The organism is Candidatus Kaistella beijingensis, assembly GCF_020084865.1.
In the GTDB taxonomy this organism is placed as follows: domain Bacteria; phylum Bacteroidota; class Bacteroidia; order Flavobacteriales; family Weeksellaceae; genus Kaistella; species Kaistella beijingensis.
This window is the reverse complement of sequence record NZ_CP071953.1, coordinates 403,700-634,385: the sequence shown is the minus strand read 5'-3', so window position 1 is coordinate 634,385 and position 230,686 is coordinate 403,700. Positions and strand designations below refer to the sequence as shown.

Annotated in this window: 217 protein-coding genes, 1 tRNA gene and 1 pseudogene (2 of these 219 cut by a window edge); 125 read left to right on the top strand and 94 right to left on the bottom strand. The window is 36.4% G+C overall.

The features are described 5' to 3' along the window. On the bottom strand, positions 1 to 458 hold the start of the coding sequence (locus J4771_RS02955) for a peptide MFS transporter (RefSeq protein WP_224136256.1). The gene continues 1,207 nt to the left of window position 1, outside the view; the window shows 458 of its 1,665 coding nt (coding positions 1-458); the start codon lies at positions 456 to 458; the stop codon falls past the left edge of the window. A gap of 37 nt (positions 459 to 495) precedes the next feature. Between J4771_RS02955 and J4771_RS02950 the strand changes: the two genes are divergently transcribed. Together J4771_RS02950 and J4771_RS02945 are read left to right on the top strand one after the other, a co-directional pair. Continuing rightward, positions 496 to 801 (top strand): DUF2281 domain-containing protein, encoded by a 306-nt coding sequence (locus J4771_RS02950; protein WP_224136254.1) that lies wholly within the window; start codon positions 496 to 498, stop codon positions 799 to 801. Further along, positions 791 to 1,084, top strand: a complete 294-nt coding sequence (locus J4771_RS02945) for a type II toxin-antitoxin system RelE/ParE family toxin (RefSeq protein ID WP_224136252.1) — start codon at positions 791 to 793, stop codon at positions 1,082 to 1,084. Before J4771_RS02950 ends, J4771_RS02945 begins: the two co-directional genes overlap by 11 nt. Before the next feature lie 58 nt (positions 1,085 to 1,142). On the opposite strand, the gene J4771_RS02940 is transcribed toward J4771_RS02945, so the two are convergent. Beyond that, positions 1,143 to 3,269 (bottom strand): S9 family peptidase, encoded by a 2,127-nt coding sequence (locus J4771_RS02940; protein ID WP_224136250.1) that lies wholly within the window; start codon positions 3,267 to 3,269, stop codon positions 1,143 to 1,145. 118 nt (positions 3,270 to 3,387) lie between these two features. Between J4771_RS02940 and J4771_RS02935 the strand changes: the two genes are divergently transcribed. Then, entirely contained in the window at positions 3,388 to 3,576 is a 189-nt protein-coding gene (locus J4771_RS02935) for a DUF6496 domain-containing protein (protein ID WP_224136248.1), read from the top strand. Positions 3,577 to 3,586: 10 nt separating this feature from the next. Here the strand turns inward: J4771_RS02935 and J4771_RS02930 are convergent, their stop codons facing one another. From J4771_RS02930 to J4771_RS02910, 5 genes are all read right to left on the bottom strand, one after another. Then, the gene (locus J4771_RS02930; protein WP_224136246.1) at positions 3,587 to 4,933 is read right to left on the bottom strand and encodes an AAA family ATPase; all 1,347 of its coding nucleotides are present in this window, start codon (positions 4,931 to 4,933) and stop codon (positions 3,587 to 3,589) included. Between the two features lie 405 nt (positions 4,934 to 5,338). Further along, positions 5,339 to 5,827 (bottom strand): PIN domain-containing protein, encoded by a 489-nt coding sequence (locus tag J4771_RS02925; protein WP_224136244.1) that lies wholly within the window; start codon positions 5,825 to 5,827, stop codon positions 5,339 to 5,341. Beyond that, positions 5,824 to 6,084 (bottom strand): hypothetical protein, encoded by a 261-nt coding sequence (locus J4771_RS02920; RefSeq protein ID WP_224136242.1) that lies wholly within the window; start codon positions 6,082 to 6,084, stop codon positions 5,824 to 5,826. The genes J4771_RS02925 and J4771_RS02920 overlap by 4 nt, the downstream gene beginning before the upstream one ends. 60 nt (positions 6,085 to 6,144) lie before the next feature. Then, entirely contained in the window at positions 6,145 to 6,663 is a 519-nt protein-coding gene (locus tag J4771_RS02915; protein ID WP_224136240.1) for a helix-turn-helix domain-containing protein, read from the bottom strand. Positions 6,664 to 6,802: 139 nt separating this feature from the next. After that, a complete protein-coding gene (locus J4771_RS02910; protein WP_224137752.1) occupies positions 6,803 to 7,891 on the bottom strand; it encodes a TerC/Alx family metal homeostasis membrane protein in 1,089 nt (362 codons plus the stop codon). A 349-nt stretch (positions 7,892 to 8,240) separates the two neighbouring features. Between J4771_RS02910 and J4771_RS02905 the strand changes: the two genes are divergently transcribed. Next, on the top strand, positions 8,241 to 9,347 hold the full coding sequence (locus tag J4771_RS02905; RefSeq protein WP_224137742.1) for a M14 family zinc carboxypeptidase: 1,107 nt from the start codon (positions 8,241 to 8,243) through the stop codon (positions 9,345 to 9,347). 62 nt (positions 9,348 to 9,409) lie between these two features. Here the strand turns inward: J4771_RS02905 and J4771_RS02900 are convergent, their stop codons facing one another. Then, positions 9,410 to 9,916, bottom strand: a complete 507-nt coding sequence (locus J4771_RS02900) for a DUF4920 domain-containing protein (protein WP_224136237.1) — start codon at positions 9,914 to 9,916, stop codon at positions 9,410 to 9,412. A gap of 228 nt (positions 9,917 to 10,144) precedes the next feature. On the opposite strand from J4771_RS02900, the gene J4771_RS02895 reads away from it, so the two are divergent. The 4 genes from J4771_RS02895 to J4771_RS02880 all read left to right on the top strand — a co-directional run bounded on the left by J4771_RS02895 (position 10,145) and on the right by J4771_RS02880 (position 14,001). Further along, the gene (locus tag J4771_RS02895; RefSeq protein WP_224136235.1) at positions 10,145 to 11,554 is read left to right on the top strand and encodes an APC family permease; all 1,410 of its coding nucleotides are present in this window, start codon (positions 10,145 to 10,147) and stop codon (positions 11,552 to 11,554) included. Positions 11,555 to 11,668: 114 nt separating this feature from the next. Next, the gene (locus J4771_RS02890) at positions 11,669 to 12,589 is read left to right on the top strand and encodes a ribonuclease Z (protein WP_224136233.1); all 921 of its coding nucleotides are present in this window, start codon (positions 11,669 to 11,671) and stop codon (positions 12,587 to 12,589) included. 20 nt (positions 12,590 to 12,609) lie between these two features. Further along, positions 12,610 to 13,401: a TIGR02757 family protein gene (locus J4771_RS02885; protein ID WP_224136231.1), complete on the top strand. Its 792-nt coding sequence runs from the start codon at positions 12,610 to 12,612 to the stop codon at positions 13,399 to 13,401. Between the two features lie 27 nt (positions 13,402 to 13,428). Beyond that, complete coding sequence (locus J4771_RS02880) at positions 13,429 to 14,001, top strand: DUF1003 domain-containing protein (protein WP_224136229.1); 573 nt, start codon at positions 13,429 to 13,431, stop codon at positions 13,999 to 14,001. 56 nt (positions 14,002 to 14,057) lie between these two features. On the opposite strand, the gene rsmA is transcribed toward J4771_RS02880, so the two are convergent. Continuing rightward, positions 14,058 to 14,825, bottom strand: coding sequence for a 16S rRNA (adenine(1518)-N(6)/adenine(1519)-N(6))-dimethyltransferase RsmA (rsmA, locus tag J4771_RS02875; RefSeq protein WP_224136227.1), 768 nt, complete (start codon positions 14,823 to 14,825; stop codon positions 14,058 to 14,060). 188 nt (positions 14,826 to 15,013) lie between these two features. Here rsmA and J4771_RS02870 point away from each other — a divergent pair, with 188 nt between their 5' ends. From J4771_RS02870 to rluF, 5 genes are read left to right on the top strand one after another with little or no spacing between them, the layout of a single operon-like run. Continuing rightward, positions 15,014 to 15,913: a cell division protein FtsX gene (locus J4771_RS02870; RefSeq protein ID WP_224136225.1), complete on the top strand. Its 900-nt coding sequence runs from the start codon at positions 15,014 to 15,016 to the stop codon at positions 15,911 to 15,913. Between the two features lie 2 nt (positions 15,914 to 15,915). Further along, the gene (locus tag J4771_RS02865; RefSeq protein WP_224136223.1) at positions 15,916 to 16,218 is read left to right on the top strand and encodes a DUF3098 domain-containing protein; all 303 of its coding nucleotides are present in this window, start codon (positions 15,916 to 15,918) and stop codon (positions 16,216 to 16,218) included. Positions 16,219 to 16,267: 49 nt separating this feature from the next. After that, positions 16,268 to 17,083, top strand: a complete 816-nt coding sequence (locus J4771_RS02860) for an undecaprenyl-diphosphate phosphatase (protein WP_224136221.1) — start codon at positions 16,268 to 16,270, stop codon at positions 17,081 to 17,083. Between the two features lie 31 nt (positions 17,084 to 17,114). Then, positions 17,115 to 17,819 (top strand): tRNA pseudouridine(55) synthase TruB, encoded by a 705-nt coding sequence (gene truB, locus J4771_RS02855; protein ID WP_224136219.1) that lies wholly within the window; start codon positions 17,115 to 17,117, stop codon positions 17,817 to 17,819. Positions 17,820 to 17,848: 29 nt separating this feature from the next. Further along, positions 17,849 to 18,571: a 23S rRNA pseudouridine(2604) synthase RluF gene (rluF, locus tag J4771_RS02850; RefSeq protein ID WP_224136217.1), complete on the top strand. Its 723-nt coding sequence runs from the start codon at positions 17,849 to 17,851 to the stop codon at positions 18,569 to 18,571. Here rluF and J4771_RS02845 read toward each other — a convergent pair. The 9 genes and pseudogenes from J4771_RS02845 to J4771_RS02805 form a co-directional block, all read right to left on the bottom strand. Further along, a complete protein-coding gene (locus J4771_RS02845) occupies positions 18,568 to 19,011 on the bottom strand; it encodes a phosphohydrolase (RefSeq protein WP_224136215.1) in 444 nt (147 codons plus the stop codon). The genes rluF and J4771_RS02845 overlap by 4 nt on opposite strands. A 120-nt stretch (positions 19,012 to 19,131) precedes the next feature. Then, positions 19,132 to 20,919 (bottom strand): acyl-CoA dehydrogenase family protein, encoded by a 1,788-nt coding sequence (locus J4771_RS02840; protein WP_224136213.1) that lies wholly within the window; start codon positions 20,917 to 20,919, stop codon positions 19,132 to 19,134. 511 nt (positions 20,920 to 21,430) lie between these two features. After that, positions 21,431 to 22,612 carry a thiolase family protein gene (locus J4771_RS02835; RefSeq protein ID WP_224136211.1) on the bottom strand — a complete coding sequence of 394 codons (1,182 nt, stop codon included), beginning with the start codon at positions 22,610 to 22,612 and terminating at the stop codon, positions 21,431 to 21,433. Between the two features lie 147 nt (positions 22,613 to 22,759). Further along, entirely contained in the window at positions 22,760 to 25,165 is a 2,406-nt protein-coding gene (locus tag J4771_RS02830) for a 3-hydroxyacyl-CoA dehydrogenase/enoyl-CoA hydratase family protein (protein WP_224136209.1), read from the bottom strand. A gap of 76 nt (positions 25,166 to 25,241) precedes the next feature. Further along, positions 25,242 to 25,694 carry a MarR family winged helix-turn-helix transcriptional regulator gene (locus J4771_RS02825; RefSeq protein WP_224136207.1) on the bottom strand — a complete coding sequence of 151 codons (453 nt, stop codon included), beginning with the start codon at positions 25,692 to 25,694 and terminating at the stop codon, positions 25,242 to 25,244. Between the two features lie 163 nt (positions 25,695 to 25,857). After that, positions 25,858 to 26,781: an ABC transporter ATP-binding protein gene (locus tag J4771_RS02820; RefSeq protein WP_224136205.1), complete on the bottom strand. Its 924-nt coding sequence runs from the start codon at positions 26,779 to 26,781 to the stop codon at positions 25,858 to 25,860. A gap of 91 nt (positions 26,782 to 26,872) precedes the next feature. Continuing rightward, positions 26,873 to 27,249: pseudogene (locus J4771_RS02815) on the bottom strand (GxxExxY protein). A 112-nt stretch (positions 27,250 to 27,361) separates the two neighbouring features. After that, on the bottom strand, positions 27,362 to 28,312 hold the full coding sequence (locus J4771_RS02810; RefSeq protein ID WP_224137741.1) for an iron ABC transporter permease: 951 nt from the start codon (positions 28,310 to 28,312) through the stop codon (positions 27,362 to 27,364). A 120-nt stretch (positions 28,313 to 28,432) separates the two neighbouring features. Beyond that, positions 28,433 to 29,005: a TlpA family protein disulfide reductase gene (locus tag J4771_RS02805; protein ID WP_224136203.1), complete on the bottom strand. Its 573-nt coding sequence runs from the start codon at positions 29,003 to 29,005 to the stop codon at positions 28,433 to 28,435. Positions 29,006 to 29,123: 118 nt separating this feature from the next. Here J4771_RS02805 and J4771_RS02800 point away from each other — a divergent pair, with 118 nt between their 5' ends. The 13 genes from J4771_RS02800 (at position 29,124) to J4771_RS02740 (ending at position 41,964) form a co-directional block, all read left to right on the top strand. Then, positions 29,124 to 30,248, top strand: a complete 1,125-nt coding sequence (locus tag J4771_RS02800; RefSeq protein ID WP_224136201.1) for a 2Fe-2S iron-sulfur cluster-binding protein — start codon at positions 29,124 to 29,126, stop codon at positions 30,246 to 30,248. Positions 30,249 to 30,420: 172 nt separating this feature from the next. After that, positions 30,421 to 30,978, top strand: coding sequence for a SanA/YdcF family protein (locus tag J4771_RS02795; RefSeq protein ID WP_224137739.1), 558 nt, complete (start codon positions 30,421 to 30,423; stop codon positions 30,976 to 30,978). Between the two features lie 210 nt (positions 30,979 to 31,188). Beyond that, positions 31,189 to 31,806, top strand: coding sequence for a uridine kinase (gene udk, locus J4771_RS02790; RefSeq protein ID WP_224136199.1), 618 nt, complete (start codon positions 31,189 to 31,191; stop codon positions 31,804 to 31,806). A 1-nt stretch (position 31,807) separates the two neighbouring features. After that, positions 31,808 to 32,161: an FtsB family cell division protein gene (locus J4771_RS02785; protein ID WP_224136197.1), complete on the top strand. Its 354-nt coding sequence runs from the start codon at positions 31,808 to 31,810 to the stop codon at positions 32,159 to 32,161. 123 nt (positions 32,162 to 32,284) lie between these two features. Next, a complete protein-coding gene (locus J4771_RS02780) occupies positions 32,285 to 33,451 on the top strand; it encodes a methylmalonyl-CoA mutase family protein (RefSeq protein WP_224136195.1) in 1,167 nt (388 codons plus the stop codon). Between the two features lie 100 nt (positions 33,452 to 33,551). Then, complete coding sequence (locus J4771_RS02775; RefSeq protein WP_224136192.1) at positions 33,552 to 34,697, top strand: class I SAM-dependent methyltransferase; 1,146 nt, start codon at positions 33,552 to 33,554, stop codon at positions 34,695 to 34,697. A gap of 74 nt (positions 34,698 to 34,771) precedes the next feature. Beyond that, positions 34,772 to 35,437, top strand: a complete 666-nt coding sequence (locus J4771_RS02770; protein ID WP_224136190.1) for an OmpA family protein — start codon at positions 34,772 to 34,774, stop codon at positions 35,435 to 35,437. A 98-nt stretch (positions 35,438 to 35,535) separates the two neighbouring features. After that, entirely contained in the window at positions 35,536 to 36,918 is a 1,383-nt protein-coding gene (locus tag J4771_RS02765; protein ID WP_224136187.1) for a dipeptidase, read from the top strand. A gap of 176 nt (positions 36,919 to 37,094) precedes the next feature. Continuing rightward, the gene (locus J4771_RS02760) at positions 37,095 to 38,006 is read left to right on the top strand and encodes a T9SS-dependent choice-of-anchor J family protein (protein WP_224136185.1); all 912 of its coding nucleotides are present in this window, start codon (positions 37,095 to 37,097) and stop codon (positions 38,004 to 38,006) included. A gap of 175 nt (positions 38,007 to 38,181) precedes the next feature. Beyond that, positions 38,182 to 39,174, top strand: coding sequence for a T9SS type A sorting domain-containing protein (locus J4771_RS02755; RefSeq protein WP_224136183.1), 993 nt, complete (start codon positions 38,182 to 38,184; stop codon positions 39,172 to 39,174). A gap of 128 nt (positions 39,175 to 39,302) precedes the next feature. Continuing rightward, complete coding sequence (locus J4771_RS02750; protein WP_224136181.1) at positions 39,303 to 40,007, top strand: SDR family oxidoreductase; 705 nt, start codon at positions 39,303 to 39,305, stop codon at positions 40,005 to 40,007. Positions 40,008 to 40,232: 225 nt separating this feature from the next. Next, on the top strand, positions 40,233 to 40,979 hold the full coding sequence (locus J4771_RS02745) for an electron transfer flavoprotein subunit beta/FixA family protein (RefSeq protein ID WP_224136179.1): 747 nt from the start codon (positions 40,233 to 40,235) through the stop codon (positions 40,977 to 40,979). Positions 40,980 to 41,016: 37 nt separating this feature from the next. Further along, positions 41,017 to 41,964: an electron transfer flavoprotein subunit alpha/FixB family protein gene (locus J4771_RS02740; protein ID WP_224136177.1), complete on the top strand. Its 948-nt coding sequence runs from the start codon at positions 41,017 to 41,019 to the stop codon at positions 41,962 to 41,964. 166 nt (positions 41,965 to 42,130) lie between these two features. Here the strand turns inward: J4771_RS02740 and J4771_RS02735 are convergent, their stop codons facing one another. Continuing rightward, the gene (locus J4771_RS02735; protein ID WP_224136175.1) at positions 42,131 to 42,817 is read right to left on the bottom strand and encodes an SIR2 family NAD-dependent protein deacylase; all 687 of its coding nucleotides are present in this window, start codon (positions 42,815 to 42,817) and stop codon (positions 42,131 to 42,133) included. Between the two features lie 140 nt (positions 42,818 to 42,957). Between J4771_RS02735 and gpmI the strand changes: the two genes are divergently transcribed. The 6 genes from gpmI to J4771_RS02705 all read left to right on the top strand — a co-directional run bounded on the left by gpmI (position 42,958) and on the right by J4771_RS02705 (position 49,944). Next, positions 42,958 to 44,487 (top strand): 2,3-bisphosphoglycerate-independent phosphoglycerate mutase, encoded by a 1,530-nt coding sequence (gene gpmI, locus J4771_RS02730; protein WP_224136173.1) that lies wholly within the window; start codon positions 42,958 to 42,960, stop codon positions 44,485 to 44,487. An 80-nt stretch (positions 44,488 to 44,567) separates the two neighbouring features. Beyond that, complete coding sequence (locus tag J4771_RS02725) at positions 44,568 to 46,490, top strand: tetratricopeptide repeat-containing sensor histidine kinase (protein ID WP_224136171.1); 1,923 nt, start codon at positions 44,568 to 44,570, stop codon at positions 46,488 to 46,490. A gap of 39 nt (positions 46,491 to 46,529) precedes the next feature. After that, positions 46,530 to 48,401: a tetratricopeptide repeat-containing sensor histidine kinase gene (locus tag J4771_RS02720; protein WP_224136169.1), complete on the top strand. Its 1,872-nt coding sequence runs from the start codon at positions 46,530 to 46,532 to the stop codon at positions 48,399 to 48,401. A gap of 22 nt (positions 48,402 to 48,423) precedes the next feature. Next, a complete protein-coding gene (locus J4771_RS02715) occupies positions 48,424 to 49,065 on the top strand; it encodes a response regulator (protein ID WP_224136166.1) in 642 nt (213 codons plus the stop codon). Positions 49,066 to 49,131: 66 nt separating this feature from the next. Further along, the gene (locus tag J4771_RS02710) at positions 49,132 to 49,596 is read left to right on the top strand and encodes a DUF2147 domain-containing protein (protein ID WP_224136164.1); all 465 of its coding nucleotides are present in this window, start codon (positions 49,132 to 49,134) and stop codon (positions 49,594 to 49,596) included. Between the two features lie 3 nt (positions 49,597 to 49,599). Continuing rightward, the gene (locus J4771_RS02705) at positions 49,600 to 49,944 is read left to right on the top strand and encodes a phage holin family protein (RefSeq protein WP_224136162.1); all 345 of its coding nucleotides are present in this window, start codon (positions 49,600 to 49,602) and stop codon (positions 49,942 to 49,944) included. A 53-nt stretch (positions 49,945 to 49,997) separates the two neighbouring features. On the opposite strand, the gene J4771_RS02700 is transcribed toward J4771_RS02705, so the two are convergent. After that, complete coding sequence (locus J4771_RS02700) at positions 49,998 to 50,840, bottom strand: T9SS type A sorting domain-containing protein (protein ID WP_224136160.1); 843 nt, start codon at positions 50,838 to 50,840, stop codon at positions 49,998 to 50,000. 62 nt (positions 50,841 to 50,902) lie between these two features. On the opposite strand from J4771_RS02700, the gene J4771_RS02695 reads away from it, so the two are divergent. Further along, complete coding sequence (locus tag J4771_RS02695) at positions 50,903 to 51,097, top strand: hypothetical protein (protein WP_224136158.1); 195 nt, start codon at positions 50,903 to 50,905, stop codon at positions 51,095 to 51,097. A 528-nt stretch (positions 51,098 to 51,625) separates the two neighbouring features. After that, entirely contained in the window at positions 51,626 to 53,623 is a 1,998-nt protein-coding gene (locus J4771_RS02690) for a S9 family peptidase (protein WP_224136156.1), read from the top strand. A gap of 41 nt (positions 53,624 to 53,664) precedes the next feature. On the opposite strand, the gene J4771_RS02685 is transcribed toward J4771_RS02690, so the two are convergent. Then, positions 53,665 to 54,213, bottom strand: a complete 549-nt coding sequence (locus J4771_RS02685; RefSeq protein ID WP_224136154.1) for a hypothetical protein — start codon at positions 54,211 to 54,213, stop codon at positions 53,665 to 53,667. 336 nt (positions 54,214 to 54,549) lie between these two features. On the opposite strand from J4771_RS02685, the gene J4771_RS02680 reads away from it, so the two are divergent. From J4771_RS02680 to rlmN, 4 genes are all read left to right on the top strand, one after another. Beyond that, positions 54,550 to 54,984 (top strand): hypothetical protein, encoded by a 435-nt coding sequence (locus tag J4771_RS02680; protein ID WP_224136152.1) that lies wholly within the window; start codon positions 54,550 to 54,552, stop codon positions 54,982 to 54,984. A 107-nt stretch (positions 54,985 to 55,091) separates the two neighbouring features. After that, the gene (queA, locus tag J4771_RS02675; RefSeq protein WP_224136150.1) at positions 55,092 to 56,141 is read left to right on the top strand and encodes a tRNA preQ1(34) S-adenosylmethionine ribosyltransferase-isomerase QueA; all 1,050 of its coding nucleotides are present in this window, start codon (positions 55,092 to 55,094) and stop codon (positions 56,139 to 56,141) included. A 76-nt stretch (positions 56,142 to 56,217) separates the two neighbouring features. Beyond that, complete coding sequence (locus J4771_RS02670; protein ID WP_224136147.1) at positions 56,218 to 56,565, top strand: four helix bundle protein; 348 nt, start codon at positions 56,218 to 56,220, stop codon at positions 56,563 to 56,565. Between the two features lie 50 nt (positions 56,566 to 56,615). Beyond that, positions 56,616 to 57,650: a 23S rRNA (adenine(2503)-C(2))-methyltransferase RlmN gene (gene rlmN / locus J4771_RS02665; protein ID WP_224136146.1), complete on the top strand. Its 1,035-nt coding sequence runs from the start codon at positions 56,616 to 56,618 to the stop codon at positions 57,648 to 57,650. Between the two features lie 13 nt (positions 57,651 to 57,663). Here rlmN and J4771_RS02660 read toward each other — a convergent pair whose 3' ends face one another. Together J4771_RS02660 and J4771_RS02655 are read right to left on the bottom strand one after the other, a co-directional pair. After that, positions 57,664 to 58,287 carry a response regulator gene (locus tag J4771_RS02660; protein ID WP_224136144.1) on the bottom strand — a complete coding sequence of 208 codons (624 nt, stop codon included), beginning with the start codon at positions 58,285 to 58,287 and terminating at the stop codon, positions 57,664 to 57,666. Positions 58,288 to 58,381: 94 nt separating this feature from the next. Next, a complete protein-coding gene (locus tag J4771_RS02655) occupies positions 58,382 to 60,334 on the bottom strand; it encodes a tetratricopeptide repeat-containing sensor histidine kinase (RefSeq protein WP_224136141.1) in 1,953 nt (650 codons plus the stop codon). 196 nt (positions 60,335 to 60,530) lie between these two features. Here J4771_RS02655 and J4771_RS02650 point away from each other — a divergent pair, with 196 nt between their 5' ends. The 8 genes from J4771_RS02650 (at position 60,531) to J4771_RS02615 (ending at position 70,483) form a co-directional block, all read left to right on the top strand. Continuing rightward, entirely contained in the window at positions 60,531 to 60,968 is a 438-nt protein-coding gene (locus tag J4771_RS02650) for a hypothetical protein (protein WP_224136140.1), read from the top strand. A gap of 16 nt (positions 60,969 to 60,984) precedes the next feature. Beyond that, positions 60,985 to 62,904, top strand: coding sequence for a GEVED domain-containing protein (locus J4771_RS02645; protein WP_224136138.1), 1,920 nt, complete (start codon positions 60,985 to 60,987; stop codon positions 62,902 to 62,904). A gap of 5 nt (positions 62,905 to 62,909) precedes the next feature. Further along, on the top strand, positions 62,910 to 63,863 hold the full coding sequence (locus J4771_RS02640) for a hypothetical protein (protein WP_224136136.1): 954 nt from the start codon (positions 62,910 to 62,912) through the stop codon (positions 63,861 to 63,863). A 12-nt stretch (positions 63,864 to 63,875) separates the two neighbouring features. Next, complete coding sequence (locus J4771_RS02635) at positions 63,876 to 65,714, top strand: TolB-like translocation protein (RefSeq protein ID WP_224136134.1); 1,839 nt, start codon at positions 63,876 to 63,878, stop codon at positions 65,712 to 65,714. Positions 65,715 to 65,776: 62 nt separating this feature from the next. Continuing rightward, positions 65,777 to 67,057: an NHL repeat-containing protein gene (locus J4771_RS02630; protein WP_224136131.1), complete on the top strand. Its 1,281-nt coding sequence runs from the start codon at positions 65,777 to 65,779 to the stop codon at positions 67,055 to 67,057. 11 nt (positions 67,058 to 67,068) lie between these two features. Further along, positions 67,069 to 68,238 (top strand): hypothetical protein, encoded by a 1,170-nt coding sequence (locus J4771_RS02625; protein ID WP_224136129.1) that lies wholly within the window; start codon positions 67,069 to 67,071, stop codon positions 68,236 to 68,238. A 92-nt stretch (positions 68,239 to 68,330) separates the two neighbouring features. Beyond that, on the top strand, positions 68,331 to 69,206 hold the full coding sequence (locus tag J4771_RS02620; RefSeq protein WP_224136127.1) for a hypothetical protein: 876 nt from the start codon (positions 68,331 to 68,333) through the stop codon (positions 69,204 to 69,206). Positions 69,207 to 69,505: 299 nt separating this feature from the next. After that, the gene (locus J4771_RS02615; protein WP_224136126.1) at positions 69,506 to 70,483 is read left to right on the top strand and encodes a polyprenyl synthetase family protein; all 978 of its coding nucleotides are present in this window, start codon (positions 69,506 to 69,508) and stop codon (positions 70,481 to 70,483) included. 50 nt (positions 70,484 to 70,533) lie between these two features. Here the strand turns inward: J4771_RS02615 and J4771_RS02610 are convergent, their stop codons facing one another. From J4771_RS02610 to J4771_RS02595, 4 genes are all read right to left on the bottom strand, one after another. Further along, positions 70,534 to 71,130 (bottom strand): hypothetical protein, encoded by a 597-nt coding sequence (locus J4771_RS02610; protein ID WP_224136125.1) that lies wholly within the window; start codon positions 71,128 to 71,130, stop codon positions 70,534 to 70,536. Positions 71,131 to 71,190: 60 nt separating this feature from the next. Then, positions 71,191 to 71,766: a DJ-1/PfpI family protein gene (locus J4771_RS02605; protein WP_224136124.1), complete on the bottom strand. Its 576-nt coding sequence runs from the start codon at positions 71,764 to 71,766 to the stop codon at positions 71,191 to 71,193. A gap of 81 nt (positions 71,767 to 71,847) precedes the next feature. Then, positions 71,848 to 72,381, bottom strand: coding sequence for a ferritin-like domain-containing protein (locus J4771_RS02600; protein ID WP_224136123.1), 534 nt, complete (start codon positions 72,379 to 72,381; stop codon positions 71,848 to 71,850). Between the two features lie 165 nt (positions 72,382 to 72,546). Continuing rightward, a complete protein-coding gene (locus J4771_RS02595) occupies positions 72,547 to 73,449 on the bottom strand; it encodes a magnesium transporter CorA family protein (protein ID WP_224136122.1) in 903 nt (300 codons plus the stop codon). An 89-nt stretch (positions 73,450 to 73,538) separates the two neighbouring features. Here J4771_RS02595 and J4771_RS02590 point away from each other — a divergent pair, with 89 nt between their 5' ends. Both J4771_RS02590 and ppdK read left to right on the top strand, forming a co-directional pair. Beyond that, positions 73,539 to 74,561 (top strand): 3-oxoacyl-ACP synthase III family protein, encoded by a 1,023-nt coding sequence (locus tag J4771_RS02590; protein WP_224136121.1) that lies wholly within the window; start codon positions 73,539 to 73,541, stop codon positions 74,559 to 74,561. A gap of 168 nt (positions 74,562 to 74,729) precedes the next feature. After that, complete coding sequence (ppdK, locus tag J4771_RS02585) at positions 74,730 to 77,477, top strand: pyruvate, phosphate dikinase (RefSeq protein ID WP_224136119.1); 2,748 nt, start codon at positions 74,730 to 74,732, stop codon at positions 77,475 to 77,477. Positions 77,478 to 77,611: 134 nt separating this feature from the next. Here ppdK and J4771_RS02580 read toward each other — a convergent pair whose 3' ends face one another. The 8 genes from J4771_RS02580 to ligA form a co-directional block, all read right to left on the bottom strand. Then, positions 77,612 to 78,796, bottom strand: coding sequence for a hypothetical protein (locus tag J4771_RS02580; protein WP_224136117.1), 1,185 nt, complete (start codon positions 78,794 to 78,796; stop codon positions 77,612 to 77,614). 252 nt (positions 78,797 to 79,048) lie between these two features. Further along, on the bottom strand, positions 79,049 to 79,879 hold the full coding sequence (locus tag J4771_RS02575) for a type 1 glutamine amidotransferase (RefSeq protein ID WP_224136115.1): 831 nt from the start codon (positions 79,877 to 79,879) through the stop codon (positions 79,049 to 79,051). 128 nt (positions 79,880 to 80,007) lie between these two features. Next, entirely contained in the window at positions 80,008 to 81,150 is a 1,143-nt protein-coding gene (locus J4771_RS02570) for a carboxylate-amine ligase (protein WP_224136114.1), read from the bottom strand. Between the two features lie 94 nt (positions 81,151 to 81,244). Next, a complete protein-coding gene (locus J4771_RS02565) occupies positions 81,245 to 82,198 on the bottom strand; it encodes an ATP-grasp domain-containing protein (protein WP_224136112.1) in 954 nt (317 codons plus the stop codon). Positions 82,199 to 82,272: 74 nt separating this feature from the next. After that, entirely contained in the window at positions 82,273 to 82,986 is a 714-nt protein-coding gene (locus J4771_RS02560; protein WP_224136110.1) for an alpha/beta hydrolase-fold protein, read from the bottom strand. 111 nt (positions 82,987 to 83,097) lie between these two features. Further along, the gene (locus tag J4771_RS02555) at positions 83,098 to 84,309 is read right to left on the bottom strand and encodes an ATP-grasp domain-containing protein (protein ID WP_224136108.1); all 1,212 of its coding nucleotides are present in this window, start codon (positions 84,307 to 84,309) and stop codon (positions 83,098 to 83,100) included. A 141-nt stretch (positions 84,310 to 84,450) separates the two neighbouring features. Further along, positions 84,451 to 85,869 (bottom strand): leucyl aminopeptidase family protein, encoded by a 1,419-nt coding sequence (locus tag J4771_RS02550; protein ID WP_224136106.1) that lies wholly within the window; start codon positions 85,867 to 85,869, stop codon positions 84,451 to 84,453. 440 nt (positions 85,870 to 86,309) lie between these two features. Beyond that, on the bottom strand, positions 86,310 to 88,334 hold the full coding sequence (ligA, locus tag J4771_RS02545; protein WP_224136104.1) for an NAD-dependent DNA ligase LigA: 2,025 nt from the start codon (positions 88,332 to 88,334) through the stop codon (positions 86,310 to 86,312). 177 nt (positions 88,335 to 88,511) lie between these two features. Here ligA and J4771_RS02540 point away from each other — a divergent pair, with 177 nt between their 5' ends. After that, the gene (locus J4771_RS02540; RefSeq protein ID WP_224136102.1) at positions 88,512 to 89,858 is read left to right on the top strand and encodes an ammonium transporter; all 1,347 of its coding nucleotides are present in this window, start codon (positions 88,512 to 88,514) and stop codon (positions 89,856 to 89,858) included. 41 nt (positions 89,859 to 89,899) lie between these two features. On the opposite strand, the gene J4771_RS02535 is transcribed toward J4771_RS02540, so the two are convergent. Beyond that, positions 89,900 to 91,972: an alpha-ketoacid dehydrogenase subunit alpha/beta gene (locus J4771_RS02535; RefSeq protein WP_224136100.1), complete on the bottom strand. Its 2,073-nt coding sequence runs from the start codon at positions 91,970 to 91,972 to the stop codon at positions 89,900 to 89,902. 324 nt (positions 91,973 to 92,296) lie between these two features. Between J4771_RS02535 and J4771_RS02530 the strand changes: the two genes are divergently transcribed. The 20 genes from J4771_RS02530 to J4771_RS02435 all read left to right on the top strand — a co-directional run bounded on the left by J4771_RS02530 (position 92,297) and on the right by J4771_RS02435 (position 114,269). Beyond that, positions 92,297 to 92,686, top strand: coding sequence for a hypothetical protein (locus J4771_RS02530; RefSeq protein WP_224136098.1), 390 nt, complete (start codon positions 92,297 to 92,299; stop codon positions 92,684 to 92,686). A 463-nt stretch (positions 92,687 to 93,149) separates the two neighbouring features. Continuing rightward, a complete protein-coding gene (dnaX, locus tag J4771_RS02525) occupies positions 93,150 to 94,235 on the top strand; it encodes a DNA polymerase III subunit gamma/tau (RefSeq protein ID WP_224136096.1) in 1,086 nt (361 codons plus the stop codon). Positions 94,236 to 94,546: 311 nt separating this feature from the next. Further along, positions 94,547 to 94,837 carry a hypothetical protein gene (locus tag J4771_RS02520; protein ID WP_224136094.1) on the top strand — a complete coding sequence of 97 codons (291 nt, stop codon included), beginning with the start codon at positions 94,547 to 94,549 and terminating at the stop codon, positions 94,835 to 94,837. Between the two features lie 124 nt (positions 94,838 to 94,961). Beyond that, entirely contained in the window at positions 94,962 to 96,029 is a 1,068-nt protein-coding gene (locus J4771_RS02515; protein WP_224136092.1) for a chorismate mutase, read from the top strand. A gap of 105 nt (positions 96,030 to 96,134) precedes the next feature. After that, on the top strand, positions 96,135 to 97,061 hold the full coding sequence (gene rsgA / locus J4771_RS02510) for a ribosome small subunit-dependent GTPase A (RefSeq protein ID WP_224136090.1): 927 nt from the start codon (positions 96,135 to 96,137) through the stop codon (positions 97,059 to 97,061). A gap of 174 nt (positions 97,062 to 97,235) precedes the next feature. Beyond that, positions 97,236 to 97,655 (top strand): nucleoside-diphosphate kinase, encoded by a 420-nt coding sequence (locus J4771_RS02505; protein WP_224136088.1) that lies wholly within the window; start codon positions 97,236 to 97,238, stop codon positions 97,653 to 97,655. 248 nt (positions 97,656 to 97,903) lie between these two features. Beyond that, positions 97,904 to 99,358: an SUMF1/EgtB/PvdO family nonheme iron enzyme gene (locus tag J4771_RS02500; RefSeq protein WP_224136086.1), complete on the top strand. Its 1,455-nt coding sequence runs from the start codon at positions 97,904 to 97,906 to the stop codon at positions 99,356 to 99,358. A gap of 70 nt (positions 99,359 to 99,428) precedes the next feature. Further along, the gene (locus tag J4771_RS02495) at positions 99,429 to 101,507 is read left to right on the top strand and encodes an Ig-like domain-containing protein (RefSeq protein WP_224136084.1); all 2,079 of its coding nucleotides are present in this window, start codon (positions 99,429 to 99,431) and stop codon (positions 101,505 to 101,507) included. 162 nt (positions 101,508 to 101,669) lie between these two features. Continuing rightward, on the top strand, positions 101,670 to 103,523 hold the full coding sequence (locus tag J4771_RS02490; RefSeq protein WP_224136081.1) for a hypothetical protein: 1,854 nt from the start codon (positions 101,670 to 101,672) through the stop codon (positions 103,521 to 103,523). A gap of 201 nt (positions 103,524 to 103,724) precedes the next feature. Beyond that, a complete protein-coding gene (locus J4771_RS02485; protein ID WP_224136079.1) occupies positions 103,725 to 104,186 on the top strand; it encodes a hypothetical protein in 462 nt (153 codons plus the stop codon). A 172-nt stretch (positions 104,187 to 104,358) separates the two neighbouring features. After that, positions 104,359 to 105,336 (top strand): acyl-ACP desaturase, encoded by a 978-nt coding sequence (locus J4771_RS02480; RefSeq protein ID WP_224136077.1) that lies wholly within the window; start codon positions 104,359 to 104,361, stop codon positions 105,334 to 105,336. Further along, positions 105,321 to 105,500 carry a hypothetical protein gene (locus tag J4771_RS02475; protein WP_224136075.1) on the top strand — a complete coding sequence of 60 codons (180 nt, stop codon included), beginning with the start codon at positions 105,321 to 105,323 and terminating at the stop codon, positions 105,498 to 105,500. Before J4771_RS02480 ends, J4771_RS02475 begins: the two co-directional genes overlap by 16 nt. A 21-nt stretch (positions 105,501 to 105,521) precedes the next feature. Then, a complete protein-coding gene (locus J4771_RS02470; protein ID WP_224136074.1) occupies positions 105,522 to 105,953 on the top strand; it encodes a BT0820 family HAD-type phosphatase in 432 nt (143 codons plus the stop codon). Between the two features lie 95 nt (positions 105,954 to 106,048). Then, positions 106,049 to 106,858, top strand: a complete 810-nt coding sequence (gene map, locus J4771_RS02465) for a type I methionyl aminopeptidase (RefSeq protein WP_224136072.1) — start codon at positions 106,049 to 106,051, stop codon at positions 106,856 to 106,858. Between the two features lie 117 nt (positions 106,859 to 106,975). Then, the gene (tnpA, locus tag J4771_RS02460) at positions 106,976 to 107,446 is read left to right on the top strand and encodes an IS200/IS605 family transposase (RefSeq protein ID WP_224136070.1); all 471 of its coding nucleotides are present in this window, start codon (positions 106,976 to 106,978) and stop codon (positions 107,444 to 107,446) included. Positions 107,447 to 107,539: 93 nt separating this feature from the next. After that, positions 107,540 to 108,307, top strand: a complete 768-nt coding sequence (locus J4771_RS02455) for a class I SAM-dependent methyltransferase (protein WP_224136068.1) — start codon at positions 107,540 to 107,542, stop codon at positions 108,305 to 108,307. 105 nt (positions 108,308 to 108,412) lie between these two features. Then, entirely contained in the window at positions 108,413 to 109,294 is an 882-nt protein-coding gene (gene era / locus J4771_RS02450) for a GTPase Era (RefSeq protein WP_224136066.1), read from the top strand. Positions 109,295 to 109,360: 66 nt separating this feature from the next. Continuing rightward, a complete protein-coding gene (locus J4771_RS02445; protein ID WP_224136064.1) occupies positions 109,361 to 109,789 on the top strand; it encodes a DoxX family protein in 429 nt (142 codons plus the stop codon). Between the two features lie 80 nt (positions 109,790 to 109,869). Beyond that, the gene (locus J4771_RS02440) at positions 109,870 to 112,272 is read left to right on the top strand and encodes an alpha/beta hydrolase family protein (RefSeq protein ID WP_224136062.1); all 2,403 of its coding nucleotides are present in this window, start codon (positions 109,870 to 109,872) and stop codon (positions 112,270 to 112,272) included. 191 nt (positions 112,273 to 112,463) lie between these two features. Next, positions 112,464 to 114,269 carry a phospholipase D-like domain-containing protein gene (locus tag J4771_RS02435; RefSeq protein WP_224136060.1) on the top strand — a complete coding sequence of 602 codons (1,806 nt, stop codon included), beginning with the start codon at positions 112,464 to 112,466 and terminating at the stop codon, positions 114,267 to 114,269. A gap of 266 nt (positions 114,270 to 114,535) precedes the next feature. Here J4771_RS02435 and J4771_RS02430 read toward each other — a convergent pair whose 3' ends face one another. From J4771_RS02430 to J4771_RS02405, 6 genes are all read right to left on the bottom strand, one after another. Next, positions 114,536 to 114,751, bottom strand: a complete 216-nt coding sequence (locus J4771_RS02430) for a hypothetical protein (protein ID WP_224136058.1) — start codon at positions 114,749 to 114,751, stop codon at positions 114,536 to 114,538. Continuing rightward, entirely contained in the window at positions 114,741 to 115,019 is a 279-nt protein-coding gene (locus tag J4771_RS02425) for a hypothetical protein (RefSeq protein WP_224136056.1), read from the bottom strand. Before J4771_RS02425 ends, J4771_RS02430 begins: the two co-directional genes overlap by 11 nt. A 2-nt stretch (positions 115,020 to 115,021) precedes the next feature. Then, a complete protein-coding gene (locus J4771_RS02420) occupies positions 115,022 to 116,602 on the bottom strand; it encodes a glycoside hydrolase family 55 protein (RefSeq protein WP_224136054.1) in 1,581 nt (526 codons plus the stop codon). 1 nt (position 116,603) lies between these two features. Further along, the gene (locus tag J4771_RS02415; RefSeq protein WP_224136052.1) at positions 116,604 to 116,933 is read right to left on the bottom strand and encodes a hypothetical protein; all 330 of its coding nucleotides are present in this window, start codon (positions 116,931 to 116,933) and stop codon (positions 116,604 to 116,606) included. Then, a complete protein-coding gene (locus J4771_RS02410; protein WP_224136049.1) occupies positions 116,920 to 117,117 on the bottom strand; it encodes a hypothetical protein in 198 nt (65 codons plus the stop codon). The genes J4771_RS02415 and J4771_RS02410 overlap by 14 nt, the downstream gene beginning before the upstream one ends. Before the next feature lie 89 nt (positions 117,118 to 117,206). Further along, positions 117,207 to 117,683: a hypothetical protein gene (locus J4771_RS02405; protein ID WP_224136047.1), complete on the bottom strand. Its 477-nt coding sequence runs from the start codon at positions 117,681 to 117,683 to the stop codon at positions 117,207 to 117,209. Positions 117,684 to 117,728: 45 nt separating this feature from the next. Here J4771_RS02405 and J4771_RS02400 point away from each other — a divergent pair, with 45 nt between their 5' ends. Further along, complete coding sequence (locus J4771_RS02400; RefSeq protein WP_224136045.1) at positions 117,729 to 118,139, top strand: hypothetical protein; 411 nt, start codon at positions 117,729 to 117,731, stop codon at positions 118,137 to 118,139. A 14-nt stretch (positions 118,140 to 118,153) separates the two neighbouring features. Here J4771_RS02400 and J4771_RS02395 read toward each other — a convergent pair whose 3' ends face one another. The 9 genes from J4771_RS02395 to J4771_RS02355 form a co-directional block, all read right to left on the bottom strand. Next, complete coding sequence (locus J4771_RS02395) at positions 118,154 to 118,849, bottom strand: glycoside hydrolase family protein (RefSeq protein ID WP_224136043.1); 696 nt, start codon at positions 118,847 to 118,849, stop codon at positions 118,154 to 118,156. Between the two features lie 87 nt (positions 118,850 to 118,936). After that, positions 118,937 to 119,074 carry a hypothetical protein gene (locus J4771_RS02390; protein ID WP_224136041.1) on the bottom strand — a complete coding sequence of 46 codons (138 nt, stop codon included), beginning with the start codon at positions 119,072 to 119,074 and terminating at the stop codon, positions 118,937 to 118,939. A gap of 3 nt (positions 119,075 to 119,077) precedes the next feature. After that, on the bottom strand, positions 119,078 to 119,545 hold the full coding sequence (locus J4771_RS02385) for a hypothetical protein (protein WP_224136039.1): 468 nt from the start codon (positions 119,543 to 119,545) through the stop codon (positions 119,078 to 119,080). A gap of 6 nt (positions 119,546 to 119,551) precedes the next feature. Continuing rightward, positions 119,552 to 119,776, bottom strand: coding sequence for a hypothetical protein (locus J4771_RS02380; RefSeq protein WP_224136037.1), 225 nt, complete (start codon positions 119,774 to 119,776; stop codon positions 119,552 to 119,554). Beyond that, entirely contained in the window at positions 119,755 to 120,657 is a 903-nt protein-coding gene (locus J4771_RS02375; protein WP_224136035.1) for a hypothetical protein, read from the bottom strand. The genes J4771_RS02380 and J4771_RS02375 overlap by 22 nt, the downstream gene beginning before the upstream one ends. Beyond that, positions 120,657 to 121,298 (bottom strand): hypothetical protein, encoded by a 642-nt coding sequence (locus tag J4771_RS02370; RefSeq protein WP_224136033.1) that lies wholly within the window; start codon positions 121,296 to 121,298, stop codon positions 120,657 to 120,659. Before J4771_RS02370 ends, J4771_RS02375 begins: the two co-directional genes overlap by 1 nt. Positions 121,299 to 121,569: 271 nt before the next feature. After that, the gene (locus tag J4771_RS02365) at positions 121,570 to 122,760 is read right to left on the bottom strand and encodes a rolling circle replication-associated protein (protein ID WP_224136031.1); all 1,191 of its coding nucleotides are present in this window, start codon (positions 122,758 to 122,760) and stop codon (positions 121,570 to 121,572) included. Positions 122,761 to 123,077: 317 nt separating this feature from the next. Next, positions 123,078 to 123,296 carry a hypothetical protein gene (locus J4771_RS02360; RefSeq protein ID WP_224136030.1) on the bottom strand — a complete coding sequence of 73 codons (219 nt, stop codon included), beginning with the start codon at positions 123,294 to 123,296 and terminating at the stop codon, positions 123,078 to 123,080. Beyond that, positions 123,293 to 123,826 carry a hypothetical protein gene (locus J4771_RS02355; protein WP_224136029.1) on the bottom strand — a complete coding sequence of 178 codons (534 nt, stop codon included), beginning with the start codon at positions 123,824 to 123,826 and terminating at the stop codon, positions 123,293 to 123,295. The genes J4771_RS02360 and J4771_RS02355 overlap by 4 nt, the downstream gene beginning before the upstream one ends. 277 nt (positions 123,827 to 124,103) lie before the next feature. Between J4771_RS02355 and J4771_RS02350 the strand changes: the two genes are divergently transcribed. The 3 genes from J4771_RS02350 (at position 124,104) to J4771_RS02340 (ending at position 125,206) form a co-directional block, all read left to right on the top strand. Further along, positions 124,104 to 124,334: a hypothetical protein gene (locus tag J4771_RS02350; RefSeq protein ID WP_224136028.1), complete on the top strand. Its 231-nt coding sequence runs from the start codon at positions 124,104 to 124,106 to the stop codon at positions 124,332 to 124,334. A gap of 2 nt (positions 124,335 to 124,336) precedes the next feature. After that, positions 124,337 to 124,525: a hypothetical protein gene (locus J4771_RS02345; protein WP_224136027.1), complete on the top strand. Its 189-nt coding sequence runs from the start codon at positions 124,337 to 124,339 to the stop codon at positions 124,523 to 124,525. A gap of 126 nt (positions 124,526 to 124,651) precedes the next feature. Next, a complete protein-coding gene (locus tag J4771_RS02340) occupies positions 124,652 to 125,206 on the top strand; it encodes a hypothetical protein (RefSeq protein WP_224136026.1) in 555 nt (184 codons plus the stop codon). A gap of 67 nt (positions 125,207 to 125,273) precedes the next feature. Here the strand turns inward: J4771_RS02340 and J4771_RS02335 are convergent, their stop codons facing one another. Then, the gene (locus tag J4771_RS02335) at positions 125,274 to 125,441 is read right to left on the bottom strand and encodes a glycoside hydrolase family 30 beta sandwich domain-containing protein (RefSeq protein WP_224136025.1); all 168 of its coding nucleotides are present in this window, start codon (positions 125,439 to 125,441) and stop codon (positions 125,274 to 125,276) included. Here J4771_RS02335 and J4771_RS02330 point away from each other — a divergent pair. Genes J4771_RS02330 through J4771_RS02320 form a run of 3 tightly spaced genes read left to right on the top strand, consistent with a single transcriptional unit; the run spans position 125,362 to position 127,968 of the window. After that, positions 125,362 to 125,967, top strand: a complete 606-nt coding sequence (locus J4771_RS02330) for an MFS transporter (RefSeq protein ID WP_224136024.1) — start codon at positions 125,362 to 125,364, stop codon at positions 125,965 to 125,967. The two genes, J4771_RS02335 and J4771_RS02330, sit on opposite strands and share 80 nt — an antisense overlap. A gap of 11 nt (positions 125,968 to 125,978) precedes the next feature. After that, entirely contained in the window at positions 125,979 to 126,734 is a 756-nt protein-coding gene (locus J4771_RS02325) for an NUDIX hydrolase (RefSeq protein WP_224136022.1), read from the top strand. A 52-nt stretch (positions 126,735 to 126,786) separates the two neighbouring features. Then, positions 126,787 to 127,968, top strand: coding sequence for an acyl-CoA dehydrogenase family protein (locus J4771_RS02320; RefSeq protein ID WP_224136020.1), 1,182 nt, complete (start codon positions 126,787 to 126,789; stop codon positions 127,966 to 127,968). A 116-nt stretch (positions 127,969 to 128,084) separates the two neighbouring features. Here the strand turns inward: J4771_RS02320 and J4771_RS02315 are convergent, their stop codons facing one another. From J4771_RS02315 to rsmG, 3 genes are all read right to left on the bottom strand, one after another. Next, positions 128,085 to 130,811, bottom strand: coding sequence for a PD-(D/E)XK nuclease family protein (locus J4771_RS02315; RefSeq protein WP_224136018.1), 2,727 nt, complete (start codon positions 130,809 to 130,811; stop codon positions 128,085 to 128,087). A 95-nt stretch (positions 130,812 to 130,906) separates the two neighbouring features. Further along, positions 130,907 to 131,323 carry a hypothetical protein gene (locus J4771_RS02310; RefSeq protein ID WP_224136016.1) on the bottom strand — a complete coding sequence of 139 codons (417 nt, stop codon included), beginning with the start codon at positions 131,321 to 131,323 and terminating at the stop codon, positions 130,907 to 130,909. 50 nt (positions 131,324 to 131,373) lie between these two features. Next, positions 131,374 to 132,009, bottom strand: a complete 636-nt coding sequence (gene rsmG, locus J4771_RS02305) for a 16S rRNA (guanine(527)-N(7))-methyltransferase RsmG (protein ID WP_224136015.1) — start codon at positions 132,007 to 132,009, stop codon at positions 131,374 to 131,376. A gap of 101 nt (positions 132,010 to 132,110) precedes the next feature. On the opposite strand from rsmG, the gene J4771_RS02300 reads away from it, so the two are divergent. Then, positions 132,111 to 133,310 carry a pyridoxal phosphate-dependent aminotransferase gene (locus tag J4771_RS02300; protein ID WP_224136013.1) on the top strand — a complete coding sequence of 400 codons (1,200 nt, stop codon included), beginning with the start codon at positions 132,111 to 132,113 and terminating at the stop codon, positions 133,308 to 133,310. Between the two features lie 53 nt (positions 133,311 to 133,363). Here the strand turns inward: J4771_RS02300 and J4771_RS02295 are convergent, their stop codons facing one another. Both J4771_RS02295 and J4771_RS02290 read right to left on the bottom strand, forming a co-directional pair. Further along, positions 133,364 to 134,143: a zinc ribbon domain-containing protein gene (locus J4771_RS02295; RefSeq protein WP_224136011.1), complete on the bottom strand. Its 780-nt coding sequence runs from the start codon at positions 134,141 to 134,143 to the stop codon at positions 133,364 to 133,366. Positions 134,144 to 134,146: 3 nt separating this feature from the next. Beyond that, on the bottom strand, positions 134,147 to 135,244 hold the full coding sequence (locus tag J4771_RS02290) for a Nif3-like dinuclear metal center hexameric protein (protein WP_224136008.1): 1,098 nt from the start codon (positions 135,242 to 135,244) through the stop codon (positions 134,147 to 134,149). A gap of 54 nt (positions 135,245 to 135,298) precedes the next feature. Between J4771_RS02290 and J4771_RS02285 the strand changes: the two genes are divergently transcribed. Then, complete coding sequence (locus tag J4771_RS02285; RefSeq protein WP_224136006.1) at positions 135,299 to 136,141, top strand: ion transporter; 843 nt, start codon at positions 135,299 to 135,301, stop codon at positions 136,139 to 136,141. A gap of 51 nt (positions 136,142 to 136,192) precedes the next feature. Here the strand turns inward: J4771_RS02285 and J4771_RS02280 are convergent, their stop codons facing one another. The 3 genes from J4771_RS02280 to J4771_RS02270 form a co-directional block, all read right to left on the bottom strand. Next, the gene (locus tag J4771_RS02280; RefSeq protein WP_224136004.1) at positions 136,193 to 137,245 is read right to left on the bottom strand and encodes a peptidylprolyl isomerase; all 1,053 of its coding nucleotides are present in this window, start codon (positions 137,243 to 137,245) and stop codon (positions 136,193 to 136,195) included. Between the two features lie 81 nt (positions 137,246 to 137,326). Beyond that, entirely contained in the window at positions 137,327 to 137,836 is a 510-nt protein-coding gene (locus J4771_RS02275; protein WP_224136002.1) for an FKBP-type peptidyl-prolyl cis-trans isomerase, read from the bottom strand. Between the two features lie 97 nt (positions 137,837 to 137,933). Further along, the gene (locus J4771_RS02270) at positions 137,934 to 139,007 is read right to left on the bottom strand and encodes a branched-chain amino acid aminotransferase (RefSeq protein WP_224136000.1); all 1,074 of its coding nucleotides are present in this window, start codon (positions 139,005 to 139,007) and stop codon (positions 137,934 to 137,936) included. Between the two features lie 84 nt (positions 139,008 to 139,091). Between J4771_RS02270 and mnmD the strand changes: the two genes are divergently transcribed. Beyond that, positions 139,092 to 139,787 (top strand): tRNA (5-methylaminomethyl-2-thiouridine)(34)-methyltransferase MnmD, encoded by a 696-nt coding sequence (mnmD, locus tag J4771_RS02265; protein ID WP_224135998.1) that lies wholly within the window; start codon positions 139,092 to 139,094, stop codon positions 139,785 to 139,787. 149 nt (positions 139,788 to 139,936) lie between these two features. Further along, positions 139,937 to 140,353 carry an NUDIX domain-containing protein gene (locus tag J4771_RS02260; protein WP_224135996.1) on the top strand — a complete coding sequence of 139 codons (417 nt, stop codon included), beginning with the start codon at positions 139,937 to 139,939 and terminating at the stop codon, positions 140,351 to 140,353. Here J4771_RS02260 and J4771_RS02255 read toward each other — a convergent pair whose 3' ends face one another. After that, positions 140,354 to 141,055 (bottom strand): DUF4294 domain-containing protein, encoded by a 702-nt coding sequence (locus J4771_RS02255; RefSeq protein WP_394369773.1) that lies wholly within the window; start codon positions 141,053 to 141,055, stop codon positions 140,354 to 140,356. It abuts the gene before it with no gap. Positions 141,056 to 141,111: 56 nt separating this feature from the next. On the opposite strand from J4771_RS02255, the gene J4771_RS02250 reads away from it, so the two are divergent. From J4771_RS02250 to rpe, 3 genes are read left to right on the top strand one after another with little or no spacing between them, the layout of a single operon-like run. Then, positions 141,112 to 142,188 carry a M42 family metallopeptidase gene (locus J4771_RS02250; protein WP_224135994.1) on the top strand — a complete coding sequence of 359 codons (1,077 nt, stop codon included), beginning with the start codon at positions 141,112 to 141,114 and terminating at the stop codon, positions 142,186 to 142,188. Positions 142,189 to 142,210: 22 nt separating this feature from the next. Next, positions 142,211 to 142,678 (top strand): nuclear transport factor 2 family protein, encoded by a 468-nt coding sequence (locus J4771_RS02245; protein WP_224135993.1) that lies wholly within the window; start codon positions 142,211 to 142,213, stop codon positions 142,676 to 142,678. Positions 142,679 to 142,697: 19 nt separating this feature from the next. Further along, complete coding sequence (gene rpe / locus J4771_RS02240) at positions 142,698 to 143,348, top strand: ribulose-phosphate 3-epimerase (RefSeq protein ID WP_224135991.1); 651 nt, start codon at positions 142,698 to 142,700, stop codon at positions 143,346 to 143,348. Positions 143,349 to 143,400: 52 nt separating this feature from the next. On the opposite strand, the gene cphA is transcribed toward rpe, so the two are convergent. Next, complete coding sequence (cphA, locus tag J4771_RS02235) at positions 143,401 to 146,028, bottom strand: cyanophycin synthetase (protein WP_224135989.1); 2,628 nt, start codon at positions 146,026 to 146,028, stop codon at positions 143,401 to 143,403. A 199-nt stretch (positions 146,029 to 146,227) separates the two neighbouring features. On the opposite strand from cphA, the gene J4771_RS02230 reads away from it, so the two are divergent. After that, positions 146,228 to 147,112 carry a cyanophycinase gene (locus J4771_RS02230; RefSeq protein WP_224135987.1) on the top strand — a complete coding sequence of 295 codons (885 nt, stop codon included), beginning with the start codon at positions 146,228 to 146,230 and terminating at the stop codon, positions 147,110 to 147,112. A gap of 139 nt (positions 147,113 to 147,251) precedes the next feature. Continuing rightward, positions 147,252 to 148,094, top strand: a complete 843-nt coding sequence (locus J4771_RS02225) for an isoaspartyl peptidase/L-asparaginase (protein WP_224135984.1) — start codon at positions 147,252 to 147,254, stop codon at positions 148,092 to 148,094. Between the two features lie 52 nt (positions 148,095 to 148,146). Here J4771_RS02225 and J4771_RS02220 read toward each other — a convergent pair whose 3' ends face one another. The 5 genes from J4771_RS02220 to ychF form a co-directional block, all read right to left on the bottom strand. Then, complete coding sequence (locus J4771_RS02220; protein ID WP_224135982.1) at positions 148,147 to 150,750, bottom strand: DNA gyrase/topoisomerase IV subunit A; 2,604 nt, start codon at positions 150,748 to 150,750, stop codon at positions 148,147 to 148,149. Positions 150,751 to 150,766: 16 nt separating this feature from the next. Then, the gene (locus J4771_RS02215) at positions 150,767 to 151,264 is read right to left on the bottom strand and encodes a hypothetical protein (RefSeq protein ID WP_224135980.1); all 498 of its coding nucleotides are present in this window, start codon (positions 151,262 to 151,264) and stop codon (positions 150,767 to 150,769) included. A gap of 43 nt (positions 151,265 to 151,307) precedes the next feature. Further along, a complete protein-coding gene (locus J4771_RS02210; RefSeq protein ID WP_224135978.1) occupies positions 151,308 to 153,188 on the bottom strand; it encodes a DNA topoisomerase IV subunit B in 1,881 nt (626 codons plus the stop codon). Positions 153,189 to 153,352: 164 nt separating this feature from the next. Next, entirely contained in the window at positions 153,353 to 154,135 is a 783-nt protein-coding gene (locus J4771_RS02205) for a TIGR00266 family protein (RefSeq protein WP_224135976.1), read from the bottom strand. A gap of 129 nt (positions 154,136 to 154,264) precedes the next feature. Continuing rightward, entirely contained in the window at positions 154,265 to 155,356 is a 1,092-nt protein-coding gene (gene ychF / locus J4771_RS02200; protein WP_224135974.1) for a redox-regulated ATPase YchF, read from the bottom strand. A 315-nt stretch (positions 155,357 to 155,671) separates the two neighbouring features. Between ychF and J4771_RS02195 the strand changes: the two genes are divergently transcribed. From J4771_RS02195 to J4771_RS02175, 5 genes are all read left to right on the top strand, one after another. Continuing rightward, positions 155,672 to 156,091, top strand: a complete 420-nt coding sequence (locus J4771_RS02195) for a BlaI/MecI/CopY family transcriptional regulator (RefSeq protein ID WP_224135972.1) — start codon at positions 155,672 to 155,674, stop codon at positions 156,089 to 156,091. A gap of 2 nt (positions 156,092 to 156,093) precedes the next feature. Then, a complete protein-coding gene (locus J4771_RS02190; protein WP_224135970.1) occupies positions 156,094 to 157,980 on the top strand; it encodes a M56 family metallopeptidase in 1,887 nt (628 codons plus the stop codon). A 65-nt stretch (positions 157,981 to 158,045) separates the two neighbouring features. Next, positions 158,046 to 158,903: a GLPGLI family protein gene (locus J4771_RS02185; protein WP_224135968.1), complete on the top strand. Its 858-nt coding sequence runs from the start codon at positions 158,046 to 158,048 to the stop codon at positions 158,901 to 158,903. Between the two features lie 80 nt (positions 158,904 to 158,983). Further along, a complete protein-coding gene (locus J4771_RS02180; protein WP_224135967.1) occupies positions 158,984 to 159,220 on the top strand; it encodes a YdcH family protein in 237 nt (78 codons plus the stop codon). A 490-nt stretch (positions 159,221 to 159,710) separates the two neighbouring features. Next, positions 159,711 to 160,259, top strand: coding sequence for a C40 family peptidase (locus J4771_RS02175; protein ID WP_224135966.1), 549 nt, complete (start codon positions 159,711 to 159,713; stop codon positions 160,257 to 160,259). A gap of 74 nt (positions 160,260 to 160,333) precedes the next feature. On the opposite strand, the gene J4771_RS02170 is transcribed toward J4771_RS02175, so the two are convergent. The 4 genes from J4771_RS02170 to J4771_RS02155 all read right to left on the bottom strand — a co-directional run bounded on the left by J4771_RS02170 (position 160,334) and on the right by J4771_RS02155 (position 167,135). Beyond that, the gene (locus J4771_RS02170; RefSeq protein WP_224135964.1) at positions 160,334 to 163,885 is read right to left on the bottom strand and encodes an efflux RND transporter permease subunit; all 3,552 of its coding nucleotides are present in this window, start codon (positions 163,883 to 163,885) and stop codon (positions 160,334 to 160,336) included. Between the two features lie 81 nt (positions 163,886 to 163,966). Beyond that, on the bottom strand, positions 163,967 to 165,220 hold the full coding sequence (locus J4771_RS02165) for an efflux RND transporter periplasmic adaptor subunit (RefSeq protein WP_224135962.1): 1,254 nt from the start codon (positions 165,218 to 165,220) through the stop codon (positions 163,967 to 163,969). Positions 165,221 to 165,246: 26 nt separating this feature from the next. Beyond that, positions 165,247 to 166,533: a TolC family protein gene (locus J4771_RS02160; protein ID WP_224135959.1), complete on the bottom strand. Its 1,287-nt coding sequence runs from the start codon at positions 166,531 to 166,533 to the stop codon at positions 165,247 to 165,249. Further along, positions 166,533 to 167,135, bottom strand: a complete 603-nt coding sequence (locus J4771_RS02155) for a TetR/AcrR family transcriptional regulator (RefSeq protein ID WP_224135957.1) — start codon at positions 167,133 to 167,135, stop codon at positions 166,533 to 166,535. Before J4771_RS02155 ends, J4771_RS02160 begins: the two co-directional genes overlap by 1 nt. A 339-nt stretch (positions 167,136 to 167,474) precedes the next feature. Between J4771_RS02155 and J4771_RS02150 the strand changes: the two genes are divergently transcribed. From J4771_RS02150 to J4771_RS02125, 6 genes are all read left to right on the top strand, one after another. Next, a complete protein-coding gene (locus J4771_RS02150) occupies positions 167,475 to 168,374 on the top strand; it encodes a hypothetical protein (protein ID WP_224135955.1) in 900 nt (299 codons plus the stop codon). A gap of 75 nt (positions 168,375 to 168,449) precedes the next feature. Then, a complete protein-coding gene (locus J4771_RS02145; protein ID WP_224135953.1) occupies positions 168,450 to 168,854 on the top strand; it encodes a hypothetical protein in 405 nt (134 codons plus the stop codon). Between the two features lie 9 nt (positions 168,855 to 168,863). Then, complete coding sequence (locus J4771_RS02140) at positions 168,864 to 169,601, top strand: curli production assembly/transport protein CsgE (RefSeq protein WP_224135951.1); 738 nt, start codon at positions 168,864 to 168,866, stop codon at positions 169,599 to 169,601. Between the two features lie 17 nt (positions 169,602 to 169,618). Next, a complete protein-coding gene (locus J4771_RS02135; protein ID WP_224135949.1) occupies positions 169,619 to 170,014 on the top strand; it encodes a curli production assembly/transport component CsgF in 396 nt (131 codons plus the stop codon). 12 nt (positions 170,015 to 170,026) lie between these two features. After that, a complete protein-coding gene (locus J4771_RS02130; RefSeq protein WP_224135947.1) occupies positions 170,027 to 171,415 on the top strand; it encodes a CsgG/HfaB family protein in 1,389 nt (462 codons plus the stop codon). A 4-nt stretch (positions 171,416 to 171,419) separates the two neighbouring features. Then, positions 171,420 to 172,931 (top strand): carboxypeptidase-like regulatory domain-containing protein, encoded by a 1,512-nt coding sequence (locus J4771_RS02125; RefSeq protein ID WP_224135945.1) that lies wholly within the window; start codon positions 171,420 to 171,422, stop codon positions 172,929 to 172,931. 67 nt (positions 172,932 to 172,998) lie between these two features. Here the strand turns inward: J4771_RS02125 and J4771_RS02120 are convergent, their stop codons facing one another. The 6 genes from J4771_RS02120 to J4771_RS02095 form a co-directional block, all read right to left on the bottom strand. Continuing rightward, positions 172,999 to 173,655: a response regulator transcription factor gene (locus J4771_RS02120; protein WP_224135943.1), complete on the bottom strand. Its 657-nt coding sequence runs from the start codon at positions 173,653 to 173,655 to the stop codon at positions 172,999 to 173,001. Positions 173,656 to 173,799: 144 nt separating this feature from the next. After that, positions 173,800 to 178,449, bottom strand: coding sequence for a DNA polymerase III subunit alpha (gene dnaE / locus J4771_RS02115; protein ID WP_224135941.1), 4,650 nt, complete (start codon positions 178,447 to 178,449; stop codon positions 173,800 to 173,802). Between the two features lie 168 nt (positions 178,450 to 178,617). Next, positions 178,618 to 179,262: a response regulator transcription factor gene (locus J4771_RS02110; RefSeq protein ID WP_224135939.1), complete on the bottom strand. Its 645-nt coding sequence runs from the start codon at positions 179,260 to 179,262 to the stop codon at positions 178,618 to 178,620. Continuing rightward, the gene (locus tag J4771_RS02105) at positions 179,249 to 180,037 is read right to left on the bottom strand and encodes a sensor histidine kinase (protein WP_224135938.1); all 789 of its coding nucleotides are present in this window, start codon (positions 180,035 to 180,037) and stop codon (positions 179,249 to 179,251) included. The genes J4771_RS02110 and J4771_RS02105 overlap by 14 nt, the downstream gene beginning before the upstream one ends. Before the next feature lie 6 nt (positions 180,038 to 180,043). Next, complete coding sequence (locus tag J4771_RS02100) at positions 180,044 to 180,703, bottom strand: hypothetical protein (protein WP_224135936.1); 660 nt, start codon at positions 180,701 to 180,703, stop codon at positions 180,044 to 180,046. An 18-nt stretch (positions 180,704 to 180,721) separates the two neighbouring features. Further along, complete coding sequence (locus J4771_RS02095) at positions 180,722 to 181,123, bottom strand: hypothetical protein (RefSeq protein ID WP_224135934.1); 402 nt, start codon at positions 181,121 to 181,123, stop codon at positions 180,722 to 180,724. 196 nt (positions 181,124 to 181,319) lie between these two features. On the opposite strand from J4771_RS02095, the gene J4771_RS02090 reads away from it, so the two are divergent. The 5 genes from J4771_RS02090 (at position 181,320) to J4771_RS02070 (ending at position 188,613) form a co-directional block, all read left to right on the top strand. After that, entirely contained in the window at positions 181,320 to 181,991 is a 672-nt protein-coding gene (locus J4771_RS02090) for a YggS family pyridoxal phosphate-dependent enzyme (RefSeq protein WP_224135932.1), read from the top strand. 78 nt (positions 181,992 to 182,069) lie between these two features. Next, on the top strand, positions 182,070 to 183,254 hold the full coding sequence (locus J4771_RS02085) for a sigma-54-dependent transcriptional regulator (protein WP_224135929.1): 1,185 nt from the start codon (positions 182,070 to 182,072) through the stop codon (positions 183,252 to 183,254). 69 nt (positions 183,255 to 183,323) lie between these two features. Beyond that, the gene (locus J4771_RS02080) at positions 183,324 to 184,706 is read left to right on the top strand and encodes an MATE family efflux transporter (RefSeq protein ID WP_224135927.1); all 1,383 of its coding nucleotides are present in this window, start codon (positions 183,324 to 183,326) and stop codon (positions 184,704 to 184,706) included. A 298-nt stretch (positions 184,707 to 185,004) separates the two neighbouring features. Beyond that, complete coding sequence (gene typA, locus J4771_RS02075) at positions 185,005 to 186,810, top strand: translational GTPase TypA (RefSeq protein WP_224135925.1); 1,806 nt, start codon at positions 185,005 to 185,007, stop codon at positions 186,808 to 186,810. A 237-nt stretch (positions 186,811 to 187,047) separates the two neighbouring features. Further along, positions 187,048 to 188,613, top strand: coding sequence for a glycoside hydrolase family 10 protein (locus tag J4771_RS02070; protein ID WP_224135923.1), 1,566 nt, complete (start codon positions 187,048 to 187,050; stop codon positions 188,611 to 188,613). Positions 188,614 to 188,682: 69 nt separating this feature from the next. Here J4771_RS02070 and J4771_RS02065 read toward each other — a convergent pair whose 3' ends face one another. Both J4771_RS02065 and J4771_RS02060 read right to left on the bottom strand, forming a co-directional pair. Beyond that, positions 188,683 to 189,372 (bottom strand): class I SAM-dependent methyltransferase, encoded by a 690-nt coding sequence (locus J4771_RS02065; protein WP_224135921.1) that lies wholly within the window; start codon positions 189,370 to 189,372, stop codon positions 188,683 to 188,685. 51 nt (positions 189,373 to 189,423) lie between these two features. Beyond that, positions 189,424 to 189,499, bottom strand: a tRNA-Met gene (locus J4771_RS02060). A gap of 88 nt (positions 189,500 to 189,587) precedes the next feature. Between J4771_RS02060 and J4771_RS02055 the strand changes: the two genes are divergently transcribed. The 5 genes from J4771_RS02055 (at position 189,588) to J4771_RS02035 (ending at position 194,478) form a co-directional block, all read left to right on the top strand. Continuing rightward, on the top strand, positions 189,588 to 190,199 hold the full coding sequence (locus J4771_RS02055) for an L-threonylcarbamoyladenylate synthase (RefSeq protein ID WP_224135919.1): 612 nt from the start codon (positions 189,588 to 189,590) through the stop codon (positions 190,197 to 190,199). Between the two features lie 75 nt (positions 190,200 to 190,274). Next, positions 190,275 to 191,033, top strand: coding sequence for a peroxide stress protein YaaA (yaaA, locus tag J4771_RS02050; RefSeq protein ID WP_224135917.1), 759 nt, complete (start codon positions 190,275 to 190,277; stop codon positions 191,031 to 191,033). Between the two features lie 66 nt (positions 191,034 to 191,099). Next, positions 191,100 to 191,495 (top strand): acyl-CoA thioesterase, encoded by a 396-nt coding sequence (locus J4771_RS02045; protein ID WP_224135915.1) that lies wholly within the window; start codon positions 191,100 to 191,102, stop codon positions 191,493 to 191,495. Positions 191,496 to 191,497: 2 nt separating this feature from the next. Further along, positions 191,498 to 194,191 carry a copper-transporting P-type ATPase gene (locus J4771_RS02040; protein ID WP_224135913.1) on the top strand — a complete coding sequence of 898 codons (2,694 nt, stop codon included), beginning with the start codon at positions 191,498 to 191,500 and terminating at the stop codon, positions 194,189 to 194,191. 71 nt (positions 194,192 to 194,262) lie between these two features. Further along, complete coding sequence (locus J4771_RS02035; protein WP_224135911.1) at positions 194,263 to 194,478, top strand: hypothetical protein; 216 nt, start codon at positions 194,263 to 194,265, stop codon at positions 194,476 to 194,478. Positions 194,479 to 194,506: 28 nt separating this feature from the next. On the opposite strand, the gene J4771_RS02030 is transcribed toward J4771_RS02035, so the two are convergent. Then, entirely contained in the window at positions 194,507 to 195,625 is a 1,119-nt protein-coding gene (locus tag J4771_RS02030; protein WP_224135909.1) for a DNA polymerase III subunit, read from the bottom strand. A gap of 349 nt (positions 195,626 to 195,974) precedes the next feature. On the opposite strand from J4771_RS02030, the gene J4771_RS02025 reads away from it, so the two are divergent. From J4771_RS02025 to J4771_RS02010, 4 genes are all read left to right on the top strand, one after another. Continuing rightward, positions 195,975 to 197,249 (top strand): hypothetical protein, encoded by a 1,275-nt coding sequence (locus J4771_RS02025; RefSeq protein ID WP_224135907.1) that lies wholly within the window; start codon positions 195,975 to 195,977, stop codon positions 197,247 to 197,249. Positions 197,250 to 197,252: 3 nt separating this feature from the next. Further along, entirely contained in the window at positions 197,253 to 197,843 is a 591-nt protein-coding gene (lptC, locus tag J4771_RS02020) for an LPS export ABC transporter periplasmic protein LptC (protein WP_224135905.1), read from the top strand. 136 nt (positions 197,844 to 197,979) lie between these two features. Continuing rightward, complete coding sequence (locus J4771_RS02015; RefSeq protein WP_224135903.1) at positions 197,980 to 199,029, top strand: anhydro-N-acetylmuramic acid kinase; 1,050 nt, start codon at positions 197,980 to 197,982, stop codon at positions 199,027 to 199,029. A gap of 16 nt (positions 199,030 to 199,045) precedes the next feature. Beyond that, entirely contained in the window at positions 199,046 to 200,560 is a 1,515-nt protein-coding gene (locus tag J4771_RS02010) for a carbon-nitrogen hydrolase family protein (protein WP_224137736.1), read from the top strand. Positions 200,561 to 200,596: 36 nt separating this feature from the next. Here the strand turns inward: J4771_RS02010 and J4771_RS02005 are convergent, their stop codons facing one another. The 5 genes from J4771_RS02005 to J4771_RS01985 form a co-directional block, all read right to left on the bottom strand. Then, positions 200,597 to 202,780, bottom strand: coding sequence for a TonB-dependent receptor plug domain-containing protein (locus J4771_RS02005; RefSeq protein WP_224137735.1), 2,184 nt, complete (start codon positions 202,778 to 202,780; stop codon positions 200,597 to 200,599). Between the two features lie 274 nt (positions 202,781 to 203,054). Then, positions 203,055 to 203,615, bottom strand: a complete 561-nt coding sequence (locus tag J4771_RS02000; RefSeq protein WP_224135901.1) for a hypothetical protein — start codon at positions 203,613 to 203,615, stop codon at positions 203,055 to 203,057. Positions 203,616 to 203,666: 51 nt separating this feature from the next. After that, positions 203,667 to 204,476, bottom strand: coding sequence for a 3-deoxy-8-phosphooctulonate synthase (kdsA, locus tag J4771_RS01995; protein WP_224135898.1), 810 nt, complete (start codon positions 204,474 to 204,476; stop codon positions 203,667 to 203,669). 176 nt (positions 204,477 to 204,652) lie between these two features. Then, positions 204,653 to 205,180 carry a DUF1697 domain-containing protein gene (locus tag J4771_RS01990; protein ID WP_224135896.1) on the bottom strand — a complete coding sequence of 176 codons (528 nt, stop codon included), beginning with the start codon at positions 205,178 to 205,180 and terminating at the stop codon, positions 204,653 to 204,655. A 90-nt stretch (positions 205,181 to 205,270) separates the two neighbouring features. After that, positions 205,271 to 208,756: a glycosyltransferase family 117 protein gene (locus tag J4771_RS01985; RefSeq protein WP_224135895.1), complete on the bottom strand. Its 3,486-nt coding sequence runs from the start codon at positions 208,754 to 208,756 to the stop codon at positions 205,271 to 205,273. 221 nt (positions 208,757 to 208,977) lie between these two features. On the opposite strand from J4771_RS01985, the gene J4771_RS01980 reads away from it, so the two are divergent. The 4 genes from J4771_RS01980 (at position 208,978) to J4771_RS01965 (ending at position 212,770) form a co-directional block, all read left to right on the top strand. Next, positions 208,978 to 210,015, top strand: a complete 1,038-nt coding sequence (locus tag J4771_RS01980; RefSeq protein WP_224135893.1) for a PLP-dependent cysteine synthase family protein — start codon at positions 208,978 to 208,980, stop codon at positions 210,013 to 210,015. Between the two features lie 137 nt (positions 210,016 to 210,152). After that, positions 210,153 to 211,427 (top strand): aminotransferase class I/II-fold pyridoxal phosphate-dependent enzyme, encoded by a 1,275-nt coding sequence (locus tag J4771_RS01975; RefSeq protein ID WP_224135891.1) that lies wholly within the window; start codon positions 210,153 to 210,155, stop codon positions 211,425 to 211,427. Between the two features lie 74 nt (positions 211,428 to 211,501). After that, positions 211,502 to 211,912 (top strand): nucleoside diphosphate kinase regulator, encoded by a 411-nt coding sequence (rnk, locus tag J4771_RS01970; RefSeq protein ID WP_224135889.1) that lies wholly within the window; start codon positions 211,502 to 211,504, stop codon positions 211,910 to 211,912. A 105-nt stretch (positions 211,913 to 212,017) separates the two neighbouring features. After that, positions 212,018 to 212,770 carry a COG4705 family protein gene (locus tag J4771_RS01965; protein WP_224135886.1) on the top strand — a complete coding sequence of 251 codons (753 nt, stop codon included), beginning with the start codon at positions 212,018 to 212,020 and terminating at the stop codon, positions 212,768 to 212,770. A gap of 197 nt (positions 212,771 to 212,967) precedes the next feature. On the opposite strand, the gene J4771_RS01960 is transcribed toward J4771_RS01965, so the two are convergent. Together J4771_RS01960 and atpD are read right to left on the bottom strand one after the other, a co-directional pair. Beyond that, a complete protein-coding gene (locus J4771_RS01960; protein WP_224135884.1) occupies positions 212,968 to 213,249 on the bottom strand; it encodes a FoF1 ATP synthase subunit delta/epsilon in 282 nt (93 codons plus the stop codon). 75 nt (positions 213,250 to 213,324) lie between these two features. Then, positions 213,325 to 214,833, bottom strand: coding sequence for a F0F1 ATP synthase subunit beta (atpD, locus tag J4771_RS01955; protein ID WP_224135882.1), 1,509 nt, complete (start codon positions 214,831 to 214,833; stop codon positions 213,325 to 213,327). A gap of 171 nt (positions 214,834 to 215,004) precedes the next feature. Between atpD and J4771_RS01950 the strand changes: the two genes are divergently transcribed. After that, positions 215,005 to 215,925, top strand: a complete 921-nt coding sequence (locus J4771_RS01950) for a bifunctional riboflavin kinase/FAD synthetase (RefSeq protein WP_224135880.1) — start codon at positions 215,005 to 215,007, stop codon at positions 215,923 to 215,925. Here J4771_RS01950 and J4771_RS01945 read toward each other — a convergent pair. Continuing rightward, a complete protein-coding gene (locus tag J4771_RS01945) occupies positions 215,922 to 216,590 on the bottom strand; it encodes a TetR/AcrR family transcriptional regulator (RefSeq protein ID WP_224135879.1) in 669 nt (222 codons plus the stop codon). The genes J4771_RS01950 and J4771_RS01945 overlap by 4 nt on opposite strands. 146 nt (positions 216,591 to 216,736) lie before the next feature. On the opposite strand from J4771_RS01945, the gene J4771_RS01940 reads away from it, so the two are divergent. Continuing rightward, positions 216,737 to 217,474, top strand: coding sequence for a TerC family protein (locus J4771_RS01940; RefSeq protein ID WP_224135878.1), 738 nt, complete (start codon positions 216,737 to 216,739; stop codon positions 217,472 to 217,474). Positions 217,475 to 217,524: 50 nt separating this feature from the next. Here the strand turns inward: J4771_RS01940 and J4771_RS01935 are convergent, their stop codons facing one another. Further along, positions 217,525 to 217,881 (bottom strand): MmcQ/YjbR family DNA-binding protein, encoded by a 357-nt coding sequence (locus J4771_RS01935; protein WP_224135877.1) that lies wholly within the window; start codon positions 217,879 to 217,881, stop codon positions 217,525 to 217,527. 96 nt (positions 217,882 to 217,977) lie between these two features. Here J4771_RS01935 and J4771_RS01930 point away from each other — a divergent pair, with 96 nt between their 5' ends. Further along, complete coding sequence (locus tag J4771_RS01930) at positions 217,978 to 218,634, top strand: NAD(P)H-binding protein (protein WP_224135876.1); 657 nt, start codon at positions 217,978 to 217,980, stop codon at positions 218,632 to 218,634. A 118-nt stretch (positions 218,635 to 218,752) separates the two neighbouring features. Here J4771_RS01930 and frr read toward each other — a convergent pair whose 3' ends face one another. Both frr and pyrH read right to left on the bottom strand, forming a co-directional pair. Further along, complete coding sequence (gene frr / locus J4771_RS01925) at positions 218,753 to 219,307, bottom strand: ribosome recycling factor (protein ID WP_224135875.1); 555 nt, start codon at positions 219,305 to 219,307, stop codon at positions 218,753 to 218,755. Positions 219,308 to 219,387: 80 nt separating this feature from the next. After that, positions 219,388 to 220,095 carry a UMP kinase gene (gene pyrH, locus J4771_RS01920; protein ID WP_224135874.1) on the bottom strand — a complete coding sequence of 236 codons (708 nt, stop codon included), beginning with the start codon at positions 220,093 to 220,095 and terminating at the stop codon, positions 219,388 to 219,390. A gap of 134 nt (positions 220,096 to 220,229) precedes the next feature. Between pyrH and porQ the strand changes: the two genes are divergently transcribed. Then, the gene (porQ, locus tag J4771_RS01915; protein ID WP_224135873.1) at positions 220,230 to 221,228 is read left to right on the top strand and encodes a type IX secretion system protein PorQ; all 999 of its coding nucleotides are present in this window, start codon (positions 220,230 to 220,232) and stop codon (positions 221,226 to 221,228) included. A 24-nt stretch (positions 221,229 to 221,252) separates the two neighbouring features. On the opposite strand, the gene J4771_RS01910 is transcribed toward porQ, so the two are convergent. Beyond that, positions 221,253 to 222,065 (bottom strand): GIY-YIG nuclease family protein, encoded by an 813-nt coding sequence (locus tag J4771_RS01910; protein ID WP_224135871.1) that lies wholly within the window; start codon positions 222,063 to 222,065, stop codon positions 221,253 to 221,255. Between the two features lie 110 nt (positions 222,066 to 222,175). Here J4771_RS01910 and cmk point away from each other — a divergent pair, with 110 nt between their 5' ends. From cmk to J4771_RS01890, 4 genes are all read left to right on the top strand, one after another. Next, positions 222,176 to 222,850 carry a (d)CMP kinase gene (gene cmk / locus J4771_RS01905; RefSeq protein WP_224135869.1) on the top strand — a complete coding sequence of 225 codons (675 nt, stop codon included), beginning with the start codon at positions 222,176 to 222,178 and terminating at the stop codon, positions 222,848 to 222,850. 111 nt (positions 222,851 to 222,961) lie between these two features. Next, positions 222,962 to 223,345 (top strand): YtxH domain-containing protein, encoded by a 384-nt coding sequence (locus tag J4771_RS01900; protein WP_224135866.1) that lies wholly within the window; start codon positions 222,962 to 222,964, stop codon positions 223,343 to 223,345. Between the two features lie 80 nt (positions 223,346 to 223,425). Then, positions 223,426 to 223,734, top strand: a complete 309-nt coding sequence (locus J4771_RS01895) for a phage holin family protein (protein ID WP_224135864.1) — start codon at positions 223,426 to 223,428, stop codon at positions 223,732 to 223,734. A gap of 4 nt (positions 223,735 to 223,738) precedes the next feature. Next, a complete protein-coding gene (locus J4771_RS01890) occupies positions 223,739 to 224,236 on the top strand; it encodes a phosphoribosyl-ATP pyrophosphatase (RefSeq protein WP_224135862.1) in 498 nt (165 codons plus the stop codon). A gap of 125 nt (positions 224,237 to 224,361) precedes the next feature. Here the strand turns inward: J4771_RS01890 and J4771_RS01885 are convergent, their stop codons facing one another. Further along, a complete protein-coding gene (locus J4771_RS01885) occupies positions 224,362 to 225,087 on the bottom strand; it encodes a TrmH family RNA methyltransferase (protein ID WP_224135861.1) in 726 nt (241 codons plus the stop codon). Here J4771_RS01885 and tamL point away from each other — a divergent pair. The 3 genes from tamL (at position 225,073) to J4771_RS01870 (ending at position 230,348) form a co-directional block, all read left to right on the top strand. Beyond that, positions 225,073 to 227,637 carry a translocation and assembly module lipoprotein TamL gene (gene tamL / locus J4771_RS01880; protein WP_224135860.1) on the top strand — a complete coding sequence of 855 codons (2,565 nt, stop codon included), beginning with the start codon at positions 225,073 to 225,075 and terminating at the stop codon, positions 227,635 to 227,637. The genes J4771_RS01885 and tamL overlap by 15 nt on opposite strands. A gap of 103 nt (positions 227,638 to 227,740) precedes the next feature. Then, on the top strand, positions 227,741 to 227,971 hold the full coding sequence (locus tag J4771_RS01875) for a hypothetical protein (RefSeq protein WP_224135859.1): 231 nt from the start codon (positions 227,741 to 227,743) through the stop codon (positions 227,969 to 227,971). Positions 227,972 to 228,125: 154 nt separating this feature from the next. Further along, the gene (locus tag J4771_RS01870; protein WP_224135858.1) at positions 228,126 to 230,348 is read left to right on the top strand and encodes a M20/M25/M40 family metallo-hydrolase; all 2,223 of its coding nucleotides are present in this window, start codon (positions 228,126 to 228,128) and stop codon (positions 230,346 to 230,348) included. 263 nt (positions 230,349 to 230,611) lie between these two features. Here J4771_RS01870 and J4771_RS01865 read toward each other — a convergent pair whose 3' ends face one another. Next, positions 230,612 to 230,686, bottom strand: partial view of a sodium-translocating pyrophosphatase gene (locus J4771_RS01865; RefSeq protein WP_224135857.1) — the final stretch only. 2,667 nt of this gene lie beyond the right edge of the window; only the last 75 of its 2,742 coding nucleotides appear in the window; its start codon lies beyond the right edge, outside the window; it ends in the stop codon at positions 230,612 to 230,614.

Here is a 230,686-nt window from a genome sequence, read left to right as displayed (position 1 = left end):
CCCATATAGAAAATGTTGTAACCTGCATCTTTGTTCATTCTGTACGGTTCCTCTTCGTAAAGATTTCCTAAAAGGGTAGAAATACTTGGTTTAAAGAATCCGTTCCCGAGAATAATCAATCCCATCGAAACGTAAAACATCGATAATTCCTTGAAAACTCCCAATCCAATATATCCAAGTCCCATCAAAGCACCACCAATATAGATTGCTTTAACATAACCGAGTACTCTGTCTGCCAAAAATCCGCCCAAAAACGGGGTTAGATAGGTGAGTGCGATAAAAGTTCCGAAAATGTCGTCTGCATTTTTGTCGTTAAAAGCCAATCCACCGGTTTCTTTGGGGTCGATCATGTACAGCACGAAAATTCCGAGGATTAAATAATATCCGAAACGTTCCCACATCTCGGTAAAAAACAGATAAGGCAATCCTTTCGGATGTTTTGCGGTCGATTTTTCCATATTTTAAATTGATATTTCCCAAAAATAGGATTTTTAAATGAAATTAAAAATTTTTCTAACTTTGGTAAAAATAAATTCTAAAAAAATGGAAATCACAATGAAAGATTTAGAAAAAAATCTAAAGACACTTCCCAAAGAACTTTTAGGGAATGTGAATGACTATATTGATTTCTTGAAAAAAAAATACATTTCCAAAGAAAGTAAGAATTCATCAAAACAAGAAACGTTCAAACTCACTGAAAATCATAAAAAAATATTAGACAGTCAAGAAAATTTAGATGATTCTGAATTTCAAGACCATGATGAATTTTTAGCTGAATTAGAGAAAGAATATGACCTATAAAATTAGGATTTCGTCTTTAGCAAAATCTCATATTAAAGAAGCTGTTTCATATTATAAAAAAGAAGCTTCTCTAAAAGTTGCACAAAATTTCGTGACAGATTATGAGCAAACTCTGCAAAAAATCAAGCAAAATCCTTTTTTTCAAAGGTATTACAAAGATTTCAGAGGTTTACCTCTTAAAAAATATCCGTATATTATTTTCTATCAAGTTGATGAAAACAGAAAATTAATTAGGATAAATGCTGTTTTCCAAGGAAACCAAGACATTGATAAGCGCCCATAAAAAACCGCAAAAGAAATTTTCTTCTGCGGTTTTAATTTATCTTTAAGTGTACAACTTTTTACAAATTCTCTAAAATAAAATCAGTCATTTTTTTATACAATTGAGGTCTGGTTTGTCCGCCATAAATACCGTGATTTTTGTCTGGGTATGCCATAAATTCAAACTGCTTATTATTTTGAATTAATGCTTCAGAAAATTCCATAGAATTTTGGAAATGTACGTTGTCATCAGCTGTTCCGTGAATGAGAAGGAATTTGCCTTTTAATAATTTCGCAAAAGTTGTAGGTGAATTTTGGTCGTAACCTTCAGGATTTTCTTGTGGAGTTTGTAAAAATCTTTCGGTGTAAATGCTGTCATAATATCTCCAATTGGTAACTGGCGCTACCGCAATTCCAGCTTTGAAAACATCTGCACCTTTTGTCATGGCTAAACTTGCCATATAACCACCATAACTCCATCCGAAAATACCAATTCTAGACTTGTCAATATAAGATTGATTTCCTAACCATTTTGCAGCAGCAATTTGGTCTTCAATTTCGTATTTTCCTAGATTTTTATAGGTTACTTTTTTGTATTTTGTTCCTCTATAACCTGTTCCACGACCATCTACACAAACTACGATATATCCTTTTTGAACCAAATGATTGAACCAAAGTCCATTTCCACCGTCCCAAGAATTAGAAACTTGCTGAGAACCTGGCCCAGAATATTGAAACATGAAAAGTGGATATTTTTTATTTGGGTCAAAATCCTTAGGTTTCATGATGTAAGCATTCATTTGATCTCCTGCTTCGTTTGGAATCGTGAAAAATTCTTTGGTCACGAAGTTGTCGGCTTCTAATTTTTTCAGTTGTTCGTTGTTGTTTTGAAGTTCTTTCATCGTCTTTCCGTTTCCATCCTTTAGAACAAAGGTGTAAGGTTTTTTGGCAGAAGAAGAAGTTTCGATAAAATAATTATAATTTCCGCTGAAACTCGCACTGTTATTTCCTTCAGCGTTAGAAAGCAACGTGGATTTACCGGTTTCAATATTGATTTTCGAAACTACTTTATTGATGCTACCTTTTTCGGTGGTTTGTACGAGAACTTCTTTTGTTTTTGGATTAAATCCGTAATAATCAGTGACTTCCCAATTTCCTTTGGTAATTTGTTTTTTCAATTTTCCGTTTTGGTCGTACCAATAAAGATGGCGGTTCCCGTCTCTTTCGCTTCCCCAAATGAAGGAATTGTCAGCCAAAAATTCTAAAGTCACATTGTCTGTATCGACCCATTTATCATCTGATTCTGTGAAAAGTTTCGTGATATTTCCTGTTTTGGTATTTACCTTTAAAACATCGGAAGCATTTTGAATTCTGTCTGAAGTAATCAACATTATTTCATCCGCTTTCGCCGTTTTGTAAACATTTGGAATATAATAATTCTTGAAACTTCCTAAATTTAAAGGAGTCGTTTTCCCTGAATCGAGACGGAAAAGCTGTGCGGAAACAATCGAATTTTTTTCGCCTGCTTTCGGGTATTTGAAACGCATTTCAGAAGGGTAGAGCTGCTTTCCATAAATCGGGATGTACATTTCCGGAACTTCCGATTCATCCGATTTTACAAAAACAATCGCATCAGAATTTTTCGTCCATTCGTATTGTCTTGCATGTCCGAATTCTTCCTCATAAACCCAATCAGCAAGTCCGTTTAATATTGAATTTTTCTTTCCGTCATTCGTAATTTGGATAATTTTTCCTGAACTCAATTCCTGATAATAAAGATTATTGTCGACAATGAAAGCGACTTTGGTTCCATCCGGAGAAAAAGTCGGCTCCTGAACAAAATTTCCGTTATTTAGGCTTAAAACTTTTCCCGATTTCAAATCTTTAACATCGAATTTTCCGAGAAAGGAATGTCTGTAAATAGGTTCACTTTCTTTTAGCAACAAAATTTTGGATTCGTCGTCATTAAAGATGTAGGACTGAAAATTTCCATCCACAATATTTCCTTCTTTTTGCGAGGTTTTATAGGAATATTTTGCAATTCCGCCCTGTTCGATGACCGCATAATTTTCACCGTTTTTCAAGGACGCGATTCCTGCAATGTTTTTCCCGCGATAATATCCGGAATAGATTTTATCCAAAGTAATTTCCTGCGAAAATGCCGAAACAGAAGCAATAATCGCCAAAGACAGAACGAGTTTTTTCATGTTTTAATTAAAATAAGAATTCCAAAGATAAAGAAATTAATTTCTGTTAAAGGTATTTTTGGGAGTTTCTTTGGCAAAATCTTGGCTGTTGAAAACACATCAATCACAAAAATTTTAAATGATGTCAACCAGAAAATATTCCAAAAAAGCACAGGAGAAAATCGGTGAAGTAATGCACGAATTCAAAGAAGGAACATTGAAATCATCTTCCGGCGACAAAGTTACCGAAAGAAAACAAGCCCTCGCAATCGGAATTTCAGAAGCGGAACAAGCAGGATTAAAAGTCCCTAAAAAGACGAAAAAGTAGTTTTTAGAAACTATTTTCCGTCATCATTATGTGTAAAACCAATCGATTTTCTTGGTGCTTCGATCACTTTATAATTATCAAGTTCGTATCGTAATGCCTGAATTCTGCTGTTGAAATTATCGGCATTGTTCACCGAGACATCGTGGATAAATTGGGCAACTTGATTCAAATATTCTTCTGTTAATTTTGATGATGCGTCGCGTAAAGATGCATCCAATAAAGATTGATCGATCTTAATATTTTCGTTGTTGTTCTTTTGGTAACTGCTTCGGATTCTTTTCTTTAAACTTTGGGTGAAATCAATAATCATGGTATTTGAAAAGGTTTTCATCTTGCTAGAAACATCTTCCCAAAAAGGTAAATGATCCGCATTGTTTTTCACCAAAATCTTCATCAACATGGCATCATCGGAAAGACTTTCCGTCATGTGATACAAAATCATCTGTGAACGTTCTCTTGCATTGGGTGGAAATATCGGGATTACCACATCAAATCTTCCGGGAGCGAGAATTTCTCTGTCAATATTATATAGCGTATTTGCCGAACCGACCATCAAAAGATCCTCTTCCTCAAAATGACCAATATAGTGTAAGATAATATCCTTTGTTTCCTCATCGAAGGAAGAAACCGATTTTTCCTCATTTCTGAAAGTCATGATTTCGTTAAAATCTTCCATGAAAAGTAAAACCTTTTCTTCCTTCATCATCTGAACGAGGAAATCGTTGAAACTGGTTTTGTTTCCATTAACAAATGAAGTTCCCAAATAATATTTTTTGACTTCTTTAAAACTGTAATTAATAATCTCCGCAATTTTGTTTGCCCAAAAAATCTTGCCACTTCCGGGAGGACCGTAAAGTATAATTCCTGCAGGTTTATGAATTCCCCAATCTTTTAGTTGATTGGGATTTAGAAAGGGTTCAAGCGTTTCCCGAATATAGAAAAACAAGTCGCGATAACCGATGAAATCACGTTCAGCCAAACTTGTTTTCTTGCCGAAATAGTCATAGACAAATTGGTAATTTCCGCCTAATTTATTATCGATACCATAACTTGAAACTGAAGATCGGTATAATCCGTTGTCGTAAACTATTGGTTTTTCGGTTTTGATGATTTCTTCAACTTTTTCTGTGGGTTGATTGATGTTTTCGGCAATATCTTGAACGGATTTCTGCTTCATTAAATCTTCTTCATATTTCTTTAGAAAGTTTACATTTTCTCTTGCAAATTTCACGAAATCTTCCATCACATCGAAGTTGGTCGTTAAACATTCAGAAAGTTCAAGATCAAAATCCTGAATAAATTTAATCAACGTTTTGGTGGAAATATTAAGTTCCTTCGCAAGATCGCCAAGTTTCATAGGGAAATTTTTTGTGTGAATATCAAATTTACAAAAATTGTGCGACAAATTGAAGTGGGACGGTTTGGGAGTTTGAGGGTTTGAGTGTTTGAAGCGTTTGAGTGATTTTGTGATGAAATAAAATATTTATGAACGAAAACCACCCAAAAAATTCATAATTCAAAATTCTCATTTCTTAATTCATAATTCGTACTTCGCATTTCGTACTTCGGGCCGCGTATTGGCGATAGTGGCGGATTAGAAAGCCAAAACTTTCAATTTTGCACTAAGCTAAGCAACAGCCTTTTATTATTTTCTAAATTTATAAAAAAAGGAAATATAAAAGGCTGTTGCGACAGAAAAAGGAGAAACTTTCAATTTCTCCCTTATCCCGCCATTTCGCCAATACGATGTTAGCGGAAGTTGTTAGTTCTGTCCAAAAATTAGATGATTAAAATTAATCACTCCTAAATTATTGCTTAATAAGCTTATATACAAATTAAAATCAATTGTAATTGCAATTGCGCCAACTTTACAAAGGTTGAAAACAGAGCTATCAGATAAACCGTAATTATTAAAAATTTCTAGTTCTACAAGTTTAACTGACTTTTCATAAGATTCGGGAATATTTGCACATATATTTTTAAGGAATTTTAAACCAACTTTTTGCTTGTCATAACTATAAGATTCTAATAAATTACTAGCTTCAGTAATTACGTTTGGAGTTAATAATATTTGACTATTAGATATTAATTTTATTAAGATGTCATAATGTTCTTCGGTGAACATTGAAGTTCTTTTAAAGTTACTAATATGCTTTTTATCTACACTTCCAATTATTAATAGCAAAAGTACGTTACAATCAAGCGTTATTAGCTTATTCCTCAAATCTTTTACAAGATTTTCTAAATTCATATTTTTAAATCACGAATTTTCATAGACCTTACTTCACCAGTCTCAACATCGATTTTAAAGATTTTAAATTTTCTAGATTTTTTTATCAGCCAAGAATTAGTCGGTTCAGGAATATCAGATGACTCATAACTTAAAGTAATGAAACAATATAAATTATCATCTGTTTTTTCAATCTCTTCTAACTGTATTTTATCTGCATCTGGAAAAAATCCCTTTAAATATTCAAGAGCACTATCTGCTAGTTGATTTATTGTCATTTTTATTCTATTTAATTTTCAAATATAAAAAATTATTCTTTGTTAATTTTACAATTTCCGCTAACAATCAGGTTCAAAACTCTCAAATTTTCCGTTTTCGTAAAATAGCACGATTCGTTTTATTTTATTCTCCTGATTTTCAATAACTTGTGAAATAGTTTTATTTTCCGGGACTTCTAATCGTTGAGAATCGGATATTTTTTCTTTTTCGGGAGTTGGCTCAGGAATTTTAAATTCTCGCGGCTTTTCTTTTGAAACTCGGTCTTCACTTTCTGTCATTCCAAAATTATCGTCGTCGATTAAGGAGAACAAATCGGGTAGTGAAGTAGGTTTTGGTTTCTCCTGAATAATTTCGGGTTCGATTTTTTTCAACATTTCACCATCTCCATTAATGAGCCAATCCCACTGTAATTCGGGGAAATGGTCTTTAATCTTAATCAAAAAATCTAAGGAAGGTTTATTTCGTCCGGAAGTGATATGCGAAATGTTGGAACGCTGCACCTCGATCTTGTCAGCGAATTCCGATAAGGAAAGTTCTGAATATTTTATGATTTTTGAAATCCGCTCGTTTAAATTCATAATTACAAATGTAAATAATTAATTTACAAAAATAAAATACAAATGTAAATAAAAGCACGTTGATATATTTTACAAAAGTAAAAACCAACACGTAAAGCATTGGTCTTATATTATTTAATTTATTTACAAAATTAAATTATCAGTGTAAATCGTCTTGGTTTTCAGGATTATATTTTAATTTTCTCTCCTTTTTACGTTCAGGAAAAATTAGTGAGAATAAAATACTTGCCCCTAAAATTCCTACAATAATCAACAAAGAATGTGTCGTTGAGAATCCCCATTCTTCCAAATAATGATGGAATAACATCTTCAATCCGATGAATGTTAAAAGTACAGCCAAACCAATTTTTAGAAAACGGAACTTGTCGATAATTCCTGCCAATAAGAAGAACATGGAACGCAATCCAATAATCGCAAAAATGTTGGAAAAGAATACGATGTATGGATCTTTTGTTACCGAAAAAATAGCCGGAATACTATCCACAGCAAAAATTAAATCGGTTCCCTCAATGATTAATAGTACCAAGAATAAAGGAGTAACTTTTCTTACACCATCAATAGTAACAAAGAATTTATTGCCTACAAAGTGATTATGAACCTTGAAAAATCGGTTGGCAAATTTGACTACAGGATGGTTTTGAGTATCTATCTTTTCGTCACTCTCTCGGTCGAAGAACATCTTAACTCCTGTAAATACCAGGAAAGCGCCGAAAACATACATAATCCATTCAAATTTCTCAATCAAAGCAGCTCCCACAAAGATGAAGATGAAACGCATCACAATTGCCCCCAAAATGCCCCAAAATAATACCCGATGGTAATTCTTTTGCGCAACCCCAAAAGCCCCAAAAATAAGAACGATAACAAATATATTATCTACAGATAATGCATATTCTACAACATAACCTGTTAAATATTCTAAACCTAAATTTTGATTATAGAGTTGAATGCTGTGATCCAAATCTCCCGGAATGATTTTCACCGGATGATGATGTCGAGTAATTACGCTCTGAAGTTTCTCTATACTGTCTATTCCGTGGAGTAGGTGACCATAAGTAATCAACACAAAATAAAAGCACATGGAAAGTGCTACAACGAAAAAACTCATCAAACCCGCCTGTTTCATTGAAACCGTGTCCGACTTTTTGTTTAAAAGTCCAAGGTCTAAAGCCAGGATGAAAAAGATGAATAATAAGAATCCTAATAAAAATAAAGTCTCGCTTGTCATATATAAAAAATAAGCGCAAAGATAAGGATTATTAAATTTTAGAATCAATTTACAATTGTAAAAATTGTTGGAACGGATAGAATGATATTTTTCTTTCTCGTTTAGAAAAGTTTCTTCCAAATGGAGATTTATACAGTAATTTTCACTTAAAGTAATATTGATAAAATTATTTAATTAAATAAAATAATATATTGATTTTAAATTAGTTACAATATTATTTTTAAAATAATGCAATCCACAAAATTATCAACAGACAAACTGACATTTTGACTTGTTTAACAATTTTACAAAAGTTAATTTTTAATTTTAATTAAAAAAATTAAATTTGAAAAATGTAATATTTTGATTGATGCTAGAAAACTTGAATTACCTACAAAATCCTGATTTCCCAAATCGCTATATTTGCCCCGAAAAATTATTTTTTTATCTACAGACAAATTACAGCGATTTAATTTTACAAGTCGGAACTTCCTACTTGGGAAAACCCATTTATAAAATTACTTTGGGAAATGGTGAAACAAGAGTCTTAGCATGGTCGCAAATGCACGGAAACGAATCGAATGCAACTCACGCAATGCTCGATTTATTGGAGGTTTTCAAACATCAACCCAACTTGCAAGAAGATTTATATTCTAAAATTACTTTAGATTTCATCTTCATGCTCAATCCGGATGGTTCAGAAAAATGGACGAGGAGAAATGCTTTAGACATTGATATGAACCGTGATTATTTAAAACTATCAAGCAAAGAATTTCCGCTGCTTAAAAAAATGGCAGAAAGCGGGAACTACGATTATGCATTAAATCTTCACGAGCAAAGAACGATTTTCACAACAGATGGCGAGAATCCTGCAACGCTTTCATTTTTAGCTCCTTCTGAAAATTTCGAGAGAGAAATTACAGAAACCCGAAAAAAAGCAATGGCGGTGATTTCTCGAATTTATGAAGTTATAAATCCACTAATTCCCAATCAAATAGCAAGATATAACGACGAATTTTATCCGACTTCAACGGGAGATAATTTTACGAAAATGGGAATTGCTACCATTTTATATGAAGGTGGACATTTCCCCAATGATTATAAAAGAAAAGGAACACGAAAATTTTATACGATTGCTTTATATGAAGGCTTGAAAGCCATTTCAGAATTAAAAGGTTCCACAGAAAATTGGGAAACCTACCAGCAAATCCCTGAAAACAAAGAAACTCATTTCGACGTGATTTACAGAAACGTTAAATTGAACACCGATTTTGAATGTGTTCTGGATATTGCCGTTCAGTATAAAGAAGAAATTTTTGAAGGCGATGATGAAATTTCGTTCACTCCAATTGTTGTGGAAGTTGGAGATATCGGTAAAAAGAAGGGTTGGAAAGAAATCGATTGTACCGGAAAAAGATTCATTTCAGACAAGAAATTCCCAAAACTCGACGCGGAAGTTAATTTCATAATAGAATAAAAAAAAAGCGAAATCAATTGATTTCGCTTTATTACTTATCGCTAATTATTCATTACTCATGATTATTTCACCACCTTAATCCCACTCGCCAAAAATCTGATTTCTTCCTGTGGTTTTGTAATAGCGTCGATTTCTGCTTGAGATTTTTTTGCGTCTTCCGCGTAATGTTTTTGTTCGTCAACGGAAATTACTTTGGTTTCAGCGTTTCCTTCTAAAATCACGTTTTTACCTTTCAAAGCGGTAGGAACGAAGAAGGCGTAATCTTTCATTTTCACGAAAAACTTCTCGTTGTTTTCGGTTTCTACGGTCAACCAACAACCTTTCTTGTCGCAAACATCGGTTACTTTTCCTTTGATGGCAACGTTTTCAACCTTTTTAGATTTCTTTAATTTCTTTTCCAATTGTTTGGGAGAAATTGCTTTTTGCTCTGCATTTGCCGAAACTTTTGCTCCGTAAGAATCACCAACCAACGCTTTTCCCTCGGGCGGACTAACTTTTTTTGTCGCCGTTTCCTGCGCGAAAACTACTGTTGAAAATGCTATCGTAAGAATTAGGGCTATTTTTTTCATTTCTTTTAATTTTTACAAAAATAGCAAAAATTTTCAAGTTTAAATTTCCGAAAACACAATCAATTTTAAAAACTTTAACAAAGACTTTATTGGAATTTAAAAACCATTGCCGAAAATTTATATATTTACAACTTTCAAATTTGAAGCCTAAAACTTGTAATGCGAAGCACTCACGAACTTAAATATAAAATAAAAAGAGACGTGAGTAAACTTGAAACAAAAACTTTTATGCAGAAAAAACTCAAACTTTGGGACGCCACGATGCTCGTAATGGGCTCGATGATTGGTAGCGGAATTTTTATTGTGAGCTCCGATATGATGAGGAATCTCGGTTCAGGTTATTGGCTGATTGTGGTGTGGATTATCACCGGAATCATGACGGTTGCCGCCGCAATTTCTTATGGCGAACTTTCCTCGATGTTTCCAAAAGCGGGTGGACAATACACTTATATCACCGAAATTTTCGGGAAAATGAGCGGATTTCTTTACGGATGGGGATTGTTTACGGTAATTCAAACCGGAACAATTGCCGCTGTAGCAATGGCCTTCGGGAAATTTACGGCTTATCTCATACCTGCCTTAAATGATTCTGCCCCGATTTTTCAAAGCGGAACCTTTAAAATAACTTGGATTCAAATTTTAGCGATTGTCATCATCTTGTTGCTGACTTTTATCAATACGAAAGGACTTAAAAATGGTAAAATTTTGCAGGATATCTTTACTTCCTCAAAAATTTTGGCGCTTTTAGGAATTATTGTTTTCGGATTTCTTTTAGTTAAAAATTCGCAATGGGCTGAAAATATGAGTTTTGGTTGGAATAGTTTTCAGGATTTCGGTAGGGAAGTTGGTAATAATCTGCTTCCAACAGGTTGGAAACCTATTGGCGGAATGACACTTCTCGGTGGAATTGCCGCTGCTTTGGTGGGTTCAATTTTCAGTTCCGTCGCTTGGGAAAACGTAACTTTCATGTCCGGCGAAATTGAAAATCCAAAGAAAAACGTGGTGAAATCAATGGTTTTGGGAACAACAGTGGTGATGATTCTTTATCTGCTCGTCAATTTTGTTTACCTCAATGCGTTGGATAGAGACGGAATTGCATTTGCCGATAAGAATCGACCTGCAGTTGCTGCTTCAGAAGTTATTTTTGGAAGCATCGGAACCATGATTATGGCGGTTTTGGTGATGATTTCAACTTTCGGCTGTATCAATGGATTGGTTTTGGCGGGAGCAAGGGTTTATCAATCCATGGCGAAAGACGGCTTATTTTTTAAATCCGCCATTGAAAACAACGAACACAACGTTCCTGAAAGATCACTTTGGATGCAGGGAATTTGGTCCTCAGTTCTAGCGCTTTCCGGTCAATACGGCGATTTGTTGGACATGATTTCTTTCGTCATCGTACTATTTTACATGATTACCGTTTTCGGTGTCATCTATTTAAGAATCAAAAAACCAAACCTGGAAAGACCGTACAAAACTTGGCTTTATCCAGTCACACCGATTTTGTATTTGTTGATTGGAATTGCGTTTTGCGTGCTTTTAATTTGGTTCAAACCCCAATACACATGGCCTGGATTTATTTTGATTTTGTTGGGACTTCCTGTTTATTTCTTTATCAATAGAAAGAATTCAGAATAGATTTATCAGGTTTTAAAAGATACAAGTTAAAGGTTTCTACGAATCTTTATGACGAAATATTCCGTAAATTTGTAGTTTCCAAAATCATTTATCAATTATCATTCATCAATAATATTGAGTACTTATCTTACCATTCTCGGCTACAATTCTGCAATTCCCACGGTGAATTCTTCGCCAACTGCGCAATTTCTTGAGATGGAAGAAAGGTGTTTTCTCATCGATTGTGGAGAAGGAACTCAGGTTCAGTTGAGAAAGGCAAAAGCAAGATTTTCTAAAATCAACCATATCTTTATTTCGCACCTTCATGGTGACCACTGTTTCGGTTTGCCCGGATTGATTGCGAGTTTCCGGCTTTTGGGAAGAGAAACGCCGCTTCATATTTATGCTCCGAAAGGAATTAAAGAAATGCTTGAAACCATTTTTAGAATTACAGAAACACATCGTGGTTTTGAGGTGGTTTATCATGAATTAGAGAGCAAGAAATCAGAAAAGATTTACGAGGATCATAGAGTAGAAGTCTTTACCATTCCGCTTAATCACAGGATTTATTGCAACGGATATTTGTTCCGGGAAAAACCAAAAGAACGACATCTCAACATGGCGGAAATTTCAAAATATCCAGAAATTGAAACCTGCGATTATCATAATTTAAAACTCGGGAAAGATTTTGTTTTGAGCGATGGCTATATTTTAAAGAACGAAGTGCTTACAACTCCGCCTTCAAAACCAGTTTCCTACGCATTTTGCAGCGATACCAGATATTGGGAAGAGGTTGTTGCTGTGATTGAAAACGTTGACGTGCTTTATCACGAAGCTACTTTTTTACACGATTTAAAGGAAATGGCAGATTATACAGGACACACTACCGCTTTGGAAGCTGCAAGAATTGCAAGAAAAGCCAATGTAGGAAAACTAATTCTCGGTCATTTTTCTAATCGGTATGGTGATGTAACGGTTTTCACCGATGAAGCCAGAGAGATTTTTCCAAATACATTTTTACCAAAAGCACTGGAACCAGTTAAGATTGGAATTTGAGGATAAATGATGATTGATCAATGATAAATGATGAAACCCGCATCTCGCAACTCGTAACGGACCTCAAAGGTTTCCTCGACGAAAAAGCAGACTTTTACAACAATCCCGACTTTATTGAGAATGACCCCATTCAGATTCCGCACCGATTTTCTTTGAAACAGGATGTTGAGATTGCAGGATTTCTTACCGCAACCATCTCTTGGGGAAATAGAAAATCCATTATTAATGACGCCACAAAAATGATGAATTTCATGGGAAATTCACCATTCGATTTTGTGCAAAATGTTTCAGGAAAAGAATTGAAAACTTTAGAGCAAAAGAGCATTCACCGAACTTTCAGTGGTGAAGATTTCCGAGAGTTTATTTTGAATCTCAAAAGAATTTATTCTGAAAGCGAAAGTCTGGAAATTTTGTTTTTGACTAATGAAAATGAATTCAATTTCTATCATTCTTTGGAAAGATTTCGACAAAAGTTCTTAGGAGAAAATATTCACAGAAGTCATAAACACATCAGTTCGACCTACAAAAATTCTTCTGCGAAAAGATTAATGATGTTCCTCCGTTGGATGGTGCGGAAAGACAAGAAAGGAGTCGATTTCGGGATTTGGGAAAACATTGACCAAAAATATTTGTCCGTTCCGCTCGATGTACACACGGGAAATATTTCAAGAAGACTCAACTTAATTCAACGTAAACAAAACGATTGGAAAACGGTGGAAGAAATGGATTCGGTATTACGAAAATTTAATGGCGAAGACCCCGCAAAATATGATTTTGCCTTGTTCGGTTTGGGAGTTTCCAAGGATTTTTGAGTAAATTAGCGAAAAATTTTGCAGAAGATGGGACGAAAAGAACAGCGCGAAAAAAACATTCAGTTTCTCACCAAAGTTACCGATGGAATTATGTGGTGGATTGGTTCTATTCCCTCCCTCATTATACATTCATTAGTATTTTTGACTGCATTTTTATTACCACTTTTCGGGTTGGTTGAATTTGATAAAATGCTTTTGGTTTTAACTACAGTTCTGTCTTTAGAAGCGATTTACTTGGCGATTTTCATTCAGATGTCGGTGAACAGAAGTCACGAACATATTGAAGATTTGAAGGAGGATGTTACTGAAATTCAAGAAGATATCGAGGATATCCAGGAAGATATCGAAGAAATTAGCGAAGATATTGACGAAATTTCGGGAGACATCGATGAAATTCAGGAAGACATTGAAGATATAGCCGAAGATGAAGACGAAGACGACCACAACGAACGCGCCAAAAACGTGATGCTGAAAAGCCATGTTTCCTCGAATAAAAGCGATATTAAAGCTTTAAAGGAAATGATTTCAAAACTTCAAAATCAACTCGAGGAATTGAAAAAAGAGGGTGAAGATGAAGAGGAAAAATCTACCGAGGAATAGTTTCGTATAATTTAAAATTGATGGAATCTGCTAAATCTGCGGAAAAAACAACTTTATTAGGCGTTTTTCCATTCAACTGTAAAAGCTATAAAATCCTCCACAGAAAGTTCTTCCGCACGTTTGTTCAAAAAAGGATGTGTTTTTAAATTTTCGGGGATATTCAAAACTTTCAACGCATTCGACAATTTTTTTCTCCTTTGATTGAAGCCCGCCTTCACGATTTGTTTGAATAAAACCTCGTTTCCTTGCAAACCTTCTTTTGGATTTCGTGTCAGTTTTATAACTCCCGATTTCACTTTTGGGGGCGGATTGAAAACATTTTCATGAACGGTGAAAAGATACTTCACGTCATAAAGAGCCTGAACCAAAACCGACAAAATTCCATAGTCTTTCGTTCTGGGAACAGCGGCGGTTCTTTCGGCGACTTCTTTCTGAAACATTCCCACCATTTCAGGAATTTGCCTGTAATAATCAATGATTTTAAATAAAATCTGCGACGAAATATTGTAGGGAAAATTTCCGATTACCGCAACTTGTTCACCAAAAACATCCTCAATATTAATTTTTAAGAAGTCTCCCGTAAAATGATTTTCCTGAAGTTTTGGGTAATTCTTTTTAAGATAATCCACCGATTCAGCATCGATTTCTGCCACGAAAATTTCGGCGTCTTTTTCCAACAAATATTTGGTGAGAACGCCCATTCCGGGACCCACTTCAAGTACTTTGTGATAGTTCTCAAAACTTAATCCATCGACAATTTTTTTGGCAATATTTTCGTCTGTCAAGAAATGTTGCCCGAGATGTTTTTTGGCTTTTACGCTCATTTAATTCTAGATTCAAGATTCAAAATTCAAGATTTTCTATAGCAAAAAAAAATGGTTTTAATACCTTTTGTAAACTTCCAGCTTCCATCATCCAGCTTCCCGCTTTAAGTTTTTTTTAACACCGAAATTCTCTATTTCACGGCAAATTACGGAAGTTTTTTTCTATTTTAGCAGAAATTTTTTATTTAATGGCAAAGACAGTTGAAGATTTTAACAAAAGGAGACTTCGCTCGAGCAATATTACGGTAGTTGTCAGTATTGCTTTGGTTTTATTTTTACTTGGCTTAATGGGACTTATCTTGATTAATGCTCAAAAATATTCCGATTATATTAAGGAACAATTGGTAGTGAATGCTTATTTTGACGAAAATTATGATGCAAAGGATTCGGTGAAAATCGTGAAGATGGAAAACGAGACTTTCCAAAAAATTCAAAAACTTGCGCCTGTAAAACGCGCAACCTACATCACAAGAGAAATGGCTGCAGCCGAAGCGAAGAAGAGCATGGGAATTGAATCGAGTGCGCTTTTCGAAGAAAATATTTTCCCTTCATCAGTAGAAGTTGCTTTAAAGCCTGAATATGTAGATCCTGCAAAAATAGATGAAGCCATCAAACAAATCAAGGCAACGCCGGGAATTGTGGACGTAAAAAACAACTCTACCTTGATGGTCGATGTTTACAATAACCTCAACAATATTTTGAAATGGATTTTAGGGTTCTCCATTCTGTTTTTGATTTTGGCGGTGGTTTTAATCAATAACTCCATTCGACTTAAAATATTCTCTAAACGATTCATTATCAAAACAATGCAGTTGGTTGGAGCCAAACGAAGATTTATCTTAAAACCATTTATTAAAGAAGCGGTAATTTTAGGAGTAATTGGAGCTTTGCTTGGTTTAGCCGTACTTTTCGGAGCTTGGTATTATTTTATTACCGAAATTGGAACTCCTTTCGCGCAAGACAACAATCAATTGATTATTTTGGTGGTTGGAATTTTCTTACTCGGCGTTTTAATCACGGTTTTAAGTACCATTTTTGCAACTTGGAGATTCTTGAGTTCTAATGTTGATGATTTATATTATTCTTAAAAATGAGCAAAAAATATAAGAATTTCTCCGCCGACAATATCGGAAAAAAAGAGGCGGAAATTCCACAGGAAAACAATTTCTATTTCGGTAAAGAAAACTATAAACTGATGTTGATTGGTTTGGTTTTAATCGTAGTAGGATTTCTTCTGATGATGGGACCCGACGCAAATACCGTCGATGGAAAATACGATCCAAATCTGTGGAACGAGGGAATTTTCTCTATCCGCAGAATCCGTATTGCGCCGCTTTTAGTTATCGCAGGTTTCGTCGTGGAAGTTTACGCCATCTTGAAGCGCAATAAATAATTACGCCTTCTCATTACTTATTACTCATTACCAATTACTCATATTTCAGATGGATTTAATCAAAGCAATCATCATTGCAATCATCGAGGGTTTAACGGAATATCTTCCTGTTTCTTCCACCGCACACATGATTTTTACAAGTTCGATTTTCGGAATTCAGGAAGATGAGTTTGTGAAAATGTTTCAGGTTTCCATTCAGTTCGGAGCCATTCTCGCAGTAGTTTTTCTGTATTGGAAAAAGTTTTTCGATTTCAAAAATTTGAATTTTTATTTAAAATTGGCGGTTGCAGTTGTTCCTGCTTTGGTTTTGGGAAAACTGTTCGACGATAAAATTGAAGCAATTCTTGGCGATCCTGTTCCCATTGCGATTGTACTAATTTTAGGGGGAATCGTATTGCTTTTTATTGATAAATTGTTCAAAGTTCATACTGTGGATGACGAAAAGGATATCTCCTATAAAAGTGCGATTATCATTGGTTTTTGGCAATGTTTGGCGATGATGCCCGGAACGAGTAGAAGTGCAGCTTCCATCATTGGTGGAATGCAGCAAAGATTGACGAGAAAAGCCGCGGCGGAATTTTCATTTTTCTTGGCGGTTCCTACGATGTTGGCGGTTTCTGTCTATTCAATTTTTTTGAAAGATTGGAATCACAACGGTTTGGAACAAAAAGGTTATGAAATGATTTTGCAGGGAAATAATCTGATGCTTTTTCTTGTTGGAAATGTGGTCGCATTCGTGGTTGCAGTACTTGCAATTAAATTTTTTATTGGAGTGTTGATGAAGTACGGTTTCAAACCTTGGGGTTGGTACAGAATTGTTGTGGGAATTGTGTTGTTGATTTATTTTACACAGTTTGCCAATTAAAAACAGAATTGATTCAAAAAATTGACAACCTTTGAAAACCGATAAAGATTTTTTGGATGGACAAATCATCCTCTTAGACAAACCTCTGGATTGGACGAGTTTTCAGGCAGTCAACAAACTCAAATACAAACTCAAAAAAGAGTTTAACCTCCCGAAAAAATTCAAGATCGGTCATGCAGGAACTTTGGATCCGCGCGCAACAGGTTTGCTCATTGTCTGCACAGGAAAGTTCACCAAAAAAATTCCCGAAATCCAGGACGCACCGAAAGAATATTTAACGGAAATAAAAATTGGCGTTCAAACCGAATCTTACGACACCGAAAAACCCGAAATTCTGCATGAGGATTTTTCACATATTTCTTCGGAATTTATTCATGAAGTTTTAGAAAAATTTGTAGGAGAAATCGAACAGAAACCACCCATTTTTTCCGCCATTAAAATTGCTGGGAAACGTGCCTACGATTTGGCGAGAAAAGGAGACGAAGTAGAAATGAAATCCCGAAAAACCACCATTCATTATTTAAAGGATGTTGAAATTGATTTACCTTTTGTTCGTTTTACCGTTGGTTGTTCTAAAGGAACTTACATTAGAAGTTTAGCTCACGACATTGGTCAGGAATTGGGAGTTGGTGCGTATTTGACAAATTTAAGAAGAACAAAAATAGGGGCGTATTCTATTGAAAATGCATCGTCAAATTACTTAGAAAACGATTATGGATTTTCTGCGGATTTTTAATATTACTCATTGCTCATTACTCATCACTCATGGAAAAAACCCGCATCAACAAATACCTTTCCGAAGTAGGTTTCTGTTCACGCCGAGAAGCCGACAAACTACTTGAGCAGGGAAGAATTACCGTCAACGGAACAGTTCCTGAAATGGGTACAAAAGTTTCCGATGATGACCAAATTTTTGTGGACGGAATTTCCATTAGAAAAACCGAAGAAGAGCACGTTTACATCGCTTTAAATAAACCTGTCGGAATTGTTTGTACAACAGATACAAAACGAGAGAAACATAATATTGTCGATTTCGTGAATCATCCAAAGAGAATTTTTCCGATTGGTCGTCTCGATAAGCCAAGTGAAGGTTTGATCCTTTTAACTTCTGACGGTGATATCGTCAATAAGATTCTTAGGTCACGAAACAATCACGGCAAAGAATATATCGTACGAGTCGATAAACCGATTACGCCGAGATTTTTAGATAAAATGAGAAACGGCGTTCCTATTTTGGGAACAGTCACCAAAAAATGTGAAGTCGAACAAATCGATACTTTGTCTTTTAGAATTGTTCTGACGCAAGGTTTAAATAGGCAAATCCGAAGAATGTGTGAGTTCCTCGGTTACGAAGTAAAAAAGCTGAAACGCATCCGAATCATGAACATCAAACTAGATATTCCACTAGGGAAATGGCGTGATTTAACCGCCGAAGAATTGCAAGAACTTAATTTGCTTTTGGAAGATTCCGAAAAAACGGTGGATTAATATTTCTCTTTCAAGTAAAGATACGCATTCAAATATTTATTTAACCGCTTGAAATCCCTTTCTGTCAAGGGTTTTGTGAAACGCGTTAAATCCATGTTATCACGTAGATCATTCAACTTTACTGCAATTGCGAGTGGTGATCTTTCCGTTTGTTTCACAAATTCGGTATAATCCTGATCAGCAGGATTTTTGGTGAGACATTCAATCGCGAAAACAATTTCGTTGCTGAAACCTTCCTGTAAAAGGTATTCGTAGGTAATTTCGGGGCAGTCTTCAATTACGTCGTGTAGAACGCCTACAATTTTTTCGTCATACGTTTTTCCGTAATTCATTACCCGCATAATGTGACCGATGTACGGTGTTCCGAATTTGTCGGTTTGTCCTTTGTGGGCGCGATTTGCGATTTTGATGGCTTTATTTAAAAGTTCTTCTTTGGTCATGTTTGATTTTCTATTGTAAAAATAGTGAAATGCTTCAAATTTTAAAAGATTTCTTGACTGATTTCCAAAAAAAGAACGCCCCTTAAAAAAGGAGCGTTCAAACCACATATCAAACTATTTCTAGTAAGAGCCTTTGTCCACGAAATGTTTTGCAATTTTTTCGGTTAGTGCAACCACATTTGGCGTGTTGGTGTATTTTGTAAATCTTCTCAAACCGGAAAGCATCATTCGTTGTTCGTCGCCTTCTGCGAAGGAAACGATGCCTTCTTTTGCGGCGGCGATGATTTTTTCAACGGCTTTGTAAAGGTTTAATTGCGCCATTGCTGCTTCCACAGAATCAGGAGCGAAATGTTTTTCGGCTCTTAAAACTGCAGATTCTGCCATATAAATTTGGTTCAGAATTTCGGAAGCGTTCAACAATAAGTGCTGTTGTTTTTCAATATCCATCATATATTTTTGAAGTGCGGCTCCTGAAACCATCAAGAAAACTTTCTTCAAATTGTGGATAATCGCTTTTTCTTCAGACATATAAGCCGAATAATCAGGAACTTCAAATGATGGAATTCCCATCAATTCTTTTCCGATGGCCATTGCCGGTTTTAGCAAATCAAGTTCACCTTTCATTGCTTTTTTAATCAACATTCCAACAGCCAAAAGTCGGTTGATTTCGTTGGTTCCTTCGTAAATTCTAGCAATTCTGCTGTCTCTCCAAGCCGCTTCCATCGGTGCATCTTCGCTGAAGCCCATTCCTCCGTAGATTTGGATACCTTCGTCTGCGGTGTGTTGCGTTAAATCAGAAACAAAAACTTTCAAAATGGAACATTCTACTGCAAATTCTTCAACACCTTTCAATTCTGCTTGTTGATGGTTCATTCCGCCTGCAACGAGTTCATCAATTTTATCCTGAACATCTTTCGCTGCACGATAAGAACCCGCTTCTGAAACGAAAATTCCCGTCGCCATTTCCGCAATTTTTTTACGGATAGCTCCGAAAGTAGAAATCGCAACTCCAAACTGTTTTCTTTCATTCGCGTAATTGATGGCAAGCGAAGTAATTCTTCTCTGACCGTCCAAATTCGCGGCAGCCAATTTAATTCTACCCACATTCAGTGCGTTCAAAGCGATTTTGAAACCGTTGTTTCTTTCGCCCAAAAGATTTTCCACAGGAACTTTCATATCGTTGAAGAAAACCTGACGAGTAGAAGAGGAGCGAATACCGAGTTTATGCTCTTCCTCACCGAAAGTCATGCTTTCAGGATTTTCCAATTCCGAACGGTTAATGACGAAACCTGTAATGTTTTTATCATCATCAATTTTTGCAAAAAACGTGAAAGTATCAGCAAAACCTGCGTTAGAAATCCACATTTTCTGTCCGTTGATGATGTAATGTTTTCCGTCTTCGGAAAGCCTTGCTTTCGTTTTTCCAGAATTGGCGTCAGAGCCTGCATCCGGTTCCGTCAAACAATATGCACCGAATTTCGTTCCTTGAGCCAAATCCGGAAGGTATTTTTTCTTTTGTTCTTCAGTTCCGTAAAGCAAAATCGGCAATGTTCCAATTCCGGTGTGCGCTCCATAAGCAGTCGCAACCGAACCGTTCGCTCCGGAAGCCATATCACAAGCCAACATTGTGGTGGTGAAATCCATTCCAAGACCGCCGTATTCTTCAGGAACGGCAATTCCAAGAACGCCCATTTCTCCGAGTTTGCGCATCACTTCTTCGGTCAATGCATAATCTTTGTGCTCAAATCTCTCACGATTTGGAACCACTTCTTTATCAATAAATTCTTTGATGGAATCGCGAAGCATTTTTTGCTCCTCGTTCAATTCTTCAAGAGAAAAAATCTCGCTTGCAGCAATGTCTTTAATTAAGAATTCGCCGCCTTTTACGTTTGTTAATGTATCGCTCATTGTTTTTGTTTTTTTTTATTTATTTAATTTGGGCGTGTCCTTCACTCGGTCATTACTCCCGATTTCATCGGGATCCATTTCCTCATTCAGGTCGGGCTATCCACTTTTACTCCTCATCCCGAATATTCGGGATTGCGGGGTAACCGTTTCTATCCCTCACGCAAAGTTGCGCTCTATTTTATGTCGCCCTTTCAGGGCTTTTTGCAATTTTTGTTTTCACATTTCAAATTTCAAAGGGCTTCACGCTTTGCTGATGATTTCACAAAGGGCTTCACCCTTTGCTATTGATTTCGCCGCTTCGCGGCTCCACAAATTCGGTAAAAAATCATTTCGCTTTTTTAGATAGCGCTCCTATGGAGCGCAACCGTTAACACGCAAATTCAATTTTCTACACAAACATTGTTCTTTGGAAGAAGTGAAAATCTTTGATTTTCAAACTTTTGTTTTCTCCTAAACGCACAAGTTTTATCCACTTGAAAAATCAAAACTTTTTGCCTTTGTGGTTTTTAAATTATAGCAACTCGAAAATACTCGCCGCTCCTTGTCCCGTTCCAACGCACATAGAAACCATTCCGTATTTGTTTCCGCGTTTTCGCATTTCATCTAATAATTGAACGGTCAATTTCGTTCCTGTACAACCAAGTGGATGTCCAAGTGCGATTGCGCCTCCGTTTACATTTAAAATTTCAGGATTTAAATTCAATTCTTTTTTAATCGCAACGGATTGAGAAGCAAATGCCTCATTCAGTTCAATTAAATCAATATCTTTCAGTTCTAAACCAGCCTGTTTTAATGCTTTTGGAATGGCGTAAATTGGTCCCATTCCCATAATTCTCGGTTCTAAACCTGCGGCTGCATAAGCCACCAATCTTGCTTCGGGTTCCAAACCTAATTCTTTCACCATATCTTCGCTCATCACGATAACGAAAGCAGCACCATCACTCATTTGCGATGAATTTCCTGCCGTAACCGAACCTCCGTTTGCGAAAACCGGACGAAGTTTTGCCAAACCTTCCAAAGAAGTCTCTTTTCTCGGACCTTCATCTACAGAAAAATCAAATTTTTTGGTTTGCATTTTTTGGTTTTCATCCAAGAAATTGTATTCCACAGGAATTGGAACAATTTGATTGGCGAATTTTCCTTCTTCTAACGCTTTCAGCGCTTTCATATGAGAATTAAAAGCAAATTCATCCTGTTCCTCACGGGAAATGTTGTATTGTTTTGCCACTTCCTCCGCGGTGTAACCCATTCCCCAATAATAATCAGGGTTGGATTTTGCAGTATCTGGTTCGGGAACCGGTTTGTAACCGCCCATAGGAATGTAACTCATTGATTCTGTTCCACCTGCAATAATGCAATCCGCCATTCCTGCCTGAATTTTTGCAGAGGCAATTGCAATCGCTTCCGAACCGGATGCACAATATCTGTTTACGGTAACTCCCGGAACTTTGTCGGTGTTTAATCCCATTAAAGAAATTAAACGTGCCACGTTCAAACCTTGTTCTGCTTCAGGCATTGCGTTTCCTACGATAAGGTCGTCAATTCTGTCTTTGTCGAGTTGCGGAACTGCAGCCATCAATTTTTCAATGACTGTCGCCGCCATTACATCGGGACGCGTAAAGCGAAGAGAACCTTTCGGTGCTTTTCCCACCGCTGTTCTATATCCTTTTATTATGTATGCTTGTTTTGACATTTGTTATATTTTAATAATTTTAATATCGCCACTTCGTGGCTTTTTAACATTGGCTTTTTTGATTTTTCAAAGGGCTTCACCCTTTGCTAATGATTTCGCCACTTTGTGGCTCCTCAAAACTTGTATCTTTTGCCTTGTATCTTGTTCTTAATTACGAAGCGGTTTACCGTTTTGAAGCATATATTGAATTCTCTCTAAAGTCTTTCTCTCGCCGCAAAGTTGCAAGAATGCTTCTCTTTCCAAATTCAATAAATACTGTTCGTTCACCACTGTCGGTTCTGAAAGATTTCCGCCAACCATTACATACGCTAATTTGTCTGCAATTTTTTTATCGTGTTCGGAGATGTAGTTTCCGGTCAACATTTGGTCGGTTCCCACGTAGAACATTCCAAGCGCATCTTTTCCTAAAACTTTTACAGTTTGTTGAATTGGTTGCGTGTAACCTTGTTCTGCCATTAGTTTTGCTACTTTTTTGGCTTCGGCAATCTGACGGTTTTTGTTTACAACAACGATGTCTTTATGCTTTTCCAAAATTCCCATATCGTAAGCTTCATAAGCAGAAGTTGCTACTTTTCCCATCGCGATGTTCATAAATGCGTCGCGCATTCTGTTATTTTTCACATCGTCCGGTTGGAATTTTTTGGAAGTTCTCAACGCGAATTCTTTCGTTCCACCACCTCCCGGAATGACACCAACACCGGTTTCCACCAATCCGATATAAGTTTCTGCGGCTGCCACAACTTTGTCGGCGTGCATCGTCATTTCGCAACCACCGCCTAAAGTCATTCCGAACGGCGCAACAACCACAGGAATTGAGGAGTAACGAACCCTCATCATTGATTTTTGGAAGTAGGCGATTGCCATATTCAAATCGTCCCAATCCTGGTCAATTGCCATCATTAAAATCATCGCTAAATTAGCTCCAACAGAGAAATTCGCGCCTTGATTTCCGACAACCAAACCGTCGTATTCCTTTTCAGCAAGGTCGATTGCACGGTTTAAACCGTCCAAAACGCCGCCTCCAAGTGAGTTCATTTTGGAACGGATTTCAAAATTGATAATTCCGTCGCCCAAATCTTGAATGGCACTTTCGGAGTTGCTCCAAAGTGTTTTATTTTTTCTAATATTATCTAGAATGATAAATGCATCTTGTCCTGGAATATTGCTGTAATTTCCTGAATTTTTATCAAAGAAAATGCTTTGTCCTTCGTCGTTTACTTTATAGAAAGTTTCGCCTTTTTGAGCCATTTCTTTTACCCAATCCGAAACTTCGTAACCTGCATCTTTCGCCAAGTCAATTCCTTTTTCCACGCCAACTGCATCCCAAACTTCAAACGGACCGTTTTCCCAACCGAAACCGGCACGCATTGCATCATCAATTTTGTAGATTTCATCGGAAATTTCAGGAACTTTGTGAGAAACGTAAGCGAACAATGCGCCTAAAGATTTTCTATACAATTCGCCTGCTTTATCTTTTCCACCGATTAAAACTTTAAATCTGTCAATCGGTTTATCAATATTTTTCGTGAGTTCAAGCGTAGGGAAGTTGGATTTACCTTGAAGTTCATATTCCATTGTATCCAAATTCAAACCTTGAATTTCAGATTTTCCTTCAGCATTTTTTACTTTTTTGAAGAAACCTTGTTCGGTTTTAGAACCCAACCATTTGTTCTCCATCATTTTCTGAATGTAATCTGGAAGTGCAAAAACATCATTGAAATCATTGGCTTCTGCACCGCTTTGACGAACCCCGTTTGCAACGTGAACCAAAGTGTCCAAACCAACAACATCCGCGGTTCTGAACGTCGCAGATTTTGGACGACCAATTACAGGACCTGTTAATTTATCAATATCAGTCACGGTTAAACCCAATCCTTGAACTTCGTGAAGTAAATTCATCATGGAGAAAACCCCAATTCTGTTGGCGATAAATGCAGGTGTATCTTTCGCTAAAACGGTGGTTTTTCCAAGGAATTTTGCACCGTATTCCATATAAAATTTCACTATTTCAGGATCGGTGTCATTGGTTGGAATGATTTCCAAAAGTGGTAAATATCTTACCGGATTGAAGAAGTGCGTTCCTGCGAAATATTTTTTGAAATCGTCGCTTCTGCCTTCTACAAGCATATTAATTGGAATTCCGGAAGTGTTGGAAGAAACCAAAGTTCCCGGTTTTCTGAACTGCTCAATTTTTTCGTAAACTGCTTTTTTGATGTCCAATCTCTCAACCACCACCTCAATAATCCAATCGGTGTTTTTGATTTTCGGTAAATCGTCATCGAAGTTTCCTACGGTAATTCTTTCCGCAAACTGTGGCGTATAAAGAAGGGCAGGACTTGCTTTTTTCAGTTTTTCAAAATTTTCTGTGGCGATGCGGTTTCGCACGGCTTTGTCGTCTTTGGTAAGACCTTTTTTCTGTTCCGCTTCCGTGAGTTCGAAAGGAACGATATCAAGAAGGAGAACTTCAACGCCGATGTTTGCAAAGTGCGCCGCAATTCCGCTTCCCATAATTCCCGAACCGAGAACGGTAACGTGTTTAATGCGTCTTTTCATATTTAAAAATGAGTTGTTTAAAGTTTAGAATTTGAGGTTTAAAGTATGAACTCTTAACCCGAAACTCGCATTTTGTCTATTTTTTTTGATTTAAATCGTTGGCAATTTTTAAAATATCGTTCATTACATCCTTGAAAACTTCGAGTTTTTCGGGTGCTATTTTTTCCATTACCTTTTTATTAAAATTAACCACGACTTCTTTCGATAAATTCCTTGAATTCAGACCTTTATCGGTCAGTTTAATGATGACTTCACGTTTATCATTCGTGGTTTTTTCTTTGTAGATATATCCGTTGTCTTCGAGCAGCTTGATAATTCTTGTCAATGAAGTCGGTTCGATCGCCATTTTTGGACCGAGATTGGTACTCCGTGTTCCTTCTTTCGGGTCGATTTTCAAAAGCGTAAGTGCTTGAACAGCAGTCGCGTCGTGGTCTTGAGCCATTTCGGAATACATCTTCGAGACAGCCAACCATGTCGACTTGAGAATCAGGTCAACATTTTCAACTTTTTCAGGATTTTTCTTTTCCATAATCTTAACTAATGTGGTTTAGACAAATATAACAATAAATTACTATGCATGCATAGTAATTTCAATTGATCTTTTAAATAATTGATTTTCAGAATATTAATTTATATGAATTGCATAATGTTATGCATGCATAATAAATTAAACACTTTGCAGAAATGTAGAATTAATGGTGGTTTTCAATTAAATGTGCAATTTCTTCAAAGGAAGCGCATTTTTCTTGAAAATAATCATTTGAAACTTCCCAAAATACATCCTTAAACTCAACTTTAAGATGTGAAAGGTTTTTTTTGAAGTTTTTTTGAAGGAAAGAATAGAGCATTTCCTTCTCCAAATCGGGACCTACAATTTGGGGTGGAATAAAATTTTCGTTGACCTGAAAGAGGCGTGGACTTAAAATTTCATGATGTTTTAAAAGTATTTCTTCGGTAATTCCTGCATCCAATTTTCCATCATTCACCAACCAGATTTTATCTGAAAATTCCTTTGCCAATCGCCAATCGTGAGAAGAAAATAGTATAAGTTTATTTTGTTTTTTCGCTAAATTTCTTAACAATTTCAAAATGATGATTTTGTTTTCTTCATCCAAATGTGTGGTGGGTTCGTCCAGTATAATGAAAGGAGAATTTTGAGCCAAAGCGCGACCAATAAATGCTTTTTGAAGATTTCCATCCGAAAGTTTTTGTAATTGAAAATCTTTGTATTGGTTTAAATTTAAACTTTCGATAATTTCATCAACTTCTTGTCTGTCGGAATCATTTAACTCAAAATAATAGGGGTAATGAATGTATTTTCCTAGAGAAATTAAATCCTTTAGAGTGTAATTTGCGGGGACCTGAGATTTTGAAAAAACGATGGCGACTTGTTCCGCAATTTCTTTGGAAGAAAGGATTTTAATGTTTTTTTTGTTTAGAAAAATTTCCCCATCCAAAACAGGAATTTGGTTGAGAATGCTTTTGATTAAAGTGGTTTTACCAACACCGTTGTTTCCGATTAAAAGACAAACCTCACCTAATTTCAAAGAGGTTTCAACGCCTTTGATTAAAGGAGTTTTATAGCCGATGTCTGTTTTTTTTAGTTGTAGAAACATTTTTGGTTTTATGCAAAGACGCAAAGAAAATTTGTTAAATTCTTTATATTTAAGGCGCAAGGAATTGACTTCGTCAATTTTGGTTTTGGTTTTACAAACCGTTCACTATTCTTGTTACACCTGCTTTGAAAGTTTCTTCATTAAAATTTATTAGCATTCCCAATTTACAATCCGTCATTTTTAAATAGGTTAATAATTGTGCTTTGTGTGATGGATTGATAAATTCTTGTGCTTTGCTTTCTAAAATAATTTTGTTTCAACAATCATATCAAGTCGAAATGCGTTATCAATTTTTAATTCTTCATAAATTATTGGAAGAACTTTTTGTTTTTCAACTTTCAAGCCGATTTTGTTGAGTTCATAAAACAAGCATTCTTCATAAACGCTTTCAAATAAGCCAGGACCAAGTTTTTTATGAATTTTTAATCCTGCTTCGAAAACGATTTTTGATAACTCATTTTCTGTCATAATATTTTATATCTTTTACTAATTTCCAAACTAAAATTGATTTATCAATTTCTTTGCGCCTTAAAAAAAGCCCTTTAATAAAAAAAATCTTTGCGTCTTTGCGTAAAACAAATCAAGCGGTTTTATTCTTCAAAAGCATCAACAAAATCACCGGGATTCCAAACAAAGAGGTAATCACATTCAAAGGAAACTGCGACATTTCTGAAGCCGAAGAAAAAACTTCCATGATTAAAATTCCTAAAAACATATTCAAAATCCATTGCTGCCAAAGTTTTGCCGGATTGTAAATCATTCGACAGAAATGCGGAACTACTATTCCGATAAATAAAATGGGTCCCAAAAACGCAGTGACAGAAGCAGAAAGCAGGGAAGAAGCGACAATTATAAGGATTTTTAATGTATTCAAATTCACACCTAAACTTTGTGCGTAACTTGTTCCCAAAGCATTTCCAATCAACGGTTTGATGGTTTTAAAACTTAAAAATAAACCCATCAAAATGATAATCGTTAAAATATAAATCTGATTTCTCGAAACTGAATTATTCGCGCCGAAACTCCACAAAATATAGTTTTTCAGACTTTGATTATCGGCGTAAAACTGCAGAATCGAAACAATCGCTCCCGCCAAAGCCGAAACCAAAAATCCGAAAATGATGAGAAAACTTTTATCTTGAAACCGATTTGAAAATGCCAATAAAACCAACATCAAAAGCAAACTTCCCACAATTGCGGAGATACTTAAAAAACTGTTTTGCAAAAACTCCGGAAGCACCCAATTTTGTGAAAAGAATATGTAGAATGCTACACTCAAACTTGCGACTGAAGTAATTCCCAAAACTGAAGGTCCCGCCAAAGGATTCTGAAAATATTCCTGCAGTAAAAACCCGGAAGTTGGAATGGAAATTCCCGCCAAAAGCATCACGAGAACCCGATTAATACGAAGTTCTGCAATTTGTGAGTTTTGGGTTTCAGAAAAAAAATCAGAGAAATTTAATTTTAGGAAACCAATGTTCAAATTCACAAAAATCGACGCTATTATTCCGATAATTAAAAATAAACAAATGGTTTTGAAGGAGTTTCTTACAGACTTCACAGATTTACGCAGATGAATATATTTTTCTTAAGTTTTTTATCAATTTGAAGATTTTCAAATGTTAGAAAATCTGTGGAATTTGTGTTCTTTTTATTTAAAAGAATTCAACTTTTCGCTGAGCATTTCCGCGCTCATCATTCCCACCGTTTCGTCAGTTTTATCTCCTTTTCTCATAAAAGTAAACGGAATTGAACCACCGTCCCATTGTTTAAAATTCGCAGGAAAAAATTCAGGAGTCAGTTTTGTTCCGTCTAAAAGGACGATGTTTTTTGAAAGGTTATTTTCTTCTGCAAACGCTTTTACTTTGGTACTCCAATCCGCTTTTTCATCCAAACTTACAAAAGTAAATTTCACAGGTTGCGATTTTAACTCATTCATTTTTTCTTTAAAATGCGGAATTTCACGCATACATGGACCGCACCAGGTCGCGAAAAAATTGGTGACATATAAAGTGTCGTTGCTCTGCTTTGCCAAGATTTTTGAAGTCTGTTCAGGAGAAAGTTCAATTTCTTTAAACGGAATTACCGCTCCAGTTGGTTCGTTGGATTCAGGTACGGTTATGGAATCGGTTTGGATATTGTCTGTATTTTCAGCCACTTTCGTATCTTTTTTACAGGCGGAAAGTGTTATTAAAAACATCAAACCTAAAACAATTTTTTTCATAAGAATTTCTAATTTTTTTATTTGTCTCATGCAATCGCCAATTTTTAAAATAAATTTTATTGGAAAGTTTCCAGTGGCGATTTCATTTTATTTTTATTATTTTTGAATCTCAATTATTATGGAAAATCTTTTACCCAAAGCAAAACAGGGCAATTTTCACCTGCTAAAATTAGCGAAAAAGGAACAACTGACCAAAAACACTTTTTCAATGGAATTTGAAGTCCCCGAAAACTTGAAAAGCAATTTCCAATTTGAGGCGGGACAGTATGTAACTTTAAAATATCCTTCAAAAGGAGAAATTTACTACAACGATTTTTCCATGACTTCCGCTCCTTACGAAGAAAAGATTGCTTTGGGAATTAAAATTAATACCGAAGAAAGTTCCACAAAAGATTTGTACAACGACTTTCAAATCGGCGATTTTGTAGAAGTTTCCGAACCGAAAGGAAGATTTACCTTGGTTTCAAAACCTCACGAATTCCGCACCATCATTGGTTTTGCGGGTGGAATTGGTATTACGCCTTTGATCAGTCATTTCAAAAACATTCTGCACAACGAACCGCGAACGCGGCTTTTTCTTTTTTACGGAAACAAAACGAGAGACGGTGTTCCTTTTAAGAATGAATTAGATGAATTGATTTCACAACATAAAGACCGACTCGATATCCATTATTTTTATTCGAGAGAAAAAGTAGGGAATGCCTTTTTGGAAGGAAGACTGGATGAAAAAAAAGTCGTCTTAATTATTAATCAATTGATGATGATTGACGAAACCGACGAAGAATCTACACTTTGGGATTCGGTGGATGAAGTGTTGATTTTCGGAAAAGGTGAGATGATAAAATCGCTTGCAAACGCTTGCTACAACAACGGAATTCCGAGAAAGAACATTCATTTTGAACTTTTCGAGGAATACAACGAAGATATTTATCCTCAGGAAAAAGAATTTCCTTTAATAGAAGATATTGAAGTCGATTTTAAGCTTTTCGGAAATGAATACAAAACGACTTTGAAAAACAATAGAATACGACTTTTGCAGGAACTTCTAATTCAAGGATTTCCTGTTCCATATTCTTGTAAATCAGGAATTTGTGGGAGTTGTGAATGTGTTTTAGAAGAAGGCGAAGTCGAATTATTGGAAAACGAATACTTAACTGAAAACGAAGAAGCTTCGGGTAGAATTTTGGCGTGTATGTCGGTGGTTTTAAGTAAAAAAATAAAGGTTAATTTCGATTTGGTTTAATGTTGCTCTCGCAGATTTTGCAGACTGCGCAGATGTTTTAAATATTAACTTTACTCTTTTTAAATAGTAAAAAAATTATTCGTGAATTCGTGGCCATAAAAGTTTATTAGTGAAAAAAATACTCGATTTATTAAAATCATTTTTCACCTTGGTGGAAATAGCGATTTTGCTGATGATTTTGGCAAATGTTTGGGTATTTGCATTAACCAACGGAAGAACTTTTACCAAAATTTCTAAAATCCCGCCACGTGAAACCGCACTCGTTTTGGGAACCTCGCCGAAAATGAAATCGGGAATTTCTAATCCCTATTTTACTTCTAGAATGGATGCAACCGCACTGCTTTATCACCACGGAAAAATCAAGAAAATCATTGTGAGCGGCGAGAAAAGCAAAGGTTACGACGAACCTTTTGCCATGAAAAATTATTTGGTTTACCAAGAAGGTGTTCCCGAAAACATTATCACAGAGGATCCGAAAGGTTTTAAAACCCAAGCAAGCATCAATAACTGCAAAAATATTTACAAACAGAATAACGTGATTATTGTTTCACAGGGATTTCACAATTTGCGTGCGCTTTTTTACGCGAGAAATAATGACATGAATGCGCTCGGTTTCGATGCACAGGATGTTTTGAGCAATCAGAGTTATTACCGAAATCAGTCGCGGGAATTTTTTGCGAGAGTTCTTGCGGTGGTTTATTACGTTTTTGGAATCGAGAGAAAAGGGTAGTTTCCACCGCAAAAGTGACAAAAGTGATCGCCATCAATGGTTTTTTGGATTTAAGTTAGTAAAAGGAGAAGTTTGCCTTCTTTTGAATTTTCTTTATCACCAAAATTTCTTTTGATTCTTTTGCGGTGAAAAATTTTTAAACGTAATAAAATCATCCTTTATTTATTCCGAAAATTCATACAAAATCCTATATTTGTAAAAACAAATTTTATGCTCGTCATCGGAATTGCAGGCGGAACTGGTTCAGGAAAAACCACGGTGGTCAACAAAATTCTTCAGCAACTGAATGTGGAAGGAGTGAATGTTCTTTCACAGGATAATTATTATCATGATAATCAACACCTTACACTCTCAGAAAGAGAGCAGCTGAATTACGACCATCCAAAATCCATCGATTTTGACTTGTTGATTAAGCATGTGAAAATGTTGAAAAATAATGAGACGATTGAGCAGCCGCTTTACTCTTTTGTGACGCATTCCAGAACGGGAGATTTTGTTTCAGTGGACCCGAAAAATGTTTTGATTGTGGAAGGAATTTTGGTTCTAACCAACAAAGAACTCTTGAAGGAATATGACTTAAAAGTCTTTGTTCATGCCGATTCCGATGAAAGACTGATTCGTAGAATTCGTCGAGATACGCAAGAAAGGGGACGAGATTTGCAGGAAGTTCTGCACCGTTACCAAACCACTTTGAAACCGATGCATCAGGAATTCATCGAACCTTCTAAAAACGAGGCAGATTTGATTGTTCCGAATATGAAGCAAAACACCGTCGCTATTGATTTTCTTTCGACCGTCATTAATAATACCCTGAAAAAATCGCACTGAAATGAAGGAATTAATTAAGGAAATAAAACCCAAATCGGCCACTTTCAAGTTCATTCAGAAATATGTTTTGAACAAATATTTTGTGACGATTTTTTTGTTTTTGGTGTGGATGGTTTTCTTCGACAACACTTCGTTTTTAGTGGTGAATGAATTGAACGGCGAAATCAACAAATACGAAGAACAGCTCGCTTACTATAAATCTGAATACCAAAAAAACGACGAATTCTACAAAAAACTGATGAACAACAAATCAGAAAAAGAGAAGTTTGCCCGCGAAAATTACTTCATGAAAAAACCAAATGAAGAGATTTTTATTTTGGTGGTGGATTCTACAAATTTGAAAAGAGCCAAGTAAAAAGAACCAAGAGCCAAGTGGTTTTAGAAGTGAATTGTGAATTTTCTTATGGAAGTGAATGGTGAATTCATATCGCTGTCATTGGTGAATTCTTCAAACTTGAAACTTGAAACAAAAAAAGTTATGTTTAAAAACGTCTCGCTTTCCGATTGGGAAAATCTAGTTCAAAAGCAACTGAAAACCGATGATATTTATTCTATCCTTTCCAAAGAAAACTTGGAAGGAATCGAGGTGAAGCCTTATTACGATGCGGTTTCTAAACCTTTGAAAAATCTTCCGAAAGTGGAGGAATCAACCAATTTGGTTGCAAAATATCATGAAGATTTGGAGGAAAATGTTTTTGCGTTTTTATTGGATGAAAATGTGGAAGACCTTGATGAGAAAGTGATTTTCGTGCACAACAAAGATTTGGCGGAACACATTTCAATTGACGAAAACAACCGATATTTCTCATTAATCGACATTTTTTCTGATGATTCCAAAGGCGAAATCAATGAGCAACTCGGAAAAGAACTTTTAGCCAAAAACTTTGAGAGAAATATTTGCGTCGATGTTTCATTACACCAAAATTCGGGAGCTTCTATTGATCAACAATTGGGATTTGCTTTGGCGAAAGCGAAGGATTTAACCGAAGTTTTCGGTGCGGAAATTCTGAAAAAACTGATTTTCAGATTTGCTGTCGGTGGAAATTACTTCTTTGAAATTGCGAAAATAAGAGCTTTTAAATTATTGTTCAACCAACTTTCACAAGAATTTGGGTTGGATGAAATTCCATACATTTTTGCGGAAACATCTTTAAGAAATAAGTCAAAAAACGATGCTGAAAACAATTTGATTCGTTCGACTTTAGAACTTTCAGCTGCGATGATTGGTGGAGCAGATGCTGTTTTTACAAATGATTTCAAAATTCAAAATTCTGATGCGCTTTCCGAAGAAATTTCTTTCAAGCAACAAATTGTTTTGGCCTATGAAAGTATCATCAATGTTTTTGATGACGCAGGAAACGGAAGTTATTACATCGAAAATATCACCCAACAATTCGCCGAAAAATCTTGGAAATTGTTCCTCGAAATCGAAGAAGCAGGAGGTTACTGTGAATTATTAAAATCGGGAACAGTTCAAAACAAAATTTACCAACACGCCCTCGAAGAACAAAAATGGATTGAAGAAGGCAAACTGAAATTAATCGGTGTCAATCTTTATCCGAAATTGGAAAAAACAAAATCTGCAGAAGATTTGTACTCGGCAAAAGAAATCAAAAAAGTTCGTTTGGCAGAAATGTTTGAGTAATTATTCTCACAGATTCCACAGATTTTCACAGTTAAAATGTTTAATTACAATCCAAAATATTACTGAAAAAAATCCGTGCATATTTGTAAAATCTGTGCGCATGAAATACTTCAATCAAGAAATTCAAAATTTCATCAATACAAATCTTAAAACCGATTTGCATTCTTTGTTGTTAAAGAAATCACCGTTTCCCGAAGTTTCTATGCAGGAAATCGTTCAACAAATTAAAGGCAAAAAAGTTGCTGAAAAAAAGTTCCCGTTTCTGCTGAAAGAAAATATCGTTTTTCCACCCAATCTTAATTTAGAGCAAGCTTCATCGCAATGTACCGCAGAATTTAAAGCCCAAAATTTAAAAGGTAAAAAGTTTCTCGACTTAACTTGCGGATTTGGAATTGACGCTTATTTTTTGTCCAAAAATTATCAAGAGGTTACTTTAATAGAACATAATCCCGAACTCTTAGAAATCGTCAAACACAATTGGGAAATTCTCGGAAGAAAAGCCATTTTCATTAATGAAAATCTCGAAGAGTTTTTAAAGCAAAATCAAGAAAAGTTCGATTTGGTTTATCTCGATCCTGCAAGAAGAGACGAACATAAAAATAAGAAATTCCTGCTCGAAGATTTGTCGCCGAACCTTTTGGAAATTCAGGAAAAATTAAGAGAAATTTCAGACGAAATCATCATTAAACTTTCACCACTAATCGATATTTCCTACTTAATTTCTGCTTTGGAAAACATTTCAAAAATTGAAATCATCGCAGTAAAAAATGAAGTGAAAGAACTCTTGGTTTTTATCAATTCTAATACTAAAACTGAAAACATTGAAATCAAATCCATCAATCTTGAAAGTGATGATGCTGAATTTTCATACCACTTTAACGATGAAAAAAAGGCAGTTTCAGAATTTTCAGAACCGTTGAAATATCTTTGCATTCCAAACAATTCGGTGTTAAAATCGGGAGCTTTTAATTCGGTTTCAGAAAAATTCGGATTAAAAAAGCTTCATCCGAATACGCACTTTTATACCAAAGATTCAAAGCTTGAAAATTTTTCAGGGAGAGTTTTAAAAGTTGAAATCATTGATTCCAAACAGATTAGAAAAGGTGATAAATTCAACATTATTTCCAAAAATCATCCTTTAACTCCCGATGAAATCAAGAAAAAATATAAAATTTCGGATGGCGGAAATCAGTATTTGATTTTTACCCAAACCGAAAAAGGAAAAGTTATCATGAAATCTGTGTAAAATTTTTGCTGAAAATGCTAATATTTCTTACTTTTGGCAAAGTTTTGAAAATCAAATAAAATCTAGATTTAGATATGAAGAAAATTGTATTAGTAGTGGCATTGGCAAGTTTTGTGGTGAGCTGCAAAAAAATTCAGGCAGGTTCTAACAAGGGAGTGATCAAATTGGAAGAAGGTGTGGAAAGATACAGCGACATCGAAATTGGTTCCAACGAAGGCGGTCACGCAACTGCTGCAACACACGGAACTGAAGGCGCTGCTGCAAAATCTAACGTTGCCATCGACTTAAATGGTGTTGCTTTGCAAGGTTACAAAGGCGGTTTGGAAGATTCCATGATTTCTTTTCTGAAATCCGACGGTTACAAAAATGCTGCGGATGACGCTGCTTTGAAAGACAGATGGTACAATTTCGACAAAGTGAATTTCAAAATGGGTTCTGCAAATCAATTGGAGGCGGGTTCTGCGGAACAACTTCAGAATTTGGCTGCAATCTTAAAAGCTTATCCCGATGCGAAAATCAAAATCGGTGGTTACACCGATAAAACAGGAGATGAAGCTGCAAACGTGAAATTGTCTCAAGATAGAGCAAACTTCATTAAAGCTGAACTAGGAAAAGCGGGAGTTGGAGCACAAGTTTTGGGCGCGGAAGGTTACGGAAGTAAGTTTGCGACCGTTGCCAAAGAAGCTTCAGATGCTGAAAGAGCGGTTGACAGAAAAATGTCGGTTCGTTTCGCGAAATAGTCTTAAAGAAATCTTAAACCATATAAATGTCTTGCTTCGGTGAGGCATTTTTTTTACTTTTACAAGATTCCTTTTTCAAATAAATTAATAGAAATAAAATGCAGGAAACCCTAAATTACATTAACGAAAACAAACAGCGTTTCGTCGATGAACTTTTCGAATTACTAAAAATCGCTTCCATTTCTGCGGATCCCGCTTATAAAGATGAAGTGTTGAAGTGTGCGGATGAAGTGGCGAAACACTTAAAAAATGCAGGAGCAAACAACGTTGAAGTTTGCCAAACAAACGGATATCCTATTGTTTTTGGCGAGAAAATTTTAGATAAGAATTTACCTACGGTTTTGGTTTACGGACATTACGATGTTCAACCACCTGATCCGCTTGATTTGTGGAAGAAGCCACCTTTTGAACCTTATATTGAAAAAACTGAACTTCATCCAGAAGGTGCCATTTTTGCTAGAGGTTCTGCAGACGATAAAGGTCAGTTTTTTATGCACGTCAAAGCATTTGAAGCCATGATGAAAACCAACACTTTACCTTGCAACGTAAAATTTATTATTGAAGGCGAAGAAGAAGTGGGCTCAAAAAATTTGGAAGTTTTCGTGAAAGAAAATACAGATAAACTTTCATGCGATGCAATTTTAATTTCCGATACTCATATTTATTCCAACGAACAACCGACTGTTACAACAGGTTTGCGCGGATTGAGTTATGTGGAAGTGGAAGTTGAAGGTCCAAACAGAGATTTGCATTCCGGACTTTACGGAGGTGCGGTTCCAAATCCAATTCATGTTTTGAGCAGAATGATTGCGAAATTAATTGATGAAGACGGACATATCACAATTGACGGTTTTTACGATAACGTTGATGTGGTTTCTACTGAAGAAAGAGCAGAAATGAACAAATTGAAAGACGATCCTGAAGGCTTCAAAAAATCCATCGGTTTGAATGGGGTAGAAGGTGAAAAAGGTTACACCACTTTGGAAAGAACGTCGATTCGTCCAACTTTGGATTGCAACGGAATTTGGGGCGGTTACACGGGAGAAGGCGCAAAAACGGTGATTCCTTCAAAAGCGTACGCAAAAATTTCAATGAGATTGGTTCCTTATCAAACTCCCGCTGAAATCACCGAAAAGTTCACCAAATATTTTGAGAAAATCGCTCCTAAAAATGTGAAGGTGAAAGTTTCTCCACATCACGGTGGAATGCCTTATGTTTTACCGAGCGATACCAAAGAATTTTTGGCGGCTAAAAAAGCGATGGAAAAGGCTTTCGGAAGAGAGGTTTTACCTTACAGAAGTGGTGGAAGTATTCCGATTACAGCGATGTTTGAGCAAGTTTTGGGAGCGAAGTCGGTTTTGATGGGATTCGGTTTGGATTCTGATGCGATTCACTCGCCGAACGAACATTATGGATTGTTCAATTTTTACAAGGGAATTGAAAGTATCCCGTTGTTTTTTGAGAATTATTCTAAAGCTTGATTTGGAAAATTTTTAACTATAAAAAGCCCTAAATTGGGCTTTTTTTTTATTCATTTGAATGTTAAGCGGTTAGAAAGTTTTTTATGATTTTTTCTCAACAATCTTTAAAATTAACTAACTAAATTAAAATAATTTTTTATATTTACAACGTAACAATATTTAATCATTTTTTTATTATGAAAAAACTTTTACTTCTAGGAGCATTTGCAATTATTGGAAATTTAAATGCTCAATCAAATGTGTACAGTTATGGGTTTGATAGTCCTTTTAGTGCAGACTTTACATTAACTAATCAAAGTACCCCTTCGACAGCTACAATTTGGAGCAAAGCTGCTTACACAACTTCTTCCAGCCCAATTTTTGGCTCGACTACAGGTGTAATTCCTGTAGGTCAATCTGGTGGATCAAATTCTTTTGCCTTGGTAAATTACACCAGTACAAGTGGAACAGGAATTATTAGCAATTGGATGATAACGCCTGTTGTAAATGTAATGGATGGTGATGTTGTAAGTTTTTACACCAGAAAAGGAACAAATGGAACAACTGATTATCCGGATCGATTGGAGTTGCGCTACAGTTCAGCCGCTACACACGTTGTTCCTTCAGGTGGCGCCTCTGATGTAGGTTCTTTTACCAATTTAGGAGTTACCGTAAATCCAAATTTAGCAGGCGGATTTGTTTATCCTAATACATGGACAAAGTATACTTTCACTGTTAGTGGAGTTGGTTCAACTCCAGTTCCTGTGAGATTCGCTTTCAGATATTATGTAACTAACGGAGGACCAAGTGGAGCAAATTCGGACATTATTGGTGTTGATACTTTTTCTGTAGATAGACCAATTGCAGCCGTTTCAAATGCAAACGCAAACAAAAAGGTTTCAGTTTATCCTAATCCAACTTCAGACTATTTGAAGTTTACCTCACAAGAAAAGGTGAAATCGGTGTCTGTTTTTGACGCTTCTGGTAAAAATGTTACTGTTAATCTTTCTAACAATGAAGTGGATGTAAGAAATCTCGCAAAAGGTGTTTATATCATTAAAGCTGAAACCGCTTCAGGTGTAGTAACAGATAAATTTATCAAAGAATAAAAATTTTAAATTCTTTATTAGGAAATTAATCATAACCAGAACTAAATATTTAGTTCTGGTTTTTTCATGAGTAATTCCTAATTCTAATTTTCAAAAAAAAACTTATAAATTAATTGTCATTTTTATAAGGTTTAATTAGATTTGCGATCTTAAAAAAAAATATTTATTTAATCTTATGAAGAAAATTTTACTTTCTGCGGGAGTTTCCCTCATGACCCAAATCAACGCACAAGTACTTGAATCAAACAATTTTGATGCGTTAACTGTAGGCAATTTAGGAACCCAAGGCGGGTTTGCAACTTCGGGCGGTGTTGCAACAGACTATCAGATTGTATCCATTGATGGTGCACATGGTAATTCGTTACAAATTACGGGAGCTGCTGCTACAGGAACCAAGTACGCTTTCATCACAAGTGGTTTGGCAACTCCGTGGACAAACAGAACAGCTGGAAACAATGTTCTTAAAGTTCAAACTGAGTTTTACACAGGGGCGCAAGCAGGAACCGGTGTAGGAGCATTAAGATCGCTTTGTTATGATGCAGCATTTACTCCTATTGCTGGAATTGTGTACGATTACCCAACTAAAACAATTAAAGGTTATGCAAGATTAAGTCTTAACGGTGGTGCAGCTGCTAATTACGTTTTTACTTTAGGAACGCAAACTTACGAGGCAAATACTTGGATTCCGGTAAGCTACACTTATGATTTTGCTACTGGAACGATCTCTTGGACTTATCCGGGTGGAACCTATTATGTAAAGTCTGGAGTAAGTGGTACAAATACTTTCGCAATGCTGCCGAATGTAAATCCAGATGAACATGATTTCATTTCTGGTGTAGCAACAGGTAACACAATTGCACACGTTAGTGCGGTGGATAGTTATTCCGCAAGTGCAGTATCAACCGATGGATTAAATTTATCTGCCCAAAGCGCAACATTATCTAAAGCAGAAGTATCTATTTATCCAAATCCTACAGCCGATTTCTTAACAATTAAATCTTCTGATAAATTAAAATCGGTAAAAATATTTGATGCAACAGGTAAAAAAGCTGCAGATGCAAAAATGAACAATAATATTGTAGATGTAAGAAACCTTACAAAAGGCGTGTACGTTTTAGCAATAGAAACTGATAAAGATGTTCAAACATTGAAATTTATTAAGAAATAAAAAATCAGATTGAAAGTTCAAAACGTCCCTTTTTTAAGGGGCGTTTTTTTTTATAAAATGTCAGAAAATGTGAGGATGATTTCGGTTATTTGTGCCGTTTTACGTAACTTACCAACAAATTTTTTAGAATGGAAGAAAAAGTAGCATACATCACAGGCGGAACCAAAGGAATAGGTTTCGGTATCGCAGAAGTACTATTAAAGAATGGAATTCATGTAGCCATTTCGGGGAGAAAAAGAGAAGATGCTGAAGAAGCCGCCAAAGCTTTGTCAGACGATGACTCCAAGGTTTTGGGAATTTCTTCTGACGTCAAAAATATGGAGGAGGAAAAAAAAGCAGTTGCAGAAATCATCAAAAAATTCGGGAGGTTGGATTACGTTATTGCCAATGCGGGTTTAGGAATCTTCAAACCAGTTGATGAACTTTCTGCCGAAGATTGGAATGCAATGATTGATACCAATCTTACAGGACTTTTTTACACGCTGAAAGCTTCTGTTGAAGAACTGAAAAAAACAGAAGGCTATTTCATCACCATTTCAAGTTTGGCGGGAACAAATTTCTTTGAAAAAGGTTCAGGTTACAATGCCTCGAAATTCGGCGCAGTTGGTTTTACGCAAGCCGCAATGGTTGATTTAAGAAAATATGGAATTAAAGTTTCCACCATTATGCCTGGTTCGGTCTCCACTTATTTTAACGGAAATAAACCTTCTGAAAATGATGCCTGGAAAATTCAACCCGAAGATATTGGCGAATTGATCATGGATATTTTTAAGATGAATCCACGAACTTTACCGAGCAAAATAGAGGTGAGACCTTTAAAACCAAACAGTTAAATTATGTGTGAAATAGAAATTTTTCGAAATACTATGCATGCATAATATATTTTTTATTTATCTTAGCAAAAACCCAAAACGGAAATGCGGTACTATTAAAAAGTACCAATTTTAGGGTGTTTTGCTCTAAATTACTTTTTGATTTATTTTTCAAAAAAATGGTTTTCAGCGAGCTTGCTTTGGTTTTTTGTGAAAATTTGAATTTAATAATTATATCAAGAACATATGAAAATATTAGTTTGTATCAGTAGTGTTCCCGATACTACTTCGAAAATTAATTTCACGGCAGACAAATCTGCTTTCGACAAAAACGGAATTCAGTGGGTAATCAATCCTTTGGATGAGTTCGCTTTAACAAAAGCCATCAAACTGCAGGAATCGCAAGGAGCGACTGTAACAGTGGTAAATGTTGGAGATAATACAACCGAACCCGTAATCAGAAAAGCTTTGGCAATCGGAGCAAACGATGCAGTGAGAGTAAATTTCGAACCAAAAGACAGCTATTCCACTGCGAAAGAAATCGCAACAGTCGCTCAAAACGGAGGTTACGATTTGGTTCTTTGCGGTAAAGAATCCATCGATTATAATGGCGGTTCTGTTCCGGGAATGGTTGCTCAATTGTTGAACCAACCTTTTGTAAACGCTTGTGTTGGTTTAGAAGTGAATGGAGGTGAAGCAACCGCAGTTAGAGAAATCGAAGGCGGTAAAGAAACCATTTCCGTAAAACTTCCCGCTGTAATCGCTGGACAAAAAGGCATGGTGGATGAAAAAGATTTGATCATCCCGAACATGAGAGGAATTATGGGGGCAAGAACAAAACCTTTGCAGGTTCAGGAACCAACCTCAACAGAAGTAAAAGTGGAAGGTGTTTCTTACGATTCGGTTCCACCAAGAGCTGCCGTGAAAATGGTTTCTCCTGATAATTTAGATGAATTGGTGAGATTGCTTCATGAAGAGGCTAAAGTGATCTAATTCAAAATTTATAATTCAACATTCAAAATTTCTTAAAATGGCAATATTCGTATATGCAGAAAATATAAACGGAGTCTACAAAAAGGCAGCCTTTGAAGCGGTTTCTTATGCAAAAGCAATTGCAGACAAAACAGGCGACACCGTTACCGCAGTTTCAATCAACCCAAATGATTCGTCAGATTTATTGTATAAATATGGAGCATCCAACGTGATCAACATCAAAGATGATGGTTTGAAAAACTTCAGCGCAAAAGCTTATGCACAGGCTGTGAATGAAGTGGCAAATGGAAACATCATCGTTTTTCCACATACAACAGACGCTTCTTCAGTTGCACCAATGTTGGCAATCATGAAAAATGCATCTTTAATCACCAATGCTCTGGAAGCGCCAGAAAACACTTCACCATTCCAAGTGAAAAGAAAAGCGTTTTCCGGGAAAGGATTTATGCATGCAAAAGCTGATGCAGCAAACGTGATCGTTACGGTTTCTCAGAACGCTTTCGGGATCAAGGAAAATCCTGTTTCAGGTTCAGAAGAAGTGAAAGACTTGGCGGTATCAAATGAAGATACCAAAGTGCTTTCTCACGAGCAAAGTTCAGGAAAACTCGACTTGAAGGAAGCGGAAGTAGTGGTTTCTGCAGGTCGTGGAATGAAAGGTCCTGAAAACTGGGGAATGATAGAAGATTTGGCCAATACTTTGGGTGCAGCCACTGCTTGTTCAAAGCCGGTTTCGGATATTGGTTGGAGATCACACACTGAACACGTTGGACAAACCGGAAAAGCAATTTCACCGAATCTTTACATTGCGGTGGGGATTTCCGGAGCGATTCAGCATTTGGCGGGAGTGAATTCTTCTAAAACCATTGTGGTAATTAATAGCGACCCGGAAGCGCCGTTCTTCAAATCTGCGGATTATGGTGTTGTGGGTGACGCTTTCCAAATTATTCCAGAGCTGACTCAGAAAATTAAAGCTTTGAAAGGATAATCTTTTACAAATGATTTACTGAAAATAAAAAAAGGGTGTTTTCACTCTTTTTTTGTTTTTATACCCATCCTATCTTTGACCTAAGAAAATTTGGTACTACCCATTTTCGAAATCATTTTTTCTTCATTAATATTTTTTTTTAAGCAAAAGAAAGAGTAGCCATTGGTTACTCTTTTTTTGTTAAGATATCTTTTAGCTGTCGCATCCCCGCTGTTGCGGATGACTTAAAAAAGTTTTGTTCCTTTGCGAAATTATTTTCTAAATGTGGGTCAATCACAAATAAATCGCAGTTCTTTGGGATGTAATGTATTAAACTTGCAGCGGGATAAACCTGAAGCGAGGTACCAATAACCAAAAAAATATCTGCTTTTTCTGCAATTGCAATGGCCTTGTTCATTTCTGGAACCATTTCGCCGAACCAAACAATGTGCGGCCGAAGCTGAATTCCTTCAAAATTCAAGTCACCCAAATTCAAATCTCCTTCCCAAGGAATTGCCTTTTTGTCAGAGTTTACGGGCCTGGCTTTTTTTAGCTCTCCATGCAGATGAACGATTTTAGTGGAGCCGGCTCTTTCATGCAAATCGTCTACATTTTGGGTTATAATTTCCACATCAAAAAATTCTTCAAGTTCTGCTAAAATTTTGTGAGCGTCATTAGGAAAAACTTCTTTCAGCTGTCTTCTTCTTGCATTATAAAAATCCAAAACCATCTGGGGATTTCTTTCATAACCTTCTGGGCTTGCTACATCTTCGATTCGGTGATTTTCCCACAAACCATTGGAATCACGAAATGTTTTCACTCCGCTTTCTGCAGAAATTCCTGCACCAGATAATACCACCAATTTCTTTTTCATTGAAAATACTTTCTCTAAAAATACAAAAAATCATCAAGAACTGAAAATTGGTTTTTGAAATTGTGTCTTTCAAAAATTGAATTTAATAGGTTTTAATCAACCTCAAATCACTAAATTTGTATTTCAAAAAAAATATAGAAATGTCAAAAAAAGCCATTTTAGCCATACTCGACGGATGGGGTTTAGGAACAGACCCGAAAGTTTCAGCCATTGCACAAGCAGATACCCCTTTTATTGATTCGTGCTATGAAAAATTTCCGCACACCACGCTTGAAGCAAGCGGAATTGCGGTAGGTTTACCTTTTGGACAGATGGGCAATTCAGAGGTTGGGCACATGAACCTAGGTGCAGGAAGAGTGGTTTACCAAAATTTGGTAAAATTGAATATGGCGGTTGAAAATGCGACTTTAGGTAAAGAAAATAAAATTACGCAGGCTTTTGAATATGCACAGCTCAACAACAAGAAAGTACATTTTATTGGTTTGGTTTCAGACGGTGGAGTGCATTCTCATATCAATCATTTGAAGGGGCTTTTAACGGCTGCACACGAATATGGATTGAGCGAAAATGTTTTTGTTCATGCATTTACAGATGGGCGTGATTGTGATCCGCATTCTGGAAAAGGTTTCATAGAGGAACTTTTGGCTCACATGAAAATTACCACAGGAAAATTAGCCTCCGTTATTGGAAGATATTATGCGATGGATCGCGACAAAAGATGGGAAAGAGTAAAACTTGCCTATGATTTGCTGGTAAAAGGTATTGGTGAGCCCACTCATGATATTTTGGCAACAATTCAAAATTCCTACAATGATGGTGTTACAGATGAATTTTTAAAACCTATCGTTTGCTTAAAAGACAACAGCTTGCCTGTAACCAAAATTGAAAATGAAGATGTGGTTTTCTGCTTTAATTTTAGAACGGACCGAGGTAGAGAAATCACTGAAGTTCTTTCCCAAAGCGACTTTCCAGAATATGGTATGAATCATTTGAATCTTTACTATGTAACGATGACGAACTACGACAAGGATTTTAAAAATGTTAAAGTTGTTTTTGATGAGGAAGTTCTACAGGGAACCATGGGCGAAATTTTGGAAAGAAACGGCAAAACCCAAATCCGTGTGGCGGAAACTGAAAAATATCCTCACGTAACCTTTTTCTTTTCCGGTGGAAGAGAGGCAGAGTTTTTAGGCGAGAAAAGATTGCTTTGTCCAAGTCCTAAAGATGTTCCTACCTACGATTTCAAACCTGAAATGTCCGCCTACGATATTACCGAAAAAATCCTCCCGGAAATTGAAAATGAAAGCGCTGATTTTATCTGTCTTAATTTTGCTAATACTGATATGGTGGGACACACCGGAGTTTTTTCAGCGGCAGTAAAAGCTGCAGAAACCGTAGACAAATGTATTGAAAAGGTAGCGACCGCAGCTTATCATCATGATTACGCCGTTTTCATTCTTGCCGACCACGGAAATTCTGATGTGATGATTAATCCCGATGGTAGTCCAAATACGCAACATTCCACCAATTTAGTCCCGTTAATTGTAATGGATAAAGACCATACCTGGAATTTGAAACCGGGAAAATTAGGAGATGTTGCACCGACCATTCTCAAAGTGATGGGTATTGAAATTCCCGAATTAATGACTGGTGATATTTTGGTGAGTTAAAAATTAAATTTGAAAGCTTTTTTTTATTATTTTTAATCAGTGCTTTTTAAGTACTGATTTTTTTTATTAAAATAATATCTATGCGAAAAATATACTTTCTCTTTATTGGATTTTTGCCTTTTTTCGGTTTTTCGCAACCTTCAACGGCTAAAATCGATAGTTTACAAAGGTTAGTAAAAAAAGGTCATAACGAGAGAAATTTCCAGAGGATCCTTAATCTTGCTGAATTATACAGCGACAGTGATTTAAAAACTGCTCAAAAGTTTGCCAAGGAAGCAATTAATATCGCTGAAAAAGAAAAAAATACGGAGCACTTAGCTTTAGCGCTCAACACTTTGGGAAATATCTTACAATATAAGTCGGAGTTGGATTCATCGCTCATCTTTACTAAAAAATCTTTAGAATTAAGAATTAAGAATAATGATTCGCTAGGAATCGCAGATTCTTACAATAATATTGGAATTGTTTATGACCAAAAGGCAGATTACTCCGAAGCGTTAAAAAACTACTTCAAGGCACTTGAGATTTATGATAAGAAAAAGGATGAAAAAAAGCAGGCAATGACAGCTTCCAACATTGGCGTTGTATATAAAGCTCAAAAGGATTATCGGAAGAGTTTGAAATACTATTTCATGGCGTATGAAATTTACGGAAAACAAAAGAACGATTTCGGACTTGCAGTAACCAGTGGAAACATTGGCTCCACTTTAATTCCCTTTAAAAAATATGAGGATGCTTTAAAATACTCTAAAATTTCCGAGGAGGGATATAAAAAATTGGGATACGACCGTTTTCGTGGTTATCCCGTAGCCAATATGGCTGTTGTTTTTGACAGTTTGAAGAATTATAAATTGGCGAGTAAGAAATATTTGGAGGCCATAAAACTACATGAACAATTTGAAAACGGAACTGAAGTCGCCGATAACTCAAAGAATTATTCCGAATTTCTACTTCGGACTAAAGATTACGACAAAAGTGTTGAATTTGCACACAAAGCAATACGGTTTGCAGAGAAGGCCGATGCCAATTTGATTGAAAACCAGGCACAACATATTCTCGCAAAAAATTACGCAGCCTTAGGAAAATACGATTTGGCTTATGAATATCAGCAAAAACATATTGAAGGCCGCGAAAAAATATTTCAAACCGAAAAGACCAAGAGCATCATCGAACTGGAAACTAAGTACCAAACTGCCAAGAAAGACAATGAAATTATCCTACAGAAATCCAAACTGTTTAAGCGGAACGTCACTGTGTTTTCACTTTCCGGTTTGTTGGTTTTACTGGCAATTGCATCACTCGCACTGTTTCGTAGCCGTCAGAAAAACGAAAAAATCAAGCTGCAGAGAGAAATTTTACATCAACAGGATTTAGCAACCAAGGCGGTGATGAATGCGGAAGATAATGAAAGAAAGAGGATGGCAACGCATCTTCACGACGGAATTGGGCAATTGCTTTCTGCTGCAAATATGAATGTGGAAGTGTTGGATGAAGTTAGAGAAAACAATGAATCTTACTCTAAAATTCTTGGCAAAACAAAAGAAATTTTGGATGAAGCTATTGCAGATGTGCGGTCACTCTCTCATCAAATTATGCCAAATATGCTCATCAAAAACTCTTTGTCTAACGCACTTCGTGAACTAATAGAAAAATCGAACTCACCCAAACTTAATATTAATTTGAAAATGGAAGGATTGGATGATGCCATTGATCAAAATATTCAGGTGGTGCTATACAGAACCATACAGGAATGTATCAACAATACCATTAAACATGCGGAAGCAAGTCATATCAACATCGAAATTATTCAGGACATGCAAAAAATTTCAACCGAAATTTCTGATAATGGAAAAGGCTTTGATCCTTTAAGAGTACATTCAAAAAGTGACGGTTTGGGATTGGAAAATATCCGATCAAGGATTGATTTTTTGAAAGGAAATCTGACTATCAAAAGTAGTCGGAATGAAGGCTCCTCAGTTTATGTTGAAATTCCTCTTATTTAATAGTAAAAAAAATCTAATCACTAATAAAAATAAGAACCATTGAAAAAATTAAACAAGCTCTTATCCATTTTACTCGTTTTCACTTTTGTCTCTGTCTTTTCACAGGATAACAAAAAGATTTACACCGATCTGGTGGAAATCAAAGATTTGATTTACGATGACGTGGAGGCTGCTGAAAAAAAACTTGTTCAGATGAAAAGTTTAGTAGATCGGTCTAAATCAGATACGATTTCAGGTCTTTATTACCGTACTTTATATAATTTGTACACCAATCAGTTGAATAATGATAAGGCTTTAGAGGCAATCAATACGTCCATCGAATTTTATAAAAAGGCAAAATATGCTAAAGGAACAGCCTTAAGCATCATGAATAAAGGAAACATTTACCTAAAAAAAGCTGAACATAAAAAAGCTGCTGAAAATTATTTTGAAGCTTTGAAAATTGCTGAAAAAAATAATCTCAGGAAGGAGATAGGACTGCTTAACAAAAATATCGGTACACTGTTTTTTAATCAAAACAAAAACGAAGAAGCCCTGTTGTATGCCAAAAAAGCGCTGAAAATTTTTACAGAAATCGATAATAAAAAAGAAATTGCGGGAATCCTCATCAATATTGCAAATGTTTATTATGCAAAATACGACAGCAAAAACAGTATTGAATATAGCAAACGTGCCCTTAAACTCAGTGAAGAGCTGAAAGATTCTGTGAACATGGCGAAGCTGTACAATAATTTAGGAGCCGTTCTATACGAAGAAAAAATCGACACTGTAAAAGCATTGCAATATTTGCTGAAATCGTTGGAATTGAAGAAAGCTCTGGGAATTGAGGACGAGCTTATCTTTGCCAACACGAATGTTGCTACGATGTACGCCAATCGAGGGGAATATGATGAAGCCAAAAAATATTTGGATATCGCTTTTGAAATGGCTAAAAAATTTGGTCATCGTGAAGAGCTGAAAGAAATTTATTCGGTTTACTCTATTATTTACTACGGTAAAAAAGATTTTAAAAAAGCAGTCGATAATGAGCGATTGTATGGCAAATACAAAGACAGCATACTGAATGAAGAGAATTCAAAAATTGTAGAGGAGATTAACACCAAATACAAAACTGCTGAAAAAGACAACGAAATCATCACCCAAAAATCAAAAATTTTTAAAAGAAATGTTGCAGTCTTCTCACTTTTAGGCTTGTTGCTTCTGGGATTGGTCTATTATAAAAATTATCAAAACCGACAAAAGATAAAACTGCAGAAAGAGATTTTGCACCAACAAGATTTGGCAACAAAAGCGGTGATGAATGCTGAAGATAATGAGAGAAAAAGAATGGCAACGCACCTTCACGACGGGATTGGTCAATTACTTTCAGCAGTAAATATGAATGTAAGTGTTTTAGATGAAATGCGCGATAATGATGAAGGATACTCGAAAATTTTAGGGAAAACGAAAGATATTCTTAACGAAGCGATTACAGATGTACGATCGCTATCGCATCAAATTATGCCCAATATGCTCATTAAGAACTCTTTATCAAATGCATTGCGTGAACTGATTGAAAAATCTAATTCTCCAAAATTGAATATTACACTTTATATGGAAGGTTTGAATGATGCCATTGACCAAAATATACAGATTGTTTTGTACCGAACCATTCAGGAATGTATTAACAATACCATCAAACATGCTGAAGCCAGTCACATTAACATTTCAATCATCCAGGACAGAGAAAAAATTACCACCCATATATCGGATAATGGAAAAGGGTTTGATATTTTCAAGATGAACTCTAAAAATGAAGGATTAGGTTTGGAAAATATTCGGTCGAGAATTGACATTTTAAAGGGAAATTTTGACGTGAAGAGTAAAGAAGGTGAAGGAACAAGTATTAAGGTAGAAATTCCGCTGACCTAAATTAAAAAAAATTTTTGCATCCATGAAAACGGTGATTATTGACGACCATAACATCATTATCGAAGGTATAGAAATGCTCCTCGGTTTTGAAAAAGACATCAAAATCTTGAAATCCTACAACGATGGCTATGATTTTCTTGATGATTTACGTACCAATAAAATTGTTCCGGACGTGGTTTTGATGGATTTGATGATGCCCACAATAAGCGGTTTGGAGTGTTCCAAAATCCTGAAAAAAGAATTTCCAGAAATAAAGATCATCATTCTATCGATGAACTGCGATGAAAAGGTGGTCTATGACCTTATTGAAAAAATTGGCGTCGAAGGTTATCTATCCAAAAAAATAAGCCGGAAGGAACTTGTTGCCGCTTTGAATGATGTGAAATTAGGCTATATTCATCTTTCAGACGAAGCTTCCAGAGCACTTTCAGAATTCAAGAAAAGAATCTTTGAGTATCCGGAAATCAAACTTTCTGCACGTGAAAAAGAAATTGTGGCTTTAATGATGAAAGGTAATACCAATCGCGAAATTGCGGAAAAATTATTCATCAGCGAATCTACGGTAGAAACTCACCGCAAGAATGTTTACAGAAAAACAGATGCGCATTCTTTACCCAAACTGATCCAAATCGTACAGGAACTTAATCTGCTGGAATCCCTTTAACAAAGTTAAACAAGAAAACATTTCCGGACATTATTTGTCTGGCAAAGTTGTTGATGGGTTTCAAAAATGTTCACAAAATTTTTCAGTATCTTATTTCTTGGTTTTTCCCTAATTTTTTTCGCGCAAACGGGAGACGATCTCGTTATTGGTCATTGGCTAGCCACAGATAACAGTGTTGCCGTAACCGTCTTTAAGGACAACGGTGAATATCGCGCAAAAGTATTATGGTTTGATGATCGTTTGGGAAGCGGCGTTCCGATGGAAAAACGCAGAGATACCGATAATCCGGATCCGAAACTTCGAACAAGAAAAATTATCGGAATGGAGATTCTGGAAGGCCTGAAATATGATCCGCGAACCAACAGCTGGGAAAATGGCAGAATTTATGACGCTACTTCCGGACGACACTGGGATTCTTCCGCTACCATAAAAAACGATATCATGAAAGTTCGCGGTTTTTGGAAATTTAAATGGATCGGCAAATCCATGTCCTTCAGAAAAATAAATAATCTTAACTTTACAAAAAATTAAATCATGAACATGTTAATTCGACTATTGGTCACAGCACTTGTAGCTTATCTTTTGCCCTATGTCTTAAAAGGAATACACTTCGATGGGTTTTCTACCGCGCTTATCTTTGCGATTGTTTTAGGAGTCCTGAATCTTATCGTAACACCAATTCTAAAAATTTTAGGACTTCCGCTTACCATTCTTACTTTAGGATTGTTTTCATTGGTAATCAACGCCGCAGTGGTTCTACTGGCTGATCACTTTATTGATGGAATGACGATCGACGGATTTTGGTGGGCATTTATTTTCAGTATTGCACTCTCTATCCTTACGTCCTTATTAAGCGGAATTTTTACTTCAGGAGACTAAACAAAAAATAGATATGTAAAGCGGTTCAATTCATGGTCCGCTTTTTTTTGCTATTAACTCTTAATAAATCTAATATAGTTCGATGATTTTTCGGGAGTATTTAGCTTTAAGAAATAAACTCCTTTGGTTAATTTAGAAACATCGACTTCATTTTTCCTGAGATTTTTTCTTTCGTACAACTTTCCAGAAACATCCAAAATTTCGTAGGAAATGAATTTTAAATCGGTTTCAAATCTCAGGATTTCCATTACTGGATTCGGGAAAATCTTTACCGAAACAATTTTGTCAGCAACTTCGTTACTTGCCAATAAACACGCAGGAGGATTTGTGATTGGCCCCAAAACAAAGTCGTAGAAAACGGTTGCATTCAAGAACAGCTCATCCGTTTTAACTCCAACAGGAGGATTTGGCGAACAATTGTTAAAAGTAGCTGTTCCCTCCACAAAAAAGCTTTGAGTTTTGTACCAACCCTCACAAGCTGCCTGCATTTGTGCTCCCGGCCAAAAAAAATCGATCAAAGTTTGCGGTTCATATTGTATTTGATAAGCGCAAACCATATTAAACTGTGCGTTTGGTTTAAAGAAAATGGGAAAAGACGGAAAGCTGCCAATATAGTAGGTCTTTTTGAATGTTTCCGAAAAACTATTCGTTCCATACCGAAGTTTTGCCTTTAAATGAGTGGTTTCGTTGATGACAATGCTGACAGAATTTTGTGCGTTTGGTGAGGTTGCGCTGGGTTCACTGCCATCTGTCGTGTAGTATATAGCGCCATTTCCAGAAATAGTAACAGTGTAAGGTCCTTCAATTACAAAATTTACCAACGGAGTATAATTGATTGATTGTGCACTGAAAAAACCAGAAATTAAAATTAGACATAAGTAAAATTGCGGTTTCATAATAATTGTATTTTGGTTGTTTAAAGTTAGCATTTTTTTGAATAAAGAATTTGTATTTTTGAGTGATAATTTCACAACATGACCAAATTAGCCTGTACGTTTCATTCCTCGTTTTCTCCATAAATCTATTCTCACAGGAACTTTATGCGCCTAGAAATATCAAAAAAGCCTACGAAAAACAAACCCGCACCATCAACGGAAAACCTGGAAAGAATTATTGGCAAAACGATGGAAATTATACCATTGTTTTAAGGTAAATCCAGCCACAAAAATTGTTTCAAACCATCGATTACTCTAACAATCCTCCAGATACTTTGAAAACGGCGGTCATAAGGTTCGTAACGAACTTGCATAAATCGATTTCGCCTTGTTCCGGAAAGGTTTCTAAAGATTTTTTGAGTGAAGGATTGAAGATAAAGTCACTTTTCATAAACGGTCAAAATTATTCGCAAAGAAAAGCAAATTGAAAGATATCTTTCCTTCTCCATATTTTGCTGAATTATCCGATGAAAACGTTGCCGAAGGTCTTTCCCAATGGATGTCAACTATGGTATCGAAGAGCTGGAACTTTATAACCAAAAATTGAAATTAAAGACCTTTAGCAATATAGAAAACTTAGATTTAATTGATGAACTTGAGAAAATATTGAAAACAAATTAATTGTTTCAGCTCATTTATTTTTTTACTCATTTAATCTTGCAATATGCATCAATTGCAACCGTTGCAACAATTCTCTATATTTGTAACCCCGCAACCTGCACCAACTGCATTTTGCCTCAAAATTTATGAAACTAAAACACACTCTTCTCGCAATTGCGACGCCCTTCCTTATGAACGCACAAAACGTCATGACGCCCGAAACTTTATGGACGCTCAATAAAATTGGAGTTACCGCGGTTTCTCCCGATCAGTCATCTTTGATTTATTCTGTTGGAAAAGTTGATTTAAAATCTGAAAAAACGAATAAGAAGAATTATTTTTTCAACATTAATAATGCTTCTTCAACCAATTTTGATTTAGGGAAAAAGGCAATCGTTCAATGGGACAAAAACGGAATTTATGCAACAGAAGGTGATAAAATCTACCTTTCTAAAGACGCGGGAAAAACTTGGACAGAATTTTATACAATTGGTGAAGTTGACAATATAGTAATTTCTCCCGATGGAAAGAAAATCGCATTCAGCAAGGAAGTTTTAGTGGAAAAGAACTTAGGCAAAGACAAATACTCCGACGTTCCGAAAACGACTGCACACATTTATACGGATTTGAATCACCGTCATTGGGATTACTTTAATGAAGGAAAATACAATCATCTTTTTGTGGTAAATACTTCCGAATCGGTTGATAAAGCTAAAGATTTGTTGGATGGAAAAACTTTTGATTCACCACAAAGACCTTTTGGTGGTACTGAAGATTTTGTTTGGAGTCCAGATTCATCACAACTTTTATACGTGACAAAAGCTTTAAGTGGGGCAGAATACGCAAAATCCACCAACACCGATATTTTTGCCTACGATTTGGCAACGGGAAAAGTTAAAAATTTGACAGAATCCAACAAAGGGTACGACACGAATCCTAAATTTTCACCTGATGGAAAGACCTTAACATGGATGTCGATGGAAAGAGATGGTTTTGAAGCCGACAAAAACGACATCAAGACCATGGATTGGAAGTCGGGTAAAACAACCAATCTTACAAGAGGTTGGGACGAAAGTATAGTCGGAGACGTTTTCTTTTCACAAGATTCAAAAACGATGTATTTCACGACCGCTTTTCGAGGAACTAAACAGTTGTTTACTTTAGAACCGAAGAATTCAAAAATAACTCAAATTACTAAAGGCGATTTCGATGTGAATGAAATTTATGCACAGGGAAAAAATTCACTTTTAGTTTCAAGAAACGACATGAACCACAATCCGGATTTGTTTTCAGTGGATTTGAAAACTGGTTCGATGAAGCAGGTTACGGAAGTCAATAAAGATAATTACGCAAAACTCACTCCATCAAAAACGGAGCTGAAAATGGTGAAAACTACGGACGGAAAAGAAATGGGAGTTTGGTTTGTTTATCCGCCAAATTTTGACCCGAACAAAAAATATCCTACGCTTTTGTATTGTCAAGGCGGGCCGCAATCGGCTTTAACACAATTTTTTTCAACAAGATGGAATTTAGGGTTAATGGCTGCAAACGGTTACATCGTAGTTGCTCCAAACCGCAGAGGAATGCCTGGTTGGGGAACAAAATGGAACGAGGATATTTCCAAAGATTGGGGAGGACAGGTGATGAAAGATTACCTTTCTGCAACCGATTTCGCAAAAACTTTACCTTATGTTGATGGTGACAGATTTGGAGCAGTTGGTGCGAGTTACGGTGGTTACAGCGTTTTCATGTTGGCTGGAATCCACGAAAATCGTTTTAAAACATTCATTGCACACGACGGACTTTTCGACATGAAGTCTTGGTATTTGACGACAGAAGAACTTTGGTTTGCCAACTGGGATTTAGGAGGTTCGCCTTATGACAACCCAGTTCCGAAATCTTACACGGAATTCAATCCTTCAAATTATGTTAACAAATGGAACAAGCCAATTATGATTATCCAGGGTGGAATTGATTATCGAGTTCCTTACGAACAGGGACAGGAAGCATTTCAGGCGGCAAGACTTCACGGTTTGAAATCGAAATTCCTTTATTTCCCGAACGAAAATCACTGGGTTCTTCACGCTCATAACGGATTAGTTTGGCAAAGAGAATTTTTTGAGTGGTTAAAGGAAACGTTATAAGTAAAATTCAAAGGTTGGAAAAATTTTCCAACCTTTTTTAATTATAACTGAACTCGCACTTTAAAACCCGTATTCATCTTCATCGTAATTACATCTGCAGATGGACGACTTGCTATCACATCTATGATCAATGAATTTTCGTTCGTTCGAAAATATTCCAACATTTCGGCATCGGTGGAAGTAAAAGTAATAGAATTAGGATTGGTATTATTGTCAACGGTGGCAATTAATTTTTCAGGTTGGTTGGGTGCTTTGATATAAATTCTTGCACTTTTAATCACATCAAGCTTGTTGCCCAATTGTGAACTTATATAATCAACTGTTAAAGTGTTTAGTTTCACCGATTTTAGGTTATTAATTCCGTATTTAGGATTCTGTTCTTTGATTTTCGCATCAAGATTGATGTTCATTGGTATTTCGGGCGTTCTTGTGTAAGATGTTGTACTTACTGCTGCGAAAGGAATGTCGATATTGGTACTAAACGTAACATCAAAAGGCGGCAACAAATCTAAAACAGAATTGGCGATTTCACGACAGCTCGACAAAAATAACATCATCAAAACTCCCGTCATTATGGTTAATCTTTTCATAAGGATAAATTTTATTAAGAATTTGTTTAGCATTTATCATTCCAAATTTTAAAAAGCTAATTTGGTATGCTGAAATCATTATATTTGTAAATCAACCTTACAAATTTTACTATGAGAAATATTTATCTCATTTTGATAATTTTACTTTCAATTGGTGTGGGTGGTCAAAAATATTCTTTTGATTTTTTAACTAAATACGAGTCTAAAAGTACAGATTCAAACAGGCCTGGAAATCAGGATGTTGTCAACTATTTTAATTCAGATGACTTCAATTATTATTTACGACTTTTTAAAAATAAAAGCGGATTTTATGCTTACCTATATGATTATTCAAAAATGAAATGGCATAAATTTGATGTCAAGGAAGATTATAAAAATGGAGAATTACAATTTACATTTGATTACGCCGGAACAAAACAGTTAACGTGGAGTAAAAGCAGCTTTAAAAATTACCGATTCGAATTTAGTAATGTTTCAGACAAATCAGCAAATTTGAAAATATATAAAAATCAAAAGGCAACCAAACCTTTGAGAGAATATACTTTCCAGCTGAAAAAAGCTAATAAAAACCTGTTCCCGATGATCAGAATCGCCATGATGCACCCTTATGAAAATATTGAGGCTCTTGACATTACCAAAAATGTTATCGTGGAAAAAGCAACCGATATTTGTATTGAAAAAGAATGCAATTGTGAAATGACCCTTACTGCTTACAAAAATGTTGAACTGGATTTAGAAGTTCCTGCAACAACAAAGTCATTTCTTTTTTAGCCAATTTGTATAGACTTGACAAACCCTTTTTAAAGTCGTATATTTGCAGTCCGAAAATCTTCTGGTTTTCGGGCTTAATTTTTAAACCGTAATTTAAAAAATCTTTAATGAAGACATCTGACTTTAACTTCCATCTGCCGGAAGAACTTTTGGCAGAACATCCAGCTGAACACAGAGACGACGCTAAACTGATGGTTTTGAACCGTAAAGACCAAACCATTGAACATAAACTTTTCAAAGACGTGGTTGATTATTTTGACGAACACGATCTTTTTATCTTCAACAATACCAAAGTTTTCCCGGCAAGATTATACGGAAACAAAGAAAAAACCGGTGCTAAAATTGAAGTTTTCCTTTTAAGAGAACTCGATAAAGAAACCAGAGTTTGGGATGTTTTGGTAGATCCTGCAAGAAAAATCAGAATCGGAAATAAATTATTCTTCACCGAAGACGAATCTTTGGTTGCTGAAGTGATTGACAATACGACTTCAAGAGGTAGAACCTTGAGATTTTTGTACGACGGTTCTTACGAAGAATTCCGTGCGAAATTGAAAGAATTGGGTGAAACTCCACTTCCAAAATACATCAAAAGATCGGTAGAACCAGCCGATGCAGAACGTTATCAAACGATTTACGCAAAACACGAAGGTGCGGTTGCAGCTCCAACTGCAGGTCTTCACTTCTCCAAACATTTGATGAAAAGATTGGAAATCAAGGGAATCGATTTCGCTGAAGTAACGCTTCACGTTGGTTTGGGAACTTTTAACCCAATCGAAGTAGAAGATTTGAGCAAACACAAAATGGAATCCGAAGAAGCCATCATCGACCAGAAAAATGCAGATATCATCAACAAAGCAGTTGAAGAACAAAGAAGAGTTTGCGCCGTTGGAACTACAACGATGAGAGCTTTGGAAACTTCGGTTTCATCCAACAGAAAAATTAGTCCTTATCACGGTTGGACCAATAAATTTATTTTCCCACCACACGATTTCGGAGTTGCAAACGCGATGATTACGAATTTTCACACGCCAAAATCTACTTTATTAATGATGATTGCGGCGTTTGCAGGAAAAGATTTCGTGATGCACGCTTATGAAGAAGCAATTAAGAATGAATACAAATTCTATTCTTACGGGGATGCAATGCTGATCCTGTAAGAATCAAGTAAAAAGTAAAAAGAGCCAAGTGAAGTGTAGTGTCATTTAAAAGTTTATATTTATTTAAATTTTTTAAATGATGAAACAGAACGATTTATTAGAACGAACTTTCGTATTTGGAATAGACTGTTTAAAGTTTTTAAGACAGCTACCTAACGATTATGAATACAGATTGATCCGATTTCAATTAGGTAAATCTGCCACTTCACTTGGCGCTAATTACGAAGAGTCCCAAGCCGGTTCTTCCAGGGCCGATTTTAAGAATAAATGCAGAATATCGCTACGGGAAGCACGGGAATCAAATTATTGGCTTCGGGTTATCAATGCGCTTGAGGACAAACCTGATGAAACTTTAGAAAAGCTTTTAAAAGAAAGTGCTGAATTAAAAAATATTTTTGGGGCAATAGTGAATAATACAAAGTAACAGCTCTTAACTCTTTTTACTTTTTAATTTTTACTTTGCTCTTTGGAACGATGAAAGATATTCGGACATTAAGTTTAGAACAGCTTAAAGATTATTTTGCAACAATCGGCGAAAAACCTTTCCGCGCGAAGCAGGTTTACGATTGGTTGTGGAGTAAAAATCTGCATTCCATCGAGGAAATGACGAATCTTTCAAAAGAATTGCGGGAAAAAATTTCGCAAGAATATATCATTAATCCAATCTCGGTTGACCAATTGCAAAAATCTACAGACGGAACAATTAAAAACGGGGTGAAACTTCACGACGGACTTTTAGTAGAATCTGTCTTAATTCCAACAGAAACTCGTACTACAGCTTGTGTTTCTTCGCAGGTCGGCTGTTCTTTGAATTGTGAATTCTGCGCAACTGCACGTTTGAAAAGAATGCGAAATCTGGAAGTTGCAGAAATTGTGGACCAGGTTGCCTTAATTGACCGACAAAGCAAACTATATTTCGACCGACCTCTTTCAAATATTGTGTTCATGGGAATGGGAGAACCAATGATGAACTACAAAAACGTGGTTGAAGCCATCCGAAAAATAACAAAACCGGAAGGTTTGGGAATGTCACCTCGAAGAATTACCGTTTCCACATCGGGAATTCCGAAGATGATTAAAATGTTGGCGGATGAAGATCTGAAGGTGAAATTGGCGCTTTCATTACACTCTGCGGTTGAGAAAACAAGAAACGAAATCATGCCTTTTTCAGAGAAATTTCCACTAACCGAAATCATGGATTCCCTAAAATATTGGTATGAAAAAACAGGAAATGTCGTCACTTTCGAATACTGTGTATGGGGCGGAATTAATGACAAAGATGAAGACATCAAAGCATTAATCAAGTATTGCAGACAAGTTCCAAGCAAAGTAAACCTCATTCAATATAATCCAATTGGTGAAGGAAAATTCGACCATAGAAGCATTACAGCGGAAGAAAAATATGTTCGTGAACTCACAAAAGCCGGAATTACCGTGATGGTTAGAAGAAGTAGAGGCGGAGATATTGACGCAGCTTGCGGACAATTGGCGAATAAAACTGGCGAATAATCAATTTTTTTTTTCATAGTAAACCATTTGTCGCTGCAATTTTTATCAGCGAAGCCGTATTGTTCGTATTAAATTTCGATAACAAATTTTTTCGGTGCGTTTCTACGGTGTATAAACTGATGAACAGTTTTTCGGCAATTTGAGGATTGGTGAAGCCTTCGGAAATTAAAGTGAGGATTTCCTTTTCGCGTCGAGTTAAAGTCGGTTGGTTTTTCAATTCTTTTTGTTCGGAAGTACTCATTCCTGCATCGGAACTCAAGTGCATTTTCCCGTCTAAAACGGATGAAATCGCCGTTTCAATTTCTTCTTTCGATGCCGATTTTACCAAAAAACCATCGGCTCCGTTTTGAATCATTTGTGAAATATAGCTTCGCTCATTAAACGTACTCATTCCGATAATTTTCAAATTGGGGAATTCTTTTTTCAGTTTGGAAGTCAGTTCCACACCGCTGATTTCTGGCATATTGATGTCCGTAATCACCAAATCGGGTTGGTTTTCTTTCACTTTTTCCATGGCTTCGTAAGCGTTGGAAGCGGTTGCACACAATTCCACATAACGGATTTGGTTTAGCAGCGCTTTCATGCCTTCAATGACCATCGGATGATCGTCTACCACTATGATTTTTATTTTATCCAAATTCTTATTTTTTGAAAATGTCCTTAAAATTTTGGCTAAAGCCGAACTAAATTTGATTTCTTAAGCGGGCTAAAGCCCGCCACTATTGATTAATTTACCCATTTTGGTTCAAGTCACATTCGATGTATACGGAAGTTCCTTTTCCGATTTCGGATTGGATATCCATTTTTCCATTCAAATAATTCACGCGGGATTGGATATTTTGCAAGCCAGCGGAATTTTTGGTTTTCATTTCTTCAAAATTAAATCCTTTTCCGTTGTCTTCAACTGTAATGTTGAGATGTTCCTTGTCGTGTCGCATAACTTGAACAAGGATTTTTGTCGCTTCCGAATGTTTCACAGCGTTATTGATGAGTTCCTGAACGATTCTATACACCACAATTTCTACGGAATTTTCCAGGCGATTTTCTACTCCGAAAAATTCGCAATCAATCGTGAAATATTGTCCTTGCGAAAGTCCGTTGCTGTAATCGGTTAATGCTTGTTGAAGCCCGAATTTCAGCAAAGTTTCCGGCATCATGTTGTGCGCAACCCGACGCATTTCGGAAATAGATTCATCCAATTTATTTAAAGCACGGTTGAATGCATTTCCGTTTTCTTCGGTTAAAATGAGATTTCCTTTCATGGCTCCTAATTGTAATTTAACGCCGCTCAACAATCCGCCCAATCCGTCGTGCAAATCTTTTGCAATGCGGGTTCGTTCTTCTTCTTGTCCTTTTAAAAGTGATTGTGTGGCTAAAAGTTGTTTTTCGGTTTCGAGTTCGGTGATTTTTTGTTCCTGGATTTTTTTTCGATGATTGTAATTTCTGTATCCTAAAATGGCAATGGTTAAAAGTGCAACCAAACCTCCAATCAAAAGCCAGTTCAACAGATTTTTCCGGTTAATTTTTTCTTCTTGAAGTTGGAGTTTTGTGTTTTTTTTATCGAGTTCAAATCTTTTTTCGGTGTTAATAGTGGCGTTAATAATTTGGTCATTCAAGATGCTGTCTCGCAGATTTTTGGATTGTATTTCGTATTCTCCGGCTTTATCAATATCTCTCGAAACATAAGCCAAAGCTGTCATTTGATTAAGGTTGGAAACTTTTTCTTCCCTCAAATTATTTTTCTGTGAAATTTCTAATGCTTTTTCTGCAAATTCTTGGGATTTTTCAAAATCACCTTTCTCCATATAATAATAGGAAAGTCCTCTTAAAGCCACCGATTCCACATCCGAAAGTTGGTTTTTTCGCGCATATTGTAATGCCGTTTCATGATGTTTCTTTGCCGTTTCAAACCGTTTTTTCCAAAGATAAACATCGCCTAAATTGAGATTAACGGTTGCCAACAGAACTTCATCGTTTATTTTTTTTGCAATTTGTTCGGCTTGTTGGTGATAAATAAGCGAAGAATCTTTTTGGTTGGAATCGCCGTAAACCCTTCCCAAATTCGATAATGAATAAGCATACAATTGCGGCTGATCTAATTTTTGGAATTGCTGAACCGCTAATTTTCCGTGTTTTTTTGCTTTTTTGAAATTCTTCATTGACGTGTATAAAACGTTCAAAATATCATTGGCTTGTGCTTTCAATAATTCATTATCTAATTTTTCAAATAAAGCCAGCCCTTTCTGATAATTTTCTACTGCAGACTGGTAATCTGTTAGATATTGATAAGAAGTTCCCGTGTTGAAATACGCTTTAGCAAGATATTCATCAGATTTTAATTTTTTGGCTTCTTCAATTCCTCTCAAATTCCAATAAAGGGAAGAGTCCAATTTTCCCTGCATATTAAGGGAAAACGTATAATTGCTGATGAATTTAAATTCCGATAAAGAATATTTGATTTTTTTTCCCAGTTTTCGAGCTTGTCGGTAATACGATTTCGATTTTTCTAAATCGGTGGTTTCAAAGTTTAGTCCGATTTCATAAAGCAATAAAATCTTCTTTTCATCTTCTTTCGCTGTTTTCAAAATACGCAGTAAACTATCTGTTTTAGAAGAATTTTGTGCATTCAACTTCAGAAAAAAAGCAAGAATTAAAGTGGATATTAAAAGATATTTGAACTTCATGGTCGGTTTTCGTTTACACAAATATCCGATTTTTCTTGCTGGATTTTATCACTTGTTCGGTGTATTTTTTTTGATGAAAAATTTACCCTTTCTGTTGGATTGTTTCTCCTTTGTTTTAATTAGAATTTTGGCTTGTTGAAAAACAATAACCATGAAAACTCTTTCTAAAAATCAAATCATATAAAAATATAATATCATGAAAACTTTAAAAATTTTAATGCTGCTTTTAGTAACGGTTTCTGCAAATTTATTTGCACAACGTACGATCCAATTTGGAAAATTTACCGACAAGGACGGTTATCCCGTGAAAGGAACTTCTTTTGAAAGAGGTTTTGAAAAACAAATTATTGTGAATTCTTATTTAGTGAGTAACGGAAATTCGGTAACCATTACAATTCCCAATTCTCCAGCGGTGAATGCTTTCCAATCTATCGTGAATTCAAAATTTGCTTTGCAAAATGGAGAAATTGCTGTTGTTCAAATCCAAGCCGAGCGAAAAGTCGTTTCACAAAAAATCCAAATGACGGCGATAAAAGTGATGTCCGTTCAATTGGGCGACGAAATCGCAACAATCGTTTTAGAGCCTACCACATTGGATAATGTCTATACAGGAATGAACAGTAATACACGGTAAAATAAATCTTAAAATCATGAAAAAATTGTATTTATTTTTTGCTCTTTTTGTGAGTTTGGGTTTGGTGAAATCTCAAACCTATTGCTCGCCAAGTTTTCCCAATGGCTGTGCTGCAATTGACGATTTTATCATTTCTGCTGCAGGAACCAGTCCTGGTTTTTCGCATATTGGTTCTCATTGCTCCGTAAACGGCTATACTTATTTTAGTTCGATGCCAATAAGTTTACAGGCAGGTGTTGCACATCCGTATGTTGTGAAACATTTGTTTAGCAGCACTTGGAATAGTGCTACAAAATTTGTCAGAATGTGGATTGATTTCAATAATGATGGAACTTTCGACAATTTTGCGCCAGAGATGATCGCAGCCAATTCTACAAGTTCATATTCACCAGACGCAAGTGGAAGTAGTTACGCAAACACCACTGGAAATATTATCATTCCGTCTTCCATTCTTCCCGGAAATTACAGAATGCGGGTTTCTAATAAAATAAACTCGCAAGCATCTCCTTGTAATACCGATGGATATGGAGAAATCCACGATTATCCTGTAACCATTACAGGTGCACCAAGTTGTCTGAGTCCTACTAATTTTAGCGTTTCCAATATTACGGAACACAGTGCTACCTTGAATTGGGCCGCTCCTTCCACTTCTCCAGCAAACGGATACGAATATTATTATTCTGACACCAACAATCCGCCAACAGCAGCGGGAACTCCTACTAACAATGCATCGGTAAATATTTCTTCATTAATTGGAAATACAAAGTATTATTTTTGGGTACGATCTCTTTGTTCTGCGACGAATTTTGGTTTTTGGACGGCAGGACCTTCCTTCACAACGCTTCCTTATTGTGCAAATATTACTTCTCCAGCAAATAATGCGACAGAACAACCAGTTGATCTCACAATAACATGGGATGTGGTTCCGAATAGTGTAGGTTATAGAATAAGTGTAGGAACAAGTCCTAATGTTTATGATATCCTCAATAATGTGGATTTAGGAAATGTAACTTCTTACACGTTCCAAAATTCTTTACAAATCGGAACACAATATTTTTATAAAGTAAGCGCATACAATGCCAATGTGAGTAGCTCAATCTGTACGGAAAGAACTTTTACAACGGTTTGTAGCGGTTATGCGGTGAGTTCAACCTACGCCAATAATTTCAATAATTTTCCGGGAATTTGTTGGAATGTAGCAGCAGGTGGAAATACCACAACAGGACCACAGCCGGGAACTACCATCGGATATAATTGGGATCCGAACTATTTTTTGCAACCAGAAAACGCAACTTCCGGAAATAATGCTGCCGCTTTAAACTTATACAACCACAGCAGAAAAGGTTGGCTGATTTCTCCAAAATTTAATCTTTCAGGAGCCAGTTATACCATAACTTTTAAATACGGAATTACCGGTTTTTACACTCCTAATTCTTCAGCAATGGGTTCGGATGACGTGGTTCATGTTCTTATTTCTTATGATGGCGGAATTTCTTGGAATATTATTAAAACTTGGACTGCCGCAGATAATATCGACAACACGATGCATTTGTTTGCGCATCAAATTCCAGTTGCTTCCAACCAAACAATGTTTGCCATTTATGGTTCGGACGGAACGGTTAATGATCCTGAGGATTATCTTTTCCACGTTGATGATTTTACGGTGAAATTTGATACATCATTGTCCACAACTGATATCGTGCAACAAAATGAAGAAATTTCAATTTATCCAAATCCATTTACCGATTTTTTACAGATCTCCAATGCAAAAAACATCAATAAAATAGAAGTTTTTGATTTATCTGGCAGAATAATTAAATCAATTAAAAAACCTGCAAATCCAATCAATCTTTCAGATTTAAAATCAGGGATGTACATCATCATGATTAATCAGGATAACCAGCCAACACAAAATTTTAAAATCATCAAAAAATAAATGCCATGAAAACCTATAAAACAATTATAATCGGTGCAGTTGCATTCACGCTATTGTCTTTCACCATCATCAATGACGTGATTTCACAACTTGGATTATCCCAAAAATTTGCACAAGAACATATTTTGAAAAATTTGGTGGGAGATTTCCAAAACCAACCAATTGACGAAGATTTTTACAAAGACGACGGAAGCGTACGATTTCAATTGAAATCCTTTAAACTTCCGAAAATGTCGAATTTAACTTCCATTGATAGAAAAACGGTAACGCAAGAACTCTGTCAATACGTGAAAAATTATGTGAACAGTCAGGAATTTATCGTCGAATATGAAAAATTGAGGGAACGTGCAAAACCAACAAGCGAACCGTATCGAATGTCCGCAAGCGAAATTCAACAGATGGAACAAGCCATTTTAGAAGCTGAAAAAGCGATGAAACAAGCGGCAGCTTATATGAGTGCTGAACAAAAAGCAGAAGCAAAAAAATCGATGGATTTACAAAAAAAGGAAATCCAAAACATGAAAGATCCAACGCCTAACAAAACCAATTGGGAGAAAATGTATCCTTCTAATCCTGAAATCATGGTAAAAAACCGCTTGAACGAATATTTGAATTTAGTTTCAACCGTAGATTTCAACGCACAATTGACCACTTCCGGGAAATATAAAAAATTCGCAAAACCGGAATACGAAAACAAATCCTTGAAATGGAAAGCTATTTACAGAGCCGGAAAAGAAGCCAATTCCGTTGCCACTGCTTTCGCAAAAGAATGGCTGAAAGGCGACATCATTTCCGACCAAAAAGTGAGTTTAAATTCTTCTAAAAATGAAAATTCTAATTCAAATTCTACTCAAAATTCAGATGAAAATTCTTCCACAAAGGAAAAAACTACGGTTAAAAAACTTAAGGAAAAGAAGAACAATGTTCTAGGAAAAATGAAAGGAAAACTAGGACTTTAAAAAATTGAAATCATGAAAAATGTAGTCTTTTTCTCGCTATTTGTATTAGCAAATTTTTTGGGTACGAATTCTTTTTATTCGCAAAATGCACACACCTTATTCTCTTTAAAAGTTGTTGGAATTGAAGCAGGAGAATGGTTCAGTTTTAAGGACAATCTCGGTCGGGAAACAAGTACAAACCATTCCGGAACCTTTAATTTAGGAGGGTTTTCGCAAGGTTCGCGATATGAAATTTCTCAAAAAAATGGAACCAGAAATTGTAAACTCATTTATAACGAAGGAACGGTTACAGCAACTCCAATGATTGTTGTTGCGAATTGCTCAAAAGAAGCTCCAATTCCCATTACGATTTTTTCTCTGAAAACCACAGGAATTGAAGTCGGAGAATGGTTCACATTTAAAGATAATTTGGGGCGTGAAACCAGTGTTAATCACTCAACCACTTCAAATTTGGGCGGGTTTACTCAAGGTTTGCAATACAATATCACACAAACAAAAGGTTCAAGAAACTGTAAATTAAGTCTGAACGAAGGAACGGTTACTTCCAATGTTGTTACCGTTCTTGCGGACTGTTCAAAAACTTTCGTAACGCCTTCCAATCCTTCTAATCCAACAACGAATAACAATGAAGCCAATCAAAAAACGTTCGATTTAGTCAGCCGAAGTGAAGACAAAAAAACATTTGGCATATTAGCGGAAAGCGGAACACCTGCAATTGGAGGAGTTGTCGCAACGGGAGTTACAGAAGGTCAGTTTGTTGCGTACATGACTTCCGCCAAAGTTGATCCCAATCACGACGGAAAATCTCGACAAATTATGTGGTTTAATCGGGGAAACGGAAAATCAGCTCTTGTGAGTAGTGGTTCAGATGGAAAAAGTGGCGATAAAGACAGCTTCAATCCCGTAATCAGTTACAACGGTTACACCGTAGCGTTTGAATCTTTTGCTACAAATCTTGTTCAAGACGACACCAATAAAGTAAGCGATGTATTTTATTGGAATTTATTGAACAGCACGGTAAAATGTGTAACCTGTCACGGAAATTATCCTTCCGATTCACCAACGATTTCCGGTGATGGAAATTGGATAGCTTTTCAATCGTCTGCAAATAATTTAACGTCTGGTGTGGAAGGAAATTCTACGGTCAATGTTTACCTCGCAAATTTGAATTCGGGCGAAATCATCCTTCTTAGCAAAGACCCGAAAACAGGAAAAGGTGTAGGTGGAAGTCATCCATCCGTTTCCGCAGATGGGTCCAGAGTTGCCTTTTATTCATATTCCGATAAATTAGTTGAAGGGGACGGAAACAAACTTTGGGATATTTTTGTTTGGGAACGAGGTAATCCGAATTTACGTCGAGTTTCTTTGACATCAGACGGAATGGAACGTGATCAAGGCGATGAAAGTGCAAGTCGAGTGGTAAAACCCACTATTTCAGGAAACGGAAAATTTGTAACCTTTGCTACAACTGCAACCAATATGTCTGGTTCACCAACCAATAAACAACAACATATTTACGTTGCGGAAGTGGATACAGGACGTTTGATTCGTGCAAGTAAAAATGCAGATGGTGTTCCAGGAAATGGAAATAGTCCGATTTCGCAAGGTGAAAGAATCCCAATTTCACACGATGGATATTGGATTACATTTACGACCGATGCCACAAATCTGGGTGGAAAATTAGTGGTAAAAAATATCATCGGTGGCGAAACGCACTCGGTTCAAACCACAGGAAGAATTGGGACACCTACAATTTCTCGCGACGGAAAATGTATTGCGTTTCCTGCCGGAGATAAATTGGATACTCGTTTTCACTCGTCAGGAATTTTTGCAAGTTGTCTAAAACCTTAAATACCATCTTCTTCTATAAATCCTACGATTTACACCAATATTAATCCTTAAAAAACAATATCATGAAAACAATTTTATCAATATCTATTGCAGTATGCGTTCAAATAAATTTTTGTGCACAAACCGTTTCAACTTTTGCAGGAAACGGTGGTTACGGTGCTACAAATGGATCTGTTACAACGGCTACGTTCAGAAATCCAGTGGGAGTAGCGGTAGCATCTAATGGCGATGTTTATGTTGCTGATAATACTAACCATAGAATAAGAAAAATTTCGGGAGGAATAGTTACTACGTTTGCAGGAAATGATGTCGCGGGAAGTAACGACGGACCAGCGGTATCTTCAACATTTAATTATCCGACCGATTTGGCGTTTGACAGCAACGGAAATCTTATTGTAGCGGATCGCGAAAACAATAAAATCCGAAAAATTGCTCCGGACGGAACGGTGAGTACTCTTGCAGGAACTGGAGCGATTGGAAGTGCGGACGGAAATGCAAGTACCGCAACGTTTTATCAACCTTACGGTATTGCAATAGATGTAAATGACAATATTTTTATCGCAGATTCCGCAAACAACAAAATCCGTAAAATCTCGAATACCGGAGTTGTAAGTACTTTCGCAGGAACTGGTTTTTCTGGTCTTGCAAACGGCGCTGGAAACGTGGCTGCGTTTAGTGCACCCGTAAAAATTGCTTTTGATACTGCAGGAAATTTGTATGTAACAGATTATAACAATAATAAAATCCGTAAAATTACTCCTGCTGCGGTTGTAAGTACGTTTGCTGGTGCAACGCAAGGATTTTTGGATGGTCCTTCTGCAACCGCAAAGTTTGATCAACCAGTAGGAATTTGTGTTGATACCAGCGGAAATGTGTATGTTTCTGATGCCGGAAACAGCAAAATAAGAAAAATTACCCAGGCTGGAATGGTTTCTACAATTGCAGGAACAACGCAAGGATTTTTGGATGGCCATGCAAGTGTAGCCAAATTTTACAGACCTTATGATATTGAATTCGACAACAATGGAAATTTTTTAATTGCTGATAATCTCAATCAGCGAATTCGTGGAATGGCTACAAGTTCGCTATCAACAGCAAATTTTCTAGCAAATTCTTCGGTTAAAATTTATCCAAATCCTTTCACCAACGAAGTGAATATCAGTATAGAAAATTCCGAAAAAGCCGAACTGGAAATTTTGGATATGAACGGAAGACTCGTTTCTAAAAAATCGTTAAATGAAAAGAAAAATGTGGTCAACACTTCGGGATTGAACTCAGCAATATATCTGTTCAAAATCAATAATTCAGGGAAAATATCGATTATAAAAGGAATAAAAAAATAAAACACCATCCTATGAAAACTTTATTTATACTTGTGCTTTCAATAATTTCAAATCTGTTTTGCTCGCAGGAAAAATTTGATATTGTCACCTTTCAACCGCCGAAAAATTGGGCGAAATCTTCAACTGCTGAAACGTTAACCTTCAGTAAAGACGATACAAACGGAAACTTTTGTGTGATGACTTTATACAAATCCATTGAAGCCGGAAATGACGCTAAAAAAAACTTCGATATTTCATGGAAATCCTTGGTTCAAGAGATTTTGAAAACTTCCGACGCTACAATGCAACCTTCTGTAAACGATAATGGTTGGGAAACGCAGATTGGCTCTGCTCCTTTCAACAAAGACGGTTTGATTGGTGCTGCAATTTTAATGACCAGTTCCAAAAACTCCAAAATGATGAATATCCTGATCCTCACCAACACCGAAAATTTTCAAAACGAAATGGAAACTTTTTTGGACTCGGTGACTTTTATGAAAACGGAAAATTCGAAAGTAAAGCCAACTTCATCAAATGCTCAACAAAATATGGAAACACCAAAACATGAAGTTTGGATGAGTTACAAATACAATATGTCAAGACAAAGATATGTTCCTGCATTTATTTTAAAATATTCCAACGGAGATTGTTTGGATTATCTTCCGGAAGAAGGGATTCTCGGATTTAGTAAAGCAACAGATCCTGTAAGGGACAGACATTGGGGAAAAGCTGAAAATTTTGGAAAGGAAATCCACATAACCTTTCCAGGTTATGTCCGAAAATTGGGAATTGAATCTGCAAGTAAAATGAGTTATCCACCAAACGATAAAGTAACTTTTTATTTTAAATCTGTCGCAATATATGGACTGAAATTAGCAGGAGAATGGAGTTCCGGAGGAAGTTTTGCTGATCCCAATTGGTTCAAAAACCCTAACTACAGCGATGGAACGATCCAATTTTTTGCAGACGGAAGATTCGAAAATAAAAAGGGTTTTGTTGGGATGAAAAAATCAGGTTCTGGGTTTATTCATCGTGATGAAGGCAAAGGAACTTATCAAATCAAAGATTTCACATTAATTTTGACGTATGATGATGGCGAAGTTTGGACTTCAGCTCTAACAGGACTAAAAGATGTAGATCCAAAAAGTGATAATTCGATTTTGTTTTTCAGAGATGTGCCATTTTTCAAAAAACTTAAATAATAGTGGTTAACATTATTGAACTAATCGACCACCAACCTTTGTTTGGTGGTTTTTTTGTTTTAAATTTCGTTAAAAATTTATCAGGATAAAAAATGCAAAAAATCCTTTTTCTTTTTTCTTTCTTATTTGCTCTGAACCTTTCCGCTCAGCAAGACCTGAAATGGTTGAAAATTAAAAAATACAAAGTCGCCACGCTTTCAGATTCTTTGAAAGAAACTTCCGGACTTACTTTTTTCAGAGACAAATTATATACGATTAACGACGGCGGAAATTCCTCAGAAGTTTTTGAAATCGACAAATCTTCGGGCAAAATTCTTGATGTCATTAAAACAGATTTAAAAAATAGGGATTGGGAAGCCATTACAAGCGATTCCATAAATACTTATATTGGTGACTTCGGGAACAATGCAGGAACTAGGAAAGACTTGAAGATTTATAAAATCCCTTTTAAAGATTCTGTGATAATTGATTCTATACAGGAGATACCATTTTTCTATCCTGAACAGAAAGATTTCGAACCAAAAAACATCAACAACGATTTCGACGCAGAAGCGATGATTTTCCTGAACGGAAAAATTCACCTTTTTACCAAAGAATGGATTTCGAAATCGGTAACACATTACACCGTAAATCCAAATGTTTTTGTGCAGCAGCCTGCCGAAAAAATTGAATCTTTTAAAACTGATTTTGTTGTTACCGATGCTTCTTATTTTGACAAAAAACTTTATTTAGTTGGATACACAAAAAATACCGAAGTTTTTCTTTCCATATTTGGTGAGACCGAACCTGGAATATTCTTTAATCAGAAACCGGTGAAATATTATATAGGAAGCTCGTTATCAGTTGGCCAAATTGAAGGAATTTCAGTAAATGAGGATGGAATTTATATTTCCGGGGAAGAATTCAAAAGCCCACTGGGCAAAGTAAAACAAAGCCTGTATTTTATCCCGCGAGAAAAACTTCGTTAGTAAACTGTAACGCTATCGAAACTACTTCAATCTAAATTGGTCTTTTTTAATTATATTTGTTAAAATTCCTAAAATTATACTCTACGGTCTGTGAATTGGGAACTGTGTTTGAAATGAAATCAGGAAAGTCAATACATTTATAGCAACAAAAGACCATAGCTGATTTTTTTTGGGAGAAAAATGCTTTGGATGGAATTAAGATTTTCTATTGATTTGCCTAAATCTTTCATGCTTTTTTAATTATATTTGCCTTCGTATCAAAAATTACTTATTACTAATTACTCATTGCTCATAAATACGTGGCGAATATTGTAGAAGAAATCAAGAAACCGATTGCAACAGAAATGAAACTTTTTGAACAAAAGTTTTATGAGTCGATGCAGAGCAATGTGCCACTTTTAGACAAAGTCACCCGTTTTATCGTTACCACGAAAGGAAAGCAGATGCGCCCAATGTTTGTTTTTCTTTGTTCAAAGTTGGTAGGAGAGGTGAACGAAAAATCCTTTCGGGGAGCTTCTATGATTGAGTTGATTCACACGGCGACTTTGGTTCATGATGATGTGGTGGATGAAAGTTTTAAACGGAGAAACTTCTTTTCTATCAACGCTTTATGGAAAAATAAAATTGCGGTTTTGGTGGGGGATTATCTTTTATCGAAAGCAGTTTTACTTTCAACCGACCATAAAGATTTTGATTTGCTTGCCGTGATTTCACGAACGATTCGAGAAATGGCGGAAGGTGAGCTTTTACAGCTCGAAAAAGCCCGAAAATTAGATATTACAGAGGAGGTTTACTACGAAATAATCCGTCAGAAAACTGCAACCTTGATTGCAGCGTGTTGCGAAATAGGAGTTCTTTCCAATAATGCGGATGAAAAAATGGCCGCCAAAATGAAAGAATTCGGAACTTTAACAGGAATGGCTTTCCAAATTAAGGACGATCTTTTTGATTACCTCACTTCAAACATCATCGGAAAACCGGTTGGAATCGATATTAAAGAGCAGAAAATGACTTTGCCTTTAATCTACACGTTAAGAACTGCGAATGAAACCGACCGAAAATATTACTTCAACACCATTAAACGCTACAACAACGACACGAAAAGGGTGAAAGAATTGGTGGAATTTGTAAAAAAATCAGGCGGACTGGATTATGCGATAGGAGTGATGAAAGATTTCCATCAAAAAGCGAAAGACATCCTCAATGAGTTTCCCGAATCAGAATCCAGACAGTCACTTCATCTCATGTTGGATTATGTAATCGAACGAAAATTCTAATTGTTCGTTCGATCAAGATAATATAATTCCTGAAATTCAGAGGAAAAATCTCACATTTTTATCAGTCCTTCAGTCAGAGATTTCCACTGGAATTTTGATCCCGCAATCATTCCGCCAATTGCCACTAAAAGATTTCTCGCTTTTTCCAAAAGATTTAAATTTTCAGTATTAGGTTCTTCATTTCTGCCATGAACTTCGGCGAAAATTTCTTCGCCAACGCGCCTGATCAGAAAGTTGGAAGTCGCCTTTTCATCAAAGAAATGAGCTACTTTTTCTTCTGGCTTTGTGGGATCGGACGATGGACGAACTCGAATGTAAACACTTTCAAAATTTAAATTTTTCTCTTCCTTAATCTCCTCAATTTTCACCCAGTCGAAACCGTCTCCAGTCGGATTGTGTAGCCCGGGAATTTTAATTTTGATAAAATTTCCAACCGCGGGATGATCGAGAAGAAAGTTTCCGTTAGCATCTGTCAGCGAAAATGATGCTTTCTCTTCACCTGCAAATAGTTCCCAAGAATTCACATCAAGGAACCGTTTTCGCACCACTGTAAAATGTTCAATTGCCTGAGTTTCGTTCTCAAATTTGATGGAGGAAACCGTGTCACTAAATGCGCCTTCTTTCTGTTTTGGAATATCTGATTTCATATCATAAAATAAACTTTGCCAAAACTTTAAAATTTTGACAAAGTTAAATATGTTTTAGTTTTACGCCGGAACTACTGGATGAAGTTCACGATCCCAATTTCTTCCCGATGCAATGGCTTTTACAAAATCTTTCGGGGTTTTATCCACCAAAAGCGCTTTGTCATATTTATCGGCAGGAATGTGCGTAATTTCTAACAATTTTATCGCGTTTCCTTCAATCGCAATTGCTTTGCAATGTTTAAAGGTTTCATTCAGCAAATGTTTTGCAACTTCGTGTTTTATAACTTCATTAGAAATTCCGTTCGGAACGAAAACCGCTTCGAAACAGACAGAAGTTACCGTTAGGAAATTTTCGTCCACTTTTATTTCCGTGCCTTTGTTTCCTTTTATTTTTCCGCCTTTCGGTGCAATAATTTTGCAACTTGCACCTTCCTTTTCCAAAACTTTTTTGAACTGGTTGAAAGAATCTTCATCCACATTGTTATCGCATAAAACTCCTATGACTCTTGTTTTAATGTCGCCTTTGTTATGCGCTTCCATTGAAAGTTTTTGAGATTTTTCTTTCACGAAATTGGCATCTTTTGGTTGGTGATTTTTTGGATTTTCATCTGCGCCGATATTTTGGTTTAATGGCATATCAACTTTCTTCGGAATGTCTATCCCAAGTTTGTCTGAGGATTTTAGCTAAAAAAAGCGGTCATAAAAACCGCTTCACATTTATTTCGCTTTAAGGTTGATTTCAGTTTTTGCGAGTTTGGTTAAATCTTTGTCGCAGGTTTTTTCCTGTTTTAAAGTTTCCAGGAGGAGTTTCAAAACTTCTTTTTGTCCTAAAAGTTTGGCGTATGTCGCCATCGTTCCGTAAGATGCAATTTCGTAATGTTCCACTTTTTGTGCTGCCGCTATAATTGCGGCATCGCGAACTGCACCAGGTTCGGTTTCTTCCAAAATTCCTTCAGCTTCTTTCAAAAGTCCGTCCATCGCGTCACATTTCACGGCTTCGGGTTTCAATTTCAATGCTTTGAAGGCATCTTCCAGTCTTTTTACCTGACCTTTGGTTTCTTCCAAATGGCCTGCAATGGCAGCTTTTAGATTTTTGGATGTTGCATTTTTGTGCATTTTCGGGAGATTTTTTACCAATGCTTTTTCAGCCCAGTATAAATCTTTCAAACCATCAATCATAAAGTCTTTAAGCTGATCCGCTGCATCAGCTTTAGGTTTTACCTTACCTTTTTTAGTTGTTTTCGTTGCCATAATTCTTTATGTGTAAAATTATTAATAATTAAATGTAAAAAAATTAAGAATAATTAAAACGTAAAAAATATCTTTTAACAAAATTTTAACAAAGAAGCTATATGTGTTGAAAAATGAAAGTAAAAGTGCGATATTTTTTAAAAAATAGAAATTTTATGGGCATCGCTACCATTTCTTCCTTCTAACATAGATGAAAGTAAGCAGCGCAATAAATGCCATTAATCCCAAGGTGAAGAAATAGCCATATTTTTGGTGAAGTTCGGGCATATTGTCGAAATTCATTCCGTAAATCCCCGCAATAAAAGTGATCGGGAAAAAATACATGGAGTAAATCGCAAGAACTTTCATTACCTGATTCGCTTTTTGGTCGCTCAAGGCAAGATACATCGAAATTAAGTTGGTAATCTGCGCGTTCAAATGCTCGAAATCTGCGATTACATCCTTATACTTATCTGTCAAATCCGTTACAGCAGCTTCTTCCAGGTTTAGAATTTTGAATTTATCCACCCAAACTGTGGAGATGTTCAATATTCTCGTGTTCAATCCAGATTTTCTTTTCAGTTTGTAAAGACGCCTTATTTGAACCGTATTGTTGGTGTTTTTTAGGAAAATTTCATTTTCTACATTGTCCATCGTTTCCATCAAATTTTGTGATTCGTCGTCATAGGATTTCATCACTTTTAAAGCAAGATTCAGGGCAATTTTGTCGGGCGTGATTTCTTTATTCTCGGGTAAAAATATTTCTTTTTTCAGCTCATAGATACTGCGGTTTTTCATTCGGTGTGTCGTGATGATGATACCGTTGATAATGAAAACTCCGAGTTTTGTACTGATGTCACTGATGGTGTTGAGATTTTGCCGCTCTAGTTCTGTGTTTTCACGCATCAGGAAAAATTTCACATTTCCGTCCTCCTCAAATTTTGGGAGGTGATTTGGGTCGATTGTGTCTTCCAGCAAAAGAAGGTTGATTTCATATCTTTGATGAAGAAACTGCAGGTCTTCTTCCGTGGGAGCTTCCACGTCAATCCATTCGCAATGATCGTTTCGGTAAATAATTTCTATCGGCATCCCACAAATTTAGCTAATATTTTATATGAAATTTAAAGATTTTTCCTATGTTTTAAATAAAATTTATATTTGTAAAAATTACCAACTTCATGATTAAAAGTATCATTAAAGGAATCGGCCATTACGTTCCTGAAAATATTGTAACCAACGACGACCTGTCGAAACTGATGACCACCAACGACGAATGGATTACCGAAAGAACAGGAATCAAAGAACGTCACCACAGAAAAAACAGGAATGATTCCGAAGAAACCACCGCTTATTTGGGTTTCAAAGCATCGGAAATCGCCATCAAAAATGCAGGATTGTCAGCAAAAGATATCGACTATATTATTTTCGCCACGCTTTCTCCCGATTATTATTTCCCGGGTTGTGGAGTGCTTTTGCAGGAAATGTTGGGTTGTGATACAATCGGAGCGCTTGACGTGAGAAATCAATGTTCGGGATTTGTGTATGCGATGAGTGTTGCAAACGCTTTCATCAAATCGAAAACCTATAAAAATATTTTGGTAGTGGGTGCAGAAGTTCATTCTTTCGGGCTTGATTTTTCTGATGCAGGAAGAGGCGTTTCCGTAATTTTCGGTGATGGAGCAGGAGCGATTGTACTCTCGGCAACGGAAGATGAAAATGCGGGTGATATTTTAGCTTTCAATATGCATTCCGAAGGAAAATATGCCGATGAACTTTGCACTAAATTTCCCGGTTCAAAATACGGATGGAGCGACAGAATGCGTTTGGAACCTGAAAACGTGACCGACGAGGAAGTTTATCCAATCATGAACGGAAACTTCGTCTTCAAACATGCCGTTACAAGATTCCCTGAAACAATGGAAGAAGCTTTAAAATCTGCCGGAAAAAACGTTGAAGATTTGGATATGTTCATTCCACATCAAGCGAATTTGAGGATTGCACAGTATGTTCAGCAAAAGTTTGGTTTACCCAATGAAAAAGTGTTCAACAACATTCAAAAATATGGAAACACCACCGCTGCTTCTATTCCAATTGCTTTGTCCGAAGCGATTGAGGAAGGAAAAATAAAGCGTGGAGATTTGGTTTTGCTTTCGGCTTTTGGGAGTGGTTTTACTTGGGGAAGCGTTTTGTTTGAGTATTAATTTTATACAAAAAATATTGTAAAGAGAATGTGACAAATGTTGCATTCTCTTTGGTTTTCTGACATAAATCAGATTTGACATATCTCATATATTCAATTTCATTTTTAATTATTGGTTCGCCGTAATTTTACTTGAGTTTTTGAGGAAATAATTAAAAATCAAGATAAAATGGCTACAAAAGCAAAAGCAGAGAAGTATGTCTATTCCTTCGGCGGAGGAAAAGCGGATGGAAATGAATCAATGAAAAATCTTCTCGGCGGAAAAGGAGCGAATCTCGCAGAAATGGCAGGACACAAAAATTTAAAACTTCCTGTTCCTCCAGGATTTACCGTAACTACGGAAGTTTGTACTTACTTCTACGATCACAAAAGAACTTATCCTAAAGATTTAGAAAAACAAATAAAAGACGCCCTTGCCGAAGTTGAAAAACTCATGGGCAAAAAATTCGGCGATGTGAAAGATCCCTTGTTGATGTCGGTTCGTTCCGGAGCCAGACGTTCAATGCCGGGAATGATGGACACTGTTTTAAATATTGGTTTGAATGATGAAACTGTAAAAGGTTTAATCGAAGTTTCCGGTGATGCAAGATTTGCTTACGACGCTTACCGAAGATTGGTGATGATGTATGCAGACGTAGTTGTGGAAAAAGCGGGTGGAATGGAACCTGCAAAAGGTAAAGGAATCCGCAAATTGATGGACGAACGTTTGGAGGAAATGAAAAAGAAAAAAGGCGTTGAATTGGACACCGAACTTTCTGCCGATGATTTGAAAAAACTGGTAAAAGAATTTAAAGAATTAACCAAAAAACATTTAAAAGTTGAATTTCCTGAAAATCCTTGGGATCAATTGATGGGCGGAGTCGGAGCAGTTTTCGCTTCTTGGAACGGAAAACGTGCAATCGAATATCGTAGAATTGAGAGAATTCCTGATGATTGGGGAACTGCGGTAAACGTTCAGGCAATGGTTTTCGGAAACATGGGTGAAGATTCCTGTACCGGAGTTGCGTTCACTAGAAATCCCGGAAACGGTGATGACCATTTTTATGGTGAATATTTGATTAATGCGCAAGGTGAAGACGTTGTGGCGGGAATCAGAACGCCGGCTCCGATTAATGAAACTTCCAAAAACGACCATTCAAAAGATTTGCTGACTTTGGAAAAATTCATGCCGAAACAATATAAAGAACTCGACGAATATCAGCAGAAATTGGAGAAACATTACAAAGACATGCAGGATATTGAGTTCACCATTGAAAAAGGGAAACTCTTTATGTTGCAGTGCAGAGTCGGAAAACGAAACGGAGTTGCTGCGGTAAAAATGGCTGCAGATATGTTCAAAGAAAAATTAATTGACGCCGATACTGCGGTGATGAGAGTGGGTCCCAATCAGTTGGTAGAACTCCTTTTACCAATGATTGATCCCGCAGAAGAGAAACGAAATAAACCGATTGCAAAAGGTCTTCCTGCAGGTCCAGGCGGAGCCGTTGGAAAAGTGGTTTTTTCATCAGAAGAAGCCGTAAAATGGGGATTGAAAGGTGAAAAAGTTATTTTAGTGCGTGAAGAAACTTCGCCGGAAGATGTGGACGGAATGCACAAATCTCAAGCGATTTTAACCACAAAAGGTGGAATGACTTCTCACGCCGCACTTGTTGCGAGAGGTTGGGGAAAATGCTGTATCGTTGGTTGTAATGATATTGAAATTCACGAACACGAAAAATATTTTGTGACCAAAGACGGCAAAAAAATCCACGAAGGAGAATGGCTGACTTTGAACGGAACAAAAGGTGTCGCTTATGAAGGCGTTCTGGAACTCTCGAATGTGGATTTAAACAAAAACACTTCTTACCAAACCTTGATGAAATTGGTTGATAAAGCCAAAATTTTAGGCGTAAGAACCAATGCAGATACTCCGAAAGATGCGGAACAGGCCAATTATTTTGGCGCAGAAGGAATTGGATTATTTAGAACAGAGCACATGTTCTACGGTGAAGGAAGCGAAAAACCATTATTTCTATTGAGAAAAATGATTATGAGCACCACTGTAAAAGAACGTAAAGCCGCACTGAACGAACTTTTCAAATATGTGAAAAAAGACATCAAGGCGACTTTGGAAGTGATGCACGGAAACCCGGTAACAATCAGACTTCTTGACCCGCCTTTACACGAATTTGTTCCGCACGATAAAGAAAAATTGCAGGAATTGGCGAAAGAATTAGGCGTAAGAATGAGTGTTTTGAACCGAAGAATTCTCGCCCTTCACGAAAATAATCCAATGTTGGGACACCGTGGAGTTCGTCTCGGAGTTTCCTATCCTGAAATTACCGAAATGCAGGTTCGAGCGATTTTGGAAGCAGCAGGAGAGTTGCAAAAAGAGGGCAAAAAAGCATTTCCGGAAATCATGATTCCTGTGGTAATGGGACGTCACGAATTGACTCACCAAAAAAATATCGTAGATAAAGTTTATGCGGAAACTTTGGAAAAATTAGGTTTGAAAAACATTCCATATTTATACGGAACCATGATTGAAACTCCGAGAGCCGCATTGAAAGGCGATTCTATGGCGATGGTTGCAGATTTCTTCAGTTTCGGTACGAATGACTTGACCCAGATGTCTTTCGGTTTCTCAAGAGACGATATCGGTGGATTCTTGCCAAAATATTTGGACTTGAAATTATTGCCAGATGATCCATTCGTTTCCATCGACCAAACTGGAGTGGGAGAGTTGGTGAGAATCGGTGTAGAAAAAGGTAGAGGAATTAAAAATAAATTGAAAGTTGGAATCTGCGGCGAACATGGCGGTGATCCAGAATCCGTGAAATTCTGTCATAGATTAGGTTTGAATTATGTCTCTTGTTCTCCTTTCCGAGTTCCAATTGCGAGATTGGCTGCTGCACAAGCGGCGATTGAGGATAAATAATTTCACAGAAATTAATATAGATGAAGAGAAAACAGTCCCGAATATTTGGGACTGTTTTTATTAGTTAAAAGTAACAGATTAAAATTTGCTTACTTTTGGTTTAAATACTTTAGAATATATCAAAACCTTGGGATTCAAACCTTCTCAAAAAAAGCGGTAGAACCTCCAATCCAGATGGCGTCTTTCTTGTTGAAATCTACATTCACCATTGCCGCTTTCGTCATTCTCACCAAATGTTCCATCAATTTTGGGCGGTCTTCATCTTCATGCCAAATGTAGAGCAAACGAATTTCAGCTTTTGAAAACTCATTGTTTGGATCTTTGAAAAGGGGAGCGTAAATTACTTTTCTTTGGAGAATATAATTGTCGCGGTCTTCAATTTTCGCCAAATCTTCTTGGGTTGGATTTAGGTTTACACCACTTCCTGCGAAGGAAAATAGAGGTTTTAAAACAAAGTTTGCCAAGTTTTCATGTTGCGGAAAGTCATTTAGAAAATAACTTTTTGGAACAAACTCATGGTGAAGTTTTGGCAAAATATATTTAGAAATTTTGAAGAACCAATTTGGATGAGTAATCCACTTTACATCGAGTTCGTCACGGAAATCGAAATCGGTTTTCAAATCGGGAATATGGTCGAGTTCATCAAAGATTACACGATTGTAGATTCTTTTGATTTCTGTTAGTTTTCCGTTGTTTTCGTAGTAAAGTTTGTTTCCTTCCTTTTTAACTTTAGTCAAACAAACTGGTTTAATTCCCAATCTTTTTTCGGTCAAATAGAAATCGATATTGGTTTTTTGTTGGTCCGGGTAAATTTCAAGAAGAATCACATTTTCAGGATTTTCATCGCCGACAATTAATTTTTTCAGTTCCTCGTAATAAACTTCATCCGACATTTGAGGCTTTAATTCCTCCAAAAAGGGATATTCCTGAATCAAAGAATTGTGAAGTTCTTTCTGAAAACAGTAAAGTGTTGGAAATGCTTGAAGCTCAATTAACTGCGGAACAATTTCTCCTTTCTCATTTTGACAGATTCCAAAATCGATGGTAAAAAAGTGAGGCTGTTTGGTGTCATTCGGAACATTGCAATGTTCAGGAATAGCCTTGCTTAATTCTTCAGGCGACATTTCCTTGATCTGCGTGATGATGTTTTCGCATGCATCATGCAACTTTTCACGAAATTCTTCCGTTAAAAAAATCGGACTTTCAGAAACACGGAAAAGGGGCTTTGTTCCGACAGAATCCTCAAAACTTTGAAGAACTTCGCTGTATTTTTCCTGGCTGAACTCGCTGTTAAATTGTTCTCTGTATTTTGGAATCATCGTTTTATTTTTAAGAAAATTCTATTGGAATTAATTTTAATAAAGAGACTTCGAGAACCTCAGTCTGACAAAATCTCGTATAAATTTTAATGAAATATTATTTGAAAATTTCTAAATGATTGATTATAATTTGTTAGTGTCGAAAACTTGTCATGCTGAGCTGAAGTTTATCCTGAGCTTGTAGAAGGAAAGCATAAAAAACTAGATGAAAATCCAAAACAATTTTTTTATAAGACATCACGTTCAAATATTTCAAGCCATTTCATATTCTCTCATAATTTGTTCAGCCGCATTTCGTAAAAATCTTGGCAGAATCTGTGCTTGAGTGAGAACAATTTTATCGGGATCATCCATTCTGTCCAAAGTTTCCAAATATTTCTCAGTACCGAAGCTTTCAATCATGGCTTCACGGTTTTTGTCGTCTTTCAAGTTTTCTAACATTCCTTTTGGATCTGCTTCCGGATGAAATTGCGTTCCGAAAATCTCGTCCGAAAAACGAATCGCCATCACCGCTCTTTCCAAGTGAATGTGCGGACGAACTTTTTCCAACGCCACGATTTTTATTCCCATTTCATCCAACTTTTTGTAGTTAGGTTCAATGAATTGGTAAGCTCTTGAATCCACTGCATAGAAAGGTTCCGGCAAATTTTTCAACAGAAAATCATTTGCGCCATCCTCGGTTTTATGAATCGGCATCACGCCAAAAGAGTAGGACTTTCTCTTACAAATGTTCCCCAAACTCCAATGAATGCTCGCTAACTGAAATGAATGACAAATCAAAAAAGCAAATTTCTTTTGGTCCGAATTTATATTGTGTTCCCAAAGTTGGTTTAGGAAATCGGCAAATTTTTGTTCCCATTCGTAACCTTCACGGTGTGGATTTCCGGGACCGCCCGAAGAAATAAAAATATCAAAATCCTCTACTTTTGGAATTTCGTTTTTATAGCGAACGTCGAAAATTTCAATCTCCACCGTTTCGCCTGCATTTTCTTTGAAAGCCTGCGAAATTTCCCGTATATTCCTCATTCCTTGGTTTGCCCGATTGTTATTCATGTCGAGCAAGGCGAGTTTTATTATCTTCATCTAATCAATTTTACGGTGCGAAATTAAGAAATAATCTGCGAGATACGAGTTACTTGTTACGAGATTCGAGTTTTTGTTTCGAGTTTAATCAATTATTAATTGTTCATTCTCAATTATTAATTATCATTTTACGTGTCCACATGAAATTTCAAATCGTCCTCATCATGCTTTGCAACAATACCGTGTTCAGTTTCGGAAATCATGTAATCCACAACAGCTTTTAAATCGCCTGTTTCCTCAAAAACTTTTAATTGTCGGTCAGCACCGGTTCCGTTTTTCATAATTTCCCAAGCATATTCTACTTCATCTCGGCAATCTAAATCATCCACAACATCATCGATGAATTCAAGTAATTCTTTCAATAAATCTACGTAAGGAACACTTGTTTCTTTCCCAAAATCAATGAGACATGCATTGATACCATCTTTGGATGCACGCCATTTATTTTCATTCAGCAAAAGTCTTCGGTAACTTCTGAAACTTAAATTCTGCTGATGAAGTTTATAGATTTTCGCCACCAAACACTGCATAATCGCAGCAAGACACACGGTTTCATCAATTCTCAACGGCATATCACAAATCCTGAATTCAATCGTTGGATAAAACGGGTGAACTCTTAAATCCCACCAAATTTTCTTGGCGTTATCGATGGTTCCTGTTTTAATCATTAAATTGATGTAGGCATCAAATTCCGCTGCGGAACTAAAATAACTTGGAATTCCCGTTCTTGGAAATTTTACGAAAACTTCCTGTCGATACGATTTAAATCCGGTATTTCTGCCAATCCAAAAAGGGGAGTTGGTGGAAAGTGCGTAAACATGCGGCAAAAAATAACGCATCACATTTTGGATTCTTACGCCTTCTTCGCGGTCAGGAATTCCGATGTGTACGTGGAGTCCGAAAATTAAGTTGGAACGGGCAACATCACCCAAATCACTCACGATTTTGTCGTAACGGTCGGCTTTTGTAATCTGATTATCCTGCCACCTTGAAAAAGGATGCGTACCACCGCCTGAAACACGCAGATTATTGTCGTGCGCAATTCTGATGAGTCTCTTGCGAAGGTCGGTTAATTCAGCTTTTGCCTGTTTGATGTTCTGACAAATACCCGTTTCCATTTCGATGACGGATTCGTGCATTTCGTGCTTTAAATTTTCCTTTAAGGTGGCTTTTCCGCCCTCAATGATTTTGGAGACGTGGGAAACCAGATCGCGGCTTTCAACATCAATGATTTGATATTCTTCCTCAACGCCGATGGTGAACTTGTGCATAGCTTGTGTTTTTTTAGTTTCAAGTTTCAAGTTTCAGGTTGCAAGTCAACAAATGCATTTATGCCTGAAAATTGAGACCTGAAACTTGGAACAATTATTTGATGGAATCTTTCACAAAATTTCCCCAAGAAATATTTGGTTTTCCTGGTTCGAATTCTTTTGCTTTTTCAATCGCCAATTTTGCGGCATGTTCAATAATCCATTGGAAATTTTCTTCTCCCACAGAATTTCTGTCTGCATCAGGCGCAGGATTACAGAAATCGATGGCATAAGGAATTCCGTCTCTCACCGCAAATTCTACCGTGTTGAAATCGTAACCCAATGCTTCATTCATTTTGATAGTATAATCGTGGATGGTTTTCAATAACTTTTCTCTTGCTTTACCTTCGGTTTTATGAGTGGTTGCATATCTCAAATGATGTGGATTCCTCGGTTCATACGGCATGATGTGAACGTATTTTTTACCAAGACAATATACTCTGTAATAATCTTCGAACACAATTTCTTCCTGAACCATCATTACCAATTGTTCGGTTTCGCCTAATTTATTCCACAAATCTTCTGCATTTTCCACGCGGTAAACGTTTCTCCAACCGCCGCCGTCATGAGGTTTCATGTATGCAGGAAATCCGATGTAGTTGAAAATATAATCCCAATCATGCGGGAATTTCAAGTTTCTAAAAGAAGTTTCCGTCGTGTTTGTCGGTCGGTCGTTTGAAGGAAGCAAAACTGTTTTCGGTAATGGAATTCCCAATTTCGTCATTAATGCATTGTTGAAAAACTTTTCATCCGCGCTCCACCAAAATGGATTGTTGATGACGTAAGTTCCATTTACTGCTGCATTTTTCAAGTACGCTCTGTAGAAAGGAACATCCTGCGAAATTCGGTCGATGATTACGGCGTAACCATAATCTGCACCTTGCTCTAATTTATCAATCATTACGGGTTCTGCGATTACTTCGCCGTTACCCAATTCGTTAACTTTTTTAATGAATTCCCACGGAAAAGTGTCTTCCATTCCGAATAAAATTCCTACTTTCTTTGCCATATCTAATTTTTTTGTTTAAAGTTTATTTTTGTTTCAAGTTTAATTTTTATTACTGATTACTCATTGCTTATTTCTTATCCGAAAAATCGTCCTATAAACATCGGGAACACCATTCTCCAAAGCGGCCAATCGTGGGAAATCCACTTCTGTTCGTCGTACCAATGATTGATTCCTTTTGAGGCTAAAATCCCTGCCATTTCACGGGTTTGGTTCAAACAGATATCTTGGTCGGAAGTGCTCAAAACAATGTGCATGTGCTTGTATTTCCAAGCTTCGTCATTTCTTACAAATTCTCTTGGACAGTTAAAATAAACAAGCTCATTGCTGAAACCATCCATAAAATTCCTGATTGAAAAAGCGCCCGAAAGACAGAACATGTGAGAAACCACATCAGGAAAACGGAATGCGAAATTTGCTGCATGATAACCCCCAAAACTCGCTCCTGCAACCGCAACTCGATGTTCCGAATGTAATTTTTGTAGATACGGAATAAATTCCTGAATCAAAAACTGCACATAGAGTTCGTAATTTCTAATTCTTTGTTCAGGACTGATGTTGTTGTCGTAAAAGCTAAATTTATCAATAGTTTGAATGTTGTACAATTTCACTTTACCTTTGTCGATAAAGTAATTGATGCTTTCATTCAATTTGAAGTCGTGGTTTTGGGTGTACTGTCCCTGCGAAGTTGGAAACATCACAATCGGATAACCGTAATGTCCGGTAACTTCCACTTGCAGGCTCATTCCCAATAGGTGCGAATAATAATCGGTGTGCTCAATTCGTGGCATAAATATTTTTTGTTTAAAGTTTAAAGTTTCAAGTTATTGAATATTTTTAAAGTAATTTCAGTTTGCAAGCCATTAGTTTATTGCTTATTACTCATTACCCATTACTTATTTTTACGCCGACGGTTTCGATTTAGGTGGAATGATGTTTAGAAAATGGTCGTTGATTTTTTCTGCGGCATCATCCAAAAGTTGTTGAATTCTTTCCTTGCTGTCGGATTTATACACGATTCCAACATGATAATCGAGCGGAAGAAATCTAACCACTTCCTCGCAGTTGAATTCTTCGTAATCAGGATGTTGGTCTTTCGCCAAGGCAATGATTAAACCTGAAGAAAATCCTGTAGGTTTTGCGATTTCGTATTTTAGGTCTTTCAGTAGTGCATTCTCGATTCTTGCCCATTCGTGCCAAAGATTGATTCCGCTTGAAGCTTCCACCAAATCGGGAATGTGAGCGCCACCAACTCTTGAGGAAGTCTCTAGAAAATACCATTTTCCATCCTCTTTTCCTCTGATAAATTCAGTGTGCGTTGCTCCATTCACCAAACCGAAATTGGTTAAAACTTTTGCATTTCCTTCCTCTAAAGCCTTGAATTCATCGGAATATCTTCCCAAAGTTTTCGTACGGAAAATCCCTCCTTCATGTGAAACCTGCATTGGTGGAGAAAGATATTGCGATGCGGAAGTAAAGACAATCTCCTTATTGTAAACCAAGCTGTCCACGTGGAAAACGTCGCCTGGTTTGAAGCTTTCCAACAAAAATTTATAGCGTTCTTCGCCTGTTTTTTCAAGGGCTTCCCAAAGGTCCTCTTTGGAGTTTAGTTTGATGATTCCTGTTGCAGATGCTTCGGAACGAGGCTTTAAAACCCAAGGTGCAGGAACTTTATCGGTAAATTTATTTAAAATTTCATCGTTGAACACGGAAGAGAATTCAGGAACATCAATTCCAGAATCTTTCGCCATTTGACGCATCGCCAATTTATCACGGAAATACCGGTGCGTAGTTTGTCCCATCCCCGGTATTCGGAAAGTTTCACGAATAAGCGCGGCTTTCTCGACATCGTAATCGTCCAAAGCAATGACAGCGTCAACTTGCCGGGTTTTCATCAGATGCGAAAATCCCTGCACCAAATGGTCGAGATTCCATACGGAAGGTTCTACTTCCTGCATGTAAAAAACTTCGTCAATCGCGTGCCACGGCCAATTTTTTTCCTTAATGTTTTCCGAGGTGATGAGGATGACTTTATTGCCGAGTTTCTTCATCTCGTCCATAAAATCATATCCTTTATAGTAGCATGAAATGCAGACAATCGTTTTCTCCTTCATATAATGTTTTTTGAAAATTAATGAATTATCAAAAAAATAAACACATTTTTAATAAATAATCAATACGAAAATTTAATAAATGGTTCAGATTTGAAAATCTACTTTCAATTATAGGGAGAATTTTTTGATTGTACTAATTTTTTATTGAAAATTTTCCAAAAAATTAATGAGAAGTTGAACGCCGTATCCTGTAGCGCCTTTTTCCTTCATATACTGCACGTTTCCGAACGCAACTCCCGCAATATCGAGGTGCGCCCAATTCGGATGGTCCTCAATAAACTGTTCCAAAAACTTTCCTGCTACAATACAATCTCCGAAAGGTTTTGATGATATATTTTTGAAATCCGCAACATCGGATTTAAAGTCGTCTTTCCAAACCTCCCAAAGCGGAAGGTTCCAAAGTCGCTGATTGGTTTTATCACCAGAAATTTCAAGGGATTTTTTGAGGTCGTTATTATTGGAAAAATAAGCACCACAAGTATAACCGAACATTCGCACCGAACTCCCTGTCAAAGTCGCCAAATCAATGAGCGCATCAGTTCTGTAATTTTTTGCAAGATAGGAGAGTCCGTCTGCAAGTGTCATTCTGCCTTCTGCGTCGGTGTTGAGAATTTCGATCGTTTTGCCGTTGTAGGCGGTAATAACGTCGCTTGGAATATAGGCATTGTTGGAAACCGCATTATCGGTAATCGGTAAAATAGCAGTGATGTTGACGGGAAGTTTCATTTCAGCAGCTGCGATTAAAGTTCCGATAACGGCAGTTGCGCCGCCCATGTCGGATTTCATGTAATGCAGATTATCGGAAGGTTTAATGGAAATTCCGCCCGTGTCAAATAAAACACATTTTCCTACCAAACCGACTGTTTTAGCATTTTTTACACCTGAATGATACTCCAAAATAGTGAATGCCGCTTCCTGTGAACTTCCCTGATTGACTGCCAGAAATGCGCCCAATCCCAATTCTTTACATTTTTTACTGTCGAAAACAGTGAGTTTGAACTGGTGTTTCTTAGAAATTTCTCTCAAAAATTCAGAAATTTGCGGAACCCGTTTGTAGTTTTGTGGTTTGTTGAGCCATTCCATACAGGCAAACTGACCTTTGCAAATGGCGGAAGTTTTGAGCTCTATTTCCTTTAATTCTTTTTCGGAAACTTTATTTAAAACCAAGTTAAAACCTTTCATAAAGAACGGATGTTCTTCTTTAAATGGATATTCATAAGTTCCTAAAAATAAACCTTTTACCAATTCTAAAATTTGTGCTGCATCAAAGTTTTCCGAATTGATTTCTGTGTTTTCAGATTGAATCTTTTTTCTGAAGTCGTAAGAAAATTTTGAAGCAACTGACTGCAGTTCAAAGTTCTCGGGTTTTTCGCCCAAACCGATAAGGAAGTTTATGGAATCATTTTCTACGGAAATAAAGGTTTCATTCTTTTTTCCTGAAAACAAGTAATCAATGTTATTCCCGTAATTCTTTTTGTCTTTTTTCCAAAGTTGTTCAGTGTAGAATGAGAATTTTTGGTTGATAGTTTTTGGGGCTTTAGCGGTAAGGTTTATTTTCATTATTTTTTTTAATTATTTGATGTCGCCACTTCGTGGCTCTTTTGATATATTTTGTCTTAAAGTTCAAAGGACTTCACCCTTTGCTATTTTATTTCGCCACTTCGTGGCTTGGTTCTTAAATTATCTATTTCTTTTATTTTATGTCATTTACGAGTTTAGAACTGTGTTTTGCCTTGATAAGCGAAGCGCCTTGGTTTGGCTTAAAAACAACCTTATCTTGTAAGGTTCTTTGTTTATCGTTGCGATATTTAATGAGAAAGATAAAAACGCAAAGCAAAACAAGGATTTATTACCTTAAAACTTCTAATTTTTTAAGCTAGAAAAAGCCGCTAACACATATTTTCAATAAACAAAGATTTAAAATGCTATATAAATTTATTGTCAAGATTGAGTGAATTCATTCCAAAAAACTCACTGCAAAGCAAATTGACTCACGACGTCTATTCAACCGCATCTCCTTCTTGCTCATAAATCAAATCCAAAAACTGCTGCTCATCCAAAATCTCAATCGTTCCAATTTCCTGCGCTTTTTTCAGTTTGCTTCCTGCTTTTTCGCCCACCACCAAATAATTGAGGTTTTTAGAAACCGCCGAAATGTTTTTTCCGCCGTGTTTTTCTACCATTTCTTCCGCCGTTTCCCTTGTGAAAAGGGAAAGTTTCCCCGTAAAAAGAAATGTTTTGCCTTCCAAAACGTTGCTTAAAACTTCATTCGTACTTTCTCCTTTTTCTAATTGAACGCCATAAGACTTCAATCTTTCAATCATCAACTGATTTTCCGAATTTTCAAAGAATGCTACAATACTTTCCGCAATTTTTCCGCCGATGTCTTCTACTTGGATGAGTTCTTCCACAGTGGCATTTTTTAACGCGTCAATGGATTCAAAATTTTTGGCTAATTTCTTGGCAACAGTTTCTCCGACATGTTTGATGCCGATTCCGAACAATACTTTTTCAAAAGGAACTTCTTTTGACTTTTCAATTCCGTCAATAATATTCTGTGCCGATTTTTCTGCCATTCTTTCTAAAGGAAGCAGTTGCTCTTTCTTCAAAGCATAGAAATCTGCCGGATTTTCCACTAGTTTTTCGCGGTAAAGCTGTTCGATGGTTTCGCTACCAAGATTTTCAATATTTAAAGCTTTTCTCGATACATAATGTATCATTCGGCCGACAACTTGTGGCGGACAATGCAACTCGTTCGGACAAAAATGTATCGCTTGATCTTCAATTTTCACCAGTTCAGTTCCACATTCAGGGCAAGTTTTGATGTATTGAATTTCCGGATTTTCAGGATCTCTTTTCTCTAAATTAACGCCGACAATCTTTGGAATAATTTCGCCGCCTTTTTCCACAAATACAAAATCATGTTCGTGCAGACCCAGTTTTTTGATGATGTCTTCGTTGTGCAAACTCGCCCTTTTCACCACAGTTCCTGCCAATAAAACAGGTTTCAGATTGGCGACCGGAGTTATTGCGCCGGTTCTTCCAATTTGGTAAGTTACTTTCTCTAATTCAGTTTCGACTTTTTCAGCTTTGAATTTATACGCCATCGCCCAACGTGGAGATTTCGCCGTGTAGCCCAATTGCTGTTGCTGTTTGATGGAATTTACCTTTAAAACAATTCCGTCAATTTCAAAAGGAAGTTGGTGTCGTTTTTCATCCCAATAGCTGATGAATTCTTTCACTTCATCCATGTTTGAACACAATTTTGCCTGTTCTGAAATTTTGAAGCCCCAACTTTTTGCTTTGTGAAGCAGTTCCCAATGAGTCGCTGCGGGAACTTCATTAGAAATAAACTGATACAGAACTGCGGAAAGTCCACGTTTTCGTACTTCGCCCGAATCTTGAATTTTCAAACTTCCAGATGCGGTATTTCTTGGATTCATGAAAAGGTCTAAACCTTCTTCTGCACGGCGTTCGTTGATTTTATCAAAGTTTCTTCTCGTTAGATAAATTTCACCCCGAATATAAAAGTTTTCAGGAAAATCACCGTGAAGTTTCATCGGAATATCGGAAATCGTTCTTACGTTTGCAGTAATTTCGTCACCTTGAAAACCGTCACCACGGGTTACGGCTTCTATCAACTGACCGTTTTCATAAAGGATGGAAATCGAGGCACCGTCGTACTTCAATTCGGCAACATATTCTACCTGTTCGTTTAGAGTTTTTTCAATTCGTTTTTCCCAATCTTCCAAATCATTAAAATCGTAGGAATTATCCAGGGAATACATCCGAAACTGATGTTGAACGGTCGGGAAATTCTTTGTGATTTCACCACCAACACGCAAAGTAGGAGAGTTGCTGTCGTAAAATTCAGGATGTTTTGCTTCCAATTCCTGAAGTTCTTTGAGCTTCAAATCGAATTCAAAATCTGAAATTGTAGGTTCATCTAAGGTGTAATAATTATAGTTATGTTGATGAAGTTCTGCGCGCAGATCTTCTATTTTTTTTTGAATATTTTCCGACATTTTGAAGGTAGATTTTTACAAAAATACTAATTCTATAGAAACCACAACTTCAATAGCTTATTTTAAATAAAAGCATGTAAAATTAAATTTACTCCTAATTTTTATAAGGGTTGTCTTTATAAATTGTATTAATTTTAAAAATAAATACTAATTTAGCAGGGGTAAAAATAAAAAACTATGAAAATTGAGAAAAGATGGATTGCTTCTTTTGTTGTAATTACAATGATTTCAATCGCGGCATTATTCTGGAAAACTGAAATTCCTGTCCCAAACTCCGGCGAATTCCTCAGCGAAGACAAAATCGTAGGCGCTGATGTTGCCTGGATTTTAGCCGCAGCTGGTCTGGTTTTATTGATGACTCCCGGCCTTTCGTTTTTCTACGGCGGAATGGTCGGTAGCAAAAACGTGATTTCCACGATGTTGCAGAGTTTTATTGCACTGGGTGTAATTTCCATTCTTTGGGTGGTTGTTGGTTTCAGTCTTTCCTTTGGTGAAAGTTTAGGTTTCACTTTCCATGGCATTCATTACGGTATCATCGGAAATCCTTTGAGTTACCCTTTTTTCTCTGGGGTAGGTACACTTCCGCATCATTTAATGGCGCCCACAATTCCTTTTATTTTGTTCGCATTATTTCAAATGAAATTTGCGGTAATTACGCCGGCTTTAATCACTGGTTCGTTTGCTGAACGGGTTCGTTTTATTTCCTATCTATTATTTATGGTGCTCTTCAGTTTGTTTATATATACGCCACTTTGCCACATGGTTTGGCATCCGGAAGGTTTGCTGAATAAATTTTTCGGAGTAAAAGATTTCGCCGGAGGAACGGTAGTTCACATGAGTGCAGGTTTCGCAGCACTTGCCGGTGCCATTGTTTTGGGGCGAAGAAAAAATCCACATCATCAACCTTCGAATATTCCATTTGTTTTATTAGGAACCGGAATGCTTTGGTTTGGATGGTTTGGTTTCAATGCTGGTTCTGCTTTAGCGGCTAATGCAACTGCTGCGATGGCTTTTGGTACCACCACCATTGCTTCGGCTTCCGCAATGATCACCTGGATATTTTTTGATCGAATTAATGGAAGAAAAGTCTCTGCCTTAGGCGCTTCCATTGGTGCGGTTGTCGGTTTGGTAGCAATTACCCCAGCTGCGGGATTTGTAACAATTGCTGAAAGTCTGTTCATCGGGTTTATCTCTGCAATTGTTTCTAATTCAATGATGCACTGGAAAAAACTCAAAAAAATAGATGACACTTTGGATGTCTTTGCCTGTCATGGCGTAGGAGGAATTATGGGAATGATTCTTACCGCAATTTTTGCGCATGGCGAAAATGCAAGTTTGTTGCATGGCGGCTGGTCGGTTTTTGGGCATCACATGCTGGCTTTGGTTCTGGTTTCGGCGTTTACATTTTTTGGAGCTTTATTACTCTACAAAATCACTGATTTCATCATTCCACTAAGGGTTTCGGAAGAATCAGAGCACCTCGGACTTGATCTTTCTCAGCACGATGAATCCATTGGTTTTTAATTGAAAAAAAGCACCGTTTCAATCTCGGTGCTTTTAGTTTTTTAATGACTTAACATTTCCTTTATTTTCTCAGAAACCTTTTCCGCATTCGGCAACATCTCTTTTTCCAACACCAAGTTAATTGGAACTGCAGGTAAATTTAAAGAACCCATCGCTTCAACCGGCGCATCTAAAAAGCTGAAACAATTCTTTGAAATTCTATGAGCAAAAGCTTCGGCGAAGGAATTATTAATCTGTTCTTCCGTTAACACCACACATTTTCCATGGATTTTCACCCTTTCGAAAACCAAATTTTCATCTAAAGGAATCAATGTTCTTAAATCAATAATTTCAACACGACCAGGATAATTTTTCGATGCCTCTTTAGCCCAGTAAACGCCCATTCCGTAAGTTACGATGAGCATGGTTCTGCCTTTTTCAGTTTCAGCCGGATCAGCGTCTAAAATTATTTTTCCTTTTCCTAATGGTAAAACATAATCTTCTGCAGGTTCAATTGTTTTGGCTTCTTCAGTTCCGGGAACTTTGCTCCAGTACAATCCTTTGTGTTCCAACATAATCACCGGATTAGGATCATAGAAAGCGGCTTTTAACAACCCTTTAAAATCTGCCGCATTGCTTGGATAGGCGATTTTAATTCCTTTGATATTTGCCAAAATACTTTCCACGCTTCCGCTGTGATAAGGACCGCCTCCGCCGTAAGCTCCGGTGGGAACTCGAATAATGGTACTCACCGGAAATTTTCCCTGACTTAAATAACAGGATTTTGAAATTTCTGTGATTAACTGGTTAATTCCCGGATAAATATAGTCGGCAAACTGTACCTCAACAATGGGTTTTAAACCTACCGCACTCATTCCTACGGTAGAACCAATAATGTACGCTTCCTGAATAGGAGTGTTGAAAACCCTTTTATTTCCAAACTTTTGTCCTAAAGTCACCGTTTCCCTGAAAACGCCGCCAATTCTTTCGCCGACATCCTGCCCATAAAGCAACGCTTCCGGATGTTTCCACATCAATTCCTGGATGGCGTGAATGGCTGCATCCACCATCACGATTTTTTCCTGATTTTTAGGAGTTCGTTCCCCAACTTCCTCGGTGATTGGGGTAGGAGCGAAGACGTGCTCTTGCACAGTTTGAGGAATTGGATCTTCTGCATTGATTGCTTTTTGGAAAGCCTGTTCTGCTTCCAGTCTTGCCTTTTTTTCAATTTGTTTTAAAAGATCTTCGTCAACACCATCTTCAAGCAGTCTTTTTCTTAAAATATTTCCAGGGTCTTTTGCTCGGTGCTTTTCTAAATCTTCCTCATCGCGGTAAAATTCTCTCCGAACTCCGGAAGTATGGTGGCCAATTAAAACGGTTTTCGCACAAACCACCATTGGTTTTCGTTCTTTGCGAACAAAATCTACGGCTTCTTTCATGGCTTCAAAACTTTCCACGAAATCGGTTCCATCGATTCTCATTCTGTTTAAACCCGTAAATCCTGCCACGAAATCGTAAGCATCGGCTGTTCTGGCTTCCTCTTTGGTTACGGAGATTCCCCATTCATTGTCCTGAACCAAAAAAATAATGGGCAACTGATGAAGTGCGGCAAACTGAAAAGCTTCCGAAACTTCACCTTCCGTGACCGAATTATCGCCTAAGCTGCAAACAACAACGGGGTTTTTATGGTAATGTTTTAAGTTGAATTCCTGTATGTATCTAATTCCCTGTGCAATACCGGTGGTTGGAATGGTCTGCATTCCGGTAGCTGAACTTTGATGAATAATTTTCGGCATATCGTCTTCCAAACTTGAAGGATGCGAATAATAGGAACGTCCACCCGAAAAAGGATCATCTGCTTTCGCCAAAAGTTGCAGCATCAAACGATAAGGCTCGAAACCGATTCCCAACAACAAACTTTCATCGCGATAGTATGGCGAAACCCAGTCTTCCTTGGTCAGCTGATAAGCCGTTGCCAACTGGATCGCTTCATGCCCGCGCGAAGTGGAGTGCACGTATTTGCAAATATTTCGGTTTTCCTCGTAAATGTCTGCCATTGCTTTGGCGAGCATCATGTGGTTAAAAGCCTTTAATAAAATTTCCTCTGAAACGTTCTGTTGCGTATCTAATTCCATAGCTAACAAATATAATAATTTTTTGTTGGACAAGTTTTCATGAAAAATTAGTTGGAATATATTGGGAAGATTCTTATTTAATTGACCATTGACTTGAAAAATTTTGTACACTCGGACTGCACGATGAATTATTGTCTTAACGAACCAGTAAGGAAAAGAGCTTTACCTTCGCTGAAGCTGCAATTTCAACAGTGGAATGGTGAAGTTGAGTTTTATAGAGGGATTAATTTACAACCTGCAATTGGTTGTGTCGTGTCACGAAGATAATAATTTTTGAAAGCAATTCACAATTTTACCCTATTTTTACAGCACAGACTAGCTCCAATGAACATCAAAAACCTTCAACAAATCCTCAATTCTCAACCCTCTGTAACGGGAAGCACTTTTCTGGTGACTTCGCTTTTTGTGATTTCGTGGATATTAATGATTATCCTTTTTGTGCTTTCTATGGGTTTATTTCTGGAAAGTTTTCTACATTACAGGATTTTTTTAGAATGGGTTTCCAAGCAGCTCCAGTTTGGGTTGAACGATGAGCAGCGCTGGAAAATCGCGACCAGTTTTGGTTTGGTTTCGTTGTTTTTGAGTATTATTTTTGGTGGAGTAATCGTTCTCTGCAAAATGGTTTTGCGAAGAAATCATTACATTATTCAAATCGAGGATTGGATTCTTGGCAACATTAAGGAGGTGAAAAAAGACAGCAAAGGAAAAAAGTAGTTCAGTCAAAATTCTGCTGATTAAAAATCCTTTTGATGTTCCGATGAATTAACCACTATTTACTTTAGAACAGACTATGATAATTGTTCCTGGGTGCGCTAAAGTGTCGCTAACATGTGCCGCAGGAAGTGTCTGCTGATTTTTTGTGACACTCCTAAGGCAGCCCACTAAAATTGGCTGTCTTTTCTTCTAATCTGTTCTACTTTTAAGTCTTTTGATCTTATGAAACCCGGTCTTTGACTCAGTTCTGGAAAATGGAAACTGGATCTTGTATTTCATGGTACAAAAGTTTTAAGTTTTTGATACTCAAAGGTAATAAAATGTTTTTTTCATAAAATTTATCTTAACAAATTGGGTTTTTTTTATCTTTTTTAAATAGAAAACAGGAGTTTCTTGTAGAAAAACACCGATTAAAATTTTTTGAAAAATTTCTTTTTACATAATATTTGCTTATTTTTGACCAATGGAAAATTTCGTGGTTTCTGCAAGAAAATACCGTCCGCAAGAGTTTGAAACTGTTGTCGGTCAGTCGCACATTACAGATACTTTGGAACACGCCATTGAAGAAAACCAACTTGCACAGGCTTTGCTTTTTTGTGGACCAAGAGGAGTTGGAAAAACCACTTGTGCAAGAATTCTTGCCCGAAAAATCAACGAAAGAGACGGCTCTACTTCAGAAGACGGTTTTGCCTACAATATTTTTGAACTCGATGCCGCTTCCAACAATTCCGTGGAAGATATTCGGGAATTGACGGACCAGGTTCGTTTCGCGCCCCAAGTCGGGAAATACAAAATCTATATTATTGACGAGGTTCACATGTTGTCTTCTGCTGCATTTAACGCATTTTTGAAGACTTTGGAAGAACCGCCTTCTCACGCGATTTTCATTTTGGCGACCACGGAAAAACACAAGATTATCCCTACGATTTTGTCTCGTTGTCAAATTTATGATTTCAAACGAATTACGATTGAAGACATTCAGGAACATTTAAAGAAAATCGCCGATAAAGAGGGAATTCAGTATGAAGACGACGCACTTTATTTAATTGCCCAAAAAGCGGATGGTGCTCTTCGTGACGCACTTTCGATTTTTGACCGACTTTCGACCTTCACACAGAAAAATATTACGCTTGCAAAAGCTGCCGAAGTTCTCAACATCCTTGATTACGACCAATATTTAAAGATTGTGGATTTGGCGCATGAAAATAAAATTGCTGACACGCTTTTCGCCTTTAATGAAATCGTGAAAAAAGGTTTTGACCCACATATTTTCATTGCAGGTTTGGGAAATCATTTCCGTGATTTGATGATGGCTCAAAACCAAAATACTTTGAGTTTGATTGAAGTGGGTGAAAAGACGAAAATCAAATTTTCTGAACAGGCAAAAAAATGGAACGCCCAACAATTAATCGATGCGGTTGAAATTTGCAATCATGCCGACATTAATTACAAAAATTCCAAGAATCCTCGATTAACCGTTGAAATTGCATTAATGCAACTTTCATCATTAACGGCAAACGGAACGGATTCTAAAAAAAAAAGTTCCTGATTTTAGCACCGCTCCTTAACGCGGTTTCTTCACATTCTGAAAGTCCAAAAAAGGGCTCTGAAAATCCTCCATCTGAAGTTAAAAATCAGTTACAACAAGAAATTTCTAAACCAATTTTAAAAGCTTCAGAACCGATTGCGAAACAAAAAATTCCTTCTCCATACAGCATTAATGCGGCTTTACAGAAATCTGAAAAAGAGGAAGAAAAGGTAGATGAAAAGGAAAAGGTAGAATTACCAAGCAATCATTTCACCGAAACTGACTTACAAACAGAATGGCAGAAATTTTTAAACGAACTTCAATCAAAAGATATGATTGTTTACAGTGCAATCAGTTCCTTTAAACTGCAGAAAATTGACGAAGACATTGTGGAAATCACTTATCCATCCGATTCTGCGAAAAGTGAGTTTGAAAAAATACGTGCAGAATTTTTCAACCATTTTATGCGGAAAGTGAATCACTTCAACATCAATATTGAATATAAAAACGATGTTTCCCTTAAAAAAGAAATCATCACCAAACGGAAGATTTTTGATAAATTTGCCGAGATTAATCCCGTTTTAAGGGAACTTGATGATTTATTCAAATTTGATTTAAATTAAAGTTTGGATTATTTAAAAATATCAATAGGAATGGACTTTAGTCCATTTTTTAAAACTAAAGATTCATTTGGCTTTAGCCAAAACTTAAATTATAGAATTGGCCAAATTTGGCTTTGAAAAATATATGACATTACAGGATTTAGAAAACAATTGGGTGAAAGAATTCCCAAAACCATTAATTATTGCAGGACCATGCAGCGCAGAAAGCGAAAAGCAGATGCTTGAAACTGCAAAAAGAATAAAAGAAACCAATGCAGAAGTTCCAATTTTCCGGGCAGGAATTTGGAAACCGAGAACCAAACCCAACGGTTTTGAAGGAGTTGGAGTAATTGGTTTGAATTGGCTGAAAAAAGTTAAAGAAGAATATGGTTTCAAAACTGCAACCGAAGTTGCAAATGCACATCACGTTGCAGCCGCATTGGAAGCCGATGTTGATATTTTGTGGATTGGTGCGCGTTCCACAGTAAATCCGTTCACCGTTCAGGAAATTGCGGAAGCGTTGAAAGGAACCGAAAAACCTGTGCTTGTGAAGAATCCTGTAAATCCCGATTTGGCTTTATGGATCGGTGCTTTGGAAAGATTGTTGGGACAGGAGGTGAAAAATTTGGGTGTCATTCACCGTGGATTTTCAACGTATCAGAAAACGAAATACAGAAACATCCCGAATTGGCAGATTGCGTTGGATTTTAAAAATCAGTTTCCTAACATCCCGATGATTGTGGATCCGTCACATATTTGTGGCAACAGAACAGGTTTGTCTGCAATCGCTCAAGAAGCCTTGAACGTTGGTTATGACGGTGCAATGATTGAAACGCACAGAAATCCCGATGAAGCTTGGAGCGACGCTTCACAACAAATTACCCCAGAAGTTTTGGCGGAATTAATCAATAATCTTCAAGTTAGAAATTCCGATATTTCGGGATTTGATGATGAAATGGGACGTCACCGAACGTTGATTTCGGATTTGGATTTTCAACTGATTGAAATTTTGGCGCAAAGAATGAAGATTTCTGAAAAAATCGGGACATTGAAGAAAGTGAACAATATTGCAATCTTCCAACCCGAAAGATGGAAAGTCATTACGGAATACGCCACCCAAAAAGCAGACGAAACCGGAATGTCTTCTGAATTCATAGAAAAAGTGTTCAAGGCAATTCACGAGGAGTCGATTGAGGTGCAGAATAATATCTAAGAAGATGGAAGATGGAAGCTGGAAGATGGATGCTGGAAGATGGAGAAAAATTTCAGAGTGTGGAAAAATTATTCCTTCATCATTATTAATTATTAATTCAAAATTTTGAAAGGTCTCATCACGAAATCCACAGGAAGTTGGTATCAGGTTTTGGATTCCGAAACCGGACGATTCTTCGAGGCGCGAATTCGTGGCAAATTCAAGTTGATCAAAACACGTTTAACGAATCCACTTGCAGTGGGTGACCATGTTGAATTTTCTCTCGAACAGGATGATGTAGCTTGGATTACCAAGATAGAACCGAGAAAAAATTATCTGATACGTAAATCGGTAAACCTTTCAAAAGAAGCGCATATTATTGCGTCGAATATCGATATTGCCTGTTTTATTTTCACTTTAAAACATCCTGAAACTTCGCTTGGTTTTCTCGACCGTTTTCTTGCCTGTTGCGAAGCTTACAATATCAAACCTTTGATTTTATTCAATAAGATGGATGTTTTGAATGAAGACGAAAAAGAAATCGTTGCCAATATTGAATCACTTTATCAGCAAATTGGTTATGAAACCTTGGAGATTTCATCCTATTCAAAATTGAATCTGGAAATTTTGCAGAATATTCTAAAAGATAAAGTTTCTGTATTTTTCGGACATTCCGGAAGTGGAAAATCTACTTTGGTCAATGCACTTCAACCTGAACTGAATTTGAAAACTTCAGAAATTTCTGAAACCCATTTAAAAGGAAAGCATACCACAACTTTTGCACAAATGCATTTTTGGGATTTCGGCGGAAGCGTCATCGATACACCTGGAGTTCGCGAATTTGCCATGATTGATGTAGAAAAAGAAGAAATCCAACATTACTTTCCTGAAATTTTCAGCATCGGCAGAAGCTGTAAATTCCACAATTGCATGCACATCAACGAACCAAAATGTGCCGTTCTTGACAGCTTGGAGTCCGGAGAAATAGAGGAGTCTCGCTACATCACTTACTTAAAACTCATGGAAGAGGCGGAAGAAAATGCTGCTAAATAAAAAACCCAGCCGAAGCTGGGTAAAAACTAATAACCATGAAAACTCAAATTAAACATGAGAATCGAAAATTAAATTACAATTTTCGTGCCAAACTAATGGCTCTCGTGAAAAGAATTTTCATTACAAATATAGCAAACTTTTTGTATTTTTGCAACACTTTAAAAATAAAAGTTTATGTCAGGTAAAATTACATTCACCATGATTAAGCCGGATGCAGTTGCAGATGGTCACATTGGTGCTATTTTAGGGAAAATTGCGGAAGCGGGATTCAAATTCAAAGCGTTAAAATTAACTCAACTTACCGTTGCAGACGCAAAAAAATTCTATGAAGTTCACGCTGAAAGACCTTTTTACGGCGAATTAGTGGAGTTTATGAGTTCGGGACCAATTGTAGCCGCAGTTCTTGAGAAAGACAATGCTGTGGAAGATTTCAGGACATTGATCGGTGCGACTAATCCTGCAGATGCAGCAGAAGGTACCATCAGAAAAATGTTTGCAAGAAGTGTAGGTGAAAATGCAGTTCATGGTTCAGATTCTGATGAGAACGCTTTAATTGAGTCACAATTCCATTTTTCAGGTAGAGAGATTTTCTAATTTTTTAAACCAATAAAAAGTATAATGTCTGGGAGATTCCCGGACATTTTTTTTATCTACATCTCAACATATCCTATAAGTTTTTGATAAATACCCAATTCACGGTATGTAGATTTTTTATTGATACGATAGATTTGTCATGCTAAAGCTGGTCATCATGAAAACTTTACTCAGAAAACTTTTAAAACTTTTACACGACAAAATTTTTATCAAACAAAATACAATTTAAACCTTTAAAACTTTTTATTATGAAAACAAGAACATTACTTGTGAAAGCGCTTTTTAGCGCAGTGTTTTCGCTAATGGCTATTGTAACGGCAAAGGCGAACAACGTACAGATTACCGGAACCGCGGTTACCGGAAGCAACATTTCCTTCAACATCAGTTGGGAAAATTCGTGGAATGCAAGTGCTGCTCCCGCTAATTGGGACGCAGTGTGGGTCTTCGTAAAATACCAAGATTGTAACACCAAACTTTGGATGCACGCAGATCTAAGTACAGTTGCTGCAGATCATACTGCGGGATCACCATTACAGGCAGATCCAGTGACAGATGGAAAAGGTGTTTTCTTAAGAAGAAGTGCCGTTGGCGGCGGAAATATTGCATCAACTGCAGTTACTTTGAAAATGAATATTCCTGCTGGAACCTACAACTATAAAGTGTACGGAATTGAGATGGTGAATGTTCCTGAAGGCAGTTTTCAGCTTGGTGACGGAGCGGGTTCTTACACTTTCAGCAGTATTACGGTAGATTCAAATGCCCAGAATAATGGCTTAACTTCCTCTCAGTTGGGACCTTATACTGCAGATATTTCTCCTTCTTTTCCGATGGGGTACAATTCTTTCTATTGTATGAAATACGAGATTTCGCAGGAACAGTATGCTGATTTCCTAAATTCTTTAACCTTTACACAGCAAAAAAACAGAGTAGAAAATGATCCTGGTGCTGCAGCAGGTTCCTATTCAATGTATACGGGTTACCAGTACAGAAATGGACTCGCAATCGTTACTTCGGGAAGTAATGGCGCAATACCGGCAGTTTTCGGAACAGACGCTACAGCGGGAACTCCAAACAGCTCTAATGACGGACAGAATGTTGCAATGAACGGATTAGGTTGGAATGATGTAGCAGCTTATTTGGATTGGGCAGCACTAAGACCCATGACTGAGATGGAATTTGAGAAAGTAGCAAGAGGCCCACTGCCAAGAATTGCTGGAGAATTTCCTTGGGGAAGCACTGAACTTACTAATACAGGCAGCGGAAGCCTTTTAAATGCTAAAATGAACAATGAAACTTCAACTACAACGGTAAATAACGGGATGTGTGCAATTCAGGGAGGAGTCGTCGCTTCAACTGCAGGTCCATTGAGAGTTGGGATTTTTGCCACAAATGCATCGGGAAGACTTTCGGCAGGAGCTGCTTACTATGGAGCAATGGAAATGGCAGGAAATGTTACAGAGCGTGTTATTTCTGTATCTACAGAGGGCGCAAATTTCAACGGTACTTTGGGAGATGGGGAATTGACATCCACGGGTTTTGCTGATCAGGCAACCTGGCCATTCTCTTCGACAGGTGCGGGTCAATATCCAAAAGGAGGAGACTACTTAAATAGTTATACTTACGGAAGAACTTCGGACCGCCAAAATTTATATAGCCCGAGTCTTGCAAGAAGTTACGTGCACGGAGGTAGAGGTGTAAGATAACATCTTTTTAGGTTTTGAAAATTTCAGGTTTTCAAAAAATTAAAAAATATTAATTAATAATTCTAAAAAGATGAAATCAACAATATACCAATCAAGGATCGTTGTATTCATTTTTGCGATATTCAGTTCACTGCTTTCTGCGCAGTACACCGGCGGAATTTCAGATGGTAATTCTGCACAGCAGGTCACTAATCTTTCCTGCGGTTTAGCTCCGGGTCAGTTTGCTTATACTGGCGGAGTTGGTGACGGAAACAGTGCGAACACAAAAATATATACAACTTGCGGCTACGCGCCGGGTCAATACGCTTATATGGGCGGTATTAATGACGGCGCAGCTGTAGATACTAAAATGTACAACTTATGCCCTTATCCTCCGGGATTTTATGCCTATTTTGGCGGAAGTGGAGACGGAAACAGCGTAAATAAACTTCAAAATTGTGCAATTGTCTTGCCGGTTGCCGATTTTACAGCAACTCCAACGGAAATTTGCGTGAACCAAAACGTGCAGTTTACCGATGCATCCACCAATGCATTAAGTTGGGAATGGACAGTTACCGGAGGAACATTTGTTTCGCCAAGTACGAAGTACAGCCAAAATCCTGTAGTGAAATATGGCACAGCCGGAACTTACGCAGTTACCTTAAAAGTCAGAAATACTGATGGCGAAAATGTTATTACAAAAACGGCTTACATTAAAGTAAATGCGTCGGCGTCTATCACCAGCACAACACCAGGATCCAGATGCGGACCTGGAAGTGTAACGCTTTCTGCAACACCTAATTCAGGAACCATTAAATGGTACAGCGCAGCAACAGGAGGAACTTTATTATTCACAGGAAACAGTTTTACCACGCCAAGTATTTCTACAACAACTACGTATTATGCAGAAGCATTCAACGGTTGTACAGCAAGTACAAGAACAGCAGTAACTGCAACTGTAAATCCAGTTCCAACAATTTCTGGAAGTGATGTTGCAAGATGCGGAACAGGAACGGTAACTTTAACAGCCAATCCAAGCGCAGGAACTGTGAAATGGTATGATGCCGCAATTGGAGGTACAGAACTTGGTACAGGAACTACTTTCACAACTCCTAATTTAACTACTACAACTTCTTACTATGCAGAAACCACCTCTACAGCAGGTTGTGTCTCAAACAGAATAGAAATAAAAGCAGTTATTAATGAAATTCCTACCATCACTTCCACCACACCTGCAACTCGATGCGGAGCAGGAACAGCAACTATCTCAGCTGTCGCAAGTTCTGGAACTATTAACTGGTACGATTCGTTAACTGGAGGAACATGGTTGGCTGCAGGAAGCAGTTATTCACCAAGTGTTAGTTCAACTACCACTTTCTATGTTGGAACAACAACTGCGGCGGGATGTAGCTCAACAAGAACGGCAGTTACCATTACCGTAAACACCATTCCTACCATTACTTCTACCACACCGGCTTCACGTTGCGGAACTGGAACGGTAACATTGGGAGCTACAGCTTCTGCGGGAACCATCAGTTGGTTTGCAAATGCTACTGGAGGAATTTCGTTAGCAACAGGAACAAGTTTTACCACACCGACTATTTCGTCATCCACAACATACTATGTGGAAACAGATAACGGAATTTGCAACTCAGGTCGAACTGCTGTAACTGCAACGGTTAATAATACTTCAGCTCCTACAGGTAATACAACTCAAAATCTTTGTGGAAACAAAACATTAGCAGACTTAGTAGTATCAGGTAGCAATATTATTTGGTATGATGCAGCAACCAATGGAAATGTATTGCCAAGTACGACTACCGTTGTCTACGGAACGACTTATTACGCCTCACAAACGGTGAACGGCTGTGAAAGTACTGATAGATTGGCTGTTACTGTAATCAACTCGGGATGTCTTTCTACTAACGAAAATATAACATTTAGAGTAAACTTATATCCAAATCCTGTAAGTGAGATTTTGAATATCAAGTATGATAATCCAATTTCGCAAATTGAAATATACAGTATGAACGGACAAAAAGTTTCCACCATAGTTCAGAAATCAAATCATTACAAGGTTGATTTCAGTAAATATCCTTCAGCAGCGTACTTAGTGAAAGTATTCGCAGATGGAAAAGAGGTGAGAACATATAAGGTTATCAGGAAATAATCCCTGAACATCTTAATTCATTAAGCAGATTCAGAAGTGGATCTGCTTTTTTTTATTAAAAAAATAAAAATCACAAAATCAAAAATACCCAATTCAGGGTATATCAAAAATTTAGTACAAAAGTATCTTTGGACTAATAAAAAACCTAAAAACTTTATTAATATGAAAATCAAAGCACTACTTGTTGCACTCGCAGTTGGAACTGCCGCACAGGTTTACGCACAGCAAACCGGAATGAATATTCTGGAAAAAGACTACGAAATATCCCGAAAAGCCAAAAAAGGGTATCTCGGTGGAGTGGAAGCTAAAGAAAATGGCAATTTCGACATGGTGTATTTTCTGCCTTCAAGCAGAAGAAAAGTGAAGATTGAAGTGTATAGTTTTGATAAGGACGCCAATCTAAAAAATACCCTGAAAGATGAATGGGATGTGGAAAAGGTTAAGAAAAAATGGAAATGGTTCAACTTTAAGGGTGACGAATATTCTACAACAGCAGCATCGTTAAGTACCAATCTTAGCGGCAAAATGATGTTTAAGAAAAGACTCATCAAAGCCAAATACAATTGGTTAGTTGGTGGATATTTGAAAAGTATAAAAATGCTTGATCGGCAAAAACTTACAAGTGAAGACGGTGAAGAATATCTTTTCAGCGGCGCTTATGAAGTAGAAAGAGACAGCACGATTTTGGCTTTGGCGTATCCTTATACAAAAGGTTCTTCCTACTCGAATTTGGATTTGATTAAAGTGAATAATGAAGGCGTTTCAAAAAAATTGGCTTCGGTTCCAACTTCAAGCCCAATGAAACCTATCTTTTCTAAACCATTGTTGGATGACAACAGTAGGGATGTTGATAACGATGATTTTCCGCGAGACTGGGTTGTAGTTTTAGCTCCAACAAAAGCCTATGGAAAAAGCAATACAGGAAATCCAAACCAACTTACCTATTTGAGGATTTCCCCAGAAGGAAACTTAAAGGAAAATTTCACGTTTAATTCTCCGGATGCCGGTTACAGGATTTTGAACGCCTACGAAAAAAACGGAACTGTACTACTTTATGGCATGAGTATTAAGAAAGATGGCAAATATGCGGATGAAGTTTTAGGACAAACCGTGTCACCTTCAAGTATGGATGATGAGGAAAAAGCTGCAACATCTTCAGGTGGAGGTATGCTTGGCGGATTGGGAAAAATGGCAGGAATGATTTCTGGCAAAGAAGAATTGGCGCCATCACAGGCAAGTTTAGATAACGCATTAGACGAAAAAAAGTATGATAATTTCGTGATTACCAAAATCCAGAACGGAAATGCGGTGTATGTGAGACCTACCGCAATGCCTGAACTCAACCAAAAAGCAGTTGCAGGATCGGACATGAAAAAACCTTTGGAATTTGACGGAAAAAAATTCACAGCCAACAATTTTCAGATCCTAAAAGATGGTTCATTTGTTCTGTGTCTTCAAGATTTCAAACCAAGCAGTGGAGGAATTGGTGGAAATAAACTTTTAGGAGCACTCACAGGAGTTTCTAGATCGGGAAGTAGCTATGACAGAGTTTACAAAGGAATGTACATGCTACATTTTTCACCAGAAGGTAGTTTGGTAAGAAACTATACCGTTCTTCTTGATCAGAAGAATAAAAAGGGATTCTTCAATAATTCTCCAATGACTGCAGATAACTTTCCGGCAACAAGTTATGTGATTGAAAGTAAAGACGGCAAGTCGATAAACTGGATAATGGAAATGGTAAAAGCTATTGACAAAGATACAAGTGTAAGTACATTCTGGGATACTACCACAACTACAACAACCTATTCTCCGTTTTATAGTATTGAATATGGTAAATTGGATCTATCCACCGGAAAATCTTCCGAATTCAGAACTTTGGGAGATTTGGAAAAGAAAAAGTATTATCTGTACGACAAACATAACCGAATCCAGATTGGTGATTATACCTACTTTTTCAGTGAGACACCAAATGGCGACCGATTACTGATTTCAAGAATGAATGTAAATGATTAAAATGCAAAAGCACAAACCGTGAGAATTAATTTTAGAACAAATAATGTTTTCATTATTAGTTTTTAGGAGGTGGCCGGGAATTTTCCCGGTCATTTTCATTTCATTTCCCTAAATTTTTTTAAAAAATACCCATTTCAGGGTATTCAATTTTCTTTTAGCGATTTTATTTTTACATCATTATTAACCTAAAAACATTTAACAATGAAAAATTTCATTAAAACAATTGCAGCCTTGTCGATGATGCTTTTTCTATTCATTTCATGTAATAGAGATGACAGCGAAACTACCCCAAATAATCCTACTACTACGGCAGGATTTACCTGGAAGGAAAATGATCCAAATTCAACCACAATTAAGACTGCAGGTTCATCTGAGGTGCGAACTCAGTACAAATCGATTTTCGCATTTGCAGGAACAACAGCAACATCAGGAACTTTATTTGAAATCAACCTTACCGGAGTTTCACCGGCAACTTATGATTTAGCAGCCTCCGGAAATGCTTTTTACCATTCAGGTTTTGGGAATGGCGGAACCATCACCGGCAAAGTAGTAATTACTAAAAATGACGGTGCAAAAGCAAGCGGCACCTTTGAAGCGTTTACCACGGCGACAGGAAGTGTAACCAAAGTTTATGGTACTTTTACCGACATTCCGGTAAAATAAGCTTTATGGAATAACAAACTACTTCTGTAGCGGAAAAGCATGAAGCAGTAATTTTTTTCAATTTTCTTTTCAGTCGGAAGCAATAGTTTTCGGCTGTTTTCATTTATTTAATATTAAAATTATGCAATAAATAATATTTTTAAACTATATTTGTTGCCTATAAAAAATTGAAATGTATAACAAATTAGTGCGGATTGAAGTAATGCGGAATCTGGGGAAAGAAGTGGGCGACTTCATTTCATCATATTTAACTCCCGTTGAAAAGATTTGGCAACCCACAGATTTTTTACCCGACCCATCAGCAGAAAATTTTAAATATGATGTAGAGGAACTACAAACCTACGCACAAGAAATGGGTTACGATTTATTTGTAACCTTGATTGGTGACTGTATTACCGAAGAAGCACTACCAAGTTATGAATCATGGATTATGGGAATTGATGGAGTAGAACAGGAAAACCGGACGGGTTGGTCACAATGGGTGAGAAGCTGGACAGCAGAAGAAAATCGTCACGGCGATTTATTGAATAAATATCTTTACCTCTGTGGAAGAGTAAATATGCGCGAAATCGAAATCACCACGCAATATTTAATTCAGGATGGGTTCGATTTGGGAACTTCAATGGATCCATACAGAAATTTTGTTTACACCAGTTTTCAGGAGACGGCAACCAATATTTCCCACAGAAGAGTAGGAACTTTGGCAAAACAAACCGGGAATACTAAGTTGGCGAAAATGTGTGGAGTAATCGCAGCTGATGAAGCACGTCATGCAAAAGCCTACAAACATTTTGTAAGCAGAATCTTCGAATTGGATCCATCTGAAATGATGCTCGCTTTCGAAGACATGATGAAGAAAAAAATTGTGATGCCTGCACATTTAATGCGTGAATCTGGGCAAAAAGCCGGTGAGCTTTGGGGACATTTTTCTGACGCGGCACAAAGAGCAATGGTTTACACCGGACAAGACTACATCAATATTTTGAGCGAATTATTAAACGACTGGAAAATAGAACACATTTCCGGACTTAATGAACAGGCACAAAAAGCCCAGGAATATTTAATGAAACTTCCAGGAAGACTGCAGAAAATCACCGACCGAATTGCCACACCAGATTTGCAGTATCAATTCAAATGGGTAAAATCTTAGACCAAATTATATCAAACTATATTTTTTTTGGAGCGGCTGAATTTTTCAACCGCTCTTTAATTTTCCTATCTTTGCAAAATCCAAAAAATAAAACAGGTGAAATCGCCAAGATTGCTAAAAGACAAACTCTGTATGAAGATAGAGGAGATTTCACAGGACTTTAAAAAAACAATAAACAGCTAGATATGAAAAGTAACAAAAAACTCGCTATAGACTTCGACGGAACTGTTGTAGAGGACGCATATCCAGGAATCGGGAAGCCCAAAACATTCGCTTTCGAGACTTTGAAAAAACTTCAGGCCGAAGGTTACCGTTTAATTCTTTGGACCTACCGTCACGGAAAATCCTTGGAAGAAGCCGTAGAATTCTGTAAAAAAAATGGAGTAGAGTTTTATGCGGTCAACTCCAGTTTTGAAGGAGAAGTTTTCGATTCTGCAGAGGCATCTAGAAAAATTGATGCAGACCTGTTCATCGACGACCGAAATCTTGGCGGTTTTCCGGGATGGGGAGAAATCTATAACATCATCACCGACCGAATTGAATTCCGTGTAGAAGGAACCGAAGTTTTAGCCTACTCAAAGATGAAAAAAGAAAAGAAAAAAGGATTATTCTGGTAAGGAAAATCTAACAATTTACTAATGTTAAAGAGATATGCCAAACATTATTCAGCATCATTGTTAAATTGATAAACTGATAATTTTCACATTATTTAATGATAATTTTAAAAACCCTCGACGAACTTCGTCTCATGCGTGAAAGCGCGCAACTTGTCTCAAAAACTTTAGGTTTAATCGCTAAAGAAATAAAACCTGGAGTTACCACCAATCACCTCGATAAAATCGGGGCAGAATTTATTCGTGATCATGAGGGAGAACCTGCATTTTTAGGAATGTACGGTTTCCCAAAAAATCTATGCATCTCACCAAACGCAGAAGTAGTTCACGGGATTCCAAATGATAAACCACTTGTGGAAGGAGATATTCTTTCGGTGGATTGTGGCGTTTATATGAATGGTTTTTACGGCGATCACGCCTATTCCTTTGAAGTTGGGGAAGTTGCTCCAGAAACCAAAAAGTTGCTAAAAGTTACCAAACAATCTTTATACAAAGGAATTGAACAATGTGTTCGCGGAAAACGAGTAGGTGATATTTCCAATGCCATTCAAACCTATTGTGAGAGCCATGGTTACGGCGTTGTTCGCGAATTGGTTGGTCACGGTTTAGGAAGAAAAATGCACGAAGATCCGCAAGTTCCAAACTACGGCAGAAAAGGCAGCGGAAAAGTTTTGAAAGACGGAATTGTTCTCGCCATCGAACCGATGATTAATTTGGGAACGCATGAAGTAATATTCCACAAAGATGGTTGGACAGTCACTTCTAAGGACAATTCACCTTCTGCACATTTTGAACACGATGTCTGTATTATCAACGGAAAACCTGTTTTGCTTTCTACTTTCAGATATATTTATGAGGCGTTGGGAATTGTGAGTGATGAAGAAGCGCCATTTACAATGGATTTTTAATTTGTTTCTATAAATGAAATTGAAAGGAAGGAGCGGCGAAGCCGCAAAATGTTGGTAGTATTGATATGGTGTTAAAAGGAGGTGCGAAGCACCGACATGTTGGTAATATGATAAATTATGGCTGATTCAAACGCTACATACACACAAATACACATCCAATTTGTTTTCGCTGTGAAATTTCGTGATTCATTAATCAAGGAAGATTGGAAAGAAGAACTTCATAAATATATTACAGGAATAGTACAAAATAACAATCACAAATTATTGGTAATAAATTCAATGCCGGATCATGTTCATATCTTGGTTGGAATGAGACCAAAACAATCTGTATCCGATTTGGTAATGGATATTAAGACCAATTCTTCTAGATTCATTAATGAAAAAAAATTCTTGCCAACAAGATTTGAATGGCAAAAAGGATATGGAGCTTTTTCTTACGGTAAATCGCAAGTTAATGATGTAATCAACTATATTAATAATCAGGAAAAGCATCATCACAAAAAGTCTTTCAAAGAGGAATATATTGAATTTTTGACAAAATTTGATATTGATTTTAATCAAGAGTATATTTTTAATGATTTAATATAACCAACATGTCGGTGCTTCGCACCTCAATAACCTTCCCTGCAAATCTTCTACCAACATTTCGCGGCTTCGCCGCTTCCCACAAACTCAGATTAATTGAAAAAACTAGCCAAGTTCCTTTTAAACAAAATTCCGCGACCGATGCTTATTAACTTAAGCATTTTTCTTCGTCCTTTGATTTACCAGTTTTTTAAAGGGGATAAATTCTACGATCCCATCGACGGAAAATCTTATCGAAAATTTCTACCTTATGGTTACGGAAAACAGAGAGAAAATGCGCTTTCACCCGGAACTTTAAGTTTGGAAAGACACCGACAAATGTGGCTTTATCTTCAAAATGAAACCGATTTTTTTACCAAAAATTATAAAGTTCTGCACATCGCGCCGGAACAGGAATTTCTCCGAAAGTTCAAGAAAATGAAGAATTTGGATTATACTTCAGCCGATTTATTTTCACCGATTGTTGATGTAAAAGCGGATATTTTAGATTTGCCTTTTGAAAACGGATCTTTCGATGTGATTTTCTGCAACCATGTTTTAGAACATATCGAAGACGACCGAAAAGCGATGAGCGAACTTTTTCGGGTAATGAAAGAAGGAGGGTGGGGAATTTTCCAAGTTCCCATGAAGAATGCTTTGGAAAAAACTTATGAAGATTTTTCCATCAAAGATCCCAAAGAACGACAAAAACATTTCGGGCAATACGACCACGTTCGTTGGTATGGAATGGATTATTTTGAAAGATTAAAAAGTGTTGGTTTTGAAGTAGATGCTAACTTTTATTCAAGAAAATATTCAAGTGAAGAAATCAAGAAATTTGGTTTGATGGAGAATGAAATTTTGCCTCTCGTTTTCAAAAAATAGTTTTCTAATATTATCCGCCATTTTATTTGATTCAATTCGTTTCCACAATTGAATACTTTTAAAATTCCTTACCTTTGCAAAACGCTAATTTTTAAAAATTAAACTTTGAATAATCATAAATCAGGTTTCGTAAACATCGTCGGAAAACCCAATGCGGGGAAATCTACACTACTCAATCAATTAATGGGAGAGAAGTTGGCGATTGTTACTCAAAAAGCACAAACCACACGACACCGAATTTTCGGAATTTATAATGAGGACGATTTACAGATCGTTTTCAGCGACACACCCGGAGTTTTGGACCCGAAATACGGATTGCAGGAAAAAATGATGGATTTCGTGAAAGATTCTTTGCAAGATGCCGATGTTTTTCTTTTCATTGTGGACATTACCGACAAATCAGAACCGAATGAATTTTTGGTTGATAAGCTCAATAAAATTCCTGTTCCGGTATTGATTTTAGTGAATAAAATCGATGCATCAAATCAGCAAGACTTGGAAAAAATGATGGAGTTGTGGCACGAAAGAATTCCCAAAGCCGAGATTCTCCCAATTTCTGCACTGAAAGGTTTCAACACCGATGTCATTCTTCCAAAGTTGAAATCTTTACTTCCAGAAAATCCGCCGTATTACGATAAAGACCAGTTTACAGACAAATCAGAAAGGTTTTTTGTGAACGAAACCATTCGCGAGAAAATTCTTTTGAACTACGAAAAAGAAATTCCATATTCTGTGGAAGTCGTGACGGAAATGTTCAAGGAGAAAGAAGGAATCATCTTCATCGATTCCATTATCTACGTCGAAAGAGATACGCAAAAAGGTATTATTATCGGTCATAAAGGTGAAGCCATCAAAAAAGTGGGAACAGAAGCCAGAATTGACTTGGAGAAATTTTTTAACAAAAAAATTCACTTAAATCTCTTCGTAAAAGTGAAAAAAGATTGGCGAAAAAACGAAAGAGATTTAAAAAACTTCGGCTACAGATAACCTAACATTTGTGTGAATTGAGGTTATTAAAGGAATTTTACTATTTTTGACAGAAATTTTAAGGGGATGAATTATTTTACTTCTACCAAAACTAATCCGCATCTTGTGAATATAGGTTTGTTATTGGTACGGGTTTTCGTAGGATTTGCAATGCTTTCTCACGGTTTTCCAAAACTTCAGCAGCTTTTGTCGGGACAGGAAATTCAGTTTTTTGATTTCTTGGGATTAGGACAAAAGTTTTCATTGATTCTCGCTGTTTTTGCAGAATTTGTATGCTCCATCTTTCTAATTTTAGGGCTTTTTACCAGACCGGCAATTTTCTTTTTGCTAATAACAATGGCAGTTGCAGGATTGGTTGTACATGGTTCCGATGAGTTCGCAAAAAGAGAGTTGAGCTTACTTTACTTATCGGTTTTCTTGCTCCTATTCACATTTGGTCCAGGAAAATATTCTGTTGATGGAATGATCAGCAAACGAAAGGAATCGAAATGGTAACAATGCCATCAACAAAAAACACAATGCTTTCTCTTTTGGGAAAGCATTTTTTTTGAATATCTTTGAGAAAATTAAAGTTTATGAGGATAACAATTGCGGCAATCGCCTTATTTTTTCTCGGTTTTGCCAATGCACAGGAAAACATCAAATACCAAAAACCATCAGCTGAAATTTTACAGTTGGCTGAATTTGAAAGAGCTCCATCTGTTTTGATGGACAGCAAAAAAGAGTGGATGATCTTTTCTTACCGACCAACTTACAAATCTCTCGACGATTTGAATCAGGATGAAATGAAATTGGCTGGTTTAAGGGTAAATCCCGTAACCAATATTTCGAGCACGATGACTTTTTCTAATAATTTGAAAATTAGAAAGTTAAAAGATAAAATGGAAGTTCAGGTTCAAGGTCTTCCTGCAAATCCTAAAATTGCGTACACTTCATTTGCACCGGATGAAAAGAAGTTGGCTTTTACGAACACCACTTCAAAAGGCGTTGAACTTTGGGTTTTAGATTTAGCCACCAATTCCGCAAAAAAAATGACAAACGATAATCTGAATGCGAATTTGGGAACTCCTTATGTTTGGATGAAAGATTCGCAAACGCTTCTGGTAAAGCAGATTCCCGCAAACAGAGCCGCTTTGATTGATGATAAAAAATCGCTTCCGGACGGACCAACCGTTTCCACTTCGGACGGGAAAGTTTCACAGAACAGGACCTATCAAGATTTGTTGAAAAATCCACAGGACGAAGCCAATTTTGAGACTTTGGCGAAATCTGAATTGGTAAAAATTTCCTTGAATGGAACGCAGGAAAGTTTCAAACCAACCGAAATTTATACGGCAATGAGTTTTTCACCGGATGGAAATTATTTGATGCTCACCACGATTCAAAAACCGTTCTCGTACATCGTTCCTTTGAATAGGTTTCCGATGACTACAACGGTTTTTGATCAAAATGGAAACGCTGTAAAAGTTGTTAATGAAATTCCTCTAAATGAAATAATGCCAAAAGGTTTTTCATCGGTACGAACAGGAAAAAGAGCGATGACTTGGCGTGATGATGCACCTTCAACGTTGGTTTATGCAGAAGCTTTGGATGGTGGTGACCAAGCAAAATCAGCAGATTTTAGAGATGAGATTTTCCTTTGGGAAGCTCCGTTTTCTGCTAATCCAAAATCTTTCTTTAAAACCAAACAAAGATATTCCGGAACAGATTGGTCAAATTCAGATTATGCAGTCGTTTTTGAAAGTTGGTACGACACTAGAAACACAAAATCCTATTTAATCAATCTTAAAGACAATTCGTCAAAAATTATTGAAGACCGTAATTTCCAAGATGTTTACAGTGATCCGGGAAGATTCAACAATACCAGAAATCAATATGGAAGAAATGTGATTGATGTTGAAAATAATAAAGCCTATTTAGTTGGAGACGGTTTTACCAAAGACGGTCAGAAACCTTTCATTGATGAAATTGATTTGATAACGCAGCAGAAAAAGCGACTTTATACCTCAAATCTAAAAAATTCCAAGGAAGATTTATACGATATCATCGACATCAAAAAAGGAGAAATTTTAACGGTGCAACAATCTGCAAATCAGTATCCCAATTACTTTTTGAGGAATATCAAGAACAATAAAGTTGCTGCGGTAACCAATTTCCCAAATCCTTTTGAAAGCCTTAAAAATGTGTATAAGGAAGTCATTAAATACAAAAGAAACGATGGAGTAGAGCTCACCGGAACGCTTTATTTACCTGCAAATTATGACCGAAAAAATCATAAAGAAAAATTGCCGTTGCTCATTTGGGCGTATCCAACAGAATACAAAGACAAAAACACGGCGGGACAAAACACGCAGAGTCCAAATGACTTTACTTTCCCGAGTTACGGTTCTTTTATTTATTGGGTGACCAAAGGTTACGCGGTTTTGGATGACGCGGCTTTTCCAATAATTGGCGAAGGAAAAACGGAACCGAATGATACTTTTATCCCGCAATTGGTTGCCAACGGAAAAGCGGCAATCGACGCCGTTGACAAATTAGGATATATCGACAGAAATAAAGTTGCAGTTGGTGGACATTCTTATGGAGCTTTTATGACGGCAAATTTGTTGACCCATTCCAAAGATTATGCATGTGGAATTGCGAGAAGTGGCGCTTATAACCGCACTTTGACGCCATTCGGATTTCAGAGTGAACAGAGAAATTATTGGGATGTTCCGAATATCTACAACACCATGTCACCATTTATGAATGCAGATAAAATGAAAACGCCGTTATTGCTCATTCATGGAGAAGCTGACAATAATCCGGGAACTTTTACCTTGCAAACCGAAAGATATTTTCAGGCATTGAAAAACTTGGGCGCACCTGTAAGAATGGTGCTTTTACCAAAAGAATCACACGGTTACGCAGCAAAAGAAAGTATTTTGCACACTCTATGGGAACAGGATCAGTTCTTGGAGAAATGTTTAAAGAAATAACTTGAAAGTCTTCCGATGGGGAGACTTTTTTTATTAAAAATAACTGCTATAGGAAATCTTTAGAAGACTAATTGTCGGCAAAAACATGCTGCATGTAGAGCACAAAGTTTGATCTTAAGTTACGACGACAAAGAATTTTTTAGCGGAATTAATTTGTAACTTTAACCTGAAAACTAAATTAAAACTTTGCCATGGAAAATTTCAATTCAAAAAACGGTACAAAAGTACGGGTTTATCAAGGTGATGCCATTTCATTACTTGCATTTGATGTGGATAAGAAACGTGCAAAAAATTTAGCAGGTTTCACCATTGAATATGGTTTCAAACAGAATGGAACCCTCATTCGGAAATACATTTATAACAGGCTGACTTTCGATAAAGATTTTATGCTTCAGAATAAAATTCCGGTTAGTGATAAAAATTCTACGCTTTATTCACCCATTCAAAAATTCAACTGGGTACATGTTCCCAACACGGATGTGAGTACCCGAAAAGCGGATTTTGGAGATTACATTTATTCGGTAACACCGAGATATATTGAAGATGGTAAACTTTTGCCCCTTGATGCAGCTTTAACTGTAGAAGTTAAAATTCCTGTAAAGCCTTATATCGAAAAAAATTGCGCAGTTGGTTTTACTCGTGGTTTCGTTTCCTCTGTTGCCTACGCAAAGAGATTCAGTAGGACAAACAATTCAGTTCGGCCTAAAGTCGATGACCAGCTAATTTTTGATATCAAACAAATTGCGGATCACACAAAAAGGTGGAATAGTACCCTAAATAAATCTGAGGTTGTTCCATATACGTTTGAAGAACAGCATGAATGGCTAGGTTGGCAAGCAAGAGCAAGAATTTTAGAATTTATCGATGAAGCGATTAATGACAAAAATTTGGAACTCAAAGTTTTAGCATTTGATCTGAATGAGCCGGAAGTATGTAAAAAATTACTAAAGCTCGCCAAAGAAAAAAGGCTCAAAATTATTCTGGATAATTCTGAAAGCCATACGAAACCGAAGTCTTGGGAAACAGCCTTTGAAAAAGAATTTTTAAAAGTTGCAGCTTTTAATCAAATCTTCAGAGGTCGTTATGGCGCTTTGGCACATTGCAAGGTGATGGTGCAATTAAAAAATAAAGTCCCTCAAAAAGTGCTTACCGGTTCCACCAATTTTTCGACCAATGGAATATATGTTAACAGCAATCATATCCTGATTTTCAACGATAAGAAAACGGCCAAAATTTACTCAGATATTTTTGACGCTTCTTTTGGAGAGGAAAACATGAAAAGTTTTAAGACCAGTTTATTTGCGGAAAAAGACCACCAAGTTGCAAAAACATCGAAAACACCTCAAATGACGATTACTTTTGCGCCCCACAAAAAAGAAACTGCAGAAAAAATTTTTAGAAGAATCAGTGAAAAGATCGAACATCAAGACACGTCTGACGTACTTTTTGCCATCATGAACGATAGGAGTGCAGGAAGCATTTTGAGCTCCATACGGAAACAGATTGACAATGAAAACGTTTTCAGCTACGGAATTACGGATACCATCGGTAAAAACGATGAAGATTTTGAAATTCATCTCTATAAACCGAATTCAAAAAAAGGAATCAGAGTGGCTGCAAGAGGAATAAAAAACAATCTTCCTGAACCTTTCGGAACAGTTCCGGGGATTGATGGATACGCGATTCACCACAAGTTTATCGTAATTAATTTCAAAGGAAGAAATCCGGTGGTTTACTGCGGAAGCAGTAATCTTGCTTTTGGTCCTGAGCAAAAAAATGGAGATAATCTTCTTGAAATATTCGATAAAGACATTGTAACGGCTTTTGCGATAGAAGCCTTAAGATTGGTTGATCATTTTCACTGGAGAAATACGGAAATAGAAAAATCTGAACATTTATATTTGGATTCATTCAATAAGTCGAAATCGTGGTTTGAATCTTGGTTTAAAGAAGGAGATTTAAAATGCAGACAAAGAAAGCTGTATATCAAAGAGTAGTTCATTAATTAATTTTAAATAGCAAACAGGCAAAACCTGTTTTAATTTAACATAATATAAATTATAGGACAAATACAGACTTTCGTAACTTATTAAAATCGTAGTGTTTAAATATGTAAATCAGTTAATAATTAAGTTTAAATTTATCGTTTAATACTGCAATATTAGATAAAAATTAAATTCCTACAAAATAAATTATAGGAATTTAAAAAGAATCAGTCAAAGCGAATTATCAAAAAGACATTAACGGTAAAGAATTTTTAATTTTAATTTCGATAAACCCTCTTTAAAAACTGATTGTCATTTCTGCGGTCATATACGTTAAAATAATGCCAAGAATCAAATTTATTAGATTTTGAAAGCCAATTTTTAGTATTAGGAAAATCTGTATTTTGTTCTGAACCATACAAAATAATTCCTAAATACTTATTATTAGCATTAAAAATTGTTAAACGCCAAGACTTTAAATTTTTATTGTTCATCTTCCATCGTTTCGGATTCAATTTGAATTTCTTCCTTAACTTGTTTTATTGTTGAGTTTCGTTTTTCTGAAAGCCACTTTAAACGAGCGAAATCTACAAAAAATGCAATTAACTGAATACTAAAAAACAATACTATTTGAGTAATAATAGGCAAAAATTGTTCAATTAAAGGTGTGGCAAAAGTTAAAGTAATTGTTGAGAACCAAGACAAATTAAATTTACCAATTAAATCGGTTATATTATTTATTTTGATAAAATCGTAATTCATATTTAATTTAATTTTATTTCACCATCTACAATTTTTTGTGCAGAATCAGTATTGACATGTACATAATTAGAATTCACAGTTGGCATATTCAAAACATTACGCAAAAAATAATTACTGTTAATAATTCCATTAGGAACATTGGAAAAAATAAAAGCAAATTGATTGAAAGAAACTGAATTTGAATTAAAAATATTTTCTATAAAAAAATTTTTCTTAATAGAGGTACTTAAATTATCAGTAATCATTTTAACAAATACAATTTCAGTTTCGGATGATGATAATAAAGAAAAAATATTTTTTTCAAATTTATTTAATTCTGAATTAATTGCACTTTGATAGAAATTATCATTTTTTATCAAAATTCCATAATTTGTAAAAAAACAACGATTTCCAACAATAGAAGCACTTTTAACATTAGTAAAAACAAAAGGTCTTGCAGCAGTAATTGTATTATTTTCTACATTTAACGCAGTATCACAATTAACAACAGCAATCGCTGAATAATAGGGATTTATTGTTTTTTCCAAAGAATCAAAATTATTTCCTACAATGTTAACGGAAGTATCACTTAAACTCCAAACAATTAAATCATTATGAAGATTATTTTTAAAATTGTTATTTAAAATATTAACATTTTTTATAGCACCACCGCTTCCAACGGTTCCAAGAATTCTAAAAATTTGTATGCCCTCATTGTTATTTTCTAAATAATTATTTTCAATATTTACATTTTCAATATAATAATTTTCATTAGAAGAAAGGCCAGGATTAGGTTCTATATCAATTCCACAACCCAACATTGAATTTTGTGCAATATGATTATAAAATTTACTATTTTTTATCACAACATTTTTAGCATGAATAACGCTGACACCATTGCGACCATTAGAAATAAACTGATTTCCATCTATAATAATATCACTATTTACATTACTTTTTTGGGCTTCAAAAGAAAAATCATTATCTAAACTTATACCATCACCCTCACTTTCTTCAAATACACAATCTTTAATAGTTATTTTTTCTGAACGTTCCACACGAATAATTGAACGATTTTCTGAAAGGTCTAAAGGATTAGTATTTGAAAAAACTTGACCAGAACGATTTCCCCAAAAGTTTATGTTTTCAATTCGTACATTGAAAGCATTTTTTATTAAAATCATTCCTTTATTAACCTTATCTTTTAAATTAATATCAACAGGGCCCAAACCTAATATTGAAATACTTTTGCTAATTATCAATTTATCTGAAATTTCATAAACACCCGCAGGAATTACAATTGAACTATATTTTAACGCTTTTTTTAACGCCATGGTATCATCTTTACCATCATTGGGAATAGCGCCAAAAATCCTAACATTTAAGGCCTCACCATTTACATATGAATCAACGGCATAATAACTATCATTTTTTTTGTAAATAACAGCATTATCCACATTTGAATCTAACAAAGAATTTCCATCATAATCCTTCGAAATTGAAAGATAATTATTTGACTGTTTTGTATATGGATTAACTAAAGATATTTGACCATCACCAAAAAATCCTACAATTAGTAGGTTTAATAAAAATAACTTTTTCATCTTAATTAAAATAATCGGTTGTTAATTGTATTCTTGGATTTCCCCAGGTTTCGGAAGGATAACCAAAAGATGCATCTAATTGCGTATTAAAAGGGGTTTGAATATCATTATTAACCAACTCAACAACTGGCACACCATCTTTAACCAATTGAGTTTGAGTTGTAGGCAATTCAACAGGCTTTGGAGTTAAAAGACTATCCAACAATGACAATGGCTGACTTTCTGTCTTGCCAACAATAGCAACTTTTGCTTTTAAAAATTTATTTAAAATTAAAACACCAGCAACAATAGCAGCAATTTCCAATAAACCTAAATTCTTAAGATTTTTCATTTTTATAATTTTTAATTTGTTTAACAATTTCTTTTGTACCCAATACCAAACCTACAACAGCAAATGAAACAATAATAGCTGTAAGCCTCTTTCTGCATGGTTCGCAATCTGATAAATTTTTCATTTTTTTTTTATTTTTTTTTTTTTTTTTTATTTTTTTATTTACACGGAATCCAATTCCCATTAAAATCTTTACACTTCGTTTCCCAATTTTCACGATAACCATAAAAAACAAGAAATAATATAATCACAATCAGAGATATTTTTTTTTGCCTATCCATTTACCGACAATTTTATTTGTTTTGAATCCATTAAAATAAACTGCGAAGGAGTTATTTGCCCTAAAGACTGCATGGACTTAATCAAATTATACAAACCCAAATAATCACTATTTTTAGGATAAATTTGAACAGCTAAACACAACTGAAAATCATTTTCAATAACAACTTTTAATGGCGGTTCATAACCTTTAGTAATTACAATAGGACTTCCCCACTTTTCACGGATTTTATCCAACATACGAGAAAGAACCCACCAATTTCGTTCATACTGTTGCGGAATTTGATATTTTTCAAAATATTCTGAATCCTTAAAATACTTTGCATGATATTCGTAACCATCCGCCATAACATCCCCGACAATTAATTTTGGTTTTGTTAAAACAGCATCTTTTCTAATGAACAGAAAATAACATAAAACACCAACAAACGCCTGAAACAAAGCATTTTTATAATCTATTTTTTTTTGCATCTTTTTTGATATATTTGTTTAATTAATTTAACACATTTTAACACTATGAAAATTTTATCAATTACATTAATTTTAGCAGCTTCTTTTGCTTTTGGTCAAAAAACAACATCCGATAAGGATATTCAAGAGATTTTATCAGAAATTAATCAATCTACAAAAACACAACAATCAATTAAAAATGGTAGTTATCAAGACCTAACAAAAAACGAAGCTTTTACAAGATTTCAAAAATCAAACGTAAGAGAAAGACTTGGAATTCAAATAAGAGAATTCAACTATGAATTATTTTCTATGTTCGCTAAAGAATTCAAAGTTCCACTATCAAAAATGGCAGTTTTTAATTCTGTTAACGAAAAAGCTTTAGATGAACTTAAGACCGCTTATCTTGGGGCAAACAATCCTATTCTTTGTAAGGAATGTTACTACCTTCCGTTTAAAGCTCAAATTTCAAAATGATATTCTAACCGTATTTAATACGGTTTTTTTATGTTTTGGTCATACCATTTTTTATTACGCTTTACACCTTTTACCAAATCTACAGACGCTGCAATTCGACGAGACCAACCAAGTCCAAAGCATTGATATTTATCTGTAACACCAGCCCTGCACCTTTTTTCACTTGACTTAAATTTAATACCTTTCAACCATCCAACAATTTCCTGTTTTAATTTTTCTGCAACCAAATCATTATTTGCATTATTGTTACCAAAAAGCATTATTCTTTTGGTGCATTCATAGTTCATAAAACCAATCCCACCCATATAACAAAAATTTAATAAAGCCACCATCAAATCGGCACTAATTGCAATTTTATTTAAAGTGCAATAAAATTCAACATTTTTAATAACAGGAATAAAAAAATTAATTACTTGTTGTTTAGCTTGATCTCTTGTTATAGTATCTCCCATACGTACTGGACGAATAGCCCGACCTGCACCATCTAACCATTGGGTAGTCCCATAACCAATAGTTATCTTACCATCTTTCAAATCATAGGCGATATCATGATAACCTTCATAGACTTCAAGAAAAGCATATAAACGGTCTAAAACATCTGCATTAATTTTATTAACAAAAACAATATTTTTATTTGTTGAAACGGTTGATGATTTTAAAAAACCATCCAACCATTTAGCAAAAAAACCACCCAAAATTATTTCTAACATTTTATTTATTTTTTTTTTTTTTTAGATAAAAAACCGCCTAAATCTTACGGGATTTTTAGCGGTTTCAACTCAATCTAAACACAAATTTTATTTAATATTCGGCAAGTTTTTATCTTCGTTAATCTTACCAACAGCATCTTCAACCATTGCCAAAACAGAAATTGCAACTCCCAACCAAGCCTTATATTTTGGCGTATTTTTCAAAAAATTTATTAAAAATCCCATTTTTTATTTCTTATTTTTATTAATAAACGTTCCTGCATAGCCGCCATTTTTTGCACGTGGATTCATAACAAATGCCATTGAATCCACTACAACTTTTCCAGTTTTCCTTTCCATTGTTCCCCAATGAAAATTAACTTCACCAGTAACAGTATTAGTAAAAGTTACAGCAATTGAACCAAACCACCCCTTATCTTCACCATCTTTATTAACAGTATCTTTGGAAGTGTTTTTTGTAGTTATAGCTTTAATTGAAATTAATTCCTTATTACGGTTCAATCTCCAACCAGTGGTTAAATACTTTTCCTCACCATTTGAATTAATGTATTTTGTAAACTTTGCGCCTGAATGTTTAACTTTTGACCTCGAAGAATTTGTACTGTTATTCCAATTATTTGAAGAATTTGAACCACACATTTTTGATTCCAATTCTTTAAATTTTTTATATTCTTCTTTTGTTAAATTGTAGCCCATGACCGATTATTTAAAAAGGTTTCTTCTTTTTCTTTCTGGAATCATCATATAAAGACCCAACAAACCAACAGCCATCGCAGCTACATGGCTAAAATTTACCAAAGTTTTTCCACTTGAATCAGTTAAAATTGGTTTTTCCAAAAATTCTTGCACTACTTTCATTGCTTTTTTTTTTATTTTGTTAATTTTTACTTTATTTTTTTTTTTTTTTACTTTTTTAACAGTTTCCAACCAAAGAAAGCACATGCAGCCAAAATAGCGTAACCGATATAATTAGGCTTTTTATTTCCTGCTGAAACTTCCCAATCTACACCGCCCGAACCATCTGAACCCGCATTGATATGCCAATTTGGAAAACCATTTGGAAACAATTTCGAATCTACTTGGTTTATTGCTTCATTATAATCTAAACCATTTTGAGCGGCATAAGTTTGGACTTGCAATTTAACCTGTTCATATTGTTGGGGCGTAATTTCAGTTGAAAAAGGAGTTGCCGTTACACCTGCTTTAGGTCTGTATGCCGTATATGAATATACTTGATTATCCCAAGTTTTAGAAGATTCCGTAAACGTTTCAAAATTAGTTTTATCAATACCGTCTAAAATTGACTGGCAGTCCGAATTCATTTTTAATCTTAAATTCTTGGAACAGCCCGAACGATACCTACCAACCTCAATTTCACCTTCTTTTATTTGTCGCACTAAATAATTAGCACAATCCGCAGCACCCTGCAAAGTAGTTTTATCAAACTTTTGAAATTCAGCCTTTACAGAATTTAAATGATTATTGTAATCGTTGGAATTATATGCCTGACTTCCCAAACAGCTAAAATCCATACCATTGCTTAAAAAACCATCTAAACCCGGAATTAGACTTGAAGCAAAGCCAAGAGCTACACCAACAGGGCCCAAAGAAGCACCGACAGCAGATAACAAACCCGACAAGCCCGATGAAGTTGGAGAACCACCACCAATACCGCCCAAATTAAGACCATTTAAGATATTAACAATACCTGATGAATTTTGAGAACTTCCGCCAATAGGTTGCGTAAATGTACCCTCGATACCTCCCAACAATCCATAAAGGAAGTTATTTTGTATTGGCGAACTCATTAGATTAACAATAAATAATTAGTTGAATTTCCTACAATTTTTACTTTCTGATTACTTTGCGTAACCATAGGCAAAAATTCAGAATTATTCTGAATATTCGCTTCAATAAAATCTTTTCCAAAAAACACTTTGTTCGGAATTAACACCCCAACTTGGTCTTTAACCATCACCAACGTTTCGTAAGATTCTGCATCTTGACTAACCAACATCAAAGGATAAAATTCAGTTGACACTTCCGCCTCCTCTTCTACTTTAACAGTTTTAATCACCATTGGATTTTGTGTGATTTCCACATACGTATTAACAGTATATGCAAAACTTGTTGCAATAGTTTCAGCAGGAAATAAAATTGTTACCAACAATTTGTTATCATCATTAAGAACAAGCGATTTACCAATAGCAAACGGCAAAACATTTCCCATTTTTGGATATGCAAAAGACAAAATTTTTCGCAAATCCTCCATTTTCAAATCATACAAAGTTTGATTAGTTTTATTTTTACTAATCAATTCAACACGTACTTTACAGTCTACTGAATCTGGAATTCCACCAATAATAAAACCGATACTTTGCGCATTTTCTGCAATTTCAAATTGTACCAAGCCATTTTCTCCGTCAATTGGTTTTCTAATTACTGACATAATTTTTATAATTTTTATAATATTTTATTGTGACAAATTTAAATAGCAAAATTTCTGCATTGGCAGAAATTGGCGTGGTTTTTTTTTTTTATTCGCAATAATACCGTACATAATCACGAAAAGTTACACTTTTATTTTTTCGATTTTTTGGAACTATTTTTTTTATCTCAGCTTTAATTCTATCAGCAGTCCGCGAACTGCACATGGATAATTGTGCAATATCTTTTGTAGTCAATTTTTTGTTATTCTTTAAAATAGTGTTCATATTTTGTTAAAATAAAGTTCCAATTATTAATTTTTCTTGATTTTTTTTACTGGGTATCGGTTCAAAAATTTGTTTATCAAAAGATTGACGAGATAACCAAGACAACTCATTAATTAAATTCCTTTCAATATCTGTTTTATCGTATAACCAACGATAAATCAAATCAAATTTTTGCTTCATTTTATGCTTTAATTTATATCCACAAGAATTTAACAAATCATAAATTTTTCCTTTATAAATTTTTATATAGTCTTTCAAATCTTCTTTTAACTCTACTTTTTGACACTTGTCTTTTAATTCGTTAAAATCAAAAATTTCAGTTCCCGAAAAAGTAGGCGCAGACAAAGTCTTTAATGAACGAGAAGAACCCCACGAAGTATATAAAATCGGTCTACGATACTTCACATCATCGGAGTAATTATCTAAATCGGAATGACTAATTTGTCCGCTTTTTAATAAATTAGCAAATTCATCGTTTAGTGGTTGTTTGGTCATGTATTTAGTAACATAGTCGCCAACATCTTTTATATTTTTTAAATTGTGGATATTTGCGGCATTTTCACCGCCCTTATAGCCGAGCTTCTGTAGATAATTATTCCAAACTCGTTTTAAAGTGGTATGATTAACGTAGCAATCGAACAATAAGTGAAAATGAATGTTACCAGCTTCTGTAGTTTCCGCACGCCAAACATAATTCTCTAGCTTTAATAACTGCTCTTTGGTATCAATTTTATCTTTGATTAGGGTATTTTTGACCTTCTTTAAATGGTCAATAAAATCTACCAAAGCTTTTACTAAAACCTTATCGGTGTGTTTTTGTTTTTCGGGTATAGTCAGCGTTAAAAACGTTATCATTCGTTGATTAAAACCATGTTTTTTTCTGTAATTGTGTTTTATACAGTCAATAAACGTATTTGTTGAATCAGCTATTTTTTTTCGTTGAGTAACTGAAAAATTTCTTTTGTAATTTTTTTTCTTTACTTCCTCATATTTCAAAAGATAATATTTTGTAAATTCTTTTACATCCTCTATTTCTGTTTTCTCTTGAAGCTCAACTAATTCCTTTAATTTTTCCGTATTTTCAATTGTTTGAAATTGTTTTAGATTTTCTTTTGATTTTTCATTATACCGCTTCGTTTCGGGTAAAGAATAACAAACAAGACAATTTTTTTTTACTTTTAAAAATGGAATACTCACAATAATTTTTTTTTGATGAATTTTTTTTTTCGGTTAGTCCGATTCTTTAGGCAAGTCCATAGGGGAAAATTTTATTTTCCCTTCTTTTTTTTGTTATTTCACGTAAATTTCAATTTTACCACACTTTCTAAACCTGCAAATGGTTTTATCTGTTTTGGAATTTAAAGCCGCTGAAATAACAGATATAGAGTTTTGAACGCCAATATATTTTACCAGCGAACCCGCACCAACTAAAAATCTTAAAGAATGATATTGTTGTTTTTCCTTTGGCGTAAAAACAAACCGAAAATTTTTATTTAAATAGGTTTTGCTTTTCATCAGAAATATTTATGAACATAGTTAAAAAGCGGCTTTAATACATACGTATAACCCGAATAGGAATTATAACCACGATAAATAATTTGAAAATAATATTGAGTGGTTTCCGAAGTGAGATTAAAACAAACAACTTCCGAGAGGGGAAGTATTTCAGTACTTTTATAAAGAGCGGTTTTAATTACATTTTCCAACTCCTTTTTAGTGGAATTTGTAATCATGCAAAAAGTCTTAATTGGTTTTTTTCGGAAAGAATTTTTGACGAACGATAAAGATTTATAAAATGCTCCTCAAAGCTTATAAGCTGCTGAAATATTTGGTTTGCAATACTATAATAATCACGTGAAATATTGAAACAAAACTTTTTAAGAAGATTAATATAATTATCAAATACTTCAATATGTTCGTATGCTTTTTTTGTCTTTAATGAATTTTTTAAAAGCTGTATTCTAACTTTCTCCAACTCATTAAAATCTAATTGCAAATATTTTTCCGTTATTTTTATTGAAACTTCCAGTTGTTTCAATTTTGTGAAAACTAAATCTAAATACAAATAAGCATCCGCCAGGAGTTTGGACAAGTCATCCGCCACTTTTTGAGCATTACGAAAATTTGAAAATTTGCTTTGATGAATAATTTGATTTCCAAGCCCTTTGGTAATATCTGGAACCCATTCATATCGCAAAACATAAGGTTCCTTCTTGTCATATTTGTAATGACTGTAATCTGCTAATTTTATCTTAAAAAGCATAAAAAATTGTGTTAAAATTTACATTTCAACACAACGAAAATTAACAGTTTAAATTTGTATAAAATCCTGAAAGTGAGTTTTGTAGTATTTTACAATTTATAAATTATAGGAATATTTAGTTTATTGATTTACAGTAGTTTAAATATACAACATTGCCATAATAAAACATATTGTGCTAATGAGTTTATGTTTGGAATAATTTATTTACTCCATACTATTAATCTCAAAATAAATTTGTGATGAAAAATTTGTTTTTATCCCAATTATCGCATTTTCAATGATTGCCTGCAAGAAAAATTCTGAACAACTTTCCGAAAAAAAATCTACAGCCGACTCTCAGCAATTAGAAAATTCTAAAACCTGCTATCGCTCTGTGATCGGCCAAGATACTGTAAAATTAGCTATAAATGATTCTAAAAGAAATATTATCGGAGATTTAGATTTCCGAAGCGCAGTAACAGATGGCTCAGCTGGAACGTTTAGTGGTACAAATCTGGCGAAACCCTAAAATTGAAAGCCAGAACAATCGCTGAAGGAAATATTTCCCACAGCGATATTTATCTTTTACAAAAAAACAACAAACTTTATGAAGGCGTTGGCGAAATTTTAAAACTAAATGATTCTACAACCACATTTGCCAATCCTTCGAAAATTGATTACACCAAAAGCTTCATCTCTAGCAAAGTTATCTGTAAATAACAATTTAACATAATGTATAAATTTGAAGTCATCCTAATTTTCCTTAATTTTAAGCGCCAAATTTAGTATTTCAGCTTATTTTTATAATTTTCAAGAAATTCATCTAAAAAAATATTAAATTCTCCTATGAAAAATTTCATTTTATCAGCATTCATCGTTCTTTTCGCAGTAAGTTGCGAGAAAAAATCTGCGGAAACAGTGAACACTTCTACTACTCCACCCGATTCTGTAACAGTTCCTGAAACCAATGAACCTGTAGAATCCTCCACTGTTCAAACCTGCTACATGGCGAATACCGGGAAAGATTCTGTATTTATTTCCCTGGATGACAATCTTGGTACCATTACTGGAAAATTGCGTTACAAGAATTTTGAAAAAGACAGTTCGTTTGGCGATGTTATCGGTAGCAAAAGTGGTGATACTTTAAAACTCAGTTATACATTCCAATCAGAAGGAATGACTTCTGACCGTGAAATTTACTTCTTACAGAAAGGTGGAAACCTCATCGAGGGAATTGGCGACCATAAAGTGGAAGGCAACAAAGATTCCTATGCAAATCCTTCAAAATTGAAATATGAAGGTGGCCATGTTTTGAAGGCCGCCGATTGTAAAAATTTTGAAAAAAAGTTTGAAGTTTCTAGCAATACCGCCGAACCTAAAGCTGCGAATGAAAAAAAATAGTGATTGACTAAAAGAAAAAAAGAGCATCCAAAACCGGATGCTCTTCTCTTTGCATGTAAAAATTTAATTATAATAGAACGGTTTGTATAGAGTGTGCATCGGTGTCGTTGTCGCTTTCGTTCATAATGACATTTACCATTTGTCCGTTTTCATTCATGAAAGTCGTTGACAAAAGAAAATCTCGATTGCTTGAAGTGGCAATTCTTTGCGCATTTTGTTTCACATATGTCTTCATTGAGCAGAATTTCAATTCGTGGCTTCCCTCGTTTTACAGGCAACATCTCAACGTTAATTCGTTTTTTGCATTGCAGGCATCGGCATTTCTAGCGTTGTTTTCTTATGTAGGCAGAATAGTTACGGCAAATATTATTCAGCGGTTTCAACTAGAAAGGAATTTTATTTTTTGTGTTTTAATGATCTTGATGATGCTTGTTTTTTCACAAATTTTAGTCACCAATAACTTATCACTATCCTTATTTATTTTTCCTTTAATCGGTTTGTTTATCGCGCCGCTTTATCCTGTTATCAGTTCCAAGATGATCGCCAATGTAAATAAAAGTGATATTAATGTTTTCACTTCCTTGATTGTAATTTTCTCCTCTTTAGGAAGTTCATTTGGTTCGGTGATGATGTCCTATGTATTCCAATGGAAGTACGGAACCTATTATTCGCTCTTCATTTCGGTGGCAGTTACCATTCTTTTAATATTAAGTTTTCTTTATTTTCAATCTTATGTCTCAAAAAAAGAAAATAATCTTTAAATTTGTGTTATATGAAAATAGACGACTCGAAAAATAAGCAGAATTTACAGGAACTTATCGACACCAAAGACTTTGTAGAACACATCTCCGTGGACTGCGTTATTTTTGGTTTTCATGATGGCATTTTGAAGGTCTTGCTTTTGAAATATCACGATCTCGATTTATGGTCGCTTCCCGGTGGATTCGTTTTTAATGACGAAGATTTGCGCGAAGCTGCAGCCAGAGTGTTATACGAAAGGACCCATCTTGAAGATATTTTCCTTGACCAATTCCATGCGTTTGGAAGGATTAACCGAACTGAAAACAATGTACACCAAATATTATTGAAGAATAAAGGCATCGAAGTTCCCAAAGATCACTGGATTTTTCAACGTTTTATTACGGTGGGTTACTGCAGTTTAATAAATTTTACTATCGTTGATACTTTTCCTGATGCCTTCAATGAAACGTGCGATTGGTTTGAAGTAAAAAACCTGCCCAAAATGGCATTTGATCATGACCGAATCATTGAAAAGGGATTGGAACATATTCGCAGAAATATTGATACTCAAATAGTTGCAAGTAATCTTTTGCCAGAAAAATTTACGATGAAGGAACTGCAAACGGTGTATGAAACCGTTCTTGATGAGAAATTCCGCCGAAATAACTTTCAAAGAAAAATATTGGCGCTGAATTCTTTGGAGCGCTTAGAGAAATTTTTCGACGGTTCAGCTAACAAAGCCCCATATCTCTACAAATTTTTGGATAATGGACTGAATTCTCATTAAAAAATTTCCACATCTTTCTGAAAAATCTTAATTTTAGGCAAATCAAAAAATTATGTCATACTACCCGCTTACAAGCATTCCGGATTACTATTTAATGGATGAACTTTTAACTGATGAACACAAGCTAATCCGGCAATCGGTGAGAGATTGGGTAGAAAGTTTTGTAATGCCGAAAATTGACGGGGCAGCGCAAAATCACACCGATATTCCCAACTTGATGAAGGAATTGGGGAAAATTGGCGCACTTGGTCCATACATTCCGGAAGAATATGGCGGTTCAGGATTAGATCAAATCTCTTACGGAATCATCATGCAGGAATTGGAAAGAGGCGATTCTGCGGTTCGTTCCGCTGCTTCTGTACAAAGTTCTTTGGTGATGTTCCCCATCAATGAATTCGGTTCCGAAGAACAGAAGAAAAAATATTTGCCAAAGTTGGCTTCAGGTGAAATGATTGGAGCTTTCGGTTTAACCGAACCCAATCACGGTTCTGACCCAAGTTCCATGGAAACTCATTTTGAGGACAAAGGCGACCATTATTTATTAAACGGTGCAAAAATGTGGATTACCAACGCCCCACTTTGCGATATCGCTGTAGTTTGGGCTAAAAATCAGGAGGGAAAAGTTCAGGGAATGATTGTGGAGCGTAGTTTTGAAGGATTTACGACGCCGGAAACTCACAATAAATGGTCACTTCGCGCATCCAAAACGGGCGAATTGGTTTTCAATAACGTGAAAGTTCCGAAAGAAAATTTATTACCCAATGTGGTTGGATTGAAAGGACCTTTATCTTGTTTAAATTCTGCACGTTACGGAATTTCTTGGGGCGTAATTGGTGCTGCAATTGATTGTTATTGCACTGCAGTTCAATACGCGAAAGAAAGAAAACAGTTCGGAAAACCAATCGCCTCGTTCCAATTACAGCAGAAAAAATTGGCTGAATTTTTAACCGAGATCACAAAAGCACAACTGCTTTGTTTACAACTCGGAAACTTAAAAAACGATCATAGAGCAACTCCTGCACATATTTCCATGGCGAAAAGAAACAACGTGAAAATGGCCATCGACATCGCAAGAGAATCCCGACAAATTCTCGGCGGAATGGGAATTATGGGTGAATTTCCGATGATGCGTCACGCTGCAAATCTCGAATCGGTGATTACTTATGAAGGAACCCACGACATTCACCTTCTAATCACAGGTTTAGACATCACCGGAATTAACGCGTTTGGATAAAAAATCCAATCCTTGAAGGATTCTGAAATCGACAAAACAAAACCTTGAAGAATTTGAACTTCAAGGTTTTTTATTTTCACATCAACTCATCCACGCACCTACACGCCCACAAGAAATCACCGACTCTGCTTCACATTTTCCACAAAATCAATTTCGGGGTTCAGGATTTCTTCAATGACGTTTTTTATAGAGTTCATCGGATTTTCAAGCAAGTTATTAGATATTTCACTTTGTCCGAAAATTTGTAGATTTTGAACGCCCTTATTCACTTCCGCAAAACTCCAAATTCCACATTCCACAAAATGGTCGGGATATTTTTTTTGATTTAAAACCGAGTAAGCATAAACGCAAAGCTGCATTGCCTGTTTGTAATCGTCACGGAAAAATAGTTGGGCAAACTTATCAAAATCCTGCTCTTTTTTTGGTGCAGAAAGTGACAGATTTTTTGTTTTTGCTGTTTTATAATCGATGATTCGCAAAGTTCCGTTCAGTCGGTCGATTCGGTCGATGAAGCCGTAAAAAGAAACTTTGTCGGTTTTTTCTTCATCCACGTAAAAATCTACGTTTTCAAAATTTCCTTCCACACTCAAAATTTCCAAAGTATTGCCATCTTCCACAAGTTTACGGTCATATTCCAAAACATTGCGCACTACCCTTTCTGCGATTGATTTGTGGATGAAATTCATTCCTTTTTCATAAAACTCAATTTGATGATTGAGCTTCAAAATAGCGTTATTAATAACTTCATTTATCGCTTCATCTGAAAATTGTAAATCATTAATTGTTAATTTTTTACCAATAAATTTTTGATATATTTCCTGTAATGCATAATGCACCAAATTACCATAACTTCTTTGGGAAAGTTCTTCCTCAATTTCAGAAGTTTCTTTTGTTCCTAAAATTTTAGTTAAATAAAAATCAATAGGATTATAAATGTAGGAAGTAAGGTGGGACGCTGAAATTCTACTTTTCCAATCGTTTAATTTTTCCAACACTTTTGGCGTTTTTTCAATCCGCATCAACTCTTGCTGAATTGGGTCTGAAGAATTTTCGATCACCACTTTTTCAATTTGATGATATGAATCCTCGATTTCTAGTTGCGTGATGAAACGGCTTTGTTCACCTGTATTCACCCCCGAACTCAACGCGTTGAAAAGCAGATGCACATTCTTGGAATCCTGAATCAATCGATAAAAATGATACGCATAAATGCTGTCGTTTTCTAAAAAAGTATGCAACCCAAAATGTTGTCGAACATCAAACGGAATGTAGGTATTTTGCGAATTTCCGAGCGGAAGTTTCCCTTCGTTTGCGGAAAGCAAAATGATGTTTTCAAAGTTTAAAAGTCGAGTTTCCAAAAGTCCCATCACTTGCAAACCTTGAAGCGGTTCTCCCTCAAAATCAATGGTTTCCGAATTCACCAATTGATTGATTAAGACTTCCAAAGTTTCCATTTTAATATCAAATGTATAGGGAAGAATGTGATTTTTAATGATTTTAAAACTTTTCTCGAAATGGGAAATATTCTCATATAAAATATCATCCAAATTTCTGAATTTCAACTGATAACAAAAAGCAATCAATAAATCTAAAAACTCAATAACCGACTTTGGTTTTTCAAAAAGTTTGAAATAAGAAAGGTTAGATAGAAATTCGGTAAACTGCTTTTTCGAAATGTAAACAATATTTCTTTCCTCAATTTTTGACTTGAAATTTGAGATGATTTCCAAATCAATTTCATCATTCGGAAGTTCTTCTAAAACTAATAAAACGTCGTTGTAGTAATACGAAGAATCCTTTTTCTCCAACTGTTTTTGAAGATAGAAAAGTTGTTTTATGGCGTTACTAAAACCTAAATTTTTCAGGGGAAATCCCATCGTGATATTCAGATGTTTCACCGAATTCATCGCATCCAAACTTGCGGGAAGGAGATTTTCATCCAATAAAATAACAGCAGTGTTTGAAAGGTTTTCATCACTGATTTCTTTAAAAATTTCAGGTAGAACTTTGGTTTGGGTGATGTTTCCCGAAACTTCGTAAACCTTGATATTCTTCTGTTTTGAAAAATCATTTTCGAGCCATTGAAAATTTCTGCTCCCGTTGAATTCCTTCCAAGTTTTTATTTGTCGCAAAAATTTTCCAGCTTCCTGTTTTTCATCATTGATATAATATTCGTCGGCTTGAAAAAAACATTGGGCTTTGTCCCATTGCAAAAGGTTTCTTACCAATTTTTCTTCAACGGGAGTAAATGCGTTGAAACCGCAAAACACAAATTTTTGGTTGGTTTTTTGAGCAAAATCTTCAATTTTATTTCGTGCAAATTCATGGGTCATTCCCGAAGTTGCCCAATTTTTTTCATTGAGTCTCTGCTTCAAAACCGGTAAAAAGAGATTCATTTTCTGCCAAAAATTCAGAAACTTCTTTCGTGGAGTTTCTTCGGATTCGCCTAAATTTTCTGACCAATTTTTGATGCGTTCTTCATCGAACATATATTCCAAAACGGCTTTGTCGCTTTGCGAAAACTTCAACATATCGTCCCAATCTTTTAACAAGGTCGGGAACCATTTTAAAAAGTTAGAAAAATCTTCATTGGGCTGAATTTCACGATAAATCTCAAAAGCAAAAAGCCATAATGAAATTCCTTGAACAGATTGTTTTTCAGAGATTTCTTTAATCAAATCTTCTATGGTAAAAAAGTTCGGAAGAAAGCCGGAATATTGTTTTTCTTTTAAAATCTGTTTGATGAAAACAACCGGTCTTTTGCCCGGCAGCACAAGATTGTATTCAGACAGATCTTTGTTCTGATTCAAAAGTTCGGAAATGATTTGGTTGAGAAATTTCATGGCTTTTCAAAAATGAAAAATAAGGATTTTAAATAGAAAAACACCAAGAAATTTATACTTCTTGATGTTTTAGATTGAAATTTAAAATTTTATTTCTAATAGACTTTTATGCTTTTCTGAATCCACACATTTTCTCCAGCTGCATTTTTTCCGTTCCAAAATTTAAAGCTGTAATTTCCCACTTTCTGAGGCTGAAAATTAATCTGAGAAGATCGGGTAACCTGATCTCCGCACTGTGCGGTGGTTTTGAATTTGTAGGAAGTCACGTTTCTGATAAACTCGTTGGTATGGACGTAATCGTATCCGTAAAAACCTTCACATTTAGACGTAAAATTTGAATACGTCTTGATTGGCATTACCGACAAAACTGCCATAGAATCTTTCGGAATATTTACGCTGTCAATTTTTACCGGATCAATACTCGTTATTTCGTCACCCTCAAAACGGTCGTCCTTACAGCTGGTTAAAAAAAGCGCTGCAACTAAAGGAGCAAGTAAAATTAATTTCTTCATAGCGTCAATTTTTTTTAATAAAACGGATAAAAGAAGCCTCTTATTATAATTTACGATTTGAAATTTCCTTTAGATAAATATACTACTTTTTTGGTCTCGAAAAATTCGCCTTCAAAAAATTTCTTCAACTCGGTGATTTCAACCTTTAATCCAGCGAGTTCATCGCCTAAATCGCCGCCTTTCAAATACAGAACTCCGTTATGTTTTGGGTTGAACTGTTCTTTTTCGAATTTTCCCTTTAACCATCGGAGAAAAACAGGCATTTGTGTCACCGCTCGACTTACCACGAAATGAAATTTTTCTTTTAGCTGTTCTGCTCTTCCGTGAATGGCAGTTACATTTTTCAAACCAATTCCTTCGGAAACTTCTTTTACGACGGTGATTTTTTTGCCGATAGAATCAATCAAAGTAAACTGAACTTCAGGGAATAAAATCGCAAGTGGAATTCCGGGAAAACCGCCACCTGTTCCAATGTCTAGAACTTTTGTGCGGGGAGAAAACTCCATCACCTTTGCAATTCCCAACGAATGAAGAATGTGTTTTTCATACAGCGAATCCATATCTTTTCGGGAAATGACATTGATTTTTTCGTTCCAGTCTTTATACAATTCTTCGAGTTTTTCGAATTGGGATTTTTGTTCTTCGGTGAGATTAGGAAAATATTTTAGTATTAATTCTACGGACATTTTTAAAAATGATTTGATACAAAATTAAAGAAACCAAACCACAAAACTAGTTTTTGCAGACTCAAACTAAACTTTTATCTTTGAAAAAAGTAAAAATTATTATGGAAAAATTTTCAGAACGTCTGAACAGGATGAGTTTTTCGCAAACTTTCGTCATGAGCAACAAAGTGCGCGAAATGAAAGCCAAAGGAATCGATGTAATAAGTTTAACACTTGGTGAACCCGATTTCGACGTTCCGAAAAATATAAAAGAAGCGGCTTTTGATGCGATCAACAATAATTTCAGCCACTACTCTCCTGTTCCGGGATTTCTGGATTTGCGTGAAGCAGTTTGCGAGAAATTGAAGAGAGATAACAATTTGGAATATATTCCCAACCAAATTTGTGTTTCAAACGGCGCAAAACAATCGATTTTAAACGTTCTTGCTTCCATTATTAATGATGGCGACGAAGTGATTCTTCCCGCTCCATATTGGGTGAGTTATGATGAAATGGTGAAAATGATGGGTGGAAAATCGGTCTTCATTGAAACGTCGATTGACACTGATTTTAAAATGACTGCTGAACAGCTTGAAAACGCAATTACGCCGAAAACGAAAGCACTTCTTTATAGTTCACCCTGTAATCCTTCCGGAAGTTTTTACACCTATGAAGAATTGGAAAAAATTGCCAATGTGATTGCAAAACATCCGCAAATCACCATTATTTCTGATGAAATTTACGAACGGATTAATTACGATGGAACACACACTTCCATTGCAGAATTCCCACAAGTTTATGAACAAACGGCAGTAATCAACGGAATGTCGAAAGCGTTTGCAATGACGGGATGGAGAATCGGTTATTCGGCTTGTCCGACCTGGTTGGCAAAAGCGTGTGAAAAAATTCAGGGACAAATGACGAGCGGAGCCAATACGATGGCGCAAAAAGCTTCGATTACCGCATTAAAATCTTCGCCATCCGAATATCAATACATGATTGACGAATTTAGAAAAAGAAGAGATATTGTGTATGATTTGCTGAAAGAAGTTCCCAACTTTAAGGTAAATTATCCGAAAGCTGCATTTTATTTTTTCCCCGATATTTCTTATTACTGCGGAAAAACTTTGAATGGAATCTACATTAAAGATGCGGATGATTTCGCCATGTTTCTTTTAGACAGTGCACATGTTGGAACAGTTGGTGGCGTTTCTTTTGGTAATCCGGAATGTATTCGTTTTTCTTATGCCGCTTCTGAGGAGGAATTAAAAGAATCCATGAAGCGATTGAGAGAATGTTTGGAGAAGGTTGAAATAAGCTAAATAAAGAACGGTTTGAAAATTTTTCAAACCGTTTTTTTTTGTTTCAGAAAGAATTAAAACTTGATAATTTCTTTCATTTTTTCGTTCTCTTCGTTTACCATATCGTCGTCGATGAGGATTTTTCCTGAATGTTCGTCGATGATGATTTTCTTTCTCTGCGCGATTTCCATTTGTTTTTGTGGCGGAATGGTAAAGAAAGAACCTTTTGGTGCACCTCTTTCAAGGCCTACAACAGCAAGTCCGGTCGGTGAACTTGAGCGGATTCTTTGGTAAGAAGCCAACAGTCTTTCGTCTATATTTTTAGCGAATTCCTTTGACTTTTCAAGTAAGAATTCCTCCTCTTTTTGAGTTTCTGCCACCAAGCTTTCAAGCTCCTCTTTTTTGAATTTCAAATGGCTTTTAAGCTCGTCAATTTTATTGGTCAATTCATCAAGTGTTTCGTTCTTGTGTGAAATCTTGGCGCCAAATTCTTTGATTCTTTTCTCAGCCAACTGAATTTCAAGTTCCTGGAACTCGATTTCTTTTCCGAGTGCTTCGAATTCTTTGTTATTTCTTACGTTGTCCTGTTGAGCTTTGTATTTGTCAATCAAAGATTTAGCGTGATTGATGACTTCATTTTTAGTTTTAATTTCATCGTTTTGCTCCTTGATTTCGTTTTGAAATTTTTCAGCTCTCTTTTCCAGACCTTCGATTTCGATTTCCAAATCTTCTACCTCGATTGGCAACTCGCCTCTCGTGTTGCGGATTTCGTCTAATCTTGAATCGATGATTTGCAGGTCATAAAGAGCTCTTAACTTATCTTCAACAGAGATTTCTACAGTTTTTTTAGCCATATTTTATAAAAAATAATTTACAGGATTGGTTTTCTCAACAGATTTTGAGACTGCAAATTTAGGAAAAATTTCCGACAAAATCTCAACTAATTGTTGGGTTACAAATTGTTCCGACTCGAAATGTCCGATGTCGCAAATCATCATTTTACCTTCATTTTGAAAAAAATCGTGGTATTTCATGTCGCCTGTTAAATAAGCGTCACATTTTCGGGAAATTGCTGCGCCGATTCCGCTTGCTCCACTGCCGCCAAGAACGCCTACTCTCTTGATTTTCTTAGAATTAAACCTTGTATGACGAATGACTTTTAGATTAAATTTCTCTTTAACGAAATTTAAAAATTCTTCTTCGGACATTTCATTTTCAAAATCGCCGAATCTTCCCAAACCTAAAAACTGATTTTCATTTTCTAATTTGATTATTTGATAAGCGACTTCTTCGTAAGGATGCGCCGATTTCATTGCCGCGATAATTTGTTGTTGTTTAAAATTCTCGAAAATCACGGAAATCATTTCTTCATATACATTTTCACGAACATTTAATTCTCCTGAAAAAGGTTTCGATCCTTCCATGGGTCGGAAAGTTCCAGTTCCTGAGATTGAAAAACTGCATTCGTCATAAAAACCGATATTTCCCGCACCTGCCTCAAACAAAGCGTTTTTTACTTTTTCGGAATAATCATTTGGAACATAAACTTCGAGCTTTTTGAGGTTTTCAGATTTCGGCATTAAAATTTTTTGATTTCTTAAACCTAATTTTTCGCAAATTCCAAAATTCACCCCGAAATAGTCGTTATCGAAAGCGGTATGAATAGCATAAATGGCAATTTTATTTTCAATGGCTTTCAAAACTGCTTTTTCAACATAATTTTTACCGGTCAAAGACTTTAATCCAGAGAAAATAATAGGGTGAAAAGTGACGATTAAATTGCAGTTCTTTGAAACAGCTTCTTCCACCACATTTTCCAAGGCGTCATGACAAACAAGAATTCCGGTGATTTCTCTGTCAGGATTTCCACATAGAAGTCCAACATTATCAAAACTTTCCGCCTGTTTTGCGGGAATTTTTTTTTCAATTTCGGAAACTGCTTCTTTTACCGTCATTTTCTTTAAGTTTGTAGCGAAAATAAGAATTTATTTCCTACAATTCTATTTATTATGGAACACGTAAACGAAAAAGAACACAACTATCTCCCGGAAAAAACAAAGTGGAAGAGACAGCTTTTCCGCATTATCTTTAAGTCCGATACCAAAATGGGAAGGCTTTTCGACCTGACTCTTTTGGTGTTAATTTTATTGAGCACCTTCATCGTCATGATGGAGAGTGTTAAGATTTATGACGCCAAACTTCACCTTTTTTTTGTGGTTTTAGAGATTTTCATTACACTTATTTTTACAGTAGAATATATTTTAAGAATCGTTGTAGTTCGAAATAAGAAAGATTATATTTTTAGTTTCTTCGGAATCATCGATTTTTTGGCAATTTTACCATTCTATCTCAGTTTGTTTTTCCCGATTACCAAGTATTTCCTGATTATTAGGATGCTTAGAATGCTTAGGATTTTCCGTATTCTAAATCTTTTGGATTTTATGAACGATGGTTATCTGATTGTGAGCGCCATGAAAAAAAGTTCCCGAAAAATCTACATTTTCCTCTTGTTTTTAATGATTTTTTCCGTGATTGTAGGTTCGATGATGTTTATGGTTGAAGGTCATCGTGAAGGTTTTGAGAGCATTCCGCAAAGTATTTATTGGGCAGTTGTAACGGTAACTACTGTTGGATATGGCGATGTTTCTCCTACAACTCCTTTAGGAAAATTTTTCGCAATTGTTTTAATGTTGGCTGGTTATTCTATCATTGCCGTTCCTACAGGAATTATTACCGCGGAAATGCGTAATAAGAGACAGATTTACGAATTGGTTTGTCCAAGATGTAGCAATACGGACATTGATGATGATGCCAATTATTGTAAAAAGTGTGGAGAAAGAGTTTCTTCTTAAAACAAAAAAAGAGCAGTTTTTTTCTGCTCTTTTTTAACTATTTATTGTTGATTATTTCACGGCGTTGCTTTTCACTTTCACCAACTCTACATCGAAAACCAGCCATGCATTTGGCGGAATTACTCCTCCTGCTCCTCTCGCTCCATAACCTAATTCGGATGGAATTAACAAAGTTGCGGTTTCCCCTTCTTTCAATAAAAGAATTCCTTCATCCCAACCTTTGATTACTTGTCCCATTCCGATAGGAATATCAATCGGCTGATTTCTTTTGAATGAAGAATCGAATTCAGAACCGTCCACCAATTTTCCTGCATAATGTACCGAAACTTGGTCACCTGCTTTTGGAGCAACTCCATTGGTAGTTTTTGTGATTTTATAATACAATCCTGAAGGAGTTGACTGCATTCCCGCTTTCAACTCGTCAACCAATTTTTGTTGGTTTGCAGCAAATTCTTCTTCTTTTCTTTTCTTTTCAGCTTCCATTTTTGCAGTGATGGCTTTGTTGTTTTCCTGGATTTTTCCTTTTCCTTCATTAAAAACTTTAGCGGCATCGTAATTTTTATATTCGTCACCTTTGCTGAAAACAGAAACTTTCTCTAAAACAACATCTGTCTTTGGTTTGTCTTGAGCGCCTTTTTCAACATTTGCAATCGCATCGATTACATTTTCGCCTTTTACTACTTGGCCGAAAATCGTGTGTCTTCCATCCAACCAAGGTGTCGCCACTTCGGTGATGAAAAACTGGGAACCGTTTGTATTCGGTCCTGAATTTGCCATGGAAAGAATTCCTTTTCCGGTGTGTTGCAAATCATTTTTTTCGTCCTCGAATTTATATCCCGGATCGCCCATTCCTGTTCCTTTTGGATCGCCTCCCTGAATCATGAAATCTTTGATGACTCTGTGGAAAATCGTTCCGTCATAAAATGGAACTCCTTTCGCTTTTGCGGTGTTATCAATTTTTCCTTCCGCCAAACCAACAAAATTCGCAACGGTAACCGGTGCTTTTTTGTCTTCGAATTTCACAATCATATTTCCTTTGGAAGTTTGGAAATTGGCATAAAGTCCGTCTTTCAGACTTTCGTAAGTTTCTTTGTCTACGTTCATTTTTTTATAAATTGGGGTACAACTTGTTAAAGATATCGCCAAAGCGATTAAAAAACTCTTTTTTATCATGAATACTAATTTTTAAAGTACTTTTATTTTAATGATTAAAGGCATGTCGTTCGGGATTTTATCGTTATCACCGTAAGTTCCGAATGCTAAAACTGAAGGGACTAAAAGTGTGGCTTCCTGATTTTTTTCCAAATATCTCAAAGCGTCTTCAACTGCCTTCAAATCTTCAAATTTTCCGAATTGTACATTGAGATTTTTTTTTGGAACTTCATACAGCTTTACGTTGTCGAAATCGTAAAGAACATATTGATAGGAAATTTCTTCTCCGTCTGCTTTTCTGTTTTTCTGACTTAAATTTTCGATATTTACCCAATAATTTAGACTCATCGGATAAAATTTTTCATTCTGATTATTGATCCAATCCTGAATTTGAATTCGTTCTGTTTGGTTTAAATTTTTTGCCCGATTCTTCGAAACATTCAAATCTTCCTGACTTAAAATTCCTCCAACGGGCGGATGAGCCTGATTGTTCTGCGCACAACCAATTATCATTAATGACGAAAACAAAATCAATTTTTTCATAAAAACTTTTGCGAAAATAAGGAATTCGCACCACATTCTAAAACGAAAAAACCGGGCGAAAATTTTTCCCGGTTTTCTATTTTATTTTAATGGAAGATTAAGCCGTTTCCATGACGTTTTTTTCAACTAAAACCCTCCATCCGAAAGGATCCTCCGAATTGTTGGTTTGAATATCCACCAAATCTTTCTGTAAAGTTAATGCGTAACTTTCTTCAGCAGGCAATTTCGGCAATTCCAATTTTTCACCCTTATAACCCAAAGCTTGGAAAACGCTTGTTACCACAGCAGTTCCAACTCCCCAAACTTCTTTTAAAGTTCCGTTTTTATGTGCTTCCACAACAGCTTTTACGGAAACAGGCTCGATTTTCACCTCTATTCCTCTGTGTTTCGCCAACTGAATGAAACTGTCTCTGGTTACACCATCAAGAATTTTTTCTGAAGTTGGCGGTGTATAAATCGTGTCATTAATTCTCACGAAAACGTTCATCGTTCCACTTTCCTCAAAATATTCGTGGGTAGAATCGTCCGTCCAAATAATTTGTTCGTAACCCTCCTCAATCGCCAATTTTGTTGGATAGAAAGATGCCGCGTAGTTTCCTGCAGCTTTTGCAGAACCTACTCCACCGTTTGCCGCTCTTGAATAGAAATCTGAAATTTTCACAGAAACCGGTTCTGTATAATAGCTTTTCGCAGGAGTTGCCACGATTGCAAACATATATTTATTAGCGATTCTTGCTTTCAAAGCTTCTTCCGTCGCGAAAATTAGCGGTCGAATATATAAAGACATTCCTTCTCCGTGAGGAATCCAATCTCTGTCGATATCAACCAACGCTTTTAATCCTTCCAAAAACATTTCTTCCGACACTTCCGGCATTGCAAGTCTAGTCGCGGATTTGTTGATTCTAGAAAAATTCTTTTCCGGTCTGAATAAAAAAACCTGACCATCTTTGTCTTTGTACGCCTTCATTCCCTCGAAACAAGCCTGTCCGTAATTCACGCCCATCATTGCGGGAGAAAAAGGAAGCGGACCGTACGGAACCAATTTCACATCGCCCCATCTCCCGTTTTCGTACTCACAAATTACCATGTGGTCGATAAAGGTGTTTCCGAAAGAAAAATTATGAGGATCGAATGTTGAAATTCTCGGATTGGTAGATTTTTGAATTATCATTTTTAAAATTTTTGTTGATGTTCTACAAATTTAAAATAATTTTTTAAATATCAAAATATTAAATTAATTTTGAAAAAATTTGCGATGAACAGAGAAATCAAAACCACTTCAGACGGAAGTAAAACTTTATATATCAGTGATTTAAATGAGAACTATCATTCCCATCATGGTGCACTTCAAGAAGCAAAACATGTATTTATTAAATATGGATTAAATTTAAAAAATAATTACGAAATTCATATTTTAGAACTCGGTTTTGGGACAGGTCTTAATGTTTTGGTGACAATTGATGAATTTTTGAAAACTGACAAAAATCATATTATTTATTATTATACATTAGAAAAATATCCCGTAAACGAATCAGAAGTTAGGGAATTGTCTTATGATTCTTTTTTCGATGAACCTAATATTAAGGAATACAACCAAAAATTACACGAGTGTGAATGGAATAAAACGACCGAAATTTTCCCAAACTTCTTTTTCACCAAATTTCAAAGTGATTTTTTCGAATTAAAAAACCTTGATTTACCCGAAATTGACCTGGTTTATTTCGACTGTTTCGGAGCTAGAGTTCAACCTGACTTGTGGGAAAAGCCTTTGTTTGAAATGGTTGCAGATAAAATGAAAACAGGCGGACTTTTAACAACGTATTCTTCAAAAGGAAGTGTGCGAAGGATTTTAGAAGAACTCAATTTTAAAGTACAAAAAAAAGACGGACCGCCGGGAAAAAGGGAAATGATTAACGCTTTTAAAAATGAACAATTAACAAGCAATAATTAATAATCTCAGTAGTGAATTTGCTTCGCTGTTTATAGTGAATTGTACTTTAATTGTAAAAGTTCACATCCCTACAAATCCCAAATCTCGTAACCCGCGTGTCACATCTCGTATCAAAGAAATTACTAAATTTGAAAAACATTAAATAGAAAATGGTCGATAAAATCAACATCAGAGTTTATGCTGCAGCAATTAAGAACGGAAAAGTTTTGGCATTGCACGAAGAATATGCAGGTGATCACCTGATGAAACTTCCGGGAGGTGGATTGGAATTTGGGGAAGGAATTCTTGATTGTCTTCATCGCGAATTTGAAGAAGAACTGAACTGTAAAATAAGAATTTTGGGTCATCTTTACACGCAGGAAGAATTTTTGGTTTCCCGTTTTCGAGAAAATGAGCAACTTCTCACTATCTACTATATGGTAGAAATTATTGATAACGACGAGTTTCTCATCATGGATCCATGCATCGAAAAAATAGAATGGATTCCCATCGATAACGATGAAAACCCATTTCCTCTACCTATTGATAAGATTGCTTTTGAAAAATTGAGAGAAAAGTTTAAATAACTATTTTTTTATCTTGAAGTCTTGATAACCTGGATACGGCGTCAAGTAACCCGCATTCCAATTGCTCTGTAAAAGAGATTCTACAAATTGGTCAGTTCTATTCACATGCGGATCATAGGGTTCTTTGATGCTCACATCGGCAATATTTCCTTTCACGTTCCACCAAAATGCACTCCATCCGCCGCGAAGTTCCTTGATGATTTCATAGACCGTTTTTCCTGTAGCTCGGTTCATCAATTTTGCAAAAACTCTACCTTCACTGGTCGTCAAATCCCGCAGTTGGGTTTCGTATTGATTCGCCAAATCTTTCTGTCTGTCATTGACATATTTTCGCTGATCGCCTTTATCAAGATTGCTTAAATCAGCCTGAATATCTTGATATTGTTCTAAGGCCGTTAAAAAAAGTGGATAAACACGATTCAGTTTTTTGTTAAGAAAATAGTAATAATTTTGGTCGAGACTGTTGTTGAAGCGAGGCTTATTTAAAAGGATCAGCTCATCCATTACCACCACATTTTCACCATTTATTTCGTAAATTCTTGCTTTCTGAGATTCGTCGTAATAATATTTGTTGCCGAACTCGTCTGTTTTCAGCAATTCAGGCGGGTACTCACGAAGTGGTTTCATTTGTCTGATTTCCTGCGCATTCATCGTAAATGCCGAAAATAATAGAAAAATAAAAACCGTTTTATATAATTTCATTACTTTTACTTCCAATTAAATCAAACAAAATTTTAACAAAATTCATTCCCTTTTACATGAAATTTGAAAAAAAATCCCTAAAATTTTTAGAAGAATATTTAAATACCGCATCTCCAACAGGTTACGAACACAACGGGCAAAAAGTGTGGATGAATTACATCAAACCTTATGTCGATACAATACAGTTTGATCATTACGGAACTTGCTATGGAATCATTAATCCTGAAGCTGAATTTAAGGTCGTTATTGAAGCACACGCCGATGAAATTTCTTGGTACGTGAATTATATCACCGATGATGGCCTAATTTACGTCATTCGAAACGGCGGTTCAGACCAAATGATTGCCCCTTCAAAAGTGGTCAATATTCACGGCGAAAAAGGAATCGTGAAAGGTGTTTTCGGTTGGCCTGCAATTCATACGAGAATCGGTGCTGAAAAAGAAACCACCCCAAAAATTGAAAATATTTTCATCGATTGCGGCGCGACTTCCAAAAAAGAAGTGGAAGATTTGGGAATTTTCGTGGGAACCATGATTACTTATCCTGATGAATTTTTCGAACTGAATGACCGATATTTTGTGTGTCGAGCTTTAGACAACCGAATCGGCGGGTTTATGATTGCCGAAGTTGCACGGCTTTTAAAGGAAAATAAAAAGAAACTTCCATTTGGTTTGTACATTACCAATTCTGTTCAAGAGGAGGTTGGACTTTACGGAGCGGATATGATTGCAGACACTATTAAACCGAATATTGCGATTATTACTGATGTCACACACGACACCACAACTCCCATGATTGAAAAGAAAAAGGAAGGTGATCAAAAATGTGGTAATGGTCCCGTAATTTTCTACGCACCAAGTATTCATCACAATTTGCGCGAACTGATCGTTGAAACGGCAAAAACCAAAAAAATTCCTTTTCAAAGAGCGGCTGCAAGTAGAGCAACAGGAACCGATACCGATGCTTTTGCACATTCCAACGGCGGAACTCCTTCTGCACTGATTTCGCTTCCGCTGCGTTATATGCACACAACGGTGGAAATGGTTTCCAAGGAAGATGTGTCCAATGTGATTCAGCTGATTTATGAAACTTTATTGAAAATAAAACCAACCATGAATTTGAAGTACCACTAAATAAACTTAAAACCGCAACCCTATGAAAACCCATTTCGCTTTGCTGTTCATTTTTATGAATGTGTGGTTCTTTGCACAAACTAAGGCGGAGAAACAACTTTTAAAGTCCGACGAAAGTTTTGCAAAACTATCCCGAGACAAAGGGGTGAAAACTGCTTTCGAAACGTATTTGGCTACAAATACTACAACATTCTCTTATAAAGCCGGAATCATTACTGATCGAGACAAGAGCATTGAAAATTTTTCCAAATTAAAATCTTTGGACTGGATTCCACTGAAGGCAGAAGTTTCTAAATCCAACGATATGGGTTATACGTATGGAGTTGGGAAGGCTACTTATGAGGTGAACGGAAAAACGGAAACTTCATATTCCTATTATGTAAGCATTTGGAAGCGTGATGAAAAAGGAAACTGGAAACTATCGCTTGATTCAGGAACTGACTGCTCCGAAGAAATTGGAAAAAAATATTTTAAAGATCAGAAAAAGTAGAAATAAACAAAGTAAAAAAATGAAAACAAAACTCATCGCTCCTTCCCTGCTTTCTGCGGATTTCGGGAATTTGGAAAGAGATATCGAAATGCTCAACCTTTCGCAAGCTGATTGGCTGCATGTAGATGTGATGGACGGAAGATTTGTTCCCAATATTTCCTTCGGATTTCCCGTGATGAAAACGGTTAAGAAGTTTTCCAAAAAATTTGTGGATGTACATTTAATGATCGTTGAACCAGAAAAATATGTAGAAGAATTTATCAATCACGGAGCGGATTTGGTTTCTGTGCATTACGAAGCGTGTGTTCATCTTCACCGAACTATTAATTTGATTCAGGATAAAGGTGCGAAAGCAGGATTAGTTCTCAATCCTTCAACTCCAGTTCTCATGTTGGAAGATATTATTGCGGATGTTGATTTGGTTTTATTGATGAGCGTGAATCCCGGTTTTGGCGGACAGAAATTCATTGAAAATACCTACAAAAAAATCGCTGAAACTAAAGACTTGATCATTTCTAATAACTCAACCGCTTTAATTCAAGTTGATGGCGGTGTGAATTTGGACAATGCGGGAAAACTTTTCGAAGCCGGAGCCGATGTTTTGGTTGCCGGAAACGCAGTTTTTTCATCCGAAAACCCGGAGAGGACCATCGAACTTTTAAAAATATAATAGAAAAAACCGTTCGATTTGAACGGTTTTTTTATAATTTAAGTATTGCTTATTAAAGTTTACCTTCCTCTAAAAGCTCCTTGTTCTGATATTCCTGAACCAAGTCGATTGCATTAGAAACTACGTCGGAAAGTGCAGTGATAAAGGTTCCTTCTTCCGCCATGCTCATTGCGTGCTTCAAGGCTTCAATTTCTTTTGGAATAATTTCATAATTCACCGCACTACCCGATTCCTGCATTCCAGAAATAATAAGGCCGTTGATTTCTTCTTCAGTTCTGCCACGCAAGTGCTTCTCGTTACGAATAATCACATAATCGAACATTCTTCCAGCAATCCTTCCGCATTCTTTGATGTCTTCATCTCTTCGATCTCCTACACCGGCAATAATTCCAATTTTTTTGGATGCTTCCACATTTTTCAGATAATCTTCTATGGCTTCATAACCTGCAGGATTGTGTGCGAAATCAATCAGAACCTTGAAATTCTTAAATTTAAAAATATTCAGTCTTCCCGGAGTTAATTGTGCACTCGGAATAAAAGTTCGCAATGAATTTGAAATATCCTCAATCTCAAACCCATAAAGGTAAGTCGCCAAACTTGCCGCCAAAACATTGGAAATCATAAATTTCGCCTTTCCTTCCATTGTGATTGGAATGTTGTGAGCTTTAGCAACACGAATTTTCCAGTCGCCTTTTTTAATGGTGATGAAACCATCTTCGTAAACACAGGTAATTTTTCCCTCTTTCGCGAATTTTTTGATGTGTGGATTGTTTTCATCCAAACTAAAGAGTGCGACTTTGGAATCCAATTCCGGCATCAATCTCATGGAATAGTCGTCGTCTGCATTCAAAACACTCCACCCGTCTTTTTTTACGGAATCGAGAACAACTCTTTTTACACGCGTTAAATCCTTCAAATTGTGGATGTCGCTCAAACCTAAATGGTCTTCTTTAATATTCGTCAAAACACCGATGTCGCAATAACTGAAACCCAATCCTGAACGCAAAATTCCACCTCTTGCAGTTTCCAAAACGGCAAATTCCACCGTTGGATCTTTCAGAACAAATTCAGCGGAAATTGGTCCGGTTGTATCACCTTTTGTAAGCATGGTATTCTGAATGTAAATTCCATCAGAAGTGGTGAAACCTACTCGATAACCGTTATTTTTTACAATGTGTGCGATTAATCTTGTCGTGGTTGTTTTGCCGTTGGTTCCGGTTACAGCGATGATTGGGATTCTCACCGGTTTTCCTTGTGGATAAAGCATATCGACAACAGGAGCGGCAACGTTTCTCGGCAAACCTTCACTTGGAGCGAGGTGCATTCTAAATCCGGGAGCTGCGTTGACTTCCAAAATCGCACCGCCACTTTCTTTTAAGGGTTGCGTAAGATTTTCCGCCATGATGTCGATTCCGCAAACATCAAGTCCAATTATTTTTGAAACCCTTTCGCACATGGTGACATTTTCGGGGTGAATCATGTCGGTCACATCAATCGAGGTTCCCCCAGTAGAAAGATTTGCCGTAGATTTTAAATATACGATTTCTCCTTTTTGGGGTACGCTTTCTAAAGTGTAATTAAGTTTTTCTAAAAGTTCGTTCGTGTCTTTATCCACCAAGATTTCGGTTAAAACATTTTCATGACCATAACCTCTTCTTGGGTCGAGATTTTCTTTATCGATCAGTTGTTGAATGTTCATTTCGCCGTCTCCTACAACATTTGCTGGAACTCTTCTCGCAGCAGCAACCATTTTATGATTTATAACCAAAACTCTGAAATCGTAGCCTGTAACATATCTTTCGACAATCACTTTTCTTGAGACGGTTTGTGCATGTTGCAAACCTATTTTCGCTGTTTCCCAATCGTTTACGTTGATGGATTGACCTCTTCCGTGGTTTCCATCGAGCGGTTTCAGCACAATGGGATAGCCGATTTTTCTAATTACTCTTTCCAAGTCTTCTTCATCCACCACCAAATCTCCGGTCGGAACGGGAATTGCGGCATCGTCCAACATTTTTTTCGTGAGTTCTTTGTTGCACGCAATATCAACCGCGATGGAACTTGTATTACCCGTAATTGTCGCCTGAAACCGTTGCTGATTTACGCCATATCCCAATTGAACCAAAGAATTTTTCCCCAATCGAATCCACGGAATGTTTCTCGCAACAGCTTCTTCCACGATACTTCCGGTTGAAGGTCCAAGTCTTTCACGTTCCCGAATTTCTTTCAAACGCTTAATGCAAGCATCTATGTCATAATCCGTTCCATCAATTAAGCATTGTGCGATTTCCACTGATTGTTCCGCAGTGTAAACTCCGGAATTTTCTTCGATATAGGAGAAAACCACGTTGTAAACTCCAGGTGTTTTGGTTTCCCGGGTTCTTCCGAAACCGGTGTCCATTCCCGCCAAAGTTTGAATTTCCAGGGCAATGTGTTCAATGACGTGTCCCATCCACGTCCCCATTTCCACACGTTGGAAGAAACCACCTTCAACACCTTCCGAACAGCGGTGCGTAATCAAAGAAGGAATCAATTTTTCCAATCTTTCTCTAAATCCTGGAATTTTATTGGTGGGTTGATGTTCAACTTCTTCAAGATCTAAACGCATCTGAATCAATTTTTTTCTGCGGATGCTCCAAATATTCGGACCTCTTAAAACCTGTATTTTTTCGATTTTCATATAGTTAATGGACGTTTTTTTAAACTTTTAAATTTATTCTATAACCAAAGATAATAGAAAAGCTTAACAATTCCGACAAAATATTTGATTTTCTGAATGATTTCTGCAACTGATTAAAAATTTTCATTGTTGAAAATGAATTCAATTTTATTGGTAAAGATTTTAACATCATTTAATAATTTTTTTAAATTTGCAATATATGAGACCAGCCGGAAAATTAATGATCATCGGCGGTGCCGTAAACAAAGGCAGTTTTGCGGAGACCGATTACGATAACAATGTCGAGAAAAACCTCAATTTTTTTGAAAGAGGAATCTTAAGAAAAATCATCAACGAATCCAAACTGAAGGAAGATTCTGTCATCGAAATTATTACCACTGCCTCACAAATTCCCCAAATTGTTGGACCTGAATACAAGAAGGCGTTCGAGTTTTTGGGTGCGAAAAATGTCAATATTTTGGATATTCAAAACCGTGAACAGGCTAATTCAGACGCAATGGTGGCAAGAGCAAATGCCGCAGATGTGATAATGTTGACCGGTGGTGATCAACTTCGCTTGACTTCGATTTTGGGTGGAACAAGATTTCATGATGCCATTCTTCTAAAATATCAGGAACAGGATTTTATTTACGCAGGAACTTCTGCAGGTGCAGCCGCCGCTTCGGAAAATATGATTTATCAAGGTTCGAGCAGCGAAGCGCTTTTGAAAGGCGAAATTAAAACCACACAAGGTTTAGGATTTATTGAAAATGTTATTGTTGATACGCATTTCGTGCAACGTGGAAGAATTGGAAGACTTTTTCAGGCAGTAGTCAACAATCCGCGAACTTTGGGAATAGGACTTGGTGAAGATACCGGACTTTTCATAAAAGATGACGTGATGACCGCCATTGGTTCCGGACTCGTGATTTTGGTGGACGGTAGATTTATTAAGGACACCAATTTAACCAACATTCAACTTGGAGAGCCGATTTCTATTGACAATTTGATTGTGCATGTGATGTCGCAAAACGACCATTTCGACTTGAAAACTAAAGATTTAACGATTGTGAATTCGCAGTATAGCCCGATTCCACAAACGTAAAAAAGAAACAATATACAAGGCAAAAGATAAAAGTGAATTTGCTTCGCAATGAATTTTGCTTCGGAAGTAAATTGTGAATTTTTGAAACTTGAAACCTGGAACTTGAAACCTTAAACTTTAAACCTAAATAAATTCTTTGATGAAACTAATCATCCACGGTGGATTTTTTTCCGAAAGCGACCAAAGCCACGAAGTGAAGGTTGCCAAACAAAATTCCTTGAAAGAAATCGCTTCAAAAGCTTTCGACTTTTTGAAAAATCATTCTGCGGAAGAAACAGTGGTTTATGCAGTTTCTTTGTTGGAAGATGATTCGCTTTTCAATGCAGGAATTGGTTCTCAAATTCAAAGCGACGGGAAAATCAGGATGAGTGCTTCTTTGATGAATGGCGAAACTCAAAAGTTTTCGGGTGTGATTAATATCGAAAATGTAAAAAATCCGATTGAAGTTGCCCAAGTTTTGATGAAAGAAGATGATCGAGTTTTGGGCGGAAATGGTGCGAAAAAATACGCCACAGAATATGGTTTCCAAGATTTTTCAACGGAGATTCCACAACGTAGAAAAGAATACGAAGAAAAATTAAAAAACGGCGGGAAAGGAACGGTTGGTTGTGTGGCGATCGATGCTCATGGAAATTTAGCCGCAGCAACTTCCACAGGTGGAAAAGGTTTTGAATTGGTGGGAAGAATCTCCGATTCTGCAACCGTTGCCGGCAATTACGCCAATCAACATTGCGCCGTTAGTTGCACCGGAGTTGGCGAAGACATCGTAAGCAACGCAACCGCCGCAAAAATTGTCACCCGAGTTTCTGATGGAATGACGATTGAACACGCGTTCGACCGAACTTTTCTTGAGTTAAAAGAAATCGACGGATTTGCAGGCGCCATTGGAATTGACAAATACGGAAACATTTTTCACAAAGATTCTTACCCTAAAATGGTTTTTGCAAGTTTTGATGGGGAGGAGTTTGAAATATTTGAATAAAATAAAAAAAGAACGCACCAAAAGGCGCGTTCAAAAATATTTTAATCAGAAATTACTCATCAAACAAGCTTCCAATCTGTCCTTCTTCCGGAAAATCCTCGTCCTTCACGTCTTCATCGATGAAACTGATGTGGCCTTCCGTAGATTCCACCACATCGAAACCTTCGTTGATTTCTTCGGTCGGTTCAGGAATTATGATGTTGATGGATTTTACTTTGTCTTTAATAAACTGATTTCCAATCGCTTTAATTCCTTTTACGGAAATGAACTCGTCGATATTGATGGTTTCAGGTTCTTTTTCTTTGCCTTTGTCTTTAGCAAAAATAATTTCAGCGATTGAATTATTCGCAACAATCACGTTTTCTACAAACGATTTCGGATGGTCCGATGGCATGAAGTTTTGAACATTGGTGGTATTTTCCAACAAAAATCTCTTAATGAAGTAAATTCCTTTATCTCCATCAAAATAAATGCAGGTAATCGGTTGTTCAGGATTCCATTTTTCGAGGATTAAATATTCGTCATCGAAACGGTTCATCAAATCGAAAGAAACCAATTTCGCTTCACCGTGTGGATTGATGGTCAAAATTTTATCGTCCCCTTTGAAGGTTCCGAGCAAGGTTCCGCGTGCATCTGCGTTTAAGCGACGAACCGTATCATCAAACCAAATTTTTCTCGGCGCCAAAGTAGAATGGCCTTCTTCCTTCAAATCTACTTTTTTTACTGCATATTTTGTGACCAAATTTCCTTTGGAATCACGACCTTTTATCGCCAATTCAGAGAAATCGATTTCAATTTTATTTTTTCTGATTCTGGCGTTGGGTTTTAACAAAACCGTTACCAATTCCGCTTCACCGTTTGGATTTGCCGAGAAGTAAAGCATTTCTGAACCTTTTTTGTCGGATGCTAATTTATAATCCGTATTTCTGGTAACTCCTGTCACAGAAAAACGTTTCATGTAGTAAGGACCGTCTCTTCCTTCACGGTAAATCATATTGTAAACCGTGCGTTTATCGTTCTTTTTCCATACTGCGACGTGTTCGATATTTTTTCCGATGAAGGTTTTTGGTTCTACTTTCACCACTTTCATCGTTCCATCTTTTTGGAAGGTAATGATATCGTCAATATCGGAACAGTCGAAAAGATATTCATCCTTTCTCAAGGAAGTTCCAATGAAACCTTCTTCTTTGTTGACATAAAATTTTTCGTTGGCCACCGCTACTTTCGTCGCATCAATTGTGTCAAAAATTCGAAGTTCGGTTTTACGCTCCTTCCCTTTTCCGTATTTTTTCTGAATGTTGGCATAATAATCAATCGCATAAGCAATGAGATTCGCCAAATGATGTTTAACCTGCTCGATTTTTCCTTCTAAAGCGAGGATGTTTTCTTTGAATTTATCCAAGTCGAAACGCGAAATTCTCTTGATTCGGATTTCGGTCAATCTGGTGATATCTTCTTCAGTTACTGCTCTTAAAAGATGTTTGGTGTGTGGTTTTAAACCTTTGTCAATGGTGGAAATAACTTCTTCCCAAGATTTTACTTCTTCGATATCGTGGTAAATTCTGTTCTCGATGAAAATTCGTTCGAGGGACGAAAAATGCCAACTTTCCTGCAGTTCGTGAAGTTCGATTTCCAATTCTTTTTTAAGCAAAGAAACGGTGTGGTCCGTATTTCTTTTCAGAATTTCAGATACTGATAAAAATTCGGGTTTGTCGCCCACAATCACACATGCATTCGGAGAAATGGGAATTTCACAATCCGTAAAAGCGTAAAGCGCATCGATGGTTTTATCGGGAGAAACATCGCTGTTTAAAAGGATGTTGATTTCAACTTCGTCGGAAGTATTGTCCTCAATTTTTTTGATTTTAATCTTTCCTTTTTCGTTGGCTTTGATGATGGAATCAATTAAATCTCCCGTGTTTTTTCCGAAAGGAAGCTCGGTAATACAAAGTGTATTTTTATCTTTTTGGATAATTCTTGCTCTTGCCCGAATTTTTCCGCCACGTTCACCATCGTTGTAATTGGAAACATCCAACATTCCGCCTGTCAAGAAATCAGGAAAAAGCTCAAGTTTTTTGCCCTTCAAATAAGCAATGGAAGCATTAATCAACTCGTTGAAATTGTGCGGCATGATCTTCGTGGAAAGTCCAACCCCAATTCCTTCAACTCCTGATGCAAGAAGCAGTGGGAATTTTACAGGCAAATCAATTGGCTCGTTATTTCTGCCGTCATAAGACTTTGCCCAATCTGTAGTTTTCGGGTTGAAAACCACTTCCAAAGCGAAAGGCGTCAATCTCGCTTCAATATATCTTGCAGCCGCCGCAGAATCTCCGGTGTAAATGTTTCCCCAGTTTCCTTGAGTATCAATTAAAAGTTCTTTTTGACCAATTTGCACCATTGCATCGGTGATTGAAGCGTCTCCGTGCGGATGATACTTCATCGTATTTCCTACAATGTTCGCTACTTTGTTGTAACGGCCGTCTTCCAACTCACGCATCGAATGCATAATTCTACGCTGAACCGGCTTGAATCCGTCGTAAATCGAGGGAATTGCCCGGTCTAAAATTACATAAGAGGCATAATCTAAAAACCAATCTTTGTAAAGACCGGAAACTTTTTTCAGGGTTTCTTCGTGGTGATTTTCTTGTTCTTCCATCAACTAATTTCTCGCTCTATGGTTGCTGCAGCTGCTGCCGCTTATTGTTTTCTGTATTTGCCTTAATCACTTTACTTAATGAGAGCTTAAGATCGCTAAGTTCCCTTTTCGTTAAATATGAAACATCGTATTTTAAAATAGTAGAATGTCCCTTTCTACTCAAAATCGTAATGTAAAGGCGCTTACAAACGTATGCATTGACAATTTCATAACTTAACAGTTTATATTTTGGAAACTCATCATTTGCAGGACGATCCAAAAATAAAATGACATTTCTGTTCTTGAAATTTAACGCTTCTCCATCACTGTCATACTCAAAAATTTGCCTTCCTCTCAAATAAAAAATGCCGAGAAGAATTGCCGGTACTACAATAAAAAGTATGCTTTCAAACCCCCAAACATCAAATTTATATCGCGCTAAAAGAAAAACGCCTACTCCGCCAAAAAAAAACATCAGTAAGAAAGTACTCAAAAAATTGTACAAACCTGCTTTGTTTCTATTATTTAATCTCATCTGTTTGTGTTTTTGTGCTGTGTGTTTTTGTGATTTTTATTTATCATTCTGCATCACTCAGAACTTGTTTTTTGTCGATATCGGGATCTTCAACCACCAAATTTTCAAGGATGAAAGTTTGTCGGTCAGGCGTGTTTTTTCCCATGTAAAATTCCAGAAGCTGGTCGATGGTTTGATCTTTCCCAATGACAACCGGCTCTAAACGAATATCTTTCCCAATAAAGTGTTTGAACTCATCGGGCGAAATTTCTCCCAAACCTTTGAATCGTGTTATTTCAGGATTTCTGCCCAATTCTTCCAAAGCTTTGATTCTTTCCGGTTCAGAATAGCAATATCTCGTTTCCTTTTTATTTCTAACCCTGAATAAAGGCGTTTGCAAAATATAAAGGTGTCCGTTTTTAATTAGATCCGGGAAAAATTGCAGGAAGAACGTAATCATCAAAAGTCGGATGTGCATTCCGTCCACATCGGCGTCGGTTGCGATGATCACGTGGTTGTAACGCAAATCCTCCAAAGAATCCTCTATGTTTAAAGCAGCTTGAAGCAGGTTAAATTCTTCGTTTTCATAAACCACTCTTTTCGTTAAACCATAACAGTTCAAAGGCTTTCCTTTCAATGAAAAAACCGCCTGAGTTTCTACATCACGCGATTTTGTGATGGAACCGGACGCAGAATCACCTTCGGTAATGAAGATCATGGTTTCCGCCTTTCTCAACGCTTTTTGGTCGTTGTAATGCTGTCTGCAATCACGAAGTTTTTTGTTGTGAAGCGATACTTTTTTGGCGCGTTCTCTTGCCAATTTTTGGATTCCCGAAAGTTCCTTTCTTTCCCTTTCAGAGATAATGATTTTGCGGTGAATCGCTTCTGCAATTTCTTGGTTTTGATGCAGGAAATTATCGAGTTTATTTTTAAGGAAATTGGTGATGAAAGTCCGCACCGTTTCTTTTCCCGGCTCCATTTCATTGGAACCTAATTTTGTTTTCGTTTGAGATTCAAAAACAGGTTCGATGACTTTAATAGAAACTGCTGCAATGATGGATTTTCTGATATCCGCAGCCTCAAAATTTTTGTTGAAAAACTCACGGATTGTTTTTACATAAGCTTCTCTGAAAGCATTCAAGTGAGTTCCACCTTGTGTTGTATTTTGTCCGTTGACGAAAGAAAAATAGGTTTCAGACTGTGACTTGTCGGAATGGGTAATCGCCACTTCAATATCTTCATCTTTCAAATGAATTACGGGATATAGAATGTCGCCTTCAATTTCTTCCTGAAGCAAATCCTTCAAACCATTTTCTGAAAAATAGGTTTCGCCATTGAAAACTATTTTCAAACCTGGATTCAGGTAGCAATAGTTTTTAAGCATCTTCTCGATGTACTCTTTTCTGAACTTGAAATGAGTAAAAATTGTTGAATCCGGAATGAAGGTAATTTCAGTTCCGTTTCGGTCTGTAGATTCAGTTTCTTTGAAATCTTCGGTGATAATTCCTTTAGAGAATTCAGCCATTTTCACTTTTCCATCACGAACAGATTTTACCTTGAAATAATCGGAAAGTGCATTCACTGCCTTTGTTCCTACTCCATTTAAACCTACCGATTTTTTGAACGCTTTCGAGTCATATTTCCCTCCGGTATTCATTTTGGAAACGGCGTCAACTACTTTCCCTAAGGGAATTCCACGGCCGTAATCACGAATCGTTGCCTTGCCTTCATCAATTTTGATTTCAATCCTTTTTCCGGATTTCATCACAAATTCGTCAATGGAATTGTCGATGATTTCTTTGAGCAAAATGTAAATCCCATCGTCCGCAGAAGAACCATCACCCAGTTTTCCGATGTACATTCCGGGACGAAGACGGATATGTTCCTGCCAATCGAGGGTTCTGATGTTGTCGTCGGTATAATTTACAGTAGTGTTTTCGCTCATATTTTTTTGTGATAGGCTTTCAACAATCGTTTTACAGCTTTGAATTCAATAACCCACAAATTTAGCGAATTGTAACAGAAATTAAAAATATTGTGGAAAAATTTTATAGAATTAGAAATGATAAACGAAAAGCGAACCGAAGTCCGCTTTTAAATTAAATATTTCTAAAATCCGTCGCCATCGAGAAGATTTCCCAATCCACCTAGAACACTTCCCTGCTCTCCTTTTTTGGTGGTTCCATACTGAAGAATTCTACTCGCTAAACGAGAAATTGGCAGCGTTTGAATCCAAACTTTTCCAGGACCGCGAAGCTGCGCGAAGAACAAACCTTCACCTCCGAAAATGGTATTTTTAATTCCACCAACAAACTGAATATCATAATCAACATCTTTGGTGAAAGCCACGATACAACCGGTATCAATTTTCAGAATTTCTCCTGGTTGAAGCTGTTTTTCAATGACATGACCTCCGCTGTGAACGAAAGTCATTCCGTCTCCTTCCAATTTTTGCATAATAAAACCTTCACCGCCGAAAAGACCGGTTCCCAATTTTTTCTGAAGTTCAATACCTACGGAAACGCCTTTTGCAGCACAAAGAAAACTGTCTTTCTGACAAATCACTTTTCCGCCAAGTTGAGCCAAATCCAACGGAATAATTTTTCCAGAATATGGAGCGGCGAAAGAAACCTGTCTTTTTTGTTGGGAATTGTTGGTGTAAACAGTCATGAAAAGGTTTTCCCCCGTCAACATTCTTTTTCCTGCAGAGAAAATTTTTCCCATCAAACCTTTTTCGTTTCCATCCCCAAACATCGTCTGCATTTGTATTCCTTCCGTCATCATCATAAAACTTCCCGGTTCAGAAATGACGCTTTCACTCGGATCTAGTTCTATTTCTACGCACTGCATTTCTTCTCCGTGGATTTTGTAATCAATTTCGTGGTTGTTCATTTTTAAAGATTTTTTTAGATTTTCTAAATTAGTAAACTGATGAGAAGTTTTGTTACAAAAAAAAAGCGAACCGAAGTCCGCCTTTATCAATATCATAATTTGGACAAATCTCGAGTTGTCCGTACAAAATTATACGTTGAATCTGAAATGCATCACATCGCCGTCTTGAACGATATATTCCTTTCCTTCAACACCCATTTTTCCTGCTTCTTTCACTTTTGCTTCTGTTCCGTATTTTACGAAATCATCGTATTTAATTACTTCTGCACGGATAAATCCTTTTTCGAAATCGGTGTGAATCACTCCTGCTGCTTGCGGCGCAGTCCAACCTTTACCAATAGTCCAAGCTCGAACTTCCTTTACTCCCGCCGTGAAATACGTTTGAAGATGCAACAAATCGTACGCCTTTCTAATCAATCGGTTCACGCCTGGTTCTTCCAAACCAAGTTCTTCCAGGAACATTTGCCTTTCTTCAAAAGTTTCCAGTTCATTAATGTCGGCTTCGATTTGAGCGGCTAGAACAACTACTTCTGCGCCTTCTTTTTTTGCCATTTCTTCAATTTTCGGAATCCATTCGTTTCCGTTTTTGATGGAGTTTTCATCCACGTTACACACGTAAAGAACCGGTTTTTTTGTCAACAAATGAACTTCGTCAATTACCGATTTTTCAAAATCATTGGCTGGAAATTCTCTAGCATTTTTTCCGTCCTCTACAAATTTTTGAAGATTTAATAAAGTTTCGTAAGTCAAAACATCTTCTTTTTTTCCTGATTTGATGAACTTTTTTGCTTTGTCAACCGCTTTTCCTAAAGTTTCCAAATCCTTCAACTGAAGTTCGATATCGATGATTTCTTTGTCGCGCATCGGATCAACCGTACCTTCCACGTGAACAATATTTCCGTTTTCGAAACATCTCAAAACATGGATAATCGCTTCACATTCGCGGATGTTTGCCAAAAACTGATTTCCCAAACCTTCTCCTTTCGAAGCGCCTTTCACCAAACCTGCAATGTCCACTATTTCTACAACAGCGGGCAAAACTCTTTCAGGATTAACCAACTTTTCCAACTCGAAAAGTCTTGGATCAGGAACGGAAACAGTTCCTAAATTCGGCTCAATCGTACAGAAAGGATAATTTGCAGACTGCGCTTTTGCATTGCTTAAACAGTTAAAAAGGGTTGATTTTCCTACGTTGGGAAGACCTACGATTCCACATTTCATATTTAAAAATTTTGCTTTCGGCAATCAGCGTTCTGCGTTCTGCCATAAAATTAAAAGTCCGCAAAGATAATGATTTTGAAAGAGTTTGGAAATAGAAATTTGTGGCGAGAAAATACTGCATTTAAGTATCAACAGGAACGGACTTTAGTCCGTTTTTAAGAAGATTTAGAGTCTATTGGCTTTAGCCAAAACTTTTAATATTAAAATTTATACACTGATTATCAATCATTTAAATGAACTATTTTATTATCACTAAAAAAATAGTTGTACGATTAAAATTAATTCCTACATTTGTATCACTAAACAAATAGTGATATGAAAATTCCCCAACTCACCAAAGCCGAAGAACAAGTGATGCAATATCTTTGGGAACTGAAAAAGGCTTTCCTGAAAGACATTCTAGAACAATTTCCTGAACCAAAACCGCATACGAATACTGTTTCTACCATTCTAAAAGTTTTGAAAGAAAAAGATTTCGTGGATTACGAAGTTTTCGGCAGACAACATGAATATTTCCCATTGATTTCCAAAGAAAAATACAGCGGAAAATCCATGAAAAGTTTGGTAAAAAACTATTTCGAAGGTTCATACAAAAACGCAGTTTCATTTCTCGTAGAAAAAAACGAAATGAGCGTGGAAGATTTGGAAATGTTACTTAATGAATTAAAAGAGCCAAGTAAAAGGAGCCAAGAGTCAAGTGTAGCAAAAGGAAATTCAAACCAATCAAAGGATTAGTCATGGAAACGATCTTTATCTATTTCGGGAAAGTTATTTTGACTTCGGGTGTAATGTTTTTGTACTATCGGTTGTTTCTTAAAGACAAGACCTTTCATCATTACAATCGGTTTTATTTACTGTCGGTTTTGTTGGTGAGTTTGCTTTTGCCTTTGCTGAAAGTGAGTTATTTCACACTTGAAGTAAATAACGATATTTATCTATTAATTAACAAATTACAAGATTTTAACTCTAAAAATAATTTAAGTCATGATTTCATTTATCTTAAATTTGCTGCTGTCGCTTTTGGATTGGTTTCTGTCTTTTTTCTAGCGAAACTTATTTATGGTTTAGCTAAAATTCAGCAATTCAAAAAACAGTTTTCAAAAGAAAATTTCGGGGGCATCAACTTTTACCAAACCAACTTACAGGAAGCTCCATTTTCCTTTTTCCGAAACCTTTTTTGGAAGGATTCCATTCATCTTCAATCCGATTTGGGACGCCAAATTTTGAAGCACGAAATGGTTCACATCGAGCAAAAACATTCCTGGGACAACATTTTCACCGAAATCGCCACTTCCTTATTTTGGTTCAACCCGTTTTTCTATTTTATTAAGAAAGAAATCAATCTAATTCACGAATATCTCGCCGATAAAAAGGCGGTTCAAAACTCGGACACGAAAGCATTTGCGCAGATGCTTTTGGCAAGTCACTTTTCCGGAAAACAGTTTCCTGCAACGAGTCCGTTCCTCAGTTCCAACCTTAAAAAACGATTAACAATGCTAAAAAAATCAAAAACAAAATTCAGTTATGCGCGCAGGATTTTTGCGTTGCCACTTTTATTCATCCTCAGTTTTATTTACTTGGTGAATGCGAAAAATAAAGAGATTAAGGAAACCAATTCAGAAATTGAAAAGATGGTTTCCGATCTTAAAATTGAACAGTTGAACTCAAATTTTAAGCAAGACACGATTATTCCTAAGAAGTCGGACCATCCGCAAATCATTATTTTAGATTCAACCAAGGGAAATATTGGTTATGGAAAAGACGGAACCGCTCTGTACAAAAGCAATCCGGAATTATTCAAAGATTCTGATACCAAAGATTTAAGTTCGATTGAAGAAGTTCGTAAAACAATCGAGAAGAAGCGTCAAGAAATTGAGCCATTAAGAAGCAAACTTGACAAAGACTACGAAATTGCTCGAAAGTTTTATGATGAAATGCGGGTAAAAAATGATGCATTAAAAAAACTTTCCGAGAAGAAAGATTGGGATAATCCTGATTTTTCTAAACTGGAAAAAGAGATGAATGAAATAGGCAAGAAAATAGATGCGGTTTTTAATTCTGAAGATTTCGTAAAAAATCAAAAATCGATGGAAATGAAATTTAGCGACATGGATAAGCTTTATGCACAACTCGATAAATTTTATAATTCCGACGACTTTATTAACAGCTTAAAAAATGCTGAAAATTTTGGGAAGCTTTTAAACGAAAAAGAACTTAAAGAAATCTCTTCCAATGCGAAAGTAACAGCAAAAGACGCAGAAATTGCAGCAAGAGATGCAGCGAAATTGGTGAATTCCAAAGAATTTAAAAAACAAATTGCCGATGCGGAAAAAGCAGCCAAAAATGCGAAAAAATTAGTCAACTCAAAAGAATACCAACAACAAATTAAAGACGCCCAAAAAGCTGCTGAAGAAGCCACTAAAAACGGGAACAAATCAAAAGTAATCATTTTGAACAGTTCCGGAAAAGGCGATGAAAATATCAAAATCTACATTGATGGAAAAGAAGTTTCCAAATCGGAAATGGAGAGGTTTCCACCTGAAAAAATTGAAAAGATGGAAGTGAACAAGAAAGGTTATCTTGGTAAAAAGAATGCTGAAATTCATATTACGACCAAAAAATAAAATAGCAGTTAACGGTTCAAAAAAATTGAGCCGTTAATTTTTATATCTTCACAAAAAATATATTGATGAAAAAGTATCTTCTTTTCCTCGTTTTCATTTTCGTTTTTTCAAAAGCACAAAATCAACAGTTTACCTACGAATACAAGTTTGTTTCCGACTCAACCAAGAAAGAAAATATCGAGAAAGAATTTATGGTTTTGGACGTGAATCCGAAAGGTTCGAAATTTTACAGCTACGAAAAATTCAAAGCAGATTCTCTCGTTACTATCGAGTTGGAAAGACAAAAAAACAGCAACTCAGAAATTATCAGTATCAAAAATTACTACAAAGGAAAAATTCATTACACCGTTTCAAAGACCTATCCCAATTTCGAGACTTTTTATCTAATCGGGATGGGAATGAACACTTATAAAGTTTCAGACGAAAGAAAAGCAGTCTGGAAAATCCTTCCTGTCAAAGAAAAAACTGGTGAATTCAACACCCAAAAAGCTGAAACTGAACTATTCGGCAGAAAATGGACGGCTTGGTTTGCCACAGAAATTCCCATACACGACGGACCCTACAAATTTCACGGATTGCCTGGTTTAATTGTAAAACTGACGGACAAAACCAATAGCCATTCTTTTGAACTAAAGGCGGTAAAGAAATTTTTCGAAAACGATAAACCAAAGCCAGCCTCACCTTTTGTCACTTCTCCCGAAATTTCACTCAACCAAAAACAATATCAGAAAATGTATTTGGAACTTAGAAACGACCCCGCCAAAACTTTGCGCGAAATGCTGAGCCAAGGCGGCGAAATAAAATTGATAGGTCAGGATGGAAAAGAACTGAATCCAGCGGATGAAATAAGAAAGCGCGAACAAAAGGGAAAAGAAGATCGTGCAAAAGACAACAATATTATTGAACTGGATATGTTGAAATAATTTTGCTGACAATTTTCATATTGAATTTCGCCGAAATTTTTCCTAACTTTAATTTATTAAACAAGTAAAATTTTTACGTCATGGAAAACCACACCTTAACCCACGAATTCCCTGAACTGGCTGAAAAAATCAGCACCTTGAAACTGAATGACGAAACTTTCAAAAAACTTTACGTGAATTACGAGGAAGTGAACGCGCTCATTCAGCATTACGAAGAAGGGGAAGAAAATCACACGACAGACGAACATTTGACAGACTTGAGGAAAAAACGGGTTCATTTGAAGGATGATATTTATTCGTACTTAAAGGAACATTAAGATAATTTTCGAAAATAAATTTAAGCGGTTGAGAAAGCCGCTTTTTTTATTGCGCAATCTGCCAAAGAATCGGGTTTCCCTCTTTCAGAGGGGTGGATTTTTTCCGAAGGAAAAAAGGCGGGGTGTTTTAAAATAAAAAAGTTAAGTACTTGACAAAAAAAATTTACCACAAAAGGCACAAAATAAACTATTAAAATTAATATAATAAACTACAATATTTTAGAAAAACTTTCAGCGCACAAAAGATGAAAATCTTCGATTTATAGTTTTGTGTTCTTTTCATTAAACTTTATATCTATAAAATCGCGAATCAAATATTTAAAACTTTTGTGACTTTTGTGGTTTTTTTCTATTTGTCAAAATTTGTCACGTATCAAATTAAAAAGATCTATTTCTTTTGGCATAAAGTTTTCAGCCCTTTCAAAAACTTCTTTTGAAAAAAATCCACTGCATATTGCTACTCACGCTTCTCTCCTGCTCTGATTCCGACATGAAGAATCTGCAAAAAGAATATTCAAACTTGATTTTTAGAAATTCTAAAGATTCCATTTCAGTAAATATTGATTCAACCAAAGTTCCCGAAATTTCTCCAACTAAAAGAATTGAAATTCCTACAACTCATTCTTCTTCTCCAACTGAAAATCGCCGTGTAGAAATTGTAGATTTTGCTCAAAAATATTTGGGAACACCTTATTTATACGGTTCTACAAATCCGGAATTTGGTTTTGATTGTTCGGGTTTCATCAATTATGTTTATCAGCATTTTGGATATGTCGTTCCTCGCTCAACCAAAGAATTTTTCAATTTCGGAAAAGAAGTTTCCATCGAAAATGTACAGAAAGGTGATTTGTTGATTTTCAACGGAACTGATTTAGATTCGCCTGAAATTGGTCCTATTGGAATTGTTATAAATCCCAAAGGAAAAAATTCCGACTTTATTCATTCCTCAAGCGGAAAAGCGAATGGAGTCACGATTACTTCTCTTTCTGAACCTCATTATACCGCAAGATTTGTCAAAGCAATTTCTGTTATTGAATAAAAAAAATGCCCCTAAAAAGTGTCTAACTTTTTGGGGGCAGTCCAAATTTCAGGGATTTCTATATTTACGTATTTCTACATTTCCGGTTGCGGATCATCCAAATGGAATTGATCTGGATACAATGTTTTCAACCGTTCTATTTCCGCTGCATCATCTTCTGCATCATGGGAATGTTTTTGAAGATATTTTCTTCTGCTGTTGATTTTTCTTTTCGAAATCATGTAAAACATGACCGGAACGATAATCAGGGTAAGGAATGTCGCAAAAGTTAACCCGTAAATAATCGTCCAGGCTAAAGGTCCCCAAAACGCTACGTTATCGCCACCCAAAGAAATGTGCGGATTTAATGTAGTTAAGAAAGACGCGATATCAAAGTTTAAACCGATTGCTAAAGGAATCAAACCTAAAACCGCAGTTGTCGCCGTTAATAAAACTGGTCTCAAACGTTCTTTTCCGGATTCGATGATGATTTCTTTTACTTCATCAATTTCTAAATCGTCATGGGTTTCAACGCCTTTTTCTGCAACTTTCTCATCGAGTTTCAGGACGAAAAAGTCCATCAATACAATTCCGTTTTTCACCACAACTCCGGCGAGGGAAATAATTCCCATCATCGTCATCAAGATTACGAAATCCATTCCTGTAATGGCTAAACCAAGGAAAACTCCCGCAAAACTCAGCATAATCGTCGTCATAATGATTAAAGTTTTAGACAATGAATTGAACTGATACACGATAATCGCAGTTACAGAAGCCATTGCAAGGAACAATGCAAACAAAAGGAAATTCATGTTTTTTGCCTGCTCTTCCTGTTCACCACCAAAACTGTAGGTAATTCCATCCGGAGTTTTGTAGTTTTTCAATGATTCACGGATTTTTCCAACAATTTCGTTCGCGTTGTAATTTTTCAGCACGTTGGAATAAACCATGATTGTTCTTGTATTGTCTTTTCTCTTAATCTTATTGAAAGTGAAAGCCTCCTGCATTTTAGCGAACGCCGACATTGGAACCTGAACCGTTCCATTCGGACCACTCAAAGTGATGGGCTGATTGAAAAGTACACTTCTGTTTCTTCGTTGGTCTTCCTGAAGTCTGACAGAAATATCATAATCTTTATCAATATCCTTAAACGTAGAGATATCCTGTCCGAACAATGCTCTACGAAGCGTAATTCCCGTATAAGCTGTGGAAACGCCCATATTTCCTGCAGTTTCTCTGTCGATATCGATAATCAACTCGGGACTTTCCTTATTCACATCGGTTTGCAATTTTTCAATTCCTTGAAAACCTTGTCCGTTGATATAGGTAATCATCTTGTTCGCTTCCGTCAAAAGGTGGTCATAATCGTCACCTTTCAATTCAATTGAAATCGGATAACCTACAGGTGGCCCATTTTGATTGGCTTCTACAATCACACTTAGTCCCGGAATTTGTGGAACGGCTTTTCTAATCTGTTCCATTACGTCGGAAGTTTTTATTCCTTTTCTGTGAGCATATTCCACATAAGTAACGGTAATTTTTGATTTGAAAGGGGTTTCTGCGGCAGAACCTGCATCAACTTGCGGATTGATCGCTCCTTTCCCAACTTGCGTCACCATCGATTCAATGAGGAAGTTTTTATCTCCTTCTTTATATTGGTTCAAAACTCCCAAAACTTTTTGTTCCACCAATTTTGTGGCGATATTGGTTTTACCAATGTCCGTTCCCTGTGGGTATTCCATGTAAATCATGGTTTGTTTCGGTTCGCTTGAAGGGAAGAATAGAACTTTTGAACGGCCAATTCCCATCATTGCTCCATAAACGATGAAGGAGAAAAGCAACACTCCGAAAACTCCCAATAAAGCGTATCTCGGCTTTTTCCCTTGTAGAAGATTTCCTAAAAAAGCTTGATATTTTTTCGCCAGTCGTGGGAAAAACGTGTATTGAAAATGTTCAATTTTATCGTGGAAAAAGTTTTTATATAACCAAATAGCAGCGATTGCCAACACAGAAAATGTGGTAACACCCAAGAAGAAAGGAACTCCTGTTACAATTCTTAAAATTCCAAAAACAATGGCGATAACTCCAAAAATTAGGGTGTATTTTTTCGCCTGTTTTTGAGTTAAATTCTTATTATCTAAAGTCATTGAACCTCCCGTCATTGAAGCATTAATAACTAAAGCCACAAATAATGAAGCCATCAAAGTAACCGAAATGGTAATTGGGAAATACTTCATAAATTCTCCCATAATTCCTGGCCACATCAACATCGGAAGGAATGCGAATACGGTAGTTAAAGTCGATGTAATTACCGGAAAAGCAATTTCACCAATACCGTATTTGGAAGCCATTCTTCGGGACAATCCCTTTTCCATATTGGCGTAAACATTGTCTACAACCACAATTCCGTCGTCCACGAGCATTCCCAGTCCCATAATCATGGCAAAAAGTACCATCGTGTTCAGCGTAACACCCATGATAAAGTACAGAATAAAAAAGGCAATCAACATCGAAAGCGGAATTGCTGCTCCTACGAAAAGTGCGTTTTTCATTCCCATCGAGAAACTTAAAACCGCCATTACGAGAAGGATACCAATTAAAATGTGGTTTGCCAGTTCGTTTACCTGATGTTCAACTTGCGTTGACTGGTCCGAAGAAAGAGAGATGCTCAAATCTTTTGGAAGATAGGTTTCCTGTGCTTTTTTGATTTTTTCCTTTGCCTGTTCAATTGCAGAAATCATGTTGGTTCCTGCACGTTTTTTCAGGTTAATCATCACCACATCACGTCCAGATTCTCTCGCATAAGTGGTTTTTTCCTTTTCACGGAAATTTACGGTTGCAATATCTTGAATACGAACTCCGGGTTTGATGACGAAACTGTTCAGATCATTTGGTGAAGAAATCTGACCTTTGATTCTTACATTGGTTCTGTTTCCGTCTGTAATTAAATTTCCTCCTGAAATGGTGATGTTTTCATTTCTAATCGCGTTGATTACCTGGTCAAAACTTACTCCTGCTGCATTCATTCTGAATAAGTCAAGAGCAACTTCCACTTCATTATCATCAACACCAACAATCTGTGCTTCCTTAACTTCCGGAATGTCTTCCAAATCATCTTTAATGTCTTCTGCATAATTCTTCAGATCAAACTTTGAATAATTCCCTTTAACATTGATGTTTAAGATGGGAAATTCCTCAGAAATATTAAGGTCAAAAACATTTGGTTCCACCTTTGAACCTGAATCCAAAGTCGGCCAATCTTGGTCTCCTTTTGCTTTGTCCACCTCATCTTTAATTCTCTGTTTTGCTTCTGCAATTTTTACTTTCTCGTCAAATTCAACAATAATCAAACTGTAGTCTTGAAAAGTGTTTGAGGTTACTTTATTTACCCCCGAAACATTTTTGAATTTGTCTTCAAGTTCCTTGGTTACTACTTTCTCGACATCTTCCGCAGAGTTTCCGGGATAGATTGATGAAATGTAAATGTTGTTTTGTACCACTTCCGGGAAACTTTCTCGAGGCATCGAGAAGAAAGAGAAAATCCCCAAAACCACAATAATGAACGTGATGACGTAAACCGTAGTTCGGTTATCGACCGCCCAACTCGAGATAAAGGATTCCTTTTCGTGGTGATTCTTTTTGTCCATAATTATTTTTATGTTTTCGGCAATCGGCGCTCAGCTTTCGGCATCATAAAATCACCGAAGCTTTTTGCAGATAGCTGTTTATTACTGAATTTTAATTTTCTGTCCGTCGGTAAGGTTTTTAGAACCATCAAGAATGATGACATCACCTGCATTTAAGCCTGTAGTGATTTCTAGTTCGTTTTCAGATTTTTCTCCAACGTTTACCACAACTTTTTTGGCTACCGCGTTTTGCCCGTTTACATTGGTTGCGATGAAGACGTATTTTCTTTTCGCAGCATCTTCGTAAACATACTGTGCAGGAACCTGAATCGCGTTAGGATTCACATAATCCTGAATATGAACTTGCGCCAAAAGATTAGGCTTCACTACTCCACCTTCGCTTGAAATGGGAATTTCTATCACGAAAGTTCTTGTTGCAGGGTCAATGTAATTTCCGACTAGTCTCACACTTGAATTTAAAGTTTTATTTAAAGTCGGCAAGAAAATTTTCACAGGAGTTCCTCTTCTCACACTTGCAAGATAGGTTTCAGGCACTTTGGCTTCAACGCGCATGGTTCCAAGGGAAATTAATTTCACAATGTTTGTTCCAGGAGAAACAACTTGTCCGTTTTCAGTAATAACATCATCAATTACCCCACTGAAAGGTGCAACAATCGCAGTTTTTGCAAGATTAGCTTTCACCGCATCTGCTGCTTTTTGAGTTGCTGCAACTTGACTTTGAAGCCCGGAAATATTTTTCTGTGCTGCTTCATAGTTGGTTTTAGCCTGAAGATATTGGAATTCTGAACCAATTTTCTGTTTCCATAAAGCAGATTGTTTTTCGTAAGCAATTCTAGCCAAATTTGCATTGGATTGAGCCGCAAGAAGCTGAGCTTTAATGGTAGAAACCGAAATCAACGCCTGTTGATATTGGTCACGTAAACCACCATCTGCAACTCGGCCGATCACTTGTCCTCTACCAACATTCTGCCCTCTTTTCACATAAAGTGAAAGTGTTCCTGCGAATTGTGGCTGCACCATCACATCCTGGTCTGTCGTAACATTTCCTTGAATTTCGATGCTGTGTACGAAATTAGAAATCTCCAGTTTTTTTGCCTGAACAAATCCGCTCGCAACATCTGTAACGCCAAGTTTGTTCAAACCTGCATCAATTTGTCCCATCACCTGATTCAAACTGTCTAGCTTGAATTTTTGGCGGTCTTTGTATTGTTGTAGGCCTTTTACGTCTTTGTTTTTAATTAAAGTTTCCAGACGTTCGTCTTTCACTACTGTTTCTTTTTTGCACGATACAGCAACAACCGAAAGTGCGATTAAGGGGATGAATATTTTTTTCATGTAGAGTTTGTTTATTATTTTAATGTTTACAAAGTTCCAAGAGCTTCGTCTAGTTTTGTTTTTGCCTGAACCAAATTCAGGGCGGCTTCGTAATATTTTGTTTGTGCCTCGAAAAGTTGGGATTCTGCCTGTGAAAGCTCGAAACTTGTTCCCATGCCTTCTTTAAACTTAATTTGTTGTTTGTTGTAGATGCTTGTGGAAAGTGCGATAAGTTCTTTTGCATTATTATAAGAAGCAAGTGCATTCTCGTAATCGATGTAAGCTGAACCTGCTTTGTTTTCAATATTTCTCTTCTTGTCGTCCAAATCCAAATTGGCTTTTTCTAGGTTTAATTTGGCTTGCTCTGTTTTCCAGTGTCTTTGTAAACCGCTAAAAATCGGCACATCAAGCTGTAAACCCCACAACATCGGATGATTCCACATTAAATTATTTAATTTAGGTCCTTGTGCATTTGCATTTGCGGCGTAAAAAGCAGATAATGAAGGTAAAGCTTTGGATTTTTCAAGTTTTAATAAAAGTTCACTGATTTTAACTTGGTTTTTCTGCAATCTTAAATCAACATGATTGTCAAAATTTGTTGCATCTTTTGAAACCAACACATTATTTTTTGCAATGACCTCATCAAAGCTCGAAGTTAAAACAATTGATTCCTCCAGAGGGTAACCAATCATGTATTTTAATCCCAATTCTAATTTTTTACGGGTACGTTTCAAGTTATCAATTATGGTCGCCATATTTTTTGCGGAATATTGCAGCTGCTCCACATTTTGAAATTCTGTCAAACCCGTTTTGTAGGTAATTTCTGTATCATGAAGATTTTTATTCAAAATGCGCTGGTTTTCCTGCAAAGTGAGTATGTTTTCATCGGTTGCTAAAATTCCTGCGTAGGTCATTAAAACACCTTCTTTAACAGAAATATTGGTTTTTTCTTCTGCTAAGGCAGCTGTTTCCTTATAAGCTTTAGCACTTTGCAAACCAACCAGATACGAACCATTAAATAAAAGTTGCGAAACGGTAATTCCGCTTGTGATATTTTGTTTAAAACCCATTTCGAACTCTTGACCACCAAAAACTACCACCGGAATTTTAATATTGTCCGTGTATTTCGCCTGTGCATTAATCTGTGGAAAACCAATACCGGTTGTTTCCTTCACTTTTTGGTCTGCAATGGTACGGTCGATTTTTGCTTTTTTAGAATTCACATTATTCTCGATGGCGTATTGCCAAGCTTCGTCGATACTCAATGTTTTCTGTGCAAAAATTCCCGTTGAAAGTGCAGTTACAGCCAGTAAGGTTAATAATCTGTTTTTCATTATTTAGATTTGTATATTTTTTTTAATATTTCTCTTCCTTTTTCAGTGGTGATGGCGTTCATATAAAGCATCATGGCTTCCTGATGAAATTCTTCTCTGTCGATTTCCGAGGTGTCGAAAAAGGGTGACGATTCGTAAGACATCATTAACTGAAAAAATAATTTTGAATAGATGGATGCATCGAAATCTGTTCGGTAATATCCTTGTTTACGCCCTTTCTCGATATTTCTCACCAAAACTTCTGCAAACTTTTCGGAAAAATTCAGCATGTGTTTGTTAAATATGGAAGGATAATATTTAACCAACTGTTTAATCAGCATTGAATCGTTTGACTTTACAGCCTTTTCTATCTGCTCGTCGCGACAAAACATTCTTTCCACTGCATTTTCAATTTCCACATCCAATTTCAGCATTTTGAAGATAATTTCCTTGAGTTTGAAATCGAGAACGTCCTCTAAAAGTGCTTCTTTGTTTTTGTATTTCTGATAAAGCGTTTTTTTGGAAATCCCGAATTCCTTCGCCACATCATCCATTGTGAGCGTCTTTGCACCGTTTTCTATAAAAAGTTCGGTTGCTTTTAGTAAGAATAAATTGTTTTCCATTGTAAATTTTCGGGTGCAAATATACAAAAGGAAACTAAAAAACCAAAAAAGTTTCCGAGTTTATTTGTAAATTTTTCATTACGATTTTATTAACTGATCTAATCATCAGCGTCCAGAGAATTTAATTTTCATCTTAGACAACCAACAGCTTTTCACTGGAAATCCCTATTTATAAGACTTCCGAAGTATTTTTGAGGATATGAATTTTCTTATAGGGTGATTTCACCATGTCTCTCATTGTTTCTGGTGATTTTTTGAAATTCATCATTTCGGGGGATTTATTGCCTTTTAAATCGTTCTACATTTGTCCTACAATTAACCAATAAAAATTTTTTAACCATGAAAAAATTATTAGCAAGTGCATTCGCACTTATGGCAGTTACAATCGGTTTCGCACAAGACAACCATGACGTAACAACACAGTTAGGAAACTTGAACAAAGCAAATGTTGACCAGCACGGAAAAGAGAATTCCAATGGCATCTTGCAGTGGGGTAACCAAAACAAAGCGAAAGTTTCGCAGTTTGGTACCAAAAATGAGAATGCAACAACCAGTATTGGTAACAAAAATGAAGAGCTCGTATACCAAAGCGGAAAATCAAACAGCAACTCTACTTGGCAACAAGGCAACAAAAATGAAGCTACGACTAAGCAGTACGGCGACTTCAACAAAGTTGTACAAAAACAAAAAGGAGACGACAACTCTGTTTATGCTTTGCAGTGCGGTGATAAAAACGAAGCGTATCAAACCCAGACCGGAGACGGTAACAACGCAAAGTCTGAACAATATGGTAAGGACAACAAGGTTAATCAAACCCAAAAAGGTGATGACAACAAGGCAATCGCTTGGCAAAATGGTATGAGAAACTCGATCGACCAAAATCAAGATGGAGACGACAATAAAGCAACAGGAAAACAGACAGGGTACGATAACAAGATCATGCAAAAACAAGTTGGTGACGATAACGTAGCATTCGCAACACAAATTGGCGACAGAAACTCAATCAAGGAAACTCAATTAGGCAATAAAAACTTGGCTACCGATTTCCAAGACGGATGTGATAACGATATTATTGTAAAACAAGTTGGTAATCTACATGACCATGTTGGAATCCAGGTGGGTAACAATAATTCACAAGATATTTTCCAAGAATCAGGAAATGCGAATGGCGGAACTTGCTGTGATGCTCCTACATTACCAGATCCAAAATGTCCACCACATTCAGGAGGCGGTTGTTAACAAACTGATCATCTGATATTAATTCAACCCTTGGGAGAAACTTCAGAGTTTCTCCCTTTTATCCAAAAAAATATCATGAAAAATTTAATACTAATCCTGCTCGTTTTCTTTTATTATCCTTTTTTATCGCAAAATTTAACTTTTAGCGAAATTAACAGTAAAAATATTTTGAACCTTCTAAATGCCGAAAGCATCAAAAGTTATGAACAAGGTTCCAAAACCGCAGTAATTCAGATTGGGGATAACAATAAGGCAAATGTTTACGACAGAAGTAAAAAAAGTGATTTGATGATTCGCCAAACCGGGGATTTCAATACCACTTTAATGACCAACACCAATCCGGAAATTGAGAATAAGCAAAAAGTAAGTGTTGAAGGCAACAACAACTATATAGACATTACAGGAAACAACAGCAATTCCAAAGAAATGCAGATTAACCTGAAAACAAATGATAAAATGATTTTTGTGCGACACTTTTAAAATAATGTGATGAAAAATTTAATCCCATTTCTTTGTTTCAGTATGTTGCTCTTCCCCTTTAAAAAATTTAATGCTCAAGAAAGCGCAACAGTAAAGGCAAAAATTGAAACTCAAAACATTGAAGGTTCTCTTGTAATGAAGGCAGTCGCCCAAAACTTGGGTGATGTTCACCAGTCTTTAAACTACATTTTTCTTGCGGTGAAAAAGGACAAAGGAAAAAACATGTCCTCATCACAACAGCAGAATAAATTCACCCTTCTTCCGAAAGAAACCAAAACACTTTCGGAAATCAGCATGAATGTTGAAAAGAACGATGCCTTGAAAGTTTATCTGTTTATCAAAGACGAAAAAACTCAAAAACCAATTGCAAAAGACAGTTTGGAAATGAATGCGCAAAGTTTCAAAAACAGTGTTTCTTATGAGAAAGTCGCAAACGAAGAAAATATGATGATGAAAGGTTTGATCATCAATGAAACAAAAACTAAAGTTGGCGATGATTTCTATAGTAAGTTTCACTCACTGTTAATGTTGAATTCTTTGCAGTTCAGTTTTCGAATCAAGATTTCCGAAGTTCCTTCAACTGGCAGAAACACACAACTGCAGGTTTTTGCTGACGATGAAAATATTTTATCGTTTATGGCAAAACCTGATGACGACTATTTAGATGACGCCGTGAAAGAAACTATTGCTAGTCTCATTAAATATGACAGCAGCAAAAAGATTTCTAACAAAGGTTTCCTCTATTAAACAAAAAAAACAATCTTATGAAAACATTACTCATTTATTTATTCTGCGGAATAGGTTTGATATTCGGGCAACAGTTCGTTTACAAACCTATAAATCCCGCATTTGGAGGCGACACGTTCAATTACCAATGGCTTTTGAGTTCAGCGTCCGCACAAAATCAGTTTAAAGGAACTACAAATCCTTACGGCTCCTTAAGCACTTTGGATAGTTTTACAGAAAGTCTCAACAGGCAGTTATTAAGTCAGTTATCCCAAAAACTCTTCGGAGACCAATTTGGCACAGGAAATTTAAAACCAGGAAATTACACTTTCGGTTCCATGTACATACAAGTTACACAGTCAGACAAAGGTTTAATCGTACGAATTCTAAATACTTCAACAGGTGAACAGTCAGAAATTATAATCCCGAACTAAAGAATTAATATCATGAAAAGTTTATTAACCACCAAATTATTACTCCTTATCCTATTAGGAATAATGAGCAGTTGCGGCACGATGATGAATCTACCCGCCGAAGGCGACACCTCTACTTTGGGTGAAATGACGCCTTATACAAAGCAACTGAAAGAACTTCCCGCTCCCGAAGATAAAATTGTTATCGGAGTGTACAAATTCAAAGACCAAACCGGTCAATACAAAATGGCGGAAAACGGAAGCAACTGGAGTACTGCAATTCCACAAGGAACTACTTCTATTTTATTAAAAGCATTAGAAGACAGCAAATGGTTCCGGCCGATAGAACGCGAAAATATCGGCAATCTCTTAAACGAAAGACAAATCATACGTTCCACCCGAAAAGAATACGAAGTTGCAAAAGATGGAAAAACCATCATCAGTGACCAACTTCCACCCCTTCTCTATGCAGGAATTCTTTTGGAAGGCGGAATTATTTCTTACGATAGCAATGTAATGACAGGCGGAATTGGCGCAAGATATTTTGGAATAGGCGGTGGAACGCAATATCGACAAGACCGTGTTACAGTTTATTTACGTGTAGTTTCCAGCATGACAGGAGAAATTATGAAAACCGTTTACACTTCTAAAAATATCCTATCAACAACAGTTAATGGTAGTTTCTTCCGATACATTGATACTGACCGAATTTTGGAAGCCGAAATGGGATTTACCCAAAACGAACCGGTAAGTTTAGCCGTTACACAAGCCATTGAAAAAGCGGTTTACACTTTAATTTTAGAATGTGTGGAAGATGGAACTTTTAGAATTGAAAAAGTTCATGAAAAAGAAGTGAAAGATTTGCTTGCAAAACATCATGCTGAACAAATCCGGAACGAAAAGCAACTTGTAGGAAATAAATTTAACGATAAAGAAAGATCTAGAGCATCTGTTTTGGCAATCGTGAACGGCGATTTAATTAAAGGAGATTACACCGACGCAAAAATGAATATCGGCGGAAAAGTAGGTTTCAAATATTTCTTTACCGACCATTTTAACACCGAATTAAGTGCAGGGTTTGAAACCCTTGAAAATAAGGACATCGTGAAAAATAATTTCATGTATACCGAATTGAATTTGGAATATTTAATGCTCCCAAAGTTTTCTGTTTCACCTTACGCTTATGTTGGAATCGGAACAATGTTTAAAGATAAAAATTTTTTGAAGTATCAGTTTGGTGGTGGATTAGAATATTTGGCGGGAAACAATCTTTCATTAAGATTAAATGCTCAATACGACATGGGGTTTGATGATACTTGGGACAATTTCGTGAACGGGAAAAGGAAAGATCAGGCATTTCATATTGGTTTAGGAATCAATTACTATATCAAACAGGCGAAAAAACACAACATAAAAAATTAAAACCATGAAAACTTTATATAATATCTTATTTCTATTTATTCTATTTTTTTTCTGCCATTCGTGCAGTGAAGACTTGGTTGGTAAAATTACAACTGGAACAATAACCGGAAAAGTGGTAAAAAAAGGAACCAATACCCCAATTGCCAATGTGAAGATTTATACTTCTCCAACAACCCAAACTGTATTTAGCGGAACAGACGGAACTTTCAAACTTGAAAACGTTCCCTTGGGAGATTATTCTGTAAAAGCTGAATTAACAGGATATTTGGCATCATTTCAAGGCGTTAATTTGAAGACAGAAAATGCGGTAAGCGTTGTGTTCGAACTTTCAGATGATAATTCATTAAATTCCCCACCATCCATTCCTCAACTTCTAACTCCCGCGGACAATTCCGTTGATCAACCAACCTCGGTCACTTTGACCTGGAGTTGCACCGATCCAGATCCAGGAGATTCCTTGAAATTGAAATTTAAACTAATTGTTAAAAATAGTTTATACAACACCGTTTTTGAAAAATCCGATATCAAAACAAAGAGTTATGTTTTAGATAATCTGAATTTTGGAGTTACCTACTTTTGGCAAATTGTTGCAAATGATACTGTAAATCCTGATGTTTACAGCGCTGTGAAACAATTTAAAGTTTCTGATACCCCGAACAACCGTTTTCATTATGTGAAGAAATCAGGCTCTAACTATTACATTATTTCAAGCAATGAGACGGGACAAAATTTTCAGTTAACCTCCAACGCAGTAAACAGTTGGAGACCTAGACTTAATAATGATGCAGGCTTAATTGCCTATTTGCAGACAGTTTCAGGTACAACGCAAATTTTTACGGCTAAAAAAGACGGTTCAAATGTGAAACAGGTTACTACAAATCAGCCAGTTTTAGGCTACAATTATGAGGATTTGGATTTTTGTTGGAGCTCAAATGGAAGTGAATTAATTTACCCAGCGTTTAATAAACTTTACAAAATTAATAAAGACGGAAGTGGTTTAACTTTAATCTATACGACGTCCGATGGAAATTTCATCACCGAATGTGACTGGAGTATTGATGGAAGTAAAATTGCCTTAAAAACCAATGATGTAAATGGATACAATGTGAAAATCTTCATTATCGATCTGTTGGGAAATGTCGTTCAAACTGTTCTTTCCGGTCAAAGTGGAGCGGCAGGAGGTTTGAATTTTTCCATTGCAGGAAACAAATTACTGTTTACCCGAGACATTTCAGGTTATGAAAATCCAAATCATCGGCAATTAGATTCACGAATATTTTTATATGATTTGAATTCAAACACCACCACCGACATTTCGCAGATTAGCAAAAAACCACTTGGGACCAATGATTTAGACCCGAGATTTTCACCAAACGATGCTGAAGTCATTTTTATGAATACTTCAAATGACGGTATTTCACAAAAAGATATTGTGAAAATAACCTTCAATAACGCCAACACTGAGTATTTGAGAACGACATTATTCGCCAATGCAGAAATGCCTGATTGGGAATAATAATCTCCCCACAAAAAAACTGCTTTATCAACGGATAAAGCAGTTTTAATTTTAAATTTATTCAAACTTAATTCACTAAATTGTTTTCCATTGCTAACTTTACGAGTTTTGAAGAATTATTGACATTTAATTTAAGCATGATGTTTCTGCGATGCGATTCAACGGTGTGAGTACTGATAAAAAGTTTGTCGGCGATTTCTTTTGTACGATAACCATCACATAAAAGAGCTAAAACGTCTTTCTCACGGCAAGTTAATTCATCACCGCCATAATTTTTTTTATCAGATAATTCTTCCTGATTGCAGATATAGTCGAAAAGGGATTTCTTTGCATCATCATTGATATATACTTTGTCCTCAATTACCGCTTTCAAGGCATTCAAAAACTCCGCACTGTTTGTGTTTTTAGTAAGGAATGATTTCGCTCCTTTCTCAAAGAACTTTTTAATAACTTTCATTTCCATATTGGGCGATAAAATCATGATTTTTAGATTACAAAATCGTTTGAGCGTGTTTTCTATAAAATCAAAAGTATCACTTAATCCTAATCCTACAATATTCATTATCAGGATTGATGTTTTATCAGAAATAAAATTTTCAATCTGATCAAAATTAATGGTGTTTAGAAAATCATAATCTTTTCCAAAACCATTTTTCTCTAGGAGACAGGTCATACACTCTAAATAGAGATAATAACTGTCATAGGTAATAATTTCTGTTTTCATTTTATTAGTTATTTGTTTGTACGAAGGTAAAGAGTTTCAACAAAAAAAAAAATCGTGATTTCACCCTTTTTTAACTGTTGTTTGAAAGCAAAAAAAAACAGCAACCTTAGTCGCTGTTTTTAGTAATCATGAAAAACTCTAAGTCTAATTCAGAAAAACCTCATATTTCTGCATTTCATTGATGACGTTCAAAATATCGCCGTTGATTTCCACATGGGCTTTCATTGACATCAGTTCTATTGTTGAATTATCTGAAGGATTTTTCACATAGAAATTGAGTTTTTGTTCGCCCTTATTTTCAATGAAATTCTTTTTGAAAAACTCGATGTCCTCTTTCCGTAAATCGTTGATATCGACAACAACCGTCATTTTTTTGGCAAATTTTTCGAAAGCGTCCTTTAAATCGATAATATCTGCAACATTCACGAAAACCCTGCCGTCATTGGATTGAGAAAATTTAATCTTAAAAATGACAAATCGCTGCACATCCACTTTGTCGCGTAATCGCATATAATCGCGGTCACCCAAACGAAAACTGTAACTTCCGCTGTAATCTTCCAAAGTGATGAAGGCGACTTTTTCACCACTGTTTTTTCCGTCTCGAACAGAATATTCCGTCACCATTCCTGCAACCATGTATTCGGGTGCGTTGTTTTTTATTGCCTGTTTCTCTTTCCAGGACAGTTTGTCGTTGTTGAACAAATCAGGTTGATTTCCAAACACCGTTTCTTTAAAAGCATCCACTTCATCCAAATTCAGGAAGTTGAAAGTTCCTTTTGGTTCTGCCTTTTTAGTCGGTTCTTCAATCAGCGAATCTTCTTCATCTAAATTTTCTGAAGGAATATCCACCAAATCTTCATCCGAATCTGCGACTTCGGAAACATCGATTGGAAGAATCACTTTTTCCAGTTCCACCACTTCCTCTTTTTTGCCTTCCAAAATTTCCTTTTTGCTCAAAGCTCCCTGAATAAACTGATATTGATATTTATATTCATCCAACGGATGCGCAGAAAGATAGAAACCAATGATTTCCTTTTCCTTGTTGAGTTTGTGCATGTTTTGCCATTCCGGAGCAGGATTGATCTTCGGTTGTTCAATTTTCACTTCGTCAGCAAAATCGGCGAAAAGGGAATTTTCAATCTCGTTTTTATTGTCCTGAAAACTTTGTCCGTAACGTAAAAGTCGCTCCACATTGGTTCTTCCCGAACTATCGATATCGAAATATTGTGCACGGTGATATTTGTCCACTTCATCAAAAGCACCTGCAATAACCAAACTTTCCGCCACTCTTTTGTTCATTTGACCCGATGGAACTTTCTCGAAAAAATCGTAAATATTTTTGAATCTTTCTTCTTTTCTTGCCTCCACAATCGCTTCACTCGGACCTTCACCAATTCCTTTAATTGCACCCAAACCAAAACGGATTTGTCCTTTTTCGTTCACCGCAAATTCATATTGGGATTCGTTCACATCCGGTCCTAAAACATCTACACCAATACTTTTGCAATCCTCCATAAATAGGGTGATTTGTTTGGTATTGTTGATGTTATTCGACATAACGCTCGCCATATATTCCGCCGGATAATTGGCTTTGAGATAAGCGGTGTGATAAGCAATCAAGGCATAACAGGTGGAGTGCGATTTATTGAAGGCATATTCTGCAAACGCTTCCCAATCTTTCCAAATTTTGTTGAGTTTATCAACATCGAGGTTGTTTTTTTCTCCCCCTTCAATAAATTTCGGATACATTTTATCGAGAACATCTTTCTGCTTTTTACCCATCGCTTTTCTCAATGTATCGGCTTCACCTTTAGTGAAATTGGCAAGTTTTTGAGAAAGCAACATTACCTGTTCCTGATAAACAGTAATTCCGTGGGTTTCCTTTAAATATTCTTCGGTTTCCTCTAAATCGTATACAACTTTTTCCAAACCATTTTTTCGGTTGATAAAATTTGGAATATATTTAATTGGACCCGGTCTGTAGAGTGCGTTCATCGCAATTAAATCCGCAAAAACTGTCGGTTTCAGTTCACGCATGTATTTCTGCATTCCCGGACTTTCATATTGGAAAATCCCAACCGTTCTACCCTCTTGAAAAAGTTGGAAAGTTTTGGTATCAGTCAATGGAATTTCATCAGGATTGATATCGATTCCATGTCTTTGTTTGATGAGTTTGATGGCGTGTTTAATGATGGTTAAAGTCCTCAAACCCAGGAAATCCATCTTCAGCAAACCTGCACTTTCCGCCACGGAATTGTCAAATTGCGAAACCAAAATATCGGCATCTTTCGAAGCAATCGTAATCGGAACGAGATTCGAAATATCTTCCGGTGTGATAATCACTCCACATGCATGAATTCCTGTATTTCTAATGCAGCCTTCCATTTTTTGTGCTGCGGAAAGAACTTCAAATCTACCATCTTCTGGATTGGCAAGAATATCTTTCATTTCCTGTGCAAGAATTTTATCTTCAGGGCTTAACTTATCGAATTTTGAAAAAGCTTTCGCAATATTCATTCCCGGAGTTGACGGAACGAGTTTCGCAATATTGTTGGTTTCCGCAATGGAAACATCCAAAACTCTTCCCGCATCTTTAATTGCAGATTTTCCACCCAAAACGGAATAGGTGATAATTTGTGCGACATTACTTTTTCCATATTTTTCCACCACCCATTTGATGATTTTATCGCGACCTTCATCATCGAAATCGATATCAATATCGGGCATGGAAATTCTTTCAGGGTTGAGGAACCTTTCGAAAAGTAAGTCGTATTTAATAGGGTCAACGTTGGTAATTCCGATGCAATAAGCCACCGCAGAACCTGCCGCAGAACCACGACCTGGACCAACCCAAACTCCCATATTTCTCGCCTCGTTACAGAAATCCTGAACAATCAAAAAATATCCGGGATAACCGGTATTCGCAATAACTTCCAATTCAAAATCTAATCTATCCTTGATTTCATCGGTGATTTCGGTATATTTCTTTTTTGCACCTTCGTAGGTTAAATATCTTAAATAAGCATTTTCACCACGTTTTCCCCCATCAATTTTATCTTCCTCACTCAAAAATTCTTCAGGAATGTTGAATTTGGGAAGTAGAACATCACGCTTTAAAGTATAAGGTTCAAACTTGGCCAAAAATTCCGTATACGCTTCAAACGCATCGGGAAACTGTCGAAAACTTTGCTTGATTTCCTCTTCGTTTTTAATGTAAAATTCATTGGAAGGAAGTCCTCTCCTTTTTCCGAAACCTTTTCCAACAGGCGATGACAGTTTTTCGCCATCCTTAATACAATATAAAATATCCTGAATATTCGCGTCTGTTTTTTCGGTGTAGAACGTTTCGTTTTGAGCTAGAATTTTGACATTATATTTGTCGGCAAATTCGAGTAGAACATCATTTAAGTGTTCTTCTTCCTCCACTTCATGGTTTTGAAGCTGAACATAAAAATCTTCACCAAAAGTCTCTTTCCACCATTTGAAAACTTCTTCTCCTTTTTGTTCCCCAAATTCTAAAATCGTATTCGGAACATCACCGAAAGTTCCCGCCGTTAAAGCAATTAAATCTTCCTTATATTGAGCAATCATTTCCTTTGAAATCCTTGGAACGCCAAAATAAAATCCGTTCACATAACCAATACTCGAAAGCTTCGCAAGATTTTTATAACCGTTGAAGTTCTTTGCCAACAAAACCACATTGGTTCTTCGGTCGGGGTCATCTTTGGTAAACTGCTTTTGTTCAGGCCGGTCGGAAATATAGAATTCACAACCGATGATGGGAATGAGTTCTTCTTTTCGTGGTTCGGTTTCTTTAAAATCATTTCCTTCTTCTTCCGCTTTTTGTTTTTTCTCTAAAAATTCCTTGTGATTTTTTTTGATGGTTCCGTTCGCTTTTTCAACCTCGGAAACAAACTTAAAAGCCCCCATCATATTTCCCAAATCAACCAAACCAACTGCTGCAAAATTATTTTGCAACGCTTTATTAATCAGTTCATGAATATGCGTAGAGGCTTGAAGCGACGAATAAATACTGTGGTTATGGAAGTTGAAATAATCGCCGATTTCAATTTCATCGCTATCACCAAAATCGACTGTTTTTTTCTTTTTCGAGGCGGCAACCTGTCTTCTGATAACAATTGCAAACGGTTTAATCGGACTTTTATGATTGCTGATGAAATCCTGTAATTCTGCTTCGGTAATTTTGAGATTTTCTGCGGGAATAATTCCAATCCGCATCATTTCGAAGAAAACCTGTGCAGTTGCATTCACGTCGGCTGCAGCGTTGTGTGCTTCATCGAATTTTTCACCATATAATTTTTCGTAAAGTTCCTCCAATTTTGGAGACTTGTATCTTCCGTTTTTTCCACCGCCTAATTGGCAAAACTCCGTTCCCAATTCCATCGTATCTGCAGATGGAATCTTTTCTAACGTATTTTCTAACTCCTTTCTAAAAAATTCTGCGCCCACAATTTTGTAATCGAAATCGATGTTGTGACCTGCAACAACTTCCGCCTTTTTTAAAACTTCTTGAAATTCGATTAAAACTTCGTTTAAATCTCGACCTTCTTCGTTGGCTAATTTTGTGGAAATTCCGTGGATTCTCGCAGCGTTGAAAGGAATGTCGTAACCTTCCGGTTTGACGATGTAATCCTGATTTTCTAAAAGATTTCCGTCTTTGTCATGGAGTTGCCACGCAATTTGAACCATTCTCGGCCAATTGTCGGAATCGGTTAATGGGGCGTTGAAGTTTTTAGGTAAACCGGTAGTTTCGGTGTCGAAAATCAGATACATTTAATTAAAGAATTTTGGTAAAATTAGTTTAAAATTTCTTTAAAAAAAAGGACAAAAAAAAAACCGACATAAAAGCCGGCTCTTCTTTTTTTCCATTATCTGTGTAATATTTATGGTTCAAAGGTAAACTAAAAAGTGAAACAACGCTACCGTGAAAACACCCTATTTTTAATATAATTCATTTTTTATCGCAAAAAGTACAATTCCTACCCTCGATTTTACATTGATTTTGCCAAAAATCGAGTCCCGATATCCGTCTATCGTTCTCGGGCTCAGAAACATTTTGTCCGCGATTTCACGGTAAGTTAACTCGGAACATGCCAATTTAATAAATTCCACTTCTCTGTCATTTAACTCTTCTTTCACCTTATCTGCAAATTTTTTCTCGCTTTTTATCTTCAGTAAACTTTGATTGATCATGTCGGTATAAAAAGTTCCTTTCTCATGAACGATATGAATAGCTTCAAAAAGATTATCAGGAGACATATCTTTCAGCAAGTATCCTTTCGCACCTGCATTAAGCATCTTAATAATAGTAGCTTCGTTATCTTCCATGGTGAGGGCGATCACCTTCAGATCTGGATGTATTTTTTTTAGAGCGCCGGTTGTTTCTATTCCATTTTTCACCGGCATATTTATATCCATCAACACAACATCAGGCATTATTTTTTTAGTCTCCAACTCATTTAAGAATTCTTCGCCGTTGAAGCAGGTCATGATCACCTCAAAATCTGAATTGACAGAGATCATATTTTCGAGCGCCTTAGAAACCAGTTTATGGTCATCAACGATAGCAATTTTAATCTTTTCCATAATTTTTTTTTCGGTATAGTACCGTAATATCTGTTCCTTTGTTTTCCTGCGATTTTATATTGAAATCTGCATTGATGATCTTGGCTCTGTTTGCCATACTTTTCAATCCACTTCCGTCATAAATATCCTTCTCTCTAAAACCTATACCATCATCACTAACTTTTACTTCTATAGAATCGCTATTTTCGTGAACGGCAAGAACTATTTTTTTTGCTCTTGAATGTTTGATGACATTATTGATACATTCCTGAATAATTCGAAATAAAATGAGTGCGTGATCTGGTTTCATTTCCAAATGATGATTATTGTTTTGGTACTCCACTTCCATCAAGCTTAATTTCCTTAGGCGAAAAACCTCTCTTTCAATAGAATCCACAAATCCAAAATGTTCGACTTGTTTGGTGATGAATATTTTGGATAAATTTCTGATGTCTTGAATACATTCTCCCACTAAAAGATTAATTTCTGTCCCAATTTCCTTTATATCTGTTTCTTTTGAAAAAGAGATTTTATTGGTCATGAGACGTGCCACCGATAATTTCTGCCCTAAATCGTCATGTAATTCCTGCCCGATGTAATTGAGGGTCTGCTCTTTAATTTCCACTTGAGAAATTGCCAGTTCCTGTTCGAAAATGGCTTCTTTCTTTTGCTGTGACAAAAGGAGTTCAGATTTCTTTTTTATGAAAACTCCATAAATCAATACCATCATTAATACAACTATCAGTATAATGAATGTGGATAATGTAATCAGAAAATCTGTTTCCGAGAAGTTCATTATTTATTATATTTCTGTATTTTTTGCGTAAAAAATACCAGTTAACAAAATAGAATATCCTATTACATTTACCGCAAATAAAATTATGAAAAAAATATTTAAGTTCATCATTGTTTTTGCAGTATTACTTACGATCAGCAGCGGAACAACACCCAAATAAATAACCATCAAACCTATGCTCACCCAAAAAGGATAGTATGACTTTAGTTTCAAAATTCTGTCTGAATTAAATGTTTGCCACAGAACCAAAAAAATAATCATAGAAAGCAAGGCAACCTCCGCACAATAAAAGACAAAAGGAAAACTATTGAAAAAATCTTTTTGGGCTATCGCAGAAATGAGATAACCCAACAAGAAAATTACAATTAAAGCAACACCTATTCTTTTAAAGCGCTTTACTTCTAATAATTGATAGAAATAAAGAAAGAAAATAAAAAAAATAATGAGGTTAACTCCAATAATGTAAACAGGCACTGAATTGTATTCCTCATCAAAATATTTACTAACGAAATTAAATATCTCGATGCCGCAACCCAGTGATATTGCACTAATAAAGTAATTGATGCTTTTGCCAAGTTGGTTTCTTCTTAAAATTAGAAAAAACAGAGTTAAAAGCATCAACAAAATTTGGATTAGGACACCCAATTGTTTGTTCCACTCAATCATGATTTTTTAACCGTTCAATTAATACGGTGGTGCGATGGTTCCAAAATCTAAAACTGGTCCATCAGGAATAGGAGCGGATTCGACACGATCTGTTGCCGAAGCACCATCCATATCTTCACCCGAAAAAAAGATGGTTTGATATCCTAAAAAATCTGGATTTAATCTCGGGTCAAAACTTATGTCAGGATACTTTCCTAATGAAATACGAATACCCTTGTTTCTAATTCCACGTTTTTCCATATCATCACGGATCAGATTAATGTACTCCTGTAAAACCTCCAAATCATAGATGTAATGCTTTGAATCTGGCTTACCGGATGGTCTGGAAGAGTTAATCTGGGAATAGTTTGTTCTTTCGTACTCTTTCGAAAGAATTTCCGCTTGTTTGCTGTTCAGCAAATGATCGTTAAGATTTTTCATCGTTTTTAGGTTTTATTTTAACAAATATACTGATAACAATACTTTAAAATTAGGGTGAAAACACCCTAAAATGTATTTGAAAAAATTTATTTTATATTTAAAGCATAATATTTCCTTATTTATAGTCGGAAACCAATTATTTCCTCCCTACTTTTGAAAAAAATTATTAACTTTTCGGAAAACAACTGAACCATCAATGATTAATGACCTTGTTCTTCTACATAATTACCAAGAAATAATTAAGCAAATCCCCGAAAATGTACAATTAGTTGCGGTCTCAAAAATGCATCCAGTTGAAAAAATTCAGCAGGTTTATGATTTGGGACAAAGAGTTTTTGGCGAAAATAAAGTGCAGGAACTTTTGGAGAAATTTCCGCTTTTACCAGGTGACATTCAATGGCACTTAATCGGACATCTTCAAACCAATAAAGTGAAATATATCGCCGAATTCATTGATACGATACAAAGCGTGGATTCCGAAAAACTGCTAACTGAAATTGATAAGCAGGCAGAAAAATACAAACGTAAAATCAAGGTTTTGCTTCAAGTAAAAATTGCGGAAGAAGAAACAAAATTCGGGTTGGAAATCAACGAAGCAAAAGAACTTTTCACCGATTATCTCAACGGAAGATATCCAAATATTGAAATCACAGGTTTGATGGGAATGGCGACTTTTACCGAGGACAAAAACCAAGTGCGAAAAGAATTCATGTACTTAAAACAGATTTTCGACCAACTTTCATTATTGAAAAAATTGGACACCTTATCGATGGGAATGAGTGATGACTTCCAGATTGCCATTAATTGTGGTGCAAATTCAGTGCGGATTGGTTCGGCAATTTTCGGAAACAGAAATTATGTCCGATAACTGCTTTTGGGTACGATTATTGCTGCACAATTTGCAAATTTTAAACTAAATTTTTATTAAATCCATAAAATTTAACGAATGCAAAAAATCTTGATTGTAGAAGATGAAAAGGCCATTTCCGGCGTACTGCAAAGCATCCTTTCCGATGAACTTACCGACTATGAATTTGTCGTAGCAGAAGACGGTTTGGAAGGTTATAAACACATTGAAAAAGAAGATTTCGCTTTGGTCATTTCCGACATAAAAATGCCTAAACTTTCGGGTACCGAACTTTTGAAACAGGCACTTCAATTGAAACCGGACACCACTTTTGTCATGATTTCCGGACATGCCGATATCGATACCGCCGTGGATTGCTTAAAAGAAGGTGCGTATGATTTCATTTCAAAACCAATTGACATCAACCGATTGATTACCAGTGTAAAAAATGCACTGGACAAAAGAATTTTGCAGAAAACCAATCAAAATCTAAAATCGGAAAATTCTACCCTAAAGAAAAAAGTCAACAAAAAATACCAAATGATTGGCGAATCCGCTCCTTTGAAAAAAATTCAGGAGATGATTCAAAAAGTAGCCACTTCAGACGCAAGAGTTTTAATTACAGGACCAAACGGAGCCGGAAAAGAATTGGTTGCACACGCAATCCACGCACAAAGCGACCGCAGCAAAGGACCAATGATTGAGGTAAACTGCGCCGCAATTCCCTCGGAACTTATTGAGTCTGAATTGTTTGGACACGTTAAAGGAAGTTTTACCGGAGCCATTAAAGACAAGCAGGGAAAATTTGAATTAGCGAACAATGGAACTATTTTTCTTGACGAAATTGGTGATATGAGTCTCGTTGCACAGGCAAAAGTTCTTCGTGCATTGCAGGAAAGCAAAGTATCACCCGTAGGAAGCGACAAAGAAATCAAAGTGGATGTTCGCGTTTTGGCGGCAACCAACAAAAATATGCAGAAGGAAATCGAAGCGGGCAAATTCCGTGAAGACCTTTATCACCGACTTTCTGTGATTGAAATTTATGTACCGCCTTTAGATGAAAGAAAAGAAGACATTCAACTTTTGGTCCGTCATTTTGCGAAAGTGATCTCCGAAGAGCACGGAACAGCACAAAAAGAATTCAGTGCAGATGCTGTCAAAGCTCTGGAAAATTTCAGCTGGACTGGAAATATTCGTGAACTTCGAAATGTGGTGGAACGTTTGATTATTCTAGGTTCAAATCCTGTATCTGCAGCGGATGTTGCAAGTTTCGTACGAAAATAAATTAACATTAAGGTAAATAGATTAGGAAAAGTTTGCAGTATTTTTGCTGCAAATTTTTTTTGAAATTTTATGGTATTTCTTAATCAACAACACACCAAAGCATGTCTGAAACTCGCACTTCCTGTAATGTTAACGCAGGTTGGTCAGGTTTCCGTAAACCTGTTCGATAATATTATTGTCGGGAAGTTATTGGGTGCGCAAGCTTTGGCATCGGTTTCATTGGGAAATGCCGTATTTTTCTCGATTTTTGTTTTTGCGTTGGGATTTTCGTTTGCCATTCCCCCACTCGTTTCCGAAGCGCATTCACAGCATAAACACGAAACGATTAATTCGGTCTTTCGTCACGGCTTTGTGATTAATTTGGGAATCGGATTATTGTTGATGATTCTACTTTTCGCTGCAATGCCACTGCTTTATCACATGGACCAACCACCGGAAATTATTCCCGACACGATTGGTTTTTTGAGCATCATGACTTTAAGTATTTTACCGTTCATGGTCTTCCAGACTTTGCGCGAAGTTTCTGAAGGTTTATCCTACACAATTGGAGTTACGAAAGCAACGATTATTGCAAACGTCATCAATGTCATCTTAAATTATGTCTTTATTAAAGGGATGTTCGGAATTCCACCGATGGGCGTAAAAGGTTCGGCTTTAGCGAGTTTGATTGCTAGAATTTTCATGATGGTTTTCCTTTATTACGTCCTAATGAAACAGGAAAAAACCAAAAGGTACATCAAAGATTTTTCATTAAAAATTTCAGAATTTTCCAAGGCAATGTTTGATAAAATGCTCAAGATCGGCTTTCCGACTGCTCTTCAAATGTTTTTTGAAGTAACTGCATTTGCAGGAGCCGCGTTTATTTGCGGATTGATTTCGTCGCATGATATCGCTTCGCATCAAATTGCCCTTTCCATGGCGTCCTTTACTTTTAATCTCTGTATCGGGTTCAGTGTGGCTTCAACAGTGATGATTGGAAGGAAATTAGGAGAGCAAAACTATGTAGAATTAAAAAAAGTCGGCATCAACAATTTGAAAATCGTTTTCATTTTCATGTTCGTTTGTGGATTGTTTTTCATTTTCGGAAGACATATTTTACCGACCTTCTTTACTAAAAAGGAAGATGTTGACGTCATTCAACTCGCCGCAAAATTGTTGATCATTGCAGCTCTTTTTCAGCTTTCGGATGGAATTCAAGTTGTAGCACTCGGTTGTCTCCGAGGAATTCAGGATGTGAAAATTCCTTCCATCATTACGTTTATTGCTTATTGGTTGATTGCAATTCCTTTGGGATATTTTCTCACCGTGACTTTAAAAATGGGTGCGTTCGGAATGTGGATTGCACTTGGTTTGGGATTAACGGTTTCTGCGATTCTTTTGGTTTTCAGGTTTTTAAATCTTTCTCAGAGAAAAATTAATTATCACGAGAAAAATAAAAACTCAGTTGCATAAACCTATTAAAACTGTATGATAAATTATTATTTTACAATTAATCTTTGTGCGTCTATGAAAAGCGCACTTGAAACGTTTTGTTGCAAACATTTGTTTAAATAGGAATTTTGGTTTTCTACACATCTTCAAAGTCATTTATCTTCTCATCAAACTTTTGACTTCCAGCACCCAACATCCACGACCCAGCAAACCTTAAATTCAACTTTCCTCAATTTTCCACATTAATTTTTATTAATTCTTTACGGTTTAATAAATTATCCGACAAAAAAGATTACTTTTGCACCGTCAAAAAACGATTATGCAAAACATTAGAAATATCGCGATTATCGCACACGTTGACCACGGAAAAACAACTTTGGTCGACAAAATTATTCACGCCACAAACATCTTCAGAGAAAACCAGGAATCTGGTGAACTGATTATGGACAACAATGATCTGGAGCGCGAAAGAGGAATCACCATTTTATCAAAAAACATTTCCGTAACCTATAAAGACACGAAAATTAATGTGATCGACACTCCTGGTCACGCCGATTTTGGTGGTGAAGTAGAACGTGTTTTGAAAATGGCAGATGGAGTTTTGCTTTTGGTGGATGCTTTTGAAGGACCGATGCCACAAACGCGTTTCGTTTTGCATAAAGCGTTGGAACTCGGCTTGAAACCTATCGTTGTCATCAATAAAGTGGATAAACCCAACTGTCGTCCGGAGGAGGTTCACGACCAAGTTTTCGATTTGTTTTTCAACCTTGATGCAACGGAAGAACAATTGGATTTCCCAACTTTCTACGGCTCATCCAAACAGGGTTGGTTCAACACCACTTTGGAACCTGCAGATTCAATTATGCCTTTGTTAGACGGAATTTTGCAATACGTTCCTGAACCAAAAGTAGAAGAAGGAAACCTTCAAATGCAGATTACATCGCTTGATTTTTCTTCATTTTTAGGAAGAATCGCGATTGGAAAAGTAGCAAGAGGTTCCGTAAAAGAATCGCAATGGATTGGTTTGGCGCAGGAAGACGGAAAAATTATAAAAGGAAAAGTAAAAGAATTATACGTGTTTGAAGGACTTGGCAAGAAAAAAGTTCAGGAAGTTCACGCAGGAGATATTTGTGCGATTGTAGGTTTTGATTCCTTCCAAATTGGCGACACGTTTGTAGATTTAGAAAATCCGGAACCATTGACAAGACTTTCTATCGATGAGCCGACTTTGAACATGACCTTCTCCATCAACAATTCCCCTTTCTTCGGGAAAGACGGAAAATATGTGACTTCAAACCACTTGAAAGACCGTTTGTATAAGGAATTAGAGAAAAATTTAGCATTAAGAGTTGAACCAACCGATGATGCAAATACATTCTTGGTTTTTGGTCGTGGAATTTTGCACCTTTCCGTTCTTATTGAAACGATGCGTAGAGAAGGTTACGAAATGACGATCGGTCAACCGCAAGTAATTTTGCGCGAAATTGACGGGGTAAATTGCGAACCTTACGAATCAATGGTGGTAGATGTTCCGGAAGAATTTGCTTCAAGAGTTATTGATTTGGCGACACAAAGAAAAGGCGACCTTCACATCATGGAAACCAAAGGCGAAATGCAGCATTTGGAGTTTGAAATTCCTTCCCGTGGGTTAATCGGACTTCGTTCGCAAATGTTGACCGCAACTGCAGGTGAAGCGATTATGGCGCACCGTTTCGTGGATTATAAGCCTTTCAAAGGTTCCATTCCGGGAAGAAGTAATGGCGTTTTGATTTCAAAAATTCAAGGACCTTGTACAGAATATTCCATCAATAAATTACAGGATAGAGGACGATTTTTCGTGGATCCAGGTGAAGATGTTTATGCTGGAATGATTGTGGGTGAACAAAACAAACCGGGCGATTTGGTAGTAAACATCGTGGAAGGAAAACAATTGAACAACATGCGTGCATCCGGCAAAGACAAAGACACCGGAGTTGCCCCAAAAATCCTTTTCTCGTTGGAAGAATGTATGGAATACATCCAAGCCGACGAAGCCATCGAAGTAACGCCAAACTTCATCAGAATGCGTAAAAAAGTGCTTTCTGAAGAGGAAAGAAAACGTGCGGAGAGAGTTGCGAAAGGGTAATTTTTTATTGCGAGCGAGAGCGCGGCAATCCATCGATAAATATATTTTAAAAGACGCTTTTTGGAGCGTCTTTTTTTCTTTTACACCGTCATTGCGAGGAGTGAGGAACGAACGACGAAGCAATCCGTTGATAAAAAGGAAATAATGAACAACAAAGCAATCCCATCAAATAAAAACTGAATTCCTAAAATTTCTTAAAAACTTTAAAAACAAAACATTTTCACCTATTTTTATCCCATGAAAATATCAACTCTAAAATACACCCTCCCAATATTAACAGGTCTCTTCATCGCATCCTGTTCCACCCAAAAAACCTCAACCCCACCCAAAAAACCAACAACTGTCACCACAAAACCGGTCACAAAGCCAGTAACCAGCAATCAGCAACCAGCAGCTATACAATTACCCGAAGTCAACCGCGAATTTCGTGCAGCGTGGATTGCAACCGTGGCAAACATCAATTGGCCTTCAAAAAATAATCTTTCTACTGAACAACAAAAACAGGAAGCCATCAAAATTTTGGATTTGCTGAAAGACGCCAATTTCAATGCGGTGGTTTTTCAGGCGCGACCTTCTGCAGATGCGCTTTACAAAAGTGATTTGGAACCTTGGTCTTATTTCTTGACGGGACAAATAGGGAAATCGCCGTCGCCGTTTTATGATCCTTTGGAATTTTGGATTTCCGAGGCACACAAACGTGGGATGGAACTTCACGTGTGGCTCAATCCTTACCGAGCGCATCACACAACTGGCGGAGCCGTGACTTCCGAAAGTATGGCCTCTAAAATGTCCAATGAAACTTATCGCTTGAGAAACGGAATGTATTGGATGGATCCTTCGGATGAGAAAGTGCAAAACCACGCTTCATCGGTCATCAAAGACTTGGTGAAACGTTATGATATTGATGCCATCCACATAGACGATTATTTTTATCCTTACAAAGAATACAACGGCGGAAGAGATTTTCCTGACGATAAAACTTGGACTGTTTACAAAAATTCGGGCGGAACTTTGTCGCGTGCAGATTGGCGACGCGGAAATGTGAACAAATTTATCAAAAGAATTCACGATGAAATAAAAGCCGAAAAATCGTACGTCAAATTTGGAATTTCCCCATTCGGAATTTGGAAGCCGGGATTTCCTGCAGATGTGACGGGAACTTCGCAATATGATGAACTTTACGCCGATGCAAAATTATGGCTGAACGAAGGTTGGTGCGATTATTTTTCGCCGCAACTCTATTGGAAAGAAGGCGGTCCGCAAAGTTATTCCTCACTTTTAAATTGGTGGAAATCAGAAACACCGAAGAACGTCCATCTTTGGCCGGGATTGAACACGGTGGGAGTAAAAAATGTTGCTGACAAAGTGGAGGAAATTTCAAATCAAATAAAAATCACGAGAAGTATTTTAGGAAATAATTCCGGTGTCATTCATTACAGCATTGATGGAATTTCTAAAAACTATGTGATGCAAACGGCTCTTCAGAACTTGTATAAAGAAAAAGCTCTGGTTCCGGCAAGTCCGTGGATTAAATCGGAACCTGTTTTAAAACCTGAAATTACCGCCAAAAAATCAGGTAATAATGCAGAAATTCATTGGCTTTCACGAAATCCGCAACAGGCAAAACATTTTATTCTCTTCGCTAAATACGGCAACAAATGGGAAACCGAAATTTTGAACAGCGACGAACACAGCAAATTTCTTCCTTTATTAAAATCGGGAGTTCATTTAACGGATTTGGCGTTGAAAGCGGTGGATCGTTTAGGAAATGAAAGCGATTATGTGGCGGTGGAAATTCATTAAAAACAAATTTGACTGTCAACTTTATTTATCAAGCCGAAACAAGGTTTTAGATGCGCAATCAGAATGAGATTAGTTCCTTTTGCTGAGAACCGCCAAATACTGATCGTTTTCATCTTCAAAAACGACTTCCGCATTCCAACCGCATTCAGTCGCGATTTGGGTCATGGTTTTTTTGTCGAGATAAAGCCACTCAAACCAATCGGTCAAAAGTTGGTCATATTCGTAGCGGCATTTTACTTGACCGTAATAGTAATCAGGCTTTTCCGCCATTTCATACATATAGGAAATATCGCACGAATCGAAAATTAACTGTCCATTTGGATCGAGTAAATCTTCAGCTTTTTTCAAAAACTTTTTAAAACCTTCTAATGTAGAAGAAAGTCCAATTCCATTCATCAGAAGCAAAAGCGTGTCGAATTTTTCACCTTTATATTTGAAAATATCTTTACAAATCACGTTCTCCACTCCTCTATCTTTCATCACTTCACAAGCTGCAGGAGAAATTTCAAGCGCATAAACTTCATCATTATTTTTTTGAAGCTCCAAAACATGGGAACCGGAACCTGCACCGATATCCAATATTTTTCCTCGACCAAGTTGTAACGCCTTCTTTTCTAAATCGGGCATTTCAGAAAATCCACGAAAATATAGGGACAAAGGCATTTCTACTTTCGGCCCGAAAATATCTTTGACGTACAATTTTATCTTACTCTTGTTAAAATAATAATCGTGAATGGCTTTTCCGGGAAGATCTGTCATGAAACCTCATTTAAATAAAAAAGAGAATCACATTTGTAATTCTCTTTGCCTTGGTAGCGGGGACACGACTCGAACGTGCGACCTCCGGGTTATGAGCCCGACGAGCTACCTACTGCTCTACCCCGCGATATTGTGGTGCAAATATACAACAATTCTGTGGATCTGCAAATTTTTTGTAAAAATTCTTTATTCATCTAATTTTACTAAATTTGTGTATGGCTAAAATCCTTAAAATATATCCCGAAAATCCACAGGAAAGTGCGATTGACGAAGTGGTGAAGACTTTAAAAAACGGCGGACTGATTATTTATCCCTCCGACACGGTTTATGCGTTGGGTTGCAATATTTTCGACATTCGAGCGATGGAAAAATTGGCGCAGATTAAAAAAACAAAACTTGACAAAGCGCAGTTTTCCATTATCTGTAACGATTTGAGCCACCTGTCAGAATTTACAAAACCCATCGATTCTGCAATTTTTCGTTTCTTGAAAAACAGAGTTCCCGGACCTTTCACCTTTATTTTGGAAGCCAACAAAAATCTTCCGCTCGCCTACAAAGGCAAGAAAACCGTCGGAATAAGAGTTCCCGACCATCCGATTCCCAAATTGATTGTAGAAAAATTGGGACATCCGATTGCGTCGACTTCCATTAAAGACGACGACGAGGTCATCGAATACTCCACCGATCCCGAACTGATTGCAGAAAAATACGACCATTTGGTGGATATCGTCATAGACTCCGGATATGGCGACAACGTGGCGTCAACAATTGTGGATTTAACGAGCGGTGAACCGGAAGTTCTGCGACAAGGAAAAGGGGAAATGTAATAAGTGAACGGTGAATTCGCTTCGCTGTCAATAGTGAATTTATCAACTTGGAACCTTAAACTTTAAACAAAATAGATGAAGATAATCACCTCACCCGCAAAATTGATGAATATTGAAAACAAAACGGACATGTTGAAATCAACAACTCCGAAATTCATTGACGAAGCGGCATTTATTCAATCGTATTTAAAGGAAAAATCTCCCAAATATTTGTCGGATTTAATGGAAATCTCCCAAAAACTTGCCGACGAAAATTGGGAACGAAACCAAAACTGGAAAGCAAAACCTTCCGCGAAAGAATCTGCACCTGCAATGTTTGCTTTCACAGGCGAAGTTTACCGAGGTTTGGACGCAAAAACTTTAGACAAAAAAGCGGTGGATTATCTTCAAAAAAATTACAGAATGCTTTCCGGATTGTACGGACTTTTGAAACCTTCCGACAAAATCATGCTTTACCGATTGGAAATGGGCAGAAGTTTTGAATTTGAGCACTACAAAAATCTCTATGAATTTTGGCGTGAAAAAGTCACCCAGCAACTTAATTCCGAACTGAAAAGCAAAGATTTAATTTTAAATTTAGCAAGTTCAGAATACATCAAAGTTTTAGATAAAAAGAAACTTAACGCTCCAGTTATCGATTTTGATTTTTATGAAATGAAAGACGGAAAACTAAAAACCATCGTAGTTTACACAAAACATGCACGAGGTTTAGTCGTAAGATTTTGCGCTGAAAATCAAGCAAAAACCTTAAATGACGTGAAAGCGTTTAACTTGGAAGGATACCGAATCGACGAAGAACTTTCTTCCAAAACTAAACTTGTTTTCACAAGATAGCTTCAAAGAAAAAACATTTCAGCCAAAAGTCAATTGCTGAAAGCCGAAAACAAAAAAATAAAAGAAATGAATTACCATACCCGAAAATGGATCAAGCCCGAAGATTTAAATCCAAACCACACTTTATTTGGTGGAAGATTATTGCAGTGGATTGACGAAGAAGCCGCACTTTACGCGATTGTACAATTGGAAACTCCACGTTGCGTTACCAAATATATTTCGGAAATTAATTTCGTCAGTTCCGCAAAACAAGGCGACATTATTGAAATCGGGATTGAGGCAATTGATTTTGGAAATACTTCCATCACTTTAACTTGCGAAGTTAGAAACATGATGACGCGGCAAACCATCATCACCATCGATAAAATAATTTTCGTAGGCGTTGATGAAAACGGAAAACCAACAAGGCACGGCAAAACAAAAATTGAATTTATAAGTGACCGCCTAAAATCAAAAGAATAAAAATGGAGCACAAACATCATCCTATTCCGCCAAAAGACCGCGTTTCGCCAAGTTCCGTCTATTATTGTCCCATGGAATGCGAAGGTGAAAGAGTATATTTTCAGCAGGGAAAAAGATGTCCTGTTTGCAACATGTACCTCGTTCCAATCGAAGAAAAAGAGGAATTTAGAAATAAACCGCAACAATTTTCAAAAACCAATTTACCTGAAAATTTCAAAGAAAAAATTGGCGAATATTTTTGTCCGATGTTCTGCGAAGGCGATAAAACCTACAATTCCGACATTGGTTGCCCGGTTTGTCACATGCATTTGGAAGAAATTACCGACGATTTAATTCAAAATTCAAAAAAACACGACCGCGGAAATGCCCATAATCATACGCATCACCCAGTTCCATCCAATGGAAATAGTGAAAATCATGCCGGCAAATACTATTGTCCTATGTTTTGTGAAGGCGATAAAGTGTATGATTCCAATGTAGGTTGCCCGGTTTGCGGAATGGATTTGGTGAAATATCCAGAAAAACCAAAACCCACTCAATACACTTGTCCAATGCACCCCGAAATTGTAAAAAATGAACCGGGAGACTGCCCAATCTGCGGAATGGATTTGGTTCCTATACCTTCAAAAAACAGTGATAATGAAGATGATACCTTTAATATCTTAAAGAAAAAATTCCTGATTGCTTTGGCTTTCACGATTCCAGTTTTCGTCCTTTCGATGGGCGGAATGTGGATTGATTTTCCTTTTTCCAATCAAGTTCAGGGAATTTTGGAATTGGTTTTATCCATTCCCGTGATTTTTTATGCAGGATGGTTTTTAATGAAACGTGGGTGGGTTTCCTTTAAAACCTGGAATTTAAACATGTTTTCACTTATTGCTTTAGGATCAGCTGCGGCATTTATTTTCAGTTTGGTTGCCTTATTTATTCCCAATATATTACCTCACGAAATGGCTCACGGTGGAAAAATTCCGCTCTATTTTGAATCGGTTTGCGTGATTTTGACTTTGGTCATTATGGGACAAATGTTGGAAGCCAGAGCTCACCAAAAAACCGGAAAAGCCATTGAAGAATTGATGAATCTTTCACCCGATGTTGCGAATTTAATTGTTGAAGGAAACGAGAAAAAAATTCCACTTTCGGAAGTTAAGATTGGTGATTATTTAAAAGTAAAACCGGGCGAAAAAATTCCTGTGGACGGAAAAATTACGGAAGGTAATTCAACCGTAGATGAGAGCATGATTACGGGAGAACCTATTCCTGTCGAGAAAAAAATCGATGATAAAGTCACATCCGGAACGATTAACGGAAATGGAGTTTTCGTGATGAAAGCCGAAAAAGTAGGTGATGAAACCTTACTTTCACAAATCATTAAAATGGTGAATGAAGCAAGTCGAAGTCGCGCTCCAATTCAAACTTTGGTGGATAAAATTTCGAAAATTTTTGTGCCGGTGGTAATTGGGATTTCAATATTGACTTTCATCTTATGGATGATTTTCGGTGGAGAAAATAAACTCATTTATGCTTTTGTGAATGCTGTTGCCGTTTTGATTGTGGCTTGTCCATGCGCTTTAGGATTAGCTACACCAATGAGTTTAATGGTCGGAATTGGAAAAGGAGCAAAGAATGGAATTTTAATTAAAAACGCCGAAGCTTTGGAGGAAATGCACAAGGTAAATGTGCTGATTACCGATAAAACAGGTACTTTAACAGAAGGAAAACCGAGTTTGATATCCATAGAAATTTTCGAAAATTCGAGTAAAAACGAGATTTTGAAATTGGCGGCTTCTTTAAACCAAAATTCGGAACATCCTTTGTCGAAAGCGGTTTTGGATTCTTTCGCCGTTGCTCAAGAAAATTTTAAGATGCTTCGGGAAACTCAGCATGACAAAAGAATCGCATCGAAAGAAAGTTTAGAGAAAGTCGAAGACTTCAGAAATATTTCCGGAAAAGGAGTGAAAGGAAATATTGATGGACAAGAAGTTTTGCTCGGAAATGAAGCACTTTTAAATCAATTCAACATTCAAGTTCCTGAAGATTTAAAACAGAAAGTTGTTGAAAACCAGGACCAAGCAAGAACGATTTCGTATTTGACTAAAGATAGAAAAGTTTTAGGATTTTTGAGTTTTTCAGATAAAATTAAAGAGAGTTCTAAAAAGGCGATTGTATATCTTCAAAATCAAAATATCGAGGTTGTGATGATGACGGGAGATAATAAACATACCGCAAAAGCTGTTGCAGCCGAACTCGGCATCAAAAAATATTTCGCAAACTGTCTTCCTGAAGATAAAATGCACGAAATCAAAAAACTTCAAAACGAAGGAAAAATCGTGGCGATGACCGGCGACGGAATTAACGATGCTCCTGCTTTGGCGCAATCCAACGTAGGAATTGCGATGGGGACAGGAACCGATGCAGCCATTGAAAGCGCAGGAATTACCTTGTTAAAAGGCGATATTTTGGGCGTTGCAAAAGCCAAAATTTTAAGCGAAAAATTATTGAGAAATATCAAGGAAAATCTTTTCTTCGCCTTTATTTACAACACCTTAGGAATTCCTGTTGCGGCAGGTTTGCTCTACCCTTTCTTCGGGATTTTGCTTTCACCGATGATTGCGGCGGCGGCGATGAGTTTCAGTTCGGTTTCGGTGATTTTGAATTCGTTGAGGTTGAATAATGCTCATTTGGAGGTAAAATAAATTCATGAAAGAAAATATTTCAAAAATATTTCTATCTTCGCATCATCTAACAAAATAAAAATAAATTTGATATGAAAAAAATTATTTCGGTTTTAGCGATTTCAGCTTTTACGTTGACTTTCGCTCAAGAAGCTCCAAAAAAATCTTGCTGTGCGGGGAAAGACGCCAAAGAATGTAAAATGGATAGTAAGAAAACCGCAAAAAATTGTGATATGAAAGATCACAAAGATTGTAAAGGCAGTTGCGACGCAAAAGCAAAAAAACAGGAAGCAAAGAAAGCTGCTTAAAATAAAGCCACCCGAAAAGGTGGTTTTTTTATGCCGATTTGTGGATGTATCGAGAGAGCTTAATCCCCAAATCCGTCCACACAATTTTTGCGTTGGCGTTTCTTTCCAGATGATAATCGGCGTCGGAAATTTCATCGATAATTGCTTCAATGTTTGCACCGTGGATGAATTTTGAAAAGCTGTCCCACTTGAATCCGCCCGAATCGATTTTTTTGTACACCAAATTTTCGTTTCCATAATTCTGTAACAATGCAAGACGGAACATTTCGCCGCAATAATTGAGGAAACTCTTTTGTTTTTCACGGTTCCAACCTGCAATATTTCTTCCCCAAAAAACGATATTCTTTAAAAATTCGGGTTTCTTTTTTACCTGGAATGCTTCACGAACCCAAGTTACAAAAAGTTCCTCAAATTCGGAATCGGAGTTTTCCTCCAGTACAAGTTTTCTGGCAACGTTTAAATTTCCTTGGGATTGAAAGACGACTTCTTTGATTTTTTCTTCCGAAATCTGATAATTTTCACTTAAATAAGCTTCAACATCTTCATCCGCAACTCTCGGAATTTCGACCAGTTGGGTTCGCGAAAAAATCGTAGGCAAAATATTGTCGGTATTTTCTGCGGTGAGGATAATTAAGGTTCCTTTTGGCGGTTCTTCGAGGAATTTCAGGAATTTGTTTGCTGCAGAAACATTCATTTTGTCGGCTTGCCAAACGATGAGGATTTTACTTCCGCCTTCAAAACTTTTCAAGGAGAATTTTTTGTTAAGTTCATCCACTTCATCGGCGTAAATCGTCAACTGTTTGTTTTCCGATTCAAGAATTTTGCTCCAATCTTCGCTATTTGCGTAGGGATTTTCAAGAATCATTTCCCTGAAATTTTCGTAGAAATTAGAGGAAAGTCCGCTTGTTTTCTCTTTAAATACGGGGAAGCTGAAGTGCAAATCCAAATGATTCAGTGTTTCTACTTTTGAGGAAGAGTGTTCGTTTTCTTTTTTGAAAACCTCTTTAGCAAAAGCCAAAGCAATCGGCAAAGTTCCGTAACCATCTTTCCCCACAAATAGTTGAGCGTGACTTACACGATTGTCCTGAATGCTATCTTTCAGAAGCTTTTTCAGATTATCCTGTCCTGCGATTTGTTCCCAATTCATGTGGTAAAAATAACGTATTTAATGAAGAATTAAAAATGAATAATTAATTATTGTGAATTTGACTTTGTGAGTGAATTTGCGGCGCAGTCAATTTCCTTCAGGGTGAATCAGACCGTTTTGAATGTTGTTTTATAAATAATGCTAAAACTTCATCGAAATATTTGACTATCCATTAAAAAACATTTGCATTTTAAACAAACCACGATTTGTAACAGGAGCAACTTTCACCACTCCAAACTCGTGTCCCGTAATTCAAAACTCGCATCTCCCTTAACAAACTTTAACCAAAGTAAATTTTCTCAATTCAGTATATTTTAAGATATTTGCGCATTATTTTTAAAAATAGAGAATGAAAAGATTTTTTGTGTTACCACTCGTCGCTGCGGGATTTTTCCTCCAAGCGCAATCGATTGGTAATTCTCCTTATGCTGCCTTCGGAATTGGGGATGTGAAGTATGACAATACGACGGATGTGAATGCGATGGGCGGTATCTCTACTGCATATATTTGGGATTTCAACAATAATTTTAATTTCAGCAATCCTGCAGCAAATAAAAATTTAGAATTGGCAACTTTAAAAGTTGAGGCCACCAACGAAAACAATTTCTTCAAGTCTGACTACGGAAATATCAATGTTACCAAACATTCTACCTATCTATCCAACATCAGCATTGCATTTCCTATTTCCAGTAAAGTTAAATTTGGGATGGGTTACCAACCGTACAGCTCGAAAAAATATTCCATTCTCAGACAAACTACCTTTGATACTGGAACTGTGAGGTCTGAACTTTTCCGTGGTGAAGGAACTTTGAGCACTGTTCAAGCTGCGGTATCATATCAAATTTCCCCGGAATTTGCTATGGGTTTCAGAACAAATTTCTTCTTTGGAAATCTTTACGATAACAATGAAGTCGCTTTTTCCAATTCCGAACTAATTAACGGTTACGAAACAAAAAACAAAATCAAAACCTTTAATTTTACTTTAGGAACCGCTTATCAAAAAAAGTTGGAAAAAGACAGAAAACTAACTTTGGGAGCTACTTACACTTTTGGGAATACGGGTCAAATGGAAACTGCTTACACCAACAGTACCTATTTTTACTTGCCCGGAGAAACCAAAGCCAACCAAGCCATTATTGATCAAAAATTCAGTAAAGACAAGAATTTAATTCCTATGGAGTTCAGTGTTGGAGCTGGTTACGGACAGGATGCGAAATGGTTTATGGGTACGCAGTTTGATTTCAAGAAAGGCGAAACTATTCAGTATTTAGGTCAGCCTTTCTCCAACCAAAATTCCTATAAAATTGCAGCCGGTGGATGGTATTTGCCGAATTACAATAATTTCAGAAATTATTTTTCCCGTGTAACTTACCGTTATGGTGCATATTACGAAAAGGGAAATCTTTCAATCAACGGAACCAACATCAATCAGTTTGCTTTAACTGCGGGTGTAACGTTACCTTTTGAGAACCGTTCTGTGAACCGTATGAGCGGAATTGACCTGGGTATTGAGTTAGGAAAAAGAGGTACTGTGGATAATAATTTGATCCGCCAGAATTTCATCAACCTGCGAGTTGGAATTAATTTTGCCGACAAGTGGTTTATGAAGCGTCTTTATGATTAAGAAATGAAGTTCTTCCGCAAAATATTCTATAAAAATATAGCCGCCGTTTTCGGTTGTGCTATATTTTTTGTTCTGAATTCCTGCGACGAAGATCTTACTAAAATAGATAAAAACAACAACACCAATTTTCCTTCGCAGATTATCAATAATGCCAATATTGTTCAGCGTGATTCAGGAGTGGTAAAACTCCGTGCAACTGCACCGCTTATTGAAAAATATGAATTTATTGATTCACCTTATATTGTGGCAAAAAAAGGAATAAATATTTTGTTCTACGACAAAAAAAAGCCAAAAGTTCCCGGAAAAATCAATGCGAAATATGCCAAGTTTAATGAGAAAAAGAAGTTTTACGAGGCAAATGGAAATGTAAAGATCATCACGTCAGAAAATCAAATGTTCGCGATGCAGTCGGTTTATTGGGATCAGATTAAAAGAACAATTTACACTTCAGATACCGTTTATGTAACCGATAAAGACGGCTCCACTTTGGTCGGCGCAAATGGAATGAAGGCAAAAGACGATTTCTCGGAATATACCTTCTTCAATAATTCTGGCAATATTAATGCCAAGAAGATTCCGGAGAAAGGAAGATAATGAAGGTAAAGAAACGAGTTCGTTAACCAGCCTTTATTCAAAATTTCAAAAATCCAAAACTGTCAACTTGGTTCTTGGCTCTTTTTACTTGGCTCTTTCATCAAAAATTCACTATTTTTAGCCTAAAATTACCTTAATGACTTTTCGTGCTTTAGGATTAATGTCGGGAACAAGTCTCGACGGATTGGATATTTGTTGCGCTTCTTTTGAAAAAACCGAAATTGGAAAATGGAGTTTTGAGATTGAAAATGCGGAAACCATTCCTTATTCCGAAGATTGGGAATTTAAATTGAGAAATTCGATTCAGCTCCATTCAGAAGAACTTTTGGCTTTGAATTCGGACTACGGTTTTTATTTGGGTGAAAAAACAAAAAATTTTATTGAAAAGTATTCTGTAAAAAATATCGATTTAATCGCTTCTCACGGTCATACCGTTTTTCATCAACCACAGAAAAAATTCACTTTGCAAATTGGCGACGGTCGCGCTATAAAAATCCTCAATAAAATTCCTGTCGTTTATGATTTCCGAAGTCAGGATGTTTTGATGGGTGGAAATGGTGCACCTTTAGTTCCAATCGGTGATGAATTATTATTTTCTGAATTTGATGCGTGTTTGAACATTGGCGGATTCTGCAATATCTCCTTTAAAAAAGATGGAAAAAGAATAGCTTTCGATATTTGTCCGGTCAATATTGTCTTGAATAAATTTGCACAAAGTTTAGGTAAAAACTACGATGAAAATGGTGATTTTGCACGAAACGGAAAAGTGAACTTTGAAGCTTTAACACTACTAAATTCATTAAATTTCTATCAGGAAAATCCACCAAAATCTTTAGGAATTGAATGGGTTAATGAAAATATTTTGCCTATATTAACTGATGAAGATTCGGAAAACGTTTTGGCGACTTTCACAGAACACGCCGCTTTTCAAATTGCGGAGGTTTTCAATAAAAACCAATTAAGCAAAGTTCTATTCACCGGCGGCGGAACTTATAATTCGTATTTAATAGAAAGGATAAAATCCAAAACACAAACCGAAATCTTTATTCCGGAAAGCAAAATTATTGATTTTAAAGAAGCCTTAATTTTCGCTTTCATGGGCGTTTTAAGGGTGAATAATGAAATTAATGTGCTTTCATCGGCAACAGGAAGTTCTCTCGACCATTCATCGGGAATTATTGTTTAAATTAAAATTAAAAATGATGCAGATTGATATAAGAAACTTAAAAATTGACGATTACAACGAACTGAGAGAAGCCATGAAAAAGGCATATCCCGCAATGTCTGAAAATATATGGTCAAAAAAAAGCATCGAAAAACTTATCAAAATTTTTCCCGATGGGCAGATCTGCATCACGGTTAATGATAAAATTGCGGCGGTTTGTTTGTCCTTAATTGTACAATACGAACTTTTCGGCGACGATCACACTTATGCTGAAATTACCGGAAATTATACCTTCAACACCCATTCTGAAACCGGAAATGTTTTATACGGAATCGAAATTTTTGTAGATCCAGAATATCGCGAACTTCGATTGGCGAGAAGGTTATATGACGCGAGAAAAGAACTTTGCGAAAAACTCAATTTAAAATCCATCATTGTTGGTGGCAGAATTCCAAATTATCATTTGTACAGTGCAGAACTTTCTCCGCGGCAATACATTCAACAGGTTCGAAAAAAAGAGCTTTATGATCCGGTCCTGAGTTTTCAGCTGGCAAACAATTTTCTTCCTGTGCGAATTCTTAAAAATTATTTACCCGAGGATTCTCATTCCGAAGAAAATGCGGTTTTGTTGCAGTGGAACAATATTTATTACAGCAAAAAGCCAAACACCATGCAGGATTCGGTGATTCGGTTGGGTTTGGTTCAGTGGCAGATGCGGCATTTCAAAGATATTGAAGCGTTTTATGAACAGGTAGAATTTTTCGTGAATGTGATGGCGGATTACAAATCGGATTTCATTATGTTTCCGGAATTGTTTAACACGCCACTTCTCGCTCCTTTCAATCATCTTTCGGAAAGAGAAAGTATGTTGAAACTGGCAGAATTTACTGAAGAAATAAAACGTAAAATTTCTGAGTTTGCGATTGGCTACAACATCAATATCATCGCTGGAAGTATGCCGATCGAAGAAAATGGCGAACTGTACAATGTGAGTTATCTTCTTCATCGAAACGGAAAAATTGATGAATACCGAAAAATCCACATCACGCCCAATGAAAGGAAATATTATGGGATGAAAGGCGGAAACGAAATCAAAGTCATCGACACCGACTGCGGCAAGGTAGGTTTGGTCATTTGCTATGATGTGGAATTCCCGGAATTACCAAGACTTTTGGCGCAACAAGGAATGAAAATTTTGTTTGTTCCATTCCTTACCGACACGCAAAATGCGTACACAAGAGTTCGTCACTGCGCTGCAGCGAGAGCGATTGAAAATGAATGCTATGTCGCAATTGCAGGTTGCGTAGGAAATTTACCAGGTGTGAATAATATGGATATTCAGTACGGGCAGGCTGCGGTTTTCACGCCTTCTGATTTTCCGTTTCCATCGAATGCGATAAAAGGTGAAGCGACGCCGAATACCGAAACCACGCTGATTGTGGATGTAGATTTGAATTTATTGAAAGAACTTCATCATTACGGCGCAGTCCGCACCATCAGCGACCGAAGAACGGATTTGTATGATGTGGTTTCGTACCAAGAAGGTGAATAAAAAAAGTCCCGAATTTTAAAATTTCGGGACCTTCAATTATAGTTTAAAATCAAGTTTTACATTAAAGAACCTGCCTGTTAAACGTACCGGAACCGCATAAACATTTCTATTTTCACTGCCTACATCAGTAATCCACTGATTTGCAACGGTATTGCTAATGTTAAATGCGTTGAAAATCTGAACGCCCAAAGTAAGTTCCTTAAAATTACTCCAAAAACCGCTTTTCACTTTGTTGTCCTTCTGATCGATGAAGACTTTGGATAAACCAATGTCAACCCTTTTATAAGACGGTAGCGTTTTCTGATATTTGTACGGCGCTTCATAATCAGGTTTTCCGTTGGCATCAAGAGAGATCGGAGTACCGGAAGGAAGTCCGTTGGCATAAACCAAAGTCAGATTCACCCTCATTGAAGGGAATTTCGGCATATAATCCTGATAAAACATGGAGAATCTGAAACGTGGATCCGTTGGTCGTGGAATATATCCTCTTCCATCGATATTTTCATAAACCCGTGCATAACTTGCAGAAATCCAAGAATCTACACCCGGAACAAACTCACCAAACAATCTAGTGTCGATTCCGTATGCATAACCTTCGGAATTATTTTGACCAGAATATCGGATTCGCACATTATCCAAGTAATAAGGAATCAGGTGATCCATTTTTTTGTAGTATAATTCGGTGGTGAGCTTGAACGGTCGGTCCACCATTCGGAATTCGTAATCATTCGCCAAAATCACCTGCATCGATCGTTGCGATTTGATATTGGGATTAAAGTTGCCATCCAAATCTTTGATTTCCTTATAAAATGGCGCTTGATAATAAATACCACCAGAAATTTTGAACAGCATATCCATGTCCCAATTTGGTTTAATTGCAAACTGTGCTCTTGGCGAAACAATGGTTTCATTATTAAAATCCCAATGCGAAGCTCGAACTCCTGCATTAGCAAACACTCTGTTGTCCCCCCAGAAAAACTTTTTTGAAAATTGTGCGTACGCTGAAAGTCTCGTTGGTTGAATATGATTTGCACCCGAAATATTGAAACGCAGTCGGAGTTGCGAAGGGTCTAAAGTTCCAGGATTGGTATAAGTCCGCGGCGTACTGTAACCAAGCGAATCTACCAATTGCCATTCGTTTGTAAAATCTTTTAAGTTTTCTTTTTCAAATTTAAAACCTACTTCAAAATCGGTATTTACATCAGGGGAGAATCTTGTTTTAAGCTGTGTTCCGTAAGTTTTCACCAACAAATCGTTTCTTGCGTGATCAATTTGTCCGCCTACGTCGTAGGAGGTGATGGGCTCATTGGTAACCGGATCGAAAGTCTGCAACATGTAACCCGAAGCAATGGAGTAATATTCTCTTTCACGGTTTTGGTAGGCGAAATTATCTAAAGTAAATCGCCACTTTTTATTGGGTTTAAAATTGATGGAAGCTGTACCCATCATGTTTTTATACTGGTCGTCTTCCTTTCCGTTATAGTAAACGCTCAACTTAATTGGGGTTTGCAAAGATCCAAAATCAACTTCTTTAACCTTTGGAACCATTTCATAATCATTTTTACTCCAGTATCCTATAAACGAAATGTCCCATTTTTCGTTGAACTTATAGGTAAGGTAAGACTGAAAATCCATGTATTGAGGATTGAAATCAGTGTCTTCGTTCAGCGTATTTAAAACCAAATTTGTGTTTCTGTATCTCCCAGAAAATAATGCCGTCAACTTTTTATCTTTCGAGGCAAAACCAGCGGAAAGTCTTGCTCCAATTAAGCTCGCTTCACCAGAAATTTCAAATTTTGTTGGTTGTCGGTAATAAATATTTAAAGCAGATGACATTTTATCACCATATTTCGCCTCAAAACCACCCGCTGAAAAGTTGATGGCTTGAACCATGTCGGGATTAATGATGCTCATTCCTTCCTGCAAAGAATTTCTAATCAAGAACGGTCTATAAATTTCAATATCATTAATGTAGATGAGGTTTTCATCGTAATTCCCACCTCGAACCATGTATTGGGAGGAAAGTTCGGTGTTGGAATTTACGGATGGTAAAGTTTTCAAAAGACCTTCCACTCCACCGGAAAGTGAGGCAACCTGTTGAGCCTCTTTGGTAGAAATTTCCATTGAAGTCAAGTCCGTTACTTTTGGTTTACCTTTTTTCTGAAAAACAACCTCCTGAATTTGCGATTCTCTTTCTGATTTTACGAACAAAACATTGATGTTTTGAACTTTCGGCGTGGTCTTGATATTTTTAGAAAAACCACGGAAAGTTTCTTTGTCAACGGTTAAAGTCTGTTCGGAAACTGCCAACGGAATCTTCACAAAACCATTATTATCGGTAGTAAAACTTTGGTTGTTGTAGAAAACATTGGCTTGAGAAACCGGAGTTCCGTTTTCATCTAAAACTTTGAGGTTGATTTGCGAAAAGGCAAAAAGTGGTAAAATGAAAGCAAAAAGTAGTGATAATTTTTTCAAGATTTTTTATTTAAAATTTTTAAGCAAGTTGAACACCCAAATCCAACATTCGGTAAGGATGATTTTTGAAATTTATTAATGAATGGAAGTTTAAATATGGACTGATTTCTATCAATTGATTCGCTGCAATTTCAAAACCTTTTCCACCTGAAACCCCAATTCCCAATCCGCTGTATTTACGGAAATAGTTATCCTTTTTACTCAAATCCATCAATGCTACAACGCCGGATTTAAAATAAAAATTGTGTTTAAAGTTAAAACGATAATTTAGTGGAATCCAAATAAAATTTTTAGTGGTATTGCTATATTGTGAGATTCCAGAAGAAAATGGATGATTTTGCAGCCTATTTTGCTGAAAAAAAATTCCTAGTTCTACCGCATCACAATTCTTCATTGAAAATCCGTTGACATATCCAATATGATCTCCTGTTTGGAATTCTTGACTTCCGTCGCTGTTGTAGCCACTTCCACCAATCACCGATGAAAACGCAACTCCTGCAAAAAATTCGTAGGTCGTTTTTTGTGCAAAACCAAATTGAATCCAAAGAAATAACCCAATCAGAAGATAGATTTTTTTCATTAAATAATATTTTTCAATGCGGAAAATTTAGGTTTTAAAGATAGCAAAAAATTACAGAATCGCTTCTCTCAATCTTGTTAATTTTTTCAGCAAATCATCGAGTTTATCTAGCTTTAACATATTGGCTCCATCAGAAAGTGCGCAACTTGGATCGGGATGAGTTTCGATGAAAAGACCGTCGGTTCCCACTGCAATTCCAGCTTTTGCGATGGTTTCAATCAATTCTGGTCTACCTCCCGTAACGCCTGAATTTTGGTTCGGTTGCTGCAAAGAATGAGTAACATCCAAAATCACCGGTGCAAAATTTCGCATCGTAGGAATCCCACGGAAATCCACCACCAAATCGGTGTAACCGAAAGAATTTCCCCGCTCGATGATCGCTGCTTTTTCGTTGCCGGAATCTTTCACTTTTTCCACTGCAAATTTCATGGATTCGGGAGAAAGGAACTGTCCTTTTTTCAAAGTCACACATTTTCCTGTTTTTGCTGCTGCAATCAATAAGTCTGTTTGACGAACCAAAAATGCGGGAATTTGCAACACCTCTACATATTGTGCAGCCAGTGCAGCGTGTTCGTTTTCATGAATATCCGTTGTAGTAGGAATATTGAAAGTCTCTCCTACTTTCTTTAAAATTTGTAAAGATTTTTCTTCACCAATTGTGGTAAAAGAATCTACTCTGCTGCGGTTGGCTTTTTTAAAACTTCCTTTGAAGATGTAGGGAATTTCATATCTGTTGGTAATTTCAACCACTTTTTCGGCAATTCTTAAGGCCATGTCTTCCCCTTCAATGATGCATGGACCGGCAATGAGAAAGAAGTTTTTTGAATTTTTGTGGTGGATGTTTTCTAGGAATTGTATCATTATTGGTTCTAATTTTTCAAAGATTTCAAATTGTTCAATTGTACAAAAATAGTGATTTTTTATGTGGATTCTTTCTATAAATTTCGGCTAAAGCCAAAGAATTATATCAAAAAATAAACGGGCTAAAGCCCGTTTCTATTGATTTTTATTTTGTTGGATTTATTTTGAATCTTTTATTAAAACTTTTTCAAAATCTTCTCAAAAGTGTTGATATTCCTCGAAGTCATTTTATCTTTCAAAGATTTCTTGCCAAGAATTTTCCCGAAGTTGGAATTTAAAGTATTTCCTTTCTTAACCTGCCAGTAAAAGGTTTTTCGAACGATTTCGCCTTTTTCGTCTTCAGATTTTTCGGCTTGTTGAAATTCTTCGAGCAACGTTTTTTCAACTTCTTCAATTCCTACAAAAGCATAAATATGATGATCTGTTGAGGTTTCAAATGGATTTTTGTCGAAGATTTCTTTCACTTCTTCTTCGGTTTTAATGAAAAGGTAGGCGTCGTAAATAAAATGTTCCGACATTGCTTTTTCCAAAACAACTTTCAATTCTACTGAATTTTTCTCTGAATTAAAAACAATATTTCCTGTCGCTAAAACAGATGACACATTCTTCATTCCCGCCTGTGAAAAAACCCCGCAGACTTCTGCCATTTTCATGGAAGTTCCTTTCACATTTACGCCGCGAAGAAATGCACAGAAACGGTTCATTTTTTAATGTAACAATTTAACAATGTAGAAATGTATCAATCACGAATACTCAAATACTCGCACTATCAAACTCTCTAACCCTCAAACAATCTACTGCGCCGCCTTCATAATCGCATCCGTAATTTGTGCCTCTTTTTCTTTAGCATAAGTAGAATCATACGGATTCATCACATCGAACAGATAAGTGTAGAAAGGTGTGATTTTTTGTACGTTTTCGGATTCTTTGTAGGCTTTTTCTTTGCCCATTGCTTTGAGCTCTTTCACGAAATTGTTGAAACGCTTGTCGATTGGTTCTAAAGATTTCACCAAATAATCGTAACCTTTGTTTTTCTGGCCGATTTTGTCGTAACCATCAGAAACTGCAGCCACAACCAAAGAATATTCCACCGGTTTTGTGCGCATCGCTTTTCCGATAAATCTTTGCTCATTTGGTGACAATTTGCTGTAGTAATCGTATTCCTCAAAGATTCCCTTTTTCAGATCTTCCGCGAGTTTAAGTCCTTTCTGTTCCTGTCCGGAAACAATGTAACCATAAACAATCGAGCTTAAAGAACGTGGGTCATTGTATTTTGAAACCGGAATTTCTTTTGAAGCCAAATCCAAAATCTCAATGGCTTTCGCTTTTTGTCCCGAAAGTGAAAGTGCTTCTGCAGCACGACTTGCCGAACTTCTATAACCTATAATATTTTGCGTACAGGTCTCATCGAAGTGAACACTCAGGTCTTTGAAATTACCCCATCTGTAATTTTTCACGATGTTGTACAGCGAATTTGCATCTACTCTACCCATTTCTCCATCTTCTCTTTCCGGCGTGTTAATTGGAACCAGTCGGTAGCTGAAACCATCAAACTGCAAATAATCGCCGAGATAGAAAATATTTTCAGGGTCGTAAATTCCGCCCGAAGAAAAATTGATTGGTCGCTTCCAATCGAAGTTGGCAAGAATATCCATCATCATCAAATTATTCTTGAACATGCTGTTGCTTTTATACTCAATCGGGATTTGGTCAACGGTTTGTGATAAATCTTTAGCCTCAATAATTCCAGATTTTATCGCATTTTCTTTGTTTACAGGTAAGATAAATTTCGAAACCGGAAGGAAGTTAAATTTCTCGTATTTTTCTTCACCATAAAGCATTTTCAGGATTTCATCTTTTCCAGCAGATTTGTGTTTGATGAAATTGACCGCTTCTTTCAACGTCATCGAATCCTGCGTTAAATACTTTTTAAATTCAGCAAATGGTTCTTCGGGAGCTCCTGCATCTTTCAAATTAGCAAAAATATTTTCCCAGTCGTCTTTGCTCATCAAATAAATTTGGTCGTTGGAACCATCACGGTAATCCTCATGATTAAAAACGGAGGGAACCGGCATTGAATTGTAGGTTCTTCTCTTTACTTGGTCAATATTCCAAGGTGTGGAAAGTAAAGTGAAATTCACCACTTTTACATCATCGCGAAGTCCTGAAGTTTCCTGCATTCCCCAAATTGGATAGGTGTCGTTATCACCGTAAACAAAAAGAATATCGTTTTTTGGTAATGATTTTAATGTGGAATAGGAATAATCATAGGCAGTATATCGATTGCTTCTGTCGTGTGGATTATAATTCTGAAACCCCATCATTAAAGGAATTCCTAGAAGAAAGATTCCTGCACCAACATTTACAGCATTAGATTTTATTTTTTCCTGAATAAACCAAAGCAAGGCAGCTGCTCCAAGTCCAATCCAAATGGCGAATGCGTAGAAGGAACCTACCATTGCGTAATCTCTTTCACGAACTTCGAAAGGTTTCACTCCGGTATAGAAAACAATTCCGACACTGGTTAAAATGAATAGCGAAAGTATCGCGTAAAATCGACCAAAATCTTTATTGAGTTGAAAGAAAAAGCCGATTAATCCCAATAAAAGCGGCAAGAAGAAAAAAGCCACCGTAGATTCATTCTTGTATTTTGCAGGCATTTTACTTTGGTCGCCATACATAGAATTATCGATAAACGGAATTCCAGAAATCCAGTTTCCTTTGGTATTTTCCATATTTCCTTCAAGGTCGTTTTGTCGTCCCACGAAGTTCCACATCAAATATCTCACAAAATAATATCCGTTTTGGAAAGTGAAAAAATAATCCAAGTTTTGCGCTAAAGAAGGTCTTTGAACATTGATTAAATTGTAAGGTTTTACTTTCAGATAATCAGATGCCTTAATGGTGCCGTCTTCATATTTTCTGCGTAAATCCTCAAAAATCTTTTTAGCTTCTGGATTATCGGCGACATCTTCATTGGCATAATTAAAGGAGAAATCCGGCGCTCCGTACATCGAAATGTAGTTTTGCATCACATCTTGATCCTCGCTGAACATTCTCGGCAGAAAACTTACATGATCCTGACTGAAAACGTAATTAAACCTTTCCCCAACTTTTCTGTACGTTCCCGTTTTTTCGTCTTTTTCGTAAACATCTCCAGTTTTGTTGGATTTGTAGCTTCCGTCCTCATTTTTTTGGATTCCGTTTGCATCGAGGTAAGCGGTATAATTTTGGCCGTAAGAAGTTGGCCAGTCGCCATATTGTTCACGGTTGTAATAGTCGAGCATTCCGATTGCGTTGTCTGGATTGTTCAGGTTCATCGGCGGATTTGCAGTGGCACGAATCGGAATCACCATCCAACATGAGAATCCAATAATCATATAAATCACCGATAAAACGATTGTTTGATAAATATTTTTACCACTTTTTCTGGCATAATTTAAAGCGAAATAACAAAGCGCTATCAAAATGATAAACGCAATCACCGTTCCCGAATGGAAAGGAAGACCAATTCCATTCACTGCAAAAATCTCCATTTTACCGAAAAGCGTCATGATGAGAGGGAAAATTCCTTTAAATACAATTCCAAGAATAACTAAGGTAACTACATTTGCCCAAAGAAAACTTTTCCAGGTGAACTCGTAATTTCTTGCGTAATACATCAGACAAACCGCAGGAATCGCCAACATGCACATCATGTGAACACCTACTGACAAACCAGTTACAAAAAATATAAGGATAATCCATCTTTCGTTATCAGAATCATGGTACTCATTTTCCCATTTGGTTATGAGCCAAACCAAAAGTGCGATAAACATGGATGCCATCGAATAAACTTCACCTTCTACCGCAGAAAACCAAAACGTATCTGAAAACGTAAAACAAAGAGCACCGATAACTCCTGCAAACAATATCGAAATTTCCTGATGCTTCGTGATTTCATCAAAATCTTTATTTAGAAGTCTTCGAACCAAATGGGTAATTGTCCAAAACAGAAAAAGTATCGTCAATGCACTGAACAAAGCCGACATAGCATTAATCACGATGGAATAATTTTCACCATTTCCAAACGCAAACATTGCAGCAACTGCTCCTACCAACTGAAATAATGCAGCTCCAGGTGCGTGAGTAACTTCCAATTTTACGGCAGAAGCAATATATTCTCCGGTATCCCAAAAGCTAAAATTCTTTTCAATTGTTGATAAATAAGTGAAAAAAGCAATGACGAAAACCACCCATCCCAAAATGGTGTTCCACTGTTTAAAAGTCCAGTTCTTCATAAATAAATTTCAATGTTGCGAAAATAAGGTTTTTCGTTTACTCTATTTGGATTTTAACAAAAATTAAGGATTGGCGTTGTTTTTGCAGCGAAAAAAATTAGCGTTTTCCGAAAATATTCGCCTATTAATATGCAATAAATCATAAACTTACAGAACTATTGCTGATTTATTAATTTTTTAGTATTTTTGCAGACGGTTTTATAGAGAAAAAATGACGAAAAATGACTAATGTTTACGATAACATTCTTGGCTTAATCGGCAATACTCCTATGGTGAAATTAAATACAGTAACCAAAGATATTCCCGCAACTGTTTATGCCAAATTAGAATCTTATAATCCCGGCCATTCCACCAAAGACAGAATAGCAATCCATATTATAGAGGCGGCTGAAAAAAAAGGTCTTCTGAAGCCAGGTTCAACGATTGTTGAAACCACTTCGGGAAACACCGGATTTTCCATCGCCATGGTATGTATCATTAAAGGTTATAAATGTATTCTTGCAGTAAGCAATAAGACAAAGAAAGAAAAAATAGCCTACTTAAAGGCACTTGGAGCCACCGTTTATATTTGTCCGGCAAATGTTCCTGCAGATGACCCTCGTTCTTATTACGAAGTCGCTAAAAGAATTGCTGCGGAAACTCCGGGTTCTATCTACATCAACCAATACTTCAACGAACTGAATATTGATGCTCATTACCAAACAACTGGTCCTGAAATTTGGGAGCAAACGGAAGGTAAAATTACGCATCTTATCGCTTGTACAGGAACTGGTGGAACTTTATCGGGTTCAGCAAAATATTTAAAGGAGAAAAATCCTAACATCAAAATTATCGGAGTTGATGCTTCAGGTTCTATTTTAAAAGGTTTCCACGAAACCGGAAAAATAAATAAAGACGATATCCATCCCTATCAAATTGAAGGTATGGGAAAAAATCTGATTCCTTCCGCGCTTCTTTTCGACCAAGTAGATGAGTTTGTTCGAGTAAATGATGAAATGTCCGCATACAGAACAAGAGAAATCGCACTGAAAGAAGCCATCATGGGTGGCTATACAACTGGAGCTGTTGTTCAAGGGCTTTTGCAATATGCAAATTCTCACGAGTTTTCAAAAGATGATGTGGTGGTTGCCATTTTTCCAGACCACGGTTCAAGATACATCACCAAAGTGTATAGCGATAAATGGATGGAAGAACAAGGATTCATCAGTAATTGCGTTCATAATTATGACGAAGTTTTTAAAACTGAAATCATCAAATAATAAACAGAAAATTAATTTCGATCAATTTTCATAGTTATCATACTAAAACCTTTTGTTTCACTGCAAAAGGTTTTTATTTGAGGTGAATTTTAATTAACTTTGTTACTTAATTTTAAATTTAAAAACCAAATAAGATAATGACAGATATTTTTGACCGGTTACGAAAAAATCCGGGACCTTTGGGACAGTTTGCAGATTATGGAGAAGGATATTTCGTTTTCCCAAAATTAGAAGGACCAATCGGACCGCGAATGAAATTTCAAGGGAAAGAGGTAGTTTTTTGGAGTGCAAACGATTACCTCGGATTGTGCAATCACCCAGAAGTTTTAGAGACCGACGCAAAAGCAGCCGCAGAATACGGAATGTTCTATCCGATGGGAGCAAGAGCAATGTCTGGAGAAACCGAGCAACACCAACAATTGGAAAGAGAATTAGCAGAATTTGTTGGAAAAGAAGCTGCATATCTTTTGAATTTCGGTTACCAGGGAATGGTTTCTACAATTGATGCTTTGGTTTCAAGACACGACGTAATCGTTTATGACGCAGATTCTCACGCATGTATTGTGGATGGAGTTCGTTTACACATGGGAAAAAGTTTTACTTTTAAACATAACGACATTGAGAGTTTAGAGAAAAATCTCGCAAGAGCAACCAAAGTTGCAGAAGAAAACGGCGGTGGAGTGTTAGTGATTACGGAAGGAGTTTTTGGAATGCGTGGAATGCAGGGAAAACTGAAAGAAATTTGTGATTTGAAGGCAAAATTCAGTTTCCGACTTTTGGTGGATGATGCACACGGTTTCGGTACTTTAGGAAAAACTGGAGCTGGAGCAGGTGAAGAGCAAGGTTGTCAAGACCAGATTGATGTTTACTTCTCGACCTTCGCAAAATCGATGGCGGGGTTTGGAGCATTTATCGCAGGAGATAAAGACATCATCAGAATTTTAAAATATAACCTGCGTTCGCAAATCTTCGCAAAATCTTTAACGATGCCAATGGTTATCGGAGGATTAAAAAGATTGGAATTGCTTCGTTCGAGACCAGAAATCAAGGCAAAGCTTTGGGAGAACGTGCACAAGCTTCAAAACGGTTTGAAAGAAAGAGGATTTAACCTGGGAAACACCAATACTTGTGTTACTCCCGTTATGATGGAAGGAACGCCGGTTGAAGCTACCCTGCTTTCAAAAGATTTGAGAGAAAATTACGGAATTTTCACTTCTGTAGTGGTATATCCCGTAATTCCAAAAGGAATGATTTTGTTGAGATTGATTCCAACCGCTTCGCACACCGATTCCGAAATCAACGAAACTTTGGCGGCGTTTGAAGCCATCCACGAAAAGTTGGTTTCTGGTTTTTACAAAGAACAGGCGCAAAAACTTTTAGAAGAACAAAACTTGTCTTTCAAACCGATTTAGAATTTTTCAAAAATTATTTTCTTATAAACCGTTTGAAAAATTCAGACGGTTTTTTTATTATTAAACCAAACATCATGAAACAAATATTAATTACAAAACAAGATTATACAAGGATCCATCAAGCGATAACCAACGCCAAACAGAGCAATTCCATTAAAAAAGATGAAGCCGAAAAGTTGTTGGCAGAGCTACATTCCGCAAAAATTGTAAAGTCGGAAGAAATTCCCGCAGATGTGGTGACAATGAATTCTATCGTTAAATTTCATTTTGAAAACAATAAAAAGGAAATGCAGTTTCAAATTGTATATCCCAATCAGGCAGATTTCAGAAACGGAAAAGTTTCGATTTTTTCTCCAGTTGCAGCTGCTTTGATCGGTTATGGCGTAAATGACGAAATCGAATGGATTGTTCCTTCCGGAGTTACGAAAATTATTATCGATGAGATTATTTATCAACCGGAAGCGGCGGGAGACTTGGATTTGTAGAATAGAACTTTGATAGATTTCCGCAACTTTGGCGAAGATTTTTTTAATCAAATTTTAAGGAAAATATTCTAAAAGTGGGTGCAAAATTGCTGTCACTTTTTTATCATGGAAAAACTGAATAAAACCAACTTCAACAAAGTTGCGGAAATTACCCTTCTTTTTTGGTTGATGAAAATTATCGCGACGACTTTGGGCGAAACACTCGGAGATTTTATCGCGCAGACTTTGAACTTGGGTTATGTGGTCGGAATTGCAATTACTTTTCTGTTCTTTATTGTGGTCTTAACGATTCAACTATCGCTGAAAAAATATATTCCCGTTTTTTATTGGCTCGTCATTATCGGAACCACAACTTTTGGTACGGAAATTTCGGATTTTATTGACAGAAGTCTGCATCTTGGTTATGAGTGGGGAAGTTTGCTATTGGTTTGTGGGCTTTTGTTAACGCTATTTCTGTGGTACAAAAAATTTGGAAATCTGGAATTCTACCCTATTTTTGAGCGAAATAAAGAAATCTATTTTTGGATTGCGGTTTTGTTTTCCAACAGTTTGGGAACGGCTTTCGGTGATTTCTTGAAAGACAATTTGGGTTTGAGTTATTTACAGGGCGCGATGATTACGGGTGCTATTATCATGATGGTGGTTCTACTCCACTATTTCACCGAATTCAACCATATTTTGTTATTTTGGATTGCATTTATTTTTACAAGACCGTTTGGAGCAACTTTCGGTGATTTCCTCACAAAACCTGTGGCAAAAGGCGGTTTGGATTTGGGAACGCTGAATGCTTCAATTGTTTCGGTAATGTTGATTGGGATTTTAATTTTGGTTTCACATCAGAGGATTAAAAAAATTTAAATATATTCTAAAGTAGATGTCTTCCTTAAAAATAGTAACAAATTGAAAAATGAAATCGAATTGTCTCAAATGTGTAGTAATTGTGTCTAAAACATTCGCTAAATTTGCTGCAAGCGGAAAATCAGCTAATAATAATTAAATAAAGAAAAAATTCCCGAAAAAAAATTTCGGGAACTATAATTATGTTTTAAAGCCAATTACTCAGCGAGAATAATACCTTTATTATTATTGAATTCAACCACTCCGCTTTTCACGGGGAAAGAGAAAACACTTTCTTTTTCATTTTCTTTCGTGAAATGTTTTGCGAAATCTTCCTTGATTTCATTTGTGAAAACTTTTACCTTTCCACCTACCAACGAAGCTACAATCGCGGCGTGATCTTTCATGATATGGAAATCGCCATTCTTACCGGGAAGAAGCACTGAACTTACTTCGCCATCAAAAACTACAAATTCCGGAGTTAAAATTTTGATATTCATATTTTTAGACTTAAAGAGTAAAGAGAAAAGAAAAAAGAGAAGTCTTAACTCTTTTTTCTTTATTCTATTTTCTAATTATGCGTTTTCCGCCAACATTTTTTGTCCGTGCTCGATCGCTTCCTCGATGGTTCCTTTCAAGTTGAAAGCCGCTTCCGGAAGGTGATCCAACTCACCATCAATAATCATGTTGAAACCTTTGATGGTATCTTTGATATCAACCAATGCTCCTGGAATACCTGTAAACTGCTCTGCAACGTGGAACGGCTGAGAAAGGAATCTCTGCACTTTTCTCGCACGGTAAACCGCCAGTTTATCTTCTTCTGAAAGTTCTTCCATCCCAAGAATCGCGATGATATCCTGCAATGCTTTATATTTTTGAAGGATTTCTTTTACTCTTTGTGCACAGTCGTAATGTTCATCTCCTAAAATTTCGGGAGTCAAGATTCTTGAAGTTGAAGCCAATGGATCAACAGCTGGATAAATACCTAATGAAGCAATTTTTCTGTCCAATACGGTAGTTGCATCCAAGTGAGCAAACGTTGTTGCAGGAGCCGGGTCAGTTAAGTCATCCGCAGGAACATAAATCGCCTGAACTGAAGTAATGGAACCATTTTTAGTGGAAGTAATTCTTTCCTGCATCGCACCCATTTCAGAAGCCAAAGTTGGTTGATAACCTACCGCAGAAGGCATCCTTCCAAGAAGTGCAGATACTTCAGAACCTGCCTGTGTAAAACGGAAAATGTTGTCAACGAAGAACAATACGTCTCTTCCCTGTCCTTGTCCGTCACCGTCACGGAAATATTCTGCAATCGTCAAACCTGAAAGTGCAACTCTCGCTCTTGCTCCCGGTGGTTCGTTCATCTGTCCAAAAACGAAAGTACATTTAGAGTCTTTCATTTCCTCAAGATTTACTTTAGACAAATCCCATCCTCCATTTTCCATAGAGTGCATGAAATCGTCGCCATATTTAATAATACCAGATTCAAGCATTTCTCTCAAAAGGTCGTTTCCTTCTCTGGTTCTTTCTCCTACTCCTGCGAATACAGAAAGTCCACCGTGACCTTTTGCAATATTGTTAATTAATTCCTGGATCAATACCGTTTTACCAACACCTGCTCCACCGAACAAACCGATTTTACCTCCTTTTGCGTAAGGTTCAACAAGGTCAATAACTTTAATCCCTGTAAAAAGAACTTCCGCAGAAGTTGACAATTGGTCAAATTTCGGAGCTTCTCTGTGAATCGGCAAACCTGTTTCTTTAGAAACCTGTTGAATTCCGTCGATCGCGTCTCCAACCACGTTAAAAAGTCTTCCGTAAACACCTTCACCTGTTGGCATCGTAATTTGTTTACCTGAACCTGTAACTTCCTGACCTCTCTGAAGACCGTCGGTTGCATCCATTGCGATACATCTTACAGAATCTTCACCGATATGTTGTTCAACTTCGAGAATAAGTTTTGTCCCGTCAGTTTTAGTGATTTCAAGAGCGTCGTAAATCTTTGGAAGTGCTTCTGCATCTTTAAAAACCACGTCGATAACCGGACCGATAATTTGAGAAATTTTTCCTTTAATTGGGTTTGCCATTGCTAAATTTTTTCGTGTGTGCAAATATAGTGATATTTAGTAAATCTGCAATTTCAGAAAAGAAGATTTTTATCATATAATTTGCGGGGTGTTGGATGTTGGGTGATGGATGTTTTTTTAAGCGCACAATTCATTTAAAAAAGATATTTTTGCAAATCAAAATTTCTCGGCTTGAAAATCATTAAAGACTTAAACGCAATTTCTTCAACTATTCCACTTTCACTTTCAATAGGAATGTTTGATGGCGTTCACAAAGGTCATCAAAGCATCATTAAAAAATTGAATTTGATGGCGGAACAAAAAAATTTGGAATCTGCAGTTTTTACTTTTTGGCCACATCCAAGAACTGTTTTCAACCCGAATGACGATTTGAAATTGCTGAACACGATTGATGAAAAAACCTATCTATTAGAAAAGAACGGTGTTCAGAATTTGTTTTTAAAGGAATTTGATGAAGATTTTAGAAATTTGACCGGAGAAGAATTTGTAAAACAAATCTTGGTCGAAAAACTCAACGTAAAACATTTAATCATCGGTTACGACCATACTTTTGGGAAAAATAAAAGCGGTGATTTTCAACTTTTACAAAAAATGGCTCCCGAATTTGGTTTTGAAGTGGAACAAGTTGAAGCGGTTGATTTTCACGACAAACACATCAGTTCTACCCAGATTAGAAATGCGTTGAGTGTAGGAAATGTGAAGGAAGCCGCAGAAATGTTGGGTTACGTTTATTCTGTTTCGGGAGAAGTTGTCCACGGAAAAAAAATCGGTAGGACAATCGGTTATCCAACTGCGAATATTGCTGTAAATCCTATAAAACTTTTACCGAAAAAAGGTGCTTATATTGTTGATGTTTATGTTAAAAATAATCACCTGAAGGGAATGTTGAGCATTGGAACAAATCCCACCGTAAATGGAAATTCACTCTCTACCGAAGTTTATATCCTTGATTTTAATGAAGAAATTTATGGTGAAGAAATCTCCGTGAATTTCCGAGAATTCTTGCACGATGAAATCAAATTTGAAAGTATGGAAAAATTGATTGAAAGACTCGACGAGGATAAGAAAATTACTGAAATTTACCCTTTCTAAAGCAATTTAAAAACCAAATTTTTTAAAAATTCCAAAACGTATTCTCGGTGTTCATTAGTATCATTATCCGTAAGTTTGGGAAGGTGCATACTGAAAAACTGTTGGTCATGAGCGGTTTCCATAATGGTACTTGACAAAGATTTTGGGTACTGATAATTTGGATTTACCAATAAAATGATTCCTGCAATGTAGCCGCACAAATCCTTATATGGCGTAAAAACGTTTTCCTTATTAATTTCATCCACCTCCTTTACCAAATATACTTTACTGCTCTCGGAAATGACGATTTCATAGAGCGTATCGATATTGTAATCCAACAGATCAGAAAAATTCTCGTCGGTGTGTGTGATAATTCTTAAAATTTTCTGCAATTGTTCCCTGGGAGTTTTAGCGCTGTTTGCAACAATTTGCGAGAGGTAAAAAATATAGTTCCAATACCAGTTCAGGATATAAAGCAATAATTTATGTTTATTGGCAAAGTATCGATAAATAGTAGCTTCCGTAGTGTGATTATACGCCGCCAATTTTTTGAAGGTAAACTGTTCATAGCCAATTTCACCCATCAGTTCTATCGACGATCTAACAATAGATTTTCCGGTGTCCGTTGATTCAGGGTCGCGTAGATAAAGTGCGTCGGTTACTTTAAATTTTAATTGAATTTCCACATGAAGAAAATTTTATTTTACATACAAAAATATTAAATTAAAATAGCCTTACAAAATATTGTTAAATATTTACAATTATTAACGATAGTATTACTATCATTTGGTATAATTTTTGCTTTTGCAAGACGAAAATTTAATCAAAAAATATGGAAATAGAAATTATTATCTCACTGCTTACCTTAATCGCACTAGAAGTGGTTTTGGGAATCGACAACATCATTTTCATCTCGATTTTAGCGAATAAACTACCAAAAGAACAACAGCGAAAAGCCCGCAACGTCGGAATTTTGCTCGCAGCAGTAATGCGTTTAGGACTTTTGCTCCTCATCGTTCAAATAATGAAATTGGATAAGAATTTCTTTACGATTTTTGGAATGGGAATTACCGGAAAAGAACTGATTTTGATTTTGGGAGGTCTCTTTCTGATTTATAAAAGTACCTCCGAAATTTATCATAAAATGGAGGGAGAAGATGGTAACGTTACTAAAAGTTTAACCAACGTTACATTCAGCGCAATTATCGCACAGATTTTAATTATGGATTTTGTTTTCTCAATCGACTCCATCATTACTGCGGTAGGAATGGTAAAAGAACTTTGGGTAATGTACACTGCGGTAATTGTTTCTGTGATTGTAATGTTGATTGCAGCAAGACCAATCAGTGATTTTGTGAACCGTCATCCTGCGTTTAAAATTCTTGCACTTTCCTTCCTCCTACTTATCGGATTCTCCCTTATCGTAGAAGGTTTTGAAGGCGAAATTCCGAAAGGCTACATTTATTTTGCGATGGCATTTTCGCTGCTTGTTGACATCATACAAATGCGCGTCAACAAAAAAAGTCAACCAGTACAACTGAATGAACACGTCACAAATGATGAAAAATAAATTTTTCAAACTCAAAAGGCATCCTGAAAATGGATGCTTTTTTCTTTTAATTACAATGAATTCAAAACATCCTGCTGCATTTTCCTGGTCAAAGATTTAAAAACTAATTCATAAGAATCATCAATCAGTTTTAGAATCAAATCCTTTTTCAAACCGTCGCAAACCACGGAATTCCAATGGAGTTTGTTCATATGATACGCTCCCGTAATTTGCGGAAAACGTTCCCGTAATTCCACACTGTAATCAGGTTCGGCTTTCGCTGAAAATTGCGCAGGCTGTTTTTCTAGTGGAATCAACAAAAACATCTTCCCTCCTACTTTAAACACCAACGTTTCCGCATCGAAAGGAAAACTTTCGGTGACTCCTTTTTTGGTCAAACAGTAATCTCGGATTTCTTCGGCAAGCATGAATGATGAATGATAATTAATAAGTGATATTTATATCATTCAAATTTAGTAATTTTAAGAAATCATTTATCGTTTATCAACTATCATTTATAAATTATGAAAGCTCTCGTTATCGGCGCAACAGGCGCAACCGGAAAAGATTTGGTGAATAAATTATTGGAAGATAAAGATTTTCAGGAAGTTCACGCCTTCGTAAGGCGACCTCTAAATATTGAAAATGAAAAATTGAAAGCCCATGTTGTAGATTTCGAAAAACCTGAGGAATGGAAAGATTTAATAAAAGGCGACGTTGCTTTTTCCTGTCTTGGGACTACTTTGAAGGACGCTGGAAGTAAAGACGCGCAACGAAAAGTAGATTTCGATTATCAATATCAATTTGCCAAAAACGCTAAAGAAAACGAGGTTGAAGATTACATTTTAGTTTCATCGTATGGCGCAAATTCAAATTCGAAAATTTTCTACTCCCGAATGAAAGGCGAACTGGAAAAGGAAGTGAAAAATCTTCATTTTAATAAAATGACTATCTTTCAACCCGGAATGTTGGAGCGAAAAGATTCTGAAAGAACCGGCGAAGTTTTGGGCGGAAAAATCATCAAATTTGCCAACAAATTAGGCATCTTCGAAAGCCAAAAACCTTTACCAACGGATGTTTTGGCACAAGCAATGATAAATTCTTCCAAAATAAAATCATATGGTTATTCCAAAATAAAGCTGGGTAGCATTTTCAGTTTCGCGGAAAAAAATAATGATTAGAAAAGCAAAAAGTCCCGAAAATTTCGAGACTTTTTTATTATTTGAAATGGTTTGCTGTTGTTTGAAAGGTCTGACTTTGTTCACTCACCCACTCACAAACACGCCAACTCACCCACCATTAAACTTTCATAATCTCCCCTTCTTTCACCTTGAAATGATCATCACAAAGCTTCACATATTTGTCGGTAAGCTCCTGAATATCGGCTTCTGCAACTTTGATTAAATCTTCAGAAACTCCTTCGATTTTTTTCAATTCCTTCATTCCGTCGTGACGGGCGTTTCTAACCGTGATTTTGGTAGCTTCTGCTTCTGCTTTTGCCTGTTTTGCAAGTTCTCGACGTCTTTCCTCGGTTAATGGCGGTACATTTAAAATAATATTTTCACCGTTGTTTGAAGGTGCAAATCCTAAATTAGAGTTGATGATCGCCTTTTCAATCGGACCAATCGCAGATTTATCCCACGGTTGAATCGAAATAGTCATCGCATCAGGAATCATTACGTTTGCAACCTGATTCAGTGGAGTTGGTGCGCCGTAATATTCTACGATAACGTCTTGAACCATCGTTGTAGAAGCTCTTCCTGCGCGGATTTTCTGAAAAGCGTGATCAAGGTGTTTCATCGCAGCTTCCATTTCCTGCTTTACCATGTCGATTGTTAAATCTATTTCTTCCATTATAATTAAGTTTCTTTAAAAATAAGTAATGAGTAATGGGTAATGAGTAATAAAATTGCTTATTGCTGATTATCTTTTGCTCATAAATTTACCAAAGTTCCAACGTTTTCTCCTTCCACAATTTTTAAAAGGTTTCCTTCCTTATTCATATCGAAAACGATAATTGGCAATTTGTTTTCGTGGCTTAAAGTAAATGCAGTCATATCCATCACTTTCAGACCTTTTTCGAAAACATCCTCGAAAGTTAAGGAATTATATTTCACCGCGTTTTCATTCTTTTCCGGATCAGAATCGTAAATTCCATCGACTCTTGTTCCTTTTAAAATAACGTCGGCTCCAATTTCAATGGCTCTCAAGGTTGCTGCGGTATCCGTTGTGAAATAAGGATTTCCTGTTCCTGCCCCGAAAATTACCACTCTGCCTTTTTCCAAATGTCTTGTTGCTTTTCTTTTAATGAAAGGTTCTGCCACTTTATCCATTTCAATGGCGGATTGTAACCTTGTGAAAATTCCTGCATCTTCCAACGCGCCTTGTAAAGCCATTCCATTGATTACCGTTGCAAGCATTCCCATGTAATCACCTTGAACTCTGTCCATTCCTTTCGCAGCACCGGCTAAACCTCGGAAAATATTTCCGCCACCGATAACGATGGCTACTTCACAACCTTTGTCGACTACTTTTTTAATTTCTGCCGCATATTCTTTCAGTCGGTCGTTGTCGATTCCATACTGTCGGTTTCCCATTAAAGCTTCGCCGCTCAATTTCAGGAGAATTCTTTTGTATTTCATTTTTAAATTTATTACAATATTTTTGCTTTGCAAATATAAGGAAACGCAAATAATTTCGTTAATAGATTTATATTTACCGCGAAATATTTTCGGAAAATATCGAAAAAAATTATTTTTGCAAGATAACTCCTGATTTGAAAAAATTATCCGTTGCTTCAGCGCTCTTCTGTTCTACCCTTTTGTTCTCGCAAGTTGGTGAGAATGTTTATCCGTTCCTAAATGTTCCGGTTTCGGCGAGACAGGCTGCTTTAGGCGGTGATGCGGTTTCTGTGAGAGATTATGACGTGAGTTTTTCCGCAGCCAATCCCGGCTTGATGAATCTGGAGCAGGATCGGATGATTTCTGTGAATTATGCATCATATCTTGCAGGTTCCAATTACGGAACCATCAGTTATGTTCGTGATTTGGGAGAAGCTCACTTGATCGGCTTCAACGCTAAATACATGGACTATGGAAAAATGCCAAGAACCGACGAAAGCGCGACCATCAACGGCGAATTTGGAGCGATGGATGCGTCTGTTGGTTTGAGTTACGCGTATCAGTTTGAAGAAGACTGGACGGTTGCAGGAAGTGCCAATTTCGTCACCTCAAAAATCGACAATTACACTTCTATGGCAGTGGTTGGAAATGCGGGAGTCACCTATCACAATAAGCAAAGCAATGAAACGATTGCATTGGTTTTCAGAAATTTTGGGTATCAGTTTAAATCTTATAACGGAATTCGGGAAAATGTAGCGTTCCGTGTGGATTTGGGTTATACGAGGGTTTTGGATGAGTTTCCTTTAGCATTTACCATCACTGCGCACGATTTGCAAAAACTAAATATTTCGCAAGACTATAATAATAATGACCAAGAAATTCACTGGACAAGAAAGTTAACCGACCATCTTTCAGGAGGTATTGAAATTTTTCCGGGACAGGCTTTCAATCTGCGTTTTGGCTATAATATAAAGCGTGGAAATGAATTGGCAGTTCTCGACCAAAGAAGTTTCGCGGGACTTTCTGCCGGTTTTGGAATTAAGATTTCTTCCTTTAAATTCGATTATGCGCACGTTCGGTACCATAATTCTTCCAATTTGAATATGTTCGGAATTACGCTTGATTTAATTGAAGTGGGCGGAAATAGGAGGTGATTTTGGGTTTTTAGATAATTCATTTTAAATGCACGCAAACTTTTTCATTTTGTTATGTAAAAAGTCTAAATCTGTTTCATCTAAATTAAACCATTCGCCTCGCAATCTCTTATCTTTAAATTCCATATGTAGAATTTTTTCATAATTTTCTTTTACAATCCATAAACCTACAATAATCATATCCGGTTCTTCTGATTGTAAAGTTTTTTCTCTAATTTTTAATGTTCTAGAATTTTTTGATTTTCCAATCTTGAAATATCCATTTCTTCTATTCAGCATCAAATAAACGAAATGCTCATCAATTTTTGGAATTTGTACTGTGGAAAATTCTTTTTCAAATTTGTTATTTGTAATTATTTCATTTGTTATTCTTGGAATATGAACAATTCCTTTACCATTATACTTTATTGCAATTGATGCTTTCTTATTTGGTAATTCAGGAATAATGTCGTAACCATTTTGTTCAAAAGTTAATATTTGCATATTTTGAAAAGTATTAAAAACTGTTTCAACTTGTCTTTTACTTCCATCTTGGAAGTTTTTCGCAATATATGCAGAAAAAATAGAAACAAATTGATTTCTCCTCTCTTGCGTTGGTGAAATTTGAAGACCAAAACCTTTTAAATTTTGATTAACTTTAGTAATATAAAAAATGTGACAAATAAATGTAGGGTCGTTTTCATCAAGAATATATAAACCATAAACCTCTTTACACATGTCATTTACTACAGCAAAAATATTTCCATTATTTTTACTAAAGCGGATTATTTGCTCTTCATCATATTCAAAGAAGTTGTTTTCAAATTCTACAAGTATTTTTTGCGGTATTTTTGTCATTGTCTACATCCAACAATCAAATATATGCAATTCAAATATAAATTAAAATTACCATCTCCATAATAATTCTAGAATTTTCAAATTCCAAAAAAAATCAGGAAATTTGCCCTATGAGAAAACCTGTAATCGCCATCGACGGTTATTCGTCTACGGGGAAAAGTTCCATTTCTAAAATTATCGCCCAAAAATTGGGTTTGGTTCACATGGATACCGGTGCGCTTTACAGAGGCGTGACTTACTTCGCCAACACTTGCTGCCAAAATGAGGACGGCAAAATCAACATTCAAGGATTATTTGAAAATTTAGATAAAATCAAACTTGAATTTAGAAACATCAATGATGAACTCATTCTTTTTTTGAACGGGAAAGATATTTCAAGGGAAATCAGAACCAATGAAGTTTCTTCCAATGTAAGTTTGATTGCAAGTCAAAAAGAAGTACGCGATTTTCTGATGGAAACGCAACGTTCGATTGCTGAAAAAGGCGGCGTTATTTTAGACGGACGCGATATCGGAACCGTGGTTTTACCCAACGCAGATTACAAATTTTTCCTCACCGCAAGTGTGGACGAACGCACGAGAAGGCGTTTTCAAGAACTGACCATTTTAGGCATAAAAACTGACGAAAAGTCCGTAAAAGAAAATCTCATTTACCGAGACAAAACCGACAGCGAAAGAGAAGTAGCCCCTTTAAAAAAAGCCGATGATGCCATTCTTATCGACAACACCAATCTAGATAAAAGACAAACGATTGATTTGATCCTTTCTCATATTCATGACATTTAACATAAATTTAAGAGTCCACTTTTTTAATTGGTATATAAATTGTAACTTTAGGAAAGAGATTTACGGATCTCGGTTACAACTATTTATTATTAACTATTAAAATTCAATAAAATGTCTAAAAAAGGAAACAACGCAGCAGGAGTTTTGGCAGGTTTACTTGCAGGTGCTGCAGCAGGTGTAGTTTTAGGAATGCTTTACGCTCCGGAAGAAGGTAAAGAAACTAGAAAAAAAATCAAAAATAAAGCAACTGATTTAAAAGATCAAGCAGTTGATCAGTACGGAAAAGTGTCTGAAAAAGCAAAAGAGCAATATCAGGATGTTTCCGGAAAAGTAAAAGATCAGTACCAAAACATTTCTTCTCAGGTTAAAGAAACTGCTGATAAGTTAGCTTCTACCGTGAAAGAAGGTTACGACAAGTATAAAGACCAAGCTGTTGCGAAAACTGCTGAAGTTGTAAAAGACGTAGAAAAAGAATTGGACGGATTGAAATCATAAAAAAATTCCGTTTTATTCATTAAAATAAAAAGGAACTTTGCGAAATAAGTTCCTTTTTTTGTAACTTTAAAAAAAATATTATGCTCGACCTTGTAAAAGAATATGCATCCAAAAGAATGGACCTCCTGAAAATGGAAGCAACCGAGAAATCGTCGCTTACTGCAGGAACTATTACCTATCTTGCAATTGCTGCGGTTGCTGCACTTTTCTTTATTATTTTGCTTAATATAGGTCTTGGTCTTCTCATCGGTTTTTATCTTGGGAATTACGCATACGGATTGCTCATTATGGCGGGATTTTACCTTCTGATTTTGATTATTGTGCTTCTTGCGCGAAACTCAATCAAAAACGGAATCGCCAATAAAATTATTAAAACTATAAACGTTTAAAATTATGGGAACGAAATACAACAGCTTAGAAGAACTTCGCCGAAAAAAGGAACTTCTGAAAAAAGAGGTTTCGGAAATGGAAGAACTCCTCACTTTTGAAAACACAAAAGAAAGCTTGAGTGCGTTCACCAATGGTTTTACCGACCGTTATTTGAAGGAAAAAGTTTTACCCGACGGAGAAACGAAAGTCGCCATCAACACCGGCGAAATTGTAAAGGAGATTTCTAATTCGGTAAAAGACAATGTTTTGAACAAAAACGCGGTGTACGGTTTTGCAAAAAGCGATGCAGGAACCAATTTAATTGAAAACGCCTTGAAAATCGGTGCCGTAACTTTTGTGGGAAATTATGCCAAGAAAAATTTCTACAACTCTAATTGGAAGAAAAAGTTGATTGGTGTCGCATTGATTTATCTTGCACCAATTGCTTTGCGATTTATCCGAAAAAAATTGGAAGACTATCAACGAAACCGCACCACTTCTAGCTTGGAGCAGTTGATATAAAAAATAATAACCGTTTTAAGACGGTTTTTTTTTATTTTATTCTCGCAGATTTGCAGATTACGCAGATGCTAAAATGAAACTATAAAAAATGTGCGTAATTTGCTAAATCTTCGAGAAAATATCTATTAAAATTTCTTTGAAAAAATCTGCCCCAAAATAATTCCAGCCGCTATCGAAACATTCAAACTTTCCGTGGATTTTCCAAAACGGGGAATGGTGATTTTTTGGGTGAGTAAATTTTCAGTTTCGGGGCGGATTCCGTTGCCTTCATTTCCGAGAATAAGATTGAATTTTTCAGGAAAATCATATTCATAAAAATTCATTCCATCCATGTCGGTTCCGATGTTTTCTGATGTTGAATTCTTTAAATATCCTGTTAAATTTTTGTAAACGATATTTACCCTTAAGAAAGAGCCCATGGAAGCCTGTATGACTTTTGGATTATAAAAATCCACGGTATCTTCACTGCAAATAATCTGCTCGATTCCAAACCAATCCGCAAGTCGAATCATGGTTCCCAAATTTCCTGGATCCTGAATGCCGTCCAAAACCAATTGGATAGAAAGATTTTCTAAAAATTTTTCGTTAATAAGTTCACAAACCGCCACCGAATCTTTCGGATGTTGCAAAAAACTGATTTTTTTTAATTCGTTTGGCGTAATTTGTGATGCGGCTACATTTTCAGTAGAAATTTCATCGGGATTTACGGAGAAAATTTCCTTTATTTTAAAGTGGGAATTGGGGATTTCTTTGATGGTTTTGTTGCCTTCAACCAAAAACAAATTGTATTTTTGTCTGAACTTCTTTTTGTCGAGAGACTGTAAAATCTTTATTTTATGAGCAGTAAGCATTTATCAAAATATTTTCAAAAGTATTATTTATTTTTCTTACCCGCAATTACGATTCTTTTTCTTTATGCGTGCAGCACTACGAAAAAAGTTCCCGACGGTGAATATTTGCTCACCAAAAACACCTTTAAATATGAAGACGGAAAAGTTCACGACGATGAGGTTCCGGAACATGTAAGCCAAAAACCCAACAAAAAGCAACTCTTCTTTTTTCCGGTGGGACTTTGGATGTATAATGCGACCAACCCAAAATACGACTCGATTCTTGCGGAATACATGACGTATCCTTCGGAAATGAGGAATCAGAGACTTAGGGATTCCCTCTTCTTAAAATACAGACATCCGGAATGGTTGGGAAAAAGTCTTTTTTTTGAAAGATTTATGCATAATATTGGGCAACCTCCCGTAATTCTCGACCAGGCGAAAACTGAAATCAGTGCTACTTCTATCCGAAAATTTCTCGTGTATAAAGGTTATTGGGACACTGATGTAAAGTTCACCCACGATTTAGATTCTGCTGCGAAAAAAGCGCAGGTAAATTATTTGATCACCCACAAAGATCCAACTTATATTAGCGATTATTACTACAATATTCCTGATCACGCCATTAAATCGATTTATGAAGAAGATTTGTCGAAAAGTTTGGTGAAAGGAAAGGACATCCTGGATCAATCTGTCCTCGAAAAAGAAGTGAAAAGAATTAATGATTTGATGAAATCCCGAGGTTATTACAAATTCAACAATTCCAACGAAGAAATTTATTTTACTGCGGACACTTTGCAAAGCAGAAAACAGGTTCCGCTGACGATGGATATTCACAAAGATTCTGCAGATTCTCCCTATAAAATCACCACCATTGGCGACATCAAAGTTCATCTGATGGAAAAACTTTCAGATACATTGGAAACCGAAAGGGATTCTGTTTTAGGCATTAATTTTTATAAACTTGATAACCAGTACAAAACAATGTCACTTTGGCGACCGATTATCTTAAAAAAGGGCGAAGTTTATAACCAAAAAAATCTCGACCTTACCAAAAGGAACATCAACGCGATGAACAATTTCAGCATTTTGAATTATAAAGAAATTCTTCGCAAAGGAAGTGACAGTATTCTTGATGTAAGTTACTATCTCGCTCCGCTGCCAAAATATGATTTGAAATTGGCAACCGACATCAATTATTCACAAATTCTTAATCTTGGTATTTCACCCTCTGTTGATTTAACCACGAGAAATGTTTTTGGCGGTGCAGAAAACCTTACGACGAGCATTTCCGGAATTTTTGGTTCGGTGGTGAGTACAAAAAACACCGACAAAAGAAGTTTAGCTTACGAAATATCAGCACAAGCAGCGCTTAATTTTCCGCGACTTCTTCTTCCGTTCAAAACTTGGAAATTGATACCAAAAAGATATTCCCCAACAACTTCGATTACCTTGGGAACTTCGGTTCAGGATAATATTGGTTTGGGAAGAATCGGCTTCAATGCGGGACTTAATTATTTTGCGAATGTAAACGACGTTGTTTCACATCGGTTATCGCTGTTCAATACACAGTTAAGTTTCACGCAGAACAAAGACAAATACTACGATTTTTTTCCCGGAGACGAGCGAGTGAGGAATGAAATGTTCGACATTTATTCACCTACGCTTCTGGACGAGGTTGAATCGGGACAAATAAGTTCGGATGACGCATCTTCTATGATCATGAGTGATGAAGCTTTTAGGAATTCTCTTTCAGGTGAAAATCTTTCGAAATTTAATTCATTCGTACAGTCATTGATCAACAAAGACCGACAAACCCAAGACGTATTGATTTCATCGATGATTTATAATTTCGTGTATAATGAAATCGGGAAAAAAGACCGACCGAATCCGTTTTATTTCAACGGCAAAGTTGAGCTTGCTGGAAATGTTTTTTCTTTATTCAACGCAAAAAAAAATAAAGACGGGGTGATTTCCGGTGAGTCTCGAACCATATTTGATATTCCTTACTCACAATTCGTGAAATTTGATTTTGACGTCAGGAAATATTTCAATGTTTTTGGAAACCAAACGATTGCATTGAGGCAAGTCATTGGTTTGGGAATCCCTTACGGAAACTCCAAGCAAATGCCTTTTGTGCGTTCCTATTTTAACGGTGGCTCCAATGACATTCGTGCTTGGCGTGTTTTTGGCGGACTTGGTCCCGCTGATTCGCAACTGGATGAAAAAGTGCGTTCGTACGTAATGGATAATGTAAAACTTACTACCAATATCGAATATCGTGTTCCTTTTACCAAAATGTTTGAAGGTGCATTTTTCGTGGATGCAGGAAACATCTGGAGTTTGAAAGACAATGGTTTTGGCGACCAGTTCAGATTCAGCAAATTTATTTCGCAGATGGGAGTCGGAAGTGGTTTAGGTTTAAGGATTAATGTCGCCTACATCACCGTGAGAATTGATGCTGCCTACAAAGTGTACGATCCGAACCGACCAACTGGAGAACGATGGGTGATTCAGAAATGGCAACCGCTGAAACCTGTTTTGAATATTGCCTTCGGCTACCCGTTTTAATATTTGTAGATATTCTTTCGAATATTTTAAAATATCGTGTTAATTTTTATTAAATTCACACAATATCCTGTGGAAAGTTTTCGTTCAATATAAAAAGTAAGCTATGAAAAAAATAATCAATTTCTTATTGGTGGGTGTTTTGTTCTCCGTTATTTCGTGTCAAAGAACCGATGATTCAATCACACCACCTTCTGAACAAAAAGACAATTTCTTTAATCTAAACGTCGGGAACAAATGGGTTTATAAAACCTACGCCAATCCCACTTTCTACCCAAACCAATCTCTTACCAGAAACGCAGGAGGTCTCCTACAAAAGTGGATTGGGAAAAGTTAAAGATGTTTGTCATGCAATCTATGGAAAGGACTTCTTAGAAACTCGTTTGGTTTCCTGGCACATCGTAAGTCCATAACATTACCTTTTTTAAATCAGAAATGCCAAAATTTACTTTGGCATTTTTTGTATATTTGATGGTAATCAATATTTTACCATGAATTTTTCTAAAAATTTGTTCAAACTTACTTTTTTAAGTTTTTCAGCGCTGGCTTTTTCTCAGGAAAACAACCTCAAAAATATTCAGAAACTCACTTTCGGTGGCGATAATGCAGAAGCTTATTTCTCTCCCAACGGAAAAAATCTGACACTTCAAATAACCAATCCTGCAATTGGCGCACATTGCGACCAGATTTATCTTTTAGATTTAAACAAGAAAATTACAGGAAACAAAGATTTAAAGTTAATTTCCACAGGAAACGGCAGAACGACCTGTTCCTTTTTCATGCCCGATGGAAAACATATTCTCTACGCTTCCACCCACGAAGCCAACAAAGAATGCCCGCCAAAACCTGCACCGAGAAGTGACGGAAAATATTTGTGGCCGATCTATGCCGAATTCGATATTTATGTGGCGGATTTAAATGGGAAAATCGTAAAAAAACTTACCGATTCTCCTGGCTATGACGCAGAAGCAGTAGTTTCTCCCAATGGAAAATATATCGTTTTCACTTCCACAAGAAGCGGCGATTTGGAATTATGGAGAATGGATATTGACGGAAAAAATTTGAAACAGCTCACTTTCGGATTGGGTTATGATGGTGGAGCTTTCTTCTCGCATGATTCCAAAAAATTGGTATTCCGTTCTTCAAGACCGACTTCTGAAAAGGAGGTGAAAGAATACAGAGAACTTTTAGCCCAAAATCTCGTCGCTCCAACCAATATGGAAATCTACACGATGAATATTGACGGAACAGATTTGAAGCAAGTTACCCATTTAGGAAAAGCCAACTGGTCACCTTATTTTCATCCATCAGATAAAAAGATTTTGTTTTCTTCCAACCATCATTCTACAAGGGGTTATGATTTCCAGATTTATTCCATCGATATTGATGGGAAAAATTTAAAGCAAATTACTTATGAAAGTGAATTCAATGCGTTTCCAATGTTTTCAAAAGATGGAAAAAAATTGGTTTTTGCAAGCAACAGAAATGGAGACAAACCGCATGAAACGAATGTTTTTATCGCAGATTGGGTTGAAAGTGATCCCATCGAGAATGTCTCTGAAAATAATTTGAAGAAAACGGTAACTTATCTCGCTTCCGATGACTTAAAAGGACGATTAACAGGAAGTGAGGGCGCAAAAAAAGCTGTAAAATTTATCTCCGATGAATTCGGAAAGCTGAAATTGAAACCTTTTGTCGGGAAAAGCTACAATCAGGACTTTGAGTATTTTGTCAAACTCAATCCGCACGAAGAAAGTTCTTCCGTAAAAATCAACGGAACAAATGTTATTGGTTTTCTTGATAATAAGGCCGCAAAAACCATCGTCATCGGTGCACATTACGATCATCTTGGTTTGAACGAGCACCACAACTCTACCTTAATGAATTCCGAAGGACAAATCCACAACGGAGCCGATGATAACGCTTCCGGAGTTTCCGCAGTTTTGGAAATGGCGAGAATTCTTTCCCAAAATAAAACCAAAGAAAAAGTGAATTATGCTTTTGCGCTTTTTGCGGGTGAAGAAGACGGTTTGATGGGTTCAAAATTCATGGCTGAAAATCTTCCTGCAAATCCGAACGTTTCCGCCATGATTAATCTCGACATGATTGGAAGACTGAATAAAGACAAAGATTTAACCATCGGTGGTGTTGGAACTTCCCCATCTTTTGGTGAAATGGTGAAACGATACAAACCTGCAGGATTCAATCTCGCCATCGACAGTTCTGGTGTTGGACCAAGCGATCATACGAGTTTTTATTTGAAGGATATTCCGGTACTTTTTCTGTTCACCGGGACACACAGTGATTACCACAAACCGAGTGATGATACAGATCTCATCAATTTCGACGGTTTGAATAAGATTACCAATTACGTTTTCAATCTAACGAATGGTTTATCCGAAATGGAACATTTGGATTTCACCAAAACCAAAATGGCTCAAAGCAAAGCCGTTCCAAAATACAAAGTAACATTAGGAATTATGCCGAGTTATGCCGACACAAAAGACGGACTTCACATCGATGGAGTTTCGGAAAATCGTCCCGCCGCAAACGCAGGAATAAAATCGGGCGACATTCTCACCAAAATCGGCAAATGCGAAGTGAAGGAAGTGTATTCTTATATGGATTGTTTATCGAAAGTAAATTCGGGTGAAGAACTTCCTGTGAGTGTTTTGAGGGATGGAAAAGAAGTGGTGATGATGGTGAAGTTCTAAAATTATTGATGATTTCGGAAAAAAGCCAAACTTATGGCTTTCCTATGAGAAATTTTTTGAATTACGTAAATGTTATCCAACTTTTTAGACCAGTTCCTTGGGAATTGGGAATTAAAATAAGAGCATAATGAAATCTGCAAAGCCTATACAATTTTAGACAAGGATAAAGCCGAAATTGTTACGAAAGCAGCCTAAGATTTTTAATTTTTCTTTGATAAAAAATCCCGACTTTACAGCCGGGATTCATATTTAAAAATATATTCTTACAAACTCAAAACCCTCACATCGATTCTTCTGTTTTGTGCTTTACATTCATCGGTGTCATTCGATGGACAAAC

Coding starts and splice junctions, on each gene's coding strand:
- J4771_RS02520 (WP_224136094.1), top strand. CDS start 94,547: ATGATTGTTTACAGTGCAATCAGTTCCTTTAAACTGCAGAAAATTGAC.
- cmk (WP_224135869.1), top strand. CDS start 222,176: ATGAGAAAACCTGTAATCGCCATCGACGGTTATTCGTCTACGGGGAAA.
- J4771_RS02435 (WP_224136060.1), top strand. CDS start 112,464: ATGGAAAATTTCAATTCAAAAAACGGTACAAAAGTACGGGTTTATCAA.
- J4771_RS02280 (WP_224136004.1), bottom strand. CDS start 137,245: ATGAACGTAGACAAAGAAACTTACGAAAGTCTGAAAGACGGACTTTAT.
- J4771_RS02190 (WP_224135970.1), top strand. CDS start 156,094: ATGGAAACGATCTTTATCTATTTCGGGAAAGTTATTTTGACTTCGGGT.
- ppdK (WP_224136119.1), top strand. CDS start 74,730: ATGGCTACAAAAGCAAAAGCAGAGAAGTATGTCTATTCCTTCGGCGGA.
- J4771_RS01965 (WP_224135886.1), top strand. CDS start 212,018: ATGGAAAAACTGAATAAAACCAACTTCAACAAAGTTGCGGAAATTACC.
- rluF (WP_224136217.1), top strand. CDS start 17,849: ATGGAAAAAACCCGCATCAACAAATACCTTTCCGAAGTAGGTTTCTGT.
- J4771_RS02845 (WP_224136215.1), bottom strand. CDS start 19,011: ATGACCAAAGAAGAACTTTTAAATAAAGCCATCAAAATCGCAAATCGC.
- J4771_RS02480 (WP_224136077.1), top strand. CDS start 104,359: ATGTATAACAAATTAGTGCGGATTGAAGTAATGCGGAATCTGGGGAAA.
- J4771_RS02175 (WP_224135966.1), top strand. CDS start 159,711: ATGAAGAATCTGCAAAAAGAATATTCAAACTTGATTTTTAGAAATTCT.
- J4771_RS02025 (WP_224135907.1), top strand. CDS start 195,975: ATGAAAAGATTTTTTGTGTTACCACTCGTCGCTGCGGGATTTTTCCTC.
- J4771_RS02750 (WP_224136181.1), top strand. CDS start 39,303: ATGGAAGAAAAAGTAGCATACATCACAGGCGGAACCAAAGGAATAGGT.
- J4771_RS02475 (WP_224136075.1), top strand. CDS start 105,321: ATGGGTAAAATCTTAGACCAAATTATATCAAACTATATTTTTTTTGGA.
- J4771_RS02395 (WP_224136043.1), bottom strand. CDS start 118,849: ATGTTAGAAATAATTTTGGGTGGTTTTTTTGCTAAATGGTTGGATGGT.
- typA (WP_224135925.1), top strand. CDS start 185,005: ATGCAAAACATTAGAAATATCGCGATTATCGCACACGTTGACCACGGA.
- J4771_RS02910 (WP_224137752.1), bottom strand. CDS start 7,891: ATGACAAGCGAGACTTTATTTTTATTAGGATTCTTATTATTCATCTTT.
- J4771_RS02180 (WP_224135967.1), top strand. CDS start 158,984: ATGGAAAACCACACCTTAACCCACGAATTCCCTGAACTGGCTGAAAAA.
- gpmI (WP_224136173.1), top strand. CDS start 42,958: ATGTCAAAAAAAGCCATTTTAGCCATACTCGACGGATGGGGTTTAGGA.
- yaaA (WP_224135917.1), top strand. CDS start 190,275: ATGAAGATAATCACCTCACCCGCAAAATTGATGAATATTGAAAACAAA.
- J4771_RS02100 (WP_224135936.1), bottom strand. CDS start 180,703: ATGATTGAGTGGAACAAACAATTGGGTGTCCTAATCCAAATTTTGTTG.
- J4771_RS02650 (WP_224136140.1), top strand. CDS start 60,531: ATGAAAACTTTAAAAATTTTAATGCTGCTTTTAGTAACGGTTTCTGCA.
- J4771_RS02090 (WP_224135932.1), top strand. CDS start 181,320: ATGATTAATGACCTTGTTCTTCTACATAATTACCAAGAAATAATTAAG.
- J4771_RS02135 (WP_224135949.1), top strand. CDS start 169,619: ATGAAAACATTACTCATTTATTTATTCTGCGGAATAGGTTTGATATTC.
- J4771_RS02770 (WP_224136190.1), top strand. CDS start 34,772: ATGAAGAAAATTGTATTAGTAGTGGCATTGGCAAGTTTTGTGGTGAGC.
- J4771_RS02590 (WP_224136121.1), top strand. CDS start 73,539: ATGATTAAAAGTATCATTAAAGGAATCGGCCATTACGTTCCTGAAAAT.
- J4771_RS01985 (WP_224135895.1), bottom strand. CDS start 208,756: ATGAAGAACTGGACTTTTAAACAGTGGAACACCATTTTGGGATGGGTG.
- J4771_RS02945 (WP_224136252.1), top strand. CDS start 791: ATGACCTATAAAATTAGGATTTCGTCTTTAGCAAAATCTCATATTAAA.
- rpe (WP_224135991.1), top strand. CDS start 142,698: ATGAAAACAAAACTCATCGCTCCTTCCCTGCTTTCTGCGGATTTCGGG.
- J4771_RS02375 (WP_224136035.1), bottom strand. CDS start 120,657: ATGAGTTCGCCAATACAAAATAACTTCCTTTATGGATTGTTGGGAGGT.
- J4771_RS02335 (WP_224136025.1), bottom strand. CDS start 125,441: ATGAAGACATATGTGAAACAAAATGCGCAAAGAATTGCCACTTCAAGC.
- J4771_RS01890 (WP_224135862.1), top strand. CDS start 223,739: ATGGGAACGAAATACAACAGCTTAGAAGAACTTCGCCGAAAAAAGGAA.
- J4771_RS02515 (WP_224136092.1), top strand. CDS start 94,962: ATGACATTACAGGATTTAGAAAACAATTGGGTGAAAGAATTCCCAAAA.
- J4771_RS02865 (WP_224136223.1), top strand. CDS start 15,916: ATGAGCAAAAAATATAAGAATTTCTCCGCCGACAATATCGGAAAAAAA.
- J4771_RS02110 (WP_224135939.1), bottom strand. CDS start 179,262: ATGGAAAAGATTAAAATTGCTATCGTTGATGACCATAAACTGGTTTCT.
- J4771_RS02885 (WP_224136231.1), top strand. CDS start 12,610: ATGATAAATGATGAAACCCGCATCTCGCAACTCGTAACGGACCTCAAA.
- J4771_RS02390 (WP_224136041.1), bottom strand. CDS start 119,074: ATGGGATTTTTAATAAATTTTTTGAAAAATACGCCAAAATATAAGGCT.
- J4771_RS02540 (WP_224136102.1), top strand. CDS start 88,512: ATGAAAATTGAGAAAAGATGGATTGCTTCTTTTGTTGTAATTACAATG.
- dnaX (WP_224136096.1), top strand. CDS start 93,150: ATGGAAAATTTCGTGGTTTCTGCAAGAAAATACCGTCCGCAAGAGTTT.
- J4771_RS02625 (WP_224136129.1), top strand. CDS start 67,069: ATGAAAACTTTATTTATACTTGTGCTTTCAATAATTTCAAATCTGTTT.
- J4771_RS02225 (WP_224135984.1), top strand. CDS start 147,252: ATGAAACTAATCATCCACGGTGGATTTTTTTCCGAAAGCGACCAAAGC.
- J4771_RS02405 (WP_224136047.1), bottom strand. CDS start 117,683: ATGCAAAAAAAAATAGATTATAAAAATGCTTTGTTTCAGGCGTTTGTT.
- J4771_RS02440 (WP_224136062.1), top strand. CDS start 109,870: ATGAGGATAACAATTGCGGCAATCGCCTTATTTTTTCTCGGTTTTGCC.
- J4771_RS02575 (WP_224136115.1), bottom strand. CDS start 79,879: ATGAAGATAATAAAACTCGCCTTGCTCGACATGAATAACAATCGGGCA.
- J4771_RS02300 (WP_224136013.1), top strand. CDS start 132,111: ATGGAAAAATTTTCAGAACGTCTGAACAGGATGAGTTTTTCGCAAACT.
- J4771_RS02785 (WP_224136197.1), top strand. CDS start 31,808: ATGAAGGAATTAATTAAGGAAATAAAACCCAAATCGGCCACTTTCAAG.
- J4771_RS02095 (WP_224135934.1), bottom strand. CDS start 181,123: ATGAAAAATCTTAACGATCATTTGCTGAACAGCAAACAAGCGGAAATT.
- J4771_RS02550 (WP_224136106.1), bottom strand. CDS start 85,869: ATGAAAATAAACCTTACCGCTAAAGCCCCAAAAACTATCAACCAAAAA.
- J4771_RS02415 (WP_224136052.1), bottom strand. CDS start 116,933: ATGAAAAATCTTAAGAATTTAGGTTTATTGGAAATTGCTGCTATTGTT.
- J4771_RS02310 (WP_224136016.1), bottom strand. CDS start 131,323: ATGAAGAAATTAATTTTACTTGCTCCTTTAGTTGCAGCGCTTTTTTTA.
- J4771_RS02775 (WP_224136192.1), top strand. CDS start 33,552: ATGAAATACTTCAATCAAGAAATTCAAAATTTCATCAATACAAATCTT.
- J4771_RS02070 (WP_224135923.1), top strand. CDS start 187,048: ATGAAAATATCAACTCTAAAATACACCCTCCCAATATTAACAGGTCTC.
- J4771_RS01980 (WP_224135893.1), top strand. CDS start 208,978: ATGACTAATGTTTACGATAACATTCTTGGCTTAATCGGCAATACTCCT.
- J4771_RS02870 (WP_224136225.1), top strand. CDS start 15,014: ATGGCAAAGACAGTTGAAGATTTTAACAAAAGGAGACTTCGCTCGAGC.
- J4771_RS02205 (WP_224135976.1), bottom strand. CDS start 154,135: ATGAACAACCACGAAATTGATTACAAAATCCACGGAGAAGAAATGCAG.
- J4771_RS02760 (WP_224136185.1), top strand. CDS start 37,095: ATGAAAAAACTTTTACTTCTAGGAGCATTTGCAATTATTGGAAATTTA.
- J4771_RS02880 (WP_224136229.1), top strand. CDS start 13,429: ATGGGACGAAAAGAACAGCGCGAAAAAAACATTCAGTTTCTCACCAAA.
- J4771_RS02710 (WP_224136164.1), top strand. CDS start 49,132: ATGTTCACAAAATTTTTCAGTATCTTATTTCTTGGTTTTTCCCTAATT.
- J4771_RS02920 (WP_224136242.1), bottom strand. CDS start 6,084: ATGACAATAAATCAACTAGCAGATAGTGCTCTTGAATATTTAAAGGGA.
- J4771_RS02325 (WP_224136022.1), top strand. CDS start 125,979: ATGAAAATAGACGACTCGAAAAATAAGCAGAATTTACAGGAACTTATC.
- map (WP_224136072.1), top strand. CDS start 106,049: ATGATAATTTTAAAAACCCTCGACGAACTTCGTCTCATGCGTGAAAGC.
- queA (WP_224136150.1), top strand. CDS start 55,092: ATGAAGACATCTGACTTTAACTTCCATCTGCCGGAAGAACTTTTGGCA.
- J4771_RS02690 (WP_224136156.1), top strand. CDS start 51,626: ATGAAACTAAAACACACTCTTCTCGCAATTGCGACGCCCTTCCTTATG.
- udk (WP_224136199.1), top strand. CDS start 31,189: ATGCTCGTCATCGGAATTGCAGGCGGAACTGGTTCAGGAAAAACCACG.
- J4771_RS02830 (WP_224136209.1), bottom strand. CDS start 25,165: ATGAAAAGACGCATTAAACACGTTACCGTTCTCGGTTCGGGAATTATG.
- J4771_RS02765 (WP_224136187.1), top strand. CDS start 35,536: ATGCAGGAAACCCTAAATTACATTAACGAAAACAAACAGCGTTTCGTC.
- J4771_RS02915 (WP_224136240.1), bottom strand. CDS start 6,663: ATGAATTTAAACGAGCGGATTTCAAAAATCATAAAATATTCAGAACTT.
- J4771_RS02935 (WP_224136248.1), top strand. CDS start 3,388: ATGATGTCAACCAGAAAATATTCCAAAAAAGCACAGGAGAAAATCGGT.
- J4771_RS02370 (WP_224136033.1), bottom strand. CDS start 121,298: ATGTCAGTAATTAGAAAACCAATTGACGGAGAAAATGGCTTGGTACAA.
- J4771_RS01960 (WP_224135884.1), bottom strand. CDS start 213,249: ATGAATATCAAAATTTTAACTCCGGAATTTGTAGTTTTTGATGGCGAA.
- rlmN (WP_224136146.1), top strand. CDS start 56,616: ATGAAAGATATTCGGACATTAAGTTTAGAACAGCTTAAAGATTATTTT.
- J4771_RS02930 (WP_224136246.1), bottom strand. CDS start 4,933: ATGAAACTTGGCGATCTTGCGAAGGAACTTAATATTTCCACCAAAACG.
- J4771_RS02130 (WP_224135947.1), top strand. CDS start 170,027: ATGAAAAGTTTATTAACCACCAAATTATTACTCCTTATCCTATTAGGA.
- J4771_RS01895 (WP_224135864.1), top strand. CDS start 223,426: ATGCTCGACCTTGTAAAAGAATATGCATCCAAAAGAATGGACCTCCTG.
- J4771_RS02500 (WP_224136086.1), top strand. CDS start 97,904: ATGAAAACAAGAACATTACTTGTGAAAGCGCTTTTTAGCGCAGTGTTT.
- kdsA (WP_224135898.1), bottom strand. CDS start 204,476: ATGATACAATTCCTAGAAAACATCCACCACAAAAATTCAAAAAACTTC.
- J4771_RS02045 (WP_224135915.1), top strand. CDS start 191,100: ATGAATTACCATACCCGAAAATGGATCAAGCCCGAAGATTTAAATCCA.
- J4771_RS02155 (WP_224135957.1), bottom strand. CDS start 167,135: ATGGAAAACAATTTATTCTTACTAAAAGCAACCGAACTTTTTATAGAA.
- J4771_RS02905 (WP_224137742.1), top strand. CDS start 8,241: ATGCTAGAAAACTTGAATTACCTACAAAATCCTGATTTCCCAAATCGC.
- J4771_RS02035 (WP_224135911.1), top strand. CDS start 194,263: ATGAAAAAAATTATTTCGGTTTTAGCGATTTCAGCTTTTACGTTGACT.
- J4771_RS02445 (WP_224136064.1), top strand. CDS start 109,361: ATGAATTATTTTACTTCTACCAAAACTAATCCGCATCTTGTGAATATA.
- J4771_RS02680 (WP_224136152.1), top strand. CDS start 54,550: ATGAAATGGCATAAATTTGATGTCAAGGAAGATTATAAAAATGGAGAA.
- J4771_RS02940 (WP_224136250.1), bottom strand. CDS start 3,269: ATGAAAAAACTCGTTCTGTCTTTGGCGATTATTGCTTCTGTTTCGGCA.
- J4771_RS02600 (WP_224136123.1), bottom strand. CDS start 72,381: ATGGCAACGAAAACAACTAAAAAAGGTAAGGTAAAACCTAAAGCTGAT.
- J4771_RS02505 (WP_224136088.1), top strand. CDS start 97,236: ATGTCAGGTAAAATTACATTCACCATGATTAAGCCGGATGCAGTTGCA.
- J4771_RS02490 (WP_224136081.1), top strand. CDS start 101,670: ATGAAAATCAAAGCACTACTTGTTGCACTCGCAGTTGGAACTGCCGCA.
- rsmG (WP_224136015.1), bottom strand. CDS start 132,009: ATGTCCGTAGAATTAATACTAAAATATTTTCCTAATCTCACCGAAGAA.
- J4771_RS02285 (WP_224136006.1), top strand. CDS start 135,299: ATGGAACACGTAAACGAAAAAGAACACAACTATCTCCCGGAAAAAACA.
- tnpA (WP_224136070.1), top strand. CDS start 106,976: ATGGCTGATTCAAACGCTACATACACACAAATACACATCCAATTTGTT.
- J4771_RS02255 (WP_394369773.1), bottom strand. CDS start 141,055: ATGAAATTATATAAAACGGTTTTTATTTTTCTATTATTTTCGGCATTT.
- tamL (WP_224135860.1), top strand. CDS start 225,073: ATGAGCAGTAAGCATTTATCAAAATATTTTCAAAAGTATTATTTATTT.
- J4771_RS02820 (WP_224136205.1), bottom strand. CDS start 26,781: ATGTTTCTACAACTAAAAAAAACAGACATCGGCTATAAAACTCCTTTA.
- J4771_RS02595 (WP_224136122.1), bottom strand. CDS start 73,449: ATGCCGATAGAAATTATTTACCGAAACGATCATTGCGAATGGATTGAC.
- J4771_RS02030 (WP_224135909.1), bottom strand. CDS start 195,625: ATGAATTGGGAACAAATCGCAGGACAGGATAATCTGAAAAAGCTTCTG.
- J4771_RS02350 (WP_224136028.1), top strand. CDS start 124,104: ATGATTGCCTGCAAGAAAAATTCTGAACAACTTTCCGAAAAAAAATCT.
- J4771_RS02610 (WP_224136125.1), bottom strand. CDS start 71,130: ATGAAATCAGATATTCCAAAACAGAAAGAAGGCGCATTTAGTGACACG.
- J4771_RS01990 (WP_224135896.1), bottom strand. CDS start 205,180: ATGAACCGTTTCTGTGCATTTCTTCGCGGCGTAAATGTGAAAGGAACT.
- J4771_RS02425 (WP_224136056.1), bottom strand. CDS start 115,019: ATGAATTACGATTTTATCAAAATAAATAATATAACCGATTTAATTGGT.
- J4771_RS02580 (WP_224136117.1), bottom strand. CDS start 78,796: ATGATTCCAAAATACAGAGAACAATTTAACAGCGAGTTCAGCCAGGAA.
- J4771_RS02000 (WP_224135901.1), bottom strand. CDS start 203,615: ATGAAAAAAATCTATCTTCTGATTGGGTTATTTCTTTGGATTCAATTT.
- J4771_RS02160 (WP_224135959.1), bottom strand. CDS start 166,533: ATGAAAAACAGATTATTAACCTTACTGGCTGTAACTGCACTTTCAACG.
- dnaE (WP_224135941.1), bottom strand. CDS start 178,449: ATGTATCTGATTTTCGACACCGAAACTACCGGTTTACCTAAAAACTTC.
- J4771_RS02800 (WP_224136201.1), top strand. CDS start 29,124: ATGGAAAATCTTTTACCCAAAGCAAAACAGGGCAATTTTCACCTGCTA.
- J4771_RS02950 (WP_224136254.1), top strand. CDS start 496: ATGAAATTAAAAATTTTTCTAACTTTGGTAAAAATAAATTCTAAAAAA.
- J4771_RS02900 (WP_224136237.1), bottom strand. CDS start 9,916: ATGAAAAAAATAGCCCTAATTCTTACGATAGCATTTTCAACAGTAGTT.
- J4771_RS01940 (WP_224135878.1), top strand. CDS start 216,737: ATGGAAATAGAAATTATTATCTCACTGCTTACCTTAATCGCACTAGAA.
- J4771_RS02340 (WP_224136026.1), top strand. CDS start 124,652: ATGAAAAATTTCATTTTATCAGCATTCATCGTTCTTTTCGCAGTAAGT.
- J4771_RS02560 (WP_224136110.1), bottom strand. CDS start 82,986: ATGCCACGAATTGAGCACACCGATTATTATTCGCACCTATTGGGAATG.
- J4771_RS02210 (WP_224135978.1), bottom strand. CDS start 153,188: ATGAGCGAAAACACTACTGTAAATTATACCGACGACAACATCAGAACC.
- J4771_RS02645 (WP_224136138.1), top strand. CDS start 60,985: ATGAAAAAATTGTATTTATTTTTTGCTCTTTTTGTGAGTTTGGGTTTG.
- J4771_RS02740 (WP_224136177.1), top strand. CDS start 41,017: ATGGCAATATTCGTATATGCAGAAAATATAAACGGAGTCTACAAAAAG.
- J4771_RS01935 (WP_224135877.1), bottom strand. CDS start 217,881: ATGCTTGCCGAAGAAATCCGAGATTACTGTTTGACCAAAAAAGGAGTC.
- J4771_RS02215 (WP_224135980.1), bottom strand. CDS start 151,264: ATGAGATTAAATAATAGAAACAAAGCAGGTTTGTACAATTTTTTGAGT.
- J4771_RS01875 (WP_224135859.1), top strand. CDS start 227,741: ATGAAAAAAATAATCAATTTCTTATTGGTGGGTGTTTTGTTCTCCGTT.
- J4771_RS02260 (WP_224135996.1), top strand. CDS start 139,937: ATGGTCGATAAAATCAACATCAGAGTTTATGCTGCAGCAATTAAGAAC.
- frr (WP_224135875.1), bottom strand. CDS start 219,307: ATGGAAGAAATAGATTTAACAATCGACATGGTAAAGCAGGAAATGGAA.
- J4771_RS02735 (WP_224136175.1), bottom strand. CDS start 42,817: ATGAAAAAGAAATTGGTGGTATTATCTGGTGCAGGAATTTCTGCAGAA.
- J4771_RS02715 (WP_224136166.1), top strand. CDS start 48,424: ATGAAAACGGTGATTATTGACGACCATAACATCATTATCGAAGGTATA.
- J4771_RS02685 (WP_224136154.1), bottom strand. CDS start 54,213: ATGAAAAGATTAACCATAATGACGGGAGTTTTGATGATGTTATTTTTG.
- J4771_RS02430 (WP_224136058.1), bottom strand. CDS start 114,751: ATGAACAATAAAAATTTAAAGTCTTGGCGTTTAACAATTTTTAATGCT.
- J4771_RS01910 (WP_224135871.1), bottom strand. CDS start 222,065: ATGACAAAAATACCGCAAAAAATACTTGTAGAATTTGAAAACAACTTC.
- J4771_RS02320 (WP_224136020.1), top strand. CDS start 126,787: ATGTCATACTACCCGCTTACAAGCATTCCGGATTACTATTTAATGGAT.
- J4771_RS02145 (WP_224135953.1), top strand. CDS start 168,450: ATGAAAAATTTAATACTAATCCTGCTCGTTTTCTTTTATTATCCTTTT.
- cphA (WP_224135989.1), bottom strand. CDS start 146,028: ATGAAAATCGAAAAAATACAGGTTTTAAGAGGTCCGAATATTTGGAGC.
- J4771_RS02670 (WP_224136147.1), top strand. CDS start 56,218: ATGATGAAACAGAACGATTTATTAGAACGAACTTTCGTATTTGGAATA.
- J4771_RS02755 (WP_224136183.1), top strand. CDS start 38,182: ATGAAGAAAATTTTACTTTCTGCGGGAGTTTCCCTCATGACCCAAATC.
- J4771_RS02925 (WP_224136244.1), bottom strand. CDS start 5,827: ATGAATTTAGAAAATCTTGTAAAAGATTTGAGGAATAAGCTAATAACG.
- ychF (WP_224135974.1), bottom strand. CDS start 155,356: ATGAAATGTGGAATCGTAGGTCTTCCCAACGTAGGAAAATCAACCCTT.
- J4771_RS02150 (WP_224135955.1), top strand. CDS start 167,475: ATGAAAAAATTATTAGCAAGTGCATTCGCACTTATGGCAGTTACAATC.
- J4771_RS02705 (WP_224136162.1), top strand. CDS start 49,600: ATGAACATGTTAATTCGACTATTGGTCACAGCACTTGTAGCTTATCTT.
- J4771_RS02250 (WP_224135994.1), top strand. CDS start 141,112: ATGAAATTTGAAAAAAAATCCCTAAAATTTTTAGAAGAATATTTAAAT.
- J4771_RS02165 (WP_224135962.1), bottom strand. CDS start 165,220: ATGAAAAAAATATTCATCCCCTTAATCGCACTTTCGGTTGTTGCTGTA.
- J4771_RS02055 (WP_224135919.1), top strand. CDS start 189,588: ATGGCTAAAATCCTTAAAATATATCCCGAAAATCCACAGGAAAGTGCG.
- J4771_RS01870 (WP_224135858.1), top strand. CDS start 228,126: ATGAATTTTTCTAAAAATTTGTTCAAACTTACTTTTTTAAGTTTTTCA.
- J4771_RS02485 (WP_224136079.1), top strand. CDS start 103,725: ATGAAAAATTTCATTAAAACAATTGCAGCCTTGTCGATGATGCTTTTT.
- J4771_RS02275 (WP_224136002.1), bottom strand. CDS start 137,836: ATGAAAAAATTGATTTTGTTTTCGTCATTAATGATAATTGGTTGTGCG.
- rnk (WP_224135889.1), top strand. CDS start 211,502: ATGAAACAAATATTAATTACAAAACAAGATTATACAAGGATCCATCAA.
- J4771_RS02170 (WP_224135964.1), bottom strand. CDS start 163,885: ATGGACAAAAAGAATCACCACGAAAAGGAATCCTTTATCTCGAGTTGG.
- J4771_RS02700 (WP_224136160.1), bottom strand. CDS start 50,840: ATGAAACCGCAATTTTACTTATGTCTAATTTTAATTTCTGGTTTTTTC.
- J4771_RS02780 (WP_224136195.1), top strand. CDS start 32,285: ATGTTTAAAAACGTCTCGCTTTCCGATTGGGAAAATCTAGTTCAAAAG.
- J4771_RS02640 (WP_224136136.1), top strand. CDS start 62,910: ATGAAAACCTATAAAACAATTATAATCGGTGCAGTTGCATTCACGCTA.
- mnmD (WP_224135998.1), top strand. CDS start 139,092: ATGAACAGAGAAATCAAAACCACTTCAGACGGAAGTAAAACTTTATAT.
- J4771_RS02895 (WP_224136235.1), top strand. CDS start 10,145: ATGCAGAAAAAACTCAAACTTTGGGACGCCACGATGCTCGTAATGGGC.
- J4771_RS02295 (WP_224136011.1), bottom strand. CDS start 134,143: ATGGCTAAAAAAACTGTAGAAATCTCTGTTGAAGATAAGTTAAGAGCT.
- J4771_RS02125 (WP_224135945.1), top strand. CDS start 171,420: ATGAAAACTTTATATAATATCTTATTTCTATTTATTCTATTTTTTTTC.
- J4771_RS02530 (WP_224136098.1), top strand. CDS start 92,297: ATGAACATCAAAAACCTTCAACAAATCCTCAATTCTCAACCCTCTGTA.
- J4771_RS02535 (WP_224136100.1), bottom strand. CDS start 91,972: ATGGAATTAGATACGCAACAGAACGTTTCAGAGGAAATTTTATTAAAG.
- J4771_RS02105 (WP_224135938.1), bottom strand. CDS start 180,037: ATGAACTTCTCGGAAACAGATTTTCTGATTACATTATCCACATTCATT.
- J4771_RS02355 (WP_224136029.1), bottom strand. CDS start 123,826: ATGCTTTTTAAGATAAAATTAGCAGATTACAGTCATTACAAATATGAC.
- J4771_RS02495 (WP_224136084.1), top strand. CDS start 99,429: ATGAAATCAACAATATACCAATCAAGGATCGTTGTATTCATTTTTGCG.
- J4771_RS02470 (WP_224136074.1), top strand. CDS start 105,522: ATGAAAAGTAACAAAAAACTCGCTATAGACTTCGACGGAACTGTTGTA.
- J4771_RS02220 (WP_224135982.1), bottom strand. CDS start 150,750: ATGGAAGAACAAGAAAATCACCACGAAGAAACCCTGAAAAAAGTTTCC.
- J4771_RS02330 (WP_224136024.1), top strand. CDS start 125,362: ATGAAAGTCGTTGACAAAAGAAAATCTCGATTGCTTGAAGTGGCAATT.
- J4771_RS02385 (WP_224136039.1), bottom strand. CDS start 119,545: ATGGGCTACAATTTAACAAAAGAAGAATATAAAAAATTTAAAGAATTG.
- J4771_RS02825 (WP_224136207.1), bottom strand. CDS start 25,694: ATGGAAAAGAAAAATCCTGAAAAAGTTGAAAATGTTGACCTGATTCTC.
- J4771_RS02745 (WP_224136179.1), top strand. CDS start 40,233: ATGAAAATATTAGTTTGTATCAGTAGTGTTCCCGATACTACTTCGAAA.
- atpD (WP_224135882.1), bottom strand. CDS start 214,833: ATGGCAAACCCAATTAAAGGAAAAATTTCTCAAATTATCGGTCCGGTT.
- J4771_RS02065 (WP_224135921.1), bottom strand. CDS start 189,372: ATGACAGATCTTCCCGGAAAAGCCATTCACGATTATTATTTTAACAAG.
- J4771_RS02565 (WP_224136112.1), bottom strand. CDS start 82,198: ATGGCAAAGAAAGTAGGAATTTTATTCGGAATGGAAGACACTTTTCCG.
- ligA (WP_224136104.1), bottom strand. CDS start 88,334: ATGTCGGAAAATATTCAAAAAAAAATAGAAGATCTGCGCGCAGAACTT.
- J4771_RS01900 (WP_224135866.1), top strand. CDS start 222,962: ATGTCTAAAAAAGGAAACAACGCAGCAGGAGTTTTGGCAGGTTTACTT.
- J4771_RS02080 (WP_224135927.1), top strand. CDS start 183,324: ATGGTATTTCTTAATCAACAACACACCAAAGCATGTCTGAAACTCGCA.
- J4771_RS02400 (WP_224136045.1), top strand. CDS start 117,729: ATGAAAATTTTATCAATTACATTAATTTTAGCAGCTTCTTTTGCTTTT.
- J4771_RS02360 (WP_224136030.1), bottom strand. CDS start 123,296: ATGATTACAAATTCCACTAAAAAGGAGTTGGAAAATGTAATTAAAACC.
- J4771_RS02185 (WP_224135968.1), top strand. CDS start 158,046: ATGAAAAAGTATCTTCTTTTCCTCGTTTTCATTTTCGTTTTTTCAAAA.
- lptC (WP_224135905.1), top strand. CDS start 197,253: ATGAAGTTCTTCCGCAAAATATTCTATAAAAATATAGCCGCCGTTTTC.
- J4771_RS01975 (WP_224135891.1), top strand. CDS start 210,153: ATGACAGATATTTTTGACCGGTTACGAAAAAATCCGGGACCTTTGGGA.
- J4771_RS02605 (WP_224136124.1), bottom strand. CDS start 71,766: ATGCCATTAAACCAAAATATCGGCGCAGATGAAAATCCAAAAAATCAC.
- J4771_RS02140 (WP_224135951.1), top strand. CDS start 168,864: ATGAAAAATTTAATCCCATTTCTTTGTTTCAGTATGTTGCTCTTCCCC.
- J4771_RS02040 (WP_224135913.1), top strand. CDS start 191,498: ATGGAGCACAAACATCATCCTATTCCGCCAAAAGACCGCGTTTCGCCA.
- J4771_RS02860 (WP_224136221.1), top strand. CDS start 16,268: ATGGATTTAATCAAAGCAATCATCATTGCAATCATCGAGGGTTTAACG.
- J4771_RS02805 (WP_224136203.1), bottom strand. CDS start 29,005: ATGAAAAAAATTGTTTTAGGTTTGATGTTTTTAATAACACTTTCCGCC.
- rsmA (WP_224136227.1), bottom strand. CDS start 14,825: ATGAGCGTAAAAGCCAAAAAACATCTCGGGCAACATTTCTTGACAGAC.
- J4771_RS02120 (WP_224135943.1), bottom strand. CDS start 173,655: ATGAAAACAGAAATTATTACCTATGACAGTTATTATCTCTATTTAGAG.
- J4771_RS02195 (WP_224135972.1), top strand. CDS start 155,672: ATGAAAATTCCCCAACTCACCAAAGCCGAAGAACAAGTGATGCAATAT.
- J4771_RS02795 (WP_224137739.1), top strand. CDS start 30,421: ATGATTTTGGCAAATGTTTGGGTATTTGCATTAACCAACGGAAGAACT.
- J4771_RS02840 (WP_224136213.1), bottom strand. CDS start 20,919: ATGAGCGATACATTAACAAACGTAAAAGGCGGCGAATTCTTAATTAAA.
- J4771_RS02630 (WP_224136131.1), top strand. CDS start 65,777: ATGAAAACAATTTTATCAATATCTATTGCAGTATGCGTTCAAATAAAT.
- pyrH (WP_224135874.1), bottom strand. CDS start 220,095: ATGAAATACAAAAGAATTCTCCTGAAATTGAGCGGCGAAGCTTTAATG.
- J4771_RS02555 (WP_224136108.1), bottom strand. CDS start 84,309: ATGAAGGAGAAAACGATTGTCTGCATTTCATGCTACTATAAAGGATAT.
- J4771_RS02290 (WP_224136008.1), bottom strand. CDS start 135,244: ATGACGGTAAAAGAAGCAGTTTCCGAAATTGAAAAAAAAATTCCCGCA.
- J4771_RS01930 (WP_224135876.1), top strand. CDS start 217,978: ATGAAAGCTCTCGTTATCGGCGCAACAGGCGCAACCGGAAAAGATTTG.
- J4771_RS02725 (WP_224136171.1), top strand. CDS start 44,568: ATGCGAAAAATATACTTTCTCTTTATTGGATTTTTGCCTTTTTTCGGT.
- J4771_RS02010 (WP_224137736.1), top strand. CDS start 199,046: ATGCAGATTGATATAAGAAACTTAAAAATTGACGATTACAACGAACTG.
- J4771_RS02570 (WP_224136114.1), bottom strand. CDS start 81,150: ATGCACAAGTTCACCATCGGCGTTGAGGAAGAATATCAAATCATTGAT.
- J4771_RS02420 (WP_224136054.1), bottom strand. CDS start 116,602: ATGAAAAAGTTATTTTTATTAAACCTACTAATTGTAGGATTTTTTGGT.
- J4771_RS02230 (WP_224135987.1), top strand. CDS start 146,228: ATGAGACCAGCCGGAAAATTAATGATCATCGGCGGTGCCGTAAACAAA.
- J4771_RS02835 (WP_224136211.1), bottom strand. CDS start 22,612: ATGTCAAAACAAGCATACATAATAAAAGGATATAGAACAGCGGTGGGA.
- J4771_RS02620 (WP_224136127.1), top strand. CDS start 68,331: ATGCAAAAAATCCTTTTTCTTTTTTCTTTCTTATTTGCTCTGAACCTT.
- J4771_RS02410 (WP_224136049.1), bottom strand. CDS start 117,117: ATGGGAATTGGATTCCGTGTAAATAAAAAAATAAAAAAAAAAAAAAAA.
- J4771_RS01885 (WP_224135861.1), bottom strand. CDS start 225,087: ATGCTTACTGCTCATAAAATAAAGATTTTACAGTCTCTCGACAAAAAG.
- J4771_RS02635 (WP_224136134.1), top strand. CDS start 63,876: ATGAAAAATGTAGTCTTTTTCTCGCTATTTGTATTAGCAAATTTTTTG.
- J4771_RS02015 (WP_224135903.1), top strand. CDS start 197,980: ATGACTTTTCGTGCTTTAGGATTAATGTCGGGAACAAGTCTCGACGGA.
- J4771_RS02245 (WP_224135993.1), top strand. CDS start 142,211: ATGAAAACCCATTTCGCTTTGCTGTTCATTTTTATGAATGTGTGGTTC.
- J4771_RS02655 (WP_224136141.1), bottom strand. CDS start 60,334: ATGAAGTTCAAATATCTTTTAATATCCACTTTAATTCTTGCTTTTTTT.
- J4771_RS02315 (WP_224136018.1), bottom strand. CDS start 130,811: ATGAAATTTCTCAACCAAATCATTTCCGAACTTTTGAATCAGAACAAA.
- J4771_RS02085 (WP_224135929.1), top strand. CDS start 182,070: ATGCAAAAAATCTTGATTGTAGAAGATGAAAAGGCCATTTCCGGCGTA.
- J4771_RS02270 (WP_224136000.1), bottom strand. CDS start 139,007: ATGATAATTCAAAAATCTACCAATCCGAGAATTTCAACATTCGATCCT.